This is a genomic window from Vogesella sp. EB, from assembly GCF_001037925.1.
Taxonomy (GTDB): domain Bacteria; phylum Pseudomonadota; class Gammaproteobacteria; order Burkholderiales; family Chromobacteriaceae; genus Vogesella; species Vogesella indigofera.
This window is the reverse complement of sequence record NZ_LFDT01000005.1, coordinates 1-164,392: the sequence shown is the minus strand read 5'-3', so window position 1 is coordinate 164,392 and position 164,392 is coordinate 1. Positions and strand designations below refer to the sequence as shown.

Annotated in this window: 157 protein-coding genes and 4 tRNA genes; 82 read left to right on the top strand and 79 right to left on the bottom strand. The window is 64.2% G+C overall.

Annotation, left to right across the window (positions count from 1 at the left end; genetic code table 11):
- Both ACG97_RS18230 and glnA read right to left on the bottom strand, forming a co-directional pair.
- Nucleotides 1–174, bottom strand: a 174-nt coding sequence (locus tag ACG97_RS18230) for a DUF4124 domain-containing protein (protein WP_156167940.1), incomplete at its 3' end; no start/stop codon positions are given.
- A 211-nt stretch (nt 175–385) separates the two neighbouring features.
- Nucleotides 386–1,804: a type I glutamate--ammonia ligase gene (gene glnA, locus ACG97_RS05045; protein WP_047966240.1), complete on the bottom strand. Its 1,419-nt coding sequence runs from the start codon at nt 1,802–1,804 to the stop codon at nt 386–388.
- 316 nt (nt 1,805–2,120) lie between these two features.
- On the opposite strand from glnA, the gene ACG97_RS05040 reads away from it, so the two are divergent.
- From ACG97_RS05040 to ACG97_RS05015, 6 genes are all read left to right on the top strand, one after another.
- A complete protein-coding gene (locus ACG97_RS05040) occupies nt 2,121–2,570 on the top strand; it encodes a rhodanese-like domain-containing protein (protein WP_047966239.1) in 450 nt (149 codons plus the stop codon).
- Nucleotides 2,571–2,670: 100 nt separating this feature from the next.
- Complete coding sequence (aroE, locus tag ACG97_RS05035) at nt 2,671–3,492, top strand: shikimate dehydrogenase (protein WP_047966238.1); 822 nt, start codon at nt 2,671–2,673, stop codon at nt 3,490–3,492.
- A 3-nt stretch (nt 3,493–3,495) separates the two neighbouring features.
- Entirely contained in the window at nt 3,496–4,179 is a 684-nt protein-coding gene (gene mtgA / locus ACG97_RS05030; protein ID WP_047966237.1) for a monofunctional biosynthetic peptidoglycan transglycosylase, read from the top strand.
- 205 nt (nt 4,180–4,384) lie between these two features.
- Nucleotides 4,385–5,827, top strand: coding sequence for a magnesium transporter (gene mgtE / locus ACG97_RS05025; RefSeq protein ID WP_047966236.1), 1,443 nt, complete (start codon nt 4,385–4,387; stop codon nt 5,825–5,827).
- A gap of 3 nt (nt 5,828–5,830) precedes the next feature.
- Nucleotides 5,831–6,646: a peptide chain release factor N(5)-glutamine methyltransferase gene (gene prmC, locus ACG97_RS05020; protein WP_047966235.1), complete on the top strand. Its 816-nt coding sequence runs from the start codon at nt 5,831–5,833 to the stop codon at nt 6,644–6,646.
- Between the two features lie 29 nt (nt 6,647–6,675).
- Nucleotides 6,676–7,368 carry a phosphatase PAP2 family protein gene (locus ACG97_RS05015; protein ID WP_053068068.1) on the top strand — a complete coding sequence of 231 codons (693 nt, stop codon included), beginning with the start codon at nt 6,676–6,678 and terminating at the stop codon, nt 7,366–7,368.
- A gap of 31 nt (nt 7,369–7,399) precedes the next feature.
- On the opposite strand, the gene ACG97_RS05010 is transcribed toward ACG97_RS05015, so the two are convergent.
- The gene (locus ACG97_RS05010) at nt 7,400–7,879 is read right to left on the bottom strand and encodes a peptidylprolyl isomerase (RefSeq protein WP_047966234.1); all 480 of its coding nucleotides are present in this window, start codon (nt 7,877–7,879) and stop codon (nt 7,400–7,402) included.
- Nucleotides 7,880–8,007: 128 nt separating this feature from the next.
- Between ACG97_RS05010 and ACG97_RS05005 the strand changes: the two genes are divergently transcribed.
- Complete coding sequence (locus tag ACG97_RS05005; protein WP_047966233.1) at nt 8,008–9,135, top strand: cupin domain-containing protein; 1,128 nt, start codon at nt 8,008–8,010, stop codon at nt 9,133–9,135.
- Between the two features lie 263 nt (nt 9,136–9,398).
- A complete protein-coding gene (locus ACG97_RS17130) occupies nt 9,399–9,593 on the top strand; it encodes a hypothetical protein (protein WP_082133648.1) in 195 nt (64 codons plus the stop codon).
- 123 nt (nt 9,594–9,716) lie between these two features.
- On the opposite strand, the gene bamC is transcribed toward ACG97_RS17130, so the two are convergent.
- Together bamC and dapA are read right to left on the bottom strand one after the other, a co-directional pair.
- Nucleotides 9,717–10,859 carry an outer membrane protein assembly factor BamC gene (gene bamC, locus ACG97_RS05000; RefSeq protein WP_047966232.1) on the bottom strand — a complete coding sequence of 381 codons (1,143 nt, stop codon included), beginning with the start codon at nt 10,857–10,859 and terminating at the stop codon, nt 9,717–9,719.
- Nucleotides 10,860–10,871: 12 nt separating this feature from the next.
- Complete coding sequence (gene dapA / locus ACG97_RS04995) at nt 10,872–11,747, bottom strand: 4-hydroxy-tetrahydrodipicolinate synthase (RefSeq protein ID WP_047966231.1); 876 nt, start codon at nt 11,745–11,747, stop codon at nt 10,872–10,874.
- 170 nt (nt 11,748–11,917) lie between these two features.
- Here dapA and ACG97_RS04990 point away from each other — a divergent pair, with 170 nt between their 5' ends.
- Together ACG97_RS04990 and fabG are read left to right on the top strand one after the other, a co-directional pair.
- Nucleotides 11,918–13,549, top strand: coding sequence for an ABC-F family ATPase (locus tag ACG97_RS04990; protein ID WP_047966230.1), 1,632 nt, complete (start codon nt 11,918–11,920; stop codon nt 13,547–13,549).
- Between the two features lie 297 nt (nt 13,550–13,846).
- On the top strand, nt 13,847–14,587 hold the full coding sequence (gene fabG / locus ACG97_RS04985) for a 3-oxoacyl-ACP reductase FabG (protein WP_047966229.1): 741 nt from the start codon (nt 13,847–13,849) through the stop codon (nt 14,585–14,587).
- 93 nt (nt 14,588–14,680) lie between these two features.
- Here the strand turns inward: fabG and ACG97_RS04980 are convergent, their stop codons facing one another.
- Genes ACG97_RS04980 through minC form a run of 4 tightly spaced genes read right to left on the bottom strand, consistent with a single transcriptional unit; the run spans nt 14,681 to nt 17,430 of the window.
- Nucleotides 14,681–15,610, bottom strand: coding sequence for a LysR substrate-binding domain-containing protein (locus tag ACG97_RS04980; RefSeq protein WP_047966228.1), 930 nt, complete (start codon nt 15,608–15,610; stop codon nt 14,681–14,683).
- 4 nt (nt 15,611–15,614) lie between these two features.
- Nucleotides 15,615–15,875 (bottom strand): cell division topological specificity factor MinE, encoded by a 261-nt coding sequence (gene minE, locus ACG97_RS04975; protein WP_047966227.1) that lies wholly within the window; start codon nt 15,873–15,875, stop codon nt 15,615–15,617.
- A 2-nt stretch (nt 15,876–15,877) separates the two neighbouring features.
- Nucleotides 15,878–16,690, bottom strand: a complete 813-nt coding sequence (minD, locus tag ACG97_RS04970; protein ID WP_047966226.1) for a septum site-determining protein MinD — start codon at nt 16,688–16,690, stop codon at nt 15,878–15,880.
- 29 nt (nt 16,691–16,719) lie between these two features.
- Entirely contained in the window at nt 16,720–17,430 is a 711-nt protein-coding gene (gene minC, locus ACG97_RS04965) for a septum site-determining protein MinC (protein ID WP_047966225.1), read from the bottom strand.
- A gap of 372 nt (nt 17,431–17,802) precedes the next feature.
- On the opposite strand from minC, the gene ACG97_RS04960 reads away from it, so the two are divergent.
- Entirely contained in the window at nt 17,803–18,375 is a 573-nt protein-coding gene (locus ACG97_RS04960; RefSeq protein ID WP_047966224.1) for a phasin family protein, read from the top strand.
- An 823-nt stretch (nt 18,376–19,198) separates the two neighbouring features.
- The gene (locus ACG97_RS17755) at nt 19,199–19,642 is read left to right on the top strand and encodes a hypothetical protein (RefSeq protein WP_162198999.1); all 444 of its coding nucleotides are present in this window, start codon (nt 19,199–19,201) and stop codon (nt 19,640–19,642) included.
- 71 nt (nt 19,643–19,713) lie between these two features.
- On the opposite strand, the gene ettA is transcribed toward ACG97_RS17755, so the two are convergent.
- The 10 genes from ettA to xseA all read right to left on the bottom strand — a co-directional run bounded on the left by ettA (nt 19,714) and on the right by xseA (nt 32,384).
- Nucleotides 19,714–21,381 carry an energy-dependent translational throttle protein EttA gene (gene ettA / locus ACG97_RS04950; RefSeq protein ID WP_047966222.1) on the bottom strand — a complete coding sequence of 556 codons (1,668 nt, stop codon included), beginning with the start codon at nt 21,379–21,381 and terminating at the stop codon, nt 19,714–19,716.
- A gap of 103 nt (nt 21,382–21,484) precedes the next feature.
- Nucleotides 21,485–21,970, bottom strand: coding sequence for a DUF456 domain-containing protein (locus ACG97_RS04945; protein ID WP_047966221.1), 486 nt, complete (start codon nt 21,968–21,970; stop codon nt 21,485–21,487).
- Between the two features lie 101 nt (nt 21,971–22,071).
- On the bottom strand, nt 22,072–24,129 hold the full coding sequence (gene ppk1, locus ACG97_RS04940; RefSeq protein ID WP_047966220.1) for a polyphosphate kinase 1: 2,058 nt from the start codon (nt 24,127–24,129) through the stop codon (nt 22,072–22,074).
- A gap of 63 nt (nt 24,130–24,192) precedes the next feature.
- The gene (locus tag ACG97_RS04935) at nt 24,193–24,462 is read right to left on the bottom strand and encodes an oxidative damage protection protein (protein ID WP_047966219.1); all 270 of its coding nucleotides are present in this window, start codon (nt 24,460–24,462) and stop codon (nt 24,193–24,195) included.
- 88 nt (nt 24,463–24,550) lie between these two features.
- Nucleotides 24,551–25,858 carry an amino-acid N-acetyltransferase gene (gene argA, locus ACG97_RS04930; RefSeq protein ID WP_047966218.1) on the bottom strand — a complete coding sequence of 436 codons (1,308 nt, stop codon included), beginning with the start codon at nt 25,856–25,858 and terminating at the stop codon, nt 24,551–24,553.
- 207 nt (nt 25,859–26,065) lie between these two features.
- Complete coding sequence (locus ACG97_RS04925) at nt 26,066–27,469, bottom strand: S41 family peptidase (RefSeq protein WP_047966217.1); 1,404 nt, start codon at nt 27,467–27,469, stop codon at nt 26,066–26,068.
- 23 nt (nt 27,470–27,492) lie between these two features.
- Nucleotides 27,493–28,791 carry a murein hydrolase activator EnvC gene (locus ACG97_RS04920; protein WP_047966216.1) on the bottom strand — a complete coding sequence of 433 codons (1,299 nt, stop codon included), beginning with the start codon at nt 28,789–28,791 and terminating at the stop codon, nt 27,493–27,495.
- Complete coding sequence (gene gpmI, locus ACG97_RS04915) at nt 28,788–30,314, bottom strand: 2,3-bisphosphoglycerate-independent phosphoglycerate mutase (RefSeq protein ID WP_047966255.1); 1,527 nt, start codon at nt 30,312–30,314, stop codon at nt 28,788–28,790. Before gpmI ends, ACG97_RS04920 begins: the two co-directional genes overlap by 4 nt.
- Before the next feature lie 108 nt (nt 30,315–30,422).
- Nucleotides 30,423–30,893: a DUF4442 domain-containing protein gene (locus ACG97_RS04910; protein ID WP_047966215.1), complete on the bottom strand. Its 471-nt coding sequence runs from the start codon at nt 30,891–30,893 to the stop codon at nt 30,423–30,425.
- Between the two features lie 135 nt (nt 30,894–31,028).
- On the bottom strand, nt 31,029–32,384 hold the full coding sequence (xseA, locus tag ACG97_RS04905; RefSeq protein WP_047966214.1) for an exodeoxyribonuclease VII large subunit: 1,356 nt from the start codon (nt 32,382–32,384) through the stop codon (nt 31,029–31,031).
- A gap of 363 nt (nt 32,385–32,747) precedes the next feature.
- On the opposite strand from xseA, the gene ACG97_RS04900 reads away from it, so the two are divergent.
- The 6 genes from ACG97_RS04900 to adk are packed head-to-tail and all read left to right on the top strand — an operon-like array spanning nt 32,748 to nt 36,425.
- Complete coding sequence (locus ACG97_RS04900; protein WP_047966213.1) at nt 32,748–33,359, top strand: MotA/TolQ/ExbB proton channel family protein; 612 nt, start codon at nt 32,748–32,750, stop codon at nt 33,357–33,359.
- 11 nt (nt 33,360–33,370) lie between these two features.
- Nucleotides 33,371–33,793: a biopolymer transporter ExbD gene (locus tag ACG97_RS04895; RefSeq protein WP_047966212.1), complete on the top strand. Its 423-nt coding sequence runs from the start codon at nt 33,371–33,373 to the stop codon at nt 33,791–33,793.
- A gap of 38 nt (nt 33,794–33,831) precedes the next feature.
- Nucleotides 33,832–34,806 carry a tetraacyldisaccharide 4'-kinase gene (gene lpxK, locus ACG97_RS04890; RefSeq protein ID WP_047966254.1) on the top strand — a complete coding sequence of 325 codons (975 nt, stop codon included), beginning with the start codon at nt 33,832–33,834 and terminating at the stop codon, nt 34,804–34,806.
- Entirely contained in the window at nt 34,787–34,969 is a 183-nt protein-coding gene (locus ACG97_RS04885) for a Trm112 family protein (RefSeq protein ID WP_047966211.1), read from the top strand. Before lpxK ends, ACG97_RS04885 begins: the two co-directional genes overlap by 20 nt.
- On the top strand, nt 34,966–35,736 hold the full coding sequence (gene kdsB, locus ACG97_RS04880) for a 3-deoxy-manno-octulosonate cytidylyltransferase (protein ID WP_047966210.1): 771 nt from the start codon (nt 34,966–34,968) through the stop codon (nt 35,734–35,736). The genes ACG97_RS04885 and kdsB overlap by 4 nt, the downstream gene beginning before the upstream one ends.
- A 32-nt stretch (nt 35,737–35,768) precedes the next feature.
- Nucleotides 35,769–36,425, top strand: coding sequence for an adenylate kinase (gene adk, locus ACG97_RS04875; protein WP_047966209.1), 657 nt, complete (start codon nt 35,769–35,771; stop codon nt 36,423–36,425).
- Nucleotides 36,426–36,495: 70 nt separating this feature from the next.
- On the opposite strand, the gene ACG97_RS04870 is transcribed toward adk, so the two are convergent.
- The 17 genes from ACG97_RS04870 to ACG97_RS04790 all read right to left on the bottom strand — a co-directional run bounded on the left by ACG97_RS04870 (nt 36,496) and on the right by ACG97_RS04790 (nt 51,101).
- On the bottom strand, nt 36,496–38,076 hold the full coding sequence (locus tag ACG97_RS04870; protein WP_047966208.1) for a DUF3369 domain-containing protein: 1,581 nt from the start codon (nt 38,074–38,076) through the stop codon (nt 36,496–36,498).
- Between the two features lie 15 nt (nt 38,077–38,091).
- Nucleotides 38,092–39,621, bottom strand: a complete 1,530-nt coding sequence (locus tag ACG97_RS04865; RefSeq protein ID WP_047966207.1) for a sensor histidine kinase — start codon at nt 39,619–39,621, stop codon at nt 38,092–38,094.
- A gap of 78 nt (nt 39,622–39,699) precedes the next feature.
- Nucleotides 39,700–40,599, bottom strand: a complete 900-nt coding sequence (locus ACG97_RS04860; RefSeq protein ID WP_047966206.1) for a DMT family transporter — start codon at nt 40,597–40,599, stop codon at nt 39,700–39,702.
- Nucleotides 40,596–42,095 carry a bifunctional ADP-dependent NAD(P)H-hydrate dehydratase/NAD(P)H-hydrate epimerase gene (locus ACG97_RS04855; RefSeq protein ID WP_047966205.1) on the bottom strand — a complete coding sequence of 500 codons (1,500 nt, stop codon included), beginning with the start codon at nt 42,093–42,095 and terminating at the stop codon, nt 40,596–40,598. Before ACG97_RS04855 ends, ACG97_RS04860 begins: the two co-directional genes overlap by 4 nt.
- Nucleotides 42,082–42,708 carry a flavin prenyltransferase UbiX gene (locus tag ACG97_RS04850; RefSeq protein ID WP_047966204.1) on the bottom strand — a complete coding sequence of 209 codons (627 nt, stop codon included), beginning with the start codon at nt 42,706–42,708 and terminating at the stop codon, nt 42,082–42,084. The genes ACG97_RS04855 and ACG97_RS04850 overlap by 14 nt, the downstream gene beginning before the upstream one ends.
- Nucleotides 42,695–43,222 carry a Gx transporter family protein gene (locus ACG97_RS04845; protein WP_047966203.1) on the bottom strand — a complete coding sequence of 176 codons (528 nt, stop codon included), beginning with the start codon at nt 43,220–43,222 and terminating at the stop codon, nt 42,695–42,697. The genes ACG97_RS04850 and ACG97_RS04845 overlap by 14 nt, the downstream gene beginning before the upstream one ends.
- Nucleotides 43,203–43,565 (bottom strand): NusG domain II-containing protein, encoded by a 363-nt coding sequence (locus tag ACG97_RS04840; RefSeq protein ID WP_047966202.1) that lies wholly within the window; start codon nt 43,563–43,565, stop codon nt 43,203–43,205. Before ACG97_RS04840 ends, ACG97_RS04845 begins: the two co-directional genes overlap by 20 nt.
- A gap of 7 nt (nt 43,566–43,572) precedes the next feature.
- Nucleotides 43,573–44,415: an RNase adapter RapZ gene (gene rapZ, locus ACG97_RS04835; protein ID WP_047966201.1), complete on the bottom strand. Its 843-nt coding sequence runs from the start codon at nt 44,413–44,415 to the stop codon at nt 43,573–43,575.
- Nucleotides 44,396–45,352, bottom strand: coding sequence for an HPr(Ser) kinase/phosphatase (gene hprK / locus ACG97_RS04830; protein ID WP_047966200.1), 957 nt, complete (start codon nt 45,350–45,352; stop codon nt 44,396–44,398). Before hprK ends, rapZ begins: the two co-directional genes overlap by 20 nt.
- On the bottom strand, nt 45,345–45,809 hold the full coding sequence (gene ptsN / locus ACG97_RS04825) for a PTS IIA-like nitrogen regulatory protein PtsN (RefSeq protein WP_047966199.1): 465 nt from the start codon (nt 45,807–45,809) through the stop codon (nt 45,345–45,347). The genes hprK and ptsN overlap by 8 nt, the downstream gene beginning before the upstream one ends.
- 162 nt (nt 45,810–45,971) lie before the next feature.
- Nucleotides 45,972–46,292 carry a ribosome hibernation-promoting factor, HPF/YfiA family gene (gene hpf, locus ACG97_RS04820; protein ID WP_047966198.1) on the bottom strand — a complete coding sequence of 107 codons (321 nt, stop codon included), beginning with the start codon at nt 46,290–46,292 and terminating at the stop codon, nt 45,972–45,974.
- A gap of 62 nt (nt 46,293–46,354) precedes the next feature.
- A complete protein-coding gene (locus ACG97_RS04815) occupies nt 46,355–47,800 on the bottom strand; it encodes an RNA polymerase factor sigma-54 (protein WP_047966197.1) in 1,446 nt (481 codons plus the stop codon).
- A 3-nt stretch (nt 47,801–47,803) separates the two neighbouring features.
- A complete protein-coding gene (gene lptB / locus ACG97_RS04810) occupies nt 47,804–48,532 on the bottom strand; it encodes an LPS export ABC transporter ATP-binding protein (RefSeq protein ID WP_047966196.1) in 729 nt (242 codons plus the stop codon).
- Nucleotides 48,529–49,038, bottom strand: a complete 510-nt coding sequence (gene lptA, locus ACG97_RS04805) for a lipopolysaccharide transport periplasmic protein LptA (RefSeq protein WP_047966195.1) — start codon at nt 49,036–49,038, stop codon at nt 48,529–48,531. Before lptA ends, lptB begins: the two co-directional genes overlap by 4 nt.
- Nucleotides 49,028–49,591 (bottom strand): LPS export ABC transporter periplasmic protein LptC, encoded by a 564-nt coding sequence (gene lptC / locus ACG97_RS04800; RefSeq protein ID WP_047966194.1) that lies wholly within the window; start codon nt 49,589–49,591, stop codon nt 49,028–49,030. Before lptC ends, lptA begins: the two co-directional genes overlap by 11 nt.
- A complete protein-coding gene (kdsC, locus tag ACG97_RS04795; RefSeq protein WP_047966193.1) occupies nt 49,588–50,112 on the bottom strand; it encodes a 3-deoxy-manno-octulosonate-8-phosphatase KdsC in 525 nt (174 codons plus the stop codon). Before kdsC ends, lptC begins: the two co-directional genes overlap by 4 nt.
- Before the next feature lie 8 nt (nt 50,113–50,120).
- The gene (locus tag ACG97_RS04790) at nt 50,121–51,101 is read right to left on the bottom strand and encodes a KpsF/GutQ family sugar-phosphate isomerase (protein ID WP_047966192.1); all 981 of its coding nucleotides are present in this window, start codon (nt 51,099–51,101) and stop codon (nt 50,121–50,123) included.
- Nucleotides 51,102–51,199: 98 nt separating this feature from the next.
- On the opposite strand from ACG97_RS04790, the gene ACG97_RS04785 reads away from it, so the two are divergent.
- Nucleotides 51,200–53,167: a cation:proton antiporter gene (locus ACG97_RS04785; RefSeq protein ID WP_047966191.1), complete on the top strand. Its 1,968-nt coding sequence runs from the start codon at nt 51,200–51,202 to the stop codon at nt 53,165–53,167.
- Between the two features lie 286 nt (nt 53,168–53,453).
- Here ACG97_RS04785 and ACG97_RS04780 read toward each other — a convergent pair whose 3' ends face one another.
- Both ACG97_RS04780 and ACG97_RS04775 read right to left on the bottom strand, forming a co-directional pair.
- Nucleotides 53,454–55,628 (bottom strand): AsmA family protein, encoded by a 2,175-nt coding sequence (locus ACG97_RS04780; RefSeq protein ID WP_047966190.1) that lies wholly within the window; start codon nt 55,626–55,628, stop codon nt 53,454–53,456.
- A 41-nt stretch (nt 55,629–55,669) separates the two neighbouring features.
- Nucleotides 55,670–55,743, bottom strand: a tRNA-Gly gene (locus ACG97_RS04775).
- 398 nt (nt 55,744–56,141) lie between these two features.
- Here ACG97_RS04775 and ACG97_RS04770 point away from each other — a divergent pair.
- From ACG97_RS04770 to ACG97_RS04730, 9 genes are all read left to right on the top strand, one after another.
- Nucleotides 56,142–57,464: a sodium-dependent transporter gene (locus ACG97_RS04770; protein ID WP_047966189.1), complete on the top strand. Its 1,323-nt coding sequence runs from the start codon at nt 56,142–56,144 to the stop codon at nt 57,462–57,464.
- A gap of 107 nt (nt 57,465–57,571) precedes the next feature.
- Nucleotides 57,572–58,570, top strand: a complete 999-nt coding sequence (locus ACG97_RS04765; protein ID WP_047966188.1) for an asparaginase — start codon at nt 57,572–57,574, stop codon at nt 58,568–58,570.
- A 275-nt stretch (nt 58,571–58,845) separates the two neighbouring features.
- Complete coding sequence (locus ACG97_RS04760; protein ID WP_238377259.1) at nt 58,846–59,391, top strand: AAA family ATPase; 546 nt, start codon at nt 58,846–58,848, stop codon at nt 59,389–59,391.
- Between the two features lie 201 nt (nt 59,392–59,592).
- Entirely contained in the window at nt 59,593–59,808 is a 216-nt protein-coding gene (locus tag ACG97_RS04755) for an RNA-binding S4 domain-containing protein (protein ID WP_047966253.1), read from the top strand.
- On the top strand, nt 59,805–59,999 hold the full coding sequence (locus ACG97_RS04750; protein ID WP_238377258.1) for an oxidoreductase-like domain-containing protein: 195 nt from the start codon (nt 59,805–59,807) through the stop codon (nt 59,997–59,999). Before ACG97_RS04755 ends, ACG97_RS04750 begins: the two co-directional genes overlap by 4 nt.
- Before the next feature lies 1 nt (nt 60,000).
- The gene (locus tag ACG97_RS04745; protein ID WP_047966186.1) at nt 60,001–60,873 is read left to right on the top strand and encodes a 3',5'-nucleoside bisphosphate phosphatase; all 873 of its coding nucleotides are present in this window, start codon (nt 60,001–60,003) and stop codon (nt 60,871–60,873) included.
- A 3-nt stretch (nt 60,874–60,876) separates the two neighbouring features.
- Nucleotides 60,877–61,497: an L-threonylcarbamoyladenylate synthase gene (locus tag ACG97_RS04740; RefSeq protein WP_047966185.1), complete on the top strand. Its 621-nt coding sequence runs from the start codon at nt 60,877–60,879 to the stop codon at nt 61,495–61,497.
- Between the two features lie 18 nt (nt 61,498–61,515).
- Entirely contained in the window at nt 61,516–62,154 is a 639-nt protein-coding gene (locus tag ACG97_RS04735) for a site-2 protease family protein (RefSeq protein ID WP_047966184.1), read from the top strand.
- A 34-nt stretch (nt 62,155–62,188) separates the two neighbouring features.
- Entirely contained in the window at nt 62,189–63,385 is a 1,197-nt protein-coding gene (locus ACG97_RS04730; protein ID WP_047966183.1) for a tryptophan--tRNA ligase, read from the top strand.
- Between the two features lie 121 nt (nt 63,386–63,506).
- Here the strand turns inward: ACG97_RS04730 and ACG97_RS04725 are convergent, their stop codons facing one another.
- From ACG97_RS04725 to flhB, 6 genes are read right to left on the bottom strand one after another with little or no spacing between them, the layout of a single operon-like run.
- Nucleotides 63,507–64,256, bottom strand: coding sequence for a flagellar motor protein (locus ACG97_RS04725; protein ID WP_047966182.1), 750 nt, complete (start codon nt 64,254–64,256; stop codon nt 63,507–63,509).
- A gap of 29 nt (nt 64,257–64,285) precedes the next feature.
- Nucleotides 64,286–65,026 carry an RNA polymerase sigma factor FliA gene (locus ACG97_RS04720; RefSeq protein ID WP_047966181.1) on the bottom strand — a complete coding sequence of 247 codons (741 nt, stop codon included), beginning with the start codon at nt 65,024–65,026 and terminating at the stop codon, nt 64,286–64,288.
- Nucleotides 65,027–65,028: 2 nt separating this feature from the next.
- The gene (locus ACG97_RS04715) at nt 65,029–65,892 is read right to left on the bottom strand and encodes a flagellar synthesis regulator FleN (protein WP_202902700.1); all 864 of its coding nucleotides are present in this window, start codon (nt 65,890–65,892) and stop codon (nt 65,029–65,031) included.
- On the bottom strand, nt 65,889–67,319 hold the full coding sequence (gene flhF, locus ACG97_RS04710; RefSeq protein ID WP_047966180.1) for a flagellar biosynthesis protein FlhF: 1,431 nt from the start codon (nt 67,317–67,319) through the stop codon (nt 65,889–65,891). The genes ACG97_RS04715 and flhF overlap by 4 nt, the downstream gene beginning before the upstream one ends.
- Nucleotides 67,320–67,325: 6 nt before the next feature.
- Nucleotides 67,326–69,407: a flagellar biosynthesis protein FlhA gene (gene flhA, locus ACG97_RS04705; RefSeq protein WP_047966179.1), complete on the bottom strand. Its 2,082-nt coding sequence runs from the start codon at nt 69,405–69,407 to the stop codon at nt 67,326–67,328.
- A gap of 24 nt (nt 69,408–69,431) precedes the next feature.
- Entirely contained in the window at nt 69,432–70,595 is a 1,164-nt protein-coding gene (gene flhB / locus ACG97_RS04700) for a flagellar biosynthesis protein FlhB (protein ID WP_047966178.1), read from the bottom strand.
- Nucleotides 70,596–70,734: 139 nt separating this feature from the next.
- Between flhB and ACG97_RS04695 the strand changes: the two genes are divergently transcribed.
- Both ACG97_RS04695 and ACG97_RS04690 read left to right on the top strand, forming a co-directional pair.
- Nucleotides 70,735–71,529 carry a thymidylate synthase gene (locus ACG97_RS04695; protein ID WP_047966177.1) on the top strand — a complete coding sequence of 265 codons (795 nt, stop codon included), beginning with the start codon at nt 70,735–70,737 and terminating at the stop codon, nt 71,527–71,529.
- On the top strand, nt 71,526–72,020 hold the full coding sequence (locus tag ACG97_RS04690) for a dihydrofolate reductase (protein WP_047966176.1): 495 nt from the start codon (nt 71,526–71,528) through the stop codon (nt 72,018–72,020). The genes ACG97_RS04695 and ACG97_RS04690 overlap by 4 nt, the downstream gene beginning before the upstream one ends.
- Nucleotides 72,021–72,078: 58 nt before the next feature.
- Here ACG97_RS04690 and ACG97_RS04685 read toward each other — a convergent pair whose 3' ends face one another.
- From ACG97_RS04685 to ACG97_RS04660, 6 genes are all read right to left on the bottom strand, one after another.
- Complete coding sequence (locus ACG97_RS04685) at nt 72,079–72,750, bottom strand: GntR family transcriptional regulator (protein WP_047966175.1); 672 nt, start codon at nt 72,748–72,750, stop codon at nt 72,079–72,081.
- Between the two features lie 408 nt (nt 72,751–73,158).
- Nucleotides 73,159–73,575 (bottom strand): DUF2721 domain-containing protein, encoded by a 417-nt coding sequence (locus ACG97_RS04680; RefSeq protein WP_047966174.1) that lies wholly within the window; start codon nt 73,573–73,575, stop codon nt 73,159–73,161.
- A 2-nt stretch (nt 73,576–73,577) separates the two neighbouring features.
- On the bottom strand, nt 73,578–74,192 hold the full coding sequence (locus tag ACG97_RS04675; protein ID WP_053068069.1) for a L,D-transpeptidase: 615 nt from the start codon (nt 74,190–74,192) through the stop codon (nt 73,578–73,580).
- A complete protein-coding gene (gene tadA, locus ACG97_RS04670; RefSeq protein ID WP_047966173.1) occupies nt 74,192–74,935 on the bottom strand; it encodes a tRNA adenosine(34) deaminase TadA in 744 nt (247 codons plus the stop codon). Before tadA ends, ACG97_RS04675 begins: the two co-directional genes overlap by 1 nt.
- Nucleotides 74,936–74,988: 53 nt before the next feature.
- Nucleotides 74,989–75,687 (bottom strand): bifunctional 2-polyprenyl-6-hydroxyphenol methylase/3-demethylubiquinol 3-O-methyltransferase UbiG, encoded by a 699-nt coding sequence (gene ubiG, locus ACG97_RS04665; RefSeq protein ID WP_047966172.1) that lies wholly within the window; start codon nt 75,685–75,687, stop codon nt 74,989–74,991.
- Between the two features lie 9 nt (nt 75,688–75,696).
- On the bottom strand, nt 75,697–77,016 hold the full coding sequence (locus ACG97_RS04660; protein WP_047966171.1) for a TRZ/ATZ family hydrolase: 1,320 nt from the start codon (nt 77,014–77,016) through the stop codon (nt 75,697–75,699).
- 348 nt (nt 77,017–77,364) lie between these two features.
- Here ACG97_RS04660 and ACG97_RS04655 point away from each other — a divergent pair, with 348 nt between their 5' ends.
- From ACG97_RS04655 to ACG97_RS04635, 5 genes are all read left to right on the top strand, one after another.
- Nucleotides 77,365–80,184 carry an EAL domain-containing protein gene (locus ACG97_RS04655; protein WP_047966170.1) on the top strand — a complete coding sequence of 940 codons (2,820 nt, stop codon included), beginning with the start codon at nt 77,365–77,367 and terminating at the stop codon, nt 80,182–80,184.
- A 434-nt stretch (nt 80,185–80,618) separates the two neighbouring features.
- Nucleotides 80,619–82,007, top strand: coding sequence for a tryptophanase (locus tag ACG97_RS04650; RefSeq protein WP_047966169.1), 1,389 nt, complete (start codon nt 80,619–80,621; stop codon nt 82,005–82,007).
- A gap of 84 nt (nt 82,008–82,091) precedes the next feature.
- Nucleotides 82,092–82,853: a hypothetical protein gene (locus ACG97_RS04645; RefSeq protein WP_047966168.1), complete on the top strand. Its 762-nt coding sequence runs from the start codon at nt 82,092–82,094 to the stop codon at nt 82,851–82,853.
- A gap of 118 nt (nt 82,854–82,971) precedes the next feature.
- Nucleotides 82,972–83,361: a hypothetical protein gene (locus tag ACG97_RS04640; protein ID WP_047966167.1), complete on the top strand. Its 390-nt coding sequence runs from the start codon at nt 82,972–82,974 to the stop codon at nt 83,359–83,361.
- Nucleotides 83,362–83,474: 113 nt separating this feature from the next.
- The gene (locus tag ACG97_RS04635; protein WP_082133645.1) at nt 83,475–84,578 is read left to right on the top strand and encodes an alpha-hydroxy acid oxidase; all 1,104 of its coding nucleotides are present in this window, start codon (nt 83,475–83,477) and stop codon (nt 84,576–84,578) included.
- A 75-nt stretch (nt 84,579–84,653) separates the two neighbouring features.
- Here ACG97_RS04635 and ACG97_RS04630 read toward each other — a convergent pair whose 3' ends face one another.
- From ACG97_RS04630 to ccoN, 7 genes are all read right to left on the bottom strand, one after another.
- Nucleotides 84,654–85,070: a YbaY family lipoprotein gene (locus ACG97_RS04630; protein WP_053068066.1), complete on the bottom strand. Its 417-nt coding sequence runs from the start codon at nt 85,068–85,070 to the stop codon at nt 84,654–84,656.
- On the bottom strand, nt 85,067–85,588 hold the full coding sequence (locus ACG97_RS04625; protein WP_047966165.1) for a FixH family protein: 522 nt from the start codon (nt 85,586–85,588) through the stop codon (nt 85,067–85,069). Before ACG97_RS04625 ends, ACG97_RS04630 begins: the two co-directional genes overlap by 4 nt.
- Before the next feature lie 2 nt (nt 85,589–85,590).
- Nucleotides 85,591–87,015 carry a cytochrome c oxidase accessory protein CcoG gene (gene ccoG / locus ACG97_RS04620; protein WP_047966164.1) on the bottom strand — a complete coding sequence of 475 codons (1,425 nt, stop codon included), beginning with the start codon at nt 87,013–87,015 and terminating at the stop codon, nt 85,591–85,593.
- Nucleotides 87,016–87,166: 151 nt separating this feature from the next.
- Nucleotides 87,167–88,081 (bottom strand): cytochrome-c oxidase, cbb3-type subunit III, encoded by a 915-nt coding sequence (gene ccoP / locus ACG97_RS04615; protein WP_047966163.1) that lies wholly within the window; start codon nt 88,079–88,081, stop codon nt 87,167–87,169.
- Nucleotides 88,078–88,263: a cbb3-type cytochrome c oxidase subunit 3 gene (locus tag ACG97_RS04610; protein ID WP_047966162.1), complete on the bottom strand. Its 186-nt coding sequence runs from the start codon at nt 88,261–88,263 to the stop codon at nt 88,078–88,080. The genes ccoP and ACG97_RS04610 overlap by 4 nt, the downstream gene beginning before the upstream one ends.
- A 3-nt stretch (nt 88,264–88,266) precedes the next feature.
- A complete protein-coding gene (gene ccoO, locus ACG97_RS04605) occupies nt 88,267–88,881 on the bottom strand; it encodes a cytochrome-c oxidase, cbb3-type subunit II (protein WP_047966161.1) in 615 nt (204 codons plus the stop codon).
- 18 nt (nt 88,882–88,899) lie between these two features.
- Complete coding sequence (gene ccoN, locus ACG97_RS04600; RefSeq protein WP_047966160.1) at nt 88,900–90,324, bottom strand: cytochrome-c oxidase, cbb3-type subunit I; 1,425 nt, start codon at nt 90,322–90,324, stop codon at nt 88,900–88,902.
- Nucleotides 90,325–90,766: 442 nt separating this feature from the next.
- Here ccoN and ACG97_RS04595 point away from each other — a divergent pair, with 442 nt between their 5' ends.
- From ACG97_RS04595 to ACG97_RS04585, 3 genes are all read left to right on the top strand, one after another.
- Entirely contained in the window at nt 90,767–92,554 is a 1,788-nt protein-coding gene (locus ACG97_RS04595) for a M61 family metallopeptidase (protein WP_047966159.1), read from the top strand.
- A 79-nt stretch (nt 92,555–92,633) separates the two neighbouring features.
- Complete coding sequence (pepN, locus tag ACG97_RS04590; RefSeq protein ID WP_047966158.1) at nt 92,634–95,267, top strand: aminopeptidase N; 2,634 nt, start codon at nt 92,634–92,636, stop codon at nt 95,265–95,267.
- 83 nt (nt 95,268–95,350) lie between these two features.
- A complete protein-coding gene (locus ACG97_RS04585) occupies nt 95,351–96,241 on the top strand; it encodes a DMT family transporter (RefSeq protein WP_053068065.1) in 891 nt (296 codons plus the stop codon).
- Between the two features lies 1 nt (nt 96,242).
- On the opposite strand, the gene ACG97_RS04580 is transcribed toward ACG97_RS04585, so the two are convergent.
- Nucleotides 96,243–96,722, bottom strand: a complete 480-nt coding sequence (locus tag ACG97_RS04580; RefSeq protein WP_238377257.1) for an Lrp/AsnC family transcriptional regulator — start codon at nt 96,720–96,722, stop codon at nt 96,243–96,245.
- Nucleotides 96,723–96,857: 135 nt separating this feature from the next.
- Between ACG97_RS04580 and phhA the strand changes: the two genes are divergently transcribed.
- Entirely contained in the window at nt 96,858–97,748 is an 891-nt protein-coding gene (phhA, locus tag ACG97_RS04575; protein WP_047966155.1) for a phenylalanine 4-monooxygenase, read from the top strand.
- A 226-nt stretch (nt 97,749–97,974) separates the two neighbouring features.
- On the opposite strand, the gene queE is transcribed toward phhA, so the two are convergent.
- From queE to queC, 3 genes are read right to left on the bottom strand one after another with little or no spacing between them, the layout of a single operon-like run.
- The gene (queE, locus tag ACG97_RS04570; RefSeq protein WP_047966154.1) at nt 97,975–98,610 is read right to left on the bottom strand and encodes a 7-carboxy-7-deazaguanine synthase; all 636 of its coding nucleotides are present in this window, start codon (nt 98,608–98,610) and stop codon (nt 97,975–97,977) included.
- 10 nt (nt 98,611–98,620) lie between these two features.
- Complete coding sequence (locus ACG97_RS04565; RefSeq protein ID WP_047966153.1) at nt 98,621–99,631, bottom strand: 6-carboxytetrahydropterin synthase; 1,011 nt, start codon at nt 99,629–99,631, stop codon at nt 98,621–98,623.
- 1 nt (nt 99,632) lies between these two features.
- A complete protein-coding gene (gene queC / locus ACG97_RS04560; RefSeq protein WP_047966152.1) occupies nt 99,633–100,325 on the bottom strand; it encodes a 7-cyano-7-deazaguanine synthase QueC in 693 nt (230 codons plus the stop codon).
- 300 nt (nt 100,326–100,625) lie between these two features.
- Between queC and ACG97_RS04555 the strand changes: the two genes are divergently transcribed.
- Together ACG97_RS04555 and ACG97_RS16870 are read left to right on the top strand one after the other, a co-directional pair.
- Nucleotides 100,626–102,272: an EAL domain-containing response regulator gene (locus tag ACG97_RS04555; protein WP_047966151.1), complete on the top strand. Its 1,647-nt coding sequence runs from the start codon at nt 100,626–100,628 to the stop codon at nt 102,270–102,272.
- Nucleotides 102,269–104,089: a HAMP domain-containing sensor histidine kinase gene (locus tag ACG97_RS16870; RefSeq protein ID WP_053068064.1), complete on the top strand. Its 1,821-nt coding sequence runs from the start codon at nt 102,269–102,271 to the stop codon at nt 104,087–104,089. The genes ACG97_RS04555 and ACG97_RS16870 overlap by 4 nt, the downstream gene beginning before the upstream one ends.
- A 69-nt stretch (nt 104,090–104,158) precedes the next feature.
- Here ACG97_RS16870 and ACG97_RS04545 read toward each other — a convergent pair whose 3' ends face one another.
- The 11 genes from ACG97_RS04545 to ACG97_RS04495 form a co-directional block, all read right to left on the bottom strand.
- Nucleotides 104,159–104,728: a YceI family protein gene (locus ACG97_RS04545; RefSeq protein WP_047966150.1), complete on the bottom strand. Its 570-nt coding sequence runs from the start codon at nt 104,726–104,728 to the stop codon at nt 104,159–104,161.
- Nucleotides 104,729–104,748: 20 nt separating this feature from the next.
- Nucleotides 104,749–105,291 (bottom strand): YceI family protein, encoded by a 543-nt coding sequence (locus ACG97_RS04540; protein WP_047966149.1) that lies wholly within the window; start codon nt 105,289–105,291, stop codon nt 104,749–104,751.
- A gap of 20 nt (nt 105,292–105,311) precedes the next feature.
- Nucleotides 105,312–105,848, bottom strand: a complete 537-nt coding sequence (locus ACG97_RS04535; RefSeq protein ID WP_047966148.1) for a cytochrome b — start codon at nt 105,846–105,848, stop codon at nt 105,312–105,314.
- Nucleotides 105,849–106,310, bottom strand: a complete 462-nt coding sequence (locus ACG97_RS04530; protein ID WP_238377256.1) for a MarR family winged helix-turn-helix transcriptional regulator — start codon at nt 106,308–106,310, stop codon at nt 105,849–105,851. It lies immediately after the preceding gene.
- Between the two features lie 152 nt (nt 106,311–106,462).
- Complete coding sequence (locus ACG97_RS04525) at nt 106,463–107,437, bottom strand: GlxA family transcriptional regulator (protein WP_047966146.1); 975 nt, start codon at nt 107,435–107,437, stop codon at nt 106,463–106,465.
- Between the two features lie 103 nt (nt 107,438–107,540).
- Entirely contained in the window at nt 107,541–108,356 is an 816-nt protein-coding gene (locus ACG97_RS04520) for an ABC transporter ATP-binding protein (protein WP_047966145.1), read from the bottom strand.
- Entirely contained in the window at nt 108,353–109,480 is a 1,128-nt protein-coding gene (locus ACG97_RS04515; protein ID WP_047966144.1) for a succinylglutamate desuccinylase/aspartoacylase family protein, read from the bottom strand. Before ACG97_RS04515 ends, ACG97_RS04520 begins: the two co-directional genes overlap by 4 nt.
- A gap of 9 nt (nt 109,481–109,489) precedes the next feature.
- Nucleotides 109,490–110,221, bottom strand: coding sequence for an ABC transporter permease (locus ACG97_RS04510; protein ID WP_082133643.1), 732 nt, complete (start codon nt 110,219–110,221; stop codon nt 109,490–109,492).
- On the bottom strand, nt 110,218–110,907 hold the full coding sequence (locus ACG97_RS04505) for an ABC transporter permease (RefSeq protein ID WP_047966143.1): 690 nt from the start codon (nt 110,905–110,907) through the stop codon (nt 110,218–110,220). Before ACG97_RS04505 ends, ACG97_RS04510 begins: the two co-directional genes overlap by 4 nt.
- A gap of 81 nt (nt 110,908–110,988) precedes the next feature.
- Complete coding sequence (locus ACG97_RS04500) at nt 110,989–111,753, bottom strand: ABC transporter substrate-binding protein (RefSeq protein ID WP_047966142.1); 765 nt, start codon at nt 111,751–111,753, stop codon at nt 110,989–110,991.
- Nucleotides 111,754–111,823: 70 nt separating this feature from the next.
- Nucleotides 111,824–112,588, bottom strand: a complete 765-nt coding sequence (locus ACG97_RS04495; protein WP_047966141.1) for an ABC transporter substrate-binding protein — start codon at nt 112,586–112,588, stop codon at nt 111,824–111,826.
- Between the two features lie 532 nt (nt 112,589–113,120).
- Here ACG97_RS04495 and ACG97_RS04490 point away from each other — a divergent pair.
- The 8 genes from ACG97_RS04490 (at nt 113,121) to ACG97_RS04455 (ending at nt 127,940) form a co-directional block, all read left to right on the top strand.
- Entirely contained in the window at nt 113,121–117,923 is a 4,803-nt protein-coding gene (locus tag ACG97_RS04490; protein WP_047966140.1) for an NAD-glutamate dehydrogenase, read from the top strand.
- A 413-nt stretch (nt 117,924–118,336) separates the two neighbouring features.
- The gene (locus ACG97_RS04485; RefSeq protein ID WP_047966139.1) at nt 118,337–119,452 is read left to right on the top strand and encodes an ABC transporter ATP-binding protein; all 1,116 of its coding nucleotides are present in this window, start codon (nt 118,337–118,339) and stop codon (nt 119,450–119,452) included.
- A 73-nt stretch (nt 119,453–119,525) separates the two neighbouring features.
- Nucleotides 119,526–120,566, top strand: coding sequence for an ABC transporter substrate-binding protein (locus ACG97_RS04480; protein WP_238377255.1), 1,041 nt, complete (start codon nt 119,526–119,528; stop codon nt 120,564–120,566).
- 120 nt (nt 120,567–120,686) lie between these two features.
- The gene (locus tag ACG97_RS04475; RefSeq protein WP_120811999.1) at nt 120,687–121,949 is read left to right on the top strand and encodes an ABC transporter permease; all 1,263 of its coding nucleotides are present in this window, start codon (nt 120,687–120,689) and stop codon (nt 121,947–121,949) included.
- Between the two features lie 3 nt (nt 121,950–121,952).
- The gene (locus ACG97_RS04470) at nt 121,953–122,780 is read left to right on the top strand and encodes an ABC transporter permease (protein ID WP_047966136.1); all 828 of its coding nucleotides are present in this window, start codon (nt 121,953–121,955) and stop codon (nt 122,778–122,780) included.
- 296 nt (nt 122,781–123,076) lie between these two features.
- The gene (locus ACG97_RS04465; RefSeq protein WP_047966135.1) at nt 123,077–124,165 is read left to right on the top strand and encodes an ABC transporter substrate-binding protein; all 1,089 of its coding nucleotides are present in this window, start codon (nt 123,077–123,079) and stop codon (nt 124,163–124,165) included.
- Nucleotides 124,166–124,178: 13 nt separating this feature from the next.
- Nucleotides 124,179–125,411: a diguanylate cyclase gene (locus ACG97_RS04460; protein WP_047966134.1), complete on the top strand. Its 1,233-nt coding sequence runs from the start codon at nt 124,179–124,181 to the stop codon at nt 125,409–125,411.
- A 174-nt stretch (nt 125,412–125,585) separates the two neighbouring features.
- Nucleotides 125,586–127,940: a heavy metal translocating P-type ATPase gene (locus tag ACG97_RS04455; RefSeq protein ID WP_047966133.1), complete on the top strand. Its 2,355-nt coding sequence runs from the start codon at nt 125,586–125,588 to the stop codon at nt 127,938–127,940.
- 81 nt (nt 127,941–128,021) lie between these two features.
- Here the strand turns inward: ACG97_RS04455 and ACG97_RS04450 are convergent, their stop codons facing one another.
- Complete coding sequence (locus tag ACG97_RS04450) at nt 128,022–128,294, bottom strand: DUF4936 family protein (protein WP_047966132.1); 273 nt, start codon at nt 128,292–128,294, stop codon at nt 128,022–128,024.
- A gap of 71 nt (nt 128,295–128,365) precedes the next feature.
- Between ACG97_RS04450 and ACG97_RS04445 the strand changes: the two genes are divergently transcribed.
- Complete coding sequence (locus tag ACG97_RS04445; protein ID WP_047966131.1) at nt 128,366–129,259, top strand: prephenate dehydrogenase/arogenate dehydrogenase family protein; 894 nt, start codon at nt 128,366–128,368, stop codon at nt 129,257–129,259.
- On the top strand, nt 129,256–129,732 hold the full coding sequence (locus ACG97_RS04440) for a YaiI/YqxD family protein (RefSeq protein WP_047966130.1): 477 nt from the start codon (nt 129,256–129,258) through the stop codon (nt 129,730–129,732). Before ACG97_RS04445 ends, ACG97_RS04440 begins: the two co-directional genes overlap by 4 nt.
- A 134-nt stretch (nt 129,733–129,866) precedes the next feature.
- Here the strand turns inward: ACG97_RS04440 and ACG97_RS04435 are convergent, their stop codons facing one another.
- Nucleotides 129,867–130,286 (bottom strand): phosphoribosyl-ATP pyrophosphohydrolase, encoded by a 420-nt coding sequence (locus ACG97_RS04435; RefSeq protein WP_047966129.1) that lies wholly within the window; start codon nt 130,284–130,286, stop codon nt 129,867–129,869.
- A 117-nt stretch (nt 130,287–130,403) separates the two neighbouring features.
- Nucleotides 130,404–131,696 carry a 3-phosphoshikimate 1-carboxyvinyltransferase gene (gene aroA, locus ACG97_RS04430; RefSeq protein ID WP_047966128.1) on the bottom strand — a complete coding sequence of 431 codons (1,293 nt, stop codon included), beginning with the start codon at nt 131,694–131,696 and terminating at the stop codon, nt 130,404–130,406.
- Nucleotides 131,697–131,888: 192 nt separating this feature from the next.
- On the opposite strand from aroA, the gene cmk reads away from it, so the two are divergent.
- The 13 genes from cmk to zapE all read left to right on the top strand — a co-directional run bounded on the left by cmk (nt 131,889) and on the right by zapE (nt 144,793).
- Entirely contained in the window at nt 131,889–132,542 is a 654-nt protein-coding gene (cmk, locus tag ACG97_RS04425; RefSeq protein ID WP_047966246.1) for a (d)CMP kinase, read from the top strand.
- A 107-nt stretch (nt 132,543–132,649) separates the two neighbouring features.
- Nucleotides 132,650–134,350 carry a 30S ribosomal protein S1 gene (gene rpsA / locus ACG97_RS04420; protein ID WP_120811973.1) on the top strand — a complete coding sequence of 567 codons (1,701 nt, stop codon included), beginning with the start codon at nt 132,650–132,652 and terminating at the stop codon, nt 134,348–134,350.
- A gap of 9 nt (nt 134,351–134,359) precedes the next feature.
- A complete protein-coding gene (locus tag ACG97_RS04415) occupies nt 134,360–134,656 on the top strand; it encodes an integration host factor subunit beta (protein ID WP_047966245.1) in 297 nt (98 codons plus the stop codon).
- Between the two features lie 126 nt (nt 134,657–134,782).
- A complete protein-coding gene (locus tag ACG97_RS04410) occupies nt 134,783–135,076 on the top strand; it encodes a lipopolysaccharide assembly protein LapA domain-containing protein (protein ID WP_047966126.1) in 294 nt (97 codons plus the stop codon).
- 44 nt (nt 135,077–135,120) lie between these two features.
- Nucleotides 135,121–136,284, top strand: a complete 1,164-nt coding sequence (gene lapB / locus ACG97_RS04405; protein WP_047966125.1) for a lipopolysaccharide assembly protein LapB — start codon at nt 135,121–135,123, stop codon at nt 136,282–136,284.
- Nucleotides 136,285–136,310: 26 nt separating this feature from the next.
- Nucleotides 136,311–137,057, top strand: a complete 747-nt coding sequence (gene pyrF, locus ACG97_RS04400; RefSeq protein ID WP_047966124.1) for an orotidine-5'-phosphate decarboxylase — start codon at nt 136,311–136,313, stop codon at nt 137,055–137,057.
- Nucleotides 137,054–138,373 carry a UDP-glucose/GDP-mannose dehydrogenase family protein gene (locus ACG97_RS04395; protein ID WP_047966123.1) on the top strand — a complete coding sequence of 440 codons (1,320 nt, stop codon included), beginning with the start codon at nt 137,054–137,056 and terminating at the stop codon, nt 138,371–138,373. Before pyrF ends, ACG97_RS04395 begins: the two co-directional genes overlap by 4 nt.
- Before the next feature lie 7 nt (nt 138,374–138,380).
- Complete coding sequence (gene rfaE1 / locus ACG97_RS04390) at nt 138,381–139,343, top strand: D-glycero-beta-D-manno-heptose-7-phosphate kinase (RefSeq protein ID WP_047966244.1); 963 nt, start codon at nt 138,381–138,383, stop codon at nt 139,341–139,343.
- A gap of 17 nt (nt 139,344–139,360) precedes the next feature.
- Entirely contained in the window at nt 139,361–139,942 is a 582-nt protein-coding gene (locus ACG97_RS04385; protein WP_047966122.1) for a DUF924 family protein, read from the top strand.
- Between the two features lie 18 nt (nt 139,943–139,960).
- On the top strand, nt 139,961–140,962 hold the full coding sequence (gene rfaD, locus ACG97_RS04380; protein WP_047966121.1) for an ADP-glyceromanno-heptose 6-epimerase: 1,002 nt from the start codon (nt 139,961–139,963) through the stop codon (nt 140,960–140,962).
- Nucleotides 140,963–141,087: 125 nt separating this feature from the next.
- Complete coding sequence (locus tag ACG97_RS04375; protein ID WP_162198998.1) at nt 141,088–142,458, top strand: esterase-like activity of phytase family protein; 1,371 nt, start codon at nt 141,088–141,090, stop codon at nt 142,456–142,458.
- Nucleotides 142,459–142,692: 234 nt separating this feature from the next.
- Nucleotides 142,693–143,589, top strand: coding sequence for a cysteine synthase CysM (gene cysM / locus ACG97_RS04370; protein ID WP_047966120.1), 897 nt, complete (start codon nt 142,693–142,695; stop codon nt 143,587–143,589).
- A 46-nt stretch (nt 143,590–143,635) separates the two neighbouring features.
- Nucleotides 143,636–144,793 carry a cell division protein ZapE gene (gene zapE, locus ACG97_RS04365; protein ID WP_238377254.1) on the top strand — a complete coding sequence of 386 codons (1,158 nt, stop codon included), beginning with the start codon at nt 143,636–143,638 and terminating at the stop codon, nt 144,791–144,793.
- A gap of 97 nt (nt 144,794–144,890) precedes the next feature.
- Here zapE and ACG97_RS16865 read toward each other — a convergent pair whose 3' ends face one another.
- Nucleotides 144,891–145,088 (bottom strand): SPOR domain-containing protein, encoded by a 198-nt coding sequence (locus tag ACG97_RS16865; RefSeq protein WP_162198997.1) that lies wholly within the window; start codon nt 145,086–145,088, stop codon nt 144,891–144,893.
- Nucleotides 145,089–145,226: 138 nt separating this feature from the next.
- Here ACG97_RS16865 and ACG97_RS18120 point away from each other — a divergent pair, with 138 nt between their 5' ends.
- The 17 genes from ACG97_RS18120 (at nt 145,227) to ACG97_RS04285 (ending at nt 160,971) form a co-directional block, all read left to right on the top strand.
- Entirely contained in the window at nt 145,227–145,352 is a 126-nt protein-coding gene (locus ACG97_RS18120) for a hypothetical protein (RefSeq protein ID WP_255348021.1), read from the top strand.
- 15 nt (nt 145,353–145,367) lie between these two features.
- Nucleotides 145,368–145,739 (top strand): hypothetical protein, encoded by a 372-nt coding sequence (locus ACG97_RS16860; RefSeq protein WP_053068060.1) that lies wholly within the window; start codon nt 145,368–145,370, stop codon nt 145,737–145,739.
- Nucleotides 145,740–145,840: 101 nt separating this feature from the next.
- Nucleotides 145,841–146,266, top strand: a complete 426-nt coding sequence (ndk, locus tag ACG97_RS04355; RefSeq protein ID WP_047966118.1) for a nucleoside-diphosphate kinase — start codon at nt 145,841–145,843, stop codon at nt 146,264–146,266.
- Nucleotides 146,267–146,314: 48 nt separating this feature from the next.
- Entirely contained in the window at nt 146,315–147,409 is a 1,095-nt protein-coding gene (rlmN, locus tag ACG97_RS04350; protein WP_047966117.1) for a 23S rRNA (adenine(2503)-C(2))-methyltransferase RlmN, read from the top strand.
- 23 nt (nt 147,410–147,432) lie between these two features.
- The gene (gene pilW / locus ACG97_RS04345) at nt 147,433–148,146 is read left to right on the top strand and encodes a type IV pilus biogenesis/stability protein PilW (protein ID WP_053068059.1); all 714 of its coding nucleotides are present in this window, start codon (nt 147,433–147,435) and stop codon (nt 148,144–148,146) included.
- A gap of 6 nt (nt 148,147–148,152) precedes the next feature.
- Nucleotides 148,153–148,992, top strand: a complete 840-nt coding sequence (locus ACG97_RS04340; RefSeq protein WP_047966116.1) for a RodZ domain-containing protein — start codon at nt 148,153–148,155, stop codon at nt 148,990–148,992.
- A gap of 7 nt (nt 148,993–148,999) precedes the next feature.
- Nucleotides 149,000–150,274, top strand: coding sequence for a flavodoxin-dependent (E)-4-hydroxy-3-methylbut-2-enyl-diphosphate synthase (gene ispG, locus ACG97_RS04335; protein ID WP_047966115.1), 1,275 nt, complete (start codon nt 149,000–149,002; stop codon nt 150,272–150,274).
- A 54-nt stretch (nt 150,275–150,328) separates the two neighbouring features.
- A complete protein-coding gene (hisS, locus tag ACG97_RS04330; protein WP_047966114.1) occupies nt 150,329–151,600 on the top strand; it encodes a histidine--tRNA ligase in 1,272 nt (423 codons plus the stop codon).
- A gap of 12 nt (nt 151,601–151,612) precedes the next feature.
- Nucleotides 151,613–152,245 carry a tetratricopeptide repeat protein gene (locus tag ACG97_RS04325; protein WP_047966113.1) on the top strand — a complete coding sequence of 211 codons (633 nt, stop codon included), beginning with the start codon at nt 151,613–151,615 and terminating at the stop codon, nt 152,243–152,245.
- Between the two features lie 2 nt (nt 152,246–152,247).
- Nucleotides 152,248–153,387, top strand: a complete 1,140-nt coding sequence (gene bamB / locus ACG97_RS04320) for an outer membrane protein assembly factor BamB (protein WP_047966112.1) — start codon at nt 152,248–152,250, stop codon at nt 153,385–153,387.
- Between the two features lie 12 nt (nt 153,388–153,399).
- Nucleotides 153,400–154,764: a ribosome biogenesis GTPase Der gene (der, locus tag ACG97_RS04315; protein WP_047966111.1), complete on the top strand. Its 1,365-nt coding sequence runs from the start codon at nt 153,400–153,402 to the stop codon at nt 154,762–154,764.
- A gap of 84 nt (nt 154,765–154,848) precedes the next feature.
- A complete protein-coding gene (gene hfq, locus ACG97_RS04310) occupies nt 154,849–155,106 on the top strand; it encodes an RNA chaperone Hfq (RefSeq protein ID WP_047966110.1) in 258 nt (85 codons plus the stop codon).
- Nucleotides 155,107–155,181: 75 nt separating this feature from the next.
- Nucleotides 155,182–156,318 (top strand): ribosome rescue GTPase HflX, encoded by a 1,137-nt coding sequence (hflX, locus tag ACG97_RS04305; RefSeq protein WP_047966109.1) that lies wholly within the window; start codon nt 155,182–155,184, stop codon nt 156,316–156,318.
- On the top strand, nt 156,305–157,519 hold the full coding sequence (hflK, locus tag ACG97_RS04300; RefSeq protein ID WP_047966108.1) for an FtsH protease activity modulator HflK: 1,215 nt from the start codon (nt 156,305–156,307) through the stop codon (nt 157,517–157,519). The genes hflX and hflK overlap by 14 nt, the downstream gene beginning before the upstream one ends.
- Nucleotides 157,520–157,533: 14 nt before the next feature.
- Entirely contained in the window at nt 157,534–158,409 is an 876-nt protein-coding gene (gene hflC, locus ACG97_RS04295) for a protease modulator HflC (protein WP_047966107.1), read from the top strand.
- An 85-nt stretch (nt 158,410–158,494) separates the two neighbouring features.
- A complete protein-coding gene (locus tag ACG97_RS04290; RefSeq protein WP_047966106.1) occupies nt 158,495–159,646 on the top strand; it encodes an ATP phosphoribosyltransferase regulatory subunit in 1,152 nt (383 codons plus the stop codon).
- Nucleotides 159,647–159,675: 29 nt separating this feature from the next.
- Entirely contained in the window at nt 159,676–160,971 is a 1,296-nt protein-coding gene (locus ACG97_RS04285) for an adenylosuccinate synthase (RefSeq protein WP_047966105.1), read from the top strand.
- A gap of 316 nt (nt 160,972–161,287) precedes the next feature.
- On the opposite strand, the gene ACG97_RS04280 is transcribed toward ACG97_RS04285, so the two are convergent.
- The 3 genes from ACG97_RS04280 to ACG97_RS04270 all read right to left on the bottom strand — a co-directional run bounded on the left by ACG97_RS04280 (nt 161,288) and on the right by ACG97_RS04270 (nt 161,652).
- A tRNA-Leu gene (locus ACG97_RS04280) sits at nt 161,288–161,374 on the bottom strand.
- Nucleotides 161,375–161,429: 55 nt separating this feature from the next.
- Nucleotides 161,430–161,516 (bottom strand) — tRNA-Leu (locus ACG97_RS04275).
- Between the two features lie 49 nt (nt 161,517–161,565).
- Nucleotides 161,566–161,652: transfer RNA gene (locus ACG97_RS04270), tRNA-Leu, on the bottom strand.
- A gap of 85 nt (nt 161,653–161,737) precedes the next feature.
- On the opposite strand from ACG97_RS04270, the gene rnr reads away from it, so the two are divergent.
- Nucleotides 161,738–164,245 (top strand): ribonuclease R, encoded by a 2,508-nt coding sequence (rnr, locus tag ACG97_RS04265; RefSeq protein WP_082133640.1) that lies wholly within the window; start codon nt 161,738–161,740, stop codon nt 164,243–164,245.
- Nucleotides 164,246–164,392: the final 147 nt, after the last annotated feature.

The following is a 164,392-nucleotide window of genomic DNA, read 5'->3' as shown; positions in this document are numbered from 1 at the left end:
CGGCGGTGGCGAGTCGTCGCTGGCGGGAGTGACCAGTACCGCGCGCGCGCCGCGCATCGGCACGTTGGTGAAGGTGACGTGGCCATCCTTGTCGACGTGTTTGTAGATGGTGGCGGCGCTGGCCGTCGTGGCAGCGCTGCACAGCAGCAGGGAAACGAGAAGCGGGCGCAGCATGGCGTCACCAGGGAAGAACGGACCAGCGCCGATGATAGTGAAAGTTGCGCGTCGCGTCAGCGCGCCGGCGCATTAAATTGCCGGCGGCGGTGGTCAAGGCGTGCGGCCAACGTTGGCCGCAAGTCTTGACCGCCGCAATGAAAAACCCGCAGCGCCGATGGCACTGCGGGTGGATGCGACGGTTCCGGATTGCGCCGGAACGGGTGTCAGCTTAGAGCGAGTAGTACATCGCGAATTCTACCGGGTGGGTAGTCATGCGCGTCAGGTTCACTTCCTTCATCTTCAGCTCGATGTAGGCGTCGATCCACTCGTTGGAGAACACACCGCCACGGGTCAGGAACTCGCGGTCGGCGTCCAGTGCGGCCAGTGCTTCGTCCAGCGACGCGCACACGGTCGGGATCAGCTTGTCTTCTTCCGGCGGCAGGTCGTACAGGTTCTTGTCGGCAGCATCGCCCGGGTGGATCTTGTTCTGGATACCGTCCAGGCCAGCCATCATCAGCGCGGCGAAGCACAGGTACGGGTTGGCCAGCGGATCCGGGAAGCGCGCCTCGATACGACGGCCTTTCGGGTTGGCCACGTGCGGGATGCGGATGGAAGCGGAACGGTTCTTGGCGGAGTAGGCCAGTTTCACCGGTGCTTCGTAGTGCGGAACCAGACGCTTGTAGGAGTTGGTGCCCGGGTTGGTGATCGCGTTCAGTGCCTTGGCGTGCTTGATGATACCGCCGATGTAGTAAAGGGCGATGTCGGACAGGCCGGCGTAGCCGTCACCGGCGAACAGGTTCTTGCCGTCTTTCCAGATCGACTGGTGCACGTGCATGCCGGAACCGTTGTCGCCAACGATAGGCTTAGGCATGAAGGTCGCGGTCTTGCCGTAGCTGTGCGCCACGTTGTGGACCACGTACTTCAGGATCTGGGTCCAGTCGGCACGCTGGGTCAGGGTGCTGAACTTGGTGCCGATTTCGTTCTGGCCGGCGGTGGCCACTTCGTGGTGGTGAACTTCAACCGGTACGCCCAGTTCTTCCAGCAGCAGCACCATGGCCGAGCGGATGTCTTGCGAGGAGTCAACCGGTGGTACCGGGAAGTAACCGCCCTTCACGCCCGGACGGTGACCGGTGTTGCCGCCTTCGAATTCTTCAGCGGAAGCCCAGGCCGCTTCTTCGGCCTTGATCTTCACGAAGCAGCCGGACATGTCGGTGCCCCAGGTGATGCTGTCGAAAATGAAGAATTCCGGTTCCGGACCGAAGTAGGCGGTGTCACCAATGCCGGAGGCCTTCAGGTAGGCTTCGGCGCGCTTGGCTACCGAACGCGGGCAGCGGTCGTAGCCCTTGCCGTCGGCCGGGTCGATCACGTCGCAGGACATGAACACGGTCGGTTCGTCGAAGAACGGGTCGATCTTGGCAGTGGCAGGGTCAGCCATCAGCAGCATGTCGGAGGCCTGGATGCCTTTCCAGCCGGCGATGGAGGAGCCGTCGAATGCGTGGCCGTTCTCGAACCATGCATCGGCATCGTCCAGCAGCACGTGAGCAGGAATGGTCACGTGTTGTTCTTTACCCATTGTGTCGGTAAAGCGCAGGTCGACAAATTTTACGTCGTTTTCGGTGATGAGCTTGACTACGTCTGCAACCGCCATGGTGATCTCCTAAATGAGCTAGCTAAGTGCATCAATCTGGATGGCACAAATTTATGTACCGGGGTAAAAGCATGAAGCGTGCCAGCCGTAAGCGGGCGTGGGAAAGCCCATTTTGCCACATTTGCCGGCGCCTGCCGTGCCGCTGTTGCACGACAGTGGTGCCATTATTGTGCAAATCGCACCAAGCTGGTGCCTGATGGTGTCGATGCCCGCTTTTGGACCGCGCTTGCGGTGCCGGCCGCGTGATGACAGTCGTTGAACACTGCATTACTGTAACGGTCTGATCATTATTAGCGCGTTACACAGGAGCCTCCCCATGACAGTAGAAACCATTTTGGCAACAGCACAGTCGCGCGGCAGTGAACTGGGGCTGACCTACAGCGGCGCGCTGACGCCACCGGAGGCGTGGGCGGTGCGCCAGTCGCTGCCACAGGCGGTGATCGTCGATGTGCGCAGCGCGGCGGAATGGCAGTTTGTCGGCGTGATTCCGGAGGCGGTGCGCGTCGAGTTGCGTGCCTACCCCGGCATGGTGCCGAACGCCGCCTTTGTCAGCCAGCTGCAGCAGCAGGTCGGCAAGGACAAGACCGTGCTGTTCATCTGCCGCTCCGGCGCGCGCTCGGACGAGGCGGCAAGGTTGGCCGCAGAGGCAGGTTATGCCGAGGTTTACAATATTCTGGAAGGTTTCGAGGGCGATCGCGATGCCGAGCAGCATCGTGGCCGCGTCAATGGCTGGAAGGCGCACGGCCTGCCGTGGATTCAGGGTTGAGCCACGGCTTGCAGTTTCCGGCCTGACAAGGCAAAGTGTGTTTTTGGTCGAGCGGCTGCCACCGGCTTTGCCTTATTCCTATCCTGAAGAGATGTAAATCATGACTGATCGTTACGCCGTGATCGGCAATCCCATATCGCACAGCCAGTCGCCGTTCATTCATGCCGAGTTCGCCCAGGCCACCGGGCAGGACATGAATTACGAAAAGCTGTTTGCCGAGCTCGGCCAGTTCGTGCCGGTGGTGCAGGCCTTCTTCGCCAATGGCGGCAAGGGCCTCAATGTGACGCTGCCGTTCAAGGGTGACGCGTTCCGCTTTGCCGACGAGGTGACCGAGGCGGCGCGTCTGGCCGAGGCGGTCAACACCCTGACGCTGCGCGACGGCCGGATCTATGGCGACAATACCGACGGCACCGGCCTGGTGCGCGACATCGTCGACAACCTCGACGTGCAGGTGACCGGTCAGCGGGTGCTGCTGCTGGGCGCCGGTGGCGCGGTGCGCGGCGTGCTGCAGCCGCTGCTGGCGCAGCAGCCACAGGCGCTGACCATCGCCAACCGCACCGTGATCAAGGCGGAATCGCTGGCCTACCAGTTCCGCGCGCTGGGCGACATCGAGGCGGTCGGTTACGACGCGCTGCAGGGTCGCCAGTTCGATATTGTCATCAACGGCACCTCGACCAGCCTGTCCAACGAGCTGCCACCGATCCCTGCCGGCATCTTCAGCGGTCGCTCGCTGGCTTACGACATGGTGTACAGCCGCGGCCTGACGCCGTTCCTGCGTCGCGCGCAGTCCGAGAATGCCGGCATGCTGGCCGACGGCCTCGGCATGCTGGTGGAGCAGGCGGCGGAATCGTTCCGCATCTGGCGCGACATCCAGCCGGCCACGCGCAAGGTCACCAATATGCTGCGCGAGGTACTGGCCTGAGTCATGCGCTGGTTCCTTAAGATCGGAGCGGTCGTACTGACCGCTCTTTTTTTGTACTACCTGTGGATCTTCGGCCATATCGTCTACTGGCGGCATGCCAATCCGTCGAGCAGCTCGTTCATGGACGCGCAGCTGTCGCGACTGCAGGAAGACGATCCCGATGCCGAACTGCGCCATCGCTGGGTGGCGTATGACCGCATCTCCGGCAACCTGAAGCGGGCGGTGATCGCGGCCGAGGACGCCAAGTTTGTCGACCACGAAGGCTTCGACTGGGAAGGCATCGAGGTCGCCTTCGAGAAGAACCTGAAGCAGGGGCGCATCGTCGCCGGCGGCTCCACCATCAGCCAGCAGCTGGCGAAGAACCTGTTCCTGTCCAGCAAGAAGACACCGTGGCGCAAGATCGACGAGGCGTTCATTACCGTGATGCTGGAGGCGGTGCTCGACAAGCGCCGCATCCTGGAAATCTACCTCAACGTGATCGAGTGGGGTGACGGCGTGTTCGGCGCCGAGGCCGCCGCGCGTCACTACTACCGCACCTCTGCCGCCCGGCTGTCGAGCGGACAGGCGGCCAAACTGGCGGCGATGGTGCCCAACCCGCGCTACTACGATACCCACCGCAATGCCCAGGGTCTGGCCCGCAAGACCCGCATCATCCAGCGCCGCATGTCGCAGGCACTCGCTCCCTGAGCCGGTGACTGCCGGCCGTCGCGGTGGCTGGCTGTCACATTCGCATGCTACAATTTCGGCTTCTTTCGTGATCGCTGCGATACGCGCAGCTGAAACGCATGGACTTACCCAGTTATCTCATAACCACCACTACCTTTTTGGCTAGTCAATAACCCCGCCTGTTACCGGATTGCACTCACTCCGCCACGGGCGGCAGGAGACGTGCATGACGGTTATCGACAAAAAACAACCAACCGATCGTCTGCAGGATAACCTCAACCAGGTACAGCGCCTCATCGAGCGCCAGCGACTGGTCGAGGACCTCGTTCATCGCCAGGACATGCCCAAGCATGACCTGGTGGAATCGCTCGTCCACAAGCAGAACCTGGTCGAGCTGGAACACAAGCTCGAATCGTTGCACCCGGCGGATATCGCCTACATCCTCGAAGCCCTGCCGCTGGACGACCGCCTGCTGGTGTGGGATCTGGTCGACAGCGAGGATGAAGGCGAAATCCTGCTGGAAGTGTCGGACGCGGTACGCGAATCGCTGATCGAGTCGATGGAGCAGCACGAGCTGGTCGCCGCCGCCGAACAGCTGGACGCCGACGACCTCGCCGACCTGGCGCCGGACCTGCCGCGGCAGGTGGTGTACGAGGTGATGGGCGGCCTCGACGAAGAAGAGCGCCAGCAGCTGCAATCGGCACTCTCCTACGAAGAGGGGCAGGTCGGCGCGCTGATGGACTACGAGCTGGTCAAGATCCGCCCGGACGTCAGCTGCGAAGTGGTGCTGCGCTACCTGCGCCGTTTCGACGAATTGCCGAGCCAGACCGACAAGATTTTCGTGGTCGACGAAGACGGCGTGCTCAAGGGTGTGCTGCCGGTGCGCCGCCTGCTGGTGTGCGATCCGGAGCGGCTGGTGGAGGAGGTGATGGCGACCGAGGTGGTCAGCTTCCATCCCGACGAGGACGCCGCCGATGCCGCGCTGGCGTTCGAGCGCTATGACCTGGTGACCGCGCCGGTGGTCGACGAGCACGGCGTGCTGGTCGGCCGCCTCACCGTCGACGAGATGGTGGACGTGATCCGCGAGGAGTCGGAGACCGAGGCGCTGAACCTCGCCGGCCTGAAGGAAGAGGAAGACCTGTTCGCGCCGGTGATCGACTCGGTGAAAAACCGCTGGGCGTGGCTGGCGATCAACCTGTGTACTGCCTTCGTAGCCAGCCGCGTGATCGGCGCCTTCGAAGGCTCGATCGAGAGGCTGGTGGCGCTGGCGGCGCTGATGCCGATCGTCGCCGGCATCGGCGGCAACTCCGGCAACCAGACCATCACCATGATCGTGCGGGCGCTGGCGATGGGACAGTTGCAGCCGGGGCAGGCGCAGCGCCTGTGGCGCAAGGAGCTGGGCGTCAGCGTCATCAACGGGCTGGTGTGGGGCTCGGCGCTGGGCGTTCTGGCGTGGCTGCTGTACGGCAATTTCTCGCTGGGGCTGGTGATGCTGGCGGCCACCACCCTCAACCTGATGCTGGCGGCGTCGATGGGGGTGCTGATCCCGACCATGATGGAGCGTTTCGGCAAGGATCCAGCGGTCGGTTCCAGCGTGCTGATTACCGCCTGTACCGATTCCGGCGGCTTTTTCATTTTTCTCGGCCTCGCCAGCCTGTTCCTGCTCTAGACCATGAAGACGATCAACGAGGCCTTGCGCCATTTCGAACTGCCCCGCCTGGAGGCGCGGCTGTTGCTGTCGGCGGTGACCGGTTTCAGTCACGCCGAGCTGGTGTCGTTCGCCCCCGACGAGCTGACCGCGCAGCAGTGGCAGGCGTTTGCCGCGCTGGCGCAACGGCGGCTGGCCGGCGAGCCGGTGGCCTATCTGCTCGGCGAGCGCGAGTTCTACGGCCGCCCGTTCCGCGTCAGCCCGGAAGTGCTGATCCCGCGCCCGGAAACCGAACACCTGGTCGACGCGGCACTGCACAAGGTTGGCCGCAACCGTCGTGCGCGGGTGCTCGATCTTGGTACCGGCAGTGGCGCCATCGCGGTGACGCTGGCTCTGGAGGCGCCGCTGTGGCAAGTCAGTGCCGTGGACCTGTCACCGGCAGCGCTGGCGGTGGCGCAGCACAATGCAGCCAACCTTGGAGCCAACGTCAGCTTCCATCTGGGTAGCTGGCTGGCGCCGCTGCCGGCGGATGCGGTGTTCGATGCCATCGTCAGCAATCCGCCGTATATCGATGCACAGGATCACCATCTGGACGAGGGCGATGTCCGTTTCGAGCCGCGCATGGCGCTGACCGACGGCAACGACGGCCTCGATTGCCTGCGCGAGATTGTGGCGCAGGCGCCGGCGCGACTGGTCGCCGGCGGCTGGCTGCTGGTGGAGCATGGCTACGACCAGGGCGCGGCCTGCCGTGCACTGTTTGCCGCGGCCGGGCTGCAGCAGGTAGCGACGCTGCCGGATCTGGCTGGCAATGACCGTGTGACGCTGGGCTGCCGCGCGTGAGTCGCGGCTTTGTCGCCACATGCACACTGTTGGCGCTGCTGCTACTGCTGAGTGGCGGCAACCAGGCGCTGTTTTTGCAGTTGCACCACGCCGGCGCGGTGTTGCCGGCGCCGCTATGGCGTTTGCTCAGCATGCTCGGCGAGTGGTCGCTGGTGATCGCGGCCTTGCTGCTGTTGGCGCAGCGGCACCCGCAGCTGTTGCCGTCGCTGGTGGCGGCGGTGCTGCTTGGCATCGGCAGCGCCATCTTGCTCAAGGCGGCGTTCGCCGTGCCGCGCCCGTTTCTGGTGTTGCCGGCGGGCAGCGTGCAGTTGCTGGATGTGCTGCCGGCCAACGGTGCCTTTCCCTCCGGCCATGCCATGGCCAGCGCGCTGCTGGCCGGGGTGCTGGCGCAGGGGCGGCGCTGGTGGTGGCAGGCGGGGCTGATGGTTCTGGTATTGCTGGTGTGCTGGTCGCGTATCGCCATCGGCGTGCACTGGCCGCTGGATGTGCTGGTCGGCGCCGCATTGGGTTGGGTCATTGCACGGGTTTGCGTGCGATGGCAGTGGCCGGCCTGGCCGCGGACATGGACGCCGCAGCTGTTGCGCGGACTGGGACTGGTGCTGCTGCTGTATAGTGGCTGGAAACTGTGGCGCCAGCCGCCGAACGAGGCCTATGTGCTGTTCAACCTGCTGGCATCGCTGGCCGCGCTGCAGTTGCTGCGGCCAATGAAAAACGGGGCCTGAGCCCCGTTTTGTCGTGCACGTCAGCAACGGCTTAGTGGTGGTGACCGTGCTCGCCGTGGGCGTGGCCGTGGGCCACTTCTTCTGCCGATGCCGGGCGTACTTCGGCCACGGTAGCAACGAAGCGGATGGTCAGGCCAGCCAGTGGGTGGTTGCCATCCAGTACCGCCTTGCCGTCGGCAACGTCGGTCACGCGGAACAGGATCACGTCGCCGGTTTCCGGATCGTCAGCTTCGAACATCATGCCGACTTCGACTTCTTCCGGCAGCACGTCCAGCGGCTCGACACGGACCAGCTCTTCTTCCGGTTCGCCAAATGCGTCGTCAGGCGTCATGGTGACGGTGATGGACTCGCCCACGTTCTTGCCGTGCAGCGCTTCTTCCACCATCGGGAAAATGCCATCGTAGCCGCCATGCAGGTAGGCGATCGGCTCTTCCGTCTTGTCGAGCAGGTTGTTGTCAGCGTCGTACATTTCGTAGTGGATGGTGACAACGGAGTTTTTGACGATTTGCATGTGGCGGTACCGTAAAGATAAAGAATGATAACGATGTTTGACCCAGAGCCGGGCGCTGCCGGCATGAAGGGCCATAATCGGCATCCCCTATTGTAAACCATTGCCAGATGGCACAACGAGATTCTGACATGAAAGCGATTGATCTGTTGGGCGGCATGACTGCCGAAACCTTTTTGCAGGACTACTGGCACAAGAAGCCGCTGCTGATCCGCGGCGCGCTGACCGATGTCGGGGCGCCGGTTGATCTGGCATGGCTGACCGAGCTGTCGCGTAGCGAGGATGTCGAGTCGCGGCTGATCGAGTTCAAGCAGGGCAAGTGGTCGCTGGAGCGCGGCCCGTTCCGCCCCGGCCGCTTGCGGCGCCTGCCGGAAAGCGACTGGACCATCCTGGTGCAGAACGTCAACCATCACCTGCCGCATATTGCCGACATCCTGTGGCGTTTCGATTTCATGCCTTATGCCCGGCTGGACGACCTGATGATCAGCTATGCGCCGCCCGGCGGTACCGTCGGCCCGCATTTCGATTCCTACGACGTGTTCCTGCTGCAGGTCGGCGGTCGCAAGCACTGGCAGATCTCCTCGCAGCAGGACGAGGCCTTCATCGAGGATGCGCCGATCAAGGTGCTGAAGGACTTCCGCATGGAAGAGGAGTTCGTGCTGGAGCATGGCGACATGCTGTACCTGCCGCCGCGCTACGCTCATTACGGCGTGGCGCTGGAGTCGGGCATGACTTACTCGATCGGCTTCAGGGCGCCATCCGCGCAGGAGTTGGCGACAGAATTCCTTGTTTACCTGCAGGACAGAATTTGTATTGATGGCAGATATGCCGACCCCGAGCTGCGGCCGCCGCAGGAGCCGGCACGGCTGGACGACAGCATGGTGGAGCAGGTTGGCCGCATCCTGTCGCAGATCAGCTGGGATCGCCACACGGTGACCGATTTTCTCGGCCATTACCTGACGGAGCCGAAGCCGCACGTGTTCTACGAGGCGCCGGAAGAAGAGCTGGACGAAGACGAGTTCGCTGCTGCGGTGGCGGCAACAGGGGTAGAGCTGGATCTGAAGACGCTGATTCTTTACGCCGATGACATGCTGTACTGCAACGGAGAAGCTCTGCCGGTGCTGGCGGACGATGTCGCGGCGTGGCAACAGTTGGCCAACCGGCGCCGTATGTCGCCGCAGCAGCTGTCGCCGTCAATGATGCCTTTATTATTAGAGGGTTACCTTGCCGGCTGGTGGCAGCCGGCCGGCGAAAACTGAAAAAGGACATTGTCTACAATGTTGCGGATGACGGATGGGGTGCGTATATTGTTTTGATCCTAAATTATTCTGTTGTTGCATTGCCGCAGAATCATGTCCGATATTCGCAATAAATTATTGTTTACCCCCTTTTCAGCAAATTTTTTCATGCTACAATTCGCGCACTGATTAAATCTGCACTACTTCCTCATCACACTTTTCTTGCTTGAGAAAGTAGTAGTTTAAACGTCTTGTTCAACACTCGCTTTCAAAGGTATTTACAAATGAAACAGTCGCTCCTCGTTGCTGCCCTGCTGGCCGTTGCTCTGTCCGCTTGCGGCAAAAAAGAAGAGGCTCCAGTTGAAGCTTCCGCTCCAGCTGTTGAAGCTTCCGCTCCTGAAGTTGTTGAAGCTTCCGCTCCTGCAGTTGACGCTTCCGCTGCTGACGCGTCCGCTCCAGCTGCTTCCGCTGCTCAGTAATTCTGAGTTAGCAAGAAAAACCGGCGCTAGCGCCGGTTTTTTTACGCCTGTCGCCAGCTGCTGTGTCGCTGGCTGGCATGAAAAAAGCCCGCGATTGCGGGCTTTTTGCTTGCCGGGTGGGGCTTACTGCAGTTCGTTGAGCAGTTTCTGCTGCAGTGTCTGCAGCTGCTTGGCCGACAGTGGCGTGCCCTGGCTGTTGCGGATGCTGATCCGGGTCTGCTCCGCATCGGCCGGCTTCAGTTCGATGCGCAGTTGCTCGCGCAGCGGCTCGGCTGCTTTTTCCTTGTCCTGCCAGAAGGCCAGCGAAGACAAGATGCCGCCGCTGCTGTTCTCGGTCGCCTTCAGCGCTTCGTCCTGTACCGGGCTGACGAAGTAGACGCCCATTGAGCGGTCGCGATCAACGATGGCCAGACCCTGGCGTTCCAGTGCCAGGCCGACGCGGCGCCAGCTGCGCTCGAAACTGTCGGCAAGAATGATGTCGCCGCCTTCGCTGCGAACCTTGCTGCTGGCGACCGGATTGGCGCTGGCCTCCAGCTTGCGGGCGTTCTGTGCGACGGTGGCTTCATCCACGCCAAGACGGACCAGGAAGCGCGACAGGAACACCGCTTCCAGTTCCGGATCGGCCGGACGCGGCTGCCAGCGGGTGGCATCCTTCGCTTCGTTGATGTAGATCTCGTACATGCCGCGATGGGTGAAGAACACGTCGGTGCCGGTGGCGGACTGTTCGACGCGGATGCGGAAGCGGTCACGTTCCGGGGTCGACAGTACCGAGCCCAGGCCGATGTTTTCCAGCAGGTTGCGCACCGGGTCGCGGCCCAGCTTGGCGCGGTTTTCCGCCCAGTCGGTTTCCATCAGGCCGACATCCGGTTCTTCGGTCTGGATCACGAAGCCGTTATCCTGCCAGAAGGCCTTCAGCAGTGGCCAGACTTGGGCAGGGCTCTTGCCTTCCACGCTGATCCAGCGCTGGCTGCCGGCGCGTTCGATCTGCGCCTTGGCTTTCTGGTCGGCGCTGACCACCACGTTGGCCGCAACCTTGCTGTTGAGGGCGACATCGGCGGGGGCGGTGCTGCTGCCGTTGCTGTTGACCACAGGCAGCGGGTAGCGGTCCTGCTGTTGCGGTGCGCTCAGGTCCGGCGGTACTTCCAGCGAGCGTTTGGCTGCAGGGGCATCGGACTTGTAGGCGATGGCGCTGTCCGGGCCGCTGCTGGCGCAACCGGAGATCAGTGCCGAGGAGACGACACCGGTGAGCAGGGCTTTTTTCATCATGGCATTCACGGGTTACAGCACCTCTGCTTGTTGCATCGCTTGTTCGACGAGGGTGGCGCTGGCGGCGGTGAGCGGGGTCAGCGGCAGACGCAGACCGGCCGGCATCAGACCGAGGCGGTGCATCGCCCATTTTGCCGGGATCGGGTTCGGCTCGGCGAACAGGAACTTGTGCAGGCCTTGCAGCTTGTCATTGATGCGGCGTGCTTCGGCGGCGTTGCCGGCGATGGCAGCCTGGCACATGGCGCTCATCAGCTTGGGAGCGACGTTGGAGGTGACAGAGATCACGCCGTGGCCGCCGCACAGCATGAAGGCCATGCCTGTCGGATCGTCTCCGGAGTAGAGACCGAAGCCTTGCGGCACGCGCTTGATCAGGTCGCAGGCGCGGCCGATGTCGCCGGTAGCGTCCTTCAGGCCGACGATATTGCCGATTTCGCTCAGGCGCAGCACGGTATCGTTGCTCATGTCGGCTACGGTACGGCCCGGCACGTTGTACAGGATGACCGGCAGTTCCACCGCTTCGGCGATCGTGCGGAAGTGCTGGTAGATGCCTTCCTGGGTTGGCTTGTTGTAGTACGGCACGACCGACAGCGAATGGCTGGCGCCGGCCTGCTTGGCGAGGGCCGCCAGTTCGATGGCCTCACTGGTGGAGTTGCCACCCGTGCCGGCAATGACGGTAATGCGGCCGGCGGCGTGTTGGGCCACGGCCGCCACGACCTTGATATGTTCATCCACGCCCAGGGTGGCGGATTCGCCAGTGGTTCCCACGGCCACGATGCCGTCGGTACCGTTATCGATGTGGAAATCTACGAGACGTTTCAGCGATTCAAAATCGACCTGGCCGTCCTCGAACATCGGGGTGACCAGCGCAACGAGGCTACCGGTAAGCATAAGATCTGCCTATTCTGGTTAAGGGTTTAAATGGTGTTCGATTGTAGCGGAATTCCGAGGCAGCTGCGAAAGCAAAGATGTACCGGCCGCAACACCCTGATTGCAGAGGGTGTTTGTGGTAAAATGCAGGGTTTTCCGGTACATGCAGTGACTGGCTGAGGAATGATCGAGTGATTACGACAAGCAACATTACCATGCAGTTCGGCGCCAAGCCGCTTTTCGAGAAGGTTTCCGTCAAATTTGGTGAAGGCAACCGTTATGGCCTGATCGGCGCCAACGGTTCCGGCAAATCGACTTTCATGAAAATTCTCGGGGGAGACCTCGAGCAAACCAGTGGCGAAGTCGCCATTGAGAACGGCCTGCGCCTGGGTAAGTTGCGCCAGGACCAGTTCGGCTATGAAGACCAGCGCGTGATCGATGTAGTCATGATGGGGCACACCGAGATGTGGGCGGCGATGAGCGAACGCGATGCCATCTACGCCAACCTGGAAGCCACCGAAGACGACTACATGCACGCGGCCGAACTAGAAGCCAAGTTTGCCGAATACGACGGCTACACCGCCGAGGCCCGTGCCGGCGAACTGCTGATGGGGGTCGGCATTGCCACCGAACAGCACTTCGGCCCGATGAGCGAAGTGGCACCGGGCTGGAAGCTGCGCGTGCTGCTGGCGCAGGCGCTGTTCTCCAATCCGGACATCCTGTTGCTGGACGAACCGACCAACAACCTGGACATCAACACCATCCGCTGGCTGGAGCATGTGCTGAACGAGCGCAACTCCACCATGATCATCATCTCGCACGACCGTCACTTCCTGAACTCGGTCTGCACCCACATGGCGGATCTGGACTACAACACCATCCGTATCTACCCGGGTAGCTACGATGACTACATGATCGCCTCCACCCAGGCGCGTGAACGCCAGCTTAGCTCCAATGCCAAGGCCAAGGAACGCATCCAGGACCTGCAGGAATTTGCCGCCCGCTTCTCCGCCAACAAGTCCAAGGCCCGTCAGGCCACCTCGCGCCTGAAGCAGGTCGACAAGCTGAAGTCGGAAATGGTGGAAGTGAAGCCTTCCAGCCGCCAGAGCCCGTTCATCCGCTTCGAGATGGACGAGCGCTTCAAGCTGCACCGTCAGGCGGTGGAAGTGCAGTCGCTGAGCAAGGCCTACGACAACAAGGTGCTGTTCAAGGACATGAACTTCATCCTGGAGGCCGGCGCGCGGCTGGCCATCATCGGCCCTAACGGTGCCGGTAAAACCTCGCTGGTGAAAATGCTGGCCGGCGCCTTCGATCCGGTGCTGGCGGAAGGCCTGACCGCGGATTACGGCACGGTTAAATGGGCGGAAAAGGCGCAGATCGGCTACTTTGCCCAGGATCACGAGGCCGAGTTCGATAGCGACCGCACGCTGACGGAGTGGATGCGCGAGTGGGGCCAGGAAGGCGATGACGAGCAGGTGATCCGCGGTACCCTCGGTCGCCTGCTGTTCGGCGGCAACGACGTGGAAAAAGCGGTGCGCGTGCTATCCGGTGGTGAAAAGGGTCGCATGCTGTACGGCAAGCTGCTGCTGCAGAAGCCGAACGTGATGATCATGGACGAACCGACCAACCACATGGACATGGAGTCGATCGAAGCCCTGAACATGGCGCTGGAAAAGTACAAGGGCACGCTGATTTTCGTGTCGCACGACCGCCAGTTCGTCAGCTCGCTGGCCACCCAGATCCTGGAGCTGGACGGCAAGGGCGGTTACGACTACTACACCGGCGATTACGAGGAATACCTGTCCAGCAAGGGCCTGGAGTAATTCCCCACAATCCCATACAAAACAGGCAGCTAGCGCTGCCTGTTTTTTTATGTGCAGGTTGGCCGCAACAGCCGTTGCCGCCCACGTCAGCTTCTTAGAGCGATTGCTTTACGTTGGCGACAGCCTTGCGCTATATTGCAGCGCAAGATGTTGTGCGTTGCAAAACAGGATGCCGCAGTGCAATGTCAAAGCCATAACAAAAGACAGAGAAAAACAGGGACTTGAATCTCGAAGGTCGGTGGTGGAGGAATATCCGTTCGACAATCGGGTTGCCTGCAACCTAGCAAAGGAAAAATCATGCGCTTGAAAGGGAAAGTCTCCATCATCACCGGTGGTGCCAGTGGTATCGGTAAGGCTACTGCAGAGAAATTCATCAAGGAAGGCGCCATCGTAGCGGTTTGCGACATCAATATGGATGCCGTCAATGCCGTAGTGGAAGAGCTGAAAGCGCTGGGTGGCGAAGCCGTCGGCTATCAGGTGGACGTGACCAACAAGGCGCAGATCGCCGACATGGTTGGCGCCCTGAAGAGCAGCTACGGCCGCATCGACGTGCTGGTCAACAACGCCGGCATCGTGATGGATGCGCAGCTGATCAAGATGAGCGAAGACCAGTTCGACAAGGTGATCGACATCAACCTGAAGGGCGTTTACAACTGTACCAAGGCCGTGGTCGACACCATGATCGAGCAGGGTGCCGGTGTGATCCTCAACGCGTCTTCCGTGGTTGGTGTGTACGGCAACTTCGGCCAGACCAACTACGCCGCCTCCAAGTTCGGCGTGATCGGTTTCGTCAAGACCTGGGCCAAGGAACTGGGCAAGAAGGGTATTCGCGCCAACGCGGTGTGCCCGGGCTTTGTCGCCACCCCGATCCTGAAGTCGATGCCTGAAAAGGTGATCCAGGCGATGGAAGACAAGGTGCCGATGAAGCGCATGGCGCAGCCGGAAGAAATCGCCAACGTCTACGCCTGGCTTGCTTCCGACGAAGCCAGCTACATCAACGGTGCCGCCATCGAAGTGACCGGTGGCCTGACGCTGTAAGCAGCCTACTGCGGCAGCTTGCCGCACACAAAAAAGGTTGGCCGCAATTGCGGCCAACCTTTTTTCATGCCTGTTGCCATTACGGGAAGCGGCTCAGGCTTCGTGCTCCAGCATGGTGACGCCGTTGAGGCCGGAGCGGAACACTGCCTGCTGCAAGGTGTGGATCGCCTGCTTGCGGAAAAACTGCTTGCGGGTGACCAGCAGCACGCGCCGCTGCGGCACCGGAGCGGCAAACGGGATGATCGACAGCAGGCCTTCGTCCGCCGCCGACACCGAGGTCTGCGGCAGCACGGTGACGCCCATGCCGCTGGCCACCATGTGACGGATGGTGTTGAGCGAGCTGCCCTGCAGCGATGCGGCCAGGCCGTTGTTCTGGTGCTGGCGGCTGGCGACCTCGCTGCAGGCCTGCAGCACGTGATCGCGGAAGCAGTTGCCCTGCGACAGCAGCAGCACGCTTTCGCTGGCCAGATCGGACGAGCGCACCGCGTCGCGCTTCTCCCACGGATGGCCCTTGGGGGTGGCGACGACGAATTCTTCGTCGTACAGCGGCACCGCCACCGTGCCCGGCTCGTCGAACGGGTCGGCGACGATGATGGCGTCGACTTCGCCGCGCTTGAGCATTTCCGCCAGCCGCGCGGTGTAGTTTTCTTCCAGGATCAGCGGCATTTCCGGCGCCAGGATGCGCAGCGCCAGGATCAGCTTCGGCAGCAGGTAGGGGCTGATGGTGAAGATCACCCCCAGCTTCAGCGGCCCGGCCAGCTCGTTCTGGTGCTCGCCGGCAAGGCGCTTTACCGTTTCCGCCTCTTCCAGCACCCGCTGCGACTGTTCGATGATGCGTTCGCCGATTTCGGTGACGCTCACCTCCTGGCCGCCACGCTCGAACAGGGTGACGCCCAGCTCGTCTTCCAGTTTCTTGATCGCGATCGACAGCGTCGGCTGGCTGACGAAGCAGCTTTGGGCCGCCCGCCCGAAGTGACGCTCGCGCGCCACCGCGACGATATAACGCAGTTCGGTCAGAGTCATGGTGTCAGCGCTGGTGTTCCGGCAGGACGATGTTCACTTCCAGTACCTCGAAGTTGTCCTGGCGCTCCAGGTGCACCTTGATGTCGTCCTGGTTCACCGCCACGTACTTGGAGATCACTTCCATAAGCTCGCGCTGCAGCGCCGGCAGGTAGTCCGGCGCGCCGGTCTTGCCGTCGCGTTCGTGCGCCAGGATGATCTGCAGGCGCTCACGGGCGATGGAGGCCGTTTTCTGGCGCTTGCCAAAAATCATATCGATCAGGGACATGGCTAGCCTCCAAACAGTCGTTTCAGGAAGCCGATTTTTTCCGCTTCCACAAAGCGCATCGGACGGTCCTCGCCAAGGAAGCGGGCCACCACGTCACCGTAAGCTTCGGCGGCGTCGGAACCCTTGATGTGGATCGCCGGGGTGCCGGAGTTGGACGCCTGCAGGATGGCCTGCGATTCCGGGATCACGCCGATCAGCGGAATGCGCAGGATTTCCTTCACGTCTTCCACCGACAGCATCTCGCCCTTGTCGACGCGGGCCGGCGAGTAGCGGGTGATCAGCAGGTGTTCCTTCACCGGCTCGCGGCCTTCTTCGGCGCGGCGCGATTTCGACGACAGGATGCCGAGAATGCGGTCGGAGTCGCGTACCGACGACACTTCCGGGTTGGTGACCACGATGGCTTCGTCGGCAAAGTACAGCGACATCAGCGCGCCTTTTTCGATGCCGGCCGGCGAATCGCAGACGATGAACTCAAAGCCCATCTCGTCCAGGTTCTTCAGCACCGTTTCCACGCCTTCGCGGCTGAGCGAGTCCTTGTCGCGGGTCTGCGACGCCGGCATCACGTACAGGTTGTCGCAGTGCTTGTCCTTGATCAGCGCCTGGTTGAGGCTGGCTTCGCCATTGATCACGTTGATCAGGTCGTACACCACGCGACGCTCGCAGCCCATGATCAGGTCCAGGTTGCGCAGGCCGACGTCGAAGTCGATCACGGCGGTCTTGTGGCCGCGCAGGGCGAGGCCGGATGCAAAGCTGGCGCTGGTGGTGGTTTTGCCGACACCACCCTTGCCGGAGGTCACAACGATGATTTTTGCCACGATATCGATCCTTGGAATAACGATGCTGGTTACTTGTCGAGCGGGATCATGACCACGCGCTCTTGTTCGAGATAAATCTGGGTCGGCTTGCCCTTGATGCTCTGCGGCAAGTCCTGTTCGATGGTGCGGTACACGCCAGCGATGGAAACCAGCTCGGCTTCCATGCTCTTGACGAAGATACGCGCGGCAGTATTGCCGCGGGCGCCGGCCAGTGCCCGGCCGCGCAGCGGCGCGTAGACATGGATGCTGCCGTCGGCGATCAGTTCCGCGCCGGCGCTGACCATTTCCAGCACCACCAGATCACCCCCCTTGGCGTAGATCTGCTGTCCTGCGCGCACCGGGCGATCGATGATCATGGTCGGTGTCGGTAGGCTGCTTTCCGCGACGGGCGCCGCCGCGACCGGCGTGCTGACGCTTTCCGCGCTGCTCTTGGTGCCACCGCTGCCGCTGATGAACGGCAAACCGAGGCGGTGGGCGAGGGCGGCGTATTGCGCGTCGCGGTGACGGACGGCGGCGATGCGCAGGCCGTGCTGCTGCAGCATGGCGCAGACCGGGGCCAGCGTGTCGCTATCCGGCGCCGGCAGCTGCTCGATGTCCAGCACGAACGGCTCGGGCTCGTGGCTGTTGAAACGTTGCTGGATGGCGGCTTGCAGGGCGGGCAGGTCGGTGCTGCGTAGCACGATGGCCAGCAGGTCAAGACTGGCGGATTTGATATCGAAAAGGTTGGCCGCAGAACTCATTGGATTTTATCGCCGGATAGATAGATTTATTTTATGGCTGGAGTGTATCGCTTTGTCCTGAGCCTTTCAATCAAAGGCTGGTGTCATTGCCGGTACCGCAGACAGCTACGGCTGGCACACCGGTGCCGTGCTGGCCGGCGATGCTCACCGCGGCGCACGGCTGTCACCGACCGGACACACTGCTGCAATGCATGACTGCCATGATGAATGTGTTTGCTGTTGTAAAAATAGCGACTTAGCGATGTTGCGCTGCAACAAAATGGTTGACATTGATGCGGTGCAACACAATAATGCAATCTGTTGCAATGCGGCAACGGCGAGTTTCAAGACGATATTGCTGCTGAGTGTTTCATTTTTCGAAAAGGATTAATCATGTTTACTACTGCACAAGAGTTTTCCGCTTTCGGTCAGTCGCAGTTCGACAAAGCCGTCCGTTTTTCCGGCATCCTGCTGGCCAGCGCCGAGCGCCTGGCAACCCTGCAGCTGGAAATGTCGCGCAAGCTGCTGGCCGAGAACGCCCAGACGCTGAAACAGCTGTCGGCGATCAAGGATCCGAAAGCGCTGGCCGAATTCCAGACCAGCCTGACCCAGCCTAGCCTGGACAAGGCCTTCGCCGCGGCGCGTGAAGTCTACGATGTCACGCTGGCAACCCAGACCGAGCTGACTTCCTTCGTGGAAGAGCAGGTTGCCGAAACCAACAAGAACGTCCTGGATGTGATCGACCGTCTGGCGAAAAACGCACCGACCGGTTCCGACGCTGCGGTACAGGCGCTGAAGAACATCGTGACTTCCAGCAACGCCGCCTTCGAAAGCGCTGCCAAGACCGCCAAGAAAGTCGGTTCCGAGTTTGCTGAAGCCAGCGTTGAAGCGGCCGAAACCTCGGCCAAGGCAGCCAGTGCTGCGGTCAGCCGCACCCGCAAGGCGACGCCGTCCGCTTCTGCCTGATCGACACGCATCATTCTGTTTGAGCGAAACCTCCCGTGCTAGCACGGGAGGTTTTTTCGTTTCTGCCTTTCTATTGGCCGCTGGCGGCTGCACTGTGCCGCGCTTGACGTGCGTCAAAGCACGATTGCCACCACCGGCTATGCTCTCGGTATGAGATGAGCGGTGCCGGCAAGCGGCGCCGTTGATCTGAGTTTGCCTGTGGCGAGCAAGCAAGGTGTCGGATCAGGGATGATTTGGCGCTGACAGACAAACGACGCTTTTCCTCTTGATGTGTGTGTTTGGGGTACGGTGGTGGGCCGTACCCCTTTTTTTTGTCCGCCATAAGCCCGTGCTGCGCTGCGCGGGCTTATTGCATTGCGGCCAACGTTGGCCGCGGTGCCGCCGCAGCAGCCGCGGTTTCGCGTGCCCGACGCGACGGCAAGCACTCGCCCAGCCCCTTCTGCCGTCTTCCTTGATACCACCGTTGCTGCATTGCAAAGCGGGCCACTGCTGCCTGCTGATGCCAGATCCGACTAGTTCGCAAAATCTGAACAAGACATTCAGTTTACTTCGCTATTAATCGAATTAGACCAGTCGTATAGTTACAGCATTGCTTCTGTGGTCGTTGCCGCTGCTGGTTGACCTGAAGCCCGTTGTTACTAGCACCACAAAATAGCTGTACAAATTATTCGAATCAAATGCTGAAACAATCAAAGCTACCAATTTAAATAAAAGGATATTGATCATGAAAAAGCTGCTAATTACCTCTATCGCTGTTGTGCTGGCTAGTGTTGTTGCTCCGGTTTACGCTGCCCCTGCTGCTGTGCAGCAGCAAGATGTAGAGATGACTGCGAAACGTGATGGCGGCGATGCTCCATACATGATTGCAGGTCGAGAAGGTGGTGACGCCCCGTACATGGTGGCCCGTCGCGAAGGCGGTGACGCCCCGTACATGGTGGCCCGTCGCGAAGGCGGTGACGCCCCGTACATGGTGGCCCGTCGCGAAGGCGGTGACGCCCCGTACATGGTGGCCCGTCGCGAAGGCGGTGACGCCCCGTACATGGTGGCGCGTCGCGAAGGTGGTGACGCCCCGTACATGGTGGCTCGTCGCGAAGGCGGTGATGCCCCGTACATGGTGGCCCGTCGCGAAGGTGGTGATGCCCCGTACATGGTGGCGCGTCGCGAAGGTGGTGATGCCCCGTACATGGTGGCGCGTCGCGAAGGTGGTGACGCTCCGTACATGGTGGCCCGTCGTGAAGGCGGTGACGCCCCGTACATGGTGGCGTAAGCCACAACATGAAAAAACCCCGGTTGTTGCAACCGGGGTTTTTTTGCGACTGCTGCCAGCCGAAATCGCGCTTAGCGCACGATAGGCTTGTAGCGGATGCGCTTCGGCTTGGCACCTTCTTCGCCGAGGCGTTTCTTCTTGTCGGCTTCGTACTCCTGATAGTTGCCGTCAAAGAAGGTCCACTGCGATTCGCCTTCTGCCGCCAGGATGTGGGTGGCGATACGGTCGAGGAACCAGCGGTCGTGGGAGATCACGAACACGGTGCCGGCGAATTCCAGCAGCGCGTCTTCCAGCGCGCGCAGGGTTTCCACGTCCAGGTCGTTGGACGGTTCGTCGAGTAGCAGCACGTTGCCGCCCTTGAGCAGGGTCTTGGCCAGGTGCAGGCGGCCGCGTTCGCCGCCGGACAGCATGCCGACCTTTTTCTGCTGGTCGCCGCCCTTGAAGTTGAAGCGGCCGAGGTAGGCGCGGCTGGACATCTCGAAGCGGCCAACGTTGAGGATGTCGAGGCCGCCGGAGACGTCGTCGAACACCGTCTTGTCGCCTTCCAGCGTGTCGCGATGCTGCTCGACGAAGGCCATCTGCACCGTCTGACCGATCTTCACCGTGCCGCTGTCCGGCTGTTCCTTGCCGGCAATCATCTTGAACAGCGTCGACTTACCGGCGCCGTTGGGGCCGATGATGCCGACGATGGCACCCGGCGGTGCCTTGAACGACAGGTTGTCGATCAGCAGGCGGTCGCCAAAGCCTTTCGACACGCCGTCGAATTCGATCACTTCGTTACCGAGGCGCTCGGCCACCGGGATGAAGATTTCCTGGGTCTCGTTGCGCTTCTGGTGTTCAAAGCTGGACAGCTCTTCGAAGCGTGCCAGACGGGCCTTGGATTTGGCCTGGCGACCTTTCTGGTTCTGGCGTACCCACTCCAGCTCCTGCTTCATCGCCTTCATGCGCGCGCCTTCCTGCTTACTTTCCAGCTCTAGGCGCGCTTCCTTCTGCTCCAGCCAGCTGGAGTAGTTGCCTTTCCACGGGATGCCTTCGCCGCGGTCCAGCTCCAGGATCCATTCGGCGGCGTTGTCGAGGAAGTAGCGGTCGTGGGTGACGGCGACCACGGTGCCGGGGAAGCGCACCAGGAACTGCTCCAGCCACTCCACCGATTCGGCGTCGAGGTGGTTGGTCGGTTCGTCCAGCAGCAGCATGTCCGGCTGCGACAGCAGCAGCTTGCACAGTGCCACGCGGCGTTTTTCACCGCCGGACAGCGGGCCGATCTTGGCATCCCACGGCGGCAGGCGCAGCGCGTCGGCAGCCAGTTCCAGCTGCAGCTGCACGTTGTCGCCGGCGCCGGCGGAGATGATGGCTTCCAGTTTGGCCTGTTCTTCGGCCAGTGCGTCGAAATCGGCATCTTCTTCGGCGTAGGCGGCGTATACCTCTTCCAGCCGCTTCTGCGCGCCCATCACGTCGCCCATGCCGCTTTCCACTTCTTCGCGCACGGTCTTGTCAGGGTCGAGTTTCGGTTCCTGCTCTAGGTAGCCGATCTTGACGCCGGCCAGATGCTGCACCTCGCCGTCGTATTCCTTGTCGACACCGGCCATGATGCGCAGCACGGTGGATTTGCCGGCGCCGTTGAGGCCGAGCAGGCCGATCTTGGCACCGGGGAAGAAGGACAGCGAAATGTCCTTGATGATCTGGCGTTTAGGGGGAACGATCTTGCTCACGCGGAGCATGGACATCACGTATTGAGCCATAGGGTGTGCTTGATTCCTGCTGGATTGCGATAGGGAGATTAACCGGGGAAGTGTAGCAAATTCGGCGTGTCCGTGCCGTGCGGCCAACGTTGGCCGCAACGGCTCAAAACAGCAGCGCGAGGATGAACACGCCGAGCATGGCGAAGGCGCAGGCGATCTTGGCGACGGTGCCGGCCAGAAAGCCGAGGAAGGTGGCGGCGCCGACGCGGCTGGCCTGCGGCAGGTTGCGGCGCGCGATCAGCTCGCCGATGACGGCACCGAGTACCGGCCCGGCAATGGCACCGAACAGGCCGAAGAACAGCCCGATCAGGCCGCCGAGCAGCGCGCCGATCAGCGCCTCGCGGCTGGCGCCGCTTTTCCGGGCGCCGAGCAGGCTGGCGACACTCTCGATCACCATGCCGGCCACTGCGAGCAGGACGATGGTGGTCAGCGGCCAGAAGCCGACCTGTACGAAATTGCCGTTCCACGCCGCCAGCAGGAAGCCGGCGGCTAGAAGGCCGAGGCCGGGCAGGGCGGGGTAGATGGTGCCGGCGAGGCCGACCAGCACCAGCAGGATGGACAGCAGATACCAGAGCAGGGACAGGTCCATGGGGTCTCCGAAGGCAACAGGGGGAGAAACAAAGAAAACGGCGCGAGGCAGAAGTTCCGCCCGCGCCGTGCATTGCGGCCAACCTTGCGGCTGGCAGCCGCTCAGCTGCTGTATTCCTGCAGCAGGGTTTCCTGTGCGCAGCGGCCCTTGCCGCGCGCCATACGCCGGCGATAGCTGCCGTCGGCTTGCATTTCCCAGGCGTTGGTGTTGTCGTCGAGGTAGATGCGCAGCCCTTCCTTCATGATGCGGCGTTTCAGCTTGACGTCGAGGATAGGCACGCAGGTTTCGATGCGGCGGAAGAAGTTGCGCCCCATCCAGTCGGCGCTGGCGATGTACATGTCCTCGGCCTTGTCGTTGTAGAAGTAGAACACGCGGGTGTGCTCGAGGAAGCGGCCGACGATGGAGCGCACGGTGATGTTCTCCGACAGACCTTCCACGCCGGGGCGCAACGCGCACACGCCGCGGATGATCAGGCTGATCTTGACCCCGGCCTGGCTGGCGCGGTACAGCGCCTGGATCACCTGCGGCTCCAGCAGCGCGTTCATCTTGGCGATGATCTGCGCCGGCTTGCCGGCCTGGGCGTGGTCGATCTCGCGGTCGATGGCGCCGATGATCATGTTGTGCAGCGTGAACGGCGACTGGTACAGGTGCTTCAGCTCGCCGGCGCGGCCGAGGCCGGTGATCTGCACGAACAGGTCGTTGACGTCGCTGACGATGTCCTCGTTGCAGGTCAGCAGGCCGAAGTCGGTATACAGCCGCGCGGTGCGCGGATGATAGTTGCCGGTGCCCAGATGCACGTAGCGCTTGAGCTGGCCTTCCTCGCGGCGCACTACCAGTAGCATCTTGGCGTGCACCTTGTAGCCGAACACACCGTACACCACGTGGGCGCCGGCGTCTTCCAGCCGTGATGCCCAGCTGATGTTGGCCTCTTCGTCGAAGCGCGCCATCAGCTCCACCACCACCGTTACCTGCTTGCCGGCGCGGGCGGCGGCGATCAGCGACTCCATCAGCACCGAGTCGGTGCCGGTGCGGTACACCGTCATCTTGATCGCCACCACCTCCGGGTCGGTGGCGGCGTTGACCAGCATGTCGATCACCGGCTGGAAAGACTGGAACGGGTGGTGCAGCAGGATGTCGTTCTTGCGGATGGCCTCGAACAGCGGCGTCTTCTTGGCCAGTACCGGCGGCAGCGTGGCCTCGAACGGTGCGAATTTCAGGTCCGGGCGGTCGACCTTGTCCGGCACCTGCATCAGGCGCACCAGGTTGACCGGGCCGTCGACGCGGTAGATGTCCTGCTGCTGCAGGTTGAAGGTGTGCAGCAGGAATTCTTCCATGTGCGTCGGGCAGGTGTCGGCGATCTCCAGCCGCACCGCGTCGCCGTACTGGCGCTGGCGCAGTTCGCCCTGCAGCGCGGTGCGCAGGTTCTTGACGTCGTCGTCGTCGACGTTGAGGTCGCTGTCGCGGGTGACGCGGAACTGGTAGCAGCCCTTCACCGTCATGCCGGGGAACAGCTCCTGCACGTGCGAGTGCAGGATGGAGGACAGGAACACGAAGCTGTGCTGGTTGCCGCCGCACAGTTTGGCCGGCAGTTTGATCACGCGTGGCAGGATGCGCGGCGCCTGCACGATGGCGATGCCGGATTCGCGGCCGAAGGCGTCGGCGCCTTCCAGCTCGATGATGAAGTTCAGGCTCTTGTTGAGCAGTTTCGGGAACGGATGCGACGGATCCAGCCCGATCGGGGTCAGGATCGGCATCAGTTCGCGGAAGAAGTAGTCGCGGACCCAGGCTTTCTGTTCGCTGTCCCACTCGTTGCGGCGCATGAAGATGATGCCTTCGGTACGCAGCGCCGGGAAGATCTCTTCGCGCAGCAGGCGGTACTGTTCGCGCACCAGCGCATGGGCGGCCTCCGACAGCCGGGTCAGCACTTCCGCCGGCTTGCTGCCGTCGGCGAGGATGCGATCCGGGGTCAGCTGCGCCGCTTCCTTCAGCCACGCCACCCGCACCTCGGCAAACTCGTCCATGTTGGACGACACGATACAGAGGAATTTCAGGCGCTCCAGCAGTGGCAGGCGTTCCTCTTCGGCCTGCGCCATGACGCGGCGGTTGAATTCGATCAGAGCCAGTTCGCGGTTAAGCAGGTTTTCGTGTGTTGTCGGCATTTTATGCATTGGTACTAGTGCGGGAGGTAAAAAAAGCCCTCACGGGGAGGGCGCGGTCGTTTGTTACTGCTGCGGCGTGAAGCCGGCGACTTGGTCGGCCCCCTGGCCGAAGAAGTAGGCTTCCAGCTGTGCGGCCAGGTACTGGCGGGCGCGGGCATCGGCCAGGCTGAGGCGGTTTTCGTTGATCAGCATGGTCTGGTAACGCAGCCAGCCCTGCCACGCCTCCTTGGAGACGTTTTCCTGAATGCGCTGCCCCAGTGCGCCGGGCAGCGGCGGGAAGTCCATGCCTTCGGCTTCGCGACCGAGCTTAACGCAGTTGACCATTCGTGCCATGGTGAATTCCTTGAGAAGTGTCGAAAAGATAGAGACTAATTGTGTCACAGAGATGACAGGTCACCAAACTTTGTGCCGCCGCTGCCGTTTACAAGGCTTTGATCAGCACCTTGGAGCGGCGGTTGTGGTTGTACAGCTCGCGGCGTGACTGCGGCAGCTGCTCGATGTTGGCCGCAACGAAGCCGCGCTCGGCAAACCAGTGCGCGGTCTGGGTGGTGAGGATGAACAGCGCCTTGTAGCCGTACAGCCGCGCGCGCTGCTCCACGTGCTGTACCAGCAGGTCGCCGAAGCCGCTGTTGCGGCGGTCGGCGCTGACCGCGAGGCAGGCCAGCTCGGCCATGCCGTCTTCCGGGAACGGCAGCATCGCGACGCAGGCGGCGATGCGGTCGTCGTGTTCCAGTACCGAGTAGTTGCGGATCTGCATTTCCAGGTGTTCGCGGCTGCGCTTGATCAGGATGCCCTGTTCCTGCAGCGGGCGGATCAGCGCCAGGATGTCACCGACGTCCTCGATGCTGGCTTCGCGGATCTTGACCAGCGAATCGCGCGCGATCATGGTGCCGGTGCCGTAGTCGGTGAACAGCTCCACCAGCAGCGCGCCGTCGTCGTCGTGGCTGACCAGGTGCGAGCGCACCACGCCCTCGCGGGTGGCACGGATGGCGTAGGGCAGACTGAGGCGGCATTCCTCGCTGCTGATGCCGCGCTGGTAGATCGCCTCTGCCTGGTCGGCGGAGATGGCGTTGTGCAGCACGCCGTCGGCATCGACCAGGCCGTGGCCCTGCACCAGGAAGATCAGCTTCTCCGCCTTCAGCTCGATGGCGGTATGGCAGGCCACTTCTTCCATGGTCATGTTGAAGGCTTCGCCGGTCGGCGAGTAGCCGATCAGCGAGGTCAGCACCAGCTCGCCGCGGTTGAGGCGCTCGTTGATGGCCTCGGTGTCGATCTTGCGCACGCGGCCGCTGTACTGCATGTCGACGCCGTCGATCACGCCCAGCGGCTGCGCGGTGACGAAGTTGCCGCCGGCGACGCGTAGGTGGGCGCCGTGCATCGGCGAATTGGGCATCCCCATGGACAGGAAGGCTTCCAGATCATGGCGCAAGCCGCCGACCGCCGATTTCACCGCCTCCAGCGTCGGGCCGTCGGTCACGCGGCGGCCCTGGTGGAAGTGGCGCGCAATGCCGCGCAGGCGCAGTTGTTCGTCGATCTGCGGCCGCGCGCCGTGCACCAGCACGATGCGCACGCCGAGGCTGACCAGCAGGTTCAGGTCCTGCGCCAGACCGTACAGGTTGCCGCGCGCCAGGCTCTCGCCATTGACGGCGACGACGAAGGTTTTGCCACGAAAGGCGTTGATGTAAGGCGCCGCCTCGCGAAAGGCGAGCACAAAATCAGGGTGCAGCATGATGGGCCCCACAGGTAGACAGCCACAAAAACGCAAGATTAGCAGGAATGATGGCTTTATAGACAGTGCCGGCGCCGGCGGCACGGGCGCTGCCCGCAGCCGGGGCGCGCCCGCTGGCCAAGGTTGGCCGCAACGCGCATCCGCCGCGACAATGACAATGGCCGGGCACCTTGCGGCGACCCGGCCATGGCGGCCCGTGGCAAACGCTCAGGACGGGGTCTTCTTGAGCATGATCTGCTGCACCTTGAGGATGTTCAGCGCCTGGTTCAGTTGCACGTCGTTGGCGGCATCGCCGTTGCCATTGCCGTTGCTGTCGCCGTTTTTCGGCTTGTCACCGTTGCCGGCCGGCTTGGCTGCCGGTTTGGCCACCGGCTTGGCGTTTTCCGCCGGATCGTTCGGGTTCTGCAGGTGGCGTTCCAGATCGGCTTCGCGCACGCGCAGCGAGGCCAGTGTCTCGTTGCCTTCCTCGACCACGATGTCCGGCACGATGCCCTTGGCCTGGATCGAGCGGCCGTTGGGGGTGAAGTAGCGCGCGGTGGTCATCTTGATGCCGCCGTTGTTGGCCAGCGGCAGTACCGACTGCACCGAGCCCTTGCCGAAGGTCTGGGTGCCGACGATCAGCGCCCGCTTGTGATCCTGCAGCGCACCGGCGACGATCTCCGAGGCGGAGGCGGAGCCGGCGTTGACCAGCACCACCAGCGGCACGTTCTTGATCGCCGGCGGCACCTTGGCATAGTCGCTGGCACCCTTGCCGCGCTGGTAGTCGCGCGGGTTGGCGTACAGGCGCATCTTGGAGTCGCTGGCGCGGCCTTCGGTGTACACCACCAGCGCATCCTGCGGCAGGAAGGCGGCGGAGACGCCGACGGCACCGTGCAGCACGCCGCCCGGATCGTCACGCAGGTCCAGCACCATGCCCTTCAGCGGTGTCTTGTTGTCCTTGTACAGCTGGGTCAGGGCCTGCGCGAAGTTCTCGACGGTGTGCTCCTGGAACTGGGCGACACGAACGTAGCCGAAGCCCGGTTCCAGCAGCCGCGATTTCACGCTCTTGGTCTTGATCACCGCGCGGGTGAGGGTGAAGACCAGCGGCTTGGACTCGGTCTTGCGCGCGATGGTCAGCGTCACCTTGCTGCCCGGTGCGCCGCGCATCTTTTTCACCGCGTCATTGATCGACAGGCCGCGCACCGGGGTGTCGTCGATCTTGACGATCAGGTCGCCGCTTTTGATGCCGGCCTTCTGTGCCGGGGTGTCCTCGATCGGCGCCACCACCTTGACCAGACCGTCCTCGGTACCGATCTCTATGCCGAGGCCGCCAAACTCGCCCTGGGTGCCTTCGCGGAATTCCTTGAACGCTTCCGGATCGTAGTAGTCGGAGTGCGGGTCCAGGCCGGACAGCATGCCCTTGATCGCCTCGTTGATCAGCTTCTTGTCTTCGACCGGCTCGACATAGTCCTGCTTGATGCGGCCGAACACCTCGGCAAAGGTGCGCAGCTCGTTGAGCGGCAGGATGCCGTTATTCTTGTCGGCAAAGGCCTGGATGCTGATGGTGAGCGCACCGCCCACCAGGGCACCGGTGGTCAGCAAGGCAAGTTTGCGTAAGCGGGGAGAGCTCATGGTGTGTGTTCCGTTCGTACGGGCTATCGCGCCCAGGACTGTGGATTGATTGGCCGGCCCATATAGCGCAGCTCGAAGTAAAGCCCGGTTTCGCCGCTTTCCAGACTGCCGCTGGCGCCGAGCACGTCGCCGCCGCGGACCGTGGCGCCATTGCCGCGCACCATGGTGGCAAAGCCGGTATAGACCGTCATGTAGTTGCCGCCGTGATCAATGATCATCGCATTGCCGAAACCGCGCAACCAGTCGGCATAGACCACGGTGCCGTCGGCGACCACGCGGACCGGGCTGCCGGGGGCGACCTTGATGAACATGCCCTTCCAGCTGGCGCCTTCGCCGCGGCGTGCGCCGAAGCGGCCGCCGATTTCGCCGGCCACCGGCAGTTTCAGCCGCCCTTGCAGGCTGCGGAAGGCATTGCCGGACAGGCTCGCATCGGCCACCTCATCCACCGTTTCGACCCTGGCCGGGGCTTTCGGTTCTGCCGGCAGCGGTTTGCCCTGTTTTTTCGCGTCGGCGACCTGCTGGCGACGTTTCTCTGCGGTCAACCTGGTCGCCTGTTCACGCGCCTTTTTCGCCTGCGCGGCTTTGGCGGCGGCGGCGAGCTGGCGGCGGCGGATATCGGCGTTGATGCGGGCGATCAGCGCGCTCAGCTCGCGCTCGTCTTCCTTCAGCTGCTGCAGTTTCTGCTGCTGGTTGCGGATGGCGCTGTCCAGCTGGCTGACCTGCTGGCTGTGCTGGTTGCGCGCCTGCTGCAGCTGGCGTTTTTCCTGCACCTTGGCGCTGGACATCCGTCCCAGTCGCACCAGTTCGTCCTCGATGCGTTCGCTCATCGCCTGCAACTGCACTTCCTGGTCGCGCAGCGTCTGGATCAGGCTTTGCTGCGCGCGGTGGATGTGGGTGTAGTAGGTGAGATCGCGCGCGCTCTGGTTCGGGTCCTGGGTGTTGAACATGATGGCCATCGCGTCCTGCTGGCCGCGCTTGTACTCCGCCGCCAGCAGGCGGCTGACGCGCTGCCGCGTCTCTGCCACCTTGATGCGGATGGTCTGCAGCTCGGCCTGCAGCGTGTCCAGCTGGCTGCTGCTGGCATCCTGCTTCTTCTCCAGCTCGTTCAGCACCTGATGCGTGGCCTGCAGCGCCTGCTCGGACTTGGCGATTTCGCCGGCGGTCTGCTGCCGCTCGGCTTCCTTGCGCGCGATGTCCTGCTGCAGGCTGCTGATTTCCTTGCGCACGCTGTTGAGGTCCTGCTGCGGCGCGGCCGCCGGTGGAGCGGCCTGCGCCACGCCGTACAGCGCGCCGAGCAGACTGAGCGTCAGACGTGCTTTCACTGGAGCTCGATCAGCGGGCGGCCGGTCATTTCGGCCGGTTGCGGTAGTCCCATCATCGCCAGCAGGGTCGGGGCGATGTCGCGCAGCGCGCCGCCGTCCTGCAGCGTGGCGTTGCGGCCAACGTACAGCAGCGGCACCTTCTCCAGCGTGTGCTGGGTGTGCGCCTGCTGGTGGACTTCGTCGTTCATCTGCTCGCAGTTGCCGTGGTCGGCGGTGATCAGCACTTCGCCGCCGATGGCCTGCATCGCGTCGACGCAGCGCTTGACGCAGGCATCCAGCGTTTCCACCGCCTTGACCGCAGCGTCGAAGATGCCGGTGTGGCCGACCATGTCGCAGTTGGCGTAGTTGCAGATGATGGCGGCGTACTGGCGGCTGTTGATCGCTTCGACGATCTTGTCGGTCACTTCCGGCGCGCTCATTTCCGGCTGCAGGTCGTAGGTGGCCACTTTCGGCGACGGCACCAGGATGCGGTCTTCGCCGGGGTAGACCTGCTCTTCGCCACCGTTGAAGAAGTAGGTGACGTGCGGGTATTTCTCGGTTTCGGCGATGCGCAGCTGCTTCAGGCCGAGGCTGGACAGGTATTCGCCGAGGCCGTTGCGGATCTTCTGCGGCGCGTAGGCGACCGGGTGGCTGTAGGCCTCGCCGTAGGAGGTCAGGCTGGCGAACAGCGCGAATTTTGGCTGGCGGGCGCTGAAACCGTCGAAGGCCGGATCGGTCAGCGCGGTGGTCAGCTGGCGCGCGCGGTCGGCGCGGAAGTTCATGAACACCACCACGTCGCCGTCCTGCATCTTCAGCGGCTCGCCGATGATGGTGGCCTTGACGAATTCGTCGTTCTCGTCACGGGCGTAGGCGGCGGCCAGCGCGTCGTGGCTGCTGGCGGCGTGGAATTCGGCTTCGCCTTCCATCAGTGCCTGGTACGGTGCCGCCATGCGCTCCCAGCGCTTGTCGCGGTCCATCGCCCAGTAGCGGCCGCAGACGGTGGCGACGCGCGCATTCGGGCAGCGTGCCAGCACCGCGTCGAGGCGGTCGAGGTAGGTTTCGGCGCTGCGCGGCGGCGTGTCGCGGCCGTCGAGGAAGGCGTGCAGGGCGATGCGGCCAACGCCGGCCGCCTGTGCGCCTTCGATCAGTGCGTGGATGTGGTTCTCATGGCTGTGCACGCCGCCATCGGACAGCAGGCCCATCAGGTGCAGGGTGCTGCCCTGTTGCTTGGCGGTCGCGATCGCCTGTGCCAGCACCGGGTTGGCGGCCAGCGTGCCGGCCTCGACGTCGCAATCGATGCGGCTGATGTCCTGCTGCACGATGCGGCCGGCGCCGATATTGAGGTGGCCGACTTCGGAGTTGCCGAACTGGCCGGCGGGCAGGCCGACATTGTGCTCGGAGGCGTCCAGCGTACTGTAGGGATAGCGCGCTTTCAGCGCGTCCCAGTTCGGGGTGTTTGCTGCCAGAATGGCATTATCGTCGCCTTCGAGGCGGTGACCGAAACCGTCAAGGATGAGTAGCAAAACCGGCGTAACAGTAGCCATGATGTCCAATTATCTTGTGGTGAGAGCAGGAAAACCCGAGGCCGTGGCAGCGGGCGGCCACGGCGAGCAATCAAGATAGTAAAGCATCGGACGCTGGCTGTCAGTGCCTCAGGCTGTAGCCTGGCGACTACTGCGCGGCGGCTTGCGGCGGATGTACAGCGTCTTGTTGATACGCGCCACTTCGGCCCCTTCGGCGTCGTAGATGCTGACGTGCAGCGCCGGCAGATGCTTGTCACCGCCGGCGGTGGCATCGCGAACACGCTGCAGCAGGTCGTCGTCGATGCGGAAGCGGGCGCAGACCACGCCGCGGCCGGGCTTGAGGTAGTCGATGCTGCCGGCCTTGTCCCACACGATGTAGTCCTTGCCGAGGTTTTTCAGCAGCATCAGCATGTAGAACGGGTCGGTCATCGAATACAGGCTGCCGCCGAAGTGGACGCCGACATAGTTGCGGTTGGTCAGCCCCAGCCGCAGCTGGACGTCGACTTCCTTCCAGTCCGGGCTGATGCGGCGCACCTTGACTCCGGCGCCGAGAAAGGGCGGCCACAGATTGAAGACGAGCTTGGCGAGACGATGGTTCATGGTGGCGATGAAACGGCTGTTTGAATCAGGCTATCGTCGCGGCAACGGCCGCCGCCGTCAAGCCGTCGCACCATGCTCACATGTGCCCGCCGCAGGACGCCCGCAATGGCCGGGCGCCGCGGCAGCGAGTCCGCTTCAGAACGGCAGCTCGCTTTGCCGGCCCTGTTGCTGGCCGACCACGGCCGTGGTTTCGCCTTCCGCCAGCCGGATGTGCAGCAGCTCGCCGGCGCGCAGCTGCGCCGCGGAGCGCACCACGCTGCCGTCCTGCTGCTGCACGATGGCGTAGCCGCGTTGCAGCACCGCCTCCGGATTGATGGCGGCCAGCGTCGCCTGATGCCGCGCCAGCACCAGTTGCCGCTGCTGCCAGTGCTGGTGTATCAGCTGCCGCAGCTGGTCGCCGCGCCGCGCCAGCACTTGCTGCCAGCGCACGAGGTCAGGACGGATGCGCTGCAGCCGGTGCTGACACTGCTCCAGCCGTCGCTGCCGCGCTTGCAGCAGCTGGGCGCTGGCACGTGCCAGGCGTTGTTGCTGCGCCTGCAACAGCTGGCGCTGGCGCTGCAGCCGCTCACCGGGGTGCTGCAGGCGGCGGCCGAGGAAGTCCAGCTGTTGCGACTTGTCGGTCAGCAGCCGTCCCAGCGCCCGTTCCAGCCGGCGCTGCGCGTAGTCGACGCCTTGCTGCAGCGCCTCGCGGCTGGGCGAGGCCAGCTCGGCGGCGGCGGTCGGGGTCGGCGCGCGGTGGTCGGCAACGAAATCGGCGATGGTGGTGTCGGTTTCGTGGCCGACGCCGCTGATCACCGGTAGCGTCGAGCGGGCGATGGCGCGGGCGACCACTTCCTCGTTGAACGCCCACAGGTCCTCGATGCTGCCGCCGCCGCGGCAGACGATCAGCAGCTCGACCTCCTGGCGCAGGTTGGCCGCATCGATGGCGGCGGCGATCTGCGCCGCGGCGCTATCGCCCTGTACCGGCGTCGGATACAGGATCAGCGGGATGCTGGGCATGCGCCGGCGCAGGGTGGTGACCACGTCGCGCAGCGCGGCGGCGGCCGGCGAGGTGACGATGCCGATGGCGGCGGGGTGGCCGGGTAGCGTTTTCTTGTGGCGATTGTCGAACAATCCTTCCGCCGCCAGTTTCGCCTTCAGCTGTTCGAAGGCCTCGTACAGGCGGCCCAGACCGGCCGAGCGCATCATGTCGACGTTGATCTGGTAGTCGCCGCGCGCCTCGTACAGCGACACCGTGCCGCGCAGCTCGACCTGCATGCCTTCCTGCAGGCGGAATCCCAGTCCGCTCAGACGGTTACGGAACATCACGCAGCGGATTTGCGCGCGCTCGTCCTTCAGCGAGAAGTAGGCGTGGCCGGATGCGGCCAGGGTCAGGTTGGAAATTTCGCCGGCAATCCACATCGGTGGCAGGCCGCTTTCAAGCAGATCCCGCGCCATGCGGTTGAGCGAGGTGACGCTAATGACGTCGTTTTGGTGTTGGCTGAAAAGCATGCTTGTCAAGTCATCCACAGGCAGGTTGGGGCAGCGGCTGGCGTCGATTGTTTATCTTAATACGCCGCCGGCACATAAATAGATAAACTAAAAATTGTTGTTAATCAGTGGCTTAGTTATTTTGTGGCAATAATGTTGCCGTAATGTCCGGCCAGTAACGGCAAGGCTTTGCCGTGCCGGCGGCGGGGTTGTCCACAAAGTTATACACAGGCGCTGTGGGCGGGCGGGTAATTCCCTTGTAAATTCGCGACTTAGCGCTTTTGTTTAAAGCGCAACATCATGGCGCCGGCCAAGCGTGGCGGTTGCAGGCGGCAGCCTGAGCCGATAAAGTCTCGGCCTTGGATAACGCCTGAGGAATTGCCCGTGTGGTCAATCATTGAAGCGGCCGGCTGGCCGATCTGGACCATCATTCTCGCGTCGGTGGTGGCATCGACCATCGTACTGGAGCGTTTTTACAGCCTGCGCGCGGCGCTGATCATACCGCCAAACCTGCTGTCGCAGACGCTGCAAGAGTATCGCCGTGCCGCGGTGAGCCAGAGCATGCTGACCGAACTGCGCGACCATTCGCCGCTGGGACGGCTGTTCGCCGCCGGGCTACGCCAGTTTGGCAGCAGCCGTGTGGTGATGAAAGAGGCGATCGAGGACGAGGGCCGCGTGGTGGCCCACCTGCTGGAGCGTTACCTGACCATGCTGGGCACCATCGCCGCGATGGCACCGCTGCTGGGCCTGCTCGGCACCGTGATCGGCATGATCGAGATCTTCGGCTCGCAGGCGCCGGGCGGCACCGACCCGCGCGCGCTGGCGCACGGCATTTCCGTGGCGCTGTACAACACCGCCTTCGGCCTGATCGTGGCCATCCCCAGCATGTTCTTCTACCGCCACTTCCGCGCCAAGATCGACGGCCTGCTGGTCGAGATGGAAGCGCAGGCGGTGCACCTGCTGGAAGCGGTGCACGGCGAGCGTCGCGGCGACTGAGGCGGATAATCATGAACTTTCGCCGTCACCGTCATCGCGAAGAGCCGGAAATCAACTTCATTCCGCTGATCGACTTGCTGCTGGTCATCCTCATCTTCCTGATGGTGACCACCACCTACGCCCGCTTTTCCGAACTGGAAGTCAATCTGCCGCAGGCCAGCGGACCGGCGGAAATGCAGAAGGATAGCCGCCTGCGCGTCGACATCAGCGCCAGCGGCAGTTACGCGGTCGATGGCGAGGCCGTGGCCGGCAGCGACGTGACGCAACTCGGCGAGCGCCTGAAGCACCAGGCCAGTGGCAAGTCCCCGGCACCGGTGGTGGTGATCAATGCCGACGCCAAGGCCAGCCACCAGGCAGTGGTGACGGTGATGGAGGCGGCCCGCCTCGCCGGGCTGCTGCAGCTGACCTTTGCCACCCAGCAGGGAACGCCGTGACCCGGCTGGAGCGGCACTGGTATCAGCCGACCTGGTGGATGACAGCCCTTCTGGCCTTGCCGGAAGGGCTGTTTGCCCTGCTGGCGGCGTTGCGACGCACGGCCTATCGGCTGGGCTGGTGTCGTACGAATCGCTTGCCGGTGCCGGTGGTGGTGATCGGCAACATCAATGTCGGCGGCGTCGGCAAGACGCCGCTGACGCTGGCGCTGCTGCAGGACTTTGCCCGCCTGGGCGTGCCGGTGGGGGTGATCAGTCGCGGCTACGGCGGCGCGCACTGCCAGCCGACGCTGGTGACGCCGCACAGCACCGCCGCCGAGGTCGGCGACGAGCCACTGCTGCTGGCCGCCAGCGGCGCACCGGTGGTGGTCGGCCGCGATCGCGTCGCTGCCGGCCGTCACTTGCTGGCGCTGTATCCGCAGACCAGTTTCATCCTCAGCGACGATGGGCTGCAGCACTACGCGCTGGCGCGCACGCTGGAGATCGTCGTGCTCGACGGCGCTCGCGGTGTCGGCAACGGCCACCTGCTGCCGGGCGGCCCGCTGCGCGAACCGGTGTCAAGGTTGGCCGCAGCCGATGCCTTGGTGATCAATGGCGAGTCGCACACTGGCCTGCGCCTGCCGGCTACGGTACCGCAGTTCCGGCAGCGGCTGCAGGCCGGCGATTTTGTTCACGCCGCCGGCGGCTTGCCGCCGCGCTGCGCCGCCGATTTTGCCGGCCTGCGCGTGGTGGCGGTGGCCGGTATTGGCCATCCGGAGCGCTTCTTCCGCACCCTGCGCGAGCTGGGCGTGGAACTGGCGGCCACGCACGCCTTTCCCGACCATCACCAGTTCGTCGCTGCCGATCTGCCACAGGATGCCGATGCGGTGATCGTCACCGCCAAGGATGCGGTTAAGTTGCAGTGCATCAATCATGCTAGACTATGGGTTCTGCCGGTTTCGGCCCGGCTGGAGCCGGACCTGTCCGCGTGGATTCTGTCCCAACTGGAACGAAAAAATGGACGCAAAATTTCTTGAAATCCTGGTTTGCCCGCTGTGCAAAGGCCCGCTGGTCTACAACAAGGGCGCGCAGGAACTGATCTGCAAGGGTGACCGCCTGGCCTACCCGATCCGTGACGGCATCCCGATGATGCTGGAAGGCGAAGCCCGCGAGCTGGCCGCCGAGGAAGAAGTGAAATGAACGGTTTCGTGGTGGTGATTCCGGCGCGACTGGCTTCCAGCCGCCTGCCGGAAAAACCGCTGGCGGACATCGGCGGCAAGCCGATGGTGGTCCGCGTCGCCGAGCGTGCCGCGCAGTCGGCCGCCAGCCGCGTGATCGTGGCCACCGACGATGCCCGCATCGAGGCGGTTTGCCGCCAGCACGGTGTCGAGGTGCTGCTGACGCGCGCCGATCACCCCAGCGGCACCGACCGTCTGGCCGAGGTTGCCGCGCTGCTGGCGCTGCCGGACGACGCGATCGTGGTCAATGTGCAGGGCGACGAGCCACTGATCGACCCGGCGCTGATCGACCGCCTCGCCGCGCTGATGGCGGCCCGCGCGGTGCCGATGGCAACCGTGGCGCACGCCATCCACGACGCCGCCGAGATGTTCAATCCGAATGTGGTGAAAGTGGTGCTCGACCGCCACGGCAAGGCGCTGTACTTCAGCCGCGCACCGATTCCCTATGCCCGCGATGCCTTCGCCGCCGACAAGACACAGTTGCCGCCCGGCCTGCCGGTGTACCGCCACATCGGCATGTACGCCTACCGCGCCAGCCTGCTGCACACCTACGGCAGCCTGGCCCCGGCGCCGCTGGAGCAGTTCGAGGCGCTGGAGCAGCTGCGCATGCTGTGGCACGGTTACGACATCGTCGTGGAGTGCGTGGCCGAGGCGCCACCTGCCGGCGTCGACACGCCGGAGGATCTGGCCCGGGTGCGCGCCTACTTTGCGGCCAACCTTTCCGGATAACACAACGAAGTTAACGATGGGAGTTTAGAGAGATGAAATTGATTCTGTTGGGCGCTCCTGGCGCCGGTAAAGGTACCCAAGCCAACTACATCCGCGAGAAATTCGGCATTCCGCAAATCTCGACCGGCGACATGCTGCGCGCCGCGGTGAAGGCCGGTACCCCGCTGGGTGTGGAAGCGAAAAAGATCATGGACGCCGGTGGCCTGGTGCGCGACGACATCATCATCGGTCTGGTCAAGGAACGTATCACCGAGGCGGATTGCGCCAACGGTTTCCTGTTTGACGGTTTCCCGCGCACCATCCCGCAGGCGGAAGCGATGAAGGAAGCCGGTGTCGATATCGACTTCGTGGTCGAAATCGACGTGCCGGATGAAAACATCATCGACCGCATGTCCGGCCGCCGCGTGCACGTGGCTTCCGGCCGCACCTACCACGTCAAGTACAATCCGCCGAAGGTGGAAGGCGTGGACGACGAAACCGGCGAAGCGCTGGTGCAGCGTGACGACGACAAGGCGGAAACCGTGAAGAAGCGCCTCGACGTTTACCACGAGCAGACCGAAGTGCTGGTCGGCTTCTACTCGCAGATGGCCGCCTCCGGCGATGCCAAGGCGCCGCAGTACGTGAAAATCGACGGCACCCAGGCGGTGGAAACCGTGCGCGACAACGTGCTGGCGGCACTGGGCGCCTGAGTCCGGTCGCCTCGCAGGCAAGCAAAAAGGCAGCCCAGGCTGCCTTTTTTGTCGCCTGCCGCACGGCGGTTTACTGTTCCGGCAGCCTGATCGGGATGCGCTTGTCGCGCACCAGCCGGTCCAGCGCCTCGATCACCAGCGGATCGAACTGGGTGCCGCAGCGGCCGTTGATGTAGCTCATGGTGTCGCCCAGCGTCCACGGCTCCTTGTACGGCCGCTTGTGCAGCAGCGCGTCGAACACGTCGACGATGGCGACGATGCGCGCCGCCAGCGGGATGTCCTGCCCCGCCAGGCGCTGCGGGTAGCCGCTGCCGTCGAAGTATTCGTGATGGCCGCCGGCGATGTCGGCGCCCAGCGACAGGTAGCTGGTACCTTCAACCAGCTTGCTGGCCTTGCGCAGGATGTTGGCGCCGATGGCGGCGTGCTGCTCCATGATGACGCGCTCTTCCGGGTCCAGCTTGCCGGGCTTGAACAGGATGTGGTCGGGGGTGCCGACCTTGCCGACATCGTGCAGGATGCTGGCCATGCCGATCATCTCCATGAACTGCGGCGTCAGCAGCTCCGGATAGGCGCCCATGCGCTGCAGCTCCCTGGCGATGGCATCGCTGAGCCGCTGCACGCGCAGCACGTGTTCGCCGGTGTCGCTGTCGCGGAATTCGGCGAGGTCGGCCAGCGCCACCACCGTGGCTTCCTGGGCACTGACCAGCTGCGAGTACAGGTACAGGTTGTCGTAGGCGGAGGAAATGCGCTGGCAGAACACCTCCAGCAGGTTGCGCTCCACGTCTTCCAGCGGCCACGGCGGCTCGAAGTGGACCACGAATTCACGGCCGTTCTGCGCGGTGATGTACAGCACGTCGTAGGGATGACGGTAGATGGTGCGCTTCTCCGCCAGCGCGTCGTTGATCGCCTGCTGCAGTTGCGGAAAGGTGGCCAGCGGTGCGCCGCCGAGCAGCACCTCGAACTCGCCGGTGGCGGCGAGCACCTCCAGTTTCGGCCGCCCGGCGCTGGCGGGGGTGTTCTCCATGCACAGCACGCCGTCGGTGCCGACATCCAGAATGGCGCTGATCTGTTTCAGCACCCCGGAGGCGAATTCCTTCAGCGAGCGCAGCTGGTACAGGTCGCTGGCGCCTTCCAGGATCTTGCCCAGCCCCTGGCGGTTTTTCTCGATGGCGACCAGGTTTTCATAGGCGCGCAGCGAGGCGATGACCACGGTGAACAGCTTCTGCACCGTCAGCTCGGTCTTGGTCTTGTAGTCGTTGATGTCGTAATTGAGGATCACGTCCTGTTCCGGCGCCTGCCCCGGCTGGCCGGTACGCAGCACGATGCGCGCCAGGGTGTTGCCCAGCTCTTCGCGGATGCGCCGTACCAGCTTGAGGCCGGCATTGTCGGTTTCCATCACCACGTCGAGCAGGATCAGCGCGACGTCGGGATGCTCGCGCACCAGCTCGAAGCCTTGCTGCGCGCTGTAGGCATTGAGCAGCGTCAGCGGCCGCTCCTTGTAGCGCAGGTCCTGGATCGCCAGTCGGGTGGCGGTGTGGACATCCTTTTCGTCGTCGACGATCAGTACTTTCCATGGCCGCAGTGCCGGATGGCTGTCCTGCACGCTGCTGCTGTCGTCGATCAGCCAGTCGTTGTTATTGTCGAGATTCATCACGTGCCGCCCCCTTCAGTTGGCCGTTTCCGGTGCCGTGCATGGCAGCACCAGAATAAAAGATGTGCCTTCCCCGACGGTGCTGTCAACCCGAATCGTGCCGCCCAGGCGTTTGAACACGATATTGAACACGATGTGCAGGCCCAGGCCACTGCCGCCATTGCCGCGGCGGGTGGTGAAGAACGGCTCGAAGATGCGTTTCAGGTTTTCCGGCGGAATGCCCTTGCCGTCGTCGGTCACCGACAGCCGGATTTTCTGCTCGGCCATCGCGTCGACGCGGATCTGGATGCTGCCTTCGGCGCCGTCGTCGTAGCCGTGCAGCAGCGCATTCATCAGCAGGTTGGTCAGCACCTGCGACAAGGCGCCGGGGTAGCTGTCCATCTGCAGCTCCGGCGGGCAGTCGACATCGATCACCACCTTGCTGTGGCGCAGCTTGGGACGCAGGCTGGTGATGATTTCGCCGATGTAGTGCGCGATGTCGAACTGGCGGCGCGCCTCGCTGGTCTGGTCGACGGCGACCTGCTTGAAACTCTGGATCAGGTTGGCCGCACGCTCGGTATTGCTCAGGATCAGCGCCGTGGATTCGCGGGCGTCGTCGAGATAGCGTTCCAGCTCGCTTTTCTTGATCTGGCCGCTCTGGAACTGCTGCCCGACCTGGCCGGTGATCAGCGCCAGGTGCGAGGCGGCGGTGAGGGTGATGCCGACCGGGGTGTTGATCTCATGCGCCACGCCGGCCACCAGGCTGCCCAGCGACGCCAGTTTTTCGGTTTCCACCAGCGTGTTCTGGGTGTCCAGCAGTTGCCGGTAGGCGACTTCGGCGCGTTCCTTTTCCGCAATGGCGGTCCGCTCCGCGTCACGGCGCAGACCCAGCTCGCGGCTGATCTTGTGGATGATCAGGTTGACGCCGCCGACCAGCTCGGCGTATTCGCTGAAGCGGCTTTTCGGCAGCTGCAGGTCGGCCTCCGCTTCTAGCCGGGCGGCGCCGTACAGCGCCTGCTGCAGCTCGTGCAGCGGCGAGAACACGTAGCGTTTGAGGCCGGCGATCAGGATGATGAACAGCAGCAGGTTGATCAGCAGCACCTGCACGATCTGGCGCGTCAGCTCATGGGCAAGCCGGGTGGTGATCTTGTCGCGCGACAGGTACACCGTGATCTGGCCGAGGTTGTTGCGTTGCTGGTAAAGGATGGGTAGCAGCAGGGTTTCGTCGTGCGCTGGCGGCGCCGCCTTGGCCAGCGAGGTGATGCGGCCGTCCGCGCTGCGCATGCGGCCGAAGAACAGCCCGGCATCGCCTTCCACCATCAGGCCGACCACCGCCGCCGATTTCAGCTCCGCGTCCAGCGTCAGGCGGATGAACTGGTCGTCCAGCTGCCACACCCCGTGCGGCAGTGACAGCGCCAGCCGCTCCTGCAGGCCCTGCTTCAGCAGCAGGTAGTCGCGCTCCTCGGCGTCGCGGGCGGCTTCGTAGCTCAGAAAGCCGGTCAGCCCCATCACGACGGACAGCACCGAAATGATCCAGATCGCCAGCCGGCTTTTTATGCTGCTCATGTCGTCACCCTGCACAGATAAGGCATTGGTCATGGTAACGCAGCCGCTGGCACCCGGTGTGCTGGCGCGGCGGTTTTTTCAGCCGCCGGTGGCGGGGCGACGCGGCAACGGGATTTTTTGCAGGATCAGGCCGCCCAGGATCAGCGCCAGGCCGTTGAGGGTGGAGGGCAGGATCTGCTCGCCGATCAGCAGGTAGATCAGCAGCAGCGACAGCAGCGGCGCGAGGAAGATCAGGTTGGCGATGCGCGCGGTGCTGCTGGTCAGCTTCATCGCCGCCAGCCACAGCACGAAGGTGAAGCCCATCTCCAGCGCGCCGACATAGGCGGCACCGGCGATGCCTTGCCACGCCACCGCGCCCAGCTCGCCGCGCCACAGGCACCACAGCCAGGCCAGCGGCAGTGCGAACAGGAAGTTCAGCGTCAGCCCCAGCACCGGCTCGCGCTGGTCGCGGGTATTGAACAGCCAGTAGCCGGCCCACAGCACGGTGGAGACCAGCGCATAAGCGACGCCGGCGAGATTGCTGAATTCCAGCGCCAAAGGTTGGCCGCGGGTGGCGATCACCAGTACGCCGGCGTAGCAAACCAGCGCCGCCAGCGCGTCCTGCGGTCGCGGTTTTTGCTTCAGCACCGGGATGGCGAGCAGGGTCATGGTCAGCGCCCAGGTGTAGTTGATCGCCTGCGCTTCCTGTGCCGGCAGCAGGTGGTAGGCCTGGAACAGGATCAGGTAGTAGACGAAGGGATTGACCGCGCCCAGCAGCAGCGAGCGCCGCCAGTGCTGGCGCAGCGCCGGCAGCAGCTCGCCGAGGCGGCCCTGCCAGGCGAGGATGGACAGCAGCGACAGCAGCGAAAAGGCGCTGGCGTACAGCACCAGCTGCGCCGGGCTGAGGTGTTGCAGGCTGATCTTGAAGGCGGTGGCCACGGTGGACCAGGCGAGCACGGCACCGAGGCCGTAGAGGTAGGCTTTTTGTTGCGAGGTCAAAACGGGGGCTTTCTGTGGTGGTAGTCGTGGTCGCTGCCTGCGAGTTGCTGGTTGAGCAGCTGCTGCATCAGCGGCAGCGTGCTGCTGGCGCGCAGGCCGATCGGGCCGCCGGCGTCGGCCAGATAGCTGTCGCCGGCACTGGCGTGCAGCCACACCGCGTTGCCGGCGGCGCTGGTTTCGTCCTGGCCCTGCGCCAGCAGCGCGGCGATGCTGCCGCTGAGGATGTCGCCCTGGCCGGCACTGGCCAGCGCGGCGTTGCCGGCCGCACACAGCCGGTAGTAGCCGTCGGAGCCGCAGAGCAGCGAACCGGCGCCCTTGAGCACGGCGATCACGCCAAGCTTGGCCGCAAGGCGGCGTACCGCGGCGAGGCGATCCTGTTGCACGGCGGCGGTGCTGCAGCCGAGCAGGCGCGCCGCTTCGGCCGGATGCGGGGTGATCACCGCCGGGCGCGGGCGCTGTCGCAGCTGTTGCTGCAAGGCGGGGTCGCCGGCCAGCAGGTTGAGTGCGTCGGCGTCGAGCAGCAGCGCGCCGGGGTGGGCCAGTACGCTGGCGAGGATGCGGTGCGCCTGCGGACTCTGGCCGAGGCCGGGGCCGATGGCGACCACCTCGTCGGCGGCCAGGCTGCTGGTGTTGCCCAGCGGCGCAATCATCAGCTCCGGCCACAGCGGATCCAGTGACAGCCGCGCATCGAGGCTGTGGATGCGCACCTTGCCGGCACCCAGTGCCAGCGCGGCGCGGCCGGCGAGCAGCGCCGCGCCGCCCATGCCGGCGCAGCCGCCGATGATGCTGACGCTGCCGAAGCTGCCCTTGTTGCTGTTGTGACGGCGCCGCAGCGGCGCAAGGTTGGCCGCAAGCAGCTCGCCCTGTGCCGCCGGCACCAGCGCCGGCGGGCAGTCGAGGGTCAGTAGCTCGACGCGGCCGCTGTAGTCGCGGCCGTCGGCGGTGAACAGCCCCGGCTTGTGGCACAGCAGTGCCAGGGTATGGTCGGCGGGGAGGGCGGCACCCTGCACGCAGCCGTTCCAGGCGTCGAGGCCGCTGGGCACGTCCAGCGCCACCCGTGGGCAGGGCAGGGCGTCCAGCGCCGCGATCTGCGCCTGCCAGCCGGCATCCAGCGGCCGGTTCAGGCCGGCGCCGAACAGGCCGTCGATCAGCAGTTCGGCCGGGGGCAGTGCTGACAGCGTGCTGTCGAGCCGGCCGCCGGCGGCGAGGTACTGCTGTTCTGCTGCCTGCGCGGCGGCGGTGGCCGGCGGCTGCGGCTGCCACACGCTGACCGCGTAATCGGCCAGCAGCAGTCGCGCCGCGATCAGCGCGTCGCCGCCGTTGTTGCCGCTACCGGCGGCGAACAGCAGCTGGCGTGGCGGCGGGTAGTGCTGGCGCAGCCAGTGCGCAATGGCGGCGCCGGCGCGGGCCATCAGGTCGAGGCCGGCTTGTGCCGCCTGCAGCTCCCACTGTCGCAGCGCGGCGGCGTCGATCAGCGCGCGTTCATTCGCCGGCATGGTGAGCTTCTCCCCAGCGCGGCAGCAGCTGGTGCGGCACCGCCAGCTGGTCGAGGATGCGCGCCACCACGAAGTCGACCATGTCGTCGACGGTCTGCGGGTGGGTGTAGAAACCGGGTGACGGCGGCAGGATGCAGACGCCGAGGCGGGCCAGCTTGAGCATGTTTTCGAGGTGGATCACCGACAGCGGCGCCTCGCGCGGTACCAGCACCAGCTTGCGCTGTTCCTTCAGCATCACGTCGGCGGCGCGTTCGATCAGGTTGTCGCTCATGCCGTGCGCCACCGCGGCGAGGGTGCCCATCGAGCACGGGCAGATCACCATCGCGTCGGCCGGATTGGAGCCGGAGGCGGGCGGTGCAAACCAGGCCTCGCGTCCGAACACCGCCAGCTGGCCGTCGGCGGCCTGGTAGCGCTCTTGCAGCCACTGCTGGAAGCCTTCCGGCCGCGACGGCAGCGTCAGGTTCATCTCCTGTTTCGCCACCACCTGTGCCGCCTGCGAGTACATCACCCACACCCGCTTGCCGGCGCGCAGCAGGCATTCGATCAGGCGCAGGCCGTAGGGCAGGCCGGAGGCGCCGGTGAGGGCGACGGTAACGGTGTCAATCTTTGTCATGCGCTTGTACCAGATGGCTTGCTATCAGACCGTTGGCGATGCCGCCGAGCAGGGCGGCTAGCGCCAGCGGCGGGAACAGTAGCAGTATATTGTCGTATGGAATCAGGAACAGCCTGACCAGCAGCAATTGTCCCAGCAGATGGGCCTGCGCCGCCAGCAGGCTGTGGCTGACCAGGCTGAAATGGCGGGCGGGCAGCGCCCGGCAGGCGCCCAGCAGCAGCAGGCTGGCCAGCGCGCCGCCGAGGCTGAGCCAGAAGCCGGGGGTGAACAGGCTGCCCAGCAGCAGGCCGGCACCGACGACACGCAGCAGCGTGACCCACACCGCGGCACGCCAGCCCAGGGTGTGCAGCGCGAACAGGGTCATGATGTTGGCCAGCCCCGGCTTGACGCCGGGCAGTGGCGACGGGATGGCGGCATCGACCATGCCCAGCGCGATGGCCAGCGCGGCAAGGCTGGCGATGCGGTGATCGTCGGCGCTGGCTTGCAGCGTGCGTTCAGTAGGCGAGCGAGTCATGGGCTTGCTGTGGGCCGGCCAGCTCGATGCTGATGCGGTTGGGCAGGCACACGGCGATGTCGCCACTGTGGCGCAGCCAGCCCTGCTGCACGCAGTACTGGCGCGGGCTAGGGTCGCTGCGGATACGGGCCTTACCGTCGTGGATCTCGATTTCGGTCAGCCCCAGCGGGCCGCGGGCGATATGGCGCCGGTTCAGGCGCAGCGGCAGGCGGATGGTTTCGGTGCCGTTCTGGCGCACGATGACGCTGTCGGCCTCGCCGGCGTGGCGGCTAAGCTGCAGGAAGGCGGCCAGCAACAGCACGCACAGTGCCAGCAGCACCAGATAGTCCCCGGCCTTGAACATGGCCGGCTTATTTTTTGGCGGGCAGCTGGCGGTGGCGCAGCAGGACCTGTTCGCCGGCAAAGGCCTTGGCCAGCTGTTCGGCGAGGTAGACCGAGCGGTGCTGGCCGCCAGTGCAGCCGATGGCGACGGTGACGTAGCTGCGGTTGTCCTGGCGGAAGCGCGGCAGCCAGTTTTGCAGGAACTGGCGGATGTCGGCCAGCATCTGCGCCACGCTGGCTTCGCCTTCGAAGAAGCGGCAGATCGCCTCGTCCTGGCCGGTCAGCGGCCGCAGCGCGACCTCGTAGTAGGGGTTGGGCAGGCAGCGCACGTCGAACACGAAGTCGGCGTCCAGCGGCAGGCCGTGCTTGAAGCCGAACGATTCGAACACCAGGGTCAGGCAGTCGGCATCGGCGTCGACCAGTACCTTGACCCAGGCGCGCAGCGCGTTGGCGGACAGGTGGCTGGTGTCGATGCGGTGGCCCAGCTCGTGGATGTGCTCCAGCATCTCGCGCTCGAGGCGGATGCACTCCTCCACCGTCAGGCCGTTGCCGGACAGCGGGTGGCGGCGCCGCGTTTCCGAGAAACGCTGGACCAGCACTTCGGTGGTGGCTTCCAGATAGATCAGGCGCACGTCGACCCGCATCGCTTTCAGGCTGGCCATCACCTCCGGCAATGCGGCCAACGTTGGTGCGGAACGGGTGTCGACGCTGATGGCGACATGCTGGTAACCCTGTTCGCTGTACAGCGCCACCACGTCGGTGAGCATGGTGGCCGGCAGGTTGTCGACGCAGTAGTAGCCGTTGTCTTCCAAGAGGCGCAGGGCGACGGACTTGCCGGAGCCGGACAGGCCGCTAATCAGAATCAGCTGCATGTTCCTGGTCCCGTAGCAGGTTGGTGTGGCGATCGATGAATTCGCGGGTACTGTCGATGCCGCGCAGCTGCAGGATGTAGTTGCGCACCGCCGCCTCGACCAGCACCGCCAGGTTGCGGCCGGCGGCCACCGGCAGGATCACCTTGCGCACGGTGACGCCGAGGATGTCCTGCGTCTCGGACTGGATGTTGAGCCGGTCCAGCGTCTGCATCGCCTGATCGTTGGCCTTCATCAGGTGGATGATCAGCTTCAGCACCTTCTTCGGACGCACCGCGGTTTCGCCGAAAATGGTGCGGATATTGAGGATGCCGAGGCCGCGCACCTCGAGGAAGTCGCGCAGCAGCGCCGGGCAGCGGCCTTCCAGCGTTTCCGGGCCGATGCGGTACAGTTCGACCGCGTCATCGGCAACCATGCCGTGGCCGCGCGAGATCAGTTCCAGCGCCAGCTCGCTCTTGCCCATCGCCGAATCGCCCATGATCAGCACGCCGATTTCCAGTACGTCGAGAAACACGCCGTGCATCACGGTGGAGACCGCCAGCGCGCGCGCCAGATAGATGCGCAGCACGTCCATCAGGTACGGGCTTTCCAGCGGCGTACTCATCAGCGGCACATTGTGGCTCTGGCAGTAGTCGCGCAGCAGGTTGGGCACCGGCTGTGCATTGGCGACGATCACCACCGCCATGGTGCGGTGGAACAGCTGGTCGAGGGCGGTCCGTGCCGCGGCCTGTTCCAGCTTGTTCAGGTATTCCACCTCCGCGAGGCCAAGGACCTGGACGCGGTTGGGGTGGATGAAGTTGAGGTGACCGACCAGTGCCTGGGTTGGCCGCTGTTCATCATTCGAAATCAGGTTGTCGGAGCCGGAACGGCCGGCGACCCAGCTCAGGTTGAGCTTGTGCTGATTGTCCTGGTACAGGCGGCGAACACTGATATTAGGCATGGTCTGGGGTGTCGGAAATCAGTTCAAACAGTTTCTGCGCATCGCAGGCGGGATCGTTCATCTGCTCGCGCAGCGCCTTGCTGGAGAAGCGCTGCGCCAGCTCGGACAACACCTGCAGGTGAATGTCGGTGGCTTGCTCCGGCACCAGCAGCACGAACAGCAGCGAGACCGGTTTGCCATCGGGGGCGTCGAACGGAATCGGCGCCTTCAGGCGGATGAAGATGCCGGTGGCTTCCTTCAGGCTCTTGATGCGGCCGTGCGGGATGGCGACGCCTTGTCCCAGGCCGGTGGAGCCGAGTTTTTCCCGGGCAAACAAACTGTCGAAGACATCGCTGCGCGCGATGGCGTGACTGTTTTCGACCATCAGGCCGACTTGTTCGAAGAGTCGTTTTTTGCTGGAAACGTCCATGTCAGCAATGACGTTGTCCACGGAGAGTATTTTACTGATCAAGCCCATAATGCCATTTGCCCGAAAAAATCGAGGGCCATTCTACGCCGAGTCCACGGAATACCATAGTGGAAAGCGCAGGATGATCGTCAGGAGAAAAAGCGGTAGCCAAAAAAAGAACGGATAAGCAAGCAGTGCTTGCATTATCCGTTTTTGTTCGGCAAATCCTGATCAGAGCGACGCTTGCTCTTGCGGTACCGGTGCGCGATGCTCGACCTGTTTTTCCTTGAATTTCAGTACCTGACGATCCAGTTTGTCAGTCAGCAGGTCGATGGCCGCGTACATGTCCGCTTCGGTGGCTTCGGCATGGATGTCCTTGCCTGCCAGGTGAACATTGACTTCGGCTTTCTGTACCAGTTTGTCGACAGACAGTGTCACGTTGACACCGATCACATTATCGACATGGCGGGTAATGCGTTCCAGTTTGCTTTCGATGTAGTCACGAAGCGCCGGGGTAACGTCGAGGTGGAGGCCGGTAATCTTGAGGTTCATACCCTAACTCCTTCTGTTGGTGCCATATCCGGACTGGGCATGGCGATCTTGTTATGAACAACCTAAAAAGTCTTGCGCTGGCTGACCGGCGGTATCTGCATGGCTTCACGATACTTGGCTACGGTGCGTCTTGCAACCTGAATACCTTGGGCGATCAGCTTGTCGGCAATGGCGCTGTCAGACAGCGGTTTGTTGTGGTCTTCCGCATCGATGATCTGCCGGATCAGTGCCTTGATCGCGGTGGCGGAACATTCGCCACCACTGTCAGTATCGACCGAACTGCCAAAGAAATATTTGAGTTCGAACAAGCCACGGCTGCACAGCAGGTATTTCTGCGTGGTGACGCGGGAGATGGTTGACTCATGCAGACCCAGTTCTTCCGCGATGTCTCGCAGGATAAGTGGGCGCATGGCCACTTCACCTTGTTCAAAGAACGCTTGCTGTCTGTCAACAATAGATTCTGCCACTTTCAGGATGGTGTCAAACCGTTGTTGAATGTTTTTTACCAGCCAGCGCGCCTCTTGCAGCTGGCCGCCCAGATTATGGCTGCTGCCCTTCTGTTGTAGCATGGCTGCATACATCTGGTTGACGCGCAGCTTCGGCAGCGTGCCCTGGTTGAGGCGCGCCACCCAGCGCTGCTGGCGTTTCACCACCAGGATGTCGGGGGCGACGTAGTGGGTCTCGCCCTGGTCGAAGCCGCTGCTGGGGCGCGGCCGCAGGCTGGCGAGCAGGGCGTGGGCGGTTTTCAGCTGCTGTTCGTCGATGGCGAGCAGCTTCTTGAGCTTGGTGAAGTCGCGGTTGCCCAAGAGCGGCAGGTGCTGCTGCACCATGTCCAGCGCCAGCTGGCGTACCGCGGCCGGTGCCGCGTGCTGCTGCAGTTGCAGGCAGAGGAATTCGGTGAGGTTGCGGCTGCCGATGCCGGTCGGCTCGAACTGGGTCAGCAGCTTGCGCAGGCACTCCAGCTCGTCGCCTTCCACTTCCAGCTCCAGCGGCAGCTCGGCGGCGATGTCGTCCAGCGAGGTCGGCAGATAGCCGTCGTCATCCAGCTCGTCGATCAGCAGCGACATCAGCGCCTTGTCGCGCTGGCTGAGCTGGGTTTCACCCATCTGCGCGGTTAAGTGCTCGCGCAGCGACGGCCGGCACGGGGTGTTGAGAATGGGGTCGAACTCGTCGTCGTCATCGTTGCGGCTGCTGCCGCTCCCGCTGCTGCCCCAGTCGCCGAGCAGCTCGCCGTCATCGCGGTTGCTTTCCGCTTCCGGCCGCTCCGGCTCGCTGCCGCTGTCCGACGCCGGCGTGTCGCCGCTGGGCGCCAGCACCGGTAACGGGCTGTCGGACTCGTCGGGGCTGTCGCTGCTGTCGGCGCGTTCCAGCAGCGGGTTTTCCAGCAGGTAGCGCTCCAGCTCGGTACTGAGATCCAGCGTCGACATCTGCAGCAGCTTGATCGATTGCTGCAACTGGGGGGTGAGCGTGAGTTGCTGGCTGGTTTTGAGCTGGAGGGTCTGTTTCATGGCTTACAGGTGGAAGTGTTCGCCCAGGTACACCTGGCGGACCTGTTCGTTCAGCACCAGCGCTTCCGGCAGGCCGGAGGCGAGCACGCTGCCCTCGGAGATGATGTAGGCGCGGTCACAGATGCGCAGCGTTTCGCGCACGTTGTGGTCGGTAATCAGCACGCCGATGCCGCGTTCCTTGAGGAAGGCGATGATCTTCTGGATGTCGATCACCGCGATGGGGTCGACGCCGGCAAACGGCTCGTCCAGCAGGATGAAGCGCGGGCGGGTGGCCAGCACGCGGGCGATTTCCACGCGGCGGCGTTCGCCACCGGACAGCGCCAGCGCGTTGCTGTCGCGCAGGTGGCTGATGTTGAGGTCGTCCAGCAGCAGGGTCAGCTCGTTTTCCAGCTCCTCGTCCTTCAGACCGGCAATTTCCAGCACCGCGCGGATGTTCTCGTCCACCGTCATTTTGCGGAAGATCGACGCTTCCTGCGGCAGATAGCCGAGACCGAGTCGCGCGCGCTGATGGATCGGCAGGTGGGTGATGGTCTGGCCGTCGAGGCGGATTTCGCCGGCATCGGCGGCGATCAGGCCGACCACCATGTAGAAGCTGGTGGTTTTGCCGGCGCCGTTGGGGCCGAGCAGGCCGACCACCTCGCCACTGGCGATCTCCAGCGACACGTCGCGCACCACGGTACGCTTCTTGAAGGTCTTCTTCAGGTGCTGGATGGAAAGCTGGCTCGGGGTCATGGCGTGCCCTGTGCTTTGGGCTGCAGGATCACCGTCACGCGGCCGCTGTTGCCGCTGGCGGCGGTGCCGCCGCTGGCCTGGTAGGTCTCGGTGGCGGTGTTGTAGACGATGACGGCGCCGCTGACCGAATCCTGGCCGCGCTTGACGCGGGCGTTGCCGGTCAGGGTGGCAAGGTTGGCCGCAGTGTTGTAGTTGACGTTGCTGGCGCTGCCTTCGACGTATTCATTGCTGCCGTCGACCTTCTGGCGGAAGGTGACCGGGCTGCCCTGCGCCTGCAGCTGCTGGTTGCCCTGCGCATCGCGGGTAACGGTCACGCGCTGCGCTTTCAGGTTCAGCGTGCCCTGCACCACCACGACATTGCCCTCCCATACCGTCACGCCTTTTTTCTGGTCCAGCGAGCCGCGGTCGGCAGACAGTTCGATCGGTTTTTCGCTGTCGGCCTTTTCAGCCATGACAGGGGCGCTCAGCACGAGGGCGGTCAGCGCGATCAGCACACTATGGCGCATAGGTAATCCTTACGTTGGACAGCAGGTTCAGCTGGCCGCTGTCCTGCTGGTAAATGAAGCCGGTCGATTTCAGTTGCGAGGTGCCGTAGTCGGCCACCAGCGGCGCGCGGTTGCTGGCGCTGCGCGCCACGGTGTCGACATGCAGCACCGAGGTCTGCAGCAGGATAGCCGGGGCGTCGGCGGTGGCCTTGCGTTCCCAGCGCACATTATCACTGAAGTCCGCCGTTTTCTGCTGCTTGTGGTAGCGCCCGGCCGCGGCCGTCACCGTGTAGTCGGGGAGGCCCTGCAGGAAGACTTCGATACGCGGCTTGCTGAGATAGACATTCGGATTGCGCGGCAGTTGCCACATCTGGGTCGCCTGCAGGTATTGCTGCGGCCGGCCCTGGGCGTCGAAGCGCTTTGCCGTCAGCCGGTTGATGGTGTACTCCGGGCGGCTCAGGTCGATCTTGCCCGGCGCATCGCCGCGCTGCATGGTCAGCACGTTGAGCCAGAAGGCGAGCAGGGCCATGCCCAGCATCAGGCCCAGCGGAAACAGGCGGGCGGCGCGGTTCATGCCAGGTAGCCGGCCATCAGGCGGTCGTAGTTGCCCTGCGCCTGCAGGATCAGCTCGCACAGCTCGCGCACTGCGCCCTGGCCGCCGCTGCAACCGGTGACGAAGTGGGCGTGCTGGCGCACGAAGCTGGGCGCGTCCGGTACCGCCACCGCCAGGCCGACGCGGCTCATCACCGGCAGGTCGATGACGTCGTCGCCGATGTAGGCGCAGTCTTCGGCGGTGAGGCCGGTTTTGTGCAGCAGTTCGGCAAACGCGGTGCGCTTGTCGTGTACGCCGGCGTAGTAGTGGTCGATGCCGAGGCCGCGGGCGCGGTGGGCGACGCCGGGGGCGTCGCGGCCGGTGATGATCGCCAGCTGTACGCCGGTGGACTGCAGCATGCGCAGGCCGTGACCGTCCAGGGTGTTGAACGCTTTCAGCTCTTCGCCGCTGGCGGTGATGAAGATGCGGCCGTCGGTCAGCACGCCGTCCACATCCATGATCAGCAGTCGCGTGCGTTTGGCCAGTTCGGTGATGGTTTGCATGGTGTCTCTCAGACCACGCCTGCCTTGAGCAGGTCGTGCATGTTCAGGGCGCCCACCAGATTGCCGGCGCGGTCGGTAACCAGCAGGCCGTTGATCTTGTGGTGTTCCATTTCGTTGGCCGCTTCGGTGGCCAGACGGTGTGACTCGATGGTGCGCGGCTGGCGTGCCATCACGTCGTCGATGCGCAGGCCGGCCAGATCCAGGCTCTTGTCCAGCGTGCGGCGCAGGTCGCCGTCGGTGAAGATGCCGAGCAGCTGGCCGTCGGCGGCACAGACCGCGGTCATGCCGAGGCCCTTGCGCGTCATCTCCAGCAGCGCGTCCTTCAGGCTGCTGCCGCTGTTGACCCGCGGCAGCGCCTCGCCGCCGTGCATCAGGTCGCTGATGTGGACCAGCAGCTTGCGGCCGAGGCTGCCGCCGGGATGCGACAGCGCGAAGTCTTCCGGCTTGAAGTCGCGTGCGTCGAGCAGCGCCACCGCCAGCGCGTCGCCCAGCGCCAGCGCCGCGGTGGTGCTGGCGGTCGGCGCCAGCCCCAGCGGGCAGGCTTCCTTCTCCACACCGGCGTCGAGGTGGATGCTGGCCTCGGTCGCCAGCGTCGATTGCGGGCGCCCGGTCAGTGCGATGATCGGCACGCCCTTGCGCTTCAGCGCCGGCAACAGCGCCAGCAACTCGTCGCTCTCGCCGGAGTTGGACAGCGCCAGCAGGATGTCGCGTTCGGTCAGCATGCCGAGGTCGCCGTGGGCGGCTTCTGCCGGATGCATGAAAAACGCCGGCGTGCCGGTGCTGGCCAGCGTGGCGGCGATCTTGTTGCCGATGTGGCCGGACTTGCCCATGCCGCTGACCACCACCCGGCCTTCGCAGGCCAGGATCAGGGCGACCGCCGCGCTGAAGCTGTCGTCCAGTCGCGACGCCAGCCGGGTAATGGCGGCGGCCTCGATGGCGAGGACGTCGCGCGCCAGCGCGAGGCAGGATTGTTTTTGGTCATTTTTCATAATGCGCAATTATATCAGCTTATAATCTCCGGGCACTGCCTGGCAGGTGCAAGTTTTGCTTGAGCGCCATTCAATTCTCTTCTGGAGCCGTTTTTTCGATGCACTCCCTGTCTCCCATCGTGTTGGTATTGCTGGTCGCCGTGCTGGCGGTGACCGCGTGCCGCAGTCTGCGCGTACCACCCATGCTGGGTTACCTGGTGGTCGGTTTCATGGCCGGCCCCGGCGTGATGAGCCTGATCCCGCAGGGCGAGGAGACCGAATTCCTCGGCGAAATCGGCATCGTGTTCATGATGTTCTCCATCGGGCTGGAGTTCTCGCTGGCCAAGCTGAAGGCGATGCGGCAGCTGGTGTTCGGCATCGGCCTCGCGCAGGTGTTGCTGACCCTGTTCCTGATCGGCGCCATCGTGTGGTGGCTGACCGGCAGTCCGCTGGCCGGCTTTGCCGTCGGCGGTGCGCTGGCGCTGTCGTCGACGGCCATCGTCAGCAAGCTGCTGTCGGAGCGGCTGGAAATGGCGCAGCCGCACGGCCAGCTGGCGATCGGCGTGCTGCTGTTCCAGGACTTGGCGGTGGTGCCGCTGCTGATCCTGCTGCCGGCGTTTGCGGCCAACTCTGACCGGCTGTGGATGGACCTTGGCCTCGCGCTGGTCAAGGTGGTGGTGGTGATGAGCCTGCTGCTGGTGTTCGGCCAGCGCCTGATGCGGCCGTGGTTCCACCTGGTGGCACGGCAGCGCTCCGGCGAGCTGTTCACCATCAACGTGCTGCTGGTGACGCTGGGCATTGCCTTTCTCACCCAGTTGGCCGGCCTGTCGCTGGCGCTGGGCGCCTTCGTCGCCGGCATGCTGATCTCGGAAACGGAGTACCGCTTCCAGGTGGAGGAGGATATCAAGCCGTTCCGCGACATCCTGCTCGGTTTCTTTTTCGTTACCGTTGGCATGAAGCTGGACATCGGCGTGCTGCTCGACCGTGCCGGCGACATCGGCGTGATGCTGCTGCTGTTGCTGCCGGTGAAGCTGGCGGTGGTGTACCTGCTGGCGCGGCTGTTCGGCCATCGTGCCAGGGACAGCCTGAAAGGCGCGCTGGCGCTGGCGCAGGGCGGCGAATTCGGCTTCGTGCTGCTGGCGCTGTCCGGCAACCTGGGGCTGATCTCGTCGCCGGTGGAGCAGTCGGCGCTGGCGGCGATCGTGCTGTCGATGCTGGTGGCGCCGTTCCTGATCCAGCACGCCGAGCGCATCTGCAGCCGCCTGATCAAGCAGGACTGGGCGCTGCAGGCGGTGGACCTGCACCAGGTACTGGTGCAGAGCATGGCCAAGGACGAACACGTGATCATCTGCGGCTACGGCCGCAGCGGCCAGTCGCTGGCGCGCCTGCTGGAGGCGGAGGGCATTTCCTTTTTCGCGCTGGACATGGACCCGGAGCGGGTGCGCGAGGCGGGCGAGGCGGGGGACCCGGTGGTGTTCGGCGATGCCGCCAAGCGCGAGGTGCTGATGGCGGCCGGCGCGATGCGCGCCAAGACGGTGGTGATCACCTTTGCCGATACCCATGCCTCGGAGCGCATCATCCACATGGTGCACGACCTGCGCCGCGACCTGCCGGTGATCGTGCGTACCATCGACGACTCCGACATCACCCGCCTGCGCGAAGCCGGCGCCGACGAGGTGGTGGCCGAGGTGATGGAAGGTAGCCTGATGCTGGCCTCGCACGCGCTGATGGTGATGGGGGTGCCAATGAGCCGCGTGCTGCGCCGCATCCGCACCGTGCGCGAACAGCGCTACAGCCTGTTCACCGGCTTCTTCCGCGGCGCCAGCGACGAGCTGGACGGCATCGACGACAGCGATCAGCCGCGCCTGCTCAGCGTGCAACTGGTGGCTGGCGCCCACGCCATCGGCATGCCGCTGGGCGGGGTGAAGCTGGACAGCCTCGGCGTCGGGGTGCGCGGCATCCGCCGTCGCAACGTCCGTCTCGCCCACGTGGCCGCGGATTCGGAATTGCAGGAAGGCGACGTGCTGGTGCTGCTCGGCCGGCCGGCGGCGCTGGCGCAGGCGGAGGCGTTGCTGCTGCAGGGCTAGTGGCGCTTGGACTGTTGCCGGAGATGGCGGCCAACCTTGGCTTCAGGGTTGGCCGCCATTTTTTTGGGTCCGCTGCGGTGTCGCGACATCGGGTTTGACGGCGGGGGGCGGTGCGCATGGCGCGGGCGGGCGGTTGCTGAGTGTCGACAGTAACAGCGTCCCCAGTGTTCACCCGCGGTACCGTGAGGCCTGCAGCTGTCAGCATGGTGAGCCGAGCGGTAGAAAGCATTGCGGCCAACCTTGATGCCAAGGTTGGCCGCAATCAATGCTTCGTACCCGGCTGCGTCTACGGTGCCGGCTTGACCGGCAGGATGCTGGTGATCTGCTTGCCCAGTTCCTGCTTCAGCACCTGCTGTTTCTCGCCCTCGGTTTTCTTGCCCTTGACCATGGCGTTGAAGTCCAGCGAGTACACCGGCTGCTGCAGCGGGCCGGTGATCTTCAGCGGGATGCTGATGCCGCCCAGCCTGGCGAAGGCACTGGGGTTGGCCTGCACGTCCAGCGTGTAGTCGATGATGCTCTGCGTCAGGTCGAACTTGCCGCTGCCGCGGACATTGACCAGCGACGATGCCAGCTTCATGTCCTGGTTGCGCGCCACGCCGTCCTGCAGCTCGAACTGTGCCGACAGCGCGGAGAAGGTAGTTTTCTGGTCCGGCGCGGTGCTGACCGGGCCGTTCCAGCGTTCGCTCTCGCCGGGCAGGTCGCGCAGCGCGGCGACGAGGTCGATACCGGTCAGCGCGCCGCGCTCCAGCCGCGCGGCGACCTTGCCGTTGAGGGTGTTGCGTAGCGCCTGCAGCGATTGCCCCTTTGCCTCCAGCTGCACCCAGCCGTTGCCGCTGCCTTCGATGCGGCTGAAGGCGAACAGGTCCAGCATTAGCGGCCGGATCTGCATCCCGGTCAGCTCCTGCTGCAGCGTCAGCCGCGGGATGCGCTCGCGGAACAGCGTGGCACGGCCGGTGAGGTGGCCTTCGTAGATGTCGGCGGTGAGGTTGTCCAGCTGCAGCTGCTGCGGAGTGCCGGTGACATCGGCGTTGATGCCGTTGACGCGGAAATTGCCGACCGCCAGCTCGCCGATGGCGAGCTTGCCCTGCACATTGATGAAGTCCATCCAGTCGAGGCGGAACGGCTTGTCGTTCTGGAACAGCGCCACCGCCTGCTCCGCCTTCTGTTCCGGCAGGTAGCGGTTGAGGTCGAGCTTGCCGATCGACAGCGTCGCCTCGTGGCGCGGCGCGACAAAACCGTACTGGGTGATGGTGGAGGCGAGCTTGGCGCCGTCCAGCTCGCCGCTGACGCGCAGGTTGAGGCGGCTGTCGGCGAGGTCGCCTTCCAGCGCGCCCTGCAGCGTGGCGCGCAGTTGGCCGCGCGGCAGTTCCGGTGTCTTCAGGTGTGCCGACAGCGTCAGCGGGCTCATGCTGAGCAGGCTGAACTGCGCCAGCTTCAACGGCGCCTGTACCACCATGTTCAGCGAGTGCGGGCCGACGCTCCACGAGAAGTCGTTATTGCTGCTGGCGGCGAACAGGCCGTTCTGGTTGAGCTGCAGCTGTGCCAGCCGGCTGCTGAAACGGTACTGCGTGCGCTGGTAGCTGATGTTGCCGCTGAGGCTGGCCGCCGGCGTGTTCAGTTCGCTGAGACTGGCGCTGACGGTGGGGATCAGGATCTCGCTGTGGCTGCTCGGCTTGGTGGTGTCGATGGCGACCTTCAGCGCCTCGCCCTGCGCCAGCAGCGTGGCCAGGTTCAGCTGCAGCTTGCCGCTGGCGTTGACGCGGATCTCGCCCAGCTCTTCGCTGCTGCTGATGGCGGTGGCGCTGAATTGCGGAATGTCGATCTGGTCGTCGTTGCGGGTGAACGGCGCGGTTAGCGACAGGTTCACCAGCCGGCCGCCGCTTTGCAGGCGGCCGCCGAACGCCATCTGCGCATTGGCGCGCAGTTCGTCGGCCAGCAGGCTGGCGTCCTCCAGCTTCAGCAGCTGGCCGTTGACGCGGTCCTGGTATTCCAGGCGGGTGCCGTTGATGGCCAGCGAATCGAGGTTGAACATGAACTTGCTCGACGGGCGGCTGCGCAGCAGGTCGGCAAAATTGAGGCTGCCGTCGGTCTGCCGCACCACGGTCAGCTGTGCGTCGTGCAGCGCGACATGGGTGATTTCCAGGCGGCCGAACAGCAGCGGCAGCCACGCCAGCCGCGCCTCGATCTGCGCGACGTGGGCAAACGGGGTCTTGCCGTCCTGTTCGCTGACGCGCACCTCGCTGATTTCCAGCCCCGGCGACGGCAACAGCATCGGCGAAATGGTGCCGCCTATGCTCAGCGTGCGGCCGCTGTCGGCCAGCGAACGCTCCAGGTTGCGGCGCGCGCTGTCGGCGTCAAAACGGGTAAAGAACAGCGTCAGGATGGCAACGAACAGGATGCCCAGTGTCAGCAGCGTATAGACGGAGATTTTGAGCCATAGCCGGCCGGAGTTCCAGTTCATGGGCGTGCGGTTCTGGGACGGTCAAAGGGGGAGGGCGGTCATGGAGCGGGTGAAGGGAATCGAACCCTCGTCGTAAGCTTGGGAAGCTTCTGCTCTACCATTGAGCTACACCCGCACAAGGCGAGCGCAGAGTATACGCATAGCGGGTGCGGCTTGCAACGCAGCCGTGGCCGCCAGCGGTTTCCCTGCGCCGGAAGACATGGTATTTTCGCCGATTGTATTCCGTATACAGGACCGCCCCTGCCGACATGGCCGCGGGCGGTCGTGGCTTTCTGACAAGGCCATGCGTTCTTTCCCGAGCGGGCGGCGGCGCGCAGTCAACCGGTACTGCGCCTGCCTGGCCCGCGACGGACAGCCTACCCGGCTGCAGTCATCCGTCAACCGGCAGCAATCATGCCGGCCGGCGGCTGCAACGAGCGCCAGACGAGTCGCCCGGTTCACCGACCTGGCGGTTTCTTGCGCAGCCGGCTATCCGCCGGCGGTTTTCGTTCCGTTTTTGAAAAGAAGTGATGTATGGCTAGATCTCAATGGGGCTCGCGCCTCGGTTTCATCCTGGCAGCAACCGGCTCGGCCATCGGCCTGGGCGCAATCTGGAAATTCCCCTACGTGGCCGCCACCAATGGCGGCGGGGCGTTCCTGCTGATTTACTTCCTGATCTGTCTCAGTGTCGGCCTCGCGCTGATGCTGGGCGAAATGGCACTCGGCCGCGCCGCCGGCAACAGCGCGGTCGGCACCTTCCGCGATCTGCGCGGTGGTCGCTGGCCGCTGGTCGGCTTCGTCGGCGTGCTGGTGTGTTTCTTGGTTTACTCTTTCTATAGTGTGGTCGGCGGCTGGACCATCGCCTATATCGGCAAGTCGTTCGGCGGCGAGATCCTGACTTCCGACGCCAAGGTGCTGGGCGATATCTTCAACGGCTTCATCACCGATCCGGCGCTGCCGCTGCTGTATCACGGGCTGTTTGCCGGCCTGACGCTGGCGGTGGTGATCGGCGGCGTGCAGAAGGGCATCGAGAACCTGTCGAAATTCCTGATGCCGGCGCTGTTCGTGCTGATGCTGGTGCTGATCGCGCGCGCGCTGACCCTGCCCGGTGCGATGGAAGGCTTGCTGTATTTCCTGACCCCGGACTTCTCCAAGGTCAGCGGCAGCATGCTGGTCGATGCCATGGGGCTGGCGTTTTTCTCGCTGTCGCTGGGCATGGGCATCATGATCACCTACGGCTCCTACGTCGATAAGGAGGCCAACCTGCTCAGCTCCTCGCTGTGGGTGATCGCGCTGACGGTGCTGACCTGCTTCCTTGCCGGACTGATGGTGCTGCCGGCGGTGTTTGCCTTCGGTTTCGATCCGTCGGCCGGCCCGGGGTTGACCTTCATCACCATGCCGGCGGTGTTCGCGCAGATGGTGGGCGGCCAGCTGTTTGCGGTGCTGTTCTTCTTCCTGCTGCTGGTGGCGGCGCTGACCTCGTCGGTGTCGCTGCTGGAGGTGGTGGTCAGTTTCGTGATCGACGAGTTCAAGGTTGGCCGCAAGGCGGCGGCGCTGGGCGTGTCGCTGCTGGTGTTCCTGCTCGGCATTCCGGCGTCGCTGTCGCTGGGTATCTGGAGCGAGTACACCGTGTTCGGCCTCGGCTTCTTCGACCTGCTCGACTTCCTCACCTCCAAGCTGCTGATGCCGGTGGGCGAGGTATTGCTGGCGATCTTCGTCGGCTGGAAGGTGTGGCCGGTGATCGAGGCCGAGCTGTCCGCCGGCGAGCGGGTGCCGGCCTGGTTGCGGGCGATGCGCGGCTTCTGCCGCTACGTGGCGCCGGCGCTGATCGCCGGCATCCTGGTGCACAATCTGTAACCGTCACCAGCGGCGTGGCCTCCGGCACGGAGCCACGCCGTTTTTCCGTCGGCCCGCCACCGCGGGCGACGCCTATCATTTAGTCATTGTTGTCAGGAGTACCTGTGATGAAGCGACTGCTCATTCTTTATACCGGCGGCACCATCGGCATGGACCACACCCCCGAGGGGCTGGCGCCGGTGCCCGGCTTCCTGCCGCAACAGCTGGCGCGGCTGGCGCGCGACGGGGTGAGCTGGGAGGTGCGCGAATACGCGCCGCTGCTGGACTCGTCGGCGATCACGCTGGCCGACTGGCAGCGGCTGGTGGCCGATATTGCGGCCAACCATGACGCCTTCGACGGCTTTGTGGTGATCCACGGTACCGACACCATGGCCTATACCGCCAGCGTGCTGGCGTTCTGCCTGCAGGGGCTGGCCAAGCCGGTGGTGGTCACCGGCTCGCAGCTGCCGCTGGTGCATCCGCGCAGCGACGGCTGGGGCAACCTCGCCGACGCGATCGAGGCCGCCTGCCAGAGCGAGCTGCACGAGGTGGCGATCAGCTTCAACCGCCTGCTGCTGCGCGGCGTGCGTGCGCGCAAACTGGACGCCGCCAGCTTTGCCGGCTTCGACAGCCCCAATGCGCCGCCGCTGGCGCAGTTCGGCATCCAGCCGCAGTGGCACCGCGCCGGCTGGCGCCAGGCCAGCGGCCCGTTCCGGCCGCAGCTGCCGGCCAGCCCCGACATCCGCTGCGGCATGCTGCTGCCCGGCGCGATGGCGGCGGCGTTCGGTCGCTGGCTGGCGCAGGACACGCCCGACGCGGCAATCCTGCTCAGCTACGGCAACGGCAACACCCCGGCCGACGCCGAATTGCTGGCCGGGGTAAAGGCCGCCAGCGCCAGGGGCTGCGTGGTACTGAACCTGACGCAGTGCGTGCGTGGCGCGGTGGCGGTTGGCGCCTACGCGGCCAGCCAGCCGCTGGCGCAGGCCGGTGCGGTGGCCGGTGGCGACATGACGCCGGAGGCGGCGCAGGCCAAGCTGCTGTGGCTGCTGTCGCAGCCGCTGAGTCCCGCAGAAGTTCGTGCGCGACTGGCGGAAGACTGCCGCGGCGAGCTGACGCCGGCTGCCTAAAAAACAGGCGCCGTCTTTTTCCGCCTGCCGGATCAAGGGCTTGTGCCGCTTGTCCACAGGCCGCCCACAGCGCTATGCAGTCCGGCCGTGGGTAAATCGCCGCCACTGCCTGTTTTTTGTGCAGCGCACGGCTTGCCCTTTGCCATCAGTCAGTTAGCGCAGTTGTCCACAGCGCGTACACATGCCGCCCACACTGCTGTCCCCGCAGCGTGTGGGCGTTTTCCGTGTGGCCGGTGCACAGCGTATAATGGCGGCTTATGTTGCCGACTTATCCCGTGCCGTTACGGCTTGCCATTGTCGGGCCGGAGTCCTGCGGCAAGAGCACGTTGGCCGCCGAGCTGGGTGCCGCCTTGCAGGCGCAGGGTATCGCCGCCGCGTGGGTGCCGGAGTACGCGCGCCAGTATTACGCCGCGCGCGCCTACCACGTCAGCCCCGCCGACATCCTGGCGATTGCCCGCGGCCAGCTGGCGGCCGAAGCCGCCGCCGCGGCCAGTGGCGCCCGCGTGCTGCTGTGCGACACCACGGTGCTGACCTGCCGCATCTGGGCCGAGGTGGCGTTCGGCGCCGCCGAGCCGGCGTTGCTGGCGCTGGACCGGCCGCAGGACTACGCGCTGACGCTGCTGGCCTGTCCCGACATCCCGTGGCAGCCGGACCCGCTGCGCAGCCATCCGCAGCAGCGCGACTGGCTGTTCGGCCTGTATCAACAGGCGCTGGCCGACGCCGGCGTCACGCCGCTGCTGCTGGCCGGGACGCGGCAGGCAAGGTTGGCCGCAGCGTGGCGCGCGCTGCAGCAGTGGCTGCCGCAGCTGCCCAATTTTTGAACAGCCGCGACTTTTCCCTGTCTGATCAGGAGCTTGTGGCGCTTGTCCACAGCCACTCAACAGCCCTGTCCCGTCGCGGTGTGGAAAGTCTGGCGTGATTGCCCAAAAAATGGGCAGCGTGAAAATGACTAATTTGATCAATGGCTTGTGCCGCTTATGCACAGGCCACTCACAAGGCTGTCAAAAGACAGTGTGCAGAACATGAACGAAATCTTTGAATTGCGCGGTGAATACATCGCGTTGTGTGATTTGCTCAAGACCACCGGCATCATGGAGACCGGCGGCATCGCCAAGCAGTTCATTGCCGACGGCAATGTGCTGGTCGACGGTCAGGTCGAGCTGCGCAAGACCAACAAGATCCGCGCCGGGCAAGTGGTGTCCGGCGACGGCTTCGAGATCAAGGTGATCGCGGCGTGAGTGTGACGGACGACGTGTTCGACCCGATGCCGGAGGCACCGGAAGCGCCGAGCGACGACATGTGCTGCGGCAGCGGCTGCGATCCCTGCGTGTGGGACACCTACAATGCGGCGGTGCAGCTTTACCGCCGCCAACTGGCGGACTGGCAGGCGCGCGAAGCGACACGCCAGGCGGCCAAGCCCGGTAACTGACATGGCGAGCATCGACCTGCACTTTCATTCCACCGCCTCCGACGGCGGCCTGCCGCCGGCAGAGGTGATCCGGCGTGCCGCGGCGCGCGAGGCCAGCCTGCTGGCGCTGACCGACCACGACTGCACCGCTGGCCTCGCCGAGGCACGCGCCACGGCGCTGGCCGCCGGCGTCGATTTCCTCGACGGTGTCGAGGTGTCGGTGACGTGGAACGCGCGCCACACCGTGCACATCCTCGGCCTCGGCATCGACCCGGACAACGCGGCGCTGTGCGCCGGGCTGCAGTCCATCCGCGACGGTCGCGTCGAGCGCGCGCGGCAGATGGGCGAATCGCTGGCCAAGATCGGCATTCCCGGCGTCTTCGACGGCGCGATGCGGCTGGCGGCCAATCCGGAGATGATCGGCCGCACCCACTTTGCCCGCTATCTGGTGCAAAGCGGCGAGGTTAAGGACGTCAAGAGCGTGTTCCGCAAATACCTGACCACCGGCAAGCCCGGTTACGTGGCGCACGAGTGGGCGACGCTGGAAGATGCGGTCGGCTGGATCCGCGGCGCCGGCGGCATGGCGGTGATTGCGCATCCCGGCCGCTACGACATGGGCCGCACCCTGATCGAGCGGCTGGTGACCGATTTCAAGGCCGCCGGCGGCGAGGCGCTGGAAGTGGTCAGCGGCAGCCACAGCCTGGACGACATGCTGCGCTTCGCGCTGGTGGCGCAGAAGCACGGCCTGTACGCCAGCGCCGGCAGCGATTTTCATGCCCCGGGCGAGGGCGGCCGCGATGTCGGCAGCACCACCGACCTGCCGCCGATCTGCCAGCCGATCTGGCAGGCACTGGCGCCATGCATCCACCGCGCTGCGGCCAACGTTGAGGAGTAGCCGATGTCGCAATTTTTCATGATCCACCCGGAAACGCCGCAGGCGCGACTGATCCGCGAGGCGGCCAAGATCATCCGCGAGGGCGGGGTGGTGGTGTATCCCACCGACTCCTGTTACGCGCTGGGTTGTCATCTTGGCGACAAGAAGGCGATGGAGCGGCTGCTGGCGATCCGCCAGCTCGACCTCAAGCACCACCTGACCCTGGTCTGCGCCGACCTGTCGGCACTGGCCAACTACGCGCGGGTGGACAATGCACAGTTCCGCCAGCTGAAGGCGGCGACGCCGGGCAGCTTCACCTTCATCCTGCAGGCCAGCCGCGAGGTGCCCAAGCGCACGTTGCACCCCAAGCGCGCCACCATCGGCCTGCGCGTGCCGGATCATCCGGTGACGCTGGCGCTGCTGGAAGAACTGGGCGAGCCTATCCTGTCCTGTACCCTGCTGCTGCCGGGCGACGCCGAGGCGCTGACCGATCCCTACGAAATCCGCGAACGGCTGGAACATCTGGTCGATCTGGTGATCGATGGCGGCTGGTGCGGCACCGAGCCAACCACCGTGATCGACATGACCGACGGCATCGAGCTGATCCGCCGCGGCAAGGGCGACCCGGCGCTGCTGGGCCTGTAACCCGACAAGGAAACCCTCTTGGAAGAACTGAACCTGATCCAGAAGATCGCCATCTACGCACTGCCGGTGCTGCTGGCGATCACCCTGCACGAAGCCGCCCACGCCTACGCCGCCAAGCGCTTTGGCGACGCCACCGCCTACATGATGGGGCGCATGACGCTCAACCCGCTGAAACACATCGACCCGGTCGGCACCGTGCTGTTGCCGCTGCTGTCGGTCGTGATCGGCGGTTTCCTGTTCGGCTGGGCCAAGCCGGTGCCGGTCAATTTCGGCGCGCTGCGCAATCCGCGTGTCGGCATGCGCTGGGTGGCCGCCGCCGGTCCTGCGGCCAACCTTGTGATGGCCATCATGTGGGTGCTGCTGCTCAAGCTCGCCATCGTGATGGACAACGACTACAGCCGGCCGCTGGCGCTGATGAGCCAGGCCGGTATCGGCATCAACGTGGTGCTGATGGTGCTCAACCTGATGCCGATCCTGCCGCTGGACGGCGGCCGCATCGTGGAGAGCCTGCTGCCGCACCGGCTGGCCTACAACTTCTCGCGGCTGGAGCCGTACGGCATGTGGATCCTGCTGGCACTGGTGTTTACCGGCCTGCTGTCCCCGATCCTGCGTCCCTTTACCACCATGGTTTACGAGCTGCTCGGCTTTTTGCTCTGAGCCTTAACCTGTCACTCACGGAACCCGACACACCATGTTTGCCAACCGCATTCTTTCCGGCATGCGCCCGACGGGCAGCCTGCATCTGGGCCACTACCACGGCGTGATCAAGAACTGGGTCGAGCTGCAAACCCGCCACGACTGCTACTTCATGGTCGCCGACTGGCACGCGCTGACCACCAACTACGACGAAGTCGCCATCATCGAGAAGTCGATCTGGGAAATGGTGATCGACTGGCTGGCCTCCGGTGTCGATCCGGAACAGGCCACCATCTTCATCCAGTCCAAGGTGCCGCAGCACGCCGAGCTGCACCTGGCGCTGTCGATGGTGACGCCGCTGGGCTGGCTGGAGCGGGTGCCGACCTACAAGGACCAGATGGACAAGCTGAACCACAAGGATCTGGCCACCTACGGCTTCCTCGGCTATCCGCTGCTGCAGGCCGCCGACATCCTGGTGTACAAGGCCGGGCTGGTGCCGGTCGGCGAAGACCAGGTGCCGCACATCGAGCTGACGCGTGAAGTGGCGCGCCGCTTCAACAACCTGTACGGCCGCGAGCCGAACTTCGAGGAACTGGCCCGCGCGGCGGTGAAGAAGATCGGCAAGGCTGGCAAGCAGTTCGAGCAGCTGCGTACCCGCTACCTGCAGGATGGCGACGGCGAGGCGCTGCTGGCCGCGCGCGAGCTGCTGGCCGCCAGCCAGAACCTCGGCAACAGCGACCGCGAGCGGCTGCAGGGCTATCTGGAAAACAAGGGCAAGATCATCCTGCCGGAGAGTGAGGCCCTGCTGACCGCGGCGTCGAAGATGCCGGGGCTGGACGGCAACAAGATGTCCAAGTCGTACAAGAACACCATCACCATGCGAGAGACGCCGGAAGAGGTCAGCAAGAAGATCCGCGCGATGCCGACCGACCCGGCCCGCGTGCGCCGCACCGATGCCGGCAATCCGGACAAGTGCCCGGTGTGGCAGCTGCACGAGGTGTACAGCAGCGACGACACCAAACAGTGGGTGAAGGCCGGCTGTACCAGCGCCGGCATCGGCTGCCTGGACTGCAAGCAGCCGGTGATCGAGGCGGTGGTGCGCGAGCAGCAGCCGATGTTCGAGCGCGCCGAGAAGTACCTGGCCAACCCGAACCTGGTCAAGGAGATCGTGTTCGAGGGCTGCCACAAGGCGGAACTGGTGGCCCGCGAGACGATGAAGGAAGTGCGCGAGGCGATGGGGCTGGGTTACTGATAGCCGCGCCGCCACCGTTGCGGCCAACCTTGCAACGCAAAACCCCCGCCGGCGGCCGCTGGCGGGGGTTTTTGTCTGCGATGCGGCACAAGCTTGGCCGCCATGCCTTAGCCAAGTGGCCTCAGTCGTTGAGGCCGAGGAAGCTGCGCAGGCGGGCTTCGATGATGCGCGGATTCTCGCCGTTGGCGATGGCGATCAGCCCTTCCAGCGTCAGCTCCTTGAGGTTGACCTCCAGGCTGATCAGATTTTTCAGCTTGTTGGCGATCGGCAGCAGGAACAGGTTGGCGATGCCGACGCCGTACACGGTGGCGACGAAGGCGACCGCGATGCCGCCGCCGAGCTTGGACGGGTCGGACAGGTTTTCCATCACGTGGATCAGGCCCAGCACCGCGCCGAGAATGCCCATCGTCGGCGCGTAGCCGCCGGCGGATTCCCAGATCTTGGCCGCCTGCTTGCGCGCGTGCTCGAAGATGCCGATCTCGGTCTCCAGCACGTCGCGGATGATCTGCGGCTCGGCGCCGTCGACCAGCATCTGCAGTCCCTTGCGCACGAACGGGTCTTTCTGGTTGTTGATATAGCCTTCCAGCGACAGCAGGCCGCCGCGCCGTGCCGCCTGACTCCAGCTGACCAGGTCGCGGATCAGTTTTTCCTGGTCGTGTACCGGCGGGCGCAGCACCCAGCCGGCCATGCGCAGACCGGTGAGGAACTGCTTCGGCGTCGACTGCAGCATCACCGCGCTGAAGGTACCGCCGATGACGATCATGAAGGCGGTGACCTGGATCAGCGAGCCGATGTGGCCGCCTTCCAGCGCTTGTCCGGCCAGGATGGCGGTCAGGCCGCCGATGATGGCAATGAGGCTAATTTTATCCACAGGCTATGGTTTCCGTACGCGTGGCGGGTTCAGGTCCAGTCGCGCAGGCGCGTGCGCAGGCGGGCGATGGCCTGGCTGTGCAGCTGCGAGACGCGGGATTCGGAGACGCCCAGCACGGCGCCGATTTCTTTCAGGTTGAGGTCCTGCTCGTAGTACAGGCTCATCACCAGCTGGTCGCGCTCCGGCAGCAGCTTGATGGCGTCGATCAGCGCGCTGCGGAAGTGGTCTTCGGCGAGGTTGTCCAGCGGGGTGGCGGCGTCGCTGTCGACGATGTTGTCGATCTGCTTGCTGCCATTGCCTTCGTCATCGTGGAAGTCTTCGAAGTGCACCAGGGTCAGCCCCTTGCACTCCGCCAGCATCGCCTGGTAGTCGCTCAGCGGCAGCGACAGGCTGTCGGCGATCTCGCCTTCCGCCGGGCTGCGTCCCAGCTGCTGTTCCAGCTGGTGGATGGCACTTTCGATCTGGCGCACATTGCGTCGCGCCTGGCGCGGCAGCCAGTCCTCGCGGCGCAGCTCGTCCAGCATCGCGCCACGGATGCGCTGGCTGGCGAAGGTTTCGAACAGCACGCCCTGCGCGCTGTCGAACTGGCGCGCGGCCTCGATCAGGCCGATGGTGCCGACCTGGATCAGGTCGTTGATGTCCACGCTGGCCGGCAGGCGCGCCATCATCATGCTGGCCAGCTTCTTGACCAGCGGCGCGTGCTGGTTGATGTCGATGGTTTCGCGCTGGCTGTGCTGCTGATAGGCCTGCCATTTGTTTGCTACTGCCATATTTAATGACCTGTCAAATCTGCAAGCGCTTTGCTTGTCATTAAAAGATGTTCGAGATAACTGCCGCGCGGGGTGTCGTCGTCGGGCGCGTGCCACTGCGGCAGCATCTGCGCCAGCTGCAGGTAGGCGTGCGCCGCCTCGCTGTCCGGAAACGCCTCCACCACCGGGCGCCGTAAAGTCTGACTCTTTCTGATGGTGTTGTCATCCGGGACGAAACCGACCCAGCGCAGGCCGACCGGCAGGTAGTCGCCGGCCACGCGCTGCAGGCGGCTGAAGATCGCCTGCGCCTCGTCAAAGTTGGCCGCACGGTTGACCAGCACGTTGAAGCGGCGGCGCGCGTAGTCCTGCGCCAGCCGTTTCAGCTGTGCGTAGCCGCCCATCAGGCTGTCGGAGGACGGGGTCAGCACCAGCACCAGGTTGTCGGCGATGCAGCAGGGGCCGGGGTCTTCGCTCAGCGGCGGGGTATCCAGCAGCAGTAGCGCCGCGTCCTGTTCCACCGACGCGAACTCGTTGATCAGGCGGCGCCAGATGCGCGGTGACAGGCGCGTGCGCTCGTCGACGCTGGCGGCGAGGTTGACCAGGGTCAGGCCGTGGCGGTTGCTGACCATCAGTTCGTTGAGATCGCCGAGGCTGACTGCGACGCTGCCCAGCGTGCCGGCAGCCGGCAAGCCGAGGCGGCGCGCCAGTTGCTGGCCGTTGTGGTGCTCGATCAGCAGCGGGCGTTGCCGTTGCAGCGCCAGCGCCGCCGCCAGCTCGCCGGCGACGGTGCTCTGGCCGCAGTGGTCGGCGCCGAAAAAGGCGAAGGACGGCGGGTAGTCGTGCAGCGCCTGGCGGCGCAGGCCGGAAGCCTGATCCAGCACGCTCATGACAGCCAGCCGGACTGCGCGGCATTGAGCATCGCCATTTCATCGCTTTCCGGATTGAACGGCGAGGCCAGCTGCGCGGCGCGCAGCGCGCGGTCGATCAGCAGCTCGGCATGGGCGGCGTGGATGTCTTCCGGCACGCGCTGGCCGTTGGTGACGTAGAACAGGCGCAGGCGGTGGCGGATGACGACATCCAGCCCCGGCCCCAGCATCAGTGCCTCGTCGATCTTGGACAGGATGGCACCGGCGAGGCCGTCGCCGCGGTAGTGGCGTACCACGTCTTCCAGCGTGTGCCCGTCGGCGTTGGCGGCCAGCAGCAGCAGGCGCTCCACCGGGCGGCCGGTCTGGTTGAACATGTCCAGCTGTGCCTGCACCCGCGCGTCGCGCTGGCCCATGCCGACGGTGTCGATCAGCACGATCTTGCGCTGCGCCAGATCGGCCAGCGTCAGCTGCAGGTCGCCTTCGTTCTGCACCGAGAACACCGGCACGCCGAGGATCTTGCCGTAGATGCGCAGCTGGTCCTGGGCGCCGATCCGGTAGGTGTCGGTGGTGATCAGCGCCACGTTCTGCGCGCCGTGGCGCATGGTGGCGCGGGCGGCCAGCTTGGCGACGGTGGTGGTCTTGCCGACGCCGGTGGGGCCGACCAGCGCATAGATGCCGCCGCGCTCGATCGGGTCGTGCTGCGGATCCATGCACTTCAGGTTGTGGATCAGCGCCGAGCGCGCCCACTTCTGTGCGACATCGCCTTCGTACTGCGGCGGCAGCTTCTGTGTCAGCTGGCGGATCAGCGTCGAACTGAAGCCGGCGGTGAGCAGGTGGCGGAACAGCTCAGCACGGTTGGGCGTGCGCTGCTCCATGTCCGACCAGGCAAAACCGGCCAGCTGGCTTTGCAGCAGGCTGCGCAGCTGCTTGATTTCGTCGCCGATCTGTTTCAATTCCTGCGCCATCTGCTCGCGCTCGGCATCGTTGCTGCTGGCAACGTTGGCCGCAGGCCGGGCCGGTGCCGCTTGCGGCTGTGGCGCCGCCTTCGGTGGCGGGCTGTTGCCCTGCACATGGGCGAGGAAGGGTTTCGGTTCGGTGCTGGCTTTCGCCTGCGGTGGTGGCGGCGGTGTCGGCACCGCAGGCGCTTCCAGCGGCTCCACCGGCATCGCGTAGGTGCGGGCGATGGCGCGGTTCATGCTGCCGCCAGCGGCGGCAGGCGCGGGCACCGGTGACGGTGTCGGCGCATTGCGTGGCGGGTGTTTCGGCTGCGACGGCGGTGTCAGGGTGGTGGCCAGCGCGGAAACATCGGCATCGGCGACGGCCATGATCTCTACGCCACCGCCCAGGGTAGGGCGGTTGGACAGGATCAGCGCATCGGCGCCCAGTTCTTCGCGAACCTGGCGTAGCGCATCCCGTGTTGTTTTGCCGTAGAACTTTCTGACCACCATGATGCGTTAGCTTTTGCTCCCCCCGATCACCGCAATTATACGAATGGATTTGCTGTCCGGTATTTCATTATGCGAAATCACGCGTAACTGCGGCAGGGCGCGGCGCAGAAAGCGTGCCAGCAAAGGCCGTAATGCCGGTGGGGTCAATAATACGGGATTAAAGCCCTGGTTTTCGACTTGTTCCGATTGTTCTGCGGCATTGGCCAGCAGGTTTTCCGCCAGACCCGGCTCCAGACCGCCGCCCTTGCTCTGTACCGCCTGCAGCAGGATGCCTTCCAGCTGCGGGTCCAGCGTCATCAGTGGCAGCTCCTGCTCGCCGGGGAACAGCTGCTGCACGATGGCGCGCGACAGCGCGGTACGCACCGCCGAGGTCAGCTCGTCGATGTCGGCGGTGACGCCGACGTGATCGGCCAGCGTCTCGATGATGGTACGGAAGTCGCGCAGGTGGATGCCGTCGGTCAGCAACTGCTGCAGCACTTTCTGCAGGGTGCCGATCGGCACCACCTTCGGCACCAGGTCCTCGATCAGTTTCGGCGCTTCCTTGGCCTGATGGTCGATCAGCGCCTGCACTTCCTCGCGGCCGAGCAGTTCGGCGGCGTGGGTCTGCAGCAGGTTGGACAGGTGGGTGGCGACCACGGTGCTGGCGTCGACCACGGTATAGCCCAGCGTCTGCGCCTCGTCGCGTTTGCTGGCGTCGATCCAGATCGCCGGCAGGCCGAAGGCCGGATCGGTCGTCGGGGTGCCTTGCAGCTCGCCGCTGACCTGGCCGGGGTTGATGGCCATGAACTGGCCGACGAAGGCCTCGCCGCTGCCCACCTCCACGCCCTTGAGCAGGATGCGGTAGGCATTGGGGCGGATTTCCAGGTTGTCGCGGATGTGGACCGGCGGCACCAGGAAGCCGAGTTCCTGCGCCATTTTCTTGCGGATGCCGCGGATGCGGCGCAGCAGCTCGCCGTCCTGCTCGCGATCGACCAGCGGGATCAGGCGATAGCCGACCTCCAGCCCGAGGGCATCGACCGGCTGCACGTCTTTCCAGCTGACTTCGGTCAGCGGCTGGTCCAGCACCGCCGGTGGCAGCACTTCGATTTCGGCCGGCTGCGTGGCACGGCGCGCGGCGCTGATTTCCAGCCAGCGGGCACTGCCGGCGAGGATAGCGGCGATCATCAGGAAGGCGACGTGCGGCATGTTCGGGATCAGGCCCAGCATGCCGATCACCGCGGCGGTGAGGTACAGCACCGTCGGGTTGGCGAACATCTGCCCCAGCAGCTGTTCCGACAGGCCTTTTTCGGTGCCGACGCGTGCCACCACCATGCCGGCGGCGGTGGAGATGATCAGCGCCGGGATCTGCGCCACCAGGCCGTCGCCGATGGTGAGCAGGGTATAGGTTTCGGCGGCCTCGGCCACCGGCAGGTCGTGCTGCACGATGCCGATGATCAGGCCGCCGACGATGTTGATCACGATGATCATGATGCCGGCCACGGCATCGCCGCGCACGAACTTGGAGGCACCGTCCATCGAGCCGAAGAAGTTGGCTTCTTCGCCGATCTTGGCGCGGCGGGTGCGCGCCTCGTCCTCGCCGATCAGGCCGGCGTTGAGATCGGCATCGATCGCCATCTGCTTGCCGGGCATCGCGTCCAGCGCGAAGCGGGCCGAGACTTCGGCGATACGGCCGGCACCCTTGGTGATCACCACGAAGTTGATGATGGTCAGGATGATGAACACCACGATGCCGATGGTAACGTTGTCGCCGATCAGGAAGTGGGCAAAGGATTCGATCACCGCGCCGGCGGCGGCGGAGCCGTTATGGCCTTCCAGCAGGATCACCCGGCTGCTGGCCACGTTCAGCGACAGGCGCAGCAGGGTGGTGATCAGCAGCACCGAGGGAAAGGAGGAGAATTCCAGCGGTTCGCGCGTGTTGATACCCACCATCAGCACGATGATGGAGACGGCAATATTGAAGGTAAAGAAGATGTCCAGCAGCACCGGCGGCAGCGGCAACACCATCATGGCCAGAACCAGGATGATCAGGACCGGGCCTGCCAGGGTGTTCAGATCAATCTTTTTCAGGAAGTCCTGCAGTGTGTTCATGCCTCGTTGCGATGACGTGCTGCGTTAGGTTTTTGGCGGCGTATGTTGCTGGCGTTTGCTTTCGGGGTCAAGTTCGGCAGGGACGTCCAGCTGCTCGGGGAACACCGGGGCCAGGCCGCCGGTTTGCTCGAAGTGTTTCAGCTGGTGGATATAGGCCAGCACCTGCGCGGCAGCGGTATACAGCTGCGACGGAATCTGCTCGCCCAGCTCGACGTTGAAGTACAGCGCGCGGGCAAAACTGGGCGCGCGCAGGATGGCGATGCGGTGCTCCTGTCCGGCGTTGATGATGCGCTCGGCCAGCTTCAGGCTGCCCTTGGCGATCAGTACCGGCGCGGCCATCTCTTCATCATACTTGAATGCAACGGCGTAGTGAGTCGGGTTGGTAACAATTACGTTGGCGTTGGGGATCTCCTGCATCATGCGTTTGCGTGCCGCCTCGCGCTGCAGCTGGCGGATGCGGCCCTTGACCTCGGGCGAGCCTTCCTGCTGCTTGTATTCCTGCTTCACTTCATCCTTGGTCATGCGCAGGTTCTTGTGGTACTGCCACAGCTGGAACGGCACATCCAGCACCACCAGCAGCAGCATGGCGCCGACCACCATCAGAAAGGTGTGCTCCATCAGCGCCACCAGCTTCAGCAGCGCGCCATCCAGCGGCATGCTGATCAGCCCCATCAGCTCGTCGCGCTCGTTCCAGATTGCCCAGGTGGCGACGCCGCCGATCAGTGCGCTTTTCAGTACCGCCTTCAGCCCTTCGGTGGCGGCATTGACCGAGAACAGCCGCTTGATGCCGCTGAGCGGGTTGAGCTTGCCGAAATTGGGCATGAAGCCCTTGCTGGTGAAGTTCCAGCCGCCGATCAGCAGCGGTGTCAGCGCCGCCACCAGCAACAGCCCGCCCAGCAGCGGCGCCATTTGCAGCAGGGTGTCCTGTACGCTCTGCCGCAGCCGCTCCATGATCACCAACGGGTCGCGCAGGCTTTCCTGGTTGAAGGTAAACCAGGCGATCATGCTTTCCTTCATGGCGGCGAACAGCTGGCCGCCGGTGGCGATGAGCAGGGCCAGGCCTGCCATGGTGACGGCAAAGGTGTTCAGCTCGCGCGAGCGCGGGACGTTGCCGTCCTCGCGCGCCTGTTCGAGTTTCCGCGCCGAGGGTGACTCGGTGCGGTCTTCCTTGTCTGAGTCTTCAGCCATGGCGCGGTGATGTGACCCTGTGGGTTAGTGATTCGATGCGCGATGGTAGCGCATTTGCCTGTGCTCTGCGCGCCGCGCGGCTGGTGTCGTCGCCTGCGGTTGATAGTAGAATTGGCGCATTCAATTTACAGGCGCTGTCATGAAACAGTATCTCGACCTGATGCAGCACGTGCTGACGCACGGCGTTGACAAGTCCGACCGCACCGGCACCGGCACCCGTTCGGTATTCGGCTACCAGATGCGCTTCGACCTCGCCGCCGGTTTTCCGCTGGTGACCACCAAGAAGTGCCACCTGCGCTCCATCATTCACGAATTGCTGTGGTTCCTGTCCGGCGACACCAATATCCGCTACCTGCAGGAAAACGGCGTCCGCATCTGGGACGAGTGGGCCGACGAAAATGGCGACCTGGGACCGGTATACGGCTACCAGTGGCGCAGCTGGCCGGCCCCGGATGGCCGCCACATCGACCAGATCGCCAACCTGCTGGACATGATCCGGCGCAACCCCGATTCGCGCCGTCTTATTGTGTCGGCGTGGAACCCGGCGCTGGTGGACGAGATGGCGCTGCCGCCGTGCCATAGCCTGTTCCAGTTCTACGTGGCCGACGGCAAGCTGTCGTGCCAGCTGTATCAGCGCTCGGCGGACATCTTCCTCGGCGTGCCGTTCAATATCGCCAGCTACGCGCTGCTGACCATGATGGTGGCGCAGGTGTGCGGCCTCAAGCCGGGCGACTTCGTGCACACGCTGGGCGATGCCCACCTGTACAGCAACCATCTGCAGCAGGCGCAACTGCAGCTGACGCGCGAACCGCGGCCGTTGCCGACGATGCGCATCAATCCGGAGGTCAGCGACCTGTTTGCCTTCAAGTTCGAGGACTTTACGCTGGAGGGCTACGACCCACATCCGCATATCAAGGCGGAGGTGGCGGTATGAGCGTGCGGCCAACCTTGACCCTGGTGGCGGCGATGGCGCGCGGCAACGTGATCGGCATCGACAACACCCTGCCATGGCATCTGCCGGAGGACCTGAAACACTTCAAGGCGGTGACGCTGGGCAAGCCGGTGATCATGGGGCGCAAGACCTTCGATTCCATCGGTCGCGCTTTGCCCGGCCGGCTGAACATCGTGATTACCCGCCAGCCCGACTGGCAGCACGAGGGCGTGGCGGTAGCGCACTCGCTGGAGGAGGCGCTGGCACTGGCGGCCAACGTTGATGAGGTGTGCGTGATCGGCGGTGCCGAGCTGTACCGCCAGGCGCTACCGCTGGCCGACCAGCTGCGGCTGACCCATATCGAGCTGGAGGTGGCCGGTGATGCCACTTTCCCGGCGTGGCATGACGAGGAGTGGTTGGCCACGCCGCAGCCGGCGCAGACCGCGGCCAACGGGCTGGTGTACCGCTTTGTCGATTACCGGCGCCGTGCCTGACACGGCGTGAGCAAGCAAAAGGCGACCGCGAGGCCGCCTTTTTCATGGCTGCTGCGGCTTAGCTGCCGTCGGCACCGAGTGCCGTGGCCGAGGCTTGCGCCAGCTGGCTGTAGTCGTGGCCGAACTGCTGGATCATCTGGCGCAGCCTGGACTGGTCGCGGGCGATGATCGCCTGCAGCAGGCCGTCGAGGAAGTCGTGGGTCTGTTCGATGCGGCTCTTGCCGGCGCGCAGGATGGCAAACAGGCAGCGCTGCGACAGCGGCAGTAGGTCGTGCAACGTCTGCGCCAGGTAGCGGTTGCCGGCATGCTGGTACAGCGCACCGAGAAAGCTGACGCCGTGGCGGTAGAAGCCGTCGAGATCGTCGTTGCGGTTGCACTCGCCCAGTGCGGTCATCAGCTCGAAGAAGTCGGCGAGGTCATCGTTCTGCCAGTTGTGCGCCAGATGCGATACCGCCTGCTCCAGCAGCACGAACCACAGCTCGAAGAAATCACGCACGTCGCCAGCGGTCATGCTGGCGACAATGGCGCCACGGCGCGGGTAGATGTCGACCAGGTGGCGGCGCTGCAGGATCAGCAAGGCCTCGCGCACCGAGCCGCGGCTGACGTTCAGTTCTGCGGCAATGCGCAGTTCCTGGATGCGTTCGCCGGGCAGCATGTTGCCGGTGATGATCTGGTTGCCGAGAAAGCGGGCAATCTGTTCGGTGAGGGAATCGTTGGCCTTGAAGCTCATTAAAGCTCCTGATGAATTCGACTGGGGGCGTTGCGGTACGCGCTGTAAACTTTATATTGTCCGGCAATCGGACTGTATCCGCATTCTAGCATCAAACCGGCGCCCCGGCGCGGCAGCGCCGCACGCGCCGCGTGTTGCAAAATCACCCGTTTTCGCCGCCGGCGCCAAAAAAGCACTTGCGTGAAAACGCACCTCACCTTACGATTCAAACGCTTGTTTAAATCAGGGCCGGGCGAGGATCATGAGGGGCTAACATCATAAGTGGCTCGCAAGGAAATGGTTGAGACAGCTGCTTCAAGAGCAATAACGTCGCTTGTTATTGCGTGTTCCATCGGGAACCTTGCAGGTACGACACGGGTGTTACCTCCCCACTAGGCTGGGGAGGTTTTTTTTTGCCTGTCCGCCGCGTCAGCGTGGGCTCTTGTCGCGCGCGCGTTCGGCGGCAACCAAGTCGGACAGCAGAATGTTCAGCGCGTCGGTCGACATGCGCAACTCCAGCAAGGACATGCCCAGCGAGCTGATCAGCAGCAGCAGGCTGGTGCCGAAGGTGATCTGTGCCGCCTGCGGCCAACCGGTGTAGATCTGGAACATGGCCACCACACACAGGAACAGGCTGCCCACGCCCATGCTCTGCATCCACTTGATCAGCGCGATGCGGCGGCGCAGATTGCCGATCTGCCGGACCAGCTTGTCGCTGGGGGTCTGTTGATAGTCGTCATACAGATTGCGGATGATGCTGGCCAAGGCCAGATAGCGGTTGGTGTAGGCGAGCAGCAGCAGGGAAATGGCCGGAAACAGCAGGGCCGGGGTGGTCAGGTTGAGCATGGCTAGTTTTCTTCGCTGATCAGCACGTCGATGCCGTTGGCGGTCAGGTTGTAGAGTTCGATCACGTCTTCGTTGCGCATGCGCACGCAGCCGCGCGAGGTCGGCGTGCCGAACGGCACGTGCTGGCCGGCGCCGTGGATGTAGATGGCACGGTCATAGCTGTCGACCTCGCCGCCCTGGTTCTTGCCCGGCTCCATGCCGCACAGCCACAGGATGCGGGTCAGGATCCAGTCCTTGTCCGGGTTTTCGGCAGCCAGTTGCGGCGTGTATTTCCACGGTGTCACCTTGCGCCGGTAGATGATGGTGTCGGCGGCGACATCATCGCCGATGCGTTCGCACACCCGGTGCCAGCCGCGCGGGGTCTGGTAGCTGTTGACGCGCTCGCCGACGCCGTTTTTGGCGGTGGACACGGTGTAGCGTTTCTGCGGCAGGCCGCGCTGGTCGTAAAGGGTGAGCGACTGCTCGTCGACGCTGACATGCAGCCACGGCTGGCCGGGATTGAGGCGGTTGGCATGGGCAGCCACCAGCGCTGCGTCCTGCTGCTGCAGGATGAAGTCGGCCGGGCTGGCGAGTAGGCTGCCGCTGCAGCACAGCAGCAGTAGCAATAGCCGTTTCATCACGCGTCCTTCCTGGCGGTGTGGCGGCGCTGGCGGAAAAAGTCGGCCAGCAGGCCGGCACAGCTTTCGGCGTCGATGCCGCCATCGATGGCGGTCTGATGATTCAGTTTAGTCTCGGCAAACAGGTTCAGCACGCTGCCGGCGGCGCCGGTCTTGGCATCAAGGGCGCCGAACAGCACGTGGTCGATGCGCGCGTGCAGGATGGCGCCGCTGCACATCGGGCACGGCTCCAGCGTGACGTAGAGCTGGCAGCCGGCCAGCCGGTAGTTGCCAAGGTTGGCCGCAGCGTCGCGCAGCGCCAGCATCTCGGCGTGTGCCGACGGGTCGTGGCTGGCGCAGGGACGGTTGTAGCCGCGCCCGATCACCTCGCCATTCCTGACCACCACCGCGCCGACCGGCACCTCGCCTTCCGCGGCCGCCTGCTGCGCCAGTTCGCGCGCCAGCGCCATGAAGCGCTGCCGCTCGGCCAGCGGCGGCAACGGTCGTTGCGGCGGCAACTGTGCCAGCGCCGTGCGCAGCCACAGGCGGTCGTCATCGTCCAGCTGCGACCAGTGCACGCCGCGGATTGCCGCTTCCAGCGCGTACAGCAGTTTCAGTGTCACGGTGTGGCCAGCGGCCTTGAGCAGGGCATAGGCGCGCGCGGCGCCGTATTGCGCCAGCGTCGGGCGATCGCTGATGTCCAGCGCGTGCAGCCAGCGGATGGCGGCGGGGGGTAGCGGTGGGGAGAGCAGGGGTGCGGTCATGTTGTCCAGACGGTTGCGGCCAACCTTGAGGTTGGCCGCAGGCCGGGGCGGCCTCAGGCGAGGCGGCGGGTGGCCATCAGGTAATTGACGTCGGTGTCGTCATTGAGACTGTAGACGCGGGTCAGCGGGTTGTAGCCGATGCCGGCCAGCGTCTCTACGCCCAGTCCGGCGTTGCGCGCCATGCGCGACAGCTCCGACGGCTTGAGGAAGCGTGCGTACTCATGCGTGCCTTTCGGCAGCATGTTCAGCACGTACTCGGCACCCAGCACCGCCAGCAGGTAGGACTTGGCATTGCGGTTGAGGGTGGAGAAGAACACCCAGCCGCCCGGCTTCACCAGCTGCGCGCAGGCGCGCACGATGCTTTGCGGATCCGGCACGTGTTCCAGCATTTCCATGCAGGTCACCACGTCGAAGCTCGCTGGCGCCTCGGCGGCGAGGTCTTCCACCGCGACACAGCGGTAGCTGACGCTGACGCCGGATTCCAGGCTGTGCAGCTGCGCCACTTTCAGCGATTTCTTGGCGAGGTCGATGCCGGTGACGCTGGCCTCGTAGTGGGCCATGCTTTCAGACAGGATGCCGCCGCCGCAGCCGACATCCAGCACCGCCTTGCCGGCCAGGGCCGCATGCTGGTCGATGAAGTCGAGGCGCAGCGGGTTGATCTCATGTAGCGGTTTGAACTCGCTGTCCATGTCCCACCACTTGTGGGCGATCTGGCTGAATTTGTCGAGTTCCTGTTCGTCAACGTTGCTCATGCTGGTTCCTTAATTTCCGAGAATGCGGACGCGCCAGCTGTCGGCGCGGGCTTTCAGTTCTGCTTCGTCCAGCGTGGTCAGCTTGCGCTCGCGCAGGACATTGCGACCATTGACCCACACATGGCTGACCTGTTCGCGGCCGGCGGCATAGACGATGTGCGAGATCGGGTCGAAGTTGGGGCTGGTCTCGATCTGGGCCAGATCGACGGCGATCAGGTCGGCCTGCTTGCCGACGGCGATGCTGCCGACCTTGTGCTCGATGCCCAGTGCACGGGCACCGTGCAGCGTCGCCATGCGGATGGCGGTGGCGGCCGGTACCGCGGTCGGGTCGAGGGTGCCGACCTTGGCCAGCAACGCGCCCATGCGCGTTTCGGACAGCATGTCCAGCTTGTTGTTCGATGCCGCGCCGTCGGTGCCGATGCCGACGTTGACGCCGGCGGTCAGCAGTTTCTGTACCGGGGCGATGCCGGACGCCAGCTTCATGTTGGAGGTCGGATTGTGCGCGATGGACACGCCGTGCTTGGCCACCAGCGCGATTTCGGCGTCGGTGAGGTGCACCATGTGCGCGGCAATCAGGCGCGGCGACAGCAGGCCCAGATTGGCCAGCCGTGCCAGCGGCCGTTGCTGGTATTGCTCGACGCTGCCGTTGACCTCATCCATGGTCTCGTGGATGTGGCAGTGGATCAGCATGTCCTGCTGCTCGGCCAGCGTCACCACCTTGCGGAAGGTGTCGTCGGCTACGGTATAAGGAGCGTGTGGTGCCAGGGTGAAGGTCACCAGCTCCTCGCCGAGGAACTGGCTGCGCTCGGTCATCGCCTTGCTGATGTAGTCGTCGGCGTTCTGTGCGTAGACAGTCGGGAATTCCAGGATCGAACAGCCGACAAAGGTGCGCATGCCGGCGGCCAGCGCGGCGCGCGCCATCGCGGCATGGAAGAAGTACATGTCGTTGATGGTGGTGGTGCCGCTGCGGAACATCTCGCCCATCGCCAGCAGCGCACCGTCGAACACGAAGGCATCGCTGACGTGCTTGCCCTCTGCCGGCCAGATGTGGTTCTGCAGCCAGTCCATCAGCGCCTTGTCGTCGGCCATGCCGCGCAACAGGGTCATCGCCGAGTGGCCGTGCAGGTTGACGAGGCCCGGCATCAGCACGTGGTTGTCGAGGTTCAGGTGTTCGTTGGCGCTGACGCCGGCGACTTCTGCCGGCGACAGAATGGCAACAATGCGGCCATCGCTGATCGCCAGCGAGTGGTTGTCAAGAATGACACCATCTTGTTCTACTGTAATAATCCAGCGTGCGGTGATGAGTTGGTCGTAATGACGATGCGACATTGGTGTGTGACCCTGTAAATAATTGCCGGCGATTGTAGGCAGCGCCGTGCGCTTTCGACAACCCGCCTGCGGCTGCCGGCGCGCGCGATAAAGCATAATTGTAAGGCAAAGCGGCAGCAGGCTCGTGCTGCGCTGCGCGATGGCAAACATTTGCAGTCGCTTTGCCGCTGAGACACAATGATCCGGTACGACGATTGTAGCGCAGGCGCATAAGCGGATTCACGTTGCAGTCGTCACTGCAGGCCTGCAAGCGCCCCACCCGTGGCGAGCGGCAAATGAACTGGCTTGGTAACAGTCAGGCTTTTCTTAAAAATAAAATAATGTGGCAGCCCTGCGGCAACCCGATATATGACAAGACAAGCAGAAACGTTTGATTACTCCCAGCCTGGCGGCAGATTGTCGCTGCGCCAGGCATTCCTGATTGCCGTTGTGCTCGGCCTGCTGTTTCCCGCCCTGTTGATCAGTTTCCTCAGCTTCAACCTGCAGCGCGACAAGATGGAGACGCAGCTGGCGGTCGACCAGAACCGGCTGCTGGAGATCGTGGCGCTGGGGATGCAGGAGCCGCTGTGGAACCTCAGCCGCCAGGCCGGTGCACCGCTGGTATCGTCGGTGATGGACGACGAACGCATCATTTCGGTCCGCGTTTCCGACACCCAGTCCAATACCATCTTCCTGTCCGCGCTGCGCAGCGAACGCCGTATCGGTGGCGTGGCCTTCGTGCAGAAACCGGTGGTCTATCGCGGCGAGGAAATCGGCCAGGTCAACATCGAGTTCGACACCGAGCATCTGGGCATTGCCCAGAAAAACCAGCTGAAGGACCTGCTGCTGATCGTGGCGGCGCAGCTGCTGCTGTCCATCGTGCTGATCATGAGCATCCTCAACTCGCGCTTCCTGAAGCCGATCCGCCAGCTGTCGGAGCAGGCCACACAGTTGGCCGCACTGAAGCTCGACCAGCCGTTTCAGTGGGGACGCCAGGACGAGATCGGCACCGTCGGCAAGCATCTGGAATGGATGCGCGCCGAATTGAAGCGGCTAATCGACGAGCTGAAGGCCAAGACGCTGGCGCTGGAGGCGGACATCGAACGCCGCCGCGAAGTGGAAGACGCGCTGCGCCGCTCCGAAAACAAGTACCGCGAGCTGTTCTGGTCCAATCTGGACGGCATCGTGATCAGCTCGCTGGAAGGGCAGGTGATCGACGCCAACCCCGCCTTCCTCAGCCTGATCGGCTACAGCCTCGACCAGCTCAAGCTGCAGAACTTCTGGAAGGTGGTCTCCGACAACAGCGAGGCGGTGGAGCGCTACAACCTCGACAACAAGGTGATGCGCTTCGGTTTCTGCGACGAGTTCGAGGTCGAGTACATCAACCGACTCGGTAGCGCCATCCCGGTCAGCGTCAAGACGGTGGCGATGCGCGACGCCGACGGTCGCATCACTGCGGTGTGGCGCATGGTGCGCGACATCTCCGAGCGCCGTGCCGCGGAAGAGCGCATGCAGCTGGCGGCCAAGGTGTTCGAGAACACCGCCGAAGGCATCATGATCACCGATGCGCAGGTCTGCATCCGCAGCGTCAACCGCGCCTTTACCGAGATTACCGGCTTCGGCCAGGACGAAGTGCTGGGCCAGCGGCCAACGGTGCTCAGCTCCGGCCGCCACAACAAGGAGTTCTACGACAGCCTGTGGTCGGTGCTCAACGAGCAGGGACAGTGGCAGGGCGAAGTGTGGAACCGCCGCAAGAACGGCGAGGTGTACCCGGAGTGGCTGGCGATCAATGCGGTGAAGAGCTTGGCTGGCGAAGTGACGCACTACGTGGCGATCTTCAGCGACCAGTCGGAGCGCAAGGCTGCCGACGAGCGCATCCAGTTCCTGGCTCACTTCGACGTGCTCACCGGCCTGCCCAACCGCGGCCACCTGCAGGATCGCGCGCTGCTGGCGATCCAGAACGCCTCCCACGACAACGGCAAGCTCGGCGTGCTGCTGCTCGATCTAGACCGCTTCAAGACCATCAACGAATCGCTGGGCCATGCCGCCGGCGACATCCTGCTGAAGATCGCCTCCGAGCGCATCCGCCGCGTGCTGGGTGCCGGCGAAGTGGTGGCGCGGCAGGGTGGTGACGAGTTCCTGGTGCTGCTGCCGCTGATCAACGATGCCGCCGATGCGGTGCATGTGGCGGAAAGCATCCTCGCCGAGTTCGCCGCGCCGATCGACGTCTACAGCCACTCGCTGGCGATCACCGCCAGTATCGGTATCAGCCTGTTCCCGGACGATGGCCGCGATTTCGACACCCTGGTGCGCAATGCCGACGCGGCGATGTATCACGCCAAGTCCAGCGGTCGCAACAACTACAAGTTCTACACCGCCGATCTCAACGCCCGTGCGCGCGAGATCCTGGCCATCGAAAGCCAGCTGCGCCACGCCGTCGACCGCCACGAGTTCGTGCTGCACTACCAGCCGCAGGTGGAGATGAGCAGCGGCAACATCATCGGCGCCGAGGCGCTGATCCGCTGGAACCATCCGACGCTGGGGCTGCTGGGGCCGCTGCACTTCATCGATGTCGCCGAGGAACGCGGCTATATCGTGCAGATCGGCAACTGGGTGATCCGCGAAGCCTGCCGCCAGATCGCGGAATGGCACGGCAAGGGGCTGCCGCTGATGACGGTGGGGGTCAACCTGTCGGCGCTGCAGTTCCGTCACCAAGATCTGGTCGGCTTGCTGCAGGACGCGCTGGCCGAGTACCAGTTGCCGGGCAGCTGCCTCGATGTGGAAGTGACCGAGAGCGTGATCATGGACGACCTGGAATCGACGGTGCAGACCATCCGCGCCATCCAGGCGATGGGCATCCGCATGTCGATCGACGACTTCGGCACTGGCTATTCCAGTCTGGCCTACCTCAAGCGCTTCAAGGCCGACAAGCTGAAGATCGACCGCTCCTTCGTGCGCGACATTCCGGGCGATCAGGACGATACCGCGATTACCCGCGCCATCATCAACATGTCGAAAAACCTCAACATGCAGGTGGTGGCGGAAGGGGTAGAGACGGTGGAGCAGTGGCAGTTCCTGGCACAGGAAGGCTGCCACCAGGTGCAGGGCTACCTGCTGTCCAAGCCGGTGTCGGCAGAGGCGGTGGAGCCGCTGCTGCGGCAGAAGTGCCTGCTGCCGCGACTGGAGTAAGCGGTCGCGCCTTGCCCCGGCTTTGCCGCCACGCCACGAGTCTGCCTCGTGGCGTTTTTGTTATCGTCGCATGTTGCAGCGCAGCTTGCTGACGACGGATAGCGGGTGTAGCCTGTTGTCTGTCGTGCATGGGCACGACCTGTTGCCAAGCCCTGGAGAAACTGCCCGATGAAGCGCAATGCTTGCTCGTTCCGGGCTGCCGCCATGTCCGGCTGCCTGACGGAACACTGGTACACCCTCGACATCGTTCTTGCCTACGACTTCCCGCGCGCCTGATGCCTGCCGCAGCCATCCGGCTGCCCCTGCTTTTCCTTTCCTACAATTGAATTGACGCTTGTGGCCCTCGCTGACACGCCGCCTGTCTGCGCGCGATCCCGCTCCGGCAGCATGCCGGCGTGCGCCTGAAGCTTGGCTGCAAGGCAAGGAGCATCATCATGGCACGACGCATTCCCGAACCATTCCGCATCAAGATGGTAGAGCCGATCAAGCAGACCACCCCGGAATTCCGCCGCCAGGCACTGGCCGAGGCCGGCTGGAACCCGTTCCTGCTGCGTGGCGAGGATGTCTATATCGACCTGCTCACCGACAGCGGCACCGGCGCGATGTCCGACCGGCAGTGGGCCGGCATCATGACCGGCGATGAGGCCTACGCCGGCAGCCGCAACTACTACCAGCTGGCCGATACCGTAAAAGAGGTGTTCGGCTACCAGCACACGCTGCCGACCCACCAGGGTCGCGGTGCCGAGCAGATCCTGTTCCCGGAGCTGGTCAAGCGCTGTCAGGGTACGCAGCCGGTATTCCTGTCCAACTACCACTTCGACACCACCAAGGCCCACGTCGAGATCGCCGGTGCCCGCGCCATCAATGTGCTGACGCCCAAGGCGCTGGACACCACCACGCCGTACGACTGGAAGGGCGACTTCGACCTGCCAAGGTTGGCCGCAACAATAGAAGAAGTCGGTGCGGCCAACGTCGCCGGCCTGATCGTCACCGTCACCTGCAACAGCGCCGGTGGCCAGCCGGTGAGCATGGCCAGCATCCGCGAGGCGGCGGCGCTGGCGCGCCAGCACGGCATCTCGGTGATCATCGACGCCGCGCGCTTCGCCGAGAACGCCTGGTTCATCCAGCAGCGCGATCCGGACTACGCCGGCGTGCCGGTACCGGCCATCGTGCGTGAAATGTTCAGCCACGGCGACATGTTCACCATGTCGTCGAAGAAGGACGCGCTGGTCAACATCGGCGGCCTGTGCTGCTTCAAGGACGACATCGAGCTGTTCCGCACGGTGCAGGTGCGCTGCGTGGCGATGGAAGGCTTCATCACCTACGGCGGCCTCGCCGGCCGCGACATGGCGGCGATGGCAATCGGCCTGCGGGAGGGCATGGACGAAGACTATCTTGCCTACCGCATCGGTCAGGTGGCGTATCTGGGCGAGCGGCTGGCGGCCGGCGGCATCCCGATCCAGACGCCGACCGGCGGCCACGCGGTGTTCGTCGATGCCAAAAAGCTGTTGCCGCACATCCCGGCCGAGCAGTTCCCGGCGCACGCGCTGGCCTGCGAGCTGTATCTGGAAGGCGGTATCCGCGGCGTGGAGATCGGCTCGCTGCTGCTGGGGCGCAATCCGGCCACCGGCGAGCAGGAAACGTCGCCGTTCGAGCTGTTGCGGCTGACCATCCCGCGCCGGGTGTACACCAATGACCATATGGACTACATCGCCGACTGCCTGATCGACATCCAGTCGCGTGCCGCCGGCATTCGCGGCCTCGCTTTCGATTACGAGCCGCCGATCCTGCGTCACTTCACCGCGCGCCTGAAGCCGGTCTAACGCGGTCGCCCCCAAACGGACAAGCCCGACGTTCGTCATGACGCGCGGCTTGTCCGTTTTTGCTTATCGGGCGACGATAGAGCGATGAAAGCGCCCCTGATCGTTGCCCTGCTTGCCAGCAGCCTGTCCTTGCCGGCGTCGGCCGAGGCCGTCACCACCGTGACGCTGTCCTATTCCGGCCGCGCGCTGATTTACGACGGCGAGCTGACCGCCGCCGCCAATCGCCGCCTGTTCGCCCTCTATGACGCGGCGACGGTGAAGCCGGCGACGCTGGTCATCAGCAGTGCCGGCGGTAATTTCGCGCACGGTCTGGAGCTGGGCACATGGCTGCATCGTCAGCCGCTGCACCTGCATGTGCCGTCGTACTGCAATTCCGCCTGTGCCAATTACGTGTTCACCGCCGCGAAAAGTCGCGAGCTGGGCGATTACGCCATCGTCGCCTTTCATGGCGGCATGACGGACACGGCCGACCGCCGCGCGCAGCTGCAGGCGCAGCTTGCACCGGGTAGCCCGGCTACGGCGCAGGCGCGGCTGGAACGCTATCTGCGCGACGGCCTGCAGCGCGAAACGCGTTTTTTCCGCGACATCGGCGTGGACCAGCGCATCACCTCCTATGCCTATCAGGCGCCGTATCGCACCGCCCTGGCGCGCTATCCGTCGTGGACTTATTCGCTGGCCATGCTGGCGCAATTCGGCGTGCGCGATATCCGCGTCAGCAGCGGCGAACGCTGGTTTCCGCGCCCGGCCAAGCATGGCCTGTTGCTGATCGAGGCGCCAGGCCGCTTTGGCTGCATTGCGCCGGGCATGGCGATCGACCGGCTGCTGGACTGTGCCAGCGCGTCATGACGTGCTGTTGCCGATGCGGGCCGGGTTTGATGTTGCTCTGGACTGTTCTATGGTTAGGCAAGAGTGTTGCTCCGGCCGACAGTGGTGGGCCAGAGCAGGTTTTCCGGGAGCTGCCAGCATGGAAATCAAGCTGAACAATCCGCACGGCACCGTCTGGCTGCGGCTGGCCGCCGTGTATTTCGTGGTCGGAGTCTGGCTTGGCATCTACATGGGCGCCTCCGGTGACCGCTCGCTGTATCCGGTGCACGCCCACCTCAACCTGCTGGGCTGGGTGTCGATGGCGCTGTTCGGCATCCTGTTCCGCAAGTTTCCGGCCATGGGGGCGTCGCCGTTGGCGCGCATCCAGTTCTGGCTGTACAACCTCGGCTTGCCGCTGTTGATGCTGGCGGTGGCGGCCATCCATCGCGGCTACCGTGCCATGGAGCCGGTTGCCGGCGTGGCGTCCATCGTGCTCGGCATTGCAGTGCTGCTGTTTGCTCTCAACGTGTTCCGCAATGCCGGCAACTAGCCGGGCCTGACGACGGTGCTGGTCGGCGGCGGTGTCTGCTTGCGCGCATCTTGTAGTTGATAGTAATTCTCGATTTGGCTATGGTGCGGTTTTCACTTTCCCCGCGCCGCGCCATGACCGCCAAGTTGCTCCCTCTCGATCACATCCCCGCCGATCTGGTGTCCGCGGCCGACTACCAGCGCTACGCCGCGCGTCACATGAGCGCCAATGCCCGTGCCTATGTCGACAGCGCCGCCGCGGACGAGCTGAGCCATGCGGCCAACCTTGCCGCCTTCGCGCGCCGGCAGTTGCAGACGCAGGTGCTGGCCGATGTCCGCGGCGGCCATTGCCGTAGCGAGCTGTTCGGGCTGTCGCTCAGCCATCCGCTGTTGCTGGCGCCGGTGGCGTACCAGAAGCTGGTGCATGCCGACGGCGAGCGGGCGGCCGCCTATGCCGCCACCGCCATGGGCAGCAGCATGCTGGTCAGCACCCTGGCCAGCACGCCGCTGGAGGAGGTCGCCGCCGCGGCGCAGGGCGCATTGTGGTTCCAGCTGTACTGGCAGCACGACCGCGCGGTGGTGGCGGAACTGGTGCAACGCGCCGAGGCCGCCGGTTACCGTGCGCTGGTGCTGACGGTGGATGCGCCGCTGGCCGGGGTGCGCAATGCCGAGGCGCGTGCCGGTTTCCAGCTGCCGCCGCGGGTACAGGCCGCCAATCTGGCGGGCATGGCGCCGTTCCAGCCGGCCTTGGCGGCGGGGCAGAGCATGGTGTTTGACGGGCTGATGGCGGTGGCGCCGAGCTGGGCGGATATCGACTGGCTGCGGCAACAGACGCGCTTGCCGCTGCTGCTGAAGGGGGTGCTGGCGCCACGCGATGCGCGGCGGGCCATGCAGCAGGGAGTGGACGGCCTGATCGTGTCCAACCATGGCGGGCGGGTGCTGGATTCGGTGCCGGCCAGTCTCGACGCGCTACCGCGCATCGCCGAGGCGGTTGACGGTGCGCTGCCCTTGCTGCTGGATGGTGGCATCCGCCGTGGCAGCGACATCCTGAAGGCGCTGGCGCTGGGGGCCTCGGCGGTGCTGATCGGCCGTCCCTATATTCACGCACTGGCGACCGCCGGTGCACTGGGGGTGGCGCACCTGCTGCGCACGCTGCAAGAGGAACTGGAGGTGGCGATGGCGCTGACCGGTTGCCGCACGCTGGCCGACATTTCGCCGGAGGTGTTGTGGCCTGAGTGACGCGTTGCGGCCAACGTTGGCCGCAACCATCCGTCGCGTTAAAGCAAAACGGCCCGCAATCGCGGGCCGGTTTCTTTAGGCGGAGATCATCTGCAGAGTGATGTCCGGCGCCGCCGTGCCGCCATCCAGCACCGGATAGGGGCGGGCGCTGTGCATGCGCAGTTCGCCGTCGACGAACAGGCGCACATCCACGGCGTAGCGCTGGCCGGCGTCGATGGCCTGCGGGTCGTAGCACAGCGCGAAAGTGGCCGGAAAGCTGATCTTTTCCAGTGATTGCTCGGCGATCACCGCCGCGGCATCCGCGCTGTCGCCCAGCGCCAGCAGGCGCACGCGCAGCAGGGTCTTGTCCTGCGGCCACAGTATTTTCTCGCGGTACGACACCGTGCCGTTCAGATAGGCCAGGGTTGGCCGCACCGGGGTAGCGCAGGCGGCCAAGAGGCCGGCCGACAGCGCCAGCAGCAGCTGGCGGCGGGGAAGGGTGGTGTGCATCATGGGGTTGGCTCCGTGCTGGCCTTGCCGAGGGTGACCATCGCGCCTTCCGCCGGTAACCATTCACTCTGTACCCGCCAGCTGCCCTGTTTATCCTGCAGCCGCACATACCAGTGGCTGACCTGGTCCGGTTTCAGTACGCCCTGGTACAGCTTGTCGCCAACGCGTTGCAGGGCGATGCGCTGGTCGCCTTGCTGCCGGGTCGGGTGCAGCAGCAACAGTTCCGGCGTGCCGGTCAGCGGCTTGGCGCTGGTGTCGACCACGCGCACGCTGCGCATGTCGTCGCTGAACATCACCTGGGCGTTGATGCCCAGCGACTGGGCGGCCAGGTCGCGCTTCAGCTCCAGGTTGATGTCCTTGCCCTGCTTGTAGTAGTCGTCGTTGACCATGTCGTCGGCGCCACGCACGATGATGCCGAAGGTGACAAAGCCGGCAATCACCACCAGCAGCGGCCCCGACATCAACAGCCAGAACCAGCGCTCCTTGTACCAGGGGCGCGCCGCCCCTGTTTGTTTCTGCATCGTCATTCTCCGATAAAGCTCGATTTTTCCTCGATGGCGGTGCCATCCGGTAGCGACTCGACCCGGAAGTAGATCTTGTGGCTGCCCTTGGTCGCGTATTGTGGATCAGCCTGCACCCGCACGTCGATCTGTTCGTTCTCGGTGGCCTTGACCACGATGTCCTTGCGGTCTACCACCAGTTTCAGGTCCGGCAGGCCTTCGACCGTGATGCGGAAGTGTTGTTCCGTTTCCGACACGTTGATGATGCGCACGCTGTAGTTGTTCTCCAGCCAGCCGTCGTCGGTCTCGCGCACCAGCGAGGCGCGGTCCTTCAGGATGTCGACCTTGAACGGTTTGCGCATCACCAAGGACGTGACCGCGGCACCGAAAATGATGACCAGCAGCAGCAGGTACAGCACCACGCGCGGCCGCTTCAGCCGCGACCAGAATTCGCTTTCCGGATACTTGCCTTCCAGCGCCGCCTCGGTGGTGTAGCGGATCAGGCCTTTCGGGCTGCCGACCTTGACCATCACCTCGTCGCAGGCGTCGATACAGGCGGCACAGCCGATGCATTCGTACTGCAGGCCGTTGCGGATGTCGATGCCGACCGGGCACACCTGCACGCAGATGCCGCAGTTGATGCAGTCGCCGAGACTGGTATTGTCCTGGCCCTTCTTGCGCGCGCCGCGCGGTTCGCCGCGCTTTTCGTCATAGGAGATGATCAGGGTGTCTTCGTCGAACATCGCGCTCTGGAAGCGGGCGTACGGGCACATGTACTTGCACACCTGCTCACGCATGTGGCCGGCCAGCAGATAGGTGAAACCGGCGTAGAAGAACATCCAGAAGATTTCCCACGAGCCGTAGTCGAAGCTCGGTAGCGCGGCGACCAGATCCAGCATCGGCGTGAAGTAGCCGACCAGGGTAAAGCCGGTCAGCAGCGAGAACACGATCATCAGGCCCTGGCTGGTGGCGCGCAGGCGCAGCTTGCGCAGCCCCATCGCCTCCTTGTCGAGCTTGAGGCGCTTGTTGCGGTCGCCCTCCACCAGCTGCTCGATCCAGATCATGATCTCGGTGTAGACGGTTTGCGGACAGGAGTAACCGCACCACAGCCGGCCGGCGATGGTGGTCCAGGCGAACAGCGCAAAGGCGCAGCACATCAGCAGGGCGGCGAGGTAGACGAAGTCCTGCGGCCAGATGGTGAGGCCGAACAGGTAGAACTTGCGGTTGACCAGGTCGAACAGCACCGCCTGGCGCCCGTTCCATTGCAGCCACGGCAGGCCGAAGTAGAACAGCTGGGTGGCGACCACGAACAGGATGCGCCAGTTGTTGAACAGGCCGCTGACGCTGCGCGGATGGATCTTTTTCTGTGCCTCGTACAGCGACACGGTCTGCATTTCCGGTTTGGCCGGCTCGACCCTGACCGGGATGTCTTTCAGCTTTTGGCTCATGCTGCGGTTCCTGGCTAGAAAATTTCGCGAAATACACAATTCATTATGTACTGTGCGAACTGTTCTGAATGGCGATTTATTTTACCAATAGATATATTGTATGCCGCAAAAGATACTGCCCGCTTGCGCGGGCAGTATTGAGCAGCATCAATTACTCTGCTTTGGCCTTGTTGGAGAGGCCCCAGACATAAGAGGTCAGCAGGTGAACCTTGCCGTCGCCGAGGAAGTCTTTCCAGGCCGGCATCTGGTTGTTGCGACCGTTGGTCACGGTTTCGATGATGGTCTTCTCGGTACCACCATACAGCCAGATGTTGTCGGTCAGGTTCGGAGCACCCAGTGCCTGGTTACCCTTGCCGTCGGCGCCGTGGCAGGCTGCGCACACCGCGGTAAAGGTTTCCTTGCCGCGGCTGGCGCGTTCGGCGTCATGCTTCTTGCCGGACAGCGACATCGCGTAGTTGGCCACATCCTTGACCTTTTCTTCGCCGAAGGCGGCGCCGAAGGCCGGCATCTGGCCGTGACGGCCACCATCCAGCGTGGTCTTGATGATTTCCGGGGTGCCGCCGTACAGCCAGTCGTTGTCGGTCAGGTTCGGGAAGCCCTTGGCGCCGCGTGCGTCAGAGCCGTGGCACTGGACACAGTAGGTCTGGAACAGGCGCTTGCCCATGGCCTGCGCTTCCGGATCGGCCGCCACGGTTTTCACGTCCATTTTCATGAACTTGTCGTACAGCGGCTGGTACTTGGCTTCCGCCTGGGCTTTTTCTTCCTTGTACTGGCCAACGGAAGTCCAGCCACGGATGCCTTTCCAGGTACCCAGACCCGGGTACAGCACCAGGTAGACGGCGCCGAAGATCAGGGTGATGTAGAACATCAGCATCCACCAGCGCGGCAGCGGGTTGTTGTATTCCTCGAGGTCGTCATCCCAGACGTGCCCCATGGTTTTTACTTCTTCCCCTTTTTGTACCGTGGTCTTCGACTGGCTGAACAGCAAGTACGTCAAACCGACGATACCTACGATCACGATCACCGTGATGTAGATACTCCAGAAATCACTCACGAAATCACTCATTTCTTCGCTCCGTTAGCGGCGTCAATCCCGTGCTGCTCTTCCTCGTCGCCATTGAAGACAAGGTTGGCCGCATCGTCATAACGCCTCTGCGATTTTTTACCGAAGGCACCGATCAGGATCACGATAAACGTCACAAAACAGAATACCGTGAACAGGATGCGGGCCAGATTGGTCAAGTCCATGACTTAGCGCGCGTTCTTCAGCGCAAGACCAAGGCCTTGCATGTAGGCGATGATCGCGTCCATTTCGGACTTGCCTTCGACCATGGCCTGGGCTTCGGCAATTTCCTTGTCGCTGTACGGTACACCCACCTTGCGCAGCGCGGTCATCTTGGCGGCGACACCCTCGGCGTCGGCCAGGTTGCGTGCCAGCCACGGGAATGCCGGCATGTTGGATTCCGGTACCACGTCACGCGGGTTGACCAGATGCACACGATGCCATTCGTCGGAGTAGCGGCCACCAACGCGAGCCAGATCCGGACCGGTACGCTTGGAGCCCCACTGGAACGGATGGTCGTACACCGATTCGCCGGCGACCGAGTAGTGGCCGTAGCGTTCGGTTTCGGCACGGAACGGACGCACCATCTGCGAGTGGCAGCCGTAGCAGCCTTCGCGGATGTACAGGTCACGGCCGGTCAGCTGCAGCGCGTTGTACGGCTTGACGCCGGCGATCGGCTGGGTGGTCGACTTCTGGAACATCAGCGGCACGATCTCGACCAGTGCGGCGATGCTGATCACCAGCAGGGTCAGCACGATCAGGTAGGCGACGTTTTCTTCAATCAGTTTCTGGATTTTTTCCATGATGGTTCTTTCTGTCCCTTAGTGCGCGTGAGCGACAACGGCCGGGATCTTGGCATCAACCGGACGACCAGCGGCAACGGTACGGAAGGTGTTGTACGCCATGATCAGCATGCCGGACAGGAACAGCAGGCCACCCAGCAGACGGACGAAGTGGTACGGATAGGTTGCTTTTACCGCTTCCACGAAGGCGTAGGTCAGGGTGCCGTCCGCGTTCAGCGCACGCCACATCAGGCCTTGCATCACACCGGAGATCCACAGTGCGGCGATGTACAGCACCACGCCGACGGTAGCCAGCCAGAAGTGGGCTTCGATCAGCTTGGTGCTGTGCATGCCGTCACGCCCGAACAGGCGCGGCAGCAGGTAGTACAGCGAGCCGATGGAGATGAAGGCAACCCAGCCCAGGGCACCGGAGTGCACGTGGCCAACGGTCCAGTCGGTGTAGTGCGACAGCGCGTTGACGGTCTTGATCGACATCATCGGGCCTTCGAAGGTGGACATGCCGTAGAACGACAGCGATACCACCAGGAACTTCAGTACCGGGTCGGTACGCAGTTTGTGCCACGCGCCGGACAGGGTCATGATGCCGTTGATCATGCCGCCCCAGCTTGGCGCGAACAGGATCAGCGAGAACGCCATACCCAGCGACTGGGTCCAGTCAGGCAGGGCGGTGTAGTGCAGGTGGTGAGGACCGGCCCACATGTAGGTGAAGATCAGTGCCCAGAAGTGCACTACCGACAGACGGTAGGAGTACACCGGACGGCCGGCCTGTTTCGGTACGAAGTAGTACATCATGCCGAGGAAGGCCGCGGTCAGGAAGAAGCCCACCGCGTTGTGGCCGTACCACCATTGCACCATGGCATCGACTGCGCCGGCGTAAACGGAGTAGGACTTCCACATCGATACTGGGATCGCCAGGCTGTTCACCACGTGCAGCAGCGCCACGGCCAGGATGAAGGCACCGTAGAACCAGTTGGCCACGTAGATGTGCTTGACCTTGCGCACGGCGATGGTGCCGAAGAACACGATGGCGTAGGTAACCCATACCACGGTGATCAGCAGGTCGATCGGCCACTCCAGCTCGGCGTATTCCTTGCCGGCGGTCAGGCCCAGCGGCAGGGTGATGGCGGCCAACACGATGACGGCCTGCCAGCCCCAGAAGGTGAAGGCAGCCAGTTTGTCCGACAGCAGACGGACGTTACAGGTGCGCTGTACCACGTAGTAGGACGTGGCGAACAGCGCGCAGCCGCCGAATGCAAAGATCACGGCGTTGGTGTGCAGCGGGCGCAGACGGCCGTAGTGGAACCAGGGCCCGAAATTGAGCTCCGGCCACACCAGCTGGGCCGCAATAATGACGCCAACCAGCATGCCGACAATGCCCCAGACTACGGTCATTATCGAGAACTGGCGCACCACCTTATAGTTATAAGTGGATTGCGTTTCCATTTAGGGTTTTCTCCAAGGTTGCGAACTAGAACGTAAAACCGTAGCGACTTGAAACCCCGGTGCGTAACCCCATATGAAAATGAAGTCGGGCAAGTCGCGGGGATGGCATAGGGCCGTGGATGGCATAAGACCGGGTGACCACATTGGTGGTGCACGGTATCGGTGTTATTCCAGTCGGTGTGAAAGCGCCCCGAATCCCCATTTATTCAATCAGGCATTCTAAATCAAATCGGGTGTCAGCGGCCAGACGACAGCGCCGGTGACCCCAGCTTTTTGCGCTGTCTGTCGCGGCGTGTCAGGCTGAAAAGCCCTTTTTGCCCACTGCGATTATATTGTCATTGCCTTTGCCCATTTTGATGAAGATCAAGCGGCCACCCTGCCTGCGCCAGACAGGACATGGTGCTAGAATCCCCCACTTTCCCTTCCAGTCTGGGGTTGTGTCATGAGCTTTGCCGTCCGCTATCGCCTCTGCCCGCTTGATCCGCAGGCGCACCTGTTTGAAGTCTCGCTGACCATTCGCCAGCCCGCCGCCGCAGGACAAGTGCTGCGGCTGCCGGCGTGGATTCCCGGCAGCTACATGATTCGCGAGTTCGCCCGCCACATCGTGGCCATCCGCGCCGAGAGCGGCGGCAAGGCGGTGGCACTGCAGAAACTGGACAAACACAGCTGGCAGGCGGCGCCGGTGACGGGCGCACTGACGCTGCACTACACCGTGTATGCCTTCGACCTGTCCGTGCGCGGCGCCTACCTGGACCAGCAGCGCGGCTTCTACAACGGTACCAGCGTGTTCCTGCAGGCCGACGGCTTCGAGCACGCGCCGTGCGAAGTGGAACTGCTGCCGCCGCCGGACAAGGCGCTGGCCAAGTGGCAGGTGGCGACCAGCCTGCCGGCGCTCGAGGTCAAGAAATCCGGTTTCGGCCGCTACCAGGCGGCCAGCTACGACGAACTGATCGACCATCCGGTGGAACTGGGCGAGTTCGAGCGCATCCGCTTCAAGGCCTGCGGCGTGCCGCACGAGTTCATCGTCTCCGGCCACTATCAGGCCGACCTGAAAAGGTTGGCCGCAGACACCAAGCGCATCTGCGAGTGGCAGATCCGCTTCTTTGGCGAGCCGGCGCCGTTCGAGCGTTACGTGTTCATGCTGTTTGTCGGCGGCGACATCTACGGCGGGCTGGAGCATCGCGCCTCCACCGCGCTGGTGGCCAGCCGCGACGACCTGCCGGCACCGGGCCTGGCTGACGGCGAGACCGGCGACGGCTACCTCAAGCTGCTGGGCCTGATCAGCCACGAGTACTTCCACAGCTGGAACGTGAAGCGGATGAAGCCGGCGGTGTTCACCCCCTACGACCTGAACCGCGAAGGCCACACCACGCTGCTGTGGGCGTTCGAGGGGATCACCTCCTACTACGACGATCTCGCGCTGCTGCGCTGCGGCCTGATCGACGAGAAGCGCTATCTCGGCCTGTTGGCCAAGACCATTACCGGCGTCGCGCGCGGCAATGGCCGCACCAGGCAGACGCTGGCCGACTCCAGCTTCGACGCGTGGACCAAGTACTACCGCCAGGACGAGAACAGCCCCAACAGCATCGTCAGCTACTACACCAAGGGTGCACTGGCGGCACTGGCGTTGGACCTGCACATCCGCCGCGAAAGTAGCGGCGCCAGGAGCCTGGACACGGTGATGCTGGCGCTATGGCATAAGTGGCTGGCCGATGGCCAGGGGCTGGCGGAAGGCGAGTGGGAACGCGTGGCCGAAGAGGTGACCGGCCTCAAGCTCGGCAAGTTCTTCGACATGGCGATCCGTTCCACCTCCGATTTGCCGCTGGCGGAACTCCTCGCCACGCAGGGGGTTCAGATGCAGATGGTACCGGCCGACGGCCCGGCCGACAGCGGCAGCGTGGTCGACGAATTCCGTGCCGCGCCATTGCGGCCAACCCTGGGCGTGAAGAGCGCGCCCGATGCCCTCGGCGTGCGCCTCGTCAGCGTGCTGGACGGCGGCGCGGCGCAGGCGGGCGGGCTGGCCGGCGGCGACGTGGTCATCGCCGTTAACGGGCTGAAGGTCAGTGATCTGGACAAGGCGATCAGCCGCTGCCGCATCGGCGACTCGGTGAAGATCCACGCCTTCCGCCGCGACGAACTGAACACTTACAAGGTAACGCTGGCCGCCACTGCCGCCGATACCTGCCGCCTGCGCCTGGAAGACAACGGCGCCGGCTGGCCGACGCATTAACCGGGGACGCTTACGCGTAGACAACAAGGAGGGCGGGCAGTGCGCTGACCCGCCCCGTACCCTACACAGGAAACATGGCATGAGCCAACAAGCCCAAATCAAGTACCGGCAAGACTATCAAGTGCCGTCCTATCTGGTGGACAAGGTCGACCTGACCTTCGACATCCTCGACGACAATCTGGTGCGCGTGCGTTCGCGCCTGATCATGCACCGCAATCCGGCGGCCACCGCGGCCAACGTGCTGCAGCTGGACGGCTCGGCCACGCTGCTGTCGCTGCAGCTGGACGGTGAAGTGCTGGCCGCCGACGCCTACAGCCTGCGCGATGACGGCCTCAGCATCGCCAACGTACCGGACAGCTTCATTCTGGATGTGGAAACCGAGATCGACCCGGTGGCCAACAGCAGCCTGATGGGGCTGTACGCCTCCGGCGGCAGCAACCTGTATACCCAGTGCGAGCCGGAAGGCTTCCGCAAGATCACCTTCTATCCCGACCGTCCGGACGTGATGGCCAAGTTCACCACCACCATCATCGCCGACAAGCAGAAGTACCCGGTACTGCTGTCCAACGGCAACAAGGTGGGCGAGGGCATGGCCGACAAGAAGCGGCACTGGGTGAAGTGGGTCGACCCGTACCGCAAGCCGTCCTACCTGTTCGCACTGGTGGCCGGCCGGCTGTCGGCGCTGAAGGACAGCTACATCACCGCCAGCGGCCGCCGCGTGGCGCTGGAAATCTGGACCGTGCCGGCCGACCAGGACAAGGTCGCGTTCGCGATGGGCGCGGTGAAGCGCTCGATGCAGTGGGATGAGCAGCGCTTCGGCCTGGAGTACGACCTCGACATCTACATGATCGTCGCCGTCGGCGACTTCAACATGGGCGCGATGGAGAACAAGGGCCTCAACATCTTCAATACCTCGGCGGTGCTGGCGCGGCAGGATACCGCCACCGACGCCGACTTCGAGCGCGTGGAGGCCATCATCGGCCACGAGTACTTCCACAACTGGACCGGCAACCGCGTCACCTGCCGCGACTGGTTCCAGCTGTCGCTGAAGGAAGGCCTGACCGTGTTCCGCGACCAGGAGTTCAGTTCCGACCTGCACAGCCGTGCGGTGCAGCGCATCCAGGACGTGAAAAACCTGCGCCAGCTGCAGTTCCCGGAAGACGCCGGCCCGACCGCGCACCCGATCCGCCCGGACAGCTACATCGAGATGAACAACTTCTACACCATGACGGTGTACGAAAAGGGCGCCGAAGTGGTGCGCATGTACCATACCCTGCTCGGCGAAGCCGGCTTCCAGAAGGGCATGGCGCTGTACTTCAAGCGCCACGACGGCCAGGCGGTGACCTGCGACGACTTCCGCGCCGCGATGGCCGACGCCAACGGGGTAGACCTCACGCAGTTCGCACTGTGGTACAGCCAGGCCGGCACCCCGCAGCTGACGGTGCGCGGCGACTACGATCCGGTTGCGCTCAGCTACACCCTGCATCTGGCGCAGCACTGCCCGGCGACGCCGGGGCAGGGCGACAAGCAGCCGTTCCACATTCCGCTGGCGCTGGGTCTGGTTGGCCGCGACGGCCAGGACCTGCCGCTGCAACTGGAGGGCGAGGCCGAGGCCGGCGCCACCACCCGCGTGCTGGACGTGCGTGCGTCCGAGCAAAGCTTCACCTTTGTCAACGTCAGCCAGCAGCCGGTACCGTCGCTGCTGCGCGGTTTCTCGGCGCCGGTGAAGCTGGTGTTCGACTGGCGCGACGACGAACTGGCCTTCCTGATGGCCAACGACAGCGACCCGTTCGCGCGCTGGGAGGCCGGCCAGGCCTACGCCGAGCGCCTGTTCAAGCAGCTGATCGCCGATCACGCCGCCGGCCGCCCGTTGCAGCTGGCCGAGGGCTTTGTCGAGGCGTTGCGCGCGGTGTTGCGCGACCACGAGGCCGATGCCGCGTTCAAGGCGCTGATGCTGACGCTGCCGTCGGAGGCCGAGATCCTGGAAATGGTCGACGCCGCCGATCCGGCGCGCATCCACGCGGTGCGCGAATTCGTGCTGGCGGCGCTGGCGCAGGCGCTGCGCGGTGAATGGCACGAGGCCTTCGACATCAACCAGTGTGCCGACTACCAGCCGGACGATGCCGGCCGCCGTGCGCTGAAGAACCTGGCGCTGGCGATGCTGACGCGGCTCAGCGACGCCTGGCCGGAGGAAGCGGCCGAGCAGCAGTGCATGAACGCCGACAACATGACCGACCAGATGGGCGCGCTGCTGGCGCTGCGCGACCGTGACGGCGATGTCCGCACCGACTGCTATCTCGCCTTTGCCGAGCGCTGGCAGAACAACGCGCTGGTGATGGACAAGTACTTCAGCCTGCTGGCCAGCAGCCAGCTGCCGTGCACGCTGGACCACGTCCGGAACGCGATGACGCACCCGGCGTTCACTCTCAAGAACCCGAACAAGGCGCGTGCGCTGCTGGGCAGCTTCGGCCGCAACATGCTGCATTTCCATGCCGCCGACGGTTCCGGCTACCGCTTCCTGGCCGAGCAGATCATGCTGCTGGATGACATCAACCCGCAGGTGGCCAGCCGGCTGGTGGCGGCCTTCAACCGTCGCCGCAAGCTGGAGCCGCAACGCCAGCAGCAGATGACCGCCGCCCTGCAGCAGATACTGGCCAAACCGGGGCTGTCGAACGATGTGTTCGAGATTGTGTCGAAAAACCTTTCGGCATAAAGCGTACCATGCTGTACTGACGCGGGCCGGATGCTTCCGGCCCGTTTTTGTTTCCTGTTTCCTTGCGGCCAACCTTATCCATCATGTCTGCTGTTTCTGACCGTACTACCAGTGTGTTGATGCTGCTGGCGCTGTGGTTCGCCTGGGGCGCCAACTGGGTGGTCACCAAGCTCGGGCTGGCCTACGCCAGCGCCTTCCAGCTCGGCCTCGGCCGTACCGTGCTCGCCATCGCCACGCTGGCCCTGATCATGCGCGCCACCGGCCGCCGCTTCACGCCGACGCCGATGCGGCCAACCTTCTGGCTGGGGCTGACGCAGACCGCCGGTTTCGTGGTGTTCACCAATCTGGCGCTGGTGGCCGGCGGTGCCGGCAAGGTGTCGGTGCTGTGCTACACCATGCCGTTCTGGACGCTGCTGCTGGCGCGGCTGTTCCTGCACGAAAAGCTGGCGCCGCTGCAGTGGCTGGGCGTGGCGCTGGCCCTGGTCGGGCTGCTGGCGATCCTCGAACCGTGGGATCTCGGCGGCAACTGGCTGTCGGACGCGCTGGCGATCACCGGCGGCCTGGTGTGGGCCAGCTCGGCGATCATTGCCAAGAAGCTGCGCGCTCAGCACCAGGTCGATACCCTGGCGCTGACCTTCTGGCAGATGGTGTGGGGCACGCTGGTGCTGGCGCTGCTGTTGCCGCTGTTCCCCGGGCGCGACATCCAGTGGGGCTGGCCGCTGCTGGGCGTGCTGCTGTTCTCCGGCGTGCTCGCCGGCGGCCTGGGCTGGCTGGTGTGGATGCTGCTGCTCTCAAGGCTGTCGGCCGGCATGGCCGGCATGAGCATCCTGGCGATACCGGCGGTGGCGGTGCTGATGGCGTGGCTGCTGCTGGCCGAGGTGCCCAGCCACGCCGAGGCGCTCGGCATGCTGCTGATCGCCGCCGCACTGATCCTGATCTCGCTGTACGCGCTACGGCGCGAGTGGCGGCGCTAGCCTAGCGCCGCTCCGGCAGTGGCAGGCGCGTGGTGTGCTTGATCGGCTCCAGCGCCACCGTCGATTTCACGCTGCGTACCAGCGGCAGCGTCATCAGCTTGTTCATCACGAAACGCGACAGCGACGGCAGGTCCGGCACCACGATGCGCAGCCAGTAGTCGGCCTCGCCGGCCACCGCGTAACACTCCAGCACTTCCGGCAGATCGGTGATGGCGGCGGCGAATTCGCGGATGGACGCCTCGCCGTGACGTTCTAGACTGACATTAGCGAAGGCCGTTACCGACAGGTCGAGCAGGTCGGGACGCAGCGCCAGATGGTAGCCCTGGATCACGCCGCACTCTTCCAGCCGCTGGATGCGGCGGCCGATCTGCGATGGCGACAGCGCGATGTCCTGCGCCAGCTTCTGGTGGGTGGCGCGCGCGTCTTTCTGCAGCGCCTCCAGAATCTGGTAATCGAAACGGTCGAAGTCGATATTGCGCATTTTGTGCATATTCCGGTTTTTGGTGCGGGAAGTATGCAAATAAACCGTGCCGATGGCAAATGTTGCGGCCAAGCCGCAGCGTAGCGCGCCTACACTGCTGGCTCTGGCCTTGCTGCCGCCTACACAAGAAGATCGATGATGGAGACAACCTCGTTTACCGTGCCGGACATCACCGTCCGCAAGAATGTCGGCCTCGACCACGCTGCCGACTTCACCCTGCCGCAACCGCTGGAGCGCTACAGCGCCGAAGACCACCAGACCTGGGCCACGCTGTACCGCCGCCAGTGCGAGATGCTGCCTGGCCGTGTCTGTGACGAATTCCTCGCCGGGCTGGAGGCGCTGGCCATCGATGCCGACCGGGTGCCGGACTTCGCGCGGCTGAACCTGAAACTGGCGGCCGCCACCGGCTGGCAGATCGTGGCGGTGCCGGGGCTGATTCCGGACGAGGTGTTCTTCGAGCATCTGGCCAACCGCCGCTTCCCGGTGACCTGGTGGCTGCGCGAGCCGCAGCAGCTGGACTACCTGCAGGAGCCGGACGTGTTCCACGACCTGTTCGGCCACGTGCCGCTGCTGATGAACCCGGTGTTTGCCGACTACCTGCAGGCCTACGGCCTCGGCGGCATGAAGGCGAAAGACCTCGGCGCGCTGCCGCTCTTGGCGCGGCTGTACTGGTACACGGTGGAGTTCGGCCTGATCGACACGCCGCAGGGGTTGCGCATCTACGGCGCCGGCATCGTGTCCAGCAAGTCGGAATCGGTGTACTGCCTGGACAGCGACAGCCCGAACCGCATCGGCTTCGATCTGCTGCGCATCATGAACACGCGCTACCGCATCGACACCTTCCAGAAGACCTACTTCGTCATCGACAGCTTCCAGCAGCTGTTCGACGCCACCGCGCCGGATTTCACCGCCTACTACCGGCAGCTGCACGGGGTGGCGGCGCACGCTGCCGGCGACGTGCTGCCGCAGGACCGCGTGTTCCAGCGCGGCTCGCGCGCCGGCTGGGCGGAAACCGACGATATCTGAGAACCGGTTCAAGGCCTCGCGAGCGAGAGCGAGACAAGGCAAAAATGCCTGAGGAAGCGGCGTTTAGCTGGATATAAACAAGCATGCCGAAGGCGTTTTTAACGCCGTATTGCCCCATTGCGATCCGTTGCAGCAGACATTGAACAGGTTCTGAGCAAGGTTGGCCGCAACGCGGCCGTAAAAAAGCCACGACCGCGGTCGTGGCTTTTTTCATGCGTCGCCGAGCTCAGCGGATGTTGATCACCTTGTGCGTCTGCACCGACAGCCGCCACGCCGGGTGCTCCATGCACCAGGCGATGGCTTCCTGCGTGTTCTGCCGCTGCAGCGGGCTATCCATCGGCTGCAGGTAGTAGTGCTCGAACTGCAGGTCGTCCGGCAGTTCCGACGGCAGCAGCGTCGGCTGCGGGAACACCAGTTTCAGCTCGTGGCCGCTTTTCTGCACCCAGTCGGCGCCGGCCTTGGGGCTGACGCAGATCCAGTCGATGCCGGCCGGTGCCGGCAGGCTGCCGTTGGTTTCCACGGCGACTTCGAAACCCTGCGCGTGCATGGCGTCGACCAGCGCGTCATCCAGCTGCAGCAGCGGCTCGCCGCCGGTGAACACCACATAGGGCTGGCCGCCGGTGCCGCGCCATTCGGCGGCGATGCGCGCGGCCAGCGCGGCGGCGCCGGCAAACTTGCCGCCGTCGTCACCGGTGCCGACAAAGTCGGTATCGCAGAACTGGCAGATCGCCTTGCTGCGGTCTTCCTCGCGGCCGGACCACAGGTTGCAGCCGGAGAAGCGGCAGAACACTGCGGCGCGGCCGGCCTGGCGGCCTTCGCCCTGCAGCGTGTAGAAGATTTCCTTGACGGTATAGATGGTCATTGTCGCCTCCTTACAGCAGCGGCCACTGCATGTCGCCGCGGAAGGTCAGCGACACGCCGCGTTGCGGGGTTTCCATCAGGTCGATGCGGGCCAGCTCCGGCACCAGCGGCTTCAGCTCGCCGTGCACCCACTCCGCCACGCTGGCGGCGTCGGCGGCACGGATGCCGGGCAGCTTGTCCAGCGGGTTGTGATCCAGCTGGCGGTAGACCGGCTTGAAGCGGTCCTTGACGTCGCCGAAATCCAGCACCCAGCCCATCACCCGGTCGACGCTGCCCTGCAGCAGCAGGCGGATCAGGTAGCTGTGGCCGGTATAGTTGCCGGCGGCGTCGAACGGCACCGCGCTCTCGAAGTGCTGTTCCTTCCAGATGCGGTAGGTCTGGCCGTCGAACTGGCTGCCGGCGGTGTGCGTCTCGCGCACTTCCACCCACGCGAGGCCGGCAAGGTTGGCCGCAAGTTCGCGATACAGCCATGCCGCCATCACCTCACTGGTCGGGTTGTCGAGGCCGGCGATGTCGTTCAGGTATTTGTGGTTCAGCCGCGCGAACAGCGGCGGCCACGCCTTGAGCAGGATGTCGTTGAGGCTGCTGCGGCTGGCATCGGCGACGATGCGCACGCCGAAACCGTGGCCGTGCAGGCGGCCGCACTTGTGGCCGGGCGCCACGTGCGGCAGCTGGTGCGCGGCCTCGAAGCGGGTATCGACATAGATGTACTCGCTGCCGTCTTCCGCCAGCAGCACGCCGCGATCGGCGGCGCTGGCCAGTTGCAGGCTGACCGCCTGGCCGCACTGCGACGCCAGGTAGCGCGCGATCGACAGGTCGCTGCCGTCGGCCAGCGTGGCGTTGACGTGGGCGTAGTGGAACGGCGCTACCGCGGCGGCCAGCTCGGCATGCAGGGCCGCCTCGCTACCGGGATGGGCGTCGGCGCGTGCCAGCACACGGAAGCTGTGGCCGTGCTCGCCGATGCCGGCGAGGTTGCGCGCGGCCTCGAAGCTGGCACCGGCCAGGATATGGCTGCTGTTCATGTCAGTGTCCCCCGCAGCGCACGACGAGCGGATCGGCGACACCAGCCTCCAGAAAGCCCTTGGCGCGCAGCTCGCAGGCGGCGCAGTGGCCGCAGGGCGGCACGGCGCCGTTGTAGCAGGTGTGGCTCCACGCCATCGCGTCCATGGCGCCGACCTCTTGCGCCAGCTGCACCGTTTCCGCCTTGCTCATGAACATCAGCGGCGTGTGCAGGGTGACACGGCTGTCCATGCCCAGGCGCAGCGCCAGCTCCAGCGCCTTCAGCGTGTTTTCGCGGCAGTCCGGATAGCCGGAGTAGTCGGTCTGCGCCACGCCGGTGACCACGTGCTCGATGCCGCGGCCATAGGCAAAGGCGGCGGCGAAGCTGAGGAAGATCAGGTTGCGGCCGGGCACGAAGGTGTTGGGGATAGTGCTGTCGCCATCGTCGCGCGCGCCTTGTTCCGGGGTGATGCCGGCGTCGGTCAGCGCGTTGCCGCCGATGGCGGCAAAGGTGTCGATCGGCAGCAGGGTCTGGCGCACGCCGGCCAGCTCGGCCACCTTGCGCGCGGCGTCCAGCTCGATGCGGTGGCGCTGGCCGTAGTCGAAGGTCACGGCCTCAACGTTGGCCGCACCGAATTCGCGCAGCGCCCAAAACAGGCAGGTGGTGGAGTCCTGGCCGCCCGAAAGGACGACTAGGGCTTTGGATGTCTTGTTCATGATTCCGTCGAGAAACAGTCGAGGTGAGTAGGATGGCACACACGGGATCGGTCTCTCCCAGCATGGTTAACCCGCCATTTTAACCCACTATAAGCCGTTTTTGCGCAGCATTTTGCGGCGGCACCGCATCGCCGCGCAGCGGCGGGCACTGGCGCGGCCAGTGCGCTGCATGCGGGTGACGGGGCTGTGGTACGGTGAGAAAGCCGGCGCACGGCCGGCTTGTTGCATATGATGAATTATTAGCAGGATGCATGGCCGCTGGCCTCACGGGCGGCTCCAGCCAGGAAAAGACGAGTGCCTATGTCGGATGTGTACACCATTCTGTGTGTCGAGGACGATGCCAACCTGCGGCAGCTGATCAGCGAGGAGCTGCTCAGCGCCGGCTACCGCGTGCTGGAAGCGGTGGACGGCCACGCCGCGCTGGCGCTGATGGCGCAGCAGCTGCCGGATCTGGTGCTGAGCGACGTGTCGATGCCGGGCATGGACGGCTTCGAGCTGGTGGAAACGATGGCGGCGCAGGGTGGCGAGCTGGCGCAGCTGCCGTTCATCCTGCTCACCGCGCTGGCGGACAGCCACAGCCAGGTGCGCGGCCGTCTGCTGGAGGTCGACGACTATCTGGTCAAGCCGGTCGACTTCGACCTGCTGCTGGCCGCCATCGCCGCCAAGGTCAAGCGCCGTCGCCGTGGCGACAGCCTGCCGCCGCCACCGGCGGTGCCGGGACGGGCGCTGCTGCTGGCGCAGGTGGCCGCGGCCCGCACGGCACAGGCGTCGCAGACGCTGCTGCTGGTCAAGGTCGATACCTATCTGGCGCTGACCATGCGCCTGGCGCCCGCCGAACAGCCGCTGCTGCAACACACTATGCTGGCCTGTCTCGCGCCGCTGGCCGGCAGCGGGCAGGTGTTTACCTGGTCCGACGGCTGCTGGGCGCTGCTGCTGGCTGAGGATGCCGCGGCGCAGGCGGCGGCGGTGCTGGCGCAAAGGATGACGCTCGAGGTCGGCGGTGTCAGCGTCGCCTATACCTGCAGCGCGCTATGCATCCATCTGGACTGGCAGGCGCCGGCGCTGCGCCACTTCGAGGCCGCCACGCTGGTGGAATCCTGCGCGCTGCATCTCAATTTCGAGAGCGCCGGCAATCCGCGCCGCTTCATCGAGCTGGGCCGCGGCGACTACCAGGCGCTGCAGGCGGCGCGCCACGCCGAACGCTACCTGGGGCAGGCGCTGAAATCCGGCGAACTGACCCTGCTGTTCCAGCCACGCGTCGACCTGCTCAGCGGCCGCATCGTCGGTGCCGAGGCGCTGGTACGTTGGCCGCATGCCGATATCGGCGCGCTGTCGCCGGGGGCCTTCGTGCCGGCGGCGGAGCGCAGCGGGCTGGCCACCGACCTCGACCACTGGGTGATCGCGCAGACGCTGGAAGCGGTCACCGAGCTGGTCAGCCTGCGCCCGGGCTTCATCCTGTCGTTCAACATCTCGGCGCAAAGCCTCGGCCGCGGGGTACCGGCCTTTCTCAACGCCCAGCTGCAGGCGGGGCGGCTGGCGCTGGCGGCCAACCTTGAAATCGAGGTTACCGAGACTTCGATGACCTACCTCACCGCCGCCATCGAGGCCGACATCGCCGCGTTGCGCGCACTGGGGCTGAAGCTGGCGGTCGACGATTTCGGCATGGGCTACGCGTCGCTGGACTACCTGAAGCGGCTGCACGCCGAGGTGATCAAGATCGACCGCAGCTTCGTGATGGACATCAGCCGCCGCAGCATCGACGCGCGCATCATCGAAGGGCTGATCAGCCTCGGCCGCGCCATGGGCTGCGTGGTGGTGGCCGAAGGGGTGGAGAGCGCGGCGCAGGCGGCGCTGCTGGCGGAGCTGGGCTGCCGCTTTGCGCAGGGCTATCACTTTTACCGGCCGATGCCGCTGGCCGAACTGCTGTCGTTACTGGGGACGCCATGAGTACCGAATTGCCGCCATCACTGACCGCGGCCATGCCGCTGCTGGAACGCCTGCATCTGGCGGTCTGGTTTTTCGACATGCGCCGGCAGAGCATCGTGTGGGCCAACCGCCAGGCGCTGCAGCTGTGGGACGCGGCGGATCTGGCATCGCTGCAGGAGCGCGACTTTTCCATCAGCAGCGAGGCGCTGCGCACCCGCCTTGCCGTGTACCAGGCCGCCTTTGCCGAGCAGCGCGCGGTGGAGGAAAACTGGACGCTGTACCCGCACGGCCTGCCGCTGCAGGTGCGCTGCCACTGCGCCCGCTTCGATAACGACTGGCCCGACCTGATGAAGGTGGAGGCGGTGCCGGTGTCGGTCGACGCCGATACCGTGCGCAGCGTGGAGATGCTGCGCCACGTGCGCGAGATGGTGTCGCTGTACGACGACAACGGCATGGTGCTGCAGCGCAACCCGGCCGCCGCGCTGGCGCTGCCGCCGTCGGAGGGCGATGCGCTGCTGGCCTCGCTGCCGGACCCCAAGCTGCTGGCCGAGCTGCGGCTGGCGGCGATGGAGAGCCGCGGCGTGCGCCGGGTGGTGGACGTGCGGCTGGCCGATGGCAGCATGGTGCGCCATCAGGTGCAGCTGTTCCGCATCCGCGATCCTGCCACCGGCGAGAGCGCGATGCTGATCAGCCAGCACGATGTCAGCGACCGCGAAAAGCTGCTGCAGCTGCAGCGCGAACGCAGCGAGGAACTGCAGGGCATTCTCGATGCGCTGCCGCTGCCGATGGTGATTTCCGAGCTGGCGTCGGAGCGCATCCGCTACGCCAACCGGCTGGCGATCGAGCGCTACGGCATGTGGCTGGGCAGCAGCAGCGAGTTCACGCCGACCTCGGCCGCGCTGTACGAGCATGCGGCGGAGCGCAAGCGTTTCCTGGAAATCCTGCAGCAGGAAGGGCAGGTGATCGACTTTCACGCGGTGCTGCGCGACCGCGAGCAGCGTCCGTTCGACGCCAGCCTCACCGGCTGCCTGATCGACTACCGCGGCATCCCCTGCGTGCTGGCCAGCATCCTCGATATCAGCCACATCCTGCAGCGCGAGCACGCGCTGGAAGCCACGCTGCAGCACGAGCGCGAGCTGGCCGAGATGCAGCGCCGTTTCGTCAGCATGGTGTCGCACGAGTACCGCACCCCGCTGGCGGTGATCGACGGCATCGCGCAGCGCCTGCAGCGCCAGCCGGAGCTGTTCCACGGCGAGCAGCTGCAAAGCCGCGCCCAGCGCCTGCGCGACATGGTCAAGCACATGGTCAGCCTCGCCGACAGCGTGCTGACGCTGACGCGGCTGGAAGAAGGGCAGCTGGTGGTGCAGCAGGGGCCGGTGCGGCTGGTGCCGCTGCTGGCCGAGCTGGTGGAGCAGAGCCAGGACATCCATCCCGATTGCCAGATCGAGGTGTCGTTTGCCGCCGATGACGTGCTGATCGTCGATGGCGACGCCGAGCTGCTGCGCGTGGTGTTCGGCAACCTGATCTCCAACGCCATCAAGTATTCGCCGCGCTGGCAGCGGCTGGCGCTGCGCTGCACGGTCGCCGGGCGCGAGGTGCACGTCACGGTGCAGGACTGGGGGGTGGGCATCCCGGCGGACGAGCAGGACAAGCTGTTCACCCGCTTTTTCCGCGCCAGTACCGCGCTGGGCATTCCCGGTAGCGGCATGGGGCTGGCGCTGGTGCGGGAGCTGGTACAGCGCCACGGCGGCAGCATCGCGGTGGACAGCAGCGAGGACGAGGGCACGCGCTTTACCGTGCGCCTGCCGCTGTTGCCGGCGCTGGACGAGCGCCACTAGCGCAAGCTTGGCCGCAATAAAAAAGCCGCCAGCGAGCTGGCGGCTTCATCTTTTCCATCACCGGCAGGCTTATTCGGCCTTGCTGGCTTCCAGAACGATGCTCAGCTTCACTTCGTCGCTGACGGCCGGGATGAAGGTCTTCATGCCGAACTCGCTGCGCTTGATGGTGGCCACCGCGTTGGCGCCCCAGCTTTCCTTGCCGGTCATCGGGTGCTTGGCCTTGTTGACGTTGACCAGTTGCAGGGTGACCGGGCGGGTCACGCCCAGCAGCGTCAGCTTGCCTTCTACCGCTGCCGGCTTGTTGCCCTTGAACACGACCTTGTCCGACTTGTAGGTCAGTGTCGGGAATTTCTCGACATTGAAGAAATCGGCGCTCTTCAGGTGCTTGTCGCGATCGGCGAGGAAGGTTTGCAGCGAGGCGGCGTCGATGGTGATGTCGACGTTGCCGCTCTTGGCCGCTTCGTCCACGCTCAGGTTGCCGCTGATCTTGGTGAACACGCCGCTCTGGCTGGACAGGCCGAGGTGGCCGACTTCGTAGGCAGCGTAGGTGTGGCTCGGGTCGATGGTGTAGCTGGCCGGGGCCGCAAATGCCAGACCGGCAGACGCAATGAGGGTCGCAAACAGGGTGGTACGGATCATGGTTATCACTCCGGGGTGGATCAAGGGTTGGCTACTACAAGACGGAAACGCAGGTCGACATTGTCGGCAACGGTGCCGGTGTCGCTCCAGCTGCCTTCACCGATCTTGAAGGCGAGCCGGGAAATCGGCAGGGTGCCGTCGATGCTGACGGCCTTGCCCTGGCTGGTGGCGGTGAACGGTGCGCTCAGCTCGCGGGTGATGCCTTTCAGCGTCAGCTTGCCGCTGACCTGGTAACGGTTGCCGCCCAGCGGCTTGATGCTGCTGGACACGAAACGGGCCTGGGCGAACTGGGCGGTGTTGAACCAGTCCTTCTTGCGGGCTTCGGCGTTGGCGTCGGCGGTGGGCAGGCTGATGCTGTTCACGTCGATGGTGATGTCGGCGCTGCCCTTGTCGGCCTTGGCCGGGTCGAAGCTGACCTTGGCGGCGAATTTCTTGAAGCTGCCGGATACCGGCACCCCCATCTGTTTCATGGTGAACACGAGCTGGCTTTTGCCAAGGTCGACATTCTGGGCAAACACCGGGCTGGCCAGCAGCAGGCCGGCGGAGATCAACAGGGCTTTCATCGGGGCTTTCGTCCTTCGGGTTAACGACGCAGGCTCATGCGCTGCAGCAGACCGTCGCGGTCAATAAAGTGGTGTTTCAGTGCCGCCAGCACGTGGAGGATCACGGTGATCAGCAGCAGCTGGTTGAGCAGCTCGTGCACCTCGCCCAGCTGTTCGCCCAGCGCAGGGTTGGCCGCAATCAGGTCCGGCAGCGGCAGCACGCCGAACAGCACCACCGGGATGCCGTAGGCCGAGCTCATCAGCCAGCCGGACAGCGGCACCGCCAGCATCAGCACGTACAGCGCCAGGTGGCCGGCGTGGGCGGCCAGTCTGGCCAGCGGCGACATGGTGGCCGGCAGCGGCGGCGCGCCCTTGAGCAGGCGCAGCACGATGCGCAGCACGACCAGCAGCAGCACCAGCATGCCGCCCCACTTGTGGTAGCTGATCAGCTGGAACTTGGCCGGCGACAGCGGCAGGCTGGCCACGTACTTGCCGAAGGCAAAGGTCAGCACGATCAGCAGGCCGATCACCGCGTGCAGCAGGATCTGGCTCGGGTGGTAACGTTGGTTCATCTTCATTCAGGGCTCCAGTTTTGCCGTAATGGCCAAACGCAGGCCGGCCAGCGTGGCCGTGATCTGCTTCAGTTCTTCGTCGCTCAGTGCCGCAAAGGCGCCATCGCAGTGGCCGGTGACATCCGGGAAGGTGGCGCGGAACACGCTGTCCCCCTCGCTGGTCAGCGCCACGAACAGGCTGCGCCGGTCGTTGGCATCGACACGGCGGCTGATCAGCCCCTTGTCCAGCAGCCGGTCCAGTACGCCGGTCAGCGTGCCCTTGGTGATCAGGGTCCGGCTGGAGAGTTCCTTGCAGCTCATGCCCGCGGTGTTGCCTAGCGTCGCAATCACATCGAATTGCGGCGGTGTCAGGCCGTGGCTGCGGATGCGGCTGCTGCTCAGCTGCTCGAACGCTTGGTAGGTGCGTACCAGCTCGCGTACCAGCGCCATCGAACGGGTCACACTGCGCTGTTGCATAGGAGTGTTCATCGCGGATTTGGTTCTCGTCAGGATAGTTTTAGTTAGTACAAAATAAAACACAGCATTTCTGAGTATCTATTCAGAAAAACTGAATGAGTGAAATGGGGCTGTTCGCGGGGCGTGATGGCCGCGCCGGGGCCGGCGCGGCAAGGCGGTGACGCTCAGCCCTGGGTGCGCTGCGCGCGCTCTTCGCGCGGCGTGATGTTGAAGTGGCTGCGGTAGGTGCTGGAGAAGTGCGGGCCGCTGGAGAAGCCGCAGGCGAGGCCGATCTGCACGATGGACTTGCTGGTCTGCTGCAAGAGCTGGCGCGCGCGGTTCAGGCGTAGCTCCAGATAGTATTTCGACGGCACGGTGCCGAGGTACTGCTTGAACAGCCGCTCCAGCTGGCGCCGTGACACGCCGACGTAGTAGGCGATGTCATCGGTGGTCAGCGGTTCCTCGATATTGGCTTCCATCAGGCTGACCGCCTCGGTCAGCTTTGGCTGGCTGCCGCCGATGCGGGTGGCCAGCGGAATGCGCTGCCGTTCGCTGCCGGGGCGCAGCCGTTCCATGCTGAACACTTCCGACAGCTGCGCGGCGAATTCCTGGCCAAGGTTGGCCGCAACCAGCGCCATCATGAAGTCGAAGGTGGCGGCGCCGCCGGTGCTGGTCAGGCGGTTGCCGTCGATCTCGTACAGGTTGGACGACACGATCACGTCGGGGAATTCGTCCGACAGGCGGCTGATTTCCTGCCAGTGGATGGTGGCGCGGTGGCCTGCCAGCAGCCCGGCGCGTGCCAGCCAGTAGCTGCCGCAGTTGATGCCGGCAAGCATGGTGTGTTCATTAAGCTGGGTGCCGATCACGCGCGCCAGCTCGTCGGCGGCGATGTCGACACCGACTTCATCGGCCAGCACCACCAGCACGTCCAGTTTCGGCGCGTGGGCCAGCGGCAGGTCCACCGCCAGGCGCAGGCCGTTGCTGAGCGTGACCGGCAGGCCGTCCAGCGACAGCGGCAGGAACTCGTAGCACTTTTTTTCCGCCAGCTGGTTGGCGCGGGTCAGCACCTCGGTGGCGATGGCAAAATCGGCCATCGACGCGTTGGGCAGCAGCAAGAAGCCGTAGCGGACGGGTTTGGTGCCGGAAGTTACGTTGACCATGTCTGCAATCTGGTGATGGGGCGAAGGACGATGCAAATAAGAAGGCGCCATGCCGACTTTATCGTCAGCATGGCGCGTGCTTGTCAAGCGGCGATTGTACGGCTTATTTCAGGCTGCCGGACAGGAATTGTGCCAGACGTTCGCTTTTCGGCTTGGTCAGTACTTCCTTCGGATGACCCTGTTCTTCGATGCGGCCCTGGTGCAGGAAAATGACATGGTTGGACACTTCACGGGCAAAGCCCATTTCGTGGGTCACCACCACCATGGTGCGGCCTTCGCGCGCCAGGTCCTGCATCACGCGCAGCACTTCGCCAACCAGTTCCGGGTCCAGCGCCGAGGTCGGCTCGTCGAACAGCATTACTTCCGGCTCCATCGCCAGCGCGCGGGCGATCGCCACGCGCTGCTGCTGGCCGCCGGACATGTGCGACGGGTACTTGTCCTCGACGTTCTTCAGGCCGACCTTGTCCAGGTACTTGCGGGCACGGGCGATGGCTTCATCCTTCGGCACGCCCAGCACGTGGATCGGCGCCTCGATGATGTTTTCCAGCACCGTCATGTGCGCCCACAGGTTGAAGTGCTGGAACACCATCGCCAGCTTGGTGCGCAGGCGCGCCAGCTGTTTCGGGTCTTCCGCCTTCAGCGCGCCGTTGCGCTTGTCGGTGATCAGCTTCAGCGTTTCGCCGGTGACGGCGATGGTGCCGCTGTGCGGCTGTTCCAGCATGTTGATGCAACGCAGGAAGGTACTCTTGCCGGAGCCGGAAGAGCCGATGATGCTGATCACGTCGCCGGCGTGGGCGGTCAGCGAGACGCCCTTGAGCACCTCGTGGCTGCCGTAGCTCTTGTGCAGGTCGATGACGTTCAGTTTGGTGTTGCCATCAGCGGCGGCGCCGACGGCGAGATCATGTTCTAGCGGTTTCATGCTGATAGCAACTTTCCGGTTTTAAAGGATTCAGGGGTGGCCACTTTGGCCAGCCACTGGCCGGTAATGGCGTAGTGGCGGCTTTCGGTGGCGTAGAGCATGCCGGGACGGCTGGCGCGCAAGGTGGTGACGCGGTCGTTGACCGGGTCGATGATGTCGGCGATGGCATCGCCGGCGGCCACGATGGTGCCGGATTGCAAGTGGTAGTGCACCACGCCGGGATGCGGCGCCAGCAGGCTGTCGGAACCGGCCAGCGGCGTCGCCGGGTAGCGCAGTTCCGGCAGGGCCGGGGCGGTGCCGGCAATCACGCAGCGGTGCTGCAGGAAGGCGATGATGGCGTCGGCATCCTGTGCCGCCAGCGCATGGCTGACATCGGCCTGGCCGCGCAGCTCGATGGTGACGGCGAGGCAGGCCATGTCGATGGCGGCGTCAAGGTTGGCCGCAGCCGCCATGTCGCGCACTTGCCACCACAGCTGGCTGCAGGCTTCGTCGAACGGGTTGTCGCCGGATTCCTCGGCCAGCAGCGTGGCGGCGGCACCGAGATAGCGTGCCAGCGGTTCGCACTGCGGCCACAGCGGCGTGCCGGTGTACAGGTGCATCGCCGCGGCGCAGTCGCAGTGCAGGTCCAGCACCACGTCGGCGTCACAGGCAAGCAGCATCAGCGTCTTGCGCTGCGCGGCCAGCTCGCTCGCCGGCTCGATGGCGGCGACCTTGCTGCGCAGCCGCTCGCGGATCAGGCGGGTGTTGGCCTTCGCGTCCTGGCCCAGTTCCGCTTTCAGCTCGTGAAAGATGTCGGCGGCAAAGGCCGGGTAGTGGCGGTTGAAGTTCTGGCCGCTGGCCAGCTCGAAGCGGCCCAGCATCACGCTGTTCAGGTTCTGGTCGAGGCCGATCGGGTTGGCGACCGGCACCAGCACCACCTCGCCCTGGATACGGCCCTCGGCCTCCAGTGCGGCCAACCTTTGCTTCAGCTGCCAGGCGGTGAGCATGCCTGGCAGTTCGTCAGCATGCAGGCTGGCCTGGATGTAGACCTTCTCGCCCTGTCCGGCGCGGCCAAAGTGAAAACTGCTGATCTGGCGCGCAGTGTTCAGGCTGATGGGCGGCAGCGGATGATCGATTCTGTGCATGACGACTCCTTAGTGCTTGCGCGGCGCCAGGTAGGCCAGCCAGCGCTGTTCGGCCTTCTTGAACAGCCAGACCAGGGCAAAGGTCATCACCAGATAGATGCCGGCCACGGTCAGGAACGGCTCGAACGGCATGTAGGTATCACTGAACACGCGGCGGGCGACACCGGTCAGGTCGGCCAGCGTGACCAGGCCGGCGATCGAGGTCGACTGCATCATCATCACCACTTCGTTGCTGTAGGCCGGCAGTGCGCGGCGCAGCGCGGACGGGATCACGATGCGGCGCATCATCAGCCACTTGCCCATGCCCATCGCCTTGGCCGCCTCGATTTCACCGTAGTGGGTGTTGCGGATCTGGCCGGCGAGGATCTCGGTGGTGTAGGCGGCGGTGTTCAGCGTGAACGCCAGGATGGCGCAGACGTAGGCTTCGCGCAGGTATTCCCACGCCCAGCTGTCACGCACCCAGTCGAACTGCGACAGGCCATAGTAGATGATGAACAGCTGTACCAGCAGCGGGGTGCCGCGGAACACGTAGGTGTACAGCCACACCGGGCGCGCGACCCACTTGTTGCGCGATACCAGCATCAGCGCCATCGGCACCGCCAGCAGCAGGCCGAAAACCAGTGACAGGCCGAGCAGTTCCAGCGTCAGTTGCAGGCCGTCGGAGGTGGACATGATCGGCGCGCCGTCGGTGCCACCGAGGAAGGCCGGAAAGCGTTCGATAATCAGGTTCAGGTCGATCACAGTTCAGTCTCCCGTACGCCGGTGGAGTAGCGCTTTTCCAGACGCTTGAGGGCAAGATCGGACACGCTGGTGATGGCCAGGAAAATACAGCCGACCACGGCGTAGACGGTAAACGGTTCCTGGGTGATGGATTTGGCGGTATCGGCGCGGTACATCACGTCGTTGAGGCCGATCACCGACACCAGGGCGGTGGATTTCACCAGCACCAGCCAGTTGTTGGAGAAGCTCGGCAGCGCGAAGCGCACCATCTGCGGGAAGGTGATGCGCAGGAACACGCGCAGCGGGCTCATGCCGTAGGCGAGGCCGGCTTCCATCTGGCCTTTCGGTACCGCCATGATGGCGCCGCGGAAGGTCTCGGTCATGTAGGCGCCGAAGATGAAGCCGATGGTCATCACGCCGGCGAAGAAGGAGTTGATCTCCGGTGCTTCCCAGCCCAGTTGCGCGAACAGCTCGTTGATCAGCATCTGCACGCCGAAGAACAGCAGCAGCATCCACACCAGGTCGGGTACGCCGCGTACCACGGTGGAATAGACTTCTGCCAGCCACGCGAGTGGCTTGGATGGCGACATCTTGAACATCGCCCCGATCAGGCCCAGTACCACGGACACCAGCAATGCCGACACTGCAACCTGCAGGGTCAGAATGGTGCCTTCCATGATGCTGGGCAGGTAGCCCTGTAGAAACATGGTATTACTCCGGTTTTTGCGTCTGGACGCTGCGGCCAACCCTGGGCTGGCCGCACCTTGCACGGTATTGCCTGCTGGCGCTTACTTGCCGTAGATGTCGAAGCTGAAGTACTTCTTCTGGATCTTGTCGTAGCTGCCATCGGCACGGATCTGCTTCAGCGCGGCGTTGATGCGTGTCAGCAGCGCCTTGTCGCCCTTGCGCACGGCAATGCCGGAGCCGACGCCGAAGTATTTCGCTTCGTTGTAGTCGGGGCCGACCAGGGCAAAGCCCTTGCCGTTCGGGGTCTTGACGAAGTCCACGTCACCGACGGCGGCATCGACGAAGGCGGCGTCGACACGGCCGGCCTTCAGGTCCATGAACGATTCCGGTGCCTTGCCGTAGCTCACCAGCTGTGCACCCTGCTTGGCAAAGGTGTCACGCGCGTATTTTTCCTGGATCGAGGAACGCAGCACGCCGATCTTCTTGCCCTTGAACCAGGCCGCGTTGACCTGGGTGCCCTGCTTGGCCACCAGGCGGCTGGCCATGTTGTAGTACTTGTCGGAGAAGTCGACCGCCTTCTTGCGCTCTTCGGTGATGTTCATCGACGCGATCACGGCGTCGAATTTCTTCGCCTGCAGTGCCGGAATGATGCCGTCGAAATCCTGGGGCACGATCTCGCATTTCGCCTTCATCACCGCGCACAGCGCCTGGGCGATGTCGGGATCAAAACCGGTCATCTTGCCGTCGGCACCCTGTTTCGAAAACGGCGGGTAGCTGGCATCGGTGGCAAAACGCAGGGTTTCTGCGGACACGGTTGCGGACAGGGCAAGGGCAAGCGTGCCTAGCGCGAGCAAAGGCTTCTTCATGGATTCTCCGACAGGATATTTTTATAGGTGTGAAAACCCCGCCTTCGGCTGAGGGCGGGGTAGGGGTGGCTTAGTTGCCGTACACGTTAAAGCTGAAGTACTTGTCCTGTACTTTCTTGTAGCTGCCGTCCTTGCGGATCTGGGCGATGGCCTGGTTCAGGCGCTCGGTCAGCTGCTTGTTGCCTTTTTTCACGGCAATGCCGGCACCGTAGCCAAAGTACTTGCTTTCGCTGTATTCCGGGCCGACGAAGGCAAAGCCCTTGCCTTGTCCGGTTTTCAGGAAGTCGGCATCGCCGACCACGGAGTCGACGAACATGCCGTCAATGCGGCCGGATTTCAGGTCGAGGAAACCTTCCGGTGCCTTGCCGTAGGAAACGATGGTGGCGCCGCTCTTGCCCCAGAAGTCCTTGGCGAACTTTTCCTGGGTGGACGCGCGCAGCGCACCGATTTTCTTGCCCTTGAACGCGGCCTGGTCAACCTTGGTGCCGGCCTTGGCGATCATGCGGCTGGGGGTGTTGTAGTACTTGTTGGTGAAGTCGACTGCCTTCTTGCGTTCGTCGGTGATCGACATCGACGACAGGATGGCATCGAACTTGTTGGCGTTCAGCGCCGGGATCAGGCCGTCCCAGTCTTGCGGCACGATTTCGCAGCTGGCTTTCATCGCGGCGCACAGCGCGTAGGCGATGTCCACGTCGAAGCCCTGCAGCTTGCCGTCGGCACCCTGCTTGGCGAACGGCGGGTAGTTGCCGTCGATGCCGAAGCGGACGGTGTCGGCCTGGGCGGTGAAAGCAGAAGCGGTCATGGCCAGTGCGGCCAGAACAAATGCTTTTTTCATGTGTCTCTATCTCTCTGAAAGATGAAGGATTCCCCGGGCAGGAGAATCGTGTCCAGGTGGCTGCGTGTTACCGCTCATCCTGGACATTCGAGCCGGTCGCGGCCCTTCCCTTTGGTGCTGGATAACGTTTTGTTGTTTTACCGCCCCCTCTGTCGGGAGGCAGGCAAATGTTGGCACGCAACGCGGCGACGTACAATCCACCACCTGTCATACCGGGGGCCGAAGCGGCAAGGGGGCGCATTCTACCGGTTTTTTGTTTGTTTTGGAAATATGAGTAATATCAAGGACTTGATTGGGTTTTTTTGCGAAAATGACGGCGGGTGCCTCAGGGCCATTGTGTAATTTGCCGTCGCATTGCTGTAATGAAAAATGTGCAACTGGCACCCTGTCCGACAATCACCCGACGCTTCTATGCTGCAGTGCAGCCAATGAATCTGTACAGGGATGTCGCAATATGGAAATGCCTTGTCTGTGGTGGCTCTTACAATGCGTCCACACAACACCTGTGTCCTCATAACAAACGAGAAGCAACATGTCGCTTACGAATAAGACCGAATTTGTTGGCCTGATCGCCGATATCCAAGCTGTGGCAGAGCAAAAACTGGCCGATACGGAAAGTGCCCGCCTCAGTAGTTTTATTCCCCTCTACTTTGAAGAGACCGAATCGGAAGATCTGAAGATCTTCTCCGCCCTGGACTTGTTCGGTGCGGCCAATGCACATCTGGAATTCGCGCTCAAGCGTGCGCCGGGCCAGATGAAGTCTCGTATCTACAATCCCGATTTCGAGCGGGACGGCTGGCAGAGCACCCACAGCGTGATCGAGATCGTCAACGACGACATGCCGTTCCTGATCGACTCCATCGCCATGCTGCTGACCCGCCACAACCTGAACCTGCACCTGCTGGTGCATCCGGTGCTGTCGGTTGGCCGCGACGCGAACGGCGTGATCGATGCGCTGAAGCGCACCGAAGACCGCTCGCTGCCGCTGGAATCCTTCATCCATGTGCAAGTTGACCGCATCAGCGATCCGGACGCACTGCATGCGCTGCAGCAGGACCTGGAGCAGGTGCTGACCTATCTGCGTTGCGTGGTCAACGACGAGCCGCAAATGCGCGAAGTGCTGGCGCAGCTGCGTGCCGACCTCGACAACGTGAAGGGCGAACGTGCCGCCGAAGCGGCCGAAGCCGTCGCCTTCCTCGACTGGATGGGCGCCAACCACTTCATCTTCATGGGCTATTGCGACTACGACCTGGTCAAGCGCGATGGTCAGGACAGCCTGCGCATCGTCAAGGATTCCGGTCTCGGCTTCCTGAAGGATCAGGGCGGCAAGGAATACTCGGAGAGCTTCGAGGCACTGCCGCCGGCGCTGCGCGAACTGGCGCACCAGCCGCAGCTGATCATCCTCAACAAGTCGCAATCGCGCTCCGTGCTGCACCGTCCGGCCTACATGGACTTTGTCGGCATCAAGCGTTTCAACAGCAAGGGCGAAGTGATCGGCGAGCGCCGCTTCCTCGGCCTGTACACCGCCAGCGCCTACCAGGCGGCACCGAAGGACATCCCGCTGCTGCGCCAGAAGGTGGCATCGGTCGTCAATGCCTGCGACTACGTCGACAACAGCTACAAGGCCAAGACCTTGGCCTTCGTGCTGGAAAGCTACCCGCGCGACGAGCTGTTCGAGATTCCGGTGGAAACGCTGCAGCCGATCGTGGAAGGCATTGTCAGCCTGCAGGAGCGCCCGCGCGTGCGCCTGTTCACCCGTGCCGATCGCTACCACCGCTATGTCAGCAGCCTGGTGTATGTGCCGCGTGACAGCTTCAACACCGAGATCCGCCTCAAGATCGAAAAAGTGCTGATGAGTGCCTTCAACGGCGCCGCGGCCGAGTTCAGCGTGCAGATCAGCGACAGCCCGCTGGCGCGCGTGCACTACATCATCCGCGTGCAGGGCGGCCAGCTGCCACAGTTCCACGAGCACGAGCTGGAAAAAGACATCGCCCGCGTGGTACGCGGCTGGGAAGAAGAACTGCACCAGCAGCTGCTGGAAGCGCACGGCGAAGAGAAGGGCAACCTGCTGTTCAACCGCTACCGCGGCGCCTTCCCGGTGGCCTACCGTGAAGAGTTCGCGGCCCGCAACGCGGTGCTGGACATCCAGCTGATCGAGGATGCCGCCGTACAGCACGGTCTGGCCATGAAACTGTATCGTGCCTTCCACCGCGGCCAGGGTTACAACCTGAAGTTGTTCCATGCCGGCCAGCCGCTGGGCCTGTCCGCCAGCCTGCCGATCCTGGAAAACATGGGCGTGCAGGTGCGTGACGAGCATCCGTATCTGGTGGAGCGCAACGGCGAGACCGTCTGGATCAGCGACTTCGGCCTGGAGCTGGGCGCACACGCCGAGGCAATGCAGGACGAGGCTGTCCAGAAGAACTTCCAGACGCTGCTGGCCCGCGTGTTTGCCCGCGACGTGGAAAACGACGGCTTCAACCGTCTGGCACTGGTGGCCGGCCTCGACTGGCACGAGATCACGCTGGTGCGTGCACTGGCGAAATACCTGCGTCAGGGCGGCCTCACCTTCAGCCAGGCCTACATCGAAAACTGCGTCGCGCACTACCCGCAGATCACCCGCCGTCTGGTGAAACTGTTCGCCGCACGCCTGCACCCGAGCGCGTTTGACGACGCCGCTGCGGCCAACCTGCAGGCCGAGCTGAAAGACCTGCTCAACGACGTCGCCAACCTCGACGAAGACCGCATCCTCAACGGCTTCCTGCAGGTGATCCTGGCCACGCGTCGTACCAACTTCTGGCAGAAGGATGCCCAGGGCGCGTTCAAGTCCTACATCTCCTTCAAGCTGGAATCCAACGCCATTCCGTTCCTGCCGCAGCCGCGCCCGATGTTCGAGATCTGGGTGTACAGCCCGCGTGTCGAAGGCGTGCATCTGCGCGGTTCGAAAGTCGCCCGTGGCGGCCTGCGCTGGTCCGACCGCATGGAAGACTTCCGCACCGAGGTGCTGGGTCTGGTCAAGGCGCAGATGGTGAAGAACTCGGTGATCGTGCCGATGGGCTCCAAGGGCGGTTTCGTCGGCAAGCAACTGCCGGCGCCATCCGACCGCGAAGCGTTCATGGCCGAAGGCATCGCCTGCTACAAGACCTTCATCTCGGCACTGCTGGACGTTACCGACAACCTGGTGACCGGCCAGATCATTCCGCCGCAAGATGTGCGCCGTCTGGACCCGGATGATCCGTACCTGGTGGTGGCCGCCGACAAGGGCACCGCGACCTTCTCCGACATCGCCAACGGCATCTCCGAAGCCTACAACTTCTGGCTCGGCGACGCGTTCGCCTCCGGCGGCTCCGCCGGCTACGACCACAAGGGCATGGGCATTACCGCCCGCGGCGCGTGGGAATCGGTGAAACGCCACTTCCGCCATCTGGGCATCAACACCCAGGAGCAGGATTTCAGCGTGATCGGCATCGGCGACATGGCCGGTGACGTGTTCGGCAACGGCATGCTGCTGTCCGAGCACATCTGCCTGAAGGCAGCGTTCAACCACCTGCACATCTTCCTGGATCCGACGCCGAATGCGGCGGCGAGCTTCGCCGAGCGTGCGCGCCTGTTCAACCTGCCGCGTTCCAGCTGGAGCGACTACAACCGCGAGCTGATCTCGCAGGGCGGCGGTATCTTCGAACGCTCCGCCAAGTCGATCCCGCTGTCGCCGGAAGTGAAGGCCTGGCTTGAAACCGACAAGGACAGCATGGCGCCGAACGAGCTGATCCACGAGCTGCTGAAGGCCAAGGCCGACCTGCTGTACAACGGCGGTATCGGTACCTACGTCAAGGCCTCGACGCAGAGCCACGCCGACGCCCGTGACCGCGCTTGCGATCCGGTACGTGTCGACGGTCGCGATCTGCAAGTGCGCGTGGTGGCCGAAGGCGGCAACCTGACCTGCACCCAGCTGGGCCGTGTCGAATTCGCGCTGTCCGGTGGCCGCATCTGCACCGACGCCATCGACAACTCCGCCGGTGTCGACTGCTCCGACCACGAAGTCAACATCAAGATCCTGATGGGCGCGGTGATGCAGGCCGGCGACATGACGCTGAAACAGCGTAATGACCTGCTGGCCGAGATGACCGAAGAAGTCGGCCATCTGGTACTGCGCAACAACTACCTGCAGACCCAGGTACTGGCGATCAACCGCAGCCACGCCGCGTCGATGCTCAGCGCCCACTCGCGCATGATCAACCACATGGAGAAGACCGGCGAACTCAATCGCGAGATCGAGTACCTGCCGTCGGAAACGCAGATCAACGAGCGTCGCCTGGCGCGCCAGGGCCTGACGCCGCCGGAAGTGGCGGTACTGCTGGCCTACGGCAAGATCTCGCTGGATCAGGCGATCCTGGCCACCGACGTGCCGGACGATGCCGACTTCCTGCCGGTGCTGGTCAACTACTTCCCGCAGCCGCTGCAACAGCGCTTCGGTGAGCAGATGCAGCGTCACCACCTGAAGCGCGAGATCATCGCCAACCAGCTGGCCAACCAGATCATCAACCGCATGGGCGTGACCTTCGTGTTCCGCCTGCAGGAAGAGTCGGCGTTCTCCGCTGCCGACATCACCCGCGCGTTCTGGATCGCCAGCCGCGTGTTTGATGCCGAGAGCCTATGGACGCAGATCGAGGCGCTGGACAACAAGGTATCGGCCGATCTGCAGGTCGACATGATGGTGATGGTGCGTACCCTGGTGGAACGCGTGGTGCGCTGGGTACTGCGCAACCGCCGTCCGTCCGGTTCGGTCAACGCGGTCATCGCCCAGTACGGTGCCAAGGTGCAGGCGCTGCTGCAGCAACTGCCGCAGCTGATCAGTGCCGAGGTTTATCCGCAGGTTGCCCGTCTGGAGAGCCGCTTCAACCAGCCGAACGTCCCGGCCGAGCTGGCCAGCGTGCTGGCGCGCCTGGAGTTCGCGGTACCGCTGATGGACATCATCGAGATCGGCGAAGGCAGCGAACTGGCGCTGGACGCGATTGCGGCCAACTACCTGCAACTGGGCCGCGACCTGCAGCTGGACTGGCTGCGTGCCGCGATCACCCAGCTGCCGCGTGACAACCGCTGGCAATCGCTGGCACGCTCCGCGCTGCGCGATGACCTGTATCGCCAGCACCGCGAGCTGACGCGTCAGGCACTGCACGAGGCCAGCGAGACCGCCTTCGTCAATGCCTGGCTGGCACAGCGTGCCGCCGACGTCGAGGCCTGCCAGCAGATGTTCGTCGAGCTGCAGTCGTTCGACGTGCTGGACCTGGCGATGCTGTCTGCCGGGATGCGCGAGCTGAACAACCACCTGCTCGATTAAGTTTCCGTTTTACTACTCCCTTTGAAGCCGACCGCAAGGTCGGCTTTTTTTTGTTGTCGCTTTACGACAAACAGTTGTTTGAATGCGTGGTGCAAGGGCGGGCTGGTTGCGGTGCACCATATTCTATTTTTTCGGCGTATCGGCAGATTTGTTGCCATAACAGCCGGATCTTGCGCACCAACAAGGTGCTGTTCATTCCCATGTCTTAGAAAGGTAGATACGGTCCGGAAGTGGGGCAAATAATTTTTGCTTGTTTTATTAAACGGTGTGGTTAAATTATTAGACGCTGGTTGAGCGCAGATTGACCGCCCCGGTATGCAGAACAAAAGCGCTTTACAGTCCAAGCGATGCTGGTTAATCTGAATAAACTGAAACACAGTTCCGCATTGCGGAATTATAATGGAGAATACTGGATGGGCATCTCAACACCGGCCAGTGACACGCTGGTCAGCTTCCGTGGCGTGCAGAAGAGCTACGATGGTGAGTCACTGATCGTCAAGCATCTCGACCTCGACATCCGTCGCGGGGAATTCCTTACCATGCTCGGCCCCTCCGGCTCCGGCAAGACCACCTGTCTGATGATGCTGGCCGGCTTTGAAACGCCGACCCACGGCGAGATCCGTCTTGACGGCCAGCTGCTCAACAACGTGCCGCCGCACAAGCGCAATATCGGCATGGTGTTCCAGAACTACGCGCTGTTCCCGCACATGACGGTGGCGGAAAACCTCGCCTACCCGCTGACCATCCGCAAGATGAACAAGAGCGAGATCGCCGAACGCGTGAAAAAGGCGCTGGGCATGGTCAAGCTCGACGCGCTGGCGCACCGCTATCCGGGCCAGATGTCCGGCGGCCAGCAGCAGCGCGTGGCACTGGCGCGGGCGCTGGTGTTCGAACCGCAGCTGGTGCTGATGGACGAACCGCTGGGCGCGCTGGACAAGCAGCTGCGCGAACACATGCAGCTGGAAATCAAGCACATCCACGAAAACCTCGGCATCACCGTGGTGTACGTGACCCACGACCAGGGCGAGGCGCTGACCATGTCCGACCGCGTGGCGGTGTTCAAGGACGGCGTGATCCAGCAGATCGATGCGGCCAACGTGCTGTACGAGGCACCGGTCAACTCCTTCGTTGCCAACTTCATTGGCGAGAACAACACCCTGCACGGCGAAGTGGTCGATGTTGCCGGTCAGCACTGCGCGGTGCGTCTGGCCAGCGGTGAAGTGGTCAAGGCCTCGGCGATCTGCGTTGGCCGCAACGGCGAACCGACCTCGATGTCGATCCGTCCGGAACGCGTGCGCCTGAACCAGCTGGCCGAAGCCTGCGAAAACCGCCTCAAGGCCAAGCTGGCGGAGTTCATCTACTTCGGCGACCACGTGCGCCTGCGCCTCGATGTCGCCGGCCAGAGCGGTTTCATGGTCAAGGTGCCGGTCGGCGAGCTGGACAGCAGCTGGAAAACCGGCGACATGCTCGATGTCGGCTGGATGGCGCGCGATATCCGCGCCCTTGATTCCGCCATCATCAGCCACTAAAAAACAAGCCTGCCTACAGGCGTAAAAACCCCCACGTAATGCAAATGAGCAATACCCCCAGAGGAGAATGACGATGACCAAGAAATATCTGCCACGCGTTGCTGTGTTGTCGGTTGCCATGGCGCTGGCCGCCCCGGCAATGGCCAAGGACCTGACCGTGATTTCGTTTGGTGGTGCCAACAAGGACGCACAGGTTGCGGCCTACTACCAGACTTTTGAAAAGGCCACCGGCCACAAGATCACCGCCGGTGACTACAACGGCGAAATGGCCAAGATCAAGGCCATGGTCGATACCAAGAAAGTCAGCTGGGATCTGGTAGAAGTCGAATCGCCGGAACTGCTGCGTGGCTGTGAAGAAGGCATGTTCGAGAAGATCAACTGGGCGAAAGTGGGCAACAAGGCCGACTTCGTGAAACCGGCAGTTACCGAGTGCGGTGTCGGCATGTTCGTGTGGTCCACCGCGATGGCCTACAACGCCGACAAGCTGAAAGTGGCGCCGAAGAGCTGGGCCGATTTCTGGGACGTGAAGAAATTCCCGGGCAAGCGCGGCCTGCGCAAGGGCGCCAAGTACACCCTGGAATTCGCGATCCAGGCTGACGGCGTGAAGCCGGCCGACGTGTACAAGGTGCTGTCGACCAAGGCCGGCGTCGACCGTGCCTTCAAGAAACTGGACCAGCTGAAGCCGAACATCCAGTGGTGGGAAGCCGGCGCGCAGCCGCCACAGTTCCTGGCCTCCGGTGACGTGGTGATGAGCTCGGCCTACAACGGCCGTATCGATACCGCCCAGAAGGAAGGCAAGAACCTGAAAGTGGTATGGGCCGGCAGCGTGTACGACGTCGACTCGTGGGCGATTCCTAAGGGCTCGCCAAAGCTGAAGGAAGCGATGGAGTTCATCGCCCACGCCAGCAAGCCGGAATACCAGGCCATCTACTCCAGCAAGATCGCCTACGGCCCGACCAACACCAAGGCAGTGCAGAAGGTGGATCCGAAGTCCGCCACCAACCTGCCGACCTGGCCGGCCAACCTGCGCAGCGCGCTGCCACTGGACGTGAACTTCTGGGTTGAGAACGGCGAAGAGCTGGAAGAGCGTTTCAACGCTTGGGCTGCACGCTAATCGCTGTCCTGGCAGCCTGACCCCGTTGCGGCCAACCTTGGCCGCAACGGGGGACGGCTGCCGTTGTCTGCTGCCATGCGGCCCGGTCCTGACCGGGCTGCACTCATCAAGTGTTTGCCCATGTCCGAGACTATGACCATGAATGCGCCACTGACTGCCGCCGACGGCGAATCCCTGAAAGTCAAGCTGGCCCGCGAACGTCGCAACAAGCAGCTGAAGGCTATCGCGCTGGTTGCGCCACTGGCGCTGTTCCTGTTGCTGACCTTCCTGGTGCCGATTGCCATGCTGCTCAAGCGCAGTGTGGATAACCCGGAAGTCATTACCTATTTGCCGCAGACCTCGGCGGAAATCGCCAGCTGGGATCGCCGCGGCCTGCCATCGGAAGCGGTATTTGCCGCGATGGCACGCGACCTGACCGTCGCCAAAGAACAAAAAACCGTTTCCGAAATCTCCAAGCGCCTGAACATGGACATCAGCGGCTTCCGCTCGCTGATCCAGCGCAGCGCGCGCAAGATGCCGCTGGAAGTGGCCGCCGGCGAGTCGGTGCGCGACCAGTTCATCGCGATGGACGAACGCTGGGGCGATCCCGACCACTGGCACGTGATTGCCAAGAACGCCAAGTCGTGGACGCCGTACTACCTGTACAGCTCGCTGGACCTGCGTGAAACCAAGGCCGGCACCCCGGAACTGGCGCCGGAAGAAGAGCGCGCCTTCCTCAGCATCTTCGGCCGCACGCTGTGGATGAGCATGTGGATCACGCTGATCAGCGTGTTGCTGGGCTACCCGATTGCCTACTGGCTGGCCAACCTGCCGGCACGCAAGAGCAACCTGCTGATGATCCTGGTGCTGCTGCCGTTCTGGACCTCGGTGCTGGTACGGGTGGCGTCGTGGATCGTGCTGCTGCAACAGGAGGGGCTGATCAACTCGGCGCTGATGGGGCTGGGCATCATCGGCGAGCCGCTGCAGCTGGCGTTCAACCGCACCGGCGTCTACATCGCCATGGTGCACATCCTGCTGCCGTTCGTGATCCTGCCGGCCTACAGCGTGATGAAGAGCATTCCGCCGACCTATATGCGCGCCGCCATTTCGCTCGGTGACCATCCGTTCGCCGCGTTCTGGAAGATCTACTTCCCGCAGACGGTGGCCGGTGTTGCGGCCGGTGCCTTGCTGGTGTTCATCATGTGCATGGGCTACTACATCACCCCGGCACTGCTGGGCGGCCCGCAAGAGCAGATGGTCAGCTACTACGTCGCGTTCTACACCAACGTCACCATCAACTGGGGCATGGCCGCGGCACTGGGTTCGCTGCTGCTGGTTGCCACCATGACGCTGTACGCGGTGTACAGCAAGCTGGTGGGTGCTAACAAACTGAGTCTGGGGTAAATCATGCTGCCAAACTACGCTTCCCCGATCGAGCGCATCTGGTTCTGGACGTTCCGCATCCTGTGCGTGTCGGTCCTGATCTTCCTGGTGTCGCCGCTGCTGGTGATCATTCCGCTCTCGTTTTCGGACAACACCTTCCTGCTGTACCCGATCGAGAACTTCTCGCTGCGCTGGTATCAGGAGTTCTTCGGCAACGAGGTGTGGCTGAACTCGCTGAAGAACAGCTTCATCGTGGCGCCGGCGGCGACGCTGCTGGCGATGGTGCTCGGCTCGCTGGCCGCGGTCGGGCTGAGTTCCAGCAACTTCCCCGGCAAGGCGCTGCTGATGAGCATCCTGATCTCGCCGATGGTGGTGCCGGTGGTGATTGTCGGTGTCGGTTCCTACCTGTTCTTCGCGCCGCTGGGGCTGACCAACAGCTACCTCGGCCTGATCCTGGTGCACACCGCGCTGGGCGTGCCGTTCGTGGTGATTACCGTGTCGGCGACGCTGAGCAATTTCAACGTCAACCTGATCAAGGCCAGCGCCAACCTCGGCGCCAACCCGCTGACCACCTACCGCCGCATCGTGTTCCCGCTGATCGCGCCGGGCGTGATCTCCGGTGGCCTGTTCGCCTTCGCCACCTCGTTCGACGAAGTGGTGGTCACCCTGTTCCTGGCCGGTCCGGAGCAGTCGACGCTGCCACGGCAGATGTTCGGCGGCATCAAGGAAAACATCAGCCCGGCTATCGCCGCCGCGGCCACGGTGCTGATCCTGTTCTCCATCGCGCTGCTGCTGACGCTGGAGTGGCTGCGCGGCCGTGCCGAGAAGATGCGTACCGCAGTCGAACACTGATCCTGGGGTTTTGTTGCTGCCACGCCCGTACCTGCCGGTACGGGCGTTTTGCTTGTGGCCGGCGCCGCGCGGCTGTCGCGGTGTATGACGAAGCCGCCGGCGTTGCGGCCAACCTTGGCGCCGGTGCTGGCCGTACGGTGGGCTAGCCAGCGGCCATGCCGGCGGCAACCCTGTCGGCAGCGGGGTTGGCGCTGGCCGGTGTGCACGCCATAATCGGCGGTTCGCCGGCGTTGCCGTCCCCGTGCTGTCGCGGGGCGGTAATGCAATCGCCATCGTTTCGCCACAGGTCTGCCCCCATGCGCCGAATGCTTGCCCTGCTACTGTGTTGCCTCAGCCTGCCCGCGATGGCGCTGTCGGTGACCTTCATCAATCCCGGCAAGCACGACGAGGTGTACTGGCTGACCGCGACGCGGGCGATGGAGGCGGCAGCAAGCGATCTCGGCATCCGGCTGCAGGTGCTGTACGCCGAGCGCGAACACCCGCGCGCGCTGGCGCTGGCACGGCAGATCATCGCGCAGCCGGCGGCGCAGCGGCCGGATTACGTGGTGTTCAGCAACGACTACGGCACCGCACCGGAGCTGCTGCGCCTGTTCGAGGCGGCCGGCATCCACAGCTTCATGGCGTTCAGCGGCCGTGACGACCAGCCGGGCCAGCCGGCAATCGGCCTGCCGCGCATGCACTTCCGCCACTGGCTCGGCTCGCTGGAGCCGCGCGCCGAGGACGCCGGCTACCTCACCGCGCGGGCGCTGATCGAGCGCGGCCGCCGCGCCGGCCTGCCGCGTATCAATGGCAAGCTGCCGCTGCTGGCCATCGGCGGCGACCGTTCCACGCCCAGCTCGCTGCTGCGCAGCGAAGGCATGCGCCGTGCGGTGACCGAGGCCGGCGATGTGGTGCTGCTGCAGGAGGTCCACGCCGGCTGGAACCAGCAGCGCGCGCAGGAGCAGGGCGACTGGCTGTTCCGGCGCTATCCGCAGGCGCGGCTGCTGTGGGCCGGCAACGACCTGATGGCGTTCGGCGCGATGGATGCCTGGCGCCAGCGCGGCGGCCAGCCGGGCAAGGACGCCTTCTTCAGCGGCATCAATACCTCGGCGCAGGCGCTGGCGGCGCTGCGCGACGACAGCCTCAGCGTGCTGGCCGGCGGCCACTTCATTGCCGGTGCCTGGTCGCTGGTGATGCTCTACGATTACCATCATGGACGCGACTTTGGCGACGAGGGGCTGGAGCTGGTGCGGCCGATGTTCACCCTGTTCAACGACCGCAGCGCGGCGCAGTTCATGCAGCGCTACGGCAAGCTGGATTTCAGTCGCGTCGATTTCCGCCGTTACAGCAAGCAGCACAACCCCGGGCTGCGTCGCTACAACTTCGATTTCCGCCAGCTGCTGTAATGCACGAGGAGTCATGGTGACCGCTGCCTACCGTCCGCTCGCCCATGTGCTGATCCGCCGCATCGTGCTGCTGGCGACCGCCTGTGCGCTGCTGCTCAGCGCGGTGCAGGGCGTGCTGACCTACCGTCAGGTGCAGCAGCGCTTCGAGGCCACGCTGCAGGACATCGTCAGCAGCAACCTGCCGATGCTGTCGGTGGGCATCTGGGACATCGAGGCCGAGGCGGTGCGCCGTCAGGTGGAAACCATCGTCGCCAAGCCGGAGATCGGCTATGTGCGGCTGAATGTCGCCACCGGCCAGGTGTTCGAGGCCGGCGACGCCGCGCTGCTGCGGCAGCAGCCGGGCCGCCGCTTCGAGATTCCGCCGCCGCGCGGCAGCGGCGAGGCGCTGGGCACGCTGCTGATCGTGGTGCAGCCGGCGCTGCTGTACCAGGCGCTGACGCAGGCGCTGCTCGCCATCTTCCTCGGCTATTTGCTGCTGACGCTGCTGATCTGCAGCCTGGTCGCCTACGTGCTGCGCCGCGAGGTGGAGCGCCCGCTGCGCGGCATGGCCGAGTTTGCCGGCCGGCTGGCGCCGTCGTCGCTGACCGTGCCGCTGCAGCTGTCGCGGCCGGCGCGGCCGCACCACGACGAGATCGACCTGGTGGCGCGCGGTTTTGCCACGCTGCAGGCGGCGATCAGCCGCCACATCGATACCCTCGACCAGCAGGTGGAGGAACGCACCCGGCAGCTGGATGCCGCGCTCAGCGACATCCGCGAGCTGTCGATCCGCGACGGGCTGACCGGCTGCTACAACCGTGCGCTGCTCAGCGAGCGGCTGCCGTCGGAGCTGGAGCGCGCGCAGCGCTACCAGCGGCCGCTGGCGGTGGTGTTCTGCGATGCCGACCACTTCAAGCCGGTCAACGACCGTTTCGGTCACCTCGCCGGCGACGAGGTGCTGCGCGCCATCGCGCTGCGCATCGGCAGCCAGCTACGGCAGGACATCGACTGGGTGGTGCGCTTCGGCGGTGAGGAGTTCGTCATCGTGCTGCCGGAAACCGATCTTGCCGCGGCGCTGGTGACGGCGGAACGGCTGCGCGCGGCGATCAGCACCTCGGTGATCCTCGCCGACGGCCGCACGGTGCAGATCACCGCCAGCCTGGGGGTGGCCGCGTTCCAGAGCGGGGAGGACGTGGAGAGCCTGCTCAACCGCGCCGATACCCAGCTGTACCTGGCGAAGCAGGGCGGCCGCAACCGGGTGATGGGCTAGCCGCCGTCACCGTCTAGCCCCGCCTCTGTCGTTGCCATTGCGGCCAACCTTGTCTCAAGGTTGGCCGCAATGTTTGGTGGGTCGCGGCACGCAAGCGGGGTGCCGGCGGCAACTTGCCATATACCCTAGTGGGGTATATGATGGCTTAGCGTTGACCATTCCCGGAGCCGTGCCATGTCTGCTACCCGCATCACCCTGCCTGTCGAAGGCATGACCTGCGCCGCCTGCGCGCTGCGCATCGAAAAAGTGCTGTCACGGCAACCGGGGGTCAGCGCCAGCGTCAGTTTTGCCAGCGAAAGTGCACAGATCAGCTACGACCCGCAGCAGCGCAATGTCGAGCAGCTGGTGGCGGCGATCGAGCAGGCCGGTTTCAGCGTGCCGCCGCAAATACTGCAGCTGGAGATCGAGGGCATGACCTGTGCCGCCTGCGCCACGCGCATCGAAAAGGTACTCAACCGCCAGCCGGGGGTGAGCGCGACGGTCAATTTCGCCAGCGAAACGGCGCGACTGCAGCTGGCAGCGGGGGCGCCCGACAGCGCGCAGCTGCTGGCGGTGGTGAGCCAGGCCGGCTACGGCGCCCGCGTTGCCGAGGAGCAGGGCGGCGACAGCCGCGAGCAGCGCGCCGCCGCACGCTACCGCCACGAGTTGCGCTGGTTCTGGCTGGCGGCGGCATTGACGCTGCCCTTCCTGCTGGAAATGGTGCCGATGCTGCTGGGCAGCCATCACGGCTATCTGCCGCGCTACTGGCAGCTGCTGCTGGCCACTCCGGTGCAATGGCTGGCCGGCTGGCGTTTCTACCGCGGCGCCTGGCACGCGCTGCGCGGCGGCGGTGCCAATATGGACGTGCTGGTGGCGCTGGGCACCGGCATGGCGTGGGCGTGGTCGGCGTGGGTGACGCTGGCCGGCTGGTCGCAGCAGCACGTCTATTTCGAGGCCAGCGCAGCGGTGATCACGCTGGTGTTGCTGGGCAAGCTGCTGGAGGCGCACGCCAAGGGCCGCACCGCCGGTGCCATCCGCAGCCTGCTGGCGCTGACCCCGAAAACCGCCCGCGTCGAGCAGGGCGGCGTGGTGCTGGAGAAACCGCTGTCGGCACTGCAGGCCGGTGACGTGGTGCTGGTGCAGCACGGCGAACGGGTGGCGGTGGACGGCACCGTGATCGACGGCGCGGCGGTGCTGGACGAGAGCCTGCTCACCGGCGAAAGCCTGCCGGTGGAGCGCCGCGCGGGCGACAGCGTCTACGCCGGCACCCACAACCAGGGCGGCATGCTCAAGGTGAGTGCCACCGCGGTCGGCAACCGCACCCAGCTTGCCGCCATCGTGCGCCGCGTCGCCGAGGCGCAGGGCAGCAAGGCGCCGATCCAGCAGCTGGCCGACCGTATCTCGGGGGTGTTCGTGCCGGTGGTGGTCGCCATCGCCACGCTGACTTTTGCCGCCACCGGGCTGCTCACCGGCGACTGGCAACAGGCGCTGATCCACGCGGTGGCGGTGCTGGTGATCGCCTGCCCTTGCGCGCTGGGGCTGGCGACGCCGACCGCGGTGATGGTCGGCATGGGCAACGGCGCACGTCGCGGCGTGCTGTTCCGCAATGCCGCGGCGCTGGAGCACGCGGCGGCGATCCGGCTGCTGGTGGTGGACAAGACCGGCACCCTCACCGAAGGCAAGCCGCAGGTCAGCGACCTGCTGCCGCTGGCGGAGCTGGACGAGGACGGCCTGCTGGTGCTGGCCGCCGCCGCCGAGGCCGGCTCCGAGCATCCGCTGGGGCGCGCGGTGGTGGCCGCCGCCAGCGCCCGCGGCCTGTCCCTGCCGGCGGTGAGCGCCTTCCAGGCGCACGTCGGGCAGGGCGTCAGCGTCACGCTGGCCGGCAGCACGCTGCGGGTCGGGGTGCCGGACTGGGCGCTGGGCAGTGTGCCGGCGGCGGCGCAGCCGTGGTACGCGCAGGGCAAGACGGTGCTGGCGGTCAGCCGCGATGGCGTGGCGCTGGGGCTGATCGCGCTGGCCGACCAGCTGCGCGCCAGCTCGGCGCAGGCGGTGGGTGCGCTGCAGGCGCAGGGCATCCGCGTGGTGATGCTGACCGGCGACAAGCTGGCCAGCGCCGAACACATCGCCGCGCAGGCCGGCATCGCCGAGGTGCACGCCGCGTTGCGGCCGGAGGACAAGGCGGCGCTGGTCAAGGCGTGGCAGGCGCAGGGGCAGGTGGTGGCGATGGTCGGCGACGGCATCAACGACGCGCCGGCGCTGGCCGCGGCCAACGTCAGCTTTGCCATGGGCGCCGGTTCCGATGTCGCCATCGACACCGCCGACGTGACGCTGATGGCCGGCGACCTGCTGCACCTGGTCGACGCCATCCGCCTGTCGCGCGCCACGCTGCGCAAGATCCGCCAGAACCTGTTCTTCGCCTTCATCTACAACGTGCTCGGCATCCCGCTGGCGGCACTGGGCCTGCTCAATCCGGTGATAGCCGGCGCGGCGATGGCGCTGAGCTCGGTGTCGGTGGTCAGCAACTCGCTGCTGCTGCGCCGCTGGCGCTAGCTGCGGCTGGCGTTGCGGCCAACCTTGTGCCGGCTGGCCCGGCACCGCTCGCTGCCTGCAATCCGGCCGCTTTTTCCTGCCTCAGGCCAGCGGCACGAACCACTCCTCGTGCCGCGCCAGCGCGGCCAGCAGCGGCCGCGTCGCCAGTGCGCCTTGCAGCGCCTGCTGCAGCGCGGCGGTGTCGGCCACCGTCTCGTACACCTCCATCCAGGTCTGCGCATCGTCGCGGCGTTGCAATAATCTGCCCTTGATGCCGATTGTTTTCTCTATTTCTGCCAGTAGCGTCTCTGCCTGTTGCCGGATTAGCAGAATGTTGTCCTGCACGCGGTAGTAGATGTAAAGCGCGGCGGCCATGTTTACTCCTTTTGCACTGCAAAAATAAGGTTATGATAGCCGCTTCGATAGCGACAGAACGGGACGGTAGCATGCAGGCGGGTGAGGGCAAGTTGACCCTGGTGGTGATCGGCGTCGGCCTGATTGGCGGCTCGTTTGCGCTGGCACTGAAGCGTGCCGGCAAGGTTGGCCGCGTGATCGGGGTCGGCCGCTCGGCGGCCAACCTGGAGCGCGCCATCGAACTGGGCGTCATCGACGAGGCCAGCCACAGCGCCGCCGACGCGGTGCGCCACGCCGACATCGTGCTGGTGGCGACGCCGGTGGGGCAGATGGCGCGCGTGTTCGCCGACATCGCGCCGCAGCTGCCGGCGCACTGCGTGGTCACCGACGGCGGCAGCACCAAGAGCGACGTGGTGGCGCTGATGCACACGCAGCTGCCGCAGCAGCTGGCGCAGTGTGTGCCGGCGCACCCGATTGCCGGCTCCGACCTGTCCGGCGCCGTCGCCGCGCAGTACGGCCTCTACGACAACCGCCGCATCGTGGTGACGCCGCTGCCGGAAACGGCTCCTGCCGCCGCCGCTCTGGTGCGCGAGCTGTGGCAGGCCTGCGGCGCGCGGGTCTACGAGATGAGCGCCGCCGAGCACGACGCGGTGTTCGCCACCGTCAGCCACCTGCCGCACCTGCTGGCCTTCGCCTATGTCGACATGATCGTCGCCAAGGCCGACGGCGAGCGCTGTTTCGATTTTGCCGCCACCGGTTTTCGCGATTTCACCCGCATCGCCGGCAGCCATCCGGAGATGTGGCGCGACATCGCGCTGGCCAACCGCGACGCGCTGCTGGCGGAGCTGGACGGCTACCGCGCGGCGCTGGACAGCCTGCGCGATGAGCTGGCCAGCGGCGATGCCGCGGCGCTGACCGCGCGTTTCGAGCGCGCGCGCGAGGCGCGTCATGGCTGGCACCAGAAGTTCCTGCGGGGCAATTCATGAGCGCGCCGCACGCCACCACCATCTGGGTCGACGCCGACGCCTGTCCGGCGGTGATCAAGGACATCCTGTTCCGCGCCGCCGACCGCACCGCTACCCGCACCGTACTGGTCGCCAACCAGCTGCTGCGCGTGCCGCCGTCGCCACACATCCGCGCACAGCAGGTGCCGGCCGGCTTCGACGTCGCCGACAATCACATCGCGCAGCAGGCGCAGCCGGGCGACATCGTGGTCACCGCCGACATTCCGCTGGCGGCGCAGGTGGTGGCCAAGGGCGCGCTGGCGCTCAATCCGCGCGGCGAGCTGTACAGCGACGCCACCATCCGCGAGGCGCTGGCGCTGCGCAATTTCATGACCGAGCTGCGCGACAGCGGGGTGCAGACCGGCGGTCCGGCGGCATTCAGCCAGCGCGACCGCCAGGCATTCGCCGCGCAGCTGGACAAGCTGCTGCAAAGCTTGGCCGCACGCCGCCGCTGATCCATCGCCGCGGTCATGGCGGACCTGGCACTGCTCACATCGCCTCGCCGCGTAGCTGGCCAGGGCCTGCCGTCGCAGACAGCAGCAGGCCTCACGGCAAGGCGGCACAACCCAGCATCAGGGGATGGCAGTGTTTAGCCGCCGTGCTGGCGGATCACCCCTTCCTTGTCCGCCGGCTGCCAGCCGGCCGGTTTCAGGATCTTGCCGTCTGCCCGACGCGCCACCTTGCCGTCGACGCACTTGGCGAGGTTGGCGGCGTGGATCGCGTCGAACATCTTTTCCACCGGCAGCCCCTGCGACAGCAGCAGGCCGAGCAGCACGTTGAGCACGTCCACGCCTTCGGCCGCCAGCTCGGCGCGCAGCCGCGTCTGCTCTGCCGGCTCGGCCTGCTGGATGCGCTGGTAGTCATGCAGTGCGACGGAAAACTCTAGCCACTCTTCCTGCAGCATGGTGTGCCACATCGCGAGGGCGGCGGCGTCGAATTGCGGCGTGGCCGGCAGGCTCATGTCGAAGCGCGCCATGAAGTCGCGGCGCAGGGTGAACGGATTGCTCATCTTGTGTTATAGGTGGTTTGTTGACGCAGTATTTTGTGTTTTGTGCCCGCTGCTGGCAAGGGCCGGCCATGAAAAAAGCCGCTGCATTTGCAGCGGCTTTTGGCTTGCGGCCAACGTTCAGCGGTTTGCCAGCTGGCCCAGCACCTCGAAGTAGTCGGGGAAGGTCTTCGCCACGCACTTCGGGTCGTTGATGATTACCGGGGTGCCGAGCAGGGCCACCAGCGAGAAGCACATCGCCATGCGGTGGTCGTCGTAGGTGTCGATCTCGGCATTGGGCGTCAGCGTCGCCGGCGGGGTGACGCTGATGCTGTCCTGCGTTTCCACCACCGTGGCGCCAACCTTGCGCAGTTCGGTGGCCATCGCCGCCAGGCGGTCGGTTTCCTTCACGCGCCAGCTTTCCACGTTGCGGATGGTGGTGGTGCCGTTGGCTGCCAGCGCCGCCACCGCGATGGTCATCGCCGCGTCGGGAATGTGGTTGAGGTCGACGTCGATCGCCTGCAGGCCGCCGGCCGGCGCACGCGCTTCGATCCAGTTGTCGCCCATGGTGATTTGGGCGCCCATCAGCGCCAGCGCGTCGGCGAATTTCACGTCGCCCTGGATGCTGCTGCGGCCAACCCCTTCCACCCGGACCGGGCCACCGGCCAGCGCGCCGGCGGCGAGGAAGTAAGAGGCGCTGGAGGCATCGCCCTCGACGTGGATCTCGCCCAGCGAGCGGTAACGCTGGCCGGCGGCAATGCTGAAGCGCTGCCAGCCGTCGCGCTGCACCGGCACACCGAAGCGCGCCATCAGGTTGAGGGTGATCTCGATATAGGGTTTGGAGATCAGCTCGCCGACCACCTCGATGGTGACTGCCTCGCCGGTCAGCGGCAGCGCCATCAACAGTGCGGTGAGGAACTGGCTGGAGACGTTGCCCTTCACCGGAATGACCTTGCCGCTGTTGACGCCGGCCGGCTTGATCTGCAGCGGCGGGTAGCCGTCGTTGCCGAGGTAGGCGATATCGGCGCCGGCCACGCGCAGCGCGTCGACCAGGTCGCCGATCGGGCGCTCGTGCATGCGTGCCACGCCGTGCAGGTGGTAGTGACCCTGCATCAGCGCCAGCGCCGCGGTCAGCGGGCGGAAGGCGGTGCCGGCGTTGCCGAGGAACAGGTCGGCTTCCTTGACCGCAAACATGCCGCCGGTGCCGTGCACCAGGAAGTCGCGGCTGTTGCCTTGCTGCTGGACGGTGACGCCCAGCGTAGTCAGCGCTTCCAGCATGCGGCTGATGTCGTCGGAATCGAGCAGGTCGCGCACCAGGGTCTGGCCGTCGGCCAGCGCGGCCAGCAGCAGGGTGCGGTTGGAAATGCTCTTCGAGCCGGGCAGTTTGACGGTGCCGGCAAGGCGGGGAATCGGGTGTAGCGTCAGTTGTTCCATGGCGGTCTTGCTCTTTGATTTTGTTCGGGGCGCGGCGCTGGCCGCTGTCTGCGCCGGTCGCGCGTGCGGCGCGCCGGCATCGGATGATCTCTGTACCGACTGTACCGTTATTGTGCATTGCCGCGCAAACATCCGCTGCGGCGGCAGCTGCGTTACAATATCTGATTTTCAGTCAGGCTTTCTGTCATGGTCATGCTCCGCCCCGTTATTACCATCGATGGCCCATCCGCCTCCGGCAAAGGCACCGTGGCGGCACTTGTTGCCCGCGAGCTGGGCTTCCATTATCTCGATTCCGGTGCGCTGTACCGGCTGGCCGCGCTGTACGCGCTGCGCGAAGGCGTGAGCTGGGAAGACGAAAACCAGGTTACCAGGTTGGCCGCACAGCTGCCGGCGGCCTTTACCGACGACAAGGTGTGGCTGGATGGCCACGATGTCAGCGCCGCGATCCGCGCCGAGGATATCGGGATGGGCGCCTCCAGAATCGCCGCGCTGCCTAGCGTGCGCGCCGCGCTGCTCGAGCGCCAGCGTGCCTACCAGCAGACACCGGGGCTGGTGGCCGACGGCCGCGACATGGGTTCGGTGGTGTTTCCGCGCGCCGAGCTCAAGGTTTTCCTGACCGCCAGTGCCGAAGAACGTGCCGCGCGACGCTATAAGCAGTTGATCGCAAAAGGGGAATCTGCTAACCTCCCACAGATTCAGCAGGATATTTGTGACCGTGACGCGCGTGACGCGGCACGGAGCGTTGCCCCGTTGAGACAAGAACCGGATGCCCGTTTGCTGGATACCTCCGCGCTCACCATTGACCAGGCGGTCAAGCAGGTGCTGCTGTGGTTTCGCGAACGATAAAGGCGCCCGGTTGTTCATTTTTGTAGCACGCTGCTTCGGTTTCCTTGCACCGGCAGCCCTCAAACCTAACCCCGCGTGACGCAAGGCATGCAACAAGAGTAAATCTGATGACTAACCTCGTAATGGATAGCTTCGCCGCCCTGTTTGAAGAGAGCCTGGCTCTGCAAGAAATGCGCGCCGGTGAAGTAATCACTGCTGAAGTCGTGTCCATCGACTCCAACTTCGTTACCGTTAACGCCGGTCTGAAGTCCGAGTCCCTGATCCCTGTTGAAGAATTCAAGGGTGACAATGGCCAGGTTGAAGTAGCAATTGGCGATTTCGTCACTGTTGCCATCGACTCCCTGGAAAACGGCTTTGGCGAAACCAAGCTGTCCCGCGAAAAAGCCAAGCGTCTGGCTGCGTGGATTGACCTGGAAGAGGCTCTGGAAGCTGGCAAGATCCTGTCTGGCGTGATCAGCGGTAAAGTCAAGGGTGGTCTGACCGTTATGGTTAACGGCATCCGCGCCTTCCTGCCGGGTTCGCTGGTAGATGTACGTCCGGTGAAAGACACCACTCCTTACGAAGGTAAGGAAGTTGAGTTCAAGGTTATCAAGCTGGATCGCAAGCGCAACAACGTGGTTGTTTCGCGCCGTGCGGTTCTGGAAGAAACCCTGGGCGAAGAGCGCAAGGCACTGCTGGAAACCCTGCGTGAAGGCCTGGTGGTTAAGGGTATCGTCAAGAACATCACCGACTACGGTGCGTTCGTTGACCTGGGCGGTATCGATGGCCTGCTGCACATCACCGACCTGGCATGGCGCCGTGTCAAGCACCCGTCCGAAGTTCTGGCCGTTGGTGACGAAGTTGAAGCCAAGGTTCTCAAGTTCGACCAGGACAAGAACCGCGTTTCGCTGGGTCTCAAGCAGCTGGGCGAAGATCCGTGGGTGGGCCTGTCCCGCCGTTACCCTGCCGGCACCCGCCTGTTCGGCAAGGTAACCAACCTGACCGACTACGGTGGCTTTGTTGAAATCGAACAGGGTATCGAAGGTCTGGTTCACGTGTCCGAAATGGACTGGACTAACAAGAACGTACACCCATCCAAGGTAGTTCAGGTGGGCGACGAAGTTGAAGTCATGATCCTCGAGATCGACGAAGACCGTCGTCGTATCAGCCTGGGTATGAAGCAGTGCCAGGCCAACCCATGGAACGCCTTCGCTGACGACTTCAAGAAGGGTGACAAGATCAAGGGCGCCATCAAGTCGATCACCGACTTCGGCGTGTTCGTTGGTCTGCCAGGCGGCATCGACGGCCTGGTTCACCTGTCCGACCTGTCCTGGAACGAGACCGGCGAAGAAGCCGTTCGCCGCTTCAAGAAGGGCGACGAAGTTGATGCCGTGGTTATGTCCATCGACGTTGAGAAAGAGCGCATCTCCCTCGGCATCAAGCAGCTGGAAGGCGATCCGTTCAACAACTACGTTGCCATGAACGACAAGGGCGCGCTGGTTAAGGGCGTGGTGAAGTCTGCTGATGCCAAAGGCGCCGTGATCCAGCTGGATAGCGACGTTGAAGGTTACCTGCGTGCTTCCGAAGTGTCGCGTGACCGCGTTGAAGACATCCGCACCCACGTTAAAGAGGGTGACGAAGTTGAAACCGTGATCATCGCTGTTGACCGCAAGGCTCGCTCCATCAGCCTGTCGATCAAGGCGAAAGACATGCAGGAAGAGAAAGCCGCCATGGGCGCGATCTCTGCTGATGCCAGCGCGAACGTGTCTGCCGGTACTACCAGCCTGGGCGCCCTGCTCAAGGCTAAACTGTCCGGCGGCAACGAATAAGTGATGGATATGACCAAATCTGAGCTTATTGCGAGGCTTGCCGAGCGTTATCCTCAGTTGGTCGCCAAAGATGCTGAACTGGCCGTCAAAACCATTCTGGATGCGATGGCCGGCAGCCTGGCAAAAGGGCAGCGAATCGAGATTCGCGGCTTCGGTAGCTTCGATCTGAACTACCGACCGCCGCGGGTTGGCCGCAACCCCAAGTCCGGCTCCAGCGTTGTCGTTCCTGAGAAATACGTGCCTCACTTCAAGGCAGGCAAAGAGCTGCGCGAACGCGTGGATCTTGCCCCGGGGGCTTCCGAGTAAGCTTCTGATGTGCCTGTCTGCAAAACGCTGCGGTTTACCGCAGCGTTTTTTTATTCCGCTTCCGGCTTGGGGGGGCGCACGCTTTCGTTTAAACTTGCGATAATTTTTGATCAGGCCGGAGTCGTTATGCGTTACCTCGTTCGCTTGCTGGAGCTGGTGCTGCTGGTGCTGCTGGTGGCGGTAACCGTGCAGAACAGTGCCATCGTCGAGTTCAAGCTGTTTTTTGGACAAAGCTGGAATGCGCCGCTGATCCTGCTGTTGCTGGTGTTCTTTGTTGCCGGTGTGCTGATTGCAATGCTGGCTACCTTTACCTATTCCCTGCGTGTCCGTCGCGAGCTGTCGCAGCTCAAGAAGGAATTGCGCTCCAGACAGGCCAGCAGCCGGGTGACCAAAGACCCGAGCGACGCACTGGCTGACTGATTTGCTTCTGCCGTTTGCCGGCATTCCCGTACCGAGGTTGGATTTTGGATATTGATCTGTGGTGGCTGTTGCTGTTCCCGGCATTTTTCGGTCTGGGCTGGCTGGCCGCGCGCGTCGACATGCGCGCAGTACTGAAACAGGCGCGCGAAGTGCCGGCCGGTTTTTACAAGGGGCTGGACGCGCTGGTCGATGACAAGACCGATGTCGCCGCCCGCTCGCTGGCGGAAGTGGCACGCGCCCATCCGCAGGCACTGGAAGTGCAGCTGAGCCTGGGCAAGCTGTACCGCCGCCGCGGCGAAAACGACCGCGCCATCCGCCTGCACCAGCAGGTGCTGGAACTGCCCGATCTCAGCAACGAGCAAAAGGCGCAGGTGCGTTTCGAGCTGTCGCAGGACTTTCACAAGGCCGGGCTGGTCGATCGCGCCGAGGAAATCCTGGTCAAGCTGCTGCCCAGCCAGACCATGGGCCGTGCCGCGCGCGAGCAGCTGCTGAGTATCTACCAGCAGGACCGCGACTGGGAAAAGGCGGTCGCCACCGCGCGCGAGCTGCGCAGCGACGCGCACTCCTTCCAGCACGAGGTGGCGCAGTTTTTCTGCGAGCTGGCGCAGGGTGCGCTATACCAGTCCGACTACGACAAGGCGCGCGGCTACGTGCAGGAAGCGTTTGCGGCCAACCGCAAGTGCGTGCGCGCCAGCATCCTGCTCGGTGACATCGAGGTCGCTACTGGCCAGCCGGAAGCCGCCATCGCCGCGTGGCAGGCGATCGAGAAGCAGAACTACGAATACCTGGCGATGGTCGCCGAGCGCCTGTTCGACGCCTACGAGTCGCTGGGCAAGGCGGCGGAAGGCATTGCGCTGCTGCGCGGCTATCAACGCACCTTTTCGCAGCTGGAACTGACCGACCTGCTGTACCAGAAGGTAGCCACCTACGAAGGCGAGGCCAAGGCGCTGGAGGCAGTGCGCGAAGCGGTACACGCGCGGCCGAACCTGCTCGGCGTCTACCGCCTGGTGGAAGCGCAGATGGACGAGCTGAGCCCGGAAGGACGCATGGATGCCGAAGTGGCGCGCGCGCTGATCATGAAGCACGCGCAGCGCCTGACCGTGCACCGCTGCAAACGCTGCAATTTCCGTTCGCGGGCCTTCTTCTGGCACTGCCCGGCCTGCGGAGAGTGGGAGAGCTTCACCCCCAACCGCTCGGAAACCCATTGATTTCAAGTATTGAAGACTGGAACAACATGAATCCCTTGATGGCGCCTGGCCTTGCGGCCAACGTTACCTCGCCGGTGCTGGTGGCACTGGATTTTGCCACCGCCGATGCCGCGCTGGCCTTTGCCTCCCGTCTTGACCCGCTGCAGTGCCGGCTGAAGGTCGGCAAGGAACTGTTTACCGCCGCCGGCCCGCAGCTGCTGCAACAGTTGCAGGCGCGCGGCTTCCAGGTGTTCCTGGACCTGAAGTTCCACGACATTCCCAACACCGTGGCGCACGCCTGCAAGATGGCGGCCGAGGCCGGGGTGTGGATGGTCAACGTGCACGCCTCCGGCGGTCGCCGCATGATGACTGCCGCCGCCGAGGCGCTGGCGCAGTACAGCCAGCGCCCGCTGCTGATCGCGGTCACGGTCTTGACCAGCATGGAGGCCAGCGATCTGGCCGAGATCGGCATCACCGTGCCACCGCAGGAGCAGGTGTTGCGCCTGGCACGGCTGACGCGCGACAGCGGCCTGGACGGCGTGGTGTGCTCGGCGCAGGAAGCGCCGCTGCTGAAGGCCGAACTGGGTCGCGACTTCAAGCTGGTGACGCCGGGCATCCGCCTAGCCGACAGCGCCGACGACGACCAGCGCCGGGTGATGACCCCGGTGGCCGCGCTGCAGGCCGGTGCCGACTACTTGGTGATCGGCCGTCCTATCACCCAGGCCGCCGATCCGCTGGCCGCGCTGGCGGCGATCAATGCCGACATTCAATCCTATATGGCGACACAAGCATGAAAATTACCGTAATCGGATCGGGCTATGTCGGCCTGGTCACCGGCACCTGCCTCGCCGAAGTGGGCAATCACGTGCTGTGCCTGGACGTGGATCCGGCCAAGATCGCCATGCTGCAGGCTGGCGGCATCCCGATCTACGAGCCGGGGCTGGACGAGATGGTCAAGCGCAACGTCGCCGCCGGTCGCCTCAGCTTCACCACCGACGTTGCCGCGTCGGTGGCGTTCGGCGACATCCAGTTCATCGCCGTCGGCACCCCGCCGGACGAGGACGGCTCCGCCGACCTGCAGTACGTACTGGCCGCCGCGCGCAATATCGGCCAGCACATGAACGGTTACAAGGTCATCGTCGACAAGTCGACGGTGCCGGTCGGTACCGCCGACAAGGTCAACGCCGCGATCGCGGCAACGTTGGGCGCACGCGGGGTCGATATCGATTACAGCGTGGTGTCCAATCCGGAGTTCCTGAAAGAGGGCGCCGCGATCGAGGATTTCATGAAGCCGGACCGCATCGTGGTCGGCGCCGGGGACGAGCGTGCCATCGACATGATGCGCCGCCTGTACGAGCCGTTCCAGCGCAACCACGAGCGCATCCTGTTCATGGACGTGCGCTCCGCCGAGCTGACCAAGTACGCGGCCAACGCGATGCTGGCGACCCGCATCTCGTTCATGAACGAGCTGGCCAACCTGGCGGAAACGCTGGGTGCCGACATCGAGCTGGTGCGCAAGGGCATCGGCTCCGATCCGCGCATCGGCTACCACTTCCTGTATCCGGGCACCGGCTACGGCGGTTCCTGCTTCCCGAAAGACGTCAAGGCGCTGGTGGCCACCGGCCGCGACAACGGCCACGCGATGCGCGTGCTGACCGCGGTGGAAGCAGCCAACGACGCGCAGAAGCTGCGACTGGTGGAAAAAGTGGTCGCCAAATTCGGCGCCGACCTGACGGGGCGCCGCTTCGCGTTGTGGGGGCTGGCGTTCAAGCCCAACACCGATGACATGCGCGAGGCGCCGAGCCGCGTGATCGTCGACGAGCTGACCCGCCGTGGCGCGCAAGTGGTCGCTTTCGATCCGGTGGCGATGCACGAAGCGTCGCGCGCCATGGCCGACATCGCCGGCTTTGCCTTTGCCGACGACATGATGAGCCCGCTGCACGGTGCCGATGCGCTGCTGATCGCCACCGAATGGAAGGCGTTCCGCAGCCCGGACTTTAGCGAACTGAAACGCCTGCTGCTGCAGCCGCTGATTTTCGACGGCCGCAATATGTACGATCCGGCCTGGCTGCGCGCGCAGGGCTTCGAATACCACGCCATCGGCCGTTGAGGTGAGCATGAACCTGTTGAACACGCTGGGTCTCGCGCCCGCAACGTTGGCCGCACAGCTGGCCGCAGCCAAGGTGCTGGTGGTCGGCGACGTGATGCTGGACCGTTACTGGTTCGGCGATGTGAGCCGCATCTCGCCGGAGGCGCCGGTGCCGGTAGCCAAAATCAGCCGCATGGAAGAGCGTGCCGGCGGTGCGGCCAACGTGGCGCGCAATATCGCCAGCCTCGGTGGCCAGGCCACCATCCTGTCGGTGGTCGGCGACGACGAGGCCGCCAGCGCGCTGGAGCGGTTGCTGGCCAATGACGGCATCCGTGCCTCGTTCAAGCGCGATACCTGCATCGCCACCACGGTGAAACTGAGGGTGGTGGCGCGGCAGCAGCAGCTGATCCGCCTCGATTTCGAGGATGCGCCGAGCCATGAAATCCTCGCCGACAAGCTGGACGAGTACGCCGCCATCGTCGCCGAGCACGACGTGGTGATCCTGTCCGACTACGGCAAGGGCGGCCTGACCCACGTTGCGCGCATGATCGCGCTGGCGCGGGCGGCCGGCAAGCCGGTGCTGATCGACCCGAAAGGCGACGACTACAGCAAGTACGCCGGCGCCACGCTGCTGACGCCCAACCGCAGCGAATTCAAGCAGGTGGCCGGCAGCTGGCAGAACGAAGCGCAGCTCAGCGCCAAGGCCGAAGCCTTGCGCGGCGAGCTGAATCTCGACGCCTTGCTGGTGACGCGCAGCGAAGAAGGCATGACGCTGTACCGGGCCGGTGGCGCGGTGCACGAGCCGACGCTGGCGCAGGAGGTGTACGACGTGTCCGGTGCCGGCGATACCGTGATCGGCACCCTGGGCCTGATGTTGGCTGCAGGCCTGGAGTTGCCGCTGGCGATGCGGCTGGCTAATGCCGCCGCCGGCATCGTGGTGGCCAAGCTGGGCACCGCGGTGTGCCACCAGCGCGAACTGTTTGCACTGTAATGTGAAGCGAGGCGGCGATGACGGACTGGGCGACGCAGGTAGTACGGTTCTGGTTTGACGGCACGGACGAGGCGCAGCTGGCTGCGAGCCGCAGCGCCTGGTTCCGCAAGGATGCCGCCTTCGACGACGCCATCCGCCAGCGCTTCCTGCCGCTGTGGCAGCGCGTCGCCGCCGGCGAGTTGCTGCCGGACCCGACCGACGCGCACGCGGTGCTGGCGTGGCTGATCGTGGCCGACCAGTTCTCGCGCAACCTGTTCCGCGGCGAGGCGCAGGCGTTTGCGCTGGATGCGGCGGCGCGGACGGTGGCCAAGGCGGCGCTGGCCAGCGGGCTGGAACAACAATTGCCGCCGGTGGCGCGCTGGTTCTTCTACCTGCCGCTGGAGCACAGCGAAGCGCTGGCCGACCAGGACGAATCCGTTCGCCGCTTCGAGAGCCTGCCGCCGGACAGCCCGGAGCGCGCCGGTGTCGTCGACTACGCCGAAAAGCATCGGGCCATCATCGCCCGCTTTGGCCGTTTTCCCCACCGCAATGCCGCGCTGGGGCGCCCCTCTACCGCGGACGAGCTGCAGTTTCTGGCGCAGCCGGGCAGCTCGTTCTGACTTCCTAAAGGAAATGCTATGACCATCGTGGTGACCGGCGCTGCCGGCTTTATCGGCTCCAACATCGTCAAGGCGCTCAATGCCCGCGGCGAAACCGACATCATCGCCGTCGACAACCTGACCCGCGGCGACAAGTTCGTCAACCTGGTGGACTGCGAGATCAGCGACTACCTCGACAAGCAGGACTTCATCAGCCTGATCGGCAGCGGCGATTTTGACGGCGAGATCCGCGCCATCCTGCACCAGGGTGCCTGCTCCGACACCATGAACCACGACGGCAAGTACATGATGGAGAACAACTACCAGTACACGCTGGAGCTGTTCGAATTCTGCCAGGCGGAAGAAATCCCGTTCCTGTACGCCTCCAGCGCCGCCACCTACGGCAAGGGCAGCGTGTTCAAGGAAGAGCGCCAGCATGAAGGCCCGCTCAACGTCTACGGTTATTCCAAGTTCCTGTTCGACCAGGTGCTGCGCCGCCGCATGAAGGAAGGCCTCACCGCGCAAGTGGCCGGCTTTCGCTACTTCAACGTCTACGGTCCGCAGGAACAGCACAAGGGGCGCATGGCGTCGGTGGCGTTCCACAACTTCAACCAGTACCGTGAATCCGGCAAGGTCAAGCTGTTCGGCGGCTACGACGGCTGGGACAACGGCAGCCAGAGTCGCGACTTCGTGTCGGTGGAGGACGTGGTCAACGTCAACCTGTTCTTCCTCGATAATCCGGACAAGTCCGGCATCTTCAACCTCGGCTCCGGCCGTGCGCAGCCGTTCAACGATGTGGCGGTCGCCACCGTCAACGCCTGCCGCCGCCACGAAGGCCTGCCGGCGCTGACGCTGGCCGAGCTGGTGCAGCAAGGCATCCTGGAGTACATCGAATTCCCGGAGGCGCTGAAGGGCAAGTACCAGAGCTTCACCCAGGCCGACATCGGCAAGCTCCGTGAAGCGGGCTACGACGCGCCGATGCTGACCGTGGAGCAGGGGGTCGACCGCTACGTGGACTGGCTGATCGCGCGCCAGGGCTGAGTCTTGCGCCTTGCCGCCCGCAAGCCCCGTCCCCGGACGGGGCTTTGTCATTTGCGGCTGTCACGGTGCTGTCACGACACTGGGCTAGCGTGACGTCTTTCTGACGATACCGGATGGGATCTTTTATGCGCCGTTCTCTTGCTGTGCTGTTTGCCGGGCTGGCCATGCCGGCGCTGGCCGCGCCGTTCACCCTGTTGCCGGTATCGCATCCGGCGGTGGCGGCGGTAGAACGCTACGAGGTCAGCGCACCGGCGCTCGCCTATCGCGGTGCCGATGCCGCGGCCTTCGCTGGCAGCCTGCCGCTGGCAGTGGGTTCGGCGCTGAGCTTCAAGGGTTATGAAAAAGGCAGTGCAGCGCTGGAATTCTGGGCGGTGACCGATCGCGGCCCGAATGCCGATTCGCCGGAGGTGCTGAACGGCGGCACGCGCTACGCCAGCAAGCTGTTCCCGGTGCCGGCCTTTGTGCCGACGGTGGTGCAACTGCGTGTGTCACTGGCGGAGGCGGCCACGGTTGGCCGCATGCTGCCGCTGCGCGAAGCCGGGCGCGCCATCAGCGGCCTGCCGCTGCCGCAGGGGGCGGTGGGCGCCAGCGGTGAAATCGGCCTCGATGAAAAACTGCAGCCGCTGCCGTACGACACGCTGGGCTTCGATCCGGAGGGCATCGCGGCCGACAAGCAGGGCAACCTGTGGCTGGTGGACGAGTACGGCCCGTTCCTGGCCCGGGTCGATGCCGCCAGCGGCGAGATCCGGCAGCGCTATGCGCCGGGCAGCGGCCTGCCGGCCATCCTCGCCGCGCGGCAGCTCAACCGCGGCTTTGAGGGCGTCACCGTGACGCCGTCCGGCAAGGTGGTCGCCATCGTGCAGAGCACGCTGGATGTCGATGGTCGCACCCGTCACGGCGCGCGTTTCAGCCGCATCGTCGAGCTGGACCCGGCCAGCGGCGCGGTGCGTCAGTTCGGCTATCCGGTGCCGGCACACTACAACAAGGCCGGCGACATGAAGCTGGGCGATATCGTGGCGCTGTCCGACAGCCGCTTCGCGGTGATCGAGCAGGGCAAGGATCAGGACAAGCGGATGCACAACGACATCACACTGATCGACCTCGCCACGGCCACGGCACTGGACGGCAAGACGCTTGCCGACGGCCGCGCGCTGGAGTATGGCGACGACGCGATGCTGGCGGCGGCCGGCATCCAGCTGGCACGGCGGACGCTGGCACTGGACCTGCGCGCACTGGGCTGGACCGCGGAAAAGGCGGAAGGGCTGACGCTGGTGGAGAACAACCAGCTGGCGCTGATCAACGACAACGACTTCGGCGTGCGCAGCGAGGTGCAGGGCAGTGCCGCCAAGCTGGCGCAGCTGCAGGTCGCCGCTGGGCAGCTGCAGAACCTGGCCGGCCAGCGCCAGGATGGCGCCCGTGTCGCCATCGCGCCCAATCGCGAGGCCACCGAGCTGTGGCTGATCACGCTGCAGAAGCCGCTGCACGCGCTGCCCTGAGCGCGCCGCGGCGTGATCACAAAAAACCCGCACCCTTGGTGCGGGTTTTTTTGCGGCTGCTGCCGGCGGCATGGTGCATCTGGTTATATTCAAGGTAGCCAAAATTCCAAAAGCCACGCTGATGGCAAGTGCTTGATCCGTATAGTTATTATTGATGCTGGCGCGGCAGGCTTGGCCGCGGGGCGGCGACAGCGGGGTGCAAGCCGGTATAATGCGGCGCACTAGGAGACGCCAATGACCCTGCCCGTATTCAAACATCTCGAAGATTTCGTCGGTAACACCCCGCTGGTGCGCCTCAAGCGCATGCCGGGCAACAGCAGCAACGTGGTGCTGGTCAAGCTGGAGGGCAACAACCCGGCCGGTTCGGTAAAGGACAGGCCGGCACTGTCGATGATCCGCCACGCCGAGGCGCGCGGCGAGATCAAACCCGGAGACACCCTGATCGAGCCGACCAGCGGCAACACCGGCATCGCGCTGGCGATGGCGGCGACTATGATGGGCTACAAGATGATCCTGGTGATGCCGGAAAATTCCAGCCAGGAACGCATCGACACCATGCGCGCCTACGGCGCTGAGGTGATCCTGACACCGAAGGCGGCGTCGATGCCCGGCGCCATCGACGAGGCGCGGCGCCTTGAGGCCGCCGGGGTTGGCTGCATCCTCGACCAGTTCGGCAACCCGGACAATCCGCTGGCGCACCTCGAGGGCACCGGGCCGGAGATCTGGCGCGACACCGCCGGCACTGTCACCCACTTCGTGTCCAGCATGGGCACCACCGGCACCATCATGGGCACCAGTGCCTACCTCAAGCAGCAGAATCCGGCGATCCGCATCATCGGCGTGCAGCCGCAGGTTGGCAGCCAGATCCCCGGCATCCGCAAGTGGGAAGACGAATACCTGCCCAAGATCTGCGATTTCTCGCGCATCGACGAGCTGCTGCTGGTCGACCAGCAGACCGCGGAAGACACCGCGCGCCAGCTGGCGCGCGAGGAGGGCATCCTCGCCGGGCCGTCGTCCGGCGGCGCGCTGGCGGTGGCACTGCGCCTCAACCAGCAGCTGGAGAACGCGGTGATCGTGTCCATCGTCTGCGACCGTGGTGACCGCTACCTGTCCACCGGCCTGTTTTCCTGAGCCAACGTTGGCCGCACGCTGCGGCCAACCCTGAACCGAAGCGATTATGTCCCAACACGTTTTTTCGCCGCCGAGCGACGGCTCGATGAGCCCCAAGACCTGGTACCAGGCGGCCAGCCAGCAGCCAGGCTTTATCCACGACGCGGCCCAGGCCGCCGCCATCGAGCGGCTGGACGAGCTGTGGCAGACGCTGGTGGAGTTCAAGGACAAGCGCAACCGCTTCCTCGGTCGCAGCCTGCGCAAGCCGGAAGTGCCGCGCGGCCTGTATTTCTGGGGTGGCGTCGGCCGTGGCAAGAGCTTCCTGATGGATGCCTTCTTCGGCTGCGTGCCCTACAACCGCAAGCGTCGCGTGCATTTCCATCACTTCATGGCGGAAATCCACAAGCAGCTGCGCACGGTGTCGAACGAGGCCGACCCGCTGAAAACGGTGGCGGCCCGCATCGCCCGCGACGTGCGCCTGCTGTGCTTTGACGAATTCCACGTCAGCGACATCGCCGACGCCATGATCCTCGGCCGCCTGTTCGCCGCACTGTTCGAGCAGGGCATCATCTGCGTGATGACTTCCAACTACCCGCCGGAAAACCTGTATCCGAACGGCCTGATGCGCAGCAACTTCCTGCCTACCATCGCCTTGCTGCAGCAGCACTTGGAGGTGATCAACGTCGATGGCGGCAACGACTACCGCCTGCGCGAGCTGACGCGCGAGCCGTTGTTCCATGTACCGGCAGATGCCGACGCCGAGGCGAAGATGCAGGACATGTTCGAGCGGCTGGCCGGTGCCTCCGGCGAGCTGGAACACTCGCTGACGGTGCTGGGGCGCGACATCCCGCTCAAGCGCCATGCGCCGGGGGTGATCTGGTTCGATTTCCACGCCATCTGCGACGGGCCGCGGGCGCAGACCGACTATCTGGAAATCGCCAGCGAATACCACACCGTATTCGTGTCCGATATTCCACAGCTGGCGGTGCGCGACGCGTCGATGGCGCGGCGTTTTACCTGGCTGGTGGACGTGTTCTACGACCATCGCGTCAAGCTGGTGGCGTCCTGCGCGGTGGCGCCGGAGCTGATCTATACCGAGGGGCCGCAGGCCAGCGAGTTTTTCCGCACCGCCAGCCGCCTCACCGAGATGCAGTCGCGCACCTATCTGGAGTTGCCGCACCTAGTGGATGACTTCAAGATCGCCGACGGCATTACCGAGACCTGAGCCGCGCTTGCCGCGCCCCATGAAAAAAGGTTGGCCGCAGTGTTGCGGCCAACCTTTTTACGTTGCGGGACGGTGTCTAGCGCAGCTTCATGAGACCTTAGCGCTGGCCGGCCGGAATCAGCAGTGGCTGGTAGCCGAGGGCGCGCAAGCGCTGCATCGCCTCTTCCGCCTCGGCACGGGTGCGGAACGGGCCCAGCTGGACGCGGGTTTCGGTGCGCGCGGTGATGCCGCGCTTTTTCAGGTCCGCCACCAGCTTCTCGGCATTGTCCGGGCTGGAGAACAGGCCCAGCTGCACCTGGTAGCCGAAGGAGCTGCCTTGCGGGGCGATACTGGGGACAGGTAGGCGCGGCAGTGTGGGCGTTTTTTTCGGCCAGCGGTACGCGGATGGCGGGCGCGGGCGCCGGTGCGGCGATAACGCCCGGTGCCGGGCACGGTGTGGTCGCGGCGTGGCGGCTCGCTGCGCGGTGCTGCGGTCGTGCTGCTGCTCTTGGCGGCGCTGTCCGGCAGTGCCTTGCTGCTGGCGACGGCCGGCGTGCGCGGCGGTGGTGTCTGGATCTGAGGCGGGGTGAGGGGGGTGACGCCGGCCGGGCTGCCGGGAGCCGGTGCCAGTGGCGAGCTGCCGGCTGGCGCACTGGCGCTGACGGCGGCACTGGCCTCCAGCGGCGCGCTGCTGTCGATGGCGCTGAGGCTCAGCGAGGCGCTGTCACTGCTGTCTTTCTGGATGATGCGGCCGGAGCTGATCGGGGTGCTGGCCGGGGTCGGCGGTGTCGCCGGTGGGTTGAAACTGTCGATGATCGGTATCGCCGCCAGTGCCACCAGAACCAGGCCGCTGGCAATCGCAATCCGTTTCTTGATCTGGGGCGACAGCCCGCTGTCGCCGCCGGGGGCGCGCTCTTGTGGCGTTGGATTCATCTCGGTTTACATTCTGTGCAGCAAACGCTGGTGAACACTGGTAAAATACCGGGTTCCTCAAAATTGGGTAACCCGTCAAGCTTGAAAATAGCTTGGCAAGTGTAACCATTTCGCTTGTAAACAGGGAGAATTTATATGGCAATCGAACGTACGCTGTCCATTATCAAGCCAGACGCAGTCGCCAAGAACGTTATCGGCAAGATCTACGACCGTTTTGAATCCGCCGGCCTGAAAGTCGTGGCCGCCAAGCTGAAGCAACTGTCGCGCGCCGAAGCCGAAGGCTTCTACGCCGTGCACAAAGAGCGTCCTTTCTTCAACGACCTGGTGAGCTTCATGATCTCCGGTCCGGTGATGATCCAGGCGCTGGAAGGCGAAAACGCCGTCCTGAAAAACCGCGAACTGATGGGCGCGACCGATCCGAAGAAAGCCGAAGCCGGTACCATCCGCGCCGATTTCGCTGATTCCATCGATGCCAACGCCGTTCACGGCTCCGACAGCCTCGAAAACGCCGCGATCGAAGTAGCCTACTTCTTCGCCGCAACCGAGATCTGCGCACGCTAAGCTGTACCCGGCGGCTGCCTGTGGCGGCCGCCATTTCCAGAGATTGACATGAAGACCAACCTGCTCGACTTCAACCTTCCCCAGCTCACCGACCACTTTGCCGCGATGGGCGAAAAGCCGTTCCGCGCCAAGCAGATCATGCGCTGGATGCACCAGATGGGCGAAGCCGACTTCGACGCCATGACCGACATCGCCAAGAGCCTGCGTGCCAAGCTGCACGACTGCGCCATTGTCGGTGTGCCCGATCTGATGGTGTCGCAGGAGTCGGAAGATGGTACCCGCAAGTGGCTGCTCGACGTCGGCACCGGCAACGGTGTCGAAACCGTGTTCATCCCCGAGGATGACCGCGGCACCTTGTGCATATCATCTCAGGTCGGCTGTGCGCTGGAGTGCACCTTCTGCTCCACCGGCCGCCAGGGCTTCAACCGCAACCTCAGCACCGCCGAGATCATCGGCCAGCTGTGGTGGGCGAACAAGGCGATGGGCGTGACGCCGAAGAACGAGCGCGTGGTGTCCAACGTGGTGATGATGGGCATGGGCGAGCCGCTGGCCAACTTCGACAACGTGGTGTCGGCGCTGCAGATCATGCTCGACGATCACGGCTACGGCCTGAGCCGCCGCCGCGTGACGGTGTCGACCTCCGGCATGGTGCCGCAGATGGACAGACTGAAAGAGGCCTGTCCGGTGGCGCTGGCGGTGAGCCTGCACGCTTCCAACGACCGCATCCGCGACGAGATCGTGCCGCTGAACAAGAAGTACCCGCTGAAAGAGCTGATGGCGGCCTGCCAGCGCTATCTGGTAAAGGCGCCGCGCGACTTCATCACCTTCGAGTATGTGATGCTTGACGGGGTCAACGACAGGCCGGAACATGCGCGGGAGCTGATCGCGCTGGTGCGCGACGTGCCGTGCAAGTTCAACCTGATTCCGTTCAACCCGTTCCCGAATTCCGGTTACGAGCGTTCCAGCAACAACGCGATCCGCAATTTCCGCGAAATCCTGCAGGAAGCCGGCTTCATCGTCACCGTGCGCAAGACGCGCGGCGACGACATCGACGCCGCCTGCGGCCAGCTGGCCGGCCAGGTGCAGGACAAGACCCGGCGCCAGGAAAAGTGGATACGCATCGCCGAGGAAAAAGACCAATGAAGCTAGCCCGTGTCGTCGTCCTGTTGGCCACCCTGCTGGCCAGTACGCTGACATTTGCCGACGGCGCCACCCCGCGCGAGCTGGCACAGACACGGGCCCTGTTGGCAATCGAGTACATGAAGATCGGCAACATGCGCGTGGCGCTGGAAAATGCCGATCAGTCCATCAAGTTTGATCCTACCTTTCAGGCCGGCTACCTCGCCCGCGCCCTGATCTACATGCAACTGGGTGTCGACACCGAGGCGGAAGCCGCCTTCAACCGTGCGCTGAAGCTGGATGCGGCCAACCCCGAGGTCAACAATAATTTCGGCTGGTACCTGTGCAGCCGCGGCCGCTACGAAGAGGCGATCGCGCGCTTCGACCGCGCGCTGGCCGATCCGCTGTACCAGTCGCCGCAGTCGGCGATGGTGAACAAGGCGGCCTGCCTGGTGCGCATGGACCAGCGCCCGCTGGCCAACCAGTGGCTGCTGGCCGCGCTGCGCCGCGCACCGAATGACAGCGCCGCGTTGCGCGAACTGCTGAACTTGTCTTTGTTGGATAAAAATGTCACGCTGGCGACCTTTTATTACGAACGCCTGAAGTTTGACGAGCGTCGCATGTCGCCAGCGGAATTGATGATGGGGATTCGTCTGGCACGTTTAAAACAGGATCGGGCGATGGAGACACGCCTGGCCGATTATCTGAAAACGCGTTTTCCCGATACCGGGGAAGCCCAGATGTTGCTTAGCGGAAACTGAAAAAGCATGGAAGCGGATAACCAACAACAAGACAGCACTGCCGTGGCAATCGGGCAGGAATTGCGTGCTGCCCGCGAGGGCAAGGGCCTGAGCATCGGCGAGGTGGCCGATCGCCTGAAATTGTCGGTCAAGCAGTTGAACGCCATCGAGCGTGGTGATTTCGCCAGCCTGCCAGGCGCGACCTTCGCCCGCGGCTTCGTGCGCAGCTATGCCCGTTACATGGAAATGAATGCCGATGCGCTGGTGGCGCGTCTGGACCAGTGCGTGCCGCTAGACACGCCGCCGGCAGCGCTGGTGCCGGTCAACGAAGCGCCGGCCAAGGCCTCGCTGGCCTTGCCCCTGTCGCTGGGCGCACTGCTGGTGATTGCCGGCGGCTGGTTCCTGCTGCCGGGCGCGGCGGAGCCGGAAGTGCAGTCCTCGGTGCCGCTGGCACTGGTACCGACGGTGGCTGATCCCGACGCCAGCGCCTTGCAGCCGACCACCTCCGACGTGGTGGCGGTCACACCGCCGCTGGTACCGGCCTCGGCGCCGCAGCCGGTCGCACCACCGGTGACGGCGCCGCTCGCCGTGGCCGCCTCGGCCCCAAGTGCCGCCGCGCCGGTTGCCGGGCAGGGCCGTATCGAATTGCGCGTGCGCCAGGAAGCCTGGGTGTCGATTACCGATGCCGACGGCAAGAAGCTGGTGTACGCCACGCTGGCCGCCAACGACAGCCGCCAGCTGCAGGGCCGGCCGCCATTCCGCGTGGTGATCGGCAATGCGGCCAACGCCGAGCTGGCCTATAACGGCCAGCCGGTCGACCTTGGCAGCAAGATTCGCGGGACCACCGCCAAACTGGAACTGAACTAACACGCAGATGGACGCAACGATCAAACGCCGTCAAACCCAGCAGGTGGCTATTGGCCATGTGATGGTGGGTTCCGCGCACCCGGTGATGGTGCAGTCGATGACCAATACCGACACCGCCGACGCCGCTGCCACCGTGCAGCAGGTGCAGGCGCTGGCGCAGGCCGGCTCCGAGGTGGTGCGCATTACCGTCAACAGCCCGGAGGCCGCCGCCCGCGTGGCGGAAATCCGCCAGCGGCTGGACGACCTCGGTTGCGACGTGCCGCTGGTCGGCGACTTCCATTTCAACGGCGACCGTCTGCTGAAAGACTACCCCGACTGCGCGCGTGCGCTTGGCAAGTACCGCATCAACCCCGGCAACGTCGGCAAGGGGGCCAAGGGCGACGACAAGTTCGCGTTCATGATTCGCACCGCCATCGAGTACGACAAGCCGGTGCGCATCGGCGTCAACTGGGGCAGCCTGGACCAGGCGCTGCTGGCGCGGATGCTGGACGTCAATAATCATGCGGCCAACCCCAAGGCGCTGGACGTGGTGATGCGCGAGGCGCTGATCGTGTCGGCGCTGGAGTCGGCCGACAAGGCGATGGAGCTGGGGCTGGCCTCCGACCGCATCCTGCTGTCGTGCAAGGTCAGCAACGTGCAGGACCTGATCACCGTGTATCGCGATCTGGGCAGTCGCTGCGATTTTCCGCTGCATCTGGGCCTGACCGAGGCCGGTATGGGCAGCAAGGGCATCGTCGCCTCCAGCGCGGCGCTGGCGGTGCTGCTGCAGGAAGGCATCGGCGATACCATCCGTATTTCGCTGACCCCGCAGCCGGGAGAGGCGCGCACCAAGGAAGTGGTGGTGGCGCAGGAGCTGCTGCAGACCATGGGCCTGCGCTCGTTCACGCCGCTGGTCACCGCCTGTCCCGGCTGTGGCCGCACCACCAGCACCTTTTTCCAGGAACTGGCGGACAGTATCCAGACCTACCTGCGCGAGCAGATGCCGATCTGGCGCCTGCAGTATCCGGGGGTGGAAGACATGAAGGTGGCGGTGATGGGCTGTGTGGTCAACGGCCCGGGCGAGTCTAAGCTCGCTGACATCGGCATCAGCCTGCCTGGCACCGGCGAAGTGCCGGTGGCGCCGGTATACGTCGATGGTCACAAGGACGTGACGCTGAAGGGCGATCACATCGCCACCGAGTTCAAGGCCATCGTCGATCAGTACGTGCAGACCCGTTATGGCGAGGGTGGTGCCAAACGCCGCGAAGTGGTGGCGCGCACCATCCCGATCAAGTCCGTGTAGGGCTTGCGGCCAACCTTAGAATCGAATTCAGAGAATTTCGGAAGAACAATCGTAATGGCTCAAAAGTTGCAAGCGATTCGCGGCATGAATGATGTGCTGCCGGCCGAGTCGCACCAGTGGGAGTATTTTGAAAACACGCTGCGCGGCTGGCTGGCAGACTACGGCTACCAGAACATCCGCACCCCGATCGTGGAAAGCACGCCACTGTTCGTGCGCTCCATCGGCGAAGTGACCGACATCGTCGAGAAGGAAATGTACTCCTTCACCGACAGCCTGAACGGCGATTCGCTGACGCTGCGCCCGGAAGGCACCGCTGGCACCCTGCGCGCGGTGGTCGAGCACAACCTGCTGTACAACACCACGCAGAAGCTGTGGTACATGGGCCCGATGTTCCGCCATGAGCGGCCGCAGAAAGGCCGCTACCGCCAGTTCCACCAGATCGGTGTCGAGGCGCTGGGCATGAACGGCCCGGACATCGACGCCGAGATCATCGCGATGACCGCCGAGCTGTGGCGTCGCCTGGGCCTGGCCGACAGCGTGCAGCTGGAAATCAACACCCTGGGCAACAAGGAAGAGCGTGCCGCGCACCGCGAGGCGCTGATCGCCTACCTGGAGCAGCACGTCGCCATTCTGGATGAGGACGGCAAGCGCCGCCTGTACAGCAACCCGCTGCGGGTGTTGGACACCAAGAATCCGGCACTGCAGGAAATGGCCAACGCCGCGCCGCGGCTGAGCGACTACCTCGGTGACGCCTCGCGCGCGCACTACGAGGGCTGGAAGGCGCTGATCGACGCGTTGGGCATCCCTTACGTGGAAAATCCGCGTCTGGTGCGCGGTCTGGACTACTATAACCAGTCGGTATTCGAGTGGGTGACCACCGAGCTGGGCGCACAGGGCACGGTGTGTGCCGGCGGTCGCTACGATGGCCTGATCGAGCAGCTGGGCGGCAAGCCGGCGCCGGGCATCGGTTTTGGCATGGGCATGGAGCGCGTGCTGCTGTTGCTGGCCGAAAAGGGTTTGTTGCCGGCACGTCGCAGCGTCGACGTGTTCATCGTCAACCAGGGACAGGGCGCCACCGCCTACGCCATGCAGCTGGCCCAGTCGCTGCGCATGGCCGGCCTGAGCGTGATCCAGCACATGGGTGACGCCAGCTTCAAGTCGCAAATGAAAAAGGCCGATGGCAGCGGCGCCGCAGTGGCGCTGATCATCGGTGAAAACGAAGTGGCGACGGCACAGGTGGTGATCAAGCCATTGCGTGCCGACGCCGCGCAGGAAACCGTTGCCGCGGCCGACGTGGCCGCGGCGGTTTCCCGCTTCAAGTCTTGACGAGGGGGATGCATGGCTTTCGATTTGCAGGAACAGGAACAGATTGACTGGATCAAGACCTTCTGGGCACAGTGGGGCAAGCTGCTTTCCGCGGTAGTGCTGGCGGTGTTGCTATCCTATCTGGGCTACAAGGGCTGGCAGATGTACCGCGCGGCGGAAAGCGCCAAGGCGGCCACCATCTATTCGCAGCTGGAACAGCAGGTGCAGGCCGGCACGCTCGACAAGGTCAAGGCCACCGCTGCCGCGCTGCAGAGTGCGCATCCCGGCTCCGCCTATGCAGCCAATGCGGCGCTGCTGGCGGCCAAGGCCGCCTTCGACAAGGGCGATCTCGCCTTTGCCCGTGCCCAGCTGAAGTGGCTGCTGGCCAGCGGCCAGCAGGACGAATCGTTGCTGGCGGTCGCCCGCCTGCGCCTGGCGACCGTGCTGCTCGACGAAAAGCAGTACGACGCGGCACTGGCCGAGCTGGCACAGGCGCATCCGGCCAGCTTTGACACGCTGTTCCTGGACCTGAAGGGTGATGTGCTGGTGGCGCGCGGCGATGTGTCCGGTGCCCGTGACAGCTACAAGGCCGCACTGGCCAAGGCGTCGCCGGATGCAACTTTGCGCGACTTTATCCAGACCAAGCTCGACTCCCTGGGAAATTGATCATGAAGCGACGTCTCATTTGTGCCGCCCTTGTTTTGCCGTTGCTGAGCGGCTGCGCCAGCTGGTTTGAAGGTTCGGTCGGTTTCGAGCCAACCCCGTTGCAGCCGCTTGCGCAGCAAAGCGCGCTGAAAGTGCAGTGGCAGGCCAGCGTACCGGCGGCGGAGGGCGGCCTGTTCACGCCGTTCTACGACCAGGGTTTGCTGTGGGTGGCCGGTGGTGATGGCAAGGTCAGCGCCATCAACGTGCTGAACGGCAGCCAGAGCCGCTGGTTCGACTTCGAACAGAAGCTCAGCGCCGGTGTCGCCATCGCCGACAAGCTGATTTTTGCCGGCAACGACCAGGGCAAGCTGATTGCGGCCAACCTTGATACCGGCAAGATCGTGTGGGAACAGACGCTGACCAGCGTGCTGGCCGAGCCGCCGCAGGTCGGCGGCAAGGCGGTGGTGACGCGCAGCAACGACGGTCGTATCAGCGCTTTTGACATCCAGAGCGGTCGCCAGTTGTGGACCGAATGGCAACCATTGCCGGCGCTGACCGTCAAACAGACCACGCCGCAGCTGAAGGTGGAAGGTGACGACGTGCTGCTGGTCGGCTCTGCCTCCGGCAAGCTGGCGGTGTATGCACTGGAACAGGGGCGCATGCTGTGGGAGGCGGTAGTCGCTTCGCCGCGTGGCGCCAGTGAACTGGAACGGGTGACTGACGTGGTCAGTCAGCCGGTTTTTGATGGCCGCCGCGTTTGCGCCGTGGCCTATCAGGGGCGGATTGGCTGCTTCGAGGCCCGTGGCGGCGAGCAGGCGTGGGCGCGCGAGCTGGCCAGCAGCCGCGGCCTGTCGATGGATGCCAAGGGCGTGTATTCCACTGCCGATGACGGCTCGATCTGGGCGTTCGACCCGGATACCGGCCGCAACCTGTGGAAACAGGACGCACTGCGTTATCGCAACGTGACCGCCCCGGTAAAGCTGGGTAATAACTTACTGGCAGTAGATGGCGAGGGCTATGCACATTTGCTCTCGCCTGTTGATGGACAAATCGTTGGCCGCAGCCAGCTGAAGGTGGAAGGAACCATTGCACGCCCGCTCGTGCTCGGCAATATTGCCTACGTTCTCGACACCAACGGCACCTTGTCGGCGGTCACACTCTAAAAGCAGTGCTGAATGAAACCGACTATTGCCCTGGTAGGGCGCCCCAATGTGGGCAAATCGACCCTGTTCAACCGTCTGACCCGTTCGCGCGATGCGCTGGTAGCGGATCAGCCGGGTCTTACCCGTGACCGTCACTACGGCCACGGCCGTGTCGGCAGCAAGCCGTATCTGGTGATCGATACCGGCGGCTTCGAGCCGGTGGTGGACGAGGGCATCCTGTTCGAAATGGCCAAGCAGACGCTGCAGGCCGTGGACGAGGCGGACGCCATCGTGTTCCTGGTGGATGGCCGTACCGGCATCACGCCGCAGGACAAGATCATCGCCAACCGCCTGCGCCGCAGCAACCAGCCGGTTTACCTGGTGGTGAACAAGGCCGAAGGCATGCGCAGTGCAGTCGCCACCGCCGAATTCCACGAGCTGGCGCTGGGCGAGCCGCTGTCGATCTCCGCCTCGCACGGTGACGGCGTGCGCGAACTGATGGAGATGGTGCTGGAGCACTTCCCGGATGCCGAGGAAGAGCCGAAGGTCAACCATCCCAAGTTCGTCATCATCGGCCGCCCCAACGTCGGCAAGTCGACGCTGGTGAATGCGGTGCTGGGTGAAGACCGTGTGATCGCCTTTGACCAGGCCGGCACCACCCGCGACAGTATCTACATCGATTTCGAGCGCGAAGGCCGCCAGTACACCATCATCGACACCGCCGGCGTGCGTCGTCGCGGCAAGGTGGATGAGGCGATCGAGAAGTTCTCGGTGATCAAGACCATGCAGGCGATCGAAGACGCCAACGTGGCCGTGCTGGTGCTGGACGCGCAGCTCGACATTTCCGAGCAGGACGCCACCATCGCCGGTTTTGCGCTGGAGGCCGGCCGGGCGCTGGTGGTCGCGGTGAACAAGTGGGACAACCTCGACAATCACCAGAAGGAAACCATCAAGCACGAGATCGCACGCAAGCTCGGTTTCCTTGATTTCGCCAAGTTCCACTACATCTCGGCGCTGGAGCGCAAGGGGGTTGCCGACCTGTTCAAGTCGATCGACGACGCCTACCGCGCGGCCATGACCAAGCTGCAGACGCCGAAGCTGACCCGCATCCTGCAACTGGCCGTCGAGCGCCAGCTGCCACCGAGGACCGGTCCGATTCGTCCGAAGCTGCGCTACGCCCACCAGGGCGGCATGAACCCGCCGATCATCGTGGTACACGGCAATGCGCTGAGCAAGATTCCGGACAGCTACACCCGTTATCTGGAAAACATGTTCCGCAAAGCTTTTCAGCTGCAAGGCACGCCGCTGCGGGTACAATACAAGTCCAATACCAACCCCTTTGAGAAGGAAGCAACAGGCACCAAGCCGAGTTTGCTGGTTCATAAGGGCCGAAAATAGTACGGCGGTTTTTTTTATGCTAAAAAGAGTCTTAGCGCCGCTTGCTAGTAACGAAATTACAATTCCACGAAATCGGAGAACAAAATGAGCTCTAAAGGGCAAATGTTACAAGACCCGTTCCTTAATATCCTGCGTAAGGAGCATGTGCCGGTTTCCATCTACCTCGTCAACGGCATCAAGTTGCAAGGCCAGATCGAGTCGTTCGACCAGTATGTGGTGCTGCTGAAAAACACGGTAACCCAGATGGTTTACAAGCATGCCATTTCTACCGTGGTGCCAGCGCGCCCGGTAAACATCCCGCATGACAATCACGGCGCCAAGTCCGACGCTGCCGACGCTTGAGTCACTGCCTGTTCCGCCTGAATGCCGGTCCGGCAAGCGATTGCCGACCGGTTTTCCCCCTCAGAAAGATCTTTCGTGTTTGATCGCCCGGATCTAGGAGACATCGCCGTACTGGTCTGTCTCGACTTTGGTGCGCCCGACTATGACGAGGGTGTACAGGAATGCGTTGACCTGGTGCGCAGTGCCGGTGTCACCGTTGCCGGTACCATCCATGGCAAACGCCAGCGTCCCGATGCCGCGCTGTTTGCCGGCAAAGGCAAGGTCGAGGAGATCGCCGCCCTGGTCAACGCGGTGGCGGCCAACGTGGTGATCTTCAATCACGCTCTGGGGCCCGGGCAGGAACGCAATCTGGAGCGCGTGCTGCAGTGCCGCGTTGTCGATCGCGTCACCCTGATTCTGGATATCTTTGCCCAGCGCGCCCGCAGCCATGAAGGCAAGCTGCAGGTCGAGCTGGCGCAGTTGTCCCACCTGTCGACCCGCCTCGTGCGCGGCTGGACCCACCTCGAGCGGCAAAAGGGGGGCATCGGCCTGCGCGGACCGGGCGAGACGCAGCTGGAAACCGACCGCCGCCTGCTCGGCTTGCGCGTGAAAATGTTGAAGGATCGTCTGGCTGCAGTTGCCCGTCAGCGCAAGACACAGCGCCGCAGCCGCGAGCGCTCCGGATTGCAGTCGGTATCGATTGTCGGCTATACCAATGCAGGCAAGTCCACCTTGTTCAATGCGATGACCAAGGCGCAGGCCTATGCTGCGGATCAGCTGTTTGCGACACTGGATACCACCAGCCGCAAGCTGTACCTCAGCCCGGAGTTGTCCATCGTGCTGTCCGATACCGTGGGCTTCATCCGCGACCTGCCGCACTCGCTGGTGGCGGCGTTCCGTGCCACGCTGGAGGAGACAATCCAGGCCGACATGCTGCTGCATGTGGTCGACTCGGCGTCGCCGGACAAGGATCGCCAGATCGAGGAGGTGGACAAGGTGCTGGCCGAGATCGGTGCCAGCAGTACACCCCAGTTACTGGTGTGGAACAAGACCGACTTGCGCGGTTTGCCGCCGCAGATCGAACGCGGCGAACATGGCGAGCCGGTCGCGGTCCGCGTTTCGGCGCTGACCGGCGAAGGGCTGGAACTCTTGCGGCAGGCGATTGCCGAACGGCTGCACGGCTTTAATAATGACCATAACATAGAAGATCGAGACCGCTATGGCACAGAATGATCCTAACTGGGGTGGTAAACGTCCGAACGATGGCCCGCCGGATCTGGACGAAATTTTCCGCAAGCTGAACCAGCGCCTGTCGCGCCTGCTGGGTAATCGTGGTCCGGATGAAGAGCCGCCGGTTGGTAATGGCAACGGCAGCGGCGAGTCGCCACGCGGCATGCGCTTTGGCGCGGCCGGCGTGCTGGCGGCACTGGCTGGTCTGTGGCTGCTGAGCGGTTTCTACATCGTCGATGCCCGCGAACAGGGTGTGGTGCTGCGCATGGGCAGCTTCAACCGCACGACTGACTCCGGCCTGCAGTGGCGTGCACCGTATCCGTTCGAAACGGTGGAGATCGTCAACCTGACCGAGGTGCGCAGCATCGAGGTCGGCTATCGTGGCAGTGCCAAGAACCGCATCAATGAAGAATCGCTGATGCTCACCGAAGACCAGAACATCATTGATGTGCAGCTGTCGGTGCAGTACGACGTCAAGGACGCACGTGACTTCCTGTTCAACAACCTGGCTACCGAGGCGGATGCCCGCGACGTGGTGAAGCAGGCGACGGAAACGGCGATTCGCGAAGTGGTTGGCCGCAACAAGGTCGATTTCGTGCTCAACGAGGGCCGAGCCCAGATTGCGGCCGATACCCAGCGCATTATTCAGGCTATTCTGGATCGCTATAAGCTGGGCGTGCGCGTGGCCAAGGTCAACATCAACGGCGTGCAGCCGCCGGAGCCGGTGCTGGCGGCGTTCGATGACGCGGTGAAGGCGGGCCAGGACAAGGAAAAGCTGCGTAACGACGGTGTCGCTTACGCCAACGACGTGGTGCCGAAGGCCAAGGGTATGGCCGCGCGCCTGCTGGAAGAGGCCGAGGGCTATCGCCAGAATGTGGTGGCCACCGCCGAGGGTGACGCCGCGCGTTTCAACAGCGTGCTGTCGGAGTACGCCAAGGCGCCGAAGGTGATGCGTGACCGCCTGTACTTCGACATGATGCAACAGGTGATGAGCAATACCACCAAGGTGCTGGTTGACCAGAAGGGTGGCAACAATTTGCTGTACCTGCCGCTGGACAAGCTGATCCAGCAGTCCAGTGTCGCCGCGCCGTCGCTCCAGTCCGGCAGCGCTACACAGCCTGCCGAGGTGCCACCGGTGGTGGCCCCCGTCGCGCCGTCTTCGTCCGGTTCCACCAGCCGCGATGTGACTCGCGGGCGTAACTAATAACAGGAGCCCCCATGGAACGACTTCTTCCTTCTTTGATCGGTGTGGCAGTTCTGTTGCTGATTGCCTCATCGTCGCTGTTTACCGTAGACCAGCGCCAGTTCGCGATGGTGTTCCAGTTTGGCGAGGTGGTGCGGGTCATCGAGCAGCCTGGCATCCAGTTCAAGGTGCCGGTGTTGCAGAACGTGCGTTACTACGATCGTCGCATCCAGACGATCGACCCGGAAGAGCCGGAGCTGTTCAACACCCGCGAAAAGAAAAACGTGTTGGTGGACAGCTTCGTCAAGTGGCGCGTGCGTGATGTCGAGCAGTTTTACAAGAGCGTCGGCGGCAACGAACTGGCCGCGGTGGCGCGTCTGAAACAGACCATCAACGACGGCCTGCGCGCCGAATTCGGCCAGAAGAGTGTTGCCGATGTCGTATCCGGCCAGCGCGACCAAGTCATGGAGGATGTCCGCAAGAAGGCCAACCTCGACGCGCAAAAAATTGGTATGGAAATACTGGATGTGCGCTTAAAAAGAGTCGACTTTCCGGATAAAATCAGTGCTTCGGTTTTTGAGCGGATGAACTCCGAGCGTCGCACCGTGGCCAGCCAGTTGCGCAGCGAAGGCGCGGCCGAGGCCGAGCGTATCCGTGCCGATGCCGACCGCCAGCGCGAAGTGCTGCTGGCCGAGGCCTATCGCAAGGCGCAGACGATGAAGGGCGAGGGCGATGCCCGTGCCGGCGCGATTTACGCGCAGGCCTACGGCAAGAATCCGGAGTTCTACGCTTTCTGGCGCAGCATGGATGCCTACAAGCAGACGATGCGCAACAAGAGCGATGTGCTGGTGCTGGATCCGAGCTCCGAGTTCTTCAAGTACTTCAAGAGCACCAAGCCCGCGGCCAAGTAAGCGCGGGCAACGAGCCGGGGATAGACGGCAAGCTTATCAACAAGGCGGGATCGCGAATCCCGCCTTTTATTGTGTGTAGAGATAGATGCGTAATTGGCTGTTACCCGAATATGTTGCGGACATCCTGCCGGCCACCGCCCGTCAGGTTGAGTCTGCCAAGGCATCGATGCTTGAGCTGTTTCGTACCTCTGGCTACGAACTGGTCCTGCCACCGCTGATTGAATACTACGATGCACTGGTGACCCCGGAAGACGGCGCGCTGGCGATCAAGACCTTCAAGCTGGATGACCATTTCTCCGGTCGCCAGCTGGGGCTGCGTGCCGACATCACGCCGCAGGTGGCGCGTATCGATGCCCATCTGCTGTCGCAGCGCACCGGCGTGACCCGGCTGTGCTACGCCGGCAGCGTGGTGCATTCGCGTCCGGATGGGCTGATGAGCTCGCGCGAGCCGCTGCAGGTCGGGGCGGAACTGTACGGCTATGCCGGCATCGAGGCCGACCTGGAAATCATCCGCCTGATGCTGACCTCGCTGCGCCAGATCGGCGTTGAAGGTCTGCGCCTGGATGTCGGCCATATGGGCCTGTTCCGCGGTCTGGTGCAGGCCGCCGGTCTTGGCCACGAACTGTCTGCCGAGGTGTTCTCGGTGCTGCAGGCCAAGGACCTGTCGACGCTGCGCGAGTTGCTGGTCGATGTTGCCGAGCCGTATCGCAGCGCCTTCCTCGCGCTGCCGGAGCTGTATGGCTCGCGCGCGGTGCTGGACAAGGCGCGTACCCGCTTGCCGTCGCTGCCGGAAGTCGAACTCGGCCTGATGCAGCTGGCCGCGGTGGCGAACTCGCTGGAAGGCGAGGTCGAGCTCAACTTTGACCTCACAGAATTGCGCGGCACCCACTACCACAACGGTCTGATGTTTGCCGCCTACGCCCCTGGCTGGGCGGAAGAGCTGGCGCGTGGCGGCCGTTACGACAACGTTGGCCGCCGCTTCGGCCGTGCCCGTCCGGCGACCGGTTTCAGTCTCGACCTGCGCGACCTGATCCGTATCCTGCCGCAGAACGAAAGTGCCAAGGGAATCAAGCTTGCGGCCAACCTGTTGCCGCAAGCGACAATAAAAGTGGCCGAACTGCGTGCGCGCGGGGAGAAGGTCATTGTGGATTATCTGGGCGAGTCTGCTGCCGCCCTGAATTGTGATCGTGAACTGGTCAAGGCTGGTGAAAACTGGCAGCTTGTACCGTTTAAGTAATTTGATTTCTGAAGAGAAGAGGTTTACCAATGTCCAAGAATGTCGTCGTAATCGGCACCCAGTGGGGTGACGAGGGCAAGGGCAAGATTGTTGACTGGCTGACAGACCATGCTCGCGGTGTTGTCCGCTTCCAGGGTGGTCACAACGCTGGTCATACTCTGGTTGTGAATGGCAAAAAGACCGTGTTGCGCTTGATCCCGTCGGGCATTCTGCGTGCCGGCGTCGAGTGCTTCATCGGTAACGGCGTGGTGCTGTCGCCGGAGGCGCTGCTCAAGGAAATCGACGAGCTGGAAACCGCCGGTGTCAATGTCGCCAGCCGCCTGAAGATCGCCGAAGCCTGCCCGTTGATCCTGCCATACCACGTGGCGCTGGATCTGGCACGCGAAGCGGCCAAGGGTGCCGGCAAGATCGGTACCACCGGTCGTGGCATCGGCCCGGCTTACGAAGACAAGGTGGCGCGCCGTGCGCTGCGCGTGATCGACCTGTTCGATCGCGAAGCCTTTGCCGCCAAGCTGAAGGAAAACGTCGACTACTACAACTTCCAGTTGACCGAGTACTTCAAGGTTGAGCCGGTAAGCTACGACGCTATCCTGGAGCAGACCATGCTGCTGGCCGAGCGCATCAAGCCGATGGTGGCCGATGTGTCGCGCACGCTGTACGACCTGAACCAGGCCGACGTGCCGCTGCTGTTCGAAGGCGCGCAAGGCACGCTGCTGGACATCGACCACGGTACCTACCCGTTCGTGACCTCGTCCAACTGTGTGGCCGGTGCCGCTGCGCCTGGCGCCGGTGTGGCACCGCAGATGCTCAACTACGTGCTGGGCATCGTGAAGGGTTACACCACCCGTGTGGGTTCCGGCCCGTTCCCGACCGAGCAGGACAACGAGATCGGTGCCTTCCTGGCCAAGCGCGGTAACGAGTTCGGTTCGGTCACCGGTCGTCCGCGTCGCTGCGGCTGGTTCGATGCCGCGGCACTGAAGCGCTCGATCCAGATCAACGGCGTCTCCGGCCTGTGCGTGACCAAGCTGGACGTGATGGATGGCCTGGAAGAGATCAAGCTGTGTGTCGGCTATACCCTGGATGGCAAGCAGGTTGATATTCTGCCGTTCGGCTCCGATGCGGTGACCAAGTGCCAGCCGGTGTACGAGACGCTGCCAGGTTGGAGCGAGTCCACCTTCGGTACCAAGCGCTGGGAAGATCTGCCTGCCAATGCGCAAGCCTATCTGACCCGTATCGCCGAAGTGTGTGGCGCACCGGTGGACATCGTATCGACCGGCCCGGATCGCGAAGAGACCATCGTGTTGCGTCATCCTTACGGTCTGTAAGGTTGCATGCTTCATGCAAGAGCCCGCTTCGGCGGGCTTTTTTGCGTCTGCGGCAAACGGAGTGGCGACTTGCAAAGGTTGGCCGCAGTGCCGGGCTTGGTTGCGGCAGCTACGTAGCAGTGTTGCGTGATGGTTGACTACCCGCGTGACAGCTGGGGATAAGGTAAGGCTTGCCGAGTGATGCTTGACGCCAACGACGGCGGTGTGGGGCGTGACCGGCTGGCCGGTGCGGGAGGGGAGAGTGATACGGATTGCTGCAGTTTTTGCTGTGCAAACGCAAAAACACCGTTGAGATGTCTCAACGGTGTTTTTGTTTTGGTGCCCAAGAGAAGACTCGAACTTCCACACCCTTGCGGGCGCTAGGACCTGAACCTAGTGCGTCTACCAATTCCGCCACCTGGGCAAAACCTTTACTGCTTCAAGCAACAGCCCGTTTGCACGTGCTGCATTAATTCTGTTGGTGCCCAAGAGAAGACTCGAACTTCCACACCCTTGCGGGCGCTAGGACCTGAACCTAGTGCGTCTACCAATTCCGCCACCTGGGCCAACCAGATTTTTCAGCTATACATATTGCATCAATCAACTACAGTTGAATGGTGCCCAAGAGAAGACTCGAACTTCCACACCCTTGCGGGCGCTAGGACCTGAACCTAGTGCGTCTACCAATTCCGCCACCTGGGCTATGCATTTGCTGTATCATCGTTTTCACTGCGTTGCAGCGGTAGAGATGAAGCCCTGCATTATAAGGACGTTTTTGGACGTGTCAATGGTTATTACTAAAAAATCTTCCCCTGAATCGGCTATTCGCCTGTCTGACCCATTCCTGGAGCGGGAAAAGTCCCAATATAACAATCCCTTGCCTAGTCGCGAGTTTGTTTTACAAATTCTTGCCCAGCAGGGGGTGCCGATGCAATTTGGCGAGCTTGCCGCCGTACTGGAAATCACCGACGAAGAGCAGCCATTGTTCGAACGCCGCTTGCGCGCGATGGAGCGAGCCGGGCAAGTGCTGATCAATCGCAAGGGCGAGGTCTGTGTCGCCGACAAGCTGGATCTGCTGCCTTGCCGTGTTAGCGGCCACAAGGACGGCTTTGGCTTCGCGGTGCCGGATGGTGTCACCGGCGAGGATATCTATCTGCCCGAGCGCGAGATGCGCAAGGCAATGCATGGCGACCATGTCATGGTGCGGCTGGCTGGCACTGATCGTCGCGGTCGCCGCGAAGGGCGCATTGTCGAGGTGCTGGAGCGGGCGCAGTCGAAGCTGGTCGCCCGCGCCTATTTCGATCATGGTGTCGGCGTGGCCAAGGCCGAGGATCGCCGCATTGGTCAGGAGCTGCTGCTGGAGCCTGAAGGGCACGGTGGCGCCGGTCATGGCCAGGTGGTGATGCTGGAGATCGTTTCCTATCCCGACGAGCATCGCCCGGCAATCGCCAAGGTTATCGAAGTGCTGGGCAACTACGCCGACCCGGGCATGGAGATCGAGGTGGCGCTGCGCAAGCACGACCTGCCGCATGTGTTCTCCGATGCTGCACTGGCACAAGCGGCTGCGACACCGGCCAAGGTGCGCAAGAAGGATCTGGACAAATCGCGGGTTGACCTGCGCTCCTTGCCGCTGGTGACCATCGACGGTGAAACGGCGCGCGATTTCGACGATGCCGTTTTTGCCGAGCGTCAGGGCAAGGGCTTTCGGCTGGTGGTGGCGATTGCCGATGTCAGCCACTACGTGCAGCCGGGCGATGCGCTGGACGGCGATGCCGTGGCGCGTGGCACCTCGGTGTACTTCCCGCGGCGGGTTATTCCGATGCTGCCGGAGGCGCTGTCGAACGGCATTTGTTCGCTGAACGCCAATGTCGACCGTCTGTGCATGGTGGCCGACATGCAGATTTCGGCGAAAGGCAAGATCAAGGGGTATCGCTTCTATCCGGCGGTGATGAACTCCAAGGCGCGGCTGACTTACACCCAGGTGTGGGATTGGCTGCAGCAGGGCAGTGACAGCCCCTTGTTGCCGCAATTGCAGACCCTGCATCAGCTGTTCCAGGTGTTGTTGGCCGCGCGTACCCGCCGTGGTGCCATCGAGTTTGAAAGTGTCGAGACGCAGATGGTGTTCAATGAGCACGGCAAGATCGACAAGATCGTGCCGGTGACGCGTAATGACGCCCACCGTCTGATCGAGGAATGCATGCTCGCGGCCAACGTTTGTGCGGCGGACATCCTGCTCAAGAACCGGCACAAGTGCCTGTTCCGCATTCACGAGGGGCCGACCCCGGAAAAGCTGCTCAATCTGCGCAATTACCTGCGCCTGCTGGGACTGGCGCTGGGAGGCGAAGATAAACCGACGCCCAAGGACTACGCCGAGCTGGCGGAGAAGGTTGCCTTGCGTCCGGATGCGCCGGTGGTGCAGACCATGATGCTGCGTTCGATGCAGCAGGCGGTGTACGCACCGGACAATGTCGGCCACTTCGGTCTGGCGTACGACGCCTATACCCACTTCACCTCCCCGATCCGCCGCTATCCCGACTTGCTGGTGCATCGTGCCATCAAGGCCGTGCTGGCCGGTGGCAAGTACAAGCCGGGCAAGTGGCTGGCGCTGGGCGAGCATTGCTCGATGACGGAGCGCCGCGCCGATGACGCCAGTCGCGAAGTGCAAGCATGGCTGAAAACCTACTATATGCAGGACAAGGTGGGCGAGGTGTTCAGCGGCAAGATCAGTGCGGTGACCGGCTTTGGTGTGTTTGTGTTGCTGGATGATCTCTATGTCGAGGGCCTGTTGCACATTTCCGAGTTGGGCAAGGACTACTTCCACTTCAAGAAAGAGCAGCAAGCCATTGTCGGCGAGAAGAGCGGGCTGCAATACCGGCTGGGCGATGCGGTGCAGGTGCGGGTGGTGCGGGCAAACCTGGAGACGGTACAGGTCGAGTTTGCTTTGGCAACCCGTAGTGTGCCGGCTGCTGGAGAGGAAAAAGCGCCAGCCAAGCGTAAGTCATCACGCAGTCGCTCTAAAGCAAAGCCGCTTGCAGTTGTGGCGGCGGTAGAGGACGTGTCTCAGCTGACGGAAGAGATGACGCCGACTGAGCCACAGTCGCCGGCGCCTGCTCGTCGTCAACCGGCGCGCAATCGCAGGACAAAGCCAGTCATTACGCCGGAGGCGGTGGTGGCCGATGTGGCGTCACCCGCTGAAACTCCGGAGCCGGTTTCGACGTCAGCCATTGAGTCTACTCTGGAGCCGGTGGCTGTCGAGCGGGCAAAGCGCCCCCCACGTCGTCGTCGCACTCCGTAATTCACCATGTTTTGACTCGCAAAGGTTGGCCGCAAACATTGCGGCCAACCTTTTTCATTTTTCTTTATGGTAGGCTGGCTGTGGAATCAAGGACTTGCCGCTTTGGTGTCGGAAATTGTGTTTGCGGGTGTTGACGCGGCTGGCCGG

What these genes read in the sequence shown, in the direction of transcription:
- ACG97_RS04675 (WP_053068069.1), bottom strand. Translation starts at nt 74,192, where the DNA reads ATGAAACGGCTATTGCTACTGCTGCTGTGCTGCAGCGGCAGCCTACTC.
- kdsC (WP_047966193.1), bottom strand. Translation starts at nt 50,112, where the DNA reads ATGCAAACCATCACCGAACTGGCCAAACGCACGCGACTGCTGATCATG.
- ACG97_RS16870 (WP_053068064.1), top strand. Translation starts at nt 102,269, where the DNA reads ATGAGTACCGAATTGCCGCCATCACTGACCGCGGCCATGCCGCTGCTG.
- bamC (WP_047966232.1), bottom strand. Translation starts at nt 10,859, where the DNA reads ATGATGAAAAAAGCCCTGCTCACCGGTGTCGTCTCCTCGGCACTGATC.
- ACG97_RS05040 (WP_047966239.1), top strand. Translation starts at nt 2,121, where the DNA reads ATGACAGTAGAAACCATTTTGGCAACAGCACAGTCGCGCGGCAGTGAA.
- glnA (WP_047966240.1), bottom strand. Translation starts at nt 1,804, where the DNA reads ATGGCGGTTGCAGACGTAGTCAAGCTCATCACCGAAAACGACGTAAAA.
- ACG97_RS04630 (WP_053068066.1), bottom strand. Translation starts at nt 85,070, where the DNA reads ATGATGCACACCACCCTTCCCCGCCGCCAGCTGCTGCTGGCGCTGTCG.
- ACG97_RS04500 (WP_047966142.1), bottom strand. Translation starts at nt 111,753, where the DNA reads ATGAAGAAGCCTTTGCTCGCGCTAGGCACGCTTGCCCTTGCCCTGTCC.
- ACG97_RS04470 (WP_047966136.1), top strand. Translation starts at nt 121,953, where the DNA reads ATGCTGCCAAACTACGCTTCCCCGATCGAGCGCATCTGGTTCTGGACG.
- ispG (WP_047966115.1), top strand. Translation starts at nt 149,000, where the DNA reads ATGGACGCAACGATCAAACGCCGTCAAACCCAGCAGGTGGCTATTGGC.
- ACG97_RS04625 (WP_047966165.1), bottom strand. Translation starts at nt 85,588, where the DNA reads ATGCAGAAACAAACAGGGGCGGCGCGCCCCTGGTACAAGGAGCGCTGG.
- ACG97_RS04650 (WP_047966169.1), top strand. Translation starts at nt 80,619, where the DNA reads ATGGCACGACGCATTCCCGAACCATTCCGCATCAAGATGGTAGAGCCG.
- ACG97_RS04490 (WP_047966140.1), top strand. Translation starts at nt 113,121, where the DNA reads ATGTCGCTTACGAATAAGACCGAATTTGTTGGCCTGATCGCCGATATC.
- ACG97_RS04505 (WP_047966143.1), bottom strand. Translation starts at nt 110,907, where the DNA reads ATGTTTCTACAGGGCTACCTGCCCAGCATCATGGAAGGCACCATTCTG.
- bamB (WP_047966112.1), top strand. Translation starts at nt 152,248, where the DNA reads ATGAAGCGACGTCTCATTTGTGCCGCCCTTGTTTTGCCGTTGCTGAGC.
- ACG97_RS04415 (WP_047966245.1), top strand. Translation starts at nt 134,360, where the DNA reads ATGACCAAATCTGAGCTTATTGCGAGGCTTGCCGAGCGTTATCCTCAG.
- dapA (WP_047966231.1), bottom strand. Translation starts at nt 11,747, where the DNA reads ATGCTTACCGGTAGCCTCGTTGCGCTGGTCACCCCGATGTTCGAGGAC.
- ACG97_RS04635 (WP_082133645.1), top strand. Translation starts at nt 83,475, where the DNA reads ATGACCGCCAAGTTGCTCCCTCTCGATCACATCCCCGCCGATCTGGTG.
- ACG97_RS04885 (WP_047966211.1), top strand. Translation starts at nt 34,787, where the DNA reads ATGGACGCAAAATTTCTTGAAATCCTGGTTTGCCCGCTGTGCAAAGGC.
- ACG97_RS17130 (WP_082133648.1), top strand. Translation starts at nt 9,399, where the DNA reads ATGAAACAGTCGCTCCTCGTTGCTGCCCTGCTGGCCGTTGCTCTGTCC.
- cysM (WP_047966120.1), top strand. Translation starts at nt 142,693, where the DNA reads ATGACCCTGCCCGTATTCAAACATCTCGAAGATTTCGTCGGTAACACC.
- ACG97_RS04545 (WP_047966150.1), bottom strand. Translation starts at nt 104,728, where the DNA reads ATGATCCGTACCACCCTGTTTGCGACCCTCATTGCGTCTGCCGGTCTG.
- zapE (WP_238377254.1), top strand. Translation starts at nt 143,636, where the DNA reads ATGTCCCAACACGTTTTTTCGCCGCCGAGCGACGGCTCGATGAGCCCC.
- ettA (WP_047966222.1), bottom strand. Translation starts at nt 21,381, where the DNA reads ATGGCTCAATACGTGATGTCCATGCTCCGCGTGAGCAAGATCGTTCCC.
- ACG97_RS04790 (WP_047966192.1), bottom strand. Translation starts at nt 51,101, where the DNA reads ATGAAAAATGACCAAAAACAATCCTGCCTCGCGCTGGCGCGCGACGTC.
- ubiG (WP_047966172.1), bottom strand. Translation starts at nt 75,687, where the DNA reads ATGAGCAACGTTGACGAACAGGAACTCGACAAATTCAGCCAGATCGCC.
- cmk (WP_047966246.1), top strand. Translation starts at nt 131,889, where the DNA reads ATGCTCCGCCCCGTTATTACCATCGATGGCCCATCCGCCTCCGGCAAA.
- ACG97_RS04525 (WP_047966146.1), bottom strand. Translation starts at nt 107,437, where the DNA reads ATGGTCAACGTAACTTCCGGCACCAAACCCGTCCGCTACGGCTTCTTG.
- flhB (WP_047966178.1), bottom strand. Translation starts at nt 70,595, where the DNA reads ATGGCTGAAGACTCAGACAAGGAAGACCGCACCGAGTCACCCTCGGCG.
- aroE (WP_047966238.1), top strand. Translation starts at nt 2,671, where the DNA reads ATGACTGATCGTTACGCCGTGATCGGCAATCCCATATCGCACAGCCAG.
- flhA (WP_047966179.1), bottom strand. Translation starts at nt 69,407, where the DNA reads ATGAACACACTGCAGGACTTCCTGAAAAAGATTGATCTGAACACCCTG.
- ACG97_RS04765 (WP_047966188.1), top strand. Translation starts at nt 57,572, where the DNA reads ATGAAGCGACTGCTCATTCTTTATACCGGCGGCACCATCGGCATGGAC.
- queE (WP_047966154.1), bottom strand. Translation starts at nt 98,610, where the DNA reads ATGACCATCTATACCGTCAAGGAAATCTTCTACACGCTGCAGGGCGAA.
- ACG97_RS04730 (WP_047966183.1), top strand. Translation starts at nt 62,189, where the DNA reads ATGTTTGCCAACCGCATTCTTTCCGGCATGCGCCCGACGGGCAGCCTG.
- ACG97_RS04855 (WP_047966205.1), bottom strand. Translation starts at nt 42,095, where the DNA reads ATGCCGGCGAATGAACGCGCGCTGATCGACGCCGCCGCGCTGCGACAG.
- pepN (WP_047966158.1), top strand. Translation starts at nt 92,634, where the DNA reads ATGAGCCAACAAGCCCAAATCAAGTACCGGCAAGACTATCAAGTGCCG.
- ACG97_RS04565 (WP_047966153.1), bottom strand. Translation starts at nt 99,631, where the DNA reads ATGAACAGCAGCCATATCCTGGCCGGTGCCAGCTTCGAGGCCGCGCGC.
- ACG97_RS04960 (WP_047966224.1), top strand. Translation starts at nt 17,803, where the DNA reads ATGTTTACTACTGCACAAGAGTTTTCCGCTTTCGGTCAGTCGCAGTTC.
- hflC (WP_047966107.1), top strand. Translation starts at nt 157,534, where the DNA reads ATGGAACGACTTCTTCCTTCTTTGATCGGTGTGGCAGTTCTGTTGCTG.
- hflK (WP_047966108.1), top strand. Translation starts at nt 156,305, where the DNA reads ATGGCACAGAATGATCCTAACTGGGGTGGTAAACGTCCGAACGATGGC.
- ACG97_RS04515 (WP_047966144.1), bottom strand. Translation starts at nt 109,480, where the DNA reads ATGCACAGAATCGATCATCCGCTGCCGCCCATCAGCCTGAACACTGCG.
- ACG97_RS04585 (WP_053068065.1), top strand. Translation starts at nt 95,351, where the DNA reads ATGTCTGCTGTTTCTGACCGTACTACCAGTGTGTTGATGCTGCTGGCG.
- hprK (WP_047966200.1), bottom strand. Translation starts at nt 45,352, where the DNA reads ATGCCTAATATCAGTGTTCGCCGCCTGTACCAGGACAATCAGCACAAG.
- ACG97_RS04745 (WP_047966186.1), top strand. Translation starts at nt 60,001, where the DNA reads ATGGCGAGCATCGACCTGCACTTTCATTCCACCGCCTCCGACGGCGGC.
- ACG97_RS04980 (WP_047966228.1), bottom strand. Translation starts at nt 15,610, where the DNA reads ATGACTCTGACCGAACTGCGTTATATCGTCGCGGTGGCGCGCGAGCGT.
- adk (WP_047966209.1), top strand. Translation starts at nt 35,769, where the DNA reads ATGAAATTGATTCTGTTGGGCGCTCCTGGCGCCGGTAAAGGTACCCAA.
- ACG97_RS04595 (WP_047966159.1), top strand. Translation starts at nt 90,767, where the DNA reads ATGAGCTTTGCCGTCCGCTATCGCCTCTGCCCGCTTGATCCGCAGGCG.
- ACG97_RS04660 (WP_047966171.1), bottom strand. Translation starts at nt 77,016, where the DNA reads ATGTCGCATCGTCATTACGACCAACTCATCACCGCACGCTGGATTATT.
- phhA (WP_047966155.1), top strand. Translation starts at nt 96,858, where the DNA reads ATGATGGAGACAACCTCGTTTACCGTGCCGGACATCACCGTCCGCAAG.
- ACG97_RS04540 (WP_047966149.1), bottom strand. Translation starts at nt 105,291, where the DNA reads ATGAAAGCCCTGTTGATCTCCGCCGGCCTGCTGCTGGCCAGCCCGGTG.
- prmC (WP_047966235.1), top strand. Translation starts at nt 5,831, where the DNA reads ATGAAGACGATCAACGAGGCCTTGCGCCATTTCGAACTGCCCCGCCTG.
- ACG97_RS04945 (WP_047966221.1), bottom strand. Translation starts at nt 21,970, where the DNA reads ATGGACCTGTCCCTGCTCTGGTATCTGCTGTCCATCCTGCTGGTGCTG.
- ACG97_RS04715 (WP_202902700.1), bottom strand. Translation starts at nt 65,892, where the DNA reads ATGAGCGTGCTGGATCAGGCTTCCGGCCTGCGCCGCCAGGCGCTGCAC.
- ACG97_RS04285 (WP_047966105.1), top strand. Translation starts at nt 159,676, where the DNA reads ATGTCCAAGAATGTCGTCGTAATCGGCACCCAGTGGGGTGACGAGGGC.
- ACG97_RS04480 (WP_238377255.1), top strand. Translation starts at nt 119,526, where the DNA reads ATGACCAAGAAATATCTGCCACGCGTTGCTGTGTTGTCGGTTGCCATG.
- ACG97_RS04720 (WP_047966181.1), bottom strand. Translation starts at nt 65,026, where the DNA reads ATGGCAGTAGCAAACAAATGGCAGGCCTATCAGCAGCACAGCCAGCGC.
- ACG97_RS04935 (WP_047966219.1), bottom strand. Translation starts at nt 24,462, where the DNA reads ATGGCACGAATGGTCAACTGCGTTAAGCTCGGTCGCGAAGCCGAAGGC.
- ACG97_RS04695 (WP_047966177.1), top strand. Translation starts at nt 70,735, where the DNA reads ATGAAACAGTATCTCGACCTGATGCAGCACGTGCTGACGCACGGCGTT.
- hfq (WP_047966110.1), top strand. Translation starts at nt 154,849, where the DNA reads ATGAGCTCTAAAGGGCAAATGTTACAAGACCCGTTCCTTAATATCCTG.
- ACG97_RS04925 (WP_047966217.1), bottom strand. Translation starts at nt 27,469, where the DNA reads ATGAGCTCTCCCCGCTTACGCAAACTTGCCTTGCTGACCACCGGTGCC.
- kdsB (WP_047966210.1), top strand. Translation starts at nt 34,966, where the DNA reads ATGAACGGTTTCGTGGTGGTGATTCCGGCGCGACTGGCTTCCAGCCGC.
- rnr (WP_082133640.1), top strand. Translation starts at nt 161,738, where the DNA reads ATGGTTATTACTAAAAAATCTTCCCCTGAATCGGCTATTCGCCTGTCT.
- ACG97_RS04535 (WP_047966148.1), bottom strand. Translation starts at nt 105,848, where the DNA reads ATGAAGATGAACCAACGTTACCACCCGAGCCAGATCCTGCTGCACGCG.
- ACG97_RS04410 (WP_047966126.1), top strand. Translation starts at nt 134,783, where the DNA reads ATGCGTTACCTCGTTCGCTTGCTGGAGCTGGTGCTGCTGGTGCTGCTG.
- lptA (WP_047966195.1), bottom strand. Translation starts at nt 49,038, where the DNA reads ATGCGCCATAGTGTGCTGATCGCGCTGACCGCCCTCGTGCTGAGCGCC.
- ACG97_RS04460 (WP_047966134.1), top strand. Translation starts at nt 124,179, where the DNA reads ATGGTGACCGCTGCCTACCGTCCGCTCGCCCATGTGCTGATCCGCCGC.
- ccoP (WP_047966163.1), bottom strand. Translation starts at nt 88,081, where the DNA reads ATGAGTGATTTCGTGAGTGATTTCTGGAGTATCTACATCACGGTGATC.
- rpsA (WP_120811973.1), top strand. Translation starts at nt 132,650, where the DNA reads ATGACTAACCTCGTAATGGATAGCTTCGCCGCCCTGTTTGAAGAGAGC.
- ACG97_RS04755 (WP_047966253.1), top strand. Translation starts at nt 59,593, where the DNA reads ATGAACGAAATCTTTGAATTGCGCGGTGAATACATCGCGTTGTGTGAT.
- ACG97_RS04375 (WP_162198998.1), top strand. Translation starts at nt 141,088, where the DNA reads ATGCGCCGTTCTCTTGCTGTGCTGTTTGCCGGGCTGGCCATGCCGGCG.
- ACG97_RS04895 (WP_047966212.1), top strand. Translation starts at nt 33,371, where the DNA reads ATGAACTTTCGCCGTCACCGTCATCGCGAAGAGCCGGAAATCAACTTC.
- flhF (WP_047966180.1), bottom strand. Translation starts at nt 67,319, where the DNA reads ATGGTGGTCAGAAAGTTCTACGGCAAAACAACACGGGATGCGCTACGC.
- ptsN (WP_047966199.1), bottom strand. Translation starts at nt 45,809, where the DNA reads ATGGGCTTGATCAGTAAAATACTCTCCGTGGACAACGTCATTGCTGAC.
- ACG97_RS04785 (WP_047966191.1), top strand. Translation starts at nt 51,200, where the DNA reads ATGCACTCCCTGTCTCCCATCGTGTTGGTATTGCTGGTCGCCGTGCTG.
- minC (WP_047966225.1), bottom strand. Translation starts at nt 17,430, where the DNA reads ATGAGTTCTGCGGCCAACCTTTTCGATATCAAATCCGCCAGTCTTGAC.
- ACG97_RS04450 (WP_047966132.1), bottom strand. Translation starts at nt 128,294, where the DNA reads ATGGCCGCCGCGCTTTACATCTACTACCGCGTGCAGGACAACATTCTG.
- gpmI (WP_047966255.1), bottom strand. Translation starts at nt 30,314, where the DNA reads ATGGCTACTGTTACGCCGGTTTTGCTACTCATCCTTGACGGTTTCGGT.
- ccoO (WP_047966161.1), bottom strand. Translation starts at nt 88,881, where the DNA reads ATGGAAAAAATCCAGAAACTGATTGAAGAAAACGTCGCCTACCTGATC.
- ACG97_RS05005 (WP_047966233.1), top strand. Translation starts at nt 8,008, where the DNA reads ATGAAAGCGATTGATCTGTTGGGCGGCATGACTGCCGAAACCTTTTTG.
- ACG97_RS04770 (WP_047966189.1), top strand. Translation starts at nt 56,142, where the DNA reads ATGGCTAGATCTCAATGGGGCTCGCGCCTCGGTTTCATCCTGGCAGCA.
- hisS (WP_047966114.1), top strand. Translation starts at nt 150,329, where the DNA reads ATGGCTCAAAAGTTGCAAGCGATTCGCGGCATGAATGATGTGCTGCCG.
- xseA (WP_047966214.1), bottom strand. Translation starts at nt 32,384, where the DNA reads ATGCTTTTCAGCCAACACCAAAACGACGTCATTAGCGTCACCTCGCTC.
- ACG97_RS04840 (WP_047966202.1), bottom strand. Translation starts at nt 43,565, where the DNA reads ATGTTCAAGGCCGGGGACTATCTGGTGCTGCTGGCACTGTGCGTGCTG.
- ACG97_RS04290 (WP_047966106.1), top strand. Translation starts at nt 158,495, where the DNA reads ATGCGTAATTGGCTGTTACCCGAATATGTTGCGGACATCCTGCCGGCC.
- ACG97_RS04655 (WP_047966170.1), top strand. Translation starts at nt 77,365, where the DNA reads ATGACAAGACAAGCAGAAACGTTTGATTACTCCCAGCCTGGCGGCAGA.
- lptB (WP_047966196.1), bottom strand. Translation starts at nt 48,532, where the DNA reads ATGACCCCGAGCCAGCTTTCCATCCAGCACCTGAAGAAGACCTTCAAG.
- hpf (WP_047966198.1), bottom strand. Translation starts at nt 46,292, where the DNA reads ATGAACCTCAAGATTACCGGCCTCCACCTCGACGTTACCCCGGCGCTT.
- ACG97_RS04870 (WP_047966208.1), bottom strand. Translation starts at nt 38,076, where the DNA reads ATGAATCTCGACAATAACAACGACTGGCTGATCGACGACAGCAGCAGC.
- ACG97_RS04780 (WP_047966190.1), bottom strand. Translation starts at nt 55,628, where the DNA reads ATGAACTGGAACTCCGGCCGGCTATGGCTCAAAATCTCCGTCTATACG.
- ACG97_RS04435 (WP_047966129.1), bottom strand. Translation starts at nt 130,286, where the DNA reads ATGAGCAATCCGTTCACCCTGCGCCGCGACTTCATGGCGCGCTTCGAC.
- ccoN (WP_047966160.1), bottom strand. Translation starts at nt 90,324, where the DNA reads ATGGAAACGCAATCCACTTATAACTATAAGGTGGTGCGCCAGTTCTCG.
- ACG97_RS04640 (WP_047966167.1), top strand. Translation starts at nt 82,972, where the DNA reads ATGGAAATCAAGCTGAACAATCCGCACGGCACCGTCTGGCTGCGGCTG.
- ACG97_RS04690 (WP_047966176.1), top strand. Translation starts at nt 71,526, where the DNA reads ATGAGCGTGCGGCCAACCTTGACCCTGGTGGCGGCGATGGCGCGCGGC.
- lpxK (WP_047966254.1), top strand. Translation starts at nt 33,832, where the DNA reads ATGACAGCCCTTCTGGCCTTGCCGGAAGGGCTGTTTGCCCTGCTGGCG.
- queC (WP_047966152.1), bottom strand. Translation starts at nt 100,325, where the DNA reads ATGAACAAGACATCCAAAGCCCTAGTCGTCCTTTCGGGCGGCCAGGAC.
- ACG97_RS04325 (WP_047966113.1), top strand. Translation starts at nt 151,613, where the DNA reads ATGGCTTTCGATTTGCAGGAACAGGAACAGATTGACTGGATCAAGACC.
- ACG97_RS04865 (WP_047966207.1), bottom strand. Translation starts at nt 39,621, where the DNA reads ATGAGCAGCATAAAAAGCCGGCTGGCGATCTGGATCATTTCGGTGCTG.
- ccoG (WP_047966164.1), bottom strand. Translation starts at nt 87,015, where the DNA reads ATGAGCCAAAAGCTGAAAGACATCCCGGTCAGGGTCGAGCCGGCCAAA.
- ppk1 (WP_047966220.1), bottom strand. Translation starts at nt 24,129, where the DNA reads ATGCCGACAACACACGAAAACCTGCTTAACCGCGAACTGGCTCTGATC.
- ACG97_RS04680 (WP_047966174.1), bottom strand. Translation starts at nt 73,575, where the DNA reads ATGCTCAACCTGACCACCCCGGCCCTGCTGTTTCCGGCCATTTCCCTG.
- ACG97_RS04465 (WP_047966135.1), top strand. Translation starts at nt 123,077, where the DNA reads ATGCGCCGAATGCTTGCCCTGCTACTGTGTTGCCTCAGCCTGCCCGCG.
- ACG97_RS04845 (WP_047966203.1), bottom strand. Translation starts at nt 43,222, where the DNA reads ATGACTCGCTCGCCTACTGAACGCACGCTGCAAGCCAGCGCCGACGAT.
- rlmN (WP_047966117.1), top strand. Translation starts at nt 146,315, where the DNA reads ATGAAGACCAACCTGCTCGACTTCAACCTTCCCCAGCTCACCGACCAC.
- ACG97_RS04555 (WP_047966151.1), top strand. Translation starts at nt 100,626, where the DNA reads ATGTCGGATGTGTACACCATTCTGTGTGTCGAGGACGATGCCAACCTG.
- ACG97_RS04850 (WP_047966204.1), bottom strand. Translation starts at nt 42,708, where the DNA reads ATGACAAAGATTGACACCGTTACCGTCGCCCTCACCGGCGCCTCCGGC.
- der (WP_047966111.1), top strand. Translation starts at nt 153,400, where the DNA reads ATGAAACCGACTATTGCCCTGGTAGGGCGCCCCAATGTGGGCAAATCG.
- ACG97_RS04485 (WP_047966139.1), top strand. Translation starts at nt 118,337, where the DNA reads ATGGGCATCTCAACACCGGCCAGTGACACGCTGGTCAGCTTCCGTGGC.
- mgtE (WP_047966236.1), top strand. Translation starts at nt 4,385, where the DNA reads ATGACGGTTATCGACAAAAAACAACCAACCGATCGTCTGCAGGATAAC.
- minE (WP_047966227.1), bottom strand. Translation starts at nt 15,875, where the DNA reads ATGTCCCTGATCGATATGATTTTTGGCAAGCGCCAGAAAACGGCCTCC.
- ACG97_RS04520 (WP_047966145.1), bottom strand. Translation starts at nt 108,356, where the DNA reads ATGAAACCGCTAGAACATGATCTCGCCGTCGGCGCCGCCGCTGATGGC.
- rfaD (WP_047966121.1), top strand. Translation starts at nt 139,961, where the DNA reads ATGACCATCGTGGTGACCGGCGCTGCCGGCTTTATCGGCTCCAACATC.
- ACG97_RS04340 (WP_047966116.1), top strand. Translation starts at nt 148,153, where the DNA reads ATGGAAGCGGATAACCAACAACAAGACAGCACTGCCGTGGCAATCGGG.
- tadA (WP_047966173.1), bottom strand. Translation starts at nt 74,935, where the DNA reads ATGACCGCACCCCTGCTCTCCCCACCGCTACCCCCCGCCGCCATCCGC.
- ACG97_RS04475 (WP_120811999.1), top strand. Translation starts at nt 120,687, where the DNA reads ATGTCCGAGACTATGACCATGAATGCGCCACTGACTGCCGCCGACGGC.
- ACG97_RS04495 (WP_047966141.1), bottom strand. Translation starts at nt 112,588, where the DNA reads ATGAAAAAAGCATTTGTTCTGGCCGCACTGGCCATGACCGCTTCTGCT.
- ACG97_RS04445 (WP_047966131.1), top strand. Translation starts at nt 128,366, where the DNA reads ATGCAGGCGGGTGAGGGCAAGTTGACCCTGGTGGTGATCGGCGTCGGC.
- ACG97_RS04645 (WP_047966168.1), top strand. Translation starts at nt 82,092, where the DNA reads ATGAAAGCGCCCCTGATCGTTGCCCTGCTTGCCAGCAGCCTGTCCTTG.
- ACG97_RS04385 (WP_047966122.1), top strand. Translation starts at nt 139,361, where the DNA reads ATGACGGACTGGGCGACGCAGGTAGTACGGTTCTGGTTTGACGGCACG.
- mtgA (WP_047966237.1), top strand. Translation starts at nt 3,496, where the DNA reads ATGCGCTGGTTCCTTAAGATCGGAGCGGTCGTACTGACCGCTCTTTTT.
- ACG97_RS04815 (WP_047966197.1), bottom strand. Translation starts at nt 47,800, where the DNA reads ATGAAACAGACCCTCCAGCTCAAAACCAGCCAGCAACTCACGCTCACC.
- ACG97_RS17755 (WP_162198999.1), top strand. Translation starts at nt 19,199, where the DNA reads ATGACTGCGAAACGTGATGGCGGCGATGCTCCATACATGATTGCAGGT.
- ndk (WP_047966118.1), top strand. Translation starts at nt 145,841, where the DNA reads ATGGCAATCGAACGTACGCTGTCCATTATCAAGCCAGACGCAGTCGCC.
- fabG (WP_047966229.1), top strand. Translation starts at nt 13,847, where the DNA reads ATGCGCTTGAAAGGGAAAGTCTCCATCATCACCGGTGGTGCCAGTGGT.
- ACG97_RS04685 (WP_047966175.1), bottom strand. Translation starts at nt 72,750, where the DNA reads ATGAGCTTCAAGGCCAACGATTCCCTCACCGAACAGATTGCCCGCTTT.
- ACG97_RS04910 (WP_047966215.1), bottom strand. Translation starts at nt 30,893, where the DNA reads ATGAACCATCGTCTCGCCAAGCTCGTCTTCAATCTGTGGCCGCCCTTT.
- rfaE1 (WP_047966244.1), top strand. Translation starts at nt 138,381, where the DNA reads ATGAACCTGTTGAACACGCTGGGTCTCGCGCCCGCAACGTTGGCCGCA.
- pyrF (WP_047966124.1), top strand. Translation starts at nt 136,311, where the DNA reads ATGAATCCCTTGATGGCGCCTGGCCTTGCGGCCAACGTTACCTCGCCG.
- rapZ (WP_047966201.1), bottom strand. Translation starts at nt 44,415, where the DNA reads ATGCAGCTGATTCTGATTAGCGGCCTGTCCGGCTCCGGCAAGTCCGTC.
- lptC (WP_047966194.1), bottom strand. Translation starts at nt 49,591, where the DNA reads ATGAACCGCGCCGCCCGCCTGTTTCCGCTGGGCCTGATGCTGGGCATG.
- ACG97_RS04580 (WP_238377257.1), bottom strand. Translation starts at nt 96,722, where the DNA reads ATGCGCAATATCGACTTCGACCGTTTCGATTACCAGATTCTGGAGGCG.
- ACG97_RS05010 (WP_047966234.1), bottom strand. Translation starts at nt 7,879, where the DNA reads ATGCAAATCGTCAAAAACTCCGTTGTCACCATCCACTACGAAATGTAC.
- ACG97_RS04455 (WP_047966133.1), top strand. Translation starts at nt 125,586, where the DNA reads ATGTCTGCTACCCGCATCACCCTGCCTGTCGAAGGCATGACCTGCGCC.
- aroA (WP_047966128.1), bottom strand. Translation starts at nt 131,696, where the DNA reads ATGGAACAACTGACGCTACACCCGATTCCCCGCCTTGCCGGCACCGTC.
- ACG97_RS04610 (WP_047966162.1), bottom strand. Translation starts at nt 88,263, where the DNA reads ATGGACTTGACCAATCTGGCCCGCATCCTGTTCACGGTATTCTGTTTT.
- ACG97_RS04530 (WP_238377256.1), bottom strand. Translation starts at nt 106,310, where the DNA reads ATGAACACTCCTATGCAACAGCGCAGTGTGACCCGTTCGATGGCGCTG.
- ACG97_RS04740 (WP_047966185.1), top strand. Translation starts at nt 60,877, where the DNA reads ATGTCGCAATTTTTCATGATCCACCCGGAAACGCCGCAGGCGCGACTG.
- ACG97_RS04440 (WP_047966130.1), top strand. Translation starts at nt 129,256, where the DNA reads ATGAGCGCGCCGCACGCCACCACCATCTGGGTCGACGCCGACGCCTGT.
- ACG97_RS04395 (WP_047966123.1), top strand. Translation starts at nt 137,054, where the DNA reads ATGAAAATTACCGTAATCGGATCGGGCTATGTCGGCCTGGTCACCGGC.
- argA (WP_047966218.1), bottom strand. Translation starts at nt 25,858, where the DNA reads ATGCTGCACCCTGATTTTGTGCTCGCCTTTCGCGAGGCGGCGCCTTAC.